This window comes from Chryseobacterium lathyri (assembly GCF_003290185.1).
Taxonomy (GTDB): Bacteria; Bacteroidota; Bacteroidia; order Flavobacteriales; family Weeksellaceae; genus Chryseobacterium; species Chryseobacterium lathyri.
The window spans coordinates 57,672-288,357 of sequence record NZ_QNFY01000005.1 but is presented as its reverse complement, the minus strand read 5'-3'; the positions used below and the strand labels follow the sequence as shown (position 1 = coordinate 288,357).

205 protein-coding genes, 10 tRNA genes and 1 pseudogene (2 of these 216 only partly in view) are annotated in these 230,686 nt (G+C 37.4%); 86 read left to right on the top strand and 130 right to left on the bottom strand.

The features are described from left to right. The 5 genes from DRF61_RS08960 to DRF61_RS08940 form a co-directional block, all read right to left on the bottom strand. A protein-coding gene (locus DRF61_RS08960) for an alpha/beta hydrolase (RefSeq protein ID WP_111956124.1) crosses the window boundary here: on the bottom strand, positions 1-67 show its beginning. 575 nt of this gene lie to the left of the window's left edge; the window shows 67 of its 642 coding nt (coding positions 1-67); its start codon is at positions 65-67; its stop codon lies off the left edge, out of view. A gap of 301 nt (positions 68-368) precedes the next feature. Then, complete coding sequence (locus DRF61_RS08955; RefSeq protein WP_111956122.1) at positions 369-998, bottom strand: YceI family protein; 630 nt, start codon at positions 996-998, stop codon at positions 369-371. Positions 999-1,076: 78 nt separating this feature from the next. Further along, positions 1,077-1,643, bottom strand: coding sequence for a YceI family protein (locus DRF61_RS08950; protein WP_111956120.1), 567 nt, complete (start codon positions 1,641-1,643; stop codon positions 1,077-1,079). Between the two features lie 145 nt (positions 1,644-1,788). Then, complete coding sequence (locus tag DRF61_RS08945) at positions 1,789-2,838, bottom strand: glucokinase (protein ID WP_111956255.1); 1,050 nt, start codon at positions 2,836-2,838, stop codon at positions 1,789-1,791. 115 nt (positions 2,839-2,953) lie between these two features. After that, on the bottom strand, positions 2,954-3,517 hold the full coding sequence (locus tag DRF61_RS08940; RefSeq protein ID WP_111956253.1) for a hypothetical protein: 564 nt from the start codon (positions 3,515-3,517) through the stop codon (positions 2,954-2,956). Positions 3,518-3,753: 236 nt separating this feature from the next. Here DRF61_RS08940 and DRF61_RS08935 point away from each other — a divergent pair, with 236 nt between their 5' ends. Together DRF61_RS08935 and DRF61_RS08930 are read left to right on the top strand one after the other, a co-directional pair. Further along, positions 3,754-5,133 carry a DUF1800 domain-containing protein gene (locus DRF61_RS08935; RefSeq protein WP_111956118.1) on the top strand — a complete coding sequence of 460 codons (1,380 nt, stop codon included), beginning with the start codon at positions 3,754-3,756 and terminating at the stop codon, positions 5,131-5,133. A gap of 185 nt (positions 5,134-5,318) precedes the next feature. Further along, positions 5,319-6,503: a DUF1501 domain-containing protein gene (locus DRF61_RS08930; protein ID WP_111956116.1), complete on the top strand. Its 1,185-nt coding sequence runs from the start codon at positions 5,319-5,321 to the stop codon at positions 6,501-6,503. A 175-nt stretch (positions 6,504-6,678) separates the two neighbouring features. Here the strand turns inward: DRF61_RS08930 and DRF61_RS08925 are convergent, their stop codons facing one another. From DRF61_RS08925 to DRF61_RS23100, 3 genes are all read right to left on the bottom strand, one after another. Next, on the bottom strand, positions 6,679-8,433 hold the full coding sequence (locus DRF61_RS08925) for a hypothetical protein (RefSeq protein WP_111956114.1): 1,755 nt from the start codon (positions 8,431-8,433) through the stop codon (positions 6,679-6,681). 196 nt (positions 8,434-8,629) lie between these two features. Next, positions 8,630-8,741, bottom strand: a tRNA-OTHER gene (locus DRF61_RS22620). Between the two features lie 121 nt (positions 8,742-8,862). After that, a complete protein-coding gene (locus DRF61_RS23100) occupies positions 8,863-9,663 on the bottom strand; it encodes an RtcB family protein (RefSeq protein WP_373865954.1) in 801 nt (266 codons plus the stop codon). Positions 9,664-10,378: 715 nt separating this feature from the next. Here DRF61_RS23100 and DRF61_RS08915 point away from each other — a divergent pair. The 5 genes from DRF61_RS08915 to DRF61_RS08900 all read left to right on the top strand — a co-directional run bounded on the left by DRF61_RS08915 (position 10,379) and on the right by DRF61_RS08900 (position 14,376). After that, positions 10,379-10,711, top strand: a complete 333-nt coding sequence (locus DRF61_RS08915) for a HopJ type III effector protein (protein WP_111956112.1) — start codon at positions 10,379-10,381, stop codon at positions 10,709-10,711. Positions 10,712-10,896: 185 nt separating this feature from the next. Beyond that, complete coding sequence (locus tag DRF61_RS08910) at positions 10,897-11,916, top strand: helix-turn-helix transcriptional regulator (RefSeq protein WP_111956110.1); 1,020 nt, start codon at positions 10,897-10,899, stop codon at positions 11,914-11,916. A 284-nt stretch (positions 11,917-12,200) separates the two neighbouring features. After that, complete coding sequence (locus DRF61_RS22785) at positions 12,201-12,338, top strand: hypothetical protein (protein ID WP_165570718.1); 138 nt, start codon at positions 12,201-12,203, stop codon at positions 12,336-12,338. Positions 12,339-12,499: 161 nt separating this feature from the next. Then, positions 12,500-13,249, top strand: coding sequence for a nucleotidyltransferase domain-containing protein (locus DRF61_RS08905; protein WP_111956108.1), 750 nt, complete (start codon positions 12,500-12,502; stop codon positions 13,247-13,249). Between the two features lie 68 nt (positions 13,250-13,317). After that, positions 13,318-14,376, top strand: a complete 1,059-nt coding sequence (locus tag DRF61_RS08900) for a nucleotidyltransferase domain-containing protein (RefSeq protein WP_111956249.1) — start codon at positions 13,318-13,320, stop codon at positions 14,374-14,376. 68 nt (positions 14,377-14,444) lie between these two features. On the opposite strand, the gene DRF61_RS08895 is transcribed toward DRF61_RS08900, so the two are convergent. After that, positions 14,445-14,789, bottom strand: a complete 345-nt coding sequence (locus DRF61_RS08895) for a TfoX/Sxy family protein (RefSeq protein ID WP_111956247.1) — start codon at positions 14,787-14,789, stop codon at positions 14,445-14,447. Positions 14,790-14,950: 161 nt separating this feature from the next. On the opposite strand from DRF61_RS08895, the gene DRF61_RS08890 reads away from it, so the two are divergent. The 4 genes from DRF61_RS08890 to DRF61_RS08875 all read left to right on the top strand — a co-directional run bounded on the left by DRF61_RS08890 (position 14,951) and on the right by DRF61_RS08875 (position 19,919). Beyond that, complete coding sequence (locus DRF61_RS08890; protein ID WP_111956106.1) at positions 14,951-15,466, top strand: DUF2975 domain-containing protein; 516 nt, start codon at positions 14,951-14,953, stop codon at positions 15,464-15,466. Between the two features lies 1 nt (position 15,467). Next, complete coding sequence (locus tag DRF61_RS08885; protein ID WP_040995723.1) at positions 15,468-15,671, top strand: helix-turn-helix domain-containing protein; 204 nt, start codon at positions 15,468-15,470, stop codon at positions 15,669-15,671. A 205-nt stretch (positions 15,672-15,876) separates the two neighbouring features. Next, positions 15,877-16,749: an ABC transporter ATP-binding protein gene (locus tag DRF61_RS08880; protein WP_111956104.1), complete on the top strand. Its 873-nt coding sequence runs from the start codon at positions 15,877-15,879 to the stop codon at positions 16,747-16,749. Between the two features lie 2 nt (positions 16,750-16,751). After that, entirely contained in the window at positions 16,752-19,919 is a 3,168-nt protein-coding gene (locus DRF61_RS08875; RefSeq protein ID WP_111956102.1) for a M1 family aminopeptidase, read from the top strand. Positions 19,920-20,220: 301 nt separating this feature from the next. Here the strand turns inward: DRF61_RS08875 and DRF61_RS08870 are convergent, their stop codons facing one another. Beyond that, entirely contained in the window at positions 20,221-22,500 is a 2,280-nt protein-coding gene (locus DRF61_RS08870; RefSeq protein WP_111956100.1) for a polyribonucleotide nucleotidyltransferase, read from the bottom strand. A gap of 446 nt (positions 22,501-22,946) precedes the next feature. Between DRF61_RS08870 and DRF61_RS08865 the strand changes: the two genes are divergently transcribed. After that, positions 22,947-24,368, top strand: coding sequence for a sugar MFS transporter (locus DRF61_RS08865; RefSeq protein WP_111956098.1), 1,422 nt, complete (start codon positions 22,947-22,949; stop codon positions 24,366-24,368). A gap of 139 nt (positions 24,369-24,507) precedes the next feature. Beyond that, positions 24,508-24,867 (top strand): DUF4260 domain-containing protein, encoded by a 360-nt coding sequence (locus DRF61_RS08860; RefSeq protein WP_111956096.1) that lies wholly within the window; start codon positions 24,508-24,510, stop codon positions 24,865-24,867. A 56-nt stretch (positions 24,868-24,923) separates the two neighbouring features. Here the strand turns inward: DRF61_RS08860 and rpsO are convergent, their stop codons facing one another. Continuing rightward, positions 24,924-25,193 (bottom strand): 30S ribosomal protein S15, encoded by a 270-nt coding sequence (gene rpsO / locus DRF61_RS08855; RefSeq protein WP_034704056.1) that lies wholly within the window; start codon positions 25,191-25,193, stop codon positions 24,924-24,926. 174 nt (positions 25,194-25,367) lie between these two features. On the opposite strand from rpsO, the gene DRF61_RS08850 reads away from it, so the two are divergent. The 7 genes from DRF61_RS08850 (at position 25,368) to DRF61_RS08840 (ending at position 29,637) form a co-directional block, all read left to right on the top strand. Then, on the top strand, positions 25,368-25,919 hold the full coding sequence (locus DRF61_RS08850) for a pyruvate decarboxylase (protein ID WP_111956245.1): 552 nt from the start codon (positions 25,368-25,370) through the stop codon (positions 25,917-25,919). Positions 25,920-26,673: 754 nt separating this feature from the next. Next, a complete protein-coding gene (locus DRF61_RS22615; RefSeq protein WP_156122694.1) occupies positions 26,674-26,826 on the top strand; it encodes a bacteriocin-like protein in 153 nt (50 codons plus the stop codon). Positions 26,827-26,864: 38 nt separating this feature from the next. Then, a complete protein-coding gene (locus DRF61_RS22610) occupies positions 26,865-27,008 on the top strand; it encodes a bacteriocin-like protein (RefSeq protein WP_157963374.1) in 144 nt (47 codons plus the stop codon). Positions 27,009-27,044: 36 nt separating this feature from the next. Next, positions 27,045-27,188: a bacteriocin-like protein gene (locus DRF61_RS22605; RefSeq protein ID WP_157963373.1), complete on the top strand. Its 144-nt coding sequence runs from the start codon at positions 27,045-27,047 to the stop codon at positions 27,186-27,188. Between the two features lie 29 nt (positions 27,189-27,217). Beyond that, positions 27,218-27,382, top strand: coding sequence for a hypothetical protein (locus DRF61_RS22600; protein WP_157963372.1), 165 nt, complete (start codon positions 27,218-27,220; stop codon positions 27,380-27,382). A gap of 172 nt (positions 27,383-27,554) precedes the next feature. Beyond that, positions 27,555-28,877 carry a magnesium transporter gene (gene mgtE / locus DRF61_RS08845; protein ID WP_111956094.1) on the top strand — a complete coding sequence of 441 codons (1,323 nt, stop codon included), beginning with the start codon at positions 27,555-27,557 and terminating at the stop codon, positions 28,875-28,877. Positions 28,878-28,899: 22 nt separating this feature from the next. Further along, positions 28,900-29,637, top strand: a complete 738-nt coding sequence (locus tag DRF61_RS08840) for an ABC transporter substrate-binding protein (RefSeq protein ID WP_111956092.1) — start codon at positions 28,900-28,902, stop codon at positions 29,635-29,637. 338 nt (positions 29,638-29,975) lie between these two features. On the opposite strand, the gene DRF61_RS08835 is transcribed toward DRF61_RS08840, so the two are convergent. Together DRF61_RS08835 and DRF61_RS08830 are read right to left on the bottom strand one after the other, a co-directional pair. Beyond that, positions 29,976-30,425, bottom strand: a complete 450-nt coding sequence (locus DRF61_RS08835) for a GAF domain-containing protein (RefSeq protein WP_111956090.1) — start codon at positions 30,423-30,425, stop codon at positions 29,976-29,978. Between the two features lie 11 nt (positions 30,426-30,436). Next, the gene (locus DRF61_RS08830; protein ID WP_111956088.1) at positions 30,437-31,864 is read right to left on the bottom strand and encodes a TonB-dependent receptor; all 1,428 of its coding nucleotides are present in this window, start codon (positions 31,862-31,864) and stop codon (positions 30,437-30,439) included. 54 nt (positions 31,865-31,918) lie between these two features. On the opposite strand from DRF61_RS08830, the gene DRF61_RS08825 reads away from it, so the two are divergent. After that, complete coding sequence (locus tag DRF61_RS08825; protein ID WP_111956086.1) at positions 31,919-32,686, top strand: MBL fold metallo-hydrolase; 768 nt, start codon at positions 31,919-31,921, stop codon at positions 32,684-32,686. Between the two features lie 68 nt (positions 32,687-32,754). Further along, a tRNA-Leu gene (locus DRF61_RS08820) sits at positions 32,755-32,834 on the top strand. Positions 32,835-32,905: 71 nt separating this feature from the next. Here DRF61_RS08820 and DRF61_RS08815 read toward each other — a convergent pair. Continuing rightward, the gene (locus tag DRF61_RS08815; RefSeq protein ID WP_111956084.1) at positions 32,906-34,162 is read right to left on the bottom strand and encodes a hypothetical protein; all 1,257 of its coding nucleotides are present in this window, start codon (positions 34,160-34,162) and stop codon (positions 32,906-32,908) included. A 465-nt stretch (positions 34,163-34,627) separates the two neighbouring features. Next, positions 34,628-35,623, bottom strand: coding sequence for a terpene synthase family protein (locus DRF61_RS08805; RefSeq protein ID WP_111956082.1), 996 nt, complete (start codon positions 35,621-35,623; stop codon positions 34,628-34,630). Between the two features lie 521 nt (positions 35,624-36,144). On the opposite strand from DRF61_RS08805, the gene DRF61_RS08800 reads away from it, so the two are divergent. Then, positions 36,145-36,510, top strand: coding sequence for a sigma-70 family RNA polymerase sigma factor (locus tag DRF61_RS08800; RefSeq protein ID WP_111956080.1), 366 nt, complete (start codon positions 36,145-36,147; stop codon positions 36,508-36,510). A 160-nt stretch (positions 36,511-36,670) separates the two neighbouring features. Here the strand turns inward: DRF61_RS08800 and DRF61_RS08795 are convergent, their stop codons facing one another. After that, positions 36,671-37,618, bottom strand: coding sequence for a beta-1,6-N-acetylglucosaminyltransferase (locus DRF61_RS08795; protein ID WP_111956078.1), 948 nt, complete (start codon positions 37,616-37,618; stop codon positions 36,671-36,673). 519 nt (positions 37,619-38,137) lie between these two features. Here DRF61_RS08795 and DRF61_RS08790 point away from each other — a divergent pair. From DRF61_RS08790 to lgt, 3 genes are all read left to right on the top strand, one after another. Next, complete coding sequence (locus DRF61_RS08790; protein WP_111956243.1) at positions 38,138-39,262, top strand: DEAD/DEAH box helicase; 1,125 nt, start codon at positions 38,138-38,140, stop codon at positions 39,260-39,262. Positions 39,263-39,353: 91 nt separating this feature from the next. Next, the gene (locus DRF61_RS08785) at positions 39,354-39,548 is read left to right on the top strand and encodes a cold-shock protein (RefSeq protein ID WP_034704100.1); all 195 of its coding nucleotides are present in this window, start codon (positions 39,354-39,356) and stop codon (positions 39,546-39,548) included. Positions 39,549-39,763: 215 nt separating this feature from the next. Next, positions 39,764-40,600 (top strand): prolipoprotein diacylglyceryl transferase, encoded by an 837-nt coding sequence (lgt, locus tag DRF61_RS08780; protein ID WP_111956076.1) that lies wholly within the window; start codon positions 39,764-39,766, stop codon positions 40,598-40,600. A 262-nt stretch (positions 40,601-40,862) separates the two neighbouring features. Here the strand turns inward: lgt and DRF61_RS08775 are convergent, their stop codons facing one another. From DRF61_RS08775 to DRF61_RS08765, 3 genes are all read right to left on the bottom strand, one after another. After that, positions 40,863-41,564: a LytR/AlgR family response regulator transcription factor gene (locus DRF61_RS08775; RefSeq protein WP_174772294.1), complete on the bottom strand. Its 702-nt coding sequence runs from the start codon at positions 41,562-41,564 to the stop codon at positions 40,863-40,865. Next, positions 41,545-42,615, bottom strand: a complete 1,071-nt coding sequence (locus tag DRF61_RS08770) for a sensor histidine kinase (RefSeq protein WP_111956074.1) — start codon at positions 42,613-42,615, stop codon at positions 41,545-41,547. Before DRF61_RS08770 ends, DRF61_RS08775 begins: the two co-directional genes overlap by 20 nt. Before the next feature lie 81 nt (positions 42,616-42,696). Beyond that, positions 42,697-43,080, bottom strand: a complete 384-nt coding sequence (locus DRF61_RS08765; protein WP_111956072.1) for a DoxX family protein — start codon at positions 43,078-43,080, stop codon at positions 42,697-42,699. Positions 43,081-43,762: 682 nt separating this feature from the next. Between DRF61_RS08765 and DRF61_RS08760 the strand changes: the two genes are divergently transcribed. After that, positions 43,763-44,191, top strand: a complete 429-nt coding sequence (locus tag DRF61_RS08760; protein WP_111956070.1) for a cold-shock protein — start codon at positions 43,763-43,765, stop codon at positions 44,189-44,191. A 76-nt stretch (positions 44,192-44,267) separates the two neighbouring features. Here DRF61_RS08760 and DRF61_RS08755 read toward each other — a convergent pair whose 3' ends face one another. The 4 genes from DRF61_RS08755 to queG all read right to left on the bottom strand — a co-directional run bounded on the left by DRF61_RS08755 (position 44,268) and on the right by queG (position 47,386). Continuing rightward, on the bottom strand, positions 44,268-44,729 hold the full coding sequence (locus tag DRF61_RS08755; protein WP_111956068.1) for an SRPBCC family protein: 462 nt from the start codon (positions 44,727-44,729) through the stop codon (positions 44,268-44,270). Positions 44,730-44,743: 14 nt separating this feature from the next. Further along, the gene (locus DRF61_RS08750) at positions 44,744-45,391 is read right to left on the bottom strand and encodes a murein L,D-transpeptidase catalytic domain-containing protein (protein ID WP_111956066.1); all 648 of its coding nucleotides are present in this window, start codon (positions 45,389-45,391) and stop codon (positions 44,744-44,746) included. Between the two features lie 7 nt (positions 45,392-45,398). Next, positions 45,399-46,076, bottom strand: a complete 678-nt coding sequence (locus tag DRF61_RS08745) for a TIGR02117 family protein (RefSeq protein WP_373865955.1) — start codon at positions 46,074-46,076, stop codon at positions 45,399-45,401. A 356-nt stretch (positions 46,077-46,432) separates the two neighbouring features. Next, positions 46,433-47,386: a tRNA epoxyqueuosine(34) reductase QueG gene (queG, locus tag DRF61_RS08740; protein ID WP_111956062.1), complete on the bottom strand. Its 954-nt coding sequence runs from the start codon at positions 47,384-47,386 to the stop codon at positions 46,433-46,435. A 163-nt stretch (positions 47,387-47,549) separates the two neighbouring features. On the opposite strand from queG, the gene DRF61_RS08735 reads away from it, so the two are divergent. Both DRF61_RS08735 and DRF61_RS08730 read left to right on the top strand, forming a co-directional pair. After that, positions 47,550-47,849: a rhodanese-like domain-containing protein gene (locus DRF61_RS08735; RefSeq protein WP_111956060.1), complete on the top strand. Its 300-nt coding sequence runs from the start codon at positions 47,550-47,552 to the stop codon at positions 47,847-47,849. A 26-nt stretch (positions 47,850-47,875) separates the two neighbouring features. Beyond that, positions 47,876-48,493, top strand: a complete 618-nt coding sequence (locus DRF61_RS08730; RefSeq protein ID WP_111956058.1) for an HD domain-containing protein — start codon at positions 47,876-47,878, stop codon at positions 48,491-48,493. Between the two features lie 186 nt (positions 48,494-48,679). Here the strand turns inward: DRF61_RS08730 and DRF61_RS08725 are convergent, their stop codons facing one another. The 9 genes from DRF61_RS08725 to DRF61_RS08685 form a co-directional block, all read right to left on the bottom strand. Then, on the bottom strand, positions 48,680-49,447 hold the full coding sequence (locus tag DRF61_RS08725) for an alpha/beta fold hydrolase (RefSeq protein ID WP_111956056.1): 768 nt from the start codon (positions 49,445-49,447) through the stop codon (positions 48,680-48,682). 10 nt (positions 49,448-49,457) lie between these two features. After that, on the bottom strand, positions 49,458-50,447 hold the full coding sequence (locus tag DRF61_RS08720; RefSeq protein WP_228452496.1) for an NAD(P)H-dependent flavin oxidoreductase: 990 nt from the start codon (positions 50,445-50,447) through the stop codon (positions 49,458-49,460). Positions 50,448-50,538: 91 nt separating this feature from the next. Then, positions 50,539-51,903, bottom strand: a complete 1,365-nt coding sequence (locus DRF61_RS08715) for a peptidylprolyl isomerase (protein ID WP_111956054.1) — start codon at positions 51,901-51,903, stop codon at positions 50,539-50,541. A gap of 87 nt (positions 51,904-51,990) precedes the next feature. Further along, positions 51,991-52,914 (bottom strand): PfkB family carbohydrate kinase, encoded by a 924-nt coding sequence (locus DRF61_RS08710; RefSeq protein WP_111956237.1) that lies wholly within the window; start codon positions 52,912-52,914, stop codon positions 51,991-51,993. Between the two features lie 27 nt (positions 52,915-52,941). Beyond that, entirely contained in the window at positions 52,942-53,499 is a 558-nt protein-coding gene (gene gldD / locus DRF61_RS08705; RefSeq protein ID WP_111956052.1) for a gliding motility lipoprotein GldD, read from the bottom strand. Between the two features lie 44 nt (positions 53,500-53,543). Beyond that, positions 53,544-54,578 carry an A/G-specific adenine glycosylase gene (gene mutY / locus DRF61_RS08700; RefSeq protein WP_111956050.1) on the bottom strand — a complete coding sequence of 345 codons (1,035 nt, stop codon included), beginning with the start codon at positions 54,576-54,578 and terminating at the stop codon, positions 53,544-53,546. A 195-nt stretch (positions 54,579-54,773) separates the two neighbouring features. Next, on the bottom strand, positions 54,774-55,283 hold the full coding sequence (locus tag DRF61_RS08695) for a hypothetical protein (RefSeq protein ID WP_111956048.1): 510 nt from the start codon (positions 55,281-55,283) through the stop codon (positions 54,774-54,776). Positions 55,284-55,311: 28 nt separating this feature from the next. Then, positions 55,312-56,673, bottom strand: a complete 1,362-nt coding sequence (locus DRF61_RS08690) for a DUF5458 family protein (protein WP_111956046.1) — start codon at positions 56,671-56,673, stop codon at positions 55,312-55,314. Between the two features lie 21 nt (positions 56,674-56,694). Beyond that, positions 56,695-57,141: a type VI secretion system contractile sheath small subunit gene (locus tag DRF61_RS08685; protein ID WP_223558606.1), complete on the bottom strand. Its 447-nt coding sequence runs from the start codon at positions 57,139-57,141 to the stop codon at positions 56,695-56,697. Between the two features lie 353 nt (positions 57,142-57,494). Between DRF61_RS08685 and DRF61_RS08680 the strand changes: the two genes are divergently transcribed. After that, on the top strand, positions 57,495-58,541 hold the full coding sequence (locus tag DRF61_RS08680; protein ID WP_111956042.1) for a hypothetical protein: 1,047 nt from the start codon (positions 57,495-57,497) through the stop codon (positions 58,539-58,541). 64 nt (positions 58,542-58,605) lie between these two features. Here DRF61_RS08680 and DRF61_RS08675 read toward each other — a convergent pair whose 3' ends face one another. The 7 genes from DRF61_RS08675 to DRF61_RS08645 all read right to left on the bottom strand — a co-directional run bounded on the left by DRF61_RS08675 (position 58,606) and on the right by DRF61_RS08645 (position 69,573). Next, entirely contained in the window at positions 58,606-60,696 is a 2,091-nt protein-coding gene (locus DRF61_RS08675; RefSeq protein WP_111956040.1) for a M13 family metallopeptidase, read from the bottom strand. Positions 60,697-60,861: 165 nt separating this feature from the next. Continuing rightward, positions 60,862-62,427, bottom strand: coding sequence for a glycosyl hydrolase family 28-related protein (locus DRF61_RS08670; RefSeq protein WP_146896872.1), 1,566 nt, complete (start codon positions 62,425-62,427; stop codon positions 60,862-60,864). 148 nt (positions 62,428-62,575) lie between these two features. After that, complete coding sequence (locus DRF61_RS08665) at positions 62,576-64,633, bottom strand: M13 family metallopeptidase (protein ID WP_111956036.1); 2,058 nt, start codon at positions 64,631-64,633, stop codon at positions 62,576-62,578. Positions 64,634-64,737: 104 nt separating this feature from the next. Continuing rightward, positions 64,738-65,988, bottom strand: coding sequence for a CinA family nicotinamide mononucleotide deamidase-related protein (locus DRF61_RS08660; RefSeq protein WP_111956034.1), 1,251 nt, complete (start codon positions 65,986-65,988; stop codon positions 64,738-64,740). A gap of 333 nt (positions 65,989-66,321) precedes the next feature. Continuing rightward, complete coding sequence (locus DRF61_RS08655) at positions 66,322-66,864, bottom strand: lipocalin family protein (RefSeq protein WP_111956032.1); 543 nt, start codon at positions 66,862-66,864, stop codon at positions 66,322-66,324. 71 nt (positions 66,865-66,935) lie between these two features. Further along, the gene (locus tag DRF61_RS08650) at positions 66,936-67,670 is read right to left on the bottom strand and encodes a LytR/AlgR family response regulator transcription factor (RefSeq protein WP_111956030.1); all 735 of its coding nucleotides are present in this window, start codon (positions 67,668-67,670) and stop codon (positions 66,936-66,938) included. A 121-nt stretch (positions 67,671-67,791) separates the two neighbouring features. Continuing rightward, a complete protein-coding gene (locus tag DRF61_RS08645; protein WP_228452500.1) occupies positions 67,792-69,573 on the bottom strand; it encodes a histidine kinase in 1,782 nt (593 codons plus the stop codon). 193 nt (positions 69,574-69,766) lie between these two features. Here DRF61_RS08645 and DRF61_RS08640 point away from each other — a divergent pair, with 193 nt between their 5' ends. From DRF61_RS08640 to DRF61_RS08630, 3 genes are all read left to right on the top strand, one after another. Then, complete coding sequence (locus DRF61_RS08640; protein WP_111956028.1) at positions 69,767-71,521, top strand: amidohydrolase family protein; 1,755 nt, start codon at positions 69,767-69,769, stop codon at positions 71,519-71,521. 178 nt (positions 71,522-71,699) lie between these two features. Beyond that, positions 71,700-72,374, top strand: coding sequence for an SIMPL domain-containing protein (locus DRF61_RS08635; RefSeq protein ID WP_111956026.1), 675 nt, complete (start codon positions 71,700-71,702; stop codon positions 72,372-72,374). 256 nt (positions 72,375-72,630) lie between these two features. Continuing rightward, positions 72,631-73,827 carry a vWA domain-containing protein gene (locus tag DRF61_RS08630; protein ID WP_111956024.1) on the top strand — a complete coding sequence of 399 codons (1,197 nt, stop codon included), beginning with the start codon at positions 72,631-72,633 and terminating at the stop codon, positions 73,825-73,827. A gap of 91 nt (positions 73,828-73,918) precedes the next feature. Here DRF61_RS08630 and DRF61_RS08625 read toward each other — a convergent pair whose 3' ends face one another. Then, complete coding sequence (locus DRF61_RS08625; RefSeq protein WP_111956022.1) at positions 73,919-75,124, bottom strand: NAD(P)/FAD-dependent oxidoreductase; 1,206 nt, start codon at positions 75,122-75,124, stop codon at positions 73,919-73,921. Positions 75,125-75,239: 115 nt separating this feature from the next. Here DRF61_RS08625 and DRF61_RS08620 point away from each other — a divergent pair, with 115 nt between their 5' ends. Further along, a complete protein-coding gene (locus DRF61_RS08620; RefSeq protein ID WP_111956020.1) occupies positions 75,240-75,620 on the top strand; it encodes a SpoIIAA family protein in 381 nt (126 codons plus the stop codon). Between the two features lie 167 nt (positions 75,621-75,787). On the opposite strand, the gene DRF61_RS08615 is transcribed toward DRF61_RS08620, so the two are convergent. Further along, positions 75,788-76,987, bottom strand: coding sequence for an MFS transporter (locus DRF61_RS08615; protein ID WP_111956018.1), 1,200 nt, complete (start codon positions 76,985-76,987; stop codon positions 75,788-75,790). A 193-nt stretch (positions 76,988-77,180) separates the two neighbouring features. Between DRF61_RS08615 and DRF61_RS08610 the strand changes: the two genes are divergently transcribed. Next, positions 77,181-78,041 carry an AraC family transcriptional regulator gene (locus DRF61_RS08610; RefSeq protein ID WP_111956016.1) on the top strand — a complete coding sequence of 287 codons (861 nt, stop codon included), beginning with the start codon at positions 77,181-77,183 and terminating at the stop codon, positions 78,039-78,041. Between the two features lie 213 nt (positions 78,042-78,254). On the opposite strand, the gene lipA is transcribed toward DRF61_RS08610, so the two are convergent. Beyond that, positions 78,255-79,121, bottom strand: a complete 867-nt coding sequence (gene lipA, locus DRF61_RS08605) for a lipoyl synthase (protein WP_111956014.1) — start codon at positions 79,119-79,121, stop codon at positions 78,255-78,257. A gap of 109 nt (positions 79,122-79,230) precedes the next feature. On the opposite strand from lipA, the gene DRF61_RS08600 reads away from it, so the two are divergent. After that, positions 79,231-79,863: a hypothetical protein gene (locus DRF61_RS08600; protein WP_111956012.1), complete on the top strand. Its 633-nt coding sequence runs from the start codon at positions 79,231-79,233 to the stop codon at positions 79,861-79,863. A gap of 96 nt (positions 79,864-79,959) precedes the next feature. Here the strand turns inward: DRF61_RS08600 and DRF61_RS08595 are convergent, their stop codons facing one another. Next, positions 79,960-80,520, bottom strand: a complete 561-nt coding sequence (locus DRF61_RS08595; RefSeq protein WP_111956010.1) for an RNA polymerase sigma factor — start codon at positions 80,518-80,520, stop codon at positions 79,960-79,962. A gap of 145 nt (positions 80,521-80,665) precedes the next feature. On the opposite strand from DRF61_RS08595, the gene tyrS reads away from it, so the two are divergent. Beyond that, positions 80,666-81,961: a tyrosine--tRNA ligase gene (gene tyrS / locus DRF61_RS08590; RefSeq protein ID WP_111956008.1), complete on the top strand. Its 1,296-nt coding sequence runs from the start codon at positions 80,666-80,668 to the stop codon at positions 81,959-81,961. Positions 81,962-82,108: 147 nt separating this feature from the next. Here the strand turns inward: tyrS and DRF61_RS08585 are convergent, their stop codons facing one another. After that, positions 82,109-82,609: a hypothetical protein gene (locus DRF61_RS08585; protein WP_111956006.1), complete on the bottom strand. Its 501-nt coding sequence runs from the start codon at positions 82,607-82,609 to the stop codon at positions 82,109-82,111. Positions 82,610-82,904: 295 nt separating this feature from the next. Here DRF61_RS08585 and DRF61_RS08580 point away from each other — a divergent pair, with 295 nt between their 5' ends. Continuing rightward, positions 82,905-84,908, top strand: coding sequence for a tetratricopeptide repeat-containing sensor histidine kinase (locus tag DRF61_RS08580; protein WP_111956004.1), 2,004 nt, complete (start codon positions 82,905-82,907; stop codon positions 84,906-84,908). Then, on the top strand, positions 84,895-85,533 hold the full coding sequence (locus tag DRF61_RS08575) for a response regulator (RefSeq protein WP_111956002.1): 639 nt from the start codon (positions 84,895-84,897) through the stop codon (positions 85,531-85,533). The genes DRF61_RS08580 and DRF61_RS08575 overlap by 14 nt, the downstream gene beginning before the upstream one ends. Before the next feature lie 103 nt (positions 85,534-85,636). Here the strand turns inward: DRF61_RS08575 and DRF61_RS08570 are convergent, their stop codons facing one another. Next, the gene (locus DRF61_RS08570; protein WP_111956000.1) at positions 85,637-86,059 is read right to left on the bottom strand and encodes a hypothetical protein; all 423 of its coding nucleotides are present in this window, start codon (positions 86,057-86,059) and stop codon (positions 85,637-85,639) included. 225 nt (positions 86,060-86,284) lie between these two features. Between DRF61_RS08570 and DRF61_RS08565 the strand changes: the two genes are divergently transcribed. From DRF61_RS08565 to DRF61_RS08555, 3 genes are all read left to right on the top strand, one after another. Beyond that, the gene (locus DRF61_RS08565; protein ID WP_111955998.1) at positions 86,285-86,923 is read left to right on the top strand and encodes an alpha/beta hydrolase; all 639 of its coding nucleotides are present in this window, start codon (positions 86,285-86,287) and stop codon (positions 86,921-86,923) included. Positions 86,924-87,044: 121 nt separating this feature from the next. Then, positions 87,045-88,367, top strand: a complete 1,323-nt coding sequence (locus DRF61_RS08560; protein ID WP_111955996.1) for a PDZ domain-containing protein — start codon at positions 87,045-87,047, stop codon at positions 88,365-88,367. Between the two features lie 3 nt (positions 88,368-88,370). Next, entirely contained in the window at positions 88,371-88,898 is a 528-nt protein-coding gene (locus tag DRF61_RS08555) for a hypothetical protein (protein ID WP_111955994.1), read from the top strand. Here the strand turns inward: DRF61_RS08555 and DRF61_RS08550 are convergent. Both DRF61_RS08550 and DRF61_RS08545 read right to left on the bottom strand, forming a co-directional pair. Then, positions 88,891-89,928 (bottom strand): L,D-transpeptidase, encoded by a 1,038-nt coding sequence (locus DRF61_RS08550; RefSeq protein ID WP_111955992.1) that lies wholly within the window; start codon positions 89,926-89,928, stop codon positions 88,891-88,893. The genes DRF61_RS08555 and DRF61_RS08550 overlap by 8 nt on opposite strands. Before the next feature lie 339 nt (positions 89,929-90,267). After that, entirely contained in the window at positions 90,268-90,786 is a 519-nt protein-coding gene (locus tag DRF61_RS08545; protein ID WP_111955990.1) for a GNAT family N-acetyltransferase, read from the bottom strand. 157 nt (positions 90,787-90,943) lie between these two features. Between DRF61_RS08545 and DRF61_RS08540 the strand changes: the two genes are divergently transcribed. Beyond that, positions 90,944-91,624, top strand: coding sequence for an aspartate/glutamate racemase family protein (locus DRF61_RS08540; RefSeq protein WP_111955988.1), 681 nt, complete (start codon positions 90,944-90,946; stop codon positions 91,622-91,624). Between the two features lie 78 nt (positions 91,625-91,702). Here DRF61_RS08540 and DRF61_RS08535 read toward each other — a convergent pair. From DRF61_RS08535 to DRF61_RS08435, 21 genes are all read right to left on the bottom strand, one after another. Further along, positions 91,703-91,776 (bottom strand) — tRNA-Asp (locus tag DRF61_RS08535). A gap of 33 nt (positions 91,777-91,809) precedes the next feature. Continuing rightward, a tRNA-Asp gene (locus DRF61_RS08530) sits at positions 91,810-91,883 on the bottom strand. A gap of 32 nt (positions 91,884-91,915) precedes the next feature. Then, positions 91,916-91,989: transfer RNA gene (locus tag DRF61_RS08525), tRNA-Asp, on the bottom strand. A 133-nt stretch (positions 91,990-92,122) separates the two neighbouring features. Further along, positions 92,123-92,440: a thioredoxin gene (trxA, locus tag DRF61_RS08520; protein ID WP_047099031.1), complete on the bottom strand. Its 318-nt coding sequence runs from the start codon at positions 92,438-92,440 to the stop codon at positions 92,123-92,125. An 85-nt stretch (positions 92,441-92,525) separates the two neighbouring features. After that, a complete protein-coding gene (locus tag DRF61_RS08515; RefSeq protein WP_111955986.1) occupies positions 92,526-93,701 on the bottom strand; it encodes a cysteine desulfurase family protein in 1,176 nt (391 codons plus the stop codon). Positions 93,702-93,703: 2 nt separating this feature from the next. Continuing rightward, on the bottom strand, positions 93,704-94,168 hold the full coding sequence (locus DRF61_RS08510) for a hypothetical protein (protein WP_111956233.1): 465 nt from the start codon (positions 94,166-94,168) through the stop codon (positions 93,704-93,706). Positions 94,169-94,192: 24 nt separating this feature from the next. Continuing rightward, positions 94,193-94,780: an HAD family hydrolase gene (locus tag DRF61_RS08505; RefSeq protein ID WP_111955984.1), complete on the bottom strand. Its 588-nt coding sequence runs from the start codon at positions 94,778-94,780 to the stop codon at positions 94,193-94,195. 5 nt (positions 94,781-94,785) lie between these two features. Beyond that, entirely contained in the window at positions 94,786-95,511 is a 726-nt protein-coding gene (locus tag DRF61_RS08500; protein WP_111955982.1) for an SDR family NAD(P)-dependent oxidoreductase, read from the bottom strand. Further along, the gene (locus DRF61_RS08495; protein WP_111955980.1) at positions 95,511-96,830 is read right to left on the bottom strand and encodes an FAD-binding oxidoreductase; all 1,320 of its coding nucleotides are present in this window, start codon (positions 96,828-96,830) and stop codon (positions 95,511-95,513) included. The genes DRF61_RS08500 and DRF61_RS08495 overlap by 1 nt, the downstream gene beginning before the upstream one ends. Continuing rightward, a complete protein-coding gene (locus DRF61_RS08490) occupies positions 96,827-97,714 on the bottom strand; it encodes a decaprenyl-phosphate phosphoribosyltransferase (RefSeq protein ID WP_111955978.1) in 888 nt (295 codons plus the stop codon). Before DRF61_RS08490 ends, DRF61_RS08495 begins: the two co-directional genes overlap by 4 nt. 108 nt (positions 97,715-97,822) lie before the next feature. Then, positions 97,823-98,512 carry a YiaD family glycine zipper/OmpA-like lipoprotein gene (locus tag DRF61_RS08485; protein ID WP_111955976.1) on the bottom strand — a complete coding sequence of 230 codons (690 nt, stop codon included), beginning with the start codon at positions 98,510-98,512 and terminating at the stop codon, positions 97,823-97,825. A gap of 24 nt (positions 98,513-98,536) precedes the next feature. Continuing rightward, the gene (locus DRF61_RS08480; protein ID WP_111955974.1) at positions 98,537-99,028 is read right to left on the bottom strand and encodes a lipocalin family protein; all 492 of its coding nucleotides are present in this window, start codon (positions 99,026-99,028) and stop codon (positions 98,537-98,539) included. 125 nt (positions 99,029-99,153) lie between these two features. Next, positions 99,154-100,836, bottom strand: coding sequence for a S8 family serine peptidase (locus tag DRF61_RS08475; RefSeq protein ID WP_111956231.1), 1,683 nt, complete (start codon positions 100,834-100,836; stop codon positions 99,154-99,156). Positions 100,837-100,927: 91 nt separating this feature from the next. Continuing rightward, positions 100,928-101,542: a WbqC family protein gene (locus DRF61_RS08470; protein ID WP_111955972.1), complete on the bottom strand. Its 615-nt coding sequence runs from the start codon at positions 101,540-101,542 to the stop codon at positions 100,928-100,930. Positions 101,543-101,547: 5 nt separating this feature from the next. After that, complete coding sequence (lepB, locus tag DRF61_RS08465; protein ID WP_157963371.1) at positions 101,548-102,222, bottom strand: signal peptidase I; 675 nt, start codon at positions 102,220-102,222, stop codon at positions 101,548-101,550. After that, positions 102,222-103,889 (bottom strand): signal peptidase I, encoded by a 1,668-nt coding sequence (lepB, locus tag DRF61_RS08460; protein WP_111955968.1) that lies wholly within the window; start codon positions 103,887-103,889, stop codon positions 102,222-102,224. The genes lepB (DRF61_RS08465) and lepB (DRF61_RS08460) overlap by 1 nt, the downstream gene beginning before the upstream one ends. 131 nt (positions 103,890-104,020) lie before the next feature. Next, positions 104,021-104,722 carry a 4-hydroxy-tetrahydrodipicolinate reductase gene (gene dapB / locus DRF61_RS08455; protein WP_111955966.1) on the bottom strand — a complete coding sequence of 234 codons (702 nt, stop codon included), beginning with the start codon at positions 104,720-104,722 and terminating at the stop codon, positions 104,021-104,023. Between the two features lie 71 nt (positions 104,723-104,793). Further along, positions 104,794-105,450, bottom strand: a complete 657-nt coding sequence (locus DRF61_RS08450) for a DUF5683 domain-containing protein (protein WP_111955964.1) — start codon at positions 105,448-105,450, stop codon at positions 104,794-104,796. After that, on the bottom strand, positions 105,451-106,341 hold the full coding sequence (locus DRF61_RS08445; protein WP_111955962.1) for a ParB/RepB/Spo0J family partition protein: 891 nt from the start codon (positions 106,339-106,341) through the stop codon (positions 105,451-105,453). It lies immediately after the preceding gene. Between the two features lie 71 nt (positions 106,342-106,412). Further along, positions 106,413-107,186 (bottom strand): ParA family protein, encoded by a 774-nt coding sequence (locus tag DRF61_RS08440; RefSeq protein WP_111955960.1) that lies wholly within the window; start codon positions 107,184-107,186, stop codon positions 106,413-106,415. A gap of 167 nt (positions 107,187-107,353) precedes the next feature. Next, positions 107,354-108,193, bottom strand: a complete 840-nt coding sequence (locus DRF61_RS08435; RefSeq protein WP_111955958.1) for an energy transducer TonB — start codon at positions 108,191-108,193, stop codon at positions 107,354-107,356. Between the two features lie 384 nt (positions 108,194-108,577). Between DRF61_RS08435 and DRF61_RS08430 the strand changes: the two genes are divergently transcribed. The 5 genes from DRF61_RS08430 (at position 108,578) to DRF61_RS08410 (ending at position 115,825) form a co-directional block, all read left to right on the top strand. Further along, positions 108,578-110,179: a hypothetical protein gene (locus DRF61_RS08430; RefSeq protein WP_111955956.1), complete on the top strand. Its 1,602-nt coding sequence runs from the start codon at positions 108,578-108,580 to the stop codon at positions 110,177-110,179. Between the two features lie 229 nt (positions 110,180-110,408). After that, on the top strand, positions 110,409-112,295 hold the full coding sequence (locus tag DRF61_RS08425; protein ID WP_146896875.1) for a hypothetical protein: 1,887 nt from the start codon (positions 110,409-110,411) through the stop codon (positions 112,293-112,295). A 143-nt stretch (positions 112,296-112,438) separates the two neighbouring features. Further along, entirely contained in the window at positions 112,439-113,266 is an 828-nt protein-coding gene (locus DRF61_RS08420; protein ID WP_111955952.1) for an N-acetylmuramidase domain-containing protein, read from the top strand. A 276-nt stretch (positions 113,267-113,542) separates the two neighbouring features. After that, entirely contained in the window at positions 113,543-114,337 is a 795-nt protein-coding gene (locus DRF61_RS08415; RefSeq protein ID WP_111955950.1) for an FkbM family methyltransferase, read from the top strand. A gap of 9 nt (positions 114,338-114,346) precedes the next feature. Next, positions 114,347-115,825 (top strand): lipopolysaccharide biosynthesis protein, encoded by a 1,479-nt coding sequence (locus tag DRF61_RS08410; protein ID WP_111955948.1) that lies wholly within the window; start codon positions 114,347-114,349, stop codon positions 115,823-115,825. On the opposite strand, the gene DRF61_RS08405 is transcribed toward DRF61_RS08410, so the two are convergent. The 4 genes from DRF61_RS08405 to DRF61_RS08390 all read right to left on the bottom strand — a co-directional run bounded on the left by DRF61_RS08405 (position 115,818) and on the right by DRF61_RS08390 (position 120,362). Continuing rightward, positions 115,818-116,864, bottom strand: a complete 1,047-nt coding sequence (locus tag DRF61_RS08405) for a glycosyltransferase family protein (RefSeq protein WP_111955946.1) — start codon at positions 116,862-116,864, stop codon at positions 115,818-115,820. The genes DRF61_RS08410 and DRF61_RS08405 overlap by 8 nt on opposite strands. Positions 116,865-116,938: 74 nt before the next feature. Continuing rightward, complete coding sequence (locus DRF61_RS08400; protein ID WP_111955944.1) at positions 116,939-117,793, bottom strand: glycosyltransferase family 2 protein; 855 nt, start codon at positions 117,791-117,793, stop codon at positions 116,939-116,941. A gap of 72 nt (positions 117,794-117,865) precedes the next feature. After that, a complete protein-coding gene (aspA, locus tag DRF61_RS08395; protein ID WP_111955942.1) occupies positions 117,866-119,266 on the bottom strand; it encodes an aspartate ammonia-lyase in 1,401 nt (466 codons plus the stop codon). 70 nt (positions 119,267-119,336) lie between these two features. Next, entirely contained in the window at positions 119,337-120,362 is a 1,026-nt protein-coding gene (locus DRF61_RS08390; protein WP_111955940.1) for an N-acetylmuramoyl-L-alanine amidase, read from the bottom strand. A 135-nt stretch (positions 120,363-120,497) separates the two neighbouring features. On the opposite strand from DRF61_RS08390, the gene DRF61_RS08385 reads away from it, so the two are divergent. The 3 genes from DRF61_RS08385 to DRF61_RS08375 all read left to right on the top strand — a co-directional run bounded on the left by DRF61_RS08385 (position 120,498) and on the right by DRF61_RS08375 (position 120,791). Beyond that, positions 120,498-120,582: transfer RNA gene (locus DRF61_RS08385), tRNA-Ser, on the top strand. Positions 120,583-120,609: 27 nt separating this feature from the next. Then, positions 120,610-120,684, top strand: a tRNA-Pro gene (locus DRF61_RS08380). Positions 120,685-120,717: 33 nt separating this feature from the next. Next, positions 120,718-120,791: transfer RNA gene (locus tag DRF61_RS08375), tRNA-Arg, on the top strand. A 273-nt stretch (positions 120,792-121,064) separates the two neighbouring features. Here the strand turns inward: DRF61_RS08375 and DRF61_RS08370 are convergent. After that, positions 121,065-121,748, bottom strand: a pseudogene (locus DRF61_RS08370) (MBL fold metallo-hydrolase). A 54-nt stretch (positions 121,749-121,802) separates the two neighbouring features. Beyond that, complete coding sequence (locus tag DRF61_RS08365; protein ID WP_111955938.1) at positions 121,803-122,390, bottom strand: Crp/Fnr family transcriptional regulator; 588 nt, start codon at positions 122,388-122,390, stop codon at positions 121,803-121,805. Positions 122,391-122,756: 366 nt separating this feature from the next. On the opposite strand from DRF61_RS08365, the gene DRF61_RS08360 reads away from it, so the two are divergent. The 3 genes from DRF61_RS08360 to DRF61_RS08350 are packed head-to-tail and all read left to right on the top strand — an operon-like array spanning position 122,757 to position 125,700. Beyond that, positions 122,757-124,034 carry an erythromycin esterase family protein gene (locus tag DRF61_RS08360; protein ID WP_111955936.1) on the top strand — a complete coding sequence of 426 codons (1,278 nt, stop codon included), beginning with the start codon at positions 122,757-122,759 and terminating at the stop codon, positions 124,032-124,034. Further along, positions 124,034-124,933, top strand: coding sequence for an ABC transporter ATP-binding protein (locus DRF61_RS08355; protein WP_111955934.1), 900 nt, complete (start codon positions 124,034-124,036; stop codon positions 124,931-124,933). Before DRF61_RS08360 ends, DRF61_RS08355 begins: the two co-directional genes overlap by 1 nt. Further along, a complete protein-coding gene (locus DRF61_RS08350) occupies positions 124,930-125,700 on the top strand; it encodes an ABC transporter permease (protein ID WP_111955932.1) in 771 nt (256 codons plus the stop codon). The genes DRF61_RS08355 and DRF61_RS08350 overlap by 4 nt, the downstream gene beginning before the upstream one ends. A gap of 44 nt (positions 125,701-125,744) precedes the next feature. Here DRF61_RS08350 and DRF61_RS08345 read toward each other — a convergent pair whose 3' ends face one another. Continuing rightward, the gene (locus tag DRF61_RS08345; RefSeq protein WP_111955930.1) at positions 125,745-126,233 is read right to left on the bottom strand and encodes a hypothetical protein; all 489 of its coding nucleotides are present in this window, start codon (positions 126,231-126,233) and stop codon (positions 125,745-125,747) included. A gap of 77 nt (positions 126,234-126,310) precedes the next feature. Between DRF61_RS08345 and DRF61_RS08340 the strand changes: the two genes are divergently transcribed. The 3 genes from DRF61_RS08340 to DRF61_RS08330 all read left to right on the top strand — a co-directional run bounded on the left by DRF61_RS08340 (position 126,311) and on the right by DRF61_RS08330 (position 128,820). After that, the gene (locus DRF61_RS08340) at positions 126,311-128,323 is read left to right on the top strand and encodes a M43 family zinc metalloprotease (protein ID WP_111955928.1); all 2,013 of its coding nucleotides are present in this window, start codon (positions 126,311-126,313) and stop codon (positions 128,321-128,323) included. Positions 128,324-128,637: 314 nt separating this feature from the next. Beyond that, positions 128,638-128,712 (top strand) — tRNA-Pro (locus DRF61_RS08335). A 34-nt stretch (positions 128,713-128,746) separates the two neighbouring features. Beyond that, positions 128,747-128,820: transfer RNA gene (locus DRF61_RS08330), tRNA-Arg, on the top strand. Positions 128,821-129,128: 308 nt separating this feature from the next. On the opposite strand, the gene DRF61_RS08325 is transcribed toward DRF61_RS08330, so the two are convergent. The 5 genes from DRF61_RS08325 to DRF61_RS08300 all read right to left on the bottom strand — a co-directional run bounded on the left by DRF61_RS08325 (position 129,129) and on the right by DRF61_RS08300 (position 135,394). Beyond that, positions 129,129-129,854, bottom strand: a complete 726-nt coding sequence (locus DRF61_RS08325; protein WP_111955926.1) for a hypothetical protein — start codon at positions 129,852-129,854, stop codon at positions 129,129-129,131. 15 nt (positions 129,855-129,869) lie between these two features. Continuing rightward, the gene (locus DRF61_RS08320) at positions 129,870-130,604 is read right to left on the bottom strand and encodes a hypothetical protein (protein WP_146896878.1); all 735 of its coding nucleotides are present in this window, start codon (positions 130,602-130,604) and stop codon (positions 129,870-129,872) included. 22 nt (positions 130,605-130,626) lie between these two features. After that, a complete protein-coding gene (locus DRF61_RS08310; protein WP_111955919.1) occupies positions 130,627-131,373 on the bottom strand; it encodes a hypothetical protein in 747 nt (248 codons plus the stop codon). 414 nt (positions 131,374-131,787) lie between these two features. Then, positions 131,788-132,402: a response regulator transcription factor gene (locus DRF61_RS08305; protein ID WP_111955917.1), complete on the bottom strand. Its 615-nt coding sequence runs from the start codon at positions 132,400-132,402 to the stop codon at positions 131,788-131,790. Beyond that, positions 132,377-135,394 (bottom strand): sensor histidine kinase, encoded by a 3,018-nt coding sequence (locus DRF61_RS08300; protein WP_111955915.1) that lies wholly within the window; start codon positions 135,392-135,394, stop codon positions 132,377-132,379. Before DRF61_RS08300 ends, DRF61_RS08305 begins: the two co-directional genes overlap by 26 nt. Positions 135,395-135,662: 268 nt before the next feature. On the opposite strand from DRF61_RS08300, the gene DRF61_RS08295 reads away from it, so the two are divergent. Next, complete coding sequence (locus DRF61_RS08295) at positions 135,663-136,100, top strand: transposase (protein ID WP_111956229.1); 438 nt, start codon at positions 135,663-135,665, stop codon at positions 136,098-136,100. 6 nt (positions 136,101-136,106) lie between these two features. Then, positions 136,107-136,421 (top strand): helix-turn-helix domain-containing protein, encoded by a 315-nt coding sequence (locus DRF61_RS08290; RefSeq protein ID WP_111955913.1) that lies wholly within the window; start codon positions 136,107-136,109, stop codon positions 136,419-136,421. 112 nt (positions 136,422-136,533) lie between these two features. Here DRF61_RS08290 and DRF61_RS08285 read toward each other — a convergent pair whose 3' ends face one another. Both DRF61_RS08285 and DRF61_RS08280 read right to left on the bottom strand, forming a co-directional pair. Beyond that, positions 136,534-137,601: a hypothetical protein gene (locus DRF61_RS08285; RefSeq protein ID WP_111955911.1), complete on the bottom strand. Its 1,068-nt coding sequence runs from the start codon at positions 137,599-137,601 to the stop codon at positions 136,534-136,536. Positions 137,602-138,253: 652 nt separating this feature from the next. Then, a complete protein-coding gene (locus tag DRF61_RS08280; protein WP_111955909.1) occupies positions 138,254-139,096 on the bottom strand; it encodes a helix-turn-helix domain-containing protein in 843 nt (280 codons plus the stop codon). A 155-nt stretch (positions 139,097-139,251) separates the two neighbouring features. Between DRF61_RS08280 and moaA the strand changes: the two genes are divergently transcribed. From moaA to DRF61_RS08255, 5 genes are read left to right on the top strand one after another with little or no spacing between them, the layout of a single operon-like run. Beyond that, positions 139,252-140,238: a GTP 3',8-cyclase MoaA gene (gene moaA, locus DRF61_RS08275; RefSeq protein ID WP_111955907.1), complete on the top strand. Its 987-nt coding sequence runs from the start codon at positions 139,252-139,254 to the stop codon at positions 140,236-140,238. Positions 140,239-140,240: 2 nt separating this feature from the next. Further along, on the top strand, positions 140,241-141,440 hold the full coding sequence (locus DRF61_RS08270; protein ID WP_111955905.1) for a molybdopterin molybdotransferase MoeA: 1,200 nt from the start codon (positions 140,241-140,243) through the stop codon (positions 141,438-141,440). Positions 141,441-141,447: 7 nt separating this feature from the next. After that, complete coding sequence (moaC, locus tag DRF61_RS08265) at positions 141,448-141,924, top strand: cyclic pyranopterin monophosphate synthase MoaC (protein ID WP_111955903.1); 477 nt, start codon at positions 141,448-141,450, stop codon at positions 141,922-141,924. Next, positions 141,905-142,507, top strand: a complete 603-nt coding sequence (locus DRF61_RS08260) for an NTP transferase domain-containing protein (protein WP_111955901.1) — start codon at positions 141,905-141,907, stop codon at positions 142,505-142,507. Before moaC ends, DRF61_RS08260 begins: the two co-directional genes overlap by 20 nt. Positions 142,508-142,530: 23 nt before the next feature. Next, positions 142,531-143,565 carry a HesA/MoeB/ThiF family protein gene (locus tag DRF61_RS08255; protein WP_111955899.1) on the top strand — a complete coding sequence of 345 codons (1,035 nt, stop codon included), beginning with the start codon at positions 142,531-142,533 and terminating at the stop codon, positions 143,563-143,565. Positions 143,566-143,622: 57 nt separating this feature from the next. On the opposite strand, the gene DRF61_RS08250 is transcribed toward DRF61_RS08255, so the two are convergent. The 7 genes from DRF61_RS08250 to DRF61_RS08220 are packed head-to-tail and all read right to left on the bottom strand — an operon-like array spanning position 143,623 to position 149,703. After that, entirely contained in the window at positions 143,623-144,540 is a 918-nt protein-coding gene (locus DRF61_RS08250; protein WP_111955897.1) for a bestrophin family protein, read from the bottom strand. A 32-nt stretch (positions 144,541-144,572) separates the two neighbouring features. Then, positions 144,573-146,975 carry an FdhF/YdeP family oxidoreductase gene (locus tag DRF61_RS08245; protein ID WP_111955895.1) on the bottom strand — a complete coding sequence of 801 codons (2,403 nt, stop codon included), beginning with the start codon at positions 146,973-146,975 and terminating at the stop codon, positions 144,573-144,575. A 28-nt stretch (positions 146,976-147,003) separates the two neighbouring features. Next, a complete protein-coding gene (locus DRF61_RS08240; RefSeq protein ID WP_111955893.1) occupies positions 147,004-147,354 on the bottom strand; it encodes a DUF7009 family protein in 351 nt (116 codons plus the stop codon). Next, entirely contained in the window at positions 147,351-148,226 is an 876-nt protein-coding gene (gene fdhD / locus DRF61_RS08235) for a formate dehydrogenase accessory sulfurtransferase FdhD (protein ID WP_111955891.1), read from the bottom strand. Before fdhD ends, DRF61_RS08240 begins: the two co-directional genes overlap by 4 nt. Before the next feature lie 46 nt (positions 148,227-148,272). Beyond that, on the bottom strand, positions 148,273-148,689 hold the full coding sequence (locus tag DRF61_RS08230) for a molybdenum cofactor biosynthesis protein MoaE (protein ID WP_111955889.1): 417 nt from the start codon (positions 148,687-148,689) through the stop codon (positions 148,273-148,275). A gap of 5 nt (positions 148,690-148,694) precedes the next feature. Next, positions 148,695-148,937 carry a MoaD/ThiS family protein gene (locus DRF61_RS08225; RefSeq protein WP_111955887.1) on the bottom strand — a complete coding sequence of 81 codons (243 nt, stop codon included), beginning with the start codon at positions 148,935-148,937 and terminating at the stop codon, positions 148,695-148,697. A 16-nt stretch (positions 148,938-148,953) separates the two neighbouring features. After that, the gene (locus tag DRF61_RS08220) at positions 148,954-149,703 is read right to left on the bottom strand and encodes a sulfite exporter TauE/SafE family protein (protein ID WP_111955885.1); all 750 of its coding nucleotides are present in this window, start codon (positions 149,701-149,703) and stop codon (positions 148,954-148,956) included. A gap of 185 nt (positions 149,704-149,888) precedes the next feature. Here DRF61_RS08220 and DRF61_RS08215 point away from each other — a divergent pair, with 185 nt between their 5' ends. After that, the gene (locus DRF61_RS08215; protein WP_111955883.1) at positions 149,889-150,839 is read left to right on the top strand and encodes a Dyp-type peroxidase; all 951 of its coding nucleotides are present in this window, start codon (positions 149,889-149,891) and stop codon (positions 150,837-150,839) included. A 175-nt stretch (positions 150,840-151,014) separates the two neighbouring features. Here DRF61_RS08215 and DRF61_RS08210 read toward each other — a convergent pair whose 3' ends face one another. From DRF61_RS08210 to DRF61_RS08170, 9 genes are all read right to left on the bottom strand, one after another. Beyond that, positions 151,015-152,103 carry a fatty acid desaturase family protein gene (locus DRF61_RS08210; RefSeq protein WP_111955881.1) on the bottom strand — a complete coding sequence of 363 codons (1,089 nt, stop codon included), beginning with the start codon at positions 152,101-152,103 and terminating at the stop codon, positions 151,015-151,017. A 380-nt stretch (positions 152,104-152,483) separates the two neighbouring features. Further along, the gene (locus DRF61_RS08205; protein WP_228452502.1) at positions 152,484-153,344 is read right to left on the bottom strand and encodes an SH3 domain-containing protein; all 861 of its coding nucleotides are present in this window, start codon (positions 153,342-153,344) and stop codon (positions 152,484-152,486) included. Further along, entirely contained in the window at positions 153,344-154,171 is an 828-nt protein-coding gene (gene prmA / locus DRF61_RS08200) for a 50S ribosomal protein L11 methyltransferase (RefSeq protein ID WP_111955877.1), read from the bottom strand. Before prmA ends, DRF61_RS08205 begins: the two co-directional genes overlap by 1 nt. 256 nt (positions 154,172-154,427) lie before the next feature. Beyond that, the gene (locus DRF61_RS08195; protein ID WP_111955875.1) at positions 154,428-155,141 is read right to left on the bottom strand and encodes a 3-ketoacyl-ACP reductase; all 714 of its coding nucleotides are present in this window, start codon (positions 155,139-155,141) and stop codon (positions 154,428-154,430) included. Positions 155,142-155,524: 383 nt separating this feature from the next. Beyond that, positions 155,525-157,090: a calcineurin-like phosphoesterase C-terminal domain-containing protein gene (locus DRF61_RS08190; RefSeq protein WP_111955873.1), complete on the bottom strand. Its 1,566-nt coding sequence runs from the start codon at positions 157,088-157,090 to the stop codon at positions 155,525-155,527. A gap of 119 nt (positions 157,091-157,209) precedes the next feature. Continuing rightward, positions 157,210-158,655, bottom strand: a complete 1,446-nt coding sequence (locus tag DRF61_RS08185; RefSeq protein WP_111955871.1) for a SusD/RagB family nutrient-binding outer membrane lipoprotein — start codon at positions 158,653-158,655, stop codon at positions 157,210-157,212. A gap of 11 nt (positions 158,656-158,666) precedes the next feature. Continuing rightward, positions 158,667-161,639, bottom strand: a complete 2,973-nt coding sequence (locus DRF61_RS08180) for a SusC/RagA family TonB-linked outer membrane protein (protein WP_111955869.1) — start codon at positions 161,637-161,639, stop codon at positions 158,667-158,669. 331 nt (positions 161,640-161,970) lie between these two features. Then, entirely contained in the window at positions 161,971-162,717 is a 747-nt protein-coding gene (locus DRF61_RS08175) for a glycerophosphodiester phosphodiesterase family protein (protein WP_111955867.1), read from the bottom strand. Between the two features lie 60 nt (positions 162,718-162,777). After that, on the bottom strand, positions 162,778-165,864 hold the full coding sequence (locus tag DRF61_RS08170; protein ID WP_111955865.1) for a TonB-dependent receptor: 3,087 nt from the start codon (positions 165,862-165,864) through the stop codon (positions 162,778-162,780). 238 nt (positions 165,865-166,102) lie between these two features. On the opposite strand from DRF61_RS08170, the gene ligA reads away from it, so the two are divergent. Next, a complete protein-coding gene (gene ligA / locus DRF61_RS08165) occupies positions 166,103-168,109 on the top strand; it encodes an NAD-dependent DNA ligase LigA (protein WP_111955863.1) in 2,007 nt (668 codons plus the stop codon). A 451-nt stretch (positions 168,110-168,560) separates the two neighbouring features. Then, positions 168,561-171,026 carry a DUF7619 domain-containing protein gene (locus DRF61_RS08160; protein ID WP_111955861.1) on the top strand — a complete coding sequence of 822 codons (2,466 nt, stop codon included), beginning with the start codon at positions 168,561-168,563 and terminating at the stop codon, positions 171,024-171,026. Positions 171,027-171,126: 100 nt separating this feature from the next. Here DRF61_RS08160 and DRF61_RS08155 read toward each other — a convergent pair whose 3' ends face one another. The 9 genes from DRF61_RS08155 to DRF61_RS08110 all read right to left on the bottom strand — a co-directional run bounded on the left by DRF61_RS08155 (position 171,127) and on the right by DRF61_RS08110 (position 183,374). Beyond that, positions 171,127-171,591, bottom strand: a complete 465-nt coding sequence (locus DRF61_RS08155; RefSeq protein WP_111955859.1) for a hypothetical protein — start codon at positions 171,589-171,591, stop codon at positions 171,127-171,129. Between the two features lie 59 nt (positions 171,592-171,650). After that, positions 171,651-173,366, bottom strand: a complete 1,716-nt coding sequence (locus DRF61_RS08150; RefSeq protein ID WP_111955857.1) for a sensor histidine kinase — start codon at positions 173,364-173,366, stop codon at positions 171,651-171,653. Positions 173,367-173,371: 5 nt separating this feature from the next. Continuing rightward, positions 173,372-174,481, bottom strand: a complete 1,110-nt coding sequence (locus DRF61_RS08145; RefSeq protein WP_111955855.1) for a sensor protein KdpD — start codon at positions 174,479-174,481, stop codon at positions 173,372-173,374. A gap of 638 nt (positions 174,482-175,119) precedes the next feature. Beyond that, positions 175,120-176,208 (bottom strand): porin, encoded by a 1,089-nt coding sequence (locus tag DRF61_RS08140; RefSeq protein WP_174772297.1) that lies wholly within the window; start codon positions 176,206-176,208, stop codon positions 175,120-175,122. Positions 176,209-176,221: 13 nt separating this feature from the next. Next, on the bottom strand, positions 176,222-176,779 hold the full coding sequence (gene kdpC / locus DRF61_RS08135) for a K(+)-transporting ATPase subunit C (RefSeq protein ID WP_111955853.1): 558 nt from the start codon (positions 176,777-176,779) through the stop codon (positions 176,222-176,224). 11 nt (positions 176,780-176,790) lie between these two features. Next, the gene (gene kdpB, locus DRF61_RS08130) at positions 176,791-178,830 is read right to left on the bottom strand and encodes a potassium-transporting ATPase subunit KdpB (RefSeq protein WP_111955851.1); all 2,040 of its coding nucleotides are present in this window, start codon (positions 178,828-178,830) and stop codon (positions 176,791-176,793) included. Positions 178,831-179,003: 173 nt separating this feature from the next. After that, positions 179,004-180,698 (bottom strand): potassium-transporting ATPase subunit KdpA, encoded by a 1,695-nt coding sequence (gene kdpA, locus DRF61_RS08125; protein ID WP_111955849.1) that lies wholly within the window; start codon positions 180,696-180,698, stop codon positions 179,004-179,006. Between the two features lie 775 nt (positions 180,699-181,473). Beyond that, complete coding sequence (locus DRF61_RS08115; protein ID WP_111955847.1) at positions 181,474-182,799, bottom strand: sigma-54-dependent transcriptional regulator; 1,326 nt, start codon at positions 182,797-182,799, stop codon at positions 181,474-181,476. Between the two features lie 92 nt (positions 182,800-182,891). Further along, positions 182,892-183,374 (bottom strand): GNAT family N-acetyltransferase, encoded by a 483-nt coding sequence (locus DRF61_RS08110; RefSeq protein WP_111955845.1) that lies wholly within the window; start codon positions 183,372-183,374, stop codon positions 182,892-182,894. A gap of 183 nt (positions 183,375-183,557) precedes the next feature. On the opposite strand from DRF61_RS08110, the gene DRF61_RS08105 reads away from it, so the two are divergent. Next, positions 183,558-186,425: a M16 family metallopeptidase gene (locus DRF61_RS08105; protein ID WP_111955843.1), complete on the top strand. Its 2,868-nt coding sequence runs from the start codon at positions 183,558-183,560 to the stop codon at positions 186,423-186,425. Positions 186,426-186,542: 117 nt separating this feature from the next. Here the strand turns inward: DRF61_RS08105 and DRF61_RS08100 are convergent, their stop codons facing one another. The 3 genes from DRF61_RS08100 to DRF61_RS08090 form a co-directional block, all read right to left on the bottom strand. After that, positions 186,543-187,625, bottom strand: coding sequence for a GNAT family N-acetyltransferase (locus DRF61_RS08100; protein ID WP_111955841.1), 1,083 nt, complete (start codon positions 187,623-187,625; stop codon positions 186,543-186,545). Further along, positions 187,622-188,620, bottom strand: a complete 999-nt coding sequence (locus DRF61_RS08095; RefSeq protein WP_111955839.1) for a polysaccharide deacetylase family protein — start codon at positions 188,618-188,620, stop codon at positions 187,622-187,624. Before DRF61_RS08095 ends, DRF61_RS08100 begins: the two co-directional genes overlap by 4 nt. Before the next feature lie 69 nt (positions 188,621-188,689). Beyond that, entirely contained in the window at positions 188,690-190,828 is a 2,139-nt protein-coding gene (locus DRF61_RS08090) for a S46 family peptidase (RefSeq protein ID WP_111955837.1), read from the bottom strand. 407 nt (positions 190,829-191,235) lie between these two features. On the opposite strand from DRF61_RS08090, the gene DRF61_RS08085 reads away from it, so the two are divergent. Then, entirely contained in the window at positions 191,236-191,724 is a 489-nt protein-coding gene (locus DRF61_RS08085) for a copper resistance protein NlpE (RefSeq protein ID WP_228452508.1), read from the top strand. A 30-nt stretch (positions 191,725-191,754) separates the two neighbouring features. Here DRF61_RS08085 and DRF61_RS08080 read toward each other — a convergent pair whose 3' ends face one another. Beyond that, on the bottom strand, positions 191,755-192,402 hold the full coding sequence (locus DRF61_RS08080; RefSeq protein WP_111955833.1) for an MgtC/SapB family protein: 648 nt from the start codon (positions 192,400-192,402) through the stop codon (positions 191,755-191,757). A gap of 130 nt (positions 192,403-192,532) precedes the next feature. Between DRF61_RS08080 and DRF61_RS08075 the strand changes: the two genes are divergently transcribed. From DRF61_RS08075 to DRF61_RS08045, 7 genes are all read left to right on the top strand, one after another. Further along, positions 192,533-193,090, top strand: coding sequence for a YdeI/OmpD-associated family protein (locus DRF61_RS08075; protein WP_111955831.1), 558 nt, complete (start codon positions 192,533-192,535; stop codon positions 193,088-193,090). 27 nt (positions 193,091-193,117) lie between these two features. Further along, a complete protein-coding gene (locus DRF61_RS08070; protein ID WP_111955829.1) occupies positions 193,118-193,516 on the top strand; it encodes an immunity 22 family protein in 399 nt (132 codons plus the stop codon). Between the two features lie 210 nt (positions 193,517-193,726). After that, complete coding sequence (locus tag DRF61_RS08065) at positions 193,727-194,179, top strand: hypothetical protein (RefSeq protein ID WP_111955827.1); 453 nt, start codon at positions 193,727-193,729, stop codon at positions 194,177-194,179. A gap of 101 nt (positions 194,180-194,280) precedes the next feature. After that, positions 194,281-195,027 carry a DUF6000 family protein gene (locus tag DRF61_RS08060; RefSeq protein ID WP_111955825.1) on the top strand — a complete coding sequence of 249 codons (747 nt, stop codon included), beginning with the start codon at positions 194,281-194,283 and terminating at the stop codon, positions 195,025-195,027. 57 nt (positions 195,028-195,084) lie between these two features. Continuing rightward, positions 195,085-195,819, top strand: coding sequence for a hypothetical protein (locus DRF61_RS08055; protein WP_111955823.1), 735 nt, complete (start codon positions 195,085-195,087; stop codon positions 195,817-195,819). A 99-nt stretch (positions 195,820-195,918) separates the two neighbouring features. After that, on the top strand, positions 195,919-196,497 hold the full coding sequence (locus DRF61_RS08050; protein WP_111955821.1) for a hypothetical protein: 579 nt from the start codon (positions 195,919-195,921) through the stop codon (positions 196,495-196,497). A gap of 323 nt (positions 196,498-196,820) precedes the next feature. Beyond that, on the top strand, positions 196,821-197,414 hold the full coding sequence (locus DRF61_RS08045) for a zinc-ribbon domain-containing protein (RefSeq protein ID WP_111955819.1): 594 nt from the start codon (positions 196,821-196,823) through the stop codon (positions 197,412-197,414). A 61-nt stretch (positions 197,415-197,475) separates the two neighbouring features. Here the strand turns inward: DRF61_RS08045 and polA are convergent, their stop codons facing one another. The 13 genes from polA to tssO form a co-directional block, all read right to left on the bottom strand. Next, positions 197,476-200,310: a DNA polymerase I gene (gene polA / locus DRF61_RS08040; RefSeq protein WP_111955816.1), complete on the bottom strand. Its 2,835-nt coding sequence runs from the start codon at positions 200,308-200,310 to the stop codon at positions 197,476-197,478. A 183-nt stretch (positions 200,311-200,493) separates the two neighbouring features. Further along, the gene (gene tssD, locus DRF61_RS08035; RefSeq protein ID WP_174772298.1) at positions 200,494-200,904 is read right to left on the bottom strand and encodes a type VI secretion system tube protein TssD; all 411 of its coding nucleotides are present in this window, start codon (positions 200,902-200,904) and stop codon (positions 200,494-200,496) included. 313 nt (positions 200,905-201,217) lie between these two features. Beyond that, positions 201,218-202,132, bottom strand: coding sequence for an ankyrin repeat domain-containing protein (locus tag DRF61_RS08030; RefSeq protein WP_228452510.1), 915 nt, complete (start codon positions 202,130-202,132; stop codon positions 201,218-201,220). 1 nt (position 202,133) lies between these two features. Next, positions 202,134-203,396 carry a Tle-like phospholipase domain-containing protein gene (locus DRF61_RS08025; RefSeq protein ID WP_111955810.1) on the bottom strand — a complete coding sequence of 421 codons (1,263 nt, stop codon included), beginning with the start codon at positions 203,394-203,396 and terminating at the stop codon, positions 202,134-202,136. 19 nt (positions 203,397-203,415) lie between these two features. Beyond that, entirely contained in the window at positions 203,416-204,270 is an 855-nt protein-coding gene (locus DRF61_RS08020; RefSeq protein WP_111955808.1) for a hypothetical protein, read from the bottom strand. A gap of 33 nt (positions 204,271-204,303) precedes the next feature. Beyond that, on the bottom strand, positions 204,304-206,499 hold the full coding sequence (locus DRF61_RS08015; protein WP_111955806.1) for a type VI secretion system Vgr family protein: 2,196 nt from the start codon (positions 206,497-206,499) through the stop codon (positions 204,304-204,306). A gap of 207 nt (positions 206,500-206,706) precedes the next feature. Further along, positions 206,707-207,117, bottom strand: a complete 411-nt coding sequence (gene tssD / locus DRF61_RS08010) for a type VI secretion system tube protein TssD (protein ID WP_174772299.1) — start codon at positions 207,115-207,117, stop codon at positions 206,707-206,709. 357 nt (positions 207,118-207,474) lie between these two features. Then, a complete protein-coding gene (locus DRF61_RS08005) occupies positions 207,475-208,347 on the bottom strand; it encodes a lytic transglycosylase domain-containing protein (protein ID WP_111955802.1) in 873 nt (290 codons plus the stop codon). Between the two features lie 75 nt (positions 208,348-208,422). After that, positions 208,423-210,918 (bottom strand): ATP-dependent Clp protease ATP-binding subunit, encoded by a 2,496-nt coding sequence (locus tag DRF61_RS08000; RefSeq protein ID WP_111955800.1) that lies wholly within the window; start codon positions 210,916-210,918, stop codon positions 208,423-208,425. An 819-nt stretch (positions 210,919-211,737) separates the two neighbouring features. Then, positions 211,738-214,137 carry a type VI secretion system protein TssR domain-containing protein gene (gene tssR / locus DRF61_RS07995; RefSeq protein ID WP_111955798.1) on the bottom strand — a complete coding sequence of 800 codons (2,400 nt, stop codon included), beginning with the start codon at positions 214,135-214,137 and terminating at the stop codon, positions 211,738-211,740. Between the two features lie 44 nt (positions 214,138-214,181). Further along, complete coding sequence (locus tag DRF61_RS07990) at positions 214,182-215,090, bottom strand: PKD domain-containing protein (RefSeq protein WP_111955796.1); 909 nt, start codon at positions 215,088-215,090, stop codon at positions 214,182-214,184. 45 nt (positions 215,091-215,135) lie between these two features. After that, the gene (locus DRF61_RS07985; RefSeq protein ID WP_111955794.1) at positions 215,136-215,663 is read right to left on the bottom strand and encodes a type VI secretion system transmembrane protein TssO; all 528 of its coding nucleotides are present in this window, start codon (positions 215,661-215,663) and stop codon (positions 215,136-215,138) included. 16 nt (positions 215,664-215,679) lie between these two features. Beyond that, positions 215,680-216,213: a type VI secretion system TssO gene (tssO, locus tag DRF61_RS07980; RefSeq protein WP_111955792.1), complete on the bottom strand. Its 534-nt coding sequence runs from the start codon at positions 216,211-216,213 to the stop codon at positions 215,680-215,682. Between the two features lie 180 nt (positions 216,214-216,393). Between tssO and DRF61_RS07975 the strand changes: the two genes are divergently transcribed. The 6 genes from DRF61_RS07975 to DRF61_RS07950 all read left to right on the top strand — a co-directional run bounded on the left by DRF61_RS07975 (position 216,394) and on the right by DRF61_RS07950 (position 222,581). Next, positions 216,394-217,065, top strand: a complete 672-nt coding sequence (locus tag DRF61_RS07975) for a response regulator transcription factor (protein WP_111955790.1) — start codon at positions 216,394-216,396, stop codon at positions 217,063-217,065. 138 nt (positions 217,066-217,203) lie between these two features. Then, positions 217,204-217,494 carry an HU family DNA-binding protein gene (locus DRF61_RS07970; protein ID WP_002984212.1) on the top strand — a complete coding sequence of 97 codons (291 nt, stop codon included), beginning with the start codon at positions 217,204-217,206 and terminating at the stop codon, positions 217,492-217,494. 365 nt (positions 217,495-217,859) lie between these two features. Then, positions 217,860-219,419 (top strand): Rne/Rng family ribonuclease, encoded by a 1,560-nt coding sequence (locus DRF61_RS07965; protein WP_111955788.1) that lies wholly within the window; start codon positions 217,860-217,862, stop codon positions 219,417-219,419. Positions 219,420-219,753: 334 nt separating this feature from the next. Next, entirely contained in the window at positions 219,754-221,157 is a 1,404-nt protein-coding gene (locus tag DRF61_RS07960) for a T9SS type A sorting domain-containing protein (protein ID WP_111955786.1), read from the top strand. A 78-nt stretch (positions 221,158-221,235) separates the two neighbouring features. Next, a complete protein-coding gene (locus tag DRF61_RS07955) occupies positions 221,236-221,706 on the top strand; it encodes an OsmC family protein (protein WP_111955784.1) in 471 nt (156 codons plus the stop codon). Between the two features lie 224 nt (positions 221,707-221,930). Continuing rightward, positions 221,931-222,581: a response regulator transcription factor gene (locus tag DRF61_RS07950; RefSeq protein WP_228452512.1), complete on the top strand. Its 651-nt coding sequence runs from the start codon at positions 221,931-221,933 to the stop codon at positions 222,579-222,581. A gap of 261 nt (positions 222,582-222,842) precedes the next feature. Here DRF61_RS07950 and DRF61_RS07945 read toward each other — a convergent pair whose 3' ends face one another. The 6 genes from DRF61_RS07945 to DRF61_RS07920 all read right to left on the bottom strand — a co-directional run bounded on the left by DRF61_RS07945 (position 222,843) and on the right by DRF61_RS07920 (position 228,297). Beyond that, positions 222,843-224,354, bottom strand: a complete 1,512-nt coding sequence (locus tag DRF61_RS07945; RefSeq protein ID WP_111955782.1) for a carboxypeptidase-like regulatory domain-containing protein — start codon at positions 224,352-224,354, stop codon at positions 222,843-222,845. 10 nt (positions 224,355-224,364) lie between these two features. Then, positions 224,365-225,729: a CsgG/HfaB family protein gene (locus DRF61_RS07940; protein ID WP_111955780.1), complete on the bottom strand. Its 1,365-nt coding sequence runs from the start codon at positions 225,727-225,729 to the stop codon at positions 224,365-224,367. A gap of 26 nt (positions 225,730-225,755) precedes the next feature. Next, positions 225,756-226,166 (bottom strand): curli production assembly/transport component CsgF, encoded by a 411-nt coding sequence (locus DRF61_RS07935; RefSeq protein ID WP_111955778.1) that lies wholly within the window; start codon positions 226,164-226,166, stop codon positions 225,756-225,758. Between the two features lie 11 nt (positions 226,167-226,177). Then, the gene (csgH, locus tag DRF61_RS07930; RefSeq protein ID WP_111955776.1) at positions 226,178-226,909 is read right to left on the bottom strand and encodes a curli-like amyloid fiber formation chaperone CsgH; all 732 of its coding nucleotides are present in this window, start codon (positions 226,907-226,909) and stop codon (positions 226,178-226,180) included. 10 nt (positions 226,910-226,919) lie between these two features. After that, complete coding sequence (locus tag DRF61_RS07925; protein ID WP_111955774.1) at positions 226,920-227,321, bottom strand: hypothetical protein; 402 nt, start codon at positions 227,319-227,321, stop codon at positions 226,920-226,922. Positions 227,322-227,478: 157 nt separating this feature from the next. Then, positions 227,479-228,297: a hypothetical protein gene (locus tag DRF61_RS07920; protein WP_111955772.1), complete on the bottom strand. Its 819-nt coding sequence runs from the start codon at positions 228,295-228,297 to the stop codon at positions 227,479-227,481. 351 nt (positions 228,298-228,648) lie between these two features. On the opposite strand from DRF61_RS07920, the gene DRF61_RS07915 reads away from it, so the two are divergent. The 4 genes in view from DRF61_RS07915 to DRF61_RS07900 are tightly spaced (at most 27 nt apart) and all read left to right on the top strand, a layout consistent with a single transcriptional unit that may run on beyond the window. Then, on the top strand, positions 228,649-229,278 hold the full coding sequence (locus tag DRF61_RS07915) for an NUDIX hydrolase (protein ID WP_111955770.1): 630 nt from the start codon (positions 228,649-228,651) through the stop codon (positions 229,276-229,278). Between the two features lie 27 nt (positions 229,279-229,305). Next, a complete protein-coding gene (locus DRF61_RS07910; protein ID WP_111955768.1) occupies positions 229,306-230,112 on the top strand; it encodes a lysophospholipid acyltransferase family protein in 807 nt (268 codons plus the stop codon). 15 nt (positions 230,113-230,127) lie between these two features. After that, positions 230,128-230,571 carry a hypothetical protein gene (locus DRF61_RS07905; RefSeq protein WP_111955766.1) on the top strand — a complete coding sequence of 148 codons (444 nt, stop codon included), beginning with the start codon at positions 230,128-230,130 and terminating at the stop codon, positions 230,569-230,571. A gap of 2 nt (positions 230,572-230,573) precedes the next feature. Beyond that, a protein-coding gene (locus DRF61_RS07900) for a UDP-N-acetylmuramate--L-alanine ligase (protein ID WP_111955764.1) crosses the window boundary here: on the top strand, positions 230,574-230,686 show its start. The gene runs 1,225 nt beyond the window's last position; 113 of the gene's 1,338 nt are visible here — the first part of the coding sequence; it begins with the start codon at positions 230,574-230,576; the stop codon falls past the right edge of the window.

The following is a 230,686-nucleotide window of genomic DNA, read 5'->3' as shown; positions in this document are numbered from 1 at the left end:
CGGGAAATTCCAGTCTTTCCAATACTTTAAAATCGGCCCCGAGACCGCTTACTACATAAATTTTCATAGTACTAATTTATGAAAAATGGAGGAAAAGACAGTGATTAAATTTTGGTTGTGCATTATTGGAACCATTAAGCTTATTGAAGGTTTTTAGAATGTTAGATTTGGTACATACGAAGTTTTTAACGTGAAGCCTTTATTCATCCTTTTATTTAAGAGAGGCAAAGGATCGTGCCTACGCCACTGAATAAACGGTCGAATTGCAAACCGAATTAAAGAATAATTAATCTCGACACCCTGTTTATACCACCAAAAAAGGGCAGTTTATAAAAACCGCCCTTTTTAATATTTGAAGTATATTGTACTTATTTCTTTTTCTTTACAGGAACCCTGTTTTCGTTATCAAGCTTTTCTGTAGAAACCCTGAACTGGATATCCATTTCGTTCTTGATGAAGTAATCTTTCAATGAAGACTGGTAGAATACTTTAAAATCTCTTCTGTTCAGAGAGAACTTGGCAGACTCTACCACTACTGTAAACTGGGTTACATATACATTGGCAGGAAAAGTAATTGTTTTTCTTACTCCTTTGATGGTAACATCACCATACACCGTTGAATTGTACTCACTGTTTGCTAAAGGAATGATTTTAGTCAAGTGAAACTTTGCGATCGGGAATTTTTTAACTTCAAAGAAATTGGTGCTTTTCAGATCATTGGTAAGCTTAATCTGATCTTCATCGGAAACATCTCCCGCCATTATGCTTCTCATATCTATAATGAACTCTCCATCTACAAGGACTGTTTTATCAAAATTGAATTTCCCGCTTTTCAGCTTTACCGTCCCTGAATGCGAAGAAGCTTCAGTTTTTACAACTTTATATCCCCACCACCTGATCTCTGATGAAGTCACTTTTGAAACCTTATCAAATTTCTTCTGTGCAGAAACAAATGATATGCTCACACACATCATAGCAAACAATAGTAATCTTTTCATTCTTTTTTATTTACAATTCAACAAAAATAAAAAAAAGTGTAGAACTTCTACACTTTTAATAATCTTTTTTTGATTAAATTATTTAGCAGTTACCTTTACAAGCATTTCGATGTCATCTTTCACAAAAACATCCTGCATTGTAGATTTGTAAGCCACATCAAATTTCTGTCTGTCGAAAGAGAATTTTTCAGAAACCAGACTTACCACTCCTTTGCTATAAGCAATTTTTGCAGGGAAAGTAATAGGATTTGTCTTTCCTTTAACGGTAAGGTTTCCAGTTACTAAAGAATTATAGATTTTATCGCTGTTTTTCTTTACAGAAGTGATTTTGAAAGAAGCAGTTGGAAATTTTTCAACCTCAAAAAAGTCACCGTTCTTAAGATGTCCGTTTAATTTCTGCTGGTATTCTCCGGTAAGGTCGGTTGAGTTGATGGAAGTCATATCCAGTACAAAGCTTCCTCCTACAAGGTTATTCCCCTTCATGATCATGTCTCCGGATTTTACTTTCACTGTACCGTCATGAGAACTTGCCTCAGATTTTGCTACTTTGTATCCCCACCAGTGAACATCAGATGCCACTACTTTTTTTGACTGTCCGAATGCAAGGCCACCAGCTAAAACCGCTAATAAGAATATTTTTTTCATTTTGAATAAGTTATTTACTTGTTTAATGGTGCAAATGTAGCCAACTTATCTGATAGATTTCATTGATGTATATCAATAAAATCAATTATTTTTATGAATAATATCAGTCCATAAAAAAACTCCGAAAGTTTCGGAGTTTTGTATGTTAATTTTGATAGTAGGCAGTGTACAGAGCGGCTCCTTTTAATGCCGTATGATTCTGTTTAATCAGATAAATGGGTGTGCTTTTCAGTAATGCTTCCATCTTATCGCTGATCTTGAACTTATCATAGAATTTACCTTTGTCGATATATTCTCTGATCACCTGCGGGATATCTCCTGCGATCAGAAGTCCTCCGGTAGCCTTAAGTTTCAGTACAAGGTTATTGGCTTCTCTTGCAAGGAATTCCACGAAGGTGTCTAAGGCAATTTTACAAATCAGCACATCATCTTCCACCGCAGCTTTGTAAATTTCCTCTACAAAGTTTCCTCCGTTAAGACGTTCTGCAAGCCATTCCGGTTCGGGATGCCTTTTTACGTCTCTCAAGAATCTGTAGATATTGAAAAGACCGGTTTTAGAGAGTACATTCTCCCAGCTTACAATACCATAGATATTATTTAAGAACTGATAAAATTCTACCTCAACATTTGTTCTTGGTGAGAATTCTGAGTGTCCTCCTTCTGTTGCAAAAGGTCTCAGGTTTTTTCCGTCAAAGAAATATCCGGCTTCACCCAGTCCGTTTCCGGGAGCAAGGATCGCTACATTTCCTTTTTCAAGATGTCCGCCGGTATAAATAGGATCCAGATCGCTGTCCTCAAGAAGTCCCATTCCATAGGCTGACGCTTCAAGGTCATTCAGCATATCCCCTTTCTCGAATCCGAAGTCTCTGGTATATTCTTCAATATCCAGGTCCCAGCCCAATCGTGCAGGGCTACTTTTGCCATTAATTACAGGTCCCGGTACAGCCACTGCCAGACGCTTCACATTGTCCAGTTGGTTATCTTGTATGAATTTTCTTAGTATGTCAGAAAATGAAGTGTAATCTTTAGTGTTATACTCATTCTGAATTTTAATCTCAAGGCCTCCGTTACTGGAAACAAAATAGCCTAAGATTGTTATATCTTCACGGAGACTTGCTCCAATGATAGTGACATTATCATTATTACTGTTCTCTACTCCTGGTAAATAAAGCGGAAATTTTGGATTCAAAATCATAACCTCAAATTTTATCAAATATAATAATAGTTTTCGTAAATCTTGCAGGGAAGCAAAAAACCTTTTCATTTTCATAAAAAGGTTTTGGCTAATAATTGTTTATATAAAAATCTAACTACTTTCCTAATGGAATATTGTATCCGAATCCTACTCCGATATTCCCCACATTATAATCCTGTCCTGCAATATCTCCTTTATCTCCTACAAAAACCTTCTGATACTGTACGAAGAAATTCCAGTCTCTGTTGTGGTATCCGATCTCCGGCTTGATGTAAAAACCTCCGTCCGGTCTGTCAGCAGAACTGTTGGAAGCTACTTTATCATCTCCTACAAGAAAACCATATCCTAAGTCTGTTCCAAAATAGAAACCAGTCTGTTTAGGATAAATTCTTATTAAAGCTCCTACAGGAATTACTCCTACATCGTTGTTATCATAACCGTTGTTGCTTTTTCCGAAATAGTGAGTATACCCTGTTGCAATACCTAATCCAAATCCTGGAGTGATCAAATTCTGGTAAGATACATCTACACCTGCTGCTGCAGAAAGATTATCCGCAGGCACTGCTAAACCAACATTCGCACCTACTTTGATCATATTATTCATCTTTGAGTTCTGTGGGCTTGCGATACCTGCTGTCAAGATTGCAGCCAGTACTATTGCTTGTTTTAACATTTTCATAACTCTAATTTTAATTTTACTATTCCAATAAGCTGTAAAAATCATGCCAAGGGAGGCCTTTTTTTCGACTTTAACATTCAATTGCATTACAATATAATGATTATCAATATGTTAATTTATAATAAATTCAAATGATTGTTTAAATTAAATCTTAAAAAAAGATAATATTAAGAAATCTTAACCGTTATTATTTTAACCTTTTCCGTTCTATTTAATCAAAAAATTAAATCTCCACCATGCCTGATTCATTATTACATAATAAACATCTTCTCTGGCGTGCCGGTTTCGGAGTCGGAATCAACCAGATCGGTGATCTTAAAAACAAGAGTATAAAGGTGCTGACTGATGATTTATTTAAAGAAGAAAACTTTACAGAAGTTAATTATAATACTCCCGACACTTTTATTCAAGAGGATATGATGGTCGGTAAAACCCCTGCAGAACAAAGAAAAGAAATGCAGCGCATCAGCAGGCAGCAAAATAATGAACTGAACCTTAATTTTCTGGACAGAATGGTGAACAGCAAGGAGCAGATGAGAGAAAAAATGTCATTTTTCTGGCATGGACATTTTGCAACAAGAATCAATAATTCAAAATTCAATAAACAGCTCCTTAATACGATCAGGAAGAATGCGTTGGGCAATTTTAAAGATCTTCTCTTTGAAGTAAGCCAGTCGCCGGCAATGCTGAATTTCCTCAACAACCAGCAAAACAAGAAAGGCCACCCAAATGAAAACTTTGCCCGCGAAGTGATGGAATTATTTACCATGGGAAGGGGAAATTACACTGAAAAAGATATCAGGGAAGGCGCAAGAGCATTTACAGGATGGGGTTATGACAAAGAAGGCTATTTTAAAGAAAGAAAAAACCTGCATGATGAAGGTTCTAAAATATTTTTAGGGAAAACCGGAAATTTTACCGGAACTGACATTTTAAATATTATCCTTGAACAGAAAGCCACAGCCAGGTTTATTACCACAAAAATATATAAGTTCTTCGTTAATGAAAATGTAGACAGTCCTATTGTGGATCAGTTAAGTGCAGACTTTTACAATTCCGGATATGATATCAAAAAGCTTATGACTGAAATTTTCTCAAGTTCATGGTTCTACACGCAAAAGAATATCGGAAACAGAATAAAATCTCCTGTAGAACTGATGGCCGGCATGATGCGGATGCTTCCCATGAACATTCAGAATCCGGAAAATCTCATCGTTTATCAGAAGCTTCTGGGACAAATGCTACTCTACCCTCCCAACGTAGCCGGATGGCCCAACGGAAGGTCATGGATAGACAGCTCTACCCTGATGCTGAGATTGCAGATTCCACAGATATGGTCCGGATTACGCCCTTTAGAATACAGCCCCCGACAGGATGACGATATTGACATGGGCATGAAATCCCGTGAAACCGCTTTGAACAAATCATTTAAGAATCCCAACATCACGATAGACTGGAACAGGCTGGAAAAAGTATTTGCTGATAAAAAATGTGAAGATTATCTGATTCAGAATGCCCAAACACTGGATATGGATTCTGTGAAAAACTTTTCTGATAAAAGTATAAAAATGAATATCATCAATCTGATGTCTACCCCGGAATACCAATTATGTTAAGTGTAGATAGTAGGTTGCAGATAAAAGGTTGCAGTAATAGTAACCGCCGTTTGGCTCTGCAGCCTTTGATTTATTATTTGTCACTTTAAAATATTAATAAAAGCTTCCAATATTAGTAAAATCAAGATTCAGTCCTGCTACCCGTCATCTATTATCTGCTACCTTTTACCTAAAAAAGCAAAATTATGTTAATCAAGAGAAGAGAATTCCTCAAAATAAGTTCATTAGCTACCGCATCGTTCATGATGCCCAATTTTCTGAAAGCAATGGCGTTGGATGAAGCCTTAGTGTCTAATCAGAAGATTCTTGTCGTGCTGCAGTTTACGGGCGGAAATGATGGACTGAATACAATCATTCCTACAAAAAACGATGTTTATTTTAAAGAAAGAAGCAGTATTGCCATCAAAGATTCTTTACCGCTTAATGATGAAACGGGAATCAATCCGGCACTGTCCTTTTTTAAAGAACTTTTCGATAACGGTGAGCTGTCGGTGATGAATAATGTAGGATACCCGGACCCTGACAAATCGCATTTCAGAAGTATGGATATCTGGCACTCTGCCAGCCGCAGCGACGAATTCCTGGAAACAGGCTGGCTGGGTCGTTTTCTGGATGAAGAATGCTACCGCTGCGAACATCCCACACAAGCTCTTGAAGTTGATGATATGCTGAGTCTTGCATTGAAAGGGGAAGACAATAAAGCATTTGCTTTCAAAGACCCGAAAAGACTTTACCAAACAAGCCAGGAGAAGTATTTTAAATCTCTCTACGATCATCATCATGAAGATGAAACAGTTTCTTATTTATATCAGACTTTGGGTTCTACCATTAATAATGCTGATTATATTTTTGAAAAAAGTAAGTCTAAAAAAACAGAGCAGACTTATCCAAACTCCCAGCTGGGAAAGGATTTTAAAACCGTCGCCTCCTTGATTAAATCTGATATCAATACTCAGGTTTATTATCTTTCGGTAGGAAGCTTTGATACGCACGTCAATCAGAATGACAGGCAGAAAAAGCTCTTCAGCGACATTAATGAAGCAGTAAAATCTTTTGTAACCGACCTGAAAAGCAATGGAATTTTTGAAAATGTGCTGTTAATGACTTTTTCAGAATTCGGACGCCGTGTGGCTCAGAATGCAAGCAATGGAACCGATCACGGAACAGCCAACCAAATGTTTTTTATAAGCGGAGGTCTTAAAAAGAAAGGACTTCTGAATGCGCTTCCCAACCTGCAAAAACTGAATGAAGGGGATCTGATCTATACGGAAGATTTCAGAAAAGTTTATGCTACAATCCTCAAAAACTGGCTTAAAGCAGATTCTTCCAAAGTATTGGGCTGGAAAAATGGTGTGTATGATTTTATATAATTGAATCTAAATAAAACGGCCACCCTGATTGTATTAATCAAAATGGCAGTTAATTAAATTTTACAGGTTTTTATGTCTGTAAAATTTGAACATCGAAATGTTTTTATTGTTTATCTCATTTAAAATCTCTCGCAGATTTTGCAGATGCCACAGATGTTTACGCTTTATTTTATATCTACTTAAAAATCTTTATGAAGCTGTCTTTTTCAAGCGTTTCCAGTGAGAAATCGAAGTCGGCTTCCGCTTTTTCTGTTGTAATCTCTGCTCCAAGCTCTTTTACAAGCTCATTGAAAGACATGGCTTCGTACCATTGCTGATACAATGCAGTTGTTGCCATCATGGAAACCTGATTATTTCCTGAAACATGAGAATGTCCGGCTCCGAAATTCAACAGTACGAAACATTGCTTTTCGTTTTTTGCCACCAGCATTCCCAGAATCATTTGCTTCTGAACAGAGTTACATCTGGCTTCAGCAAAGAGATTGTTAGGATTCATCATATAATCGTAGGAAATGTTATCTCCTTTTCCGATAACGATTTTATATCCGCAATCTGCATTTCCGCTGAAAACATTATTCATAACAAGTGTTGGAGTACACAGTCCTTTATTGGCATAAAGATATTCAACGGCACCGTTAGGAGCTGAAGTCATATCTCCTGAATACATCAATTGTCCGTCACCATGATTATAAGCGGCATTCCAACCTATTTTTCCGGAGATATTTAATCCTGAAAGATCAAGGTCACGGGCACCCCATCGATCTTCCCAATAAATACCTACAGCCAGTCTGTCGCCATAAAAACGGGTTCCGGTAGGAATATTTCCAACAAACATTTTTTCAGAAGTGGGTAATGCAAATTCTACATTCTCCGGGAAATAGAATTTCTTTCCGGATAAGTTATCATATTTCAGTTTCAGATAATCCAGAATAAAATCATAGTTGAATTGATTCACATAAGTTTCCTTACCTTTTTTCACCCAGGATTTTCCGTTTCGGACTCTGTACACAAAAGTATCCTGGCCATACATTCTAGAATAGCATGCTGACAATGCTTTGAATAGTGCAAACGGTGTTGCATTTTCCAGCCAGTGCCAATCACTGTTTTCGAGCAATGTATTCGTAGCATCATTCAAAGGATTTGAAATCAATGGTTTATGATGTACTTTAGACAGCTTCGAAATTTTATTGATGGCTTTCGGAGCTCTGTTTTTATAGGCAAGAAATAACGGCTTGAACCTGTTAAAAATTTCCGCCAGTTTTTCCAGCCCGAAGCTTTCAAACAAATAGGTTGGGTTAAACTTACTTTGCTTGATTGAATCAATCAGATCATCACTTTTAATTAAAAGCGTAGTATTGGTCGTTTTATAAATAACATAACGGAAAAACTCAACAGGATTTTCAGGATAGATATCGTACAGATCAGCTATTTTTATAACAGCTTCCTTATTTCTGATGTTTTCTTTTCCCGTAAAATCATATTCCAGCTCTGTATGTAAAATATAAAGCAATTCATCAATAGTTTCTTCTTTTAAAGCAATCCCTGATCTCAAAAGAGAAAGGCACTTTTCCTGCATCTCTTCTGCAGTATAGGCTTTGATTACTTTAAAAACCAGCTTCATATCCGGAACATTCAGTATTTCAGCAGGAATATAGATTTCATTCTGGAAATCGCTTCCATATGTTGAAATATAATGTTGAATCTGTTCAAAAAACAAATCAATTCTGGAGGTATTTTTTATTTTCTCCCAGGATTTATGAAAGGTTTTATTCAAATCATTTCCATTTAATTTTTCCTTTGCATAATAAGAGATGATCTCATTTTTTGCCCATAAAGCATCAGGTTCAATGATAAAACCGTCATTAGAAACAAATGGCTCTGCATTCGATTCCTTAGCTAATACTGCATTGAATAATTTTAGTGTTTTCATTGTTTTTAATTTTAAAAATAAGTGAGGAGTAGGTTCATTAAAAGTGAAGTGTATAGGAACTCCTTTTACCTATAGTTTATAAAAAGCGGGAAGTAATTTACCGAAAATATAGGAACTCCCTTTGCCTTATAATTTGTAAAAAGGCGGAAAGTAATTCTAACTTATAGGAACTTTCTTTGCCTTATTTTTTATTTTGAGGAGCAGACAGGACTCGAACCTGTGACCCACAAACCTGGTGATTTATAGGAACTTTATGTGCCTGCAGCGAAAAGTAATTTTTGTTGCTCTACCATCTGAGCTACTGCCCCTGCCTTATGAAAAAAGTTTTCATTAACCTTACAGGCTTTTATACCCGCAAGGTTTGGTTATTAGTTCTTATAAACCTTATAGGTTTTGAAAACCTATAAGGTTTGAATATTATATTAATAATTATGCTTTTCTGAATTTCTTTTTTTTCTTCCACGGCGCATTTTTTCCTACATCACCTGCCATGATACATCCATAAGGCATCACCTCATCCAGAACTTCGCAAAGTCCATATTCTTCAATCTGCGCTCTTACGTTTTTGGCACTTTTATAAGCGCTTGGCAGTTCGGAAATATCAATTTCATTGGAGAAAAAACGGATATCTAATCCTTGAGTTTCCTCATCGAAGATTTCTTCAACCGTTTTATGGGCCAATGATCTTTTATGCTGTGTTCTGCTGAAATTTCTTCCGGCTCCGTGAGGGGCAAAACCCAGATTTCTCTCGTTAGTTTTTCCCTGAACAATTAAAACTGGTTCTGACATATTCAAAGGAATCAGTCTTGGTCCGGTGATATCCGGCATAAATTTATCATCCAGCGGAGTGGCTCCTTTAGCATGATAAAACAGATCACCATCTCTGAAGACGAAATTATGCTCGTTCCAGTATCTATCTTGTTTTTCAGTACCTAGTTTGTTTAAAACCGCATCATGAATATTCGTATGATTTTCCTTCGTCCATGTTCTGATCAGCTGAAGAGCATCCCAATAGGCCTGTCCTTCTTCCGTATCGAAAGGGATCCATGCATTTTCTCTTAATGTTTCAGGGGAAATATCCTGTCTGAAACGGTTGGCCACCTTCATTCCTTTATCGTAAAGTGCCGCACCCGGAGCTCTTGATCCGTGATGGGTAACCAGCATGGTATTTCCTGTATTTTTGGACTTCCCGACAAACAGGAAATGGTTTCCGTCTCCCTGGGTTCCCATATGAGAACGGGCAATGCTGATTAATTTTTCATCATTTAAGAAATAGTTTTCCCTGAACGCATCCATCAGTTCCTGGGACATCGACATCTGCTCACCTCTTGGTCTTCCTCCGTATCCGAAATGCGTTACTGAATGGGCAGCATCCAACAACTCTTTAGGATTGGCATCTCCAAAATCTGTCAGCATCACGGAACAACAGATATCTGCGCTATGAAATCCAGGGTGGATGGCATTTTTGGCGACCACCACTCCACCTACCGGGATCAACCCTTCAGGTCCTGTAGGACATGCATCAGGCATCAATGCTCCGGCAGTAAGCGTAGGTGTTTTCATCAGAACTTTCATTGTGTTGATCACTTTCTCTACATTGTCATTTTCACTTTCATGTTCAGCTCTGATGTTAATGATAAAATCTTTCGCCGTTTCATGAAGCGGAATAATATCCGTCTGTTTGAACTGATCCAGATATTCTCTGATCTGAACTTCATCCAGATTGTTTTCGTTGATATGTGTAATGGCATCTTTAAACCATTTGGCTGGTCTGTATCCTAATTCAATTAAATTATTTCCGTTAAATTCCATTTGTCTTTTCATTTTGATAGTGCAAAGTAAAACCACAAGTGCGCAATAATTCTGCGCAGATAAAAATATTTTAATTATTTTTGTAAAAAGGGTCAAAAGACCTGTTTATTTTCATTTGATTAAAATTTAGAATATGTTATTAGAACAATTAAAAAACAATCCTGAAACCATTCAGTTCAAAGAAGTTATTGCTTATATTGATGAGCATCACGATTTTATACCTACTTCTTTTAAAAACGGCAATACCGTCAATGAAGCTGGTCAGAATAATGGTTCGTGCAAAGTTTTCAGTTTTGCAAAACTTCAGGGATTGTCAAAGGAGCAGACACTTCCTCTTTTTGGAGAATTTTACAGGGAAGATGTATTAAAAAACCCGGAAGGAACAGATCACCAGAACATCAGAAACTTTATGAAATACGGATGGGAAGGGATTTCCTTTGAAGGGGAAGCGTTGAAACAGAAGTAATTATACGGGTCAATTGTGAATTTTGCTTCGCAAGTGAATCATTTTATAAGTCAATGGTCAATTTTACCTTGCAAGTGAATGATTAGTTTGAAAAAAAGAATTGACACATTAAAAATTGAATTGCGAAGCAAAAATTGACCTTTCACCATTCACCTTTTCACTCTCTCTATAAAAAATCACAAAAAATGTCATCCAATAAAAATGCCCTGATCCGCTACAAAACATTAGACAAATGTCTTAAGAACAAATACCGGAAATATACACTTGAAGACCTTATCGATGCCTGCTCTGATGCCCTGTTCGAGTTTGAAGGAAAGGAATCTTATGTAAGCAGACGTACCGTCCAGCTGGATCTGCAGAATATGCGAAGTGAAAAATTCGGGTATGAAGCACCTATTGAAGTATACGATAGAAAATACTACCGCTACAGCGATCCTGAGTACAGCATCCATAATATTTCTGTGAATGAAAGCGACCTGAAAGCGATGAATAATGCGGTTCAGATCCTGAAACAGTTTAAGGATTTTTCTATGTTCAAAGAGATGAACGGAGTCATTCAGAAGCTGGAGGATTCCATCCATTCTACCGGACAAAAATCCATCATTCATCTGGATAAAAATGAACAGCTGAAAGGGCTAGAATATATTGATGTCCTTTATGAAAGCATATCCAACAAAAAGGTACTGAATATTCTGTACCGCAGCTTTACAGCCAGGGAATCCAGCAATTATGTGGTTCATCCGCAACTTCTGAAGGAGTTTAATAACAGGTGGTTCCTGATCTGTCAATATAAAGGTAAAATGTACAATTTAGCCCTGGATAGAATGGAAAAGATTGATGTGGAGGAAGGCATACAGTATATCGACAAAGATCTGGACGGCGATGAATATTTTAAAGATATTGTAGGGGTTACAGTTTCCGATACGATGGCTCCCAGAAATGTTGTTTTCTTTGTAGATTCTTCCAATGCGCCTTATGTAAAAACAAAACCGCTTCATAGAAGTCAGGAAATTATAAGCGAAACGGAGGATGGCACATTATTTAAGATCTGTGTACAAATTAATTTTGAACTTGAAAGGCTTCTGTTGGGTTTTGGAGAATGTCTGGTGGTCCATCAACCTAAAAAACTGAGACTGAAGCTGCAAGATAAATTTAAAGCAGGATTAAAAAACTATGAAGATTTAATAATTCCGGATGAAAACTGATCTTTTTCAACCATAAAAGCTGCAAAATTTTTTGAACACTTTAGTTATTTTTAAGCTTAATAATGTTGAAAAAAAGATCACTTAAGTTTTGTGAAACTCTTTGATTTTCATGATGATTAAATTCGTCGGATCAGAATTCCCCCCTCTGGAGGGGTGGCGAAAATTCATAGAATTTTTGACGGGGTGGTAAATAATCACTCCATACCCTCTACAATATTGATCAATCCCGACATTTTTAAAATGGCTCAGAAATTGTATTAATTTACACATTAAAAAATCTTACTATGAAATCAAGAATATTTAAAGCATTGATTGCCATTATAGCACCTATTGCGATAGAGTATATCGTAAAAAAAATATCTGAGAAATTAGATAAAAAAGAAGAAGATAAAGGAAAAGGACCTAAGCAGATTACTGCTTAAACGTAGAAGTAGTTAGAATTTAATTTTATTGAAAAGAGACTGTCATTAATCATGTACAGTCTCTTTTTTTGTTCAACAGCTTCAAAATAAAACTTCCAGCGGAAAATCTACGCAAAAACACTGCGCACTACTGCTTTTACTTTGTTTTAAAATTGAATACAATGACACCAAAAATACTAGAGAAAATAAAAGAAATAGAGAAAACACGCGGTGTAGAAGTCCTTTTGGCCGTAGAATCCGGAAGCCGGGCATGGGGTTTTGCTTCTCCGGACAGCGATTATGATATACGATTTATCTACCGCCATGAAAATGATTGGTATCTTTCTCCGTGGGATAAAGACGAGACTATAGAATTTATGACGGAGGACGATCTGGACGGTTCCGGATGGGATTTACGAAAGACTTTCCATTTGTTACTGAAGTCGAATGCAGCTTTACTGAGCTGGTTTTATTCTCCCATCGTTTACAAAAAGGACGACAAGTTTGTGGAGCTGTTCAGGCCTTTGGCTGATGTCTGCTTTTCACCGATAGCGGTTTCCTATCACTATTTGAGCATGAGCAAAAAGTATCTGGAAGCCTGCAGAAACGAAGAAATAAAACTGAAAAGCTATTTTTACTGCTTAAGAACTGCACTGACCGGTAAATGGATCATAGAAAAAGGAACGGTTCCTCCAGTTTTATTCAGCGAATTGTTAGTTTTGGTTGATGATTATACCCGAAAAAAGATAGAAGACCTTATCGCATTAAAAGCTACTAAAGGAGAATCCTATTACCACCCGAATGATTGGGAGCTTTTTGGGTTTTTAGAGAAAACAATACTCGATAATGAAGAAAGAGCAAAGAGTTTGACCGGAGGAAAATCTGATAAAAATGAAATGGAAAGGGTTTTTAGGGAGATATTAAAGGCCTAGAAACTACTACAATGTTTAACTTTAAAGAAAGGGAAGAAACTCATGTATCCAAAGAAAAAAAACAAATTATGACTATTGAATTTCTAAAAACTAATAACTTCATCCTCCTCGAAGCCATCTCCGGAAGCCGCTCTTTCGGGTTGGCCACTGAAAACTCTGACACAGATATCCGTGGGATATATTATCTACCAAAAGAAGACTTCTTCGGTCTGAATTATATCCCGCAGATCTCCAATGAAACCAATGATGTTACCTATTATGAGATCGGGAGATTTGTAGAGCTTCTTCAAAAGAATAATCCCAATATTCTGGAAGTTTTGGCAAGCCCGGAAGACTGTATTCTGCAAAAACATCCGCTGATGGGTCTTCTCCGTCCGGAAGATTTTCTTTCCAAATTGTGTAAGGATACTTTTGCCGGTTATGCCGTTTCTCAGATTAAAAAAGCAAAGGGACTGAATAAAAAAATCCTCAATCCTGTAGAAAAGGAAAGAAAGTCTATTCTTGATTTCTGCTATATCCTTCAGAACGATACTTCTGTTCCATTGAAAAAATGGCTTTCAGATAACGGAAAAATTCAGGAAAAATGTGGATTGGTAAGCATTGATCATACAAAAGGTATGTTTACCCTGTTTTATGATGAATCGGGAAGTTCAGGTTACAGAGGAATTATTCAGAATGAAGAAGCCAATCAGGTATCCGTATCTTCAATCCCGAAAGGAGAACAGTCTGTTGCCTATTTATTTTGCAATCTGGATGCCTACTCCACTTACTGCAAAGATTATAAGGAATACTGGAAATGGGTTTCCGAACGCAATGAAGACCGTTATAACGTTAATCAGGAACACGGCCAGAATTATGACAGTAAGAATATGATGCACACCATCCGTTTATTACAGTCCTGCGAGCATATATTCAAAACAAATTCGTTAAATATCCGTGTAGACAACAGAGAGGAATTACTTGATATCAAAGCCGGAAACTGGTCCTATGAAGCAGTTATGCAAAAAGCAGAAGATCTGATAAAGTCTATAGAACATGAGTATGCAGCTTCTACCCTTCCCGATTATCCGGATGTAAAAAAGACGGAGAAAATCTTAATAGAAATACGCGAAAACTTATACGTTTAAATCTTAATATTCTTAACAACTAAACTTTACCTTAATGGTTAAATTTTAAAATGTCAGGAATATTAAGGTTATTTTTTCTTTGAAGCTTTGGCTATCGAATTATACTCCAGGCATATTTTAATCCAGTATTCAAAATCATCAGGTTTTTGAAAACCTGCAGGTTCCACGTAACAATATCCTTTAAGCTGCTTTCCTTTCATCATCATCGGAAGAAAACCGTTTTTCTCCGAAACTTCTTCTTCCAGATCAGGATCATAACGGCACATCAGATTATCATGGCTTACATTAATACACATTTTACCATTCACCAAAAATGATAATCCGCTGAACATTTTCTTTTCACTGACCTCAATTCCGGCCACTTCAGAAAGCCTTTCCCGGATTCTGTCCGCAAGATCTGTACTGTAAGCCATAAAATAATTTTTAGAATTAAATTTAGCAAAAAACGCCTTAAGAAGGCTTATTTTCATTGTTAATAAACTTAATCAGATCTATATAAATAAAATTTTATTTAAAATAATTATTGTTTTACGATAATTAATTATACATTTGCAATAGTTAAATAATTATTGATATGAACCAGACCAAAATTATTTCGAAGGTACTTTACTATATCTGCATCCTATTGTCTGCAGGGTATCTGATCACTTTAGCCTACTCGGTTTTTTGCCTGACTACAGGTTTTTCTGTTACACCTTACAAGAATGATCAATACCTTCATATCAATTATCCTTTTACAGAAAATCCGTTTATGAATATTGAAAATAATAATTCGTATATCATTTTCTCTTTTTTGTTGGTTTTAGTTTCTTACGGAATTTTTTTCTGGCTTTCAGCTTTAGTTTTCAGAGTATTTTTTCAGTCAAAACTGTTTACAAAGGAAAATATACTTCACCTTAAGAGATTTTACATGTATAATATTTTTATTCCACTGCCTGTGGTCATTACGGCAAGCTTTTTTGTGGAGGTCGAAAGTATTGTCTGGGGATTGGTTTTTATCCATTTCATGTTGGGAATTTTCTGTCTGTTTCTTGCAAATATCTTTAAGCAAGGACTACATTTGCAAAACGAACAAGATCTATTTATATAAAATGCCAATTATAGTCAACTTAGATGTCATGCTGGCCAAACGAAAAATGCAGAGTAAGGAATTGGCAGAAAAACTGGGAATCACCCCCGTTAATCTTTCCATTCTTAAAACCGGCAAGGCAAAAGGGGTCCGTTTTGATACCCTGGAGGCCATCTGCAAAATTCTGGAATGCCAACCCGGCGATATTCTTGAGTACCGGGAATAGGGTTCGAGTTGCGAGGTTTGAGAGTAAAAAAGTCTTAAATAATCTCTTAATCTTAAACAAAAATCTTGATTCTTGGCTCTTGATTCTTGACTCTTGACTCTTGATTCTTGACTCTCTCGATAACGTCCCCCCCCATCTTCCTTTTTCATCTTTTTAAGCAACCGTACAGGTCTGCTCTACCCTTCTATTATCCAAACCTTAACCTATGAATACCTTAACAATCAACAATCTCAGCCTTATCTACAAAAATGGATATCAGGCAGTTAAAGACCTATCGCTTGAAATATCAAACGGAATGTTCGGTCTGCTTGGACCCAATGGCGCCGGAAAATCATCTTTGATGAAAGCTATTGTAGGATTGCAAAAACCTACTTCCGGAAATATTATTTTTAATGGGACGGATGTTTTAAAAGATCCTGATCATATTAAGCGAAATCTGGGTTTCCTTCCACAGGATTTTGGGGTTTATCCAAAAGTGTCAGCTTATGATCTCCTGGAACATATTGCCATATTAAAGGGAATCACGAACAGTGCGGAACGTAAAAAACAGATCCTGAGCCTGCTTGAAAAAGTTAACCTTTCAGAATTCAGGAAGAAGGAAGTCCATACTTTTTCCGGAGGCATGAAGCAGCGTTTCGGGGTGGCCCAGGCTCTATTGGGAAATCCGAAGATTATTATCGTGGATGAACCTACCGCCGGTCTAGATCCTGAGGAACGCAACCGTTTCAATGCTCTACTGAATGAAATCAGCCAGGATGTTATTGTAATTCTTTCCACCCATTTGGTGGAGGACGTCAGAAACCTCTGCTCGGAGATGGCAGTCATGAACAAAGGTCAGATTCTCCGGAAAGGAAAACCGGCAGTATTGATTTCCGAACTGGAAAACAGGATCTGGTCGAAACCGATCAGCAAAGATGAGCTGGAAAGTTACTATTCCAGCCATGAGATCATCAGCAGGCAGCTGATTGAAAGAGAACTCCACATCACCATATTTTCAGAAGAAAAACCTGAAGATTTTGATCCCGTAAATCCACTACTGGAACACGTTTACTTCCATACCCTTACCCAAAAACCTTAACTATGAATGCTTTATTTTTATTCGAAGCCGGACGCATTTCCAAGCACTGGCAAGCCTATCTTATAGCCCTGATCCTGGTAAGTACAGGTATATTCTGCGGTAACAAATTCAACCTTACCGTTGGAGACGGGATCTATCTGAATTCACCCTATACCATCGGTTTTATGACAGGAATGCTGAGCCTGTCCATCCTGTTTATGGCTGCAATTTATGCTGTTCAGTTTCTTTTTAAGGATTATGATTCAAAATTTGATCTTGTATTATTTTCATTTCCTTTTTCCAGATGGACTTATCTGAGTGGAAAATTCCTTGTCTATTTTCTGCAGACTTTCCTTAGTTTTTCTTTTTTAATGACAGGCTTTCTCATAGGCCAGGTTATGCGGACCGGAAGTGAGATGCAGACTTACTTTAATATAGGATATTATCTTTATCCCATGCTGATTTTCGGGTTTATCAACTGTTTTTTTGTATGCAGCTTTCTGTTTTTTGTTTCATTCACGGCTAAGAAAAAACTGCTGGTCGTTGTAGGCGGGCTGCTTTTATATGTACTGTATATGGTCGTTTTGGTCTTTTCCAATTCTCCGTTTATGGCAGGAAGCCTACCCCAGTCAATAGAAACACAGCATCTTTCATCCATTTTGGATCCGTTCGGATTATCGTCTTATTTCTTTGAAGCAGGAACATTCTCTGTTCATCAGAAAAACACGTTAATTGTTCCTCTTTCGGGATATTTATTACTTAACAGGGTAATTTACCTGCTCATTTCTGCCGTATTTCTTTTGCTTACCTATCGTTTATTTTCTTTCTCAGATCATTCAAAACAAAAAGTAAAAAAAGCATTACCGGAATCCGAAATCACAAACAGGCCAACATTTTCTTATATGACATTGCAAACAGATTTCGGTCGGAAAAACGCCCTCAGATCGATGCTGTCCTTTGCAAAGATTGATCTGCTCTACCTTTTCAGGGGCATTATCATTCCTTCTGCTTCCATACTTCTGCTTTTCTTTATCGGGATGGAAATGTATGCTGAGATTGAAAAAGGCATCCGCCTTCCACAGAAATATACCGGATCAGGTCTTATGGCAACAACCATTTCAGAAAATTTTCCTCTGTTCGGCTTTCTCCTTACAGCTTATTTTATCAATGATTTATACTGGAGAAGTCATTCATCCGGTTTTTCACCCATCGAAAACACAACATTTTTTTCGGAAAACAAACTTACAGGCCATTTTATTTCCATGAGTATTCTTCTTTTTTTCTTTACCGGAATCTTAATAACCGAAGGCATCTTATTCCAGGCATCATATCATTATCTTCATATCGATTGGAATGCCTATCTGTGTGTTTTTCTTTTTAATACTTTTCCGTTAATGCTTTTTTCAGGATTGATCCTTTTGGTTAATGCTTGTATCAGAAATAAGTTTATTGCTTTGGGCGTTTCCGTTTTAGCAGTATTCCTTCTGACCGGCCCGGTTTCCGGTAAAATACTTCCTTATCCTCTTTTCAGAATATTTTCAGATTTTAAAGGGACTTACAGTGATTTTAACGGATATGGACCTTACGTTCTTGCTTTTGCAGAAAGACTTTTATTCGGTGCCGGAGTTATTGCATTTCTTTGGATGATCAATAGAATTTTCAGAACTAAAAAGTTCAGCGCTATTGTTCTTATTGCCAGTATTCTATTGCTCTCGTCAGGGATTTTTTCCGGTATATTTTTCACGAAAGGTTATATCCCTGAAAATGAAGAAAAAGCATTAACAGAAGCTATCCGATACGAAAAAGCGTTTAAGAAATATGAAAACCTGCCACAGCCTGAAATTTCAGATGTTATCACCGAAATCAGGTTGTATCCTTCAGAAAATGCATACGAGATCATTGGAAAATATACTTTGGTCAACTTTACCGATCAGCCGATCAATAAAATTCTCATTCATTTCAATCCTGATCTCAAATTAGAATCCGCTGTTTTTCAATCCGGCTCCGAATCTCTGAGAATTAATAAAAATATATCGGAAGTTGAATTAAACCAACCATTGAAACCCAACGGAACCGCTCATCTTGAATTCAAACTATCTTATAAATGGTATGCCGTAAACAGGCATCAGTCTTTCAATGCAATCATAGGCAACGGTTCTTTTATGAGGATCAGCAGATACTATCCGATGATCGGATACCAGAAATCAGAAGAAATTCAGGATGAAAAGCTAAGAAAAGAAAATCATCTCGGAAAACTGGAAGCATTGAAAAAAACAGAAGCCCCTGAAGTCTTTAAAAAGGATTTTATTAATTTAAACATGATCATTTCTACAGAAGGAAGCCAGACCGCAATAGGCACAGGGGATCTGGTTAGAAAATGGGCAAAATCAGGACGCAGCTATTTTCAGTACAAGGCAGGAAATATTCCGTTCCGGTTTGCCGTCTCTTCAGCAGATTATACCATGAAAAGTGTTTTATACAAAGGAATTACAGTGAATATATTTTATCAGAAAAACCATTTTGAAAATACAGATCATCTCCTTGAAAATGCAAAAATTACATTGGATTACTGTACAAAGAACTTTGGAAAATATCCGTTCAAAACAGTCAGTTTTGCTGAAATTTCATCTTTTACCAGAGGATTTGCAGCTACCGCTTATCCGTCTGCTGTTTTTATGCCTGAGGATATGATTTTCCATGTCAATATTCATGCAGATAAGAAGCAGGATGTGATCAACGAACTTGCCGGGCACGAGCTTTCCCATCTGTGGTGGGGAAATAACCAGATTGATCCTGATGACAGGGAAGGCGCAGTAATGCTTACCGAAACACTCGCTATGTACACCGAAATGATGCTCTACAAAAAAATGCACGGCAGAGAAAAAATGTTGGAAAGAATAAAAATGCACCAGCAGATCTACGACAGTGAAAAAGGTTTTTCTGAAAATATTCCGATTTATAAAGTAACGGGAGACGCCACTCATATATCTTATTCAAAAGGGGCTGTGGCCATGGTAAAATTAAGTGAATTGATCGGGGAAGAAAAAGTAAATAAAGCGTTAAAGAATTTTCTACAGAACAATCAGTACCCTAAAAAGCCTTCTTCTCTGGATCTACTCAATGAATTTTATAAGGTCTGCCCTGATGAAGCCACAAGAAAGCAGGTTGACCTATTATTTAAAACCATATAAATCATTCACCAACAAAACTTTACACAAACATCTGCTTAATCTGCGAGAGATTAAAATATTTTTTCGCAGATCGAGATTTCTTTTTTCTACTATTCAAACTGTATGACTTCAAGTTTCTTCAACCTAAATTTTTTTAATCAGGGAATATCAGCTGAAGAAAAATAGAACAATTCAGCTCCGCTCCGCCCAGCGAAATCCTCATTAATTAATCGTAGGAATATGAGTTGTAATGATATACATGTAATGCAAAAAAAAAAATCCCTCAATTTTTTGAGGGATTCATTATATATAAGATTTAGTCTTAAGCTTCAGAAGAAGGATTTTGATCTCCGGCAGGTTTTTCCCCTTCCGGTCTTGTATTCTCTTCTCTTCTTGCCGGTCTGTCAGGTCTACCCTGTCCTTCCGGTCTTCTGTCACCTTGTGGTCTGTCCTGTCCTTCTGGTCTTGGTTTAGATTCAGGTCTTGCAGGTCTTGGTAAAAGAACTTTTCTTGAAAGTTTCATTTTCTTACGGTCATCGTAACCCATGAACTTCACTTCTACTTCGTCACCTTCGTTATAAGGTACCTTATCCAGACGAGCCCATTCAATTTCAGAAATATGAAGAAGTCCTTCAGTTCCTTTTGCAATGGCTACGAAAGCTCCGAAATCCATTACTTTTACCACTTTTCCTTGGTACACTTCACCTACTACAGGTACAAATGTAATCTCGTTGATTCTTGCGATTGCCGCATTGATTTTCTCTCTGCTTACACCAGAAATCTCAATTCTTCCGATTTCTCCTACTTCTTCAATAGCAATAACAGTATCTGTATCTTTTTGAAGTTGTTGAATGATTTTTCCACCAGGCCCAATCACAGCACCAATGAAATCCTTAGAGATCTCAAGCATTACCATTTTCGGAGCGTGTGGTTTCACATCTTCTCTTGGAGCAGAAATAGTTTCATTTAATTTATCTAAGATATGAAGTCTTCCGTTTCTTGCCTGTAGAAGAGCTTTTTCCATGATATCCATAGAAAGCCCCTGGATCTTGATATCCATCTGACAAGCCGTGATACCGTCTGCAGTACCTGTAACTTTAAAGTCCATATCTCCCAGGTGATCTTCATCTCCTAAGATATCAGAAAGAACAGTGAACTTTCCGGTTTTAACGTCTGTTACCAATCCCATTGCAATCCCGGAAACAGGTTTTGCAATCTGAATACCAGCATCCATCAATGCTAAAGTTCCTGCACAAACAGTTGCCATAGAAGATGAACCGTTTGATTCTAAAATATCAGAAACGATACGGATTGTGTAAGGGTTTTCTTCAGGAATCATGTTTGCCAAAGCTCTCTGAGCCAGGTTTCCATGTCCTACTTCTCTTCTTGAAGTTCCTCTTAAAGGTCTTGCTTCACCCGTTGAGAACGGCGGGAAGTTATAATGTAAGAAAAATCTTTCGTCATAGTTTACCATCACGCTGTCTACCATGTTCGCATCTTTCACTGAACCTAACGTTACCGCTGTTAAAGACTGAGTTTCACCTCTTGTAAAGATTGCAGAACCGTGAGCTCCAGGTAAATAATCAATTTCGCTCCAGATTGGACGAATCGTTTCAGGATCACGACCATCAAGACGGATTTTATCATTCAAAATCATCTGACGCATCGCTTCTTTTTCCACATCGTGGTAATATACTTTAGCGAAAGGTGTTACTCTTTCTAATTCTTCAGCATTATCAACATATTGAGCTAAAAATTCATCCAGAACAGCTTTGAATTTTTCACCTCTTTCTTCTTTTCCTGAAGGAGTTTTCGCTACCTCGTATACTTTATCATATGTTTCTTTCCACACTTTCTCACGGATAGCTTCATCGTGATTTTCGTGGCTGTATTCTCTTTTTGGGAATGATTTACCTACCTTTTCAGCTAATCTTTCCTGAGCTTCAACTTGTTTTTTGATTTCTACGTGAGCAAATTGGATAGCTTCAAGCATTTCCTGCTCAGAGATTTCTTTCATTTCCCCTTCTACCATTACGATAGAATCTTTAGTTGCTCCCACCATGATGTCAAGGTCAGCAATTTTAAGATCTTCAAATTTAGGGTTGATAGAAAGCTCACCGTTGATTCTTACGACTCTTACTTCAGACATTGGCCCGTTGAAAGGGATATCTGTAATAGCAATCGCTGCAGATGCTGCAAGACCTGCTAAATCGTCAGGAATCGACTGTCCGTCATAAGAAATTAATGAAATCATTACCTGAACTTCAGCATGGAAATCTTCTGGGAATAATGGTCTAAGAACTCTGTCTACCAAACGCATTGTTAAGATCTCCTGATCTGACGGTCTGGCCTCTCTTCTAAAAAAGTTTCCAGGAATTTTTCCTCCTGCGTAGAATTTTTCTCTGTAATCTACAGTTAAGGGTAGAAAATCTACTCCGTCTTTTGCTTCTTTACTGGCTACAACAGTTGCTAAAAGCATTGTTCCACCCATTTTTACGACTACAGAACCATCAGCCTGTTTTGCTAATTTTCCTGTTTCAATTGTGATTTCTCTGCCGTCTGCAAGAATAATCGTTTCTGTAATTGCTTGAGGTATACTCATAAATTGTTTTGTGTTGCACTCCGTATTGAGTGCTTTAATTATTGATATTTCGTCTAAATTTTCGTGTGCAAATATACCATATAATAATGAGATATTAAATTTTCAGTCTCAGAAATACTACTCAGAATCGTAAGATTTCCCTTCCTTTTTTATCAAAGATGTAAAAATTACTGACGGTATATTTGAACCTATTCATGATTCGGAATGATAAAAAATGTTTTTTTAAAGAAAATTGATTATTAAATCCTGTTGTTTTCGTATTATTGTCTCAAAAAGTGTAAATAATATTTTTCTATCGGAAAAGTTGATTTATTTACATAAAAAATATTGAAAAAGTTGCAGAAAAACACTTTGCTAGCTTATATTTGTCCTGCTTCTCAAATATAGATGTACGAGGAAAATCAACTGAGAGAATTTAATCATTCTTTTCAAATAAATAAATGTTTATGATCAATAAAGAAGTAAAAACACAGAGCAAGAATTACACCATTCCTTTAATTACAATTACTTTGCTCTTTTTTATGTGGGGATTCATTACCTGTATGAATGATATCCTGATCCCCTATCTGAAACAGCTTTTCAAGCTCACCTTTTTCGAATCGATGCTGGTACAGTTCTGTTTTTTCGGAGCGTATTTTATCGGTTCTCTGATCTATTTTCTAATCTCCATTTCAAAGGGAGACCCTATTAATAAAGCAGGCTACAAGAAAGGAATCATGTTCGGTATTTTTCTGGCCGCCTTTGGATGTGTCTTATTTTATCCGGCTGCGACTTTTTCTTATTATCCTTTATTTCTTGGAGCTTTATTTATTCTGGGACTAGGCTTTACCGTGCTTCAGATCACGGCTAATGCTTATGTTTCATTACTCGGCAGTGAAGAATCTGCTTCCAGCCGACTGAATATGACCCAGGCTTTCAATGCTTTCGGAACCACGATTGCACCGGTTCTTGGGGGCCATCTGATCTTTGAATTTTTCTCGGCTCCGGACGGCTCGTTCAGTGCTGTGGCAACAAGAATTCCTTACCTGATCTTTGCAGGAATCCTGTTATTGGTCGCATTACTGATTTCCCGAGTGAAACTGCCTTCTTTCCAGACCCAGGAAGAAGAGATCGTAAAAGGCTGGGGTGCTCTTCAGTTCAGCCATCTGAAATTCGGCGTTTTTGCCATGTTCTGCTATGTAGGGGGAGAAGTAGCAGTGGGAAGCTTTATCATCAGCTTTCTGGAACAGCCTCAGATCATGGGCTTTAATGAGATCATCAGCAAAAATTATCTTTCTCTTTATTGGGGCGGAGCAATGATCGGGCGTTTTTTAGGGGCAATTTCTTTAAATCAATCATTAAGCCAGGGGAAAAAAGCAGTCTATATGCTGGGTGCAGCTGCTGCTGTTTTTCTGGTTATTTTCAGTATTGTGGACCTAAGCTTTGCACAAATCAGCTTTTTCCTTGTATTTATTGTACTTAACTTTATTGCTTTCTTTATTGGTAAAGCAGCTCCGGCAAGGACATTATCTATTTTTGCCGGCATTAATGTCATTCTTCTTATCTCAGCAATGGTTAATCACGGTGAATTGGCAATGTACAGCATTTTGGGAATCGGAATCTTTAACTCAATTATGTTTTCCAATATTTATACTCTGGCCATTTCAGGTTTGGGTAAATATACCAGTCAGGGATCATCTTTGGTGGTAATGGCTATATTGGGTGGTGCTATCGTTCCTATTTTCCAGGGCTACCTTGCCGATCAGTTGGGAGTGCAGCATTCATTTATCATTCCGGTATTCTGTTATCTGGTGATTCTTGTATTTGGGGCTTATTGCAGCAAATATTTAGGGCATGTGGAAAGCACTGACGCAAAATCGGGACATTAAAGAATTATTTTTGTACAGAATTTTAATTCATAATTGAAAGTGAGATGTTTAAAAACGTCTCACTTTTGTTTTTAAATACAATTTAAGCTGTAACTTTTACATTGAATCAGACACCTATCAAATAATCAATATTTTTGTCATGAAGATTCAATTACAGCTGGAATATTTTGCTTTTTTAATACTGGGAATATTTGCTTTTAGCCAGACTGGCCTTTCCTGGTGGTGGTTTGCCGGACTATTCCTGGCTCCGGACATTTCCATGCTGGGATATACTGTAAACAATAAAATTGGCACTTTTTGCTATAATCTTTTCCATCATTTGGGTGTTGCTCTTATGGTATACCTTGTGGGAACAGCATTAACACTTCCCTATTTACAGATGATTGGGGCTATTTTATTTGCGCATTCAGCCTTCGACAGAATATTAGGCTATGGACTGAAGTATCCTGACAGTTTTCAAAATACACATTTGGGAAAAATCGGAAAAGACAAAAAATAAGAGCACAAAAAAAGCAACTCCTTTCGAAGTTGCTTTTATTTGAAAATCTCTGTAGATTATTTTCTTAAACCTAGTTCAGCAATGATAGCTCTGTATCTTGTAATATCTTTTTTCTTAAGATAATCCAATAAGCTTTTTCTTTTACCTACCAATTTCACTAGAGATCTCTCTGTATTGAAATCGTGACGGTTAGCTTTTAGGTGCTGAGATAAGTGGTTGATTCTGAAAGTGAAAAGAGCTACTTGTCCTTCAGCACTTCCTGTGTCCTGTGCAGATTTTCCATGTTTTGCGAAAATTTCTGCTTTTTTTTCTGTTGTTAAGTACATTCCAATATTGTTTAATGATTATTATGTAACGGGTGCAAAATTACGACTATTTTTTGATTCTGCAAACATTATCGATTTCATTTATTGAATTTGATAGAAAAAAATGTTAAAAATTTCTTAATAAATTGTATGTCATCCGGTGAAAAGGCAGTAATTTTGCATACGAATTACACAATGAGAAAATTTATATTCTTTACAGCTCTTGGAACTTTTTTATTGGTCGGTGTTATTTCGGTAAAAGCGCAGAAAAATGCTGACAACAAGACAAAAAAAATCCTATACTTCAATCCCGAGGTAGAACCTGATATTGAGGAAATCAAAGAGCCTACAAACCTCGCGTTCTTCAGTGCTGTTTCCGATAATTTCAGCGGGAGAAAGAATAAAGTACTCAGAGCCGAGGTGCAGATCCCTTTTGACAGCGTTGAAAAACAAACCATCACCGATTACTGTGTCAATAACGACGCTGATTTTGCTATTGTTCCTAAAGTAAGGTATTTCAAAGTAGGCATCGGTAAATATGTGTTTTCCAACCAGGTTGTAGTAAGCATGAAGCTTTTTGATGCAGGAGGAAATCTGGTTACAGAAACCGATTATGACACTTACCGGAAAAATATGCGCCTTCTAGGTTCCACAGAAAATTCTATTAAAATAGGAACTGATGGTGCGATCAAGGGGATTTTGAAAAAACTCAGAAAACTTAAATCCGGGGCTGGAGCAGAGCTTTAAAGTGAATGGTGAATTTTGCTTCACAAGTCAATTGTTAATGGATAAGCTAAGCAGTTGAATTTCACCATTGACGATTCACTATTCACAAACTATATCTCTAATGGTCAATTGTGAATTTTGCTGCGCAAGTCAATTGTTAATGGATAAGCTAAGCAGTTGAATTTCACCATTGACGATTCACTATTCACAAACTATAGCTCTAATGGTCAATTGTGAATTTTGCTGCGCAAGTCAATTGTTAATGGGTAAGCTAAGCAGTTGAATTTCACCATTGACAATTCACTATTCACAAATTATATCTCTGATGGTCAATTGTGAATTTTGCTGCGCAAGTCAATAGTCAATTGATGTGTTAAGCAGTTAAGATTCACCATTGACAATTCACTATTCACAAACTATATCTCTAATGGTCAATTGTGAATTTTGCTGCGCAAGTCAATTGATGTGTTAAGCAGTTAAATTTCACCATTGACAATTCACTATTCACAAATCAATCACTATTTTTAATGGTCATTGGTCAATTTGCTCCGCTATCAATTTTTAGCACATAATTAATTTAAGAACTAACGATTCATTTGCGTAGCAAAACTCACCATTCACAATTCACTTCCCCAACGTTTTTTCCATTTACATTTTTTAATAAAAACTGATAAACTTCCAGAACAAACTGATTACTAGATAAATATTTTCACCAATAAATGAATAATTAAATATTTTTTACTATTTTAGTTTTACAAATTAAAACTTATATAATATGAAAAATTTAAAGAAGCTCAACAGAGAGCAACAAAAACAAATTAATGGAGGAGCTATTAACAGATGTAACAATACCAACAGACCCTGCTCTATAGGATGGTGCTGCAACGGAGTATGCTCACCTTATGCATGTATTGATCCTGAGCTATAAGTATTAGATCTTTTATCTTAATGATTAAATCTATTGGTATGAAAAATCTAAAGAAATTAAACAGAGAGCAGCAAAGCCAGATCAATGGCGGGACTATCGCAAGATGCAGTTTAACCAGACCATGCACTGTTGGATGGTGTTGTGATGGAGTATGTAGCCCACAGGCATGTATTGAATTCTAAAAGCCTTATCTTTTATTGAACTAAAAAATATTTATCATGAAAAATTTAAAGAAACTCAACAGAGAACAGCAAAGAAAAATCAACGGAGGAGCTATTGAAAGATGCAGCGCAACCAGACCATGTTTTATTGGTTTCTGCTGCCGGGGAGTGTGCATGGAATACGACTGTATTGAAGAATAAATCAGTTTTTTACTTAATACAAGATATCCATGAAGAATATAAAAAAGCTCACCAGAAAAGAACAGCTGACGATCAACGGCAGCGGACTGGGCAAAAAATGCCAGGACCACACTCAGTGTGGATTTGGGGAATGCTGTGACGGAGGCATGTGTATGCCTTCTCCATACCCTTTATGCGGACCTATTCTTGAATAATATAGGTATTTATGAATTAAATTTAATTTTTGAACATCCGCTCCGGCGGGTGTTTTTTGTTTCTAAAAAACGTTCTAATTGATTTTAAGCTTTAATTAATCCTTAATTTTGCCGCTTTCCTTCATAGTCTTAAATTTTTGAATTATTTTTGCATATCCAAAAAATTCACGTTTTGAATTCCAGAGACGAACTTATCTTTAATCCTGCCGATATCGCCGAAACTCTCAGCAACCTTCCCGCTGATGAGAGGCTTTTGGCATTTTTAAAAGTTCCGAAAGAATATAAAGCGGAAGTTTTTTCCCATCTTGATCCTGATTTCCAGGAAGAAACGATCAGAAGTATCGGAAGCGAAGAAGTTTCAGAAATCCTGAACGGAATGACTCCGGATGACAGAACCTCTCTTTTTGAGGACTTTCCGGATGAGCTGATCAAGTATTCCATCAATCACCTTAATCCTCAGGAAAGAAGGATTGCCCTGAAGCTTCTTGGCTATGACTCAGACTCTATTGCCCGTCTGATGACGCCTTATTACATCCAGATCCGTAAAGAATGGACGGTAAAAAGATGTCTTCAGCAGATTAAAAAGGTCGGTAAAAGAGTGGAAACCATGAACCATCTGTATGTAGTGGATGAAAGAAACCGACTGATTGATGATATTGCTTTAGGAAGCCTTCTTTTGGCTGAGGAAGATACTTTGATCTCGGACTTGACCGACAATCATTTCGTTGCGATAACCACCGTTACTTCGAAAGAAGATGCGGTAACGTATTTTGAAAAATATGACCGGACTGCTCTTCCCATCATTACAGAAGCCGGCGTTCTCGTAGGTATTGTAACGATTGATGATATCCTCGACCAGATCGAACAGCAGAATACAGAAGATATCCAGAAATTTGGGGGTCTTGAAGCTTTGGATGATCCTTATACGCAAACTTCTCTGGTGGAGATGATCAAAAAAAGAGGAACGTGGCTGATCATTCTTTTCTTCTCAGAAATGCTGACTGCTTCTGCGATGGGTTATTTTGAGGATGAAATTCAGAAAGCTGTTGTATTGGCTTTATTTGTTCCGCTAATTATTTCCAGTGGAGGAAATTCCGGCTCTCAGGCAGCAACTCTTATTATCCGGGCTATGGCTCTTCAGGAAATTGGTCTGAAAGACTGGTGGTATGTCATGAAAAAAGAAATCTTTACCGGGCTCGCTCTGGGTGGTATTCTTGGTGTGATCGGCTTTTTAAGGATTATGGTGTGGCATGAAGCAGGATTCTTCAATTATGGAATGTATTGGCCATACGTAGGTTTAAGTGTTGGTGTTTCTCTCGTGATGATTGTTCTTTGGGGAACACTCTCAGGATCTATGGTTCCTTTTATCCTGAAAAAGCTCAACCTAGACCCCGCTACTTCTTCCGCTCCATTTGTCGCCACTCTGGTAGATGTTACCGGGCTTATTATTTATTTTTCTGTAGCCGGGCTTTTCCTGACAGGAAAACTTTTGTAATTTAGGCAGAGAAAGTCTGAATATGAAAGTTGTTTCTTTAGTTCCCTCTATTACAGAGGCGTTATTTGATCTTGGTCTTAGTGAAAATGAAGTGATCGGGAGAACAAAATTCTGTATCCACCCTGAAAACAAAGTAAAAAATGTTCCGGTTATTGGCGGAACAAAAAATATCAATATTGATAAGATCAGGGCATTGCAGCCGGATCTCATTCTGGCCAATAAAGAAGAAAATATCAAAGAGCAGGTAGAAGCACTGATGGATGATTTTAAAGTCATCGTGACTAATGTGGAAACCATTGAAGATAATTATTACCTTCTTAAAACACTCGGGAATCTTTTTAATAAAGAAGAAAGGGCACAACAGTTCAATCTTAAGATTTATGAGGTCCTGGAACAAGCAAAACTTAATTCAGCAATAAAAGCAGCTTATCTTATCTGGAAAAATCCTTATATGACCATTGGTTCGGATACTTTTATACACAGAATTCTGTCAGAGATTGGTTTTGAAAATATTTTTAAAAACAGAACCCGTTATCCCGAGATTCAAATGGAAGATCTTGCTGAAGCGGAAGTCATTATGCTTTCTTCGGAACCATTCCCTTTCAAAGAAAAACATATTGAGGAGATGAAGGCTTTTTATCCTGACAAAAAGATCATGATCGTGGATGGAGAGGCATTTTCATGGTACGGAACGCATATTGCAAAATGCGGGGATTATTTTAAAGAATTACTAGCTGAAATCCATGCAATGCAGCGTTAATTTTAACCACAAAAGGGGTAAAAGTTTTAAACACTTAAGTTTTTTATAAGTTGTAATAAAAGCTGCATAGAAGAGCACTTAAGTTCTCTGAAAATCTTGATTTTCATATGGGGCGAAAATTCGTCTGAAGGTTCAGAATTCCCCTACTCTGGAGGGGTGGCGAAAATTCAAATAATTTTTGACGGGTGGTCAAAAGAATATCCATATTTCTCAGCAATCTCTTGAACCAATCAATTTGATGGGTTCGGGAACCTCAGCCGCCAATTGTATTTAAATGCAACAAAAAAGCCCCAATTTACATCGGAGCTTGTATTTTATCTGTAGAATTGAAATTTCAATTACAAAATCTTTGACACCTCATTACAAAGCCATTCCAAAAGTTCACGGTCCTGAGCAGTAAATGGGTCTACAGTATGGGAATCGATATCAATCTGACCCACATTCTGACCATCTTTGAAAATCGGTACCACAATCTCAGCTTTCGTATCAATAGAGCAGCTCAGATAATTGCTTTCCTGATGAACATCCGGAACTACGAATGTCTCATTGGAAACAGCAACCTGTCCGCAGATCCCTTTTCCATAAGGAATGATAGTATGATCGGTAGGTGCTCCTACGTAAGGACCGAGTTTCAGCTCATCTTTATCCCCGTTTTTAAAGTAGAATCCTGTCCAGTTGAAGTAGGAGATTTCCTGGTCCAGCAGGTGACACACCTTCTCAAGCTTTTCTTCTGTATTATGTTTTGGACTTTCAAGAATGGAAGAAAGTCTTTTCTTTATTTCTGACATTTTATTTTGTTTTAGGAGAATTGTTTGAAGGAAAGCTCTTCTTTATAGCCGAACATTCCACGTTCTTTTATCATTTCTGCCACACCTTCAGGAACCTGGTTTTCCCAGCCTTTAACACAGCATGCAATTTTTCTTAATATTTCTCTGGAATAAATCTCCAGGAACTCCGGATTATGATTGGTAATATCTACAATACGGTTGTTGTGCTTGAAATATTTGTAAAGTTCTTTTAAGTTTTCTTCTACTTTAAGGTTTGAAGAATCCAGTAATTCATGGGTTTCAGGATCTTTGTAAGGGTAAAGGTACACCCTCATCCCGTTTCTGAAGAATTTTCCGAATGCTTCAAGAATTCCACCTGAAAGATCTTTGTAATATTTCTCGTCAAATACCATCAGAAGGTTATTCACACCCATTGCAACACCAATATCTCCGCTCGTATAGGAAGCAAAATAATCGATCAGCCTGTAGTATTCCGAGAAGTTGGAAATAATAACGGTATATCCCAGTTTACCAAGAATATCCACCCTGTCCATAAAATCTCTCTCGTCAATATCTCCATCCGCCCTAAGGTTTGAAATGGTGATCTCAATAAGGACTTCTGTTTCTTCATGGGTACAGGTTGCATCTTTCTGGAACATCTCAAGGCCGTTTTTAAGCATATCAATATTCACTTTCGTTACGGGCCTGAAACTTCCTCTTACCGCGAATATATTTTTCTTGTATAAAACATCGGCAGGCAGCATATTGCTCCCCTGGGAATTGAAAATCACCGCATCTGTCATTCCGTGCTTCACAAGCTGCAGCGACATTAGCCTGTTATCAACATAGTCAAAGGCAGGACCACTGAAATCGATCATATCAATTTCAAGACCGTCTTTTGCAATGTCATCGTATAAAGATTCAATTAAATTTCTTGGATTGTCGTAGTAATGAAAAGCTCCGAAAATAAGGTTTACTCCCAGATTTCCTAATGTTTCCTGCTGTAAGGTAGCATCATTTTCCTTAAATTTTACGTGGATTACGATCTCATTATAATCTTCGTTTTCCTTTGTCTGGAATCGGATTCCAACCCAGCCGTGGCCTTTAAGTGTTTTATCGAAATTAATGGTAGTTACCGTGTTTGCATAAGAGAAAAATTTTCTGTTGGGGTTATTTTCCCTTGAAATCCTTTCTTCAATTAACGCAACTTCATAACGGAGCATTTTACGAAGTCTGTTCTGAGTAACATACCTGTTTTTTGCTTCTTTTCCGTAAATGGCATCACTAAAATCTTTGTCATAAGCAGACATCGCCTTAGCAATTGTACCTGAAGCCCCTCCTGCTCTAAAAAAGTGACGAACAGTCTCCTGCCCTGCTCCAATCTCTGCGAAAGTACCATAAATAGTAGGATCTAGATTAATTGTTAATGCTTTTTGTTTAGGAGTTAGTTTCTGATACATTAGGACGTGAAATTTTTCGTAAATTTACCAAAATTAAACCAACCTCAAAAGAAAATGAAGTTGAAATTTTTAGGAACCGGTACTTCCCAGGGTGTGCCCGTTATAGGCTGTACATGCGAGGTATGTACTTCCAAAAATCCCAAAGACAGGCGTTTCCGCTCTTCAGTAATGATTACTACTGAGGAAAGTAAAAAAATACTCATCGACTGCGGTCCGGATTTCAGGGAACAGATGCTTCTCAACCACGAAAACACTGTAGATATTGCTCTTCTTACCCATGAACATAATGACCATGTGATCGGGCTTGATGATATGCGTCCGCTGATCTTTAAAAGTGGAAAAAACATGCCTATTTACTGCTTCCACAGAGTTGGACATGAGATTAAAAACCGCTTTCCTTATGCCTTCGCTGATATAAGATATCCGGGAGCGCCGGCTTTTGATCTCCATGAAATTGAAAATAAACCTTTCCACGTTTTAGATACCGAAATCACGCCTGTTGAAGTAATTCATTATGAAATTACAGTCTTCGGATATAAATTTAAAAACCTTGCCTACATTACGGATGCCAATTTTATTTCGGATATAGAAAAGGAGAAACTGCAGAATCTGGATGTGCTGGTTTTAAACTGCATCAGAAAATTCGATCCGCATCCAGCTCATTTTATCCTTCCTGACGTCATTGCCCTGTTTAAGGAGCTTAAGCCTAAAAAATTATTTTTAACTCACATCAGCCATCATCTTGGGCTGCATGATATTGAAGATAAGGATCTTCCGGAGGGAATGCATCTGGCCTATGATGGTTTGGAAATAGAATTTTAAAATTTTTCTCTTAAAAAGCTTTTGAACATTAAAAAAAGTTTCTATATTTGCACACCAATTTAACACTTGCCCAGGTGGCGGAATTGGTAGACGCGCTGGTCTCAAACACCAGTTCTTAGGAGTACCGGTTCGATCCCGGTCCTGGGTACTAAAAACCTCTGGAATCATTTGATTCTCAGAGGTTTTTTATTAAATTAAAAAAATTAGCTCTTCCTGCAATCACCATTTTATTTTCGGCAGTACTTTTTTTATTTCTTTTGCGATATTATTTCCTGCTTTTCCCAGCTCGTTTCCGACATTGGTAAAGACCTTTACCGCTTCATGGTTTTTACCCGGACCATACTGAATGTCGTGGACAGTATTGTTCCATGTTTTCACGATGTCATTATTAGGACCAAATTGATTCTGTAGCTCTAAACCAATTTTATTCAAACCTTTTACAATGTCATTATTTTTACCAAAGCAACCGGAATCTCCGCCTACTCCATTGGTAAGGCATTTATCCAGCTCTCTTGACATCAGCTGCCCACCGGCACAACCGGCAAAAACATAAGGCTGCCCGCCTGATGTTACAGCACACTGCACTACGATCTGAGATTCTGTATTCATATTAAGCCTGTTTGCTCCATAACACATGGCTGTATTCATAAAGTTCACCTGTCCAAAACTGCCCTGCTGCTGCACGCAGGAAAGAAGCTTTTGAAGCTCAGGATCCGAGGATTCACCTGCCAGGCATAACGGATATTTACTATAGTCGTTTCCATACTGCTTATAACATTTCAGCAGAGATCCAGATATTCTTCTTTCATTTGTGCCTCCCATAGTGCCAACAAGACATAAAGCCTGCTCTTCCGGTGTTGAAGCATTTTTGACACAGTTATAAATTTCATTCTCTTTTTTCCCGGCCATATTTTCAATCATGCAGTCGCCAAATTTCTGTTGGTCCAGAGCACCATTAAAACCAACTGACCGGTCGTAACAGTTTTTAGCAGTCTGCTCGTTTGTGATCATCAGATCACCATACGGATTGTTGATGTCTATAATCTGCTCCGGTAAAGGCTGGAAACCGTTCGCTGTCTGAATACCAACATTAGGGTTGTATGCCGGCGGAACATAATTAATCATCGGATTTGGTGGTGGCTGAATGTCTGAATAACCAATAATCCTGGCCCCCTGGATATAATCAATCTCAATAACATTCCTGTTGTAATCCAGGAAAAAAGCTTTTTGGTACGGATTGGCAGCCGGCAGCCTTAAATACATCATTCCGGACGGATCACGATACGCCATACCTCTATTCATGGGATTGCCATCTTGCACCGTCATTCCGTCACTATACAAAACAAAGCTCTGCTGGTGCGCCTGGTCATAAATACGGCCAACAGGTACCGGAGGCTGTGAATACAGGCTGGTAAACAGAGTGAGCAGGAAAAAGCTCACGAGAATCTTCAGACTTTTTAAATGTAGTGTTTTCATGGTAATTTTGTTTTTATTAGCAGTATGAGTACAAATCAAATTCTACAGTAGAGTCTTCGGCAGAAATGCCGTTGATATACTGTTTATACTATTAATTTCATAGTAAAGCTGGTGATAAAAACAAAGCAGGTCAATTACACTTTTGGGTAATATTTTTCTATAATTAAGATTAATAATTAAAAAAAATCCTATCCTCAGAAATTTTCTAAGGATAGGACTCACACCTAAATAATAAAAATTATCTCAGACAATAAACAGACCCCCAATTGCCTGAGCTTCAATTCCTACTAAAATCTCATCATAAGCCGCAGAGCCTGAAGCTGCTCCAAAAGCAGTACTGGTATTGGACCCTGCTTGATTCACTTTAGAGGATGAAGATCAAAAAGATATTCCCAAGAATTGGAAATCTCCATCCAGTAGTCTTGCTCTTTTTTGGTCAGAATGAATATGCAGACTCTATTCATTCTACTCTGGCACATTGGAAGATGCAATTCCATATTCCGGCTTTGGAAATGCTCCAGGCACTGTATAGCGCGAAGAAGTTCCTTTATAATACCATGCACCTAACCCTGTAATCATTAGAATCATATAATAAATATACTTCTCCACATCTTTTTGATATATGCCAAAGTCTGGGAGATTAGCTTCCATATCCTGTAACTCTTTAACATATTCATCATGTATCCGTATTGTTTCTACACATGCCTCTTCCAGGGAAATTTTGTACTGATGTTGTATTACCAAGACAATGTTTAATATTTCAGTTTCTACTGCAAGTTCTTTTTGTAAAGAAGCAAGATCATTTTGAATAGCAATAATCCTGCACATCAACATTTTTATACGTTGAATAGCCGGATGCTCTGCAATATATCCTGGCATTATAAAATCAATAGTTAATTCTACCGGTTCACCAAATGTATACATAGATATGGAGTATTCACGGATAAGCAGAAGATTATTAAGAGTAGGCATTTTACCCGACAGCTTATATGGTGTTTCTTCCATAAGACCATATGTGGTATAGCGGTAGAAAGCCTGTGTCCAACGATCAAACCATTCATTATTAGCATAGGGGCGAAATTCATCCCTGCAATAGGCTACCTGCCTTATTAATCCTATATCATCGGACTTGAGCGAAGCTCCCAACATCACTTCCATAATGCGATCTCTAATGACTGCCAGTTCATCAACTGGACATAATTCATAATAATCATCATACAAAGTCAGCCAGATCATAAATCGACATATGGGACGTATCTTTTCTATTGTGTCTGCACCGGGAAACATATAAGATGTTGCCTGTGCTAGACCATGCTTTTTGTATTTCTCTCTTGTTGCTTCAGACATGAATGTAAAGTCTGTGTCGTACCAATCAATTTCATCCTGTGTAAAGGACTCTACAAAGGGGCCTACTAAATAGGGCCACGGGTACTTGGGAATTGGAACATTAATTGTTTTCATAGTATTTTAAATTGTAGTGTTAAAAAAGTGAATATAGAAGGGAAATTTCATAAGACCCCTATCGGCAAACTTCCATTCTAGCTGTAAATTTGAATATTTTAGATCAAGTATTTTAATAAGATTTGTATTGACTTAACTTTTCTTTCAATTCTCTGGTTTCCGGAAATTCCATAGCATTGTAACGAGAAACCATTGAGCAGAAATATGTGCTGTTTTGGTTTTTTTATACTTTTTGCGGAGTTCGGGGTTTTACTCATAAAGCCATAGATATTCTCTATCCATTTTTTTCGGTAATCTCCTGGAGCTGTTTGGCATGAGGGCTTTCAAAGTTGGAAAAGGATACTTAAATTGGTCATTGAGCAACTCAAATGGGTTAAAATTTTCATTGTCCATGATTTCATGGTCTTAGTGTTTTTGATATACTAAAATTAAAAATTTATTTAATATAACATAATTTTATTTCATGTAATTGGGGTTTTAACGAATAAAAATTAAAAAGAATTAATAACATAAAAATATAAATCATCCAGGATGTTTTTGTGAAAATCTGGAATGCTGTCCATCAGTACGATTCTTCAAAAGGAAGATTTTATACATGGATGATTAATATTGCAAGAAACACGGCTATAGATTATTTAAAATCGAAAGGTTTTCAGAATGAACTTAAAAACCAGCCGCTTCCTGATTTCGTATATAGCTCTGCAGAACTTTCAACGACTAATAATTCATCTGATTTTATTGGATTTAATAATGTACTGAAAGGTCTGGAGATTGCTAAACAGAAACTTATCGACTTAGCATATTACCAGGGCTATACGCAGAACGAAATATCGGACAAGCTGAAAATACCTCTTGGAACGGTGAAAATCAAAATGCGAATGCATTGAAGAAAAAGACAGCAAAACAGCTCTTGCCCATATTCCGAAAGCACAGGTCTTCGCTATAACACTTGAAAAGCAAGGTGGCAGTACAGTTCCTACCATGGAGAATATGTATGTAATGAGCGAAATCTAAGACCTCTATTAATATTTTGAGGAAATACAGAAGTTAATTATCCTGTCTTTTATCAATTTTCAGCTCTCTTTCTACTTCATCTATGTTCGGTAAAGGAAGATCGTAGCTTTCTTCAATATATTTCACAACTTCTTCTTCTGTTTTCTCATTTATTTTCCTGATGAAAAGGTGGTTCGTAGCTTTCAGAAAAAGAATAAGCTCATCTGGTGTCTGTTTTTTACCGAATATTGGTTTTTCTATGACGGCTCTTTTATCATCATTTACAATAAGATCGTTAAAAGAAGTATTCATAAGAACAGTCTGGAAAAATGATTCTGCGGGCAGAAATGTATGAAGGTAATAATCTTCAAAATTCATTACTCTTTTATTATTGGCAAGAAAAGCACAGGTATCTCTGGTAAAAATAACCCACTTCCCTCCTATATAAGGCGTAACTCCTTTCATAAATTCTCTTTTGTACATAAGAGACGAAATCTTATAAGAAAGCTCCGTAAAATGGTTCTGTATTCTCTTAAGAGTATCCGGACGGTAAAACTTCTGATCATAATAGAAAAGATAATTCCTTCCATTATTCGCTGTAAGGAACTTCCTGATGATATTCTGAGATTTCAAAGGGTAATCTTCACCGCTCAGATTAACAAAATAATCCCATTCCTGGTTGACGTTAAGCAGAAATTCCATGGCATCAAGTTCAGCCTGGATCATACTGAAGCCTCCGGAAACAATATTGATGCTTTCCAGAATATAAACATTGGGAAACTTGATGAGATACATCTGGATCTCATCGGTAAACTCCTCCTTAGCTTTACGGTCTATGTGGATGAGGTAAAATTGATCTCTTGTATAGATCTTCTGAAACATTGCTTTGAATACTTCCGGCTTATGATGAAGCATAATGAAGTATGCAATTCTCACATGCTGGTCTGTGTGAGATTGTAAAGTTTGGGGTTGGGGGCTGGTTGTAGGAACAGAGGTCTGCATAAGTACGGATTTAAAATCATCCGCTTGGGTGCAAACAATTCAGTTAACGTGCGAAAGCTACGAATAATTTTTTGATAATCAATCATTTAAATCAATTAATATTCAATTTCTTTATTGTAGCTTTGCAAAGTATTTATAAAAACAGGTCTCTGCCTTTTGCTATTCTGTAATAGTTTAAAATCTTCATTTTTCTCTTTCAGTTTTGCTTTTTCAGCTGCCCAATTAAAACTTATTTTTAAATAATTTTTAATACTGCTTCCTTGGTTTTCAGGTTAGAAGTAGTTATAAAGCTCAGAACGGTACGGATTTAAAATCCTGCCCCTGAGAATAAGAACGATATGATATTGCAAAGCTCAGCAAATATATTCCCAACTGAATTTATTGTCAAAGTTAATGCAAAGTAAATAATAATTAAAGATAGTGCTTTATCAGAGCTGATATTCATTATTTTGATACAAGACAACAATTCAGATCTTAACCGATTTGGCCACTCAGAACCGGATGTTCCGGTAGAATATGATGAGTTTTAAAAATTTAAATTTAATAAATCCTATAGTCCGTGCCGTTACAGAAGCCGGATATTCCAAACCTACAGAGATACAGTATACTGCTGTTCCCCATATTTTAGCAGGAAGGGATATTATAGGCTATGCCCATTCCGGCACTGGAAAAACGGCGGCATTTGCCATGCCCATTCTCCAGTTATTAAAAAGAAACACACCAGATCATAAAGAAATACGAACTTTAATCTTAACACCAACCCGGGAATTAGTCCTGCAGCTGGAAGAAAGTTTTAAAGTCTACAGTAAATATTTACCATTATCACAGCTTTCCATTTTTGGAGGTGTATTATCCGGAAGCCAGCTTGCTGCTCTCAGAAAAAGAGTGGATATTCTTATTGCCACTCCCGAAAGGCTACTGGATTTGGTAAGCCAACGATATATTGATCTCTCTAAAATTGAAATACTGGTCCTTGATGAAGCTGACAGAATGCTTGATATGGGATTTGCAGAGGATGTAAAAAAAATCCTGAAGCTGGTTTCACAAAAACGACAGACCTTGTTCTTTTCTGCAACTTTACCGCCGGACGTCCAAAAATTTGCAGATGCCATGCTGAAGAACCCTGTAGAAATTACAGTAAATCCGGTTCCATCATCAATGCATACCATTAACCAGTCTGTTTATTTCGTTGAAAAGACCCAGAAAGCTGATCTGCTTATCAATATACTGCAGGATGTATCTATTTTACGTTCACTGGTTTTTACACGTACCAAGCAGGGAGCCGACAGACTGGTGAAACAATTGGAGCGTACAGGAATTTTTGCAGCAGCGATCCATGGAAACAAATCTCAGATGGCAAGACAACAGGCCGTGGAAGATTTCAGAAACAGTAAGATCCGTGTTCTGGTTGCCACTGATATTGCCGCCAGAGGAATTGACATTGAGGAACTTCCTTATGTAGTTAACTATGAACTTCCGGATGTACCAGAGACTTATGTTAACCGTATTGGAAAAACAGGAAGAGCAGGAACCCAGGGAACAGCCGTTTCTTTCTGTGATGAAGGACAACGTTCCGACTTAACGAATATTCAGAAGCTGATAGGATTTATCATGCCTGTTGAAAAATTCCAATATATACATTAAATCACAATAAAATAGATGGATGGTTTCTCTAAGAAATTTAAGAAAAAAATCCTCAAAATAATTAATACAACAATTTTTAATACCCATTACAATGCAAGAAGGCACAGTAAAATTTTTCAATGAAGCAAAAGGCTTCGGATTTATTTCTCCATCAGATGGAGGTAAGGACATTTTTGTACACTCTTCAGGTTTAGATTCAAGATCTATCCGTGAAAACGATAAAGTAGTTTTCGAAGTACAAAAAAGCGACAAAGGTTTAAATGCAGTTAACGTAAAGTTAGCATAATTTGAATATAACGTTTAAACGAACATTGACTGATAAGTAGCAATACTTTTATTTGATGTCCGTTAAAACCTCTTACTTAATGTGAGAGGTTTTTTTGTATCCTTAAAAACATGATATATTCCCCCAAAATATCCTAAAGTCTCACTTATGTTCCTTAAAAACGGCTATATCCTGCTATATTTGTCCCCTAAAAAATAATTTCACAACCATCATCAATGAATTTGCTATACGTTAACTGGGATGTAAGTCCTGAAATCTTCAATATTTCCGGATTTCCCCTTAAATATTATGGGGTGCTATTTCTGGCTGGACTTGTTCTGTGCTACACAATCCTAAAAACCATTTATAAAAAAGAAAATCTAAGTCAGCAGGCACATGAAGCACTTTTCTCTTATGCATTTATAGGAATTTTAGTAGGTGCCAGATTAGGGCACTGTCTGTTTTATGATTTTGATTATTACTCCCAGCATCCTATTGAGATATTCCTGCCGATCCAAAAAGGAGCTGACGGAGCCTACCATTTTTCAGGATATGCAGGATTGGCAAGCCACGGCGGCGGAATTGGACTTATAATTATGCTTCTCATCTATGCAAGAAAATTTTCCATTAAGTTTATGACTGTTCTGGATGTAATCGCTATTGCTACTCCTCTGGCCGGAGCATTTATCCGGTTGGGCAATCTGATGAACTCTGAAATTATAGGCACGCCTTCCAATGCACCATGGGCTTTTATATTCAAACAGATAGATAACATTCCGAGACATCCTGCCCAGCTGTATGAGGCGGTCTGCTATCTGATGATCTTCCTTCTTGTGTATTTCATTTATACCAAAAATATCTTTAAGGTCGGGAAGGGCTTTTATTTCGGCATCACTACTCTACTCATCTTTATCGTGAGGTTCTTTGTAGAATTTATAAAAGTAGACCAGGTTGATTTTGAAAAAGGAATGAGCCTGAATATGGGACAAATTTTAAGCATCCCGTTTCTGTTCCTGGGGCTTTTCTTTATTATTAAAAGTATCCGGGACAAAAAAGAAATGAAAGTTTCATAGTCCTTAAAATATAACCAAAACCTCCGGTACCAATTGTAATACCGGAGGTTTTTTTTCGGATCATTCCAAATAAAAAATTGGCTTAATATGATTAAGCCAATCCGTATTCCTCAGAATACTAACATCCACATATATTCTAATTATTGCAATCGGTTTTCCTCTTAAAATCTTTATTTACTGCTATTTAACAGTTCAAAGTTGCTCAAAATAAAAGTAAAAGAAAAGAAACAGCTATCAAATAAAGCTTTAAGTCTATGAAGGCTTACAACTCAATGGAAGGCTTGTATGTCCTGCCAATCGGAAGTTTTTTGCCCATCACCTGTATCATGCTGGCAGAACGTACCTCAATTTTAGACTTGGAAATAATGTAAGATTTGTGAATCCTCACGAATATTTTAGGATCCAGATTTTCTTCTATCCTGCTGATCGGCATTTTCACTGTGATCGTTCCTGCTTTGGTGTGAATGTGAATATATTCTCGTAAGCTTTCAATAAAAAAGATGTCATGAAGAACAATTTTAATTTGTTTTTTTCCACTACTGATAAAAATATGTTCCCGGTCCGCTGCCTCCAATAAAGCTTCCTCAGCATTCATCAGGTATTTAAACTTTTCAATTGCTTTGGTAAACCTCTCGTAAGGAACAGGCTTCATCAGATAATCTACAATATCAAGCTCATAGCCTTCTACCGCATATTGGTGATAAGCGGTAGTCACGATAACAAGAGGCGGATTTTTTAGTTTTTTCAGGAAATCAAAGCCTTTTACCACCGGAAGATGAAGGTCCAGAAACATCAGATCAATATCATGCCTGTTTAAAAGGGTTCCGGCATAAACAGCATCGGAACATTTTGCCACCAGCTGAAATTCTTCATCCCTTGAAACAAAATTTTCCAGGATTTCTGCGGCTATCGGCTCATCTTCCACGATGAGGCAACTGTATTTTTTAGAAGCGGAATGTATCATTAAGGTCAATAATTAAGGTTACAATAAAGCGTTCACTGGTACTTTCAACGGTGAGAATGTGCTTTGGATAAAGCAGTTCAAGCTGTCTTCGGATATTTTTCAGTCCTATTTTTGTAGAATTTCCGTGAGGTTTTTCTTCTTTTGAATTTTCAATATGATAATGAAGAACACCATTGTTCAGCTGGATATCAATATGAATAAAGCTCTTTCCAAGGGTTTCTGAAACACCATGTTTAAAAGCATTTTCAACGAACTGGATCAAAATAAGCGGCGAAATCTCCTGGGAAGGATTATCTACATTCTCATTAAAACGGATGACAAGGCCATGGTGCCGGATCTTCTGGATCTGGAGGAAATCTTTGATATTCTCTACATCTTTTTCTATAGAAATATACCGTTCAGCTGCTTCATAAATATTATACCGCATCACTTTGGAAAGCTGTAAGATCACATCAGGTGTTTCATCAGCTTTTTTAAGGGCCATTCCGTAAATATTATTCAGTGTATTGAACAAAAAATGGGGATTGATTTGGGCCTTCAGCATGGTAAGTTCCTGATCCAGCTTTTCTGATTTCAGCTTTGAGATCTGTTCTTTCAGCAGATTCTTTTGCCTTGTAATTTCAACGCCGAATATAAGGCCTGCCATAAAGATCAGATCCATAAAGGAGTTAAAAGCCACGAGTCCGTTGATAAATCCTGAAGGCTGTTTGCCATCCAATGTTTCAACAATTCCATAAATATGGGGATAAATGATATAATGAGTAAAAAACCTGTGGGCAAGAACCGCCGCAATAAGAATAATAACAGAGAGAATGCAGGCAAGAAATCTTTTGAGACCAGTTCTTTCGTACACATACAGAAGAGCATAACCCAACGGAATTTTAATCAGAAGATATCCAAGTTCCAGAATAATAGTATTCTGAAGCCTTATCTGCCATTTTGCATCAGGAAACTGGTATCTTGACCAGTAAAAGTCCAGATAAACTTCCAGAATATAGTACAGTATCCAAAAGAGTAAATGGATATATAATTTTGATTTTCTGCCTGGCATTGAGTGTGATAGGATTTACTATGCAAAATACCATCTTTCAGCGGAAAATAAAAATTTAAACATTTAACCCACAGCAATGGTCTATGAACTGCAGTTTTCTTCCTTTCTGGTAAAAATAAGCTGTAAAAAACAGCAAATTAAAAGAATATTGAACTCAATTCCATTGGTTCCGCCGCCTACAACATACCATCCATTTTGCCAATGCACAAAATAAATTCCAAAAATCAGGATAATCATATTGCAAATAGAAACTGCCTTTACATAGCGTTCCGACCAGATCAGAAATACTGAGAAAAGATGGATCAGCTTCACAGCCCAGGCCAGGTAAAGTCCAAAAGGACTGAAGCCTATGGTATCGAGGTAAAGACGTCCAAAATTATTAACATCGCCACTGAAAATAGATACTACACTGTGCATCAGTAAAATAACCGACAAAGCTGCGCGGAGATAGAAGTTTTTTTTCATGAATCTAAATTAAAAAAGCACAAAAAACAATGATGAACATCAGGTACCAACAGCTTAAAAGTGCATATAAAAGTTAGATTAGACAGTGAATTCCGAATTTACCATATCTAATGCATTATACATGAATTATTAAAATATTACTCATGTAAAGGATATATCACATTACATACCAACCGGATACGCTCTTCAACTGCTCTAAAATTGAGCTTCCACACAAAAAAAATCCAAAATATGTGATTTTTAGGCACAACATTTGCTGCTGTATGAACATATTATACACCACTTCATTTTTATAATATATTATTTTCCACAATCCTCAGCATGCTGAGGATTTTTATTGCTACTCAATAGTGAAATCAGTTCTCGTTTTTAAATGAGAAAATACATTTTTGATAATCAGTGATTTAAAATAGGTTTATTCAGTTAATTATCGTATATTTGTATATTAATTAATAGGCCGCTGCCTTTGCCCTCTGTTACAGTATAGAAATTCTTTCTTTTCAGTTCCCGCTTTTCAGATGCCTCATTTTTTAAAAATCACTTCTTTTACTGATGAACGCCCAAACAAACTGCTTTCGACGCTTCATTTCATAAAGAAGAACAGACGGACGACTGCAGCTTTATAAGACTTGGCAGATCAGGTAAACAAATACAATATAAAATTTAAATACTAGAATAATTTATGGCAGACTCTTTTTCTAAAAAAGAAAATTTCAAGAAAAAAATTCAAAAGCAAAAAGAAAAAGCGCTGAGACGCGAAGATCGTAAAACGAATAACAACAAGGGTGCAGAAGATGTTTTCATGTATGTAGATGAATTCGGAAGACTTACCTCTACACCTCCTGAAGACAGAGAAAGACAGGAAGTAAACATTGATGAGATCCAGCTTGGTGCCGCTCCTATTATGGCAGAAGAAATCAGAAAAACTGGGATCATCACTTTCCACAGTGAGAAAGGCTATGGCTTCATTACTGAAGACAACAGCAAAGAAAATGTTTTCTTTCACAACAACAGCTGTGCACATCCTGTAAAAAAGGGGAACAAAGTATCTTTCGAGAAAGAAAAATCTCCAAAAGGATTCTCTGCTGTTAATATCGAATTGGTTAAATAAATAACATTCTGCTTTATCATGCAGATGTTGTCAGATAATAATAAAAGCCGCTCCACAGAGCGGCTTTTATCATATTTTACACTTTATTGAACATTTTTTCCAGGACTTCGTTGCGGTAGTCGAAAATATGTTCCAGTTTCTTTTTAACGAAAAGTGGATGGGCTATTTCACCCAAAAATCCCATTGGAAGTTCATAATCAATGGTATCTTTCATGAGTACGCCCTTTTCGTTGGAAATGAATTCATGATGATGATGCCATAGCTTATAGGGTCCTTTTTTCTGAAAGTCTATAAAGCTTTTCTGAAAATCAACTTTAATAATTTCTGTCTGCCATTTCATTTTTATTCCGAATAAAGGCGAAACGTAATAATCGATGAGCATTCCTTCATAAATTTCATCATTTTCCATTGTAGTCAGGACGATAAAATTCATGTCTTTCGGTGTGATCTCGGAAAGATTATTAGCTGAGGAAAAAAATCCCCAGGCGGTTTCTATATTACAGCTGAGCTGCTGTTCCCGGACAAGGCGGTGCTTCATAATTTTCCTGTATATTATTGATAGATCCACATCAGAACCGGTTCCCCGGTCTTTTGAATCATAGGATCTATTTCTTTCATTGCGTTGTTAGAAACAGTAGGACACCCCCAGCCTTCGGGAGAACCTTTTGGAAAAACTTCGTCGTCGCTCATCTGATCCCATGAATGGAAAACGATATATCTTTTTAAAGCATTAGTGTTTGTTTTTTCCAGACCATGCATCAGATACTTGATATTGATTCCCCAATCACTATATCCTCTTCCCTGTACCTTATATTTTCCCAAAGATGAAAGATGGCTTCCGTCTTCGTTGCTGAACTGTGGACTGTCTTTTGAACCATCTGAACTCCAGGGATTTGAGCCACAGCCATGACCCACAAGATATTTCCTGACCACTGATTTCGTTTTAAAATCCCAGACAAAAAATCTTTTAATTCCCGAATGAAGGCTCATATCGATCAGGATACAAAAATCTGTATTTAGCTTTTTTGAAACACAGAATTTCAAAGCTTCTTCAGCCTTTGCTGTAATTTTAGACAGATCCGCTTCCGGCCTGTTGTCTTCTTTAATGAAAGAATTTGCTATAACGGAATAGTCTCTTTTAGATTCATTATTACATGAAAATATAAGATGTAAAACAAAAATTACAGCAAAAATCTTCATTGAAAAATTATTTATAGTGTCTAAAAATTCCAAAATCGGAAGGTGTCCATAGGGCAGCCTTCTGCCCTGCGGCTTTCAGTGCATCATTTGCCCAGGTATTACAGGTATTCAGGAAGCTGTACTTTCCTTTGGCATCATAAAAAGCATCGTTTACATCATAAACAGCATTGGTGGGAATCAGGATAAAGTTTCCGTTCTGATCCCTGTCAAATTTTTCTTCTATAAATTTCACCAGACTCGTATATTGATTTCTGCTGATCATGATCTTTTTGCAGTCTTCGCCTTCTTTCATGCTGTTGTAATAGGAACAGTGCATGGCTGAATCGCTGAGCCAGAAGGCAGCTTTAAAAGCAGTGGAAAACTTCAGATCTGCCCACGTCGGAGTATCCAGATAAAACCCTTTGTCTCCCCATCCTATTCCTATATAATTGTAATCTGTACGTTTTGATTTTGTATTGGAAAACGGAACTTTTGCGCTCCAATCCTGAAGGTCATTTTTTACAGGCATTACAATATCTGTATGCACACCGTTGGTATAAATATAAATTGGAATATCTTTCGGTTGTCCGTCATTATCTGCAGAAACTTCTATAAGCGGAAGTAAAAGGCCCAGAATAACATACAAAGCAACAATTCCTAAAATAATTCCTATGGTTTTCAGGACATACAGCAATACAATTTTCACACTCATGTTTTAATAAAATTTAATCTTCAATTTTCTGTAAAAGTATTTGTTTTAATCGAAAAAATGATTAAATTTAGTTACGAAATATTCACAAATATGCGTAAAAATACAAAATCACAAAAAAGATTTAAAGTACGGGTAAAAACAGCTCCAAAAAGAGTACAAAAAAAGCGTTGATTTTCTGTGGGACATTGGTCTCCTGAAAGTCAATTTTCTTTTTAGGAAAAGTTTTTCAGAGATTCTTACTGAATTAAATCTTAACCTCCTTAAGACCGGCAGCTTAAGGGATGGTCATTTATCCTCCTCAAATTTGGGACCCAAAATTCCAGACCAGGATTTGTCACCAAAAATTTATCCTAAAGTTTATCTGAAGAACGTTCCAAAAATTCAATATTCCGCTTCAGGCCGGCAAATTTGGTTCTCTTTACAGGGGATTTCCTGAAGATCTCAGAGAATATTTCCTGGGTAATTTCTCTCCACTCTTCTTTTTTGAAATTTTTCAGGGATTCATTCGGAGCAAAACGACTCTGAAGGTTAGGTGAAGAAAATCTATTCCAGGGACATACATCCTGGCAGATATCACATCCGAACATCCAGTCTTCCATTTTATCTTTAAAATGATCGGGGATTTCGTTTTTGAGCTCTATAGTTGCGTAAGAGATGCAGCGGCTTCCGTCAATAATTTTTTCTGAAACAATAGCATCCGTAGGACATGCATCAATACACTTCCTGCAGGTACCGCAATGATCTGTAGTGGCATGATCGGGGATTAATTCAAGATCACAGATGATTTCCGCCAAAAAATAGAAGGAGCCATTTTGCTTTGTGATGAGATTGGCATTTTTCCCTACCCAGCCTATTCCTGATTTTCTGGCCCAGCTTCTTTCCAAAACGGGTGCAGAATCCACAAAAACCCGGAACCCGAACTCTCCTATCTCCTGCTGCAGTTCTGAAACCATCTCGCGGAGAATTTCTTTTACCACTTCATGATAATCTTCTGCGTAAGCATATTTTGAGATCTTATAATTTTCCAGGGCCGAAATTTCTTCTTTTGGAAAGTAATTATAAGAAAGTGAAATAACAGATTTTGAGCCTTCTACAAGCAGCCTGGGATCCAATCTTTTGTCAAAATGGTTTTCCATGTACTTCATTTCGCCATGAAAATTGTTTTTAAGCCATTTTTCAAGATTAGGAGCATCTTCTTCTAAAAATCCTGCTTTCGAAATGCCACAGCTTTGAAACCCAAAATGTTGTGCTTTGGATTTTATAAGCTGGGAATATTTTTCGGCATCGCCATTCAGGATTTCCATTCTGCAAAATTAAGCTTAATTTATGAATCTTACGGTCTTTGGTAAGAAGTGAATGAGCCTTAAGTTTTAAGCATTTTTGGGAAAATTTAAGTTTAGATAAAGAGTTTTTTCAGGAAAAAATTGCGTATTTTCGTTCTTATTTTTAATCTTAAATTACACAGTTATGTCTTTAATAGAAGTTATACAGTCTGGAAATTATGAATTAATTGATGTTCGTGAGCCTATGGAGCTTGAAATGGACGGAAATATAGACGGAGCCCAAAATATCCCTCTTGGTGAAGTAGAAGACAGAAAGGAAGAGATCTTATCTATCGAAAAACCTGTGATCTTATTTTGCAGAAGCGGAAACAGAAGCGGAAAAGCATTGGAATATCTTAATGGGCAGGGCCTGAAGGATGGTTATAACGGCGGAGGCTGGGCTGATCTGAAAGCAGTGTTGGAAGCAAATCAGGGAACTTTTTAAAGTTCCTTTTTTTATACTCATTCATCATGCATCTGAAAGGAAACTTCACAGATCTTTGTCTTCATTTTACAGAAGACAGGAGTCTTATTGAAAATCTGTGGCAAGAAATTGAAACCCAATATTCCGGAAAAGGCAGGTATTATCATGATCTTTTTCACCTTGAGAATATGTTCATAGAACTGGAAAGTGTAAAAAAACTTATTGATGATTTTTCTACTGTTTCATTTTCTGTTTTTTACCATGATGTTATTTATGATGCTTCTTCAAAGTCCAATGAAGAAAAAAGTGCATGGTATGCTGCAGAACGGCTTCATAAAATGGGATTGCCTCAAACTATAATTTTAAAAACAGAAAATCAGATCTTAGCTACAAAATCCCATCAAAAGTCTGATGATGCGGATACAAACTATCTTCTGGATGCAGACCTTTCTATCTTGGGAAAAGATTCTGCAATATATTTTGATTATACCCGGAAGATCCGGAAGGAGTATGCTCTTTATCCTGACCTTCTGTACAAACCGGGAAGAAAGAAGGTATTGAAACATTTCCTGGAACTGGAAAGTATTTTTAAAACAGAGCATTTCAGGGACAAATATGAGCAGCAGGCAAGAGAAAATATAGCTGCAGAAATTCAGCTTCTATAACTGTAATAATAAAGGAGATGTGGCTTTGCTGCATCTCCTTTATTAAACCACTCATTCAAACACAACTCATCAATTTGTACAGAAAATATAAATAGACAATTTAAATTAGATATTGTTTAATTACATGACTGAAAATAAAAAGCACCTTGTAACACAAGATGCTCTTATTACTGATTATGCTTACAGCTATATTTTTTCTATAAATTCTGATACCTTAGCCAAAACAAGCTCTGGATTTTCTTTATGCGGCGTATGCCCTATTCCCGGAATAATATATTTTTCTGCAGGACCGCTTACCTGAGAAACTGTTTTTTCAACCTGATCCAGGGTGCCATATTCATCAGCATCCCCCTGAATAAAAAGTAAAGGGCATTGAATATCTTTTAAAAGGTATTCAATATTCCAGTTTCTATAATCTTCACGAGTCCATGTTTCCGTCCAGGCCCTGAAAAGCATTTCCACTTTTTCTCCATGGTATTTGGCAAGACGTTCGGCAAGATTGGTCGTTTTATAAGCATCCCAGGCTTCGTAAACTCCTTTTAAAGTAACTTCTTCTACAAAAATATGTCCTGCTTCACAGATTATGCCTTTTATTCTTTCGGGATATTTTGCAGCTGTAATGAGGGCAATGGTTCCTCCGTCGCTATGCCCGAATAGGATGGCATTGTTGATATTAAGCTCTGTCAGCAGCTCATTCAGTAAATCTGCTTCCAGTTCCATATAATTAACCGGCCTTTCGTGGGTCGGCATAGGTCCGGATTTCCCATAGCCTGGTCTGTCATACATAAGAATATTACAGTCCGCAATTTCAAACAGTTTTGTCGGAAGATCTCTCCAAAGTTGTGCGCAACCCAAGGAATCGTGAAGAAAAATAATAACAGGTTTTTCTTCGACTATGTTATTGTATGTGATATAAAGTTTCTGACTTCTTACTTCTATTATCCTCTCTTCCATTCATTCGGTTCTATAAGCCTGGAACTTTTGCTGCTTCAAATTCCTTTAGTAAATTACTGAAAACGGTTTCTACCGGTAATATATCGTTGATCAAAGCAGAAACCTGTCCAATCTCCAGCTCACCGTCTTCCATATCTCCTTCGAACATTCCACGCTTTGCTCTTGCACGTCCCAATGAAGCTATTAAAGCTTCTTTATTTCTTCCTGACTGGTAGATGTCTTCCAGCTCACCAAAGAACTTATTTTTCACCATCCTTACAGGCGCCAGTTCTTTTAAAGTAAGGTGGGTGTCACCTTCATTCAGTTCTGTAATTTTCTTTTTCCAGTTTTCGTGAGCACTTGCTTCAACGGTAGCAGCGAACCGGGAACCTATTTGTACACCGTCTGCACCGAGGATCATGGCAGCTTTCATCTGAGAGCCCAATGCAATTCCTCCGGCAGCAATCAATGGTTTGGAAATATGTTTCTTTACATTCGGGATCAGACAGAAAGTCGTGGTCTCGTCTCTTCCGTTGTGTCCCCCTGCTTCAAAACCTTCGGCCACTACAGCATCTACTCCTGCTTCTTCGCATTTTACAGCAAATTTAGTAGATGAAACAACGTGGGCAACTTTTATTCCTTCTTTTTGAAGCGTTTCCGTATAGGTTTTGGGATTTCCGGCTGAAGTAAAAACAATCTTCACACCCTCTTCCAGAATGATCTGGATGATCTCTTCAAGGTTAGGATACAGCATAGGCACATTAACACCAAAAGGTTTATCTGTAGCCAATTTACATTTCTGAATATTTTCTCTCAGGATATCAGGATACATGCTTCCCGCTCCTATGATCCCCAAGCCTCCACAATTGGAAACCGCCGAAGCCAGCCTCCATCCTGAATGCCAGATCATCCCTGCCTGAATAATAGGATATTGTATGTTAAAAAGCTTTGTAATTCTATTTTGATCTGCCTTCATTTCCTGAAGTTTTTTTGCTGAATTGAAATCTATAAAATTGCTCATGCGTAAAAATAATAAAAAACGTGGGTTCTAAAGGAAATATCCTGACTTTTTGGTATAAAAAAACCTTCAGAATTTCTGAAGGTTTTATATTTTATTTTTTGATCGATTCTTTTTTCCAGTTGGCTTTGAATTTACAGTTATCATAACGCCCGTCAATTGATATAAAGGTTGTCGGTAATTTAGAGTTGACAAACTTCTCAATCATTTCATTACGCTTTTTGTTGAGCGCCATCTGCTTGATTCTGTTATAATCTGTTTCCAGCGTGATCTGGTGGGCAGGAATAACATCTTCTAATTTGATGATCTTCACTACTTTTCTTTTATTGTCTTCATCCTCGAAAGCAGAAGTAATATCTCCTTTGTTCAGACCAGCCAATTCATAAGTGATAGATCCGGGAATACTTTCTCTTTCAATTTTATCAGAACCGTCTGCACCTGAAATAATTCCGGCATTGAATTTCGTTCTTTTATCATCTGAAAATTTAAAAGCAGCATCTTTAAATGTTATTTTCCCGTCAAGAACAAGTTTTTTGATACTGTCCAGTTTTGCTTTTGCTGTCTTTATTTCATCGTCTGTAGGAGTCGCTTTCAATAAGATATGTCTTGCGTCGTATACTTTTCCTGATTTTTTGATAAGCTGTATGATATGGTATCCAAACTCGGATTCAATGGGATCTGAGATCTCATTTTCCTGAAGGTTCAGTGCAGCCGCTTCAAACGGCTTTACCATTTGTCCTTTGTTTATATTTTTATAAAGTCCTCCATTCGCAGCAGATCCTTCATCTTCAGAATAAATTCTTGCCTGGCTTTCAAAAGTCTCTCCGGCGGCAATATCCTGCTTAATTTTATTTAATCTTTTGATAAGATCTTCTTTATGCGCATCGGTCAGTTTAGGGTATATCATGATCTGTGCTAAAGAGATTTCATCCTTTACTTCCGGAAGCTGCATTTTGTACAGGTTATAGAAGTCTGTAACCTCATTTGGAGTTACGTCTGCCTTTTCAGTGATACGCTGATATTTTGCCTGCCCGTAATATTGGTCTACATCTATCTTTTCAATAGCGTTTTTCATTTCATACCCATTTCTGAATTTATATGCAGCAAGCATCGTTTTTTCGTCAGGGAACTGAGAAAGCAATTGACGGTATTTTGCATTGGCCTGCTCTTTAATGGCAGCAGAACGGTTTTCAATTAATGTATCTTTTTTGGCTTCGTATACAAGAAGCTTGTTGCTGATCAGGTTTTCAAGGAAGTCACATTTGTCAGTCTCAGAGGCTCCCTGTTGTTTGGCATAGTTCATCTGCTCATTCACATCCGATTCCAAAACAATTTCATCACCGATAACAGCAGCAATACCATCCACTAGTTCTCCCGGTTTTAGCTGAGCATTCATGTTTGAAGAGAATATCATCATGAAAATCCCAAGAAGAAAAGTGATTTTTAGTTTATTTGTCATTTTACTATTTTAAACAAGTTGCAAATTTAGAATACTTAACGAATTAGTCTAAATTTTTTATTATAAATATTTCTTAAAAAGACTTATTTATTGCAGTTCAACATCGAATGTCGTTAATTCTTTGAATTGTCTTAATCTGCTGAACATATCCGCTTCATTTACTTCCTGAATTCTTTCTGTTCCGAATTTCTCAACCGTGAAGGAAGCCATAGCCGAACCTACGATTAAAGCAGACTTCATGGTCTCGAAATCAAACTTACCTTTTTTGGCAAGATAAGCTGCAAAACCTCCTGCAAAAGTATCTCCGGCCCCGGTTGGATCAAAAACCTCTTCTAATGGAAGTGCAGGGATAGCGAATACTTTATTGTTGTGGAAAAGTAAAGCTCCGTGCTCTCCTTTTTTAATGATTACATAGTCAGGACCCATGGTATGGATTTTTTTAGCTGCTTTTACTAAAGAATATTCTCCTGAAAGCTGTCTTGCCTCTTCATCATTGATGGTAATAACATCTGTTTTAGCAATCATATCCATCAGGATATCCCATGCTGAATCCATCCAAAAGTTCATAGTATCAAGGATAACAAGTTTTGGACGTTTGTTCATTTTTTCCAGTACGGACAGCTGAACACCAGGGTGCAGGTTACCAAGCAGAAGAATTTCTGCATCTTGCATAGAATCTGGAATTTTAGGATCAAAATTTTCCAAAACATTCACTTCTGTAGCCAAAGTATCTCTGGTATTCAGATCATTATGATATTTCCCGGACCAGAAGAATGTTTTTCCTTCTTTTACGATCTCAATTCCTTCAATATTTACATCTCTGTCTGTGAACATATCAAGGTGCTCCTGTGGGAAATCTCCTCCAACAACGGAAACAATACCAGATTTAACGCCTAAAACGGATGAAGTGATGCTGATATAAGTAGCTGCCCCTCCTAAAATTTTATCAGTTTTACCAAATGGCGTTTCGATTGCATCAAATGCAACGCTTCCTACAACTAAAAGTTTCATATATTTTTCAATGTATTTTAAAGTCAATTATTTTTTCCATTCAAAAGTGTCCAACAGATGCTTCATATCATCTTTGATATAGTTCACTGCCGGGGCCAAAGAATCAGGTTTTGGCCTTGTATTAAAGTATAAATAAGCAGTCACAAAATGTTTTGTGCTGTCTGTAATGTAAAATTGAAGATTAGAAGCGCTCTGCCCCTTAAGCTCATAGAAGTTTCCGTACACTTTTTTGTCCGGGTATTCAAATGATTTGGTATCGATGGAACTTGCTTTAATGGTATGCTCATAAACCATTTTCTCAGCTTCTTTGATATGATCTGCAAAATCATTCTGTATCGGATAATAGGTCACAAAGACCTTGGCTTTCATTTTTGGATAATTTATATAATACCAGCACGGCTTTTTAGCATCGGAAATCGATGCAAAGTCTGAATATTCAAAAGTATAGGCACAGTTATTCTCAAATTTCTGATATTTGGGTGCCGGATACTCCAGGCGGAGTTCCCCGTAAGGTTTTGGAACATGATCTTTTCCGCAAGAAATTAAAAGCAGTGATACAAAAATAAAAATGACGTTTTTAATCATTTTGCAAAAGTACAAATTAGATTTTAGATTTTGGGAGACAAATTTCAGTCTTTCAGTGAGTTTTGGATGTAGTTTTCCAAAGGTTTGGGAAAAGATTTGTCGTGAGAAGCTTCAAAGTCTGTAATGAGGTACTGATTTTCGGCTATAAAACTATCCCAAACCGCTTCTGAATCAACCCCAACATTAGAAATTTCAATGGTGAGATTCTTATGGGTAAGCTTATGGTTGATGGTTTTTACATTCCTGATAAACGGTTCCAAATCGGCAGAAATTACCGGTGGAAACTCAAATAATTTCTTCCAGATGAAATCGTCTTTTCTCTGCCGGATCAGAAACTGTCCGTTTCTGTGCACAAAATAATATTTCAGGGCAAGATCTTCTGTTTTTATCTTTTTTGTCTTGACAGGGTACTCTGATGTTTTCTGCATAGAAAATGCAAGACAGTCATCATTTACCGGACATTCGCCACAGAGAGGATTCTTAGGCTTACAGATTTCTGAACCGAGATCCATCATAGCCTGATTAAAATCGCCTACATTCTCTGGCATGACCAATGTTGCCAATTGAGAAAAATAGGAAAAGGCCTTTGAATTGGAAATATCAAAGTCATCGGCAAAAATACGGCTCAAAACCCTGTAAAAATTACCATCAACAGCCGGCATTCTACCTCCAAAACAGATGCTTGAAACTGCCGCAGCGGTATATCTCCCGACTCCTTTTAATTTCAAAATCTCTTCATAATCAGCAGGAAAAACACCCTGATAATCATTCATGATCTGCTGTGAAGCTTTATGGATATTAATGGCTCTTGAATAATATCCAAGTCCTTTCCAATAGAGCAGCACTTCATTTTCGTCAGCTTCAGCCAGTGTCTTTACATCTGGAAATCTTTTAATGAAATTATTGTAATGATTGAGCCCCTGACTGATCCTCGTCTGCTGAAAAACAATTTCGCAGATCCAGATTTTATAAGGATCTTTTGTCTGTCTGAAAGGCAGATCTCTTGCATTTTTCCCGTACCAGCTCAGTAATTTATTTCCAACATGGAGAAATTCTGAACTTTTATTATTTTTTTCCAAAAACCTTTGTCTGTTTAAATGATTTGAGGGAATTCTTAACTGCAACTATTTTTATGATGCTTCGATTTCGCTCAGCGTGACACCTCTAATGCCATATAGTTGCAGATTGTCATGCTGAGCAGAGTCGAAGCATATTTTGCAACCTCTTTTTAAAAAGCTTAAAATGCTGTCAGTTCCCGTTCTGCAAAGATAAAATTATTTATCCTTTTTAATGGAATATACGGGAGCAGCTTTCAGCCATTGATATTTGAGATTTCTTTCTGCAGCAATAAACCGGTAGCCCTCAAGTTTTTTCAGATAAAGGTAGATTGAATCTGGCTTAAGCTTCAGTCTTTGATCAGAAAGAAACATGAACGGATAATCCATCACTGAATCTCTTATTGTTTTCAGTACTTTTCCGGATCTTACTTTGTAAAGAAAGAATGTTTTCCCTCTTCCTTTTGAACTGTCAGTCAGTTTCACATTGGAACTTGCAATAACCAGCTCGCTACCGTCAAAGCATTCTTCTTCGTTCATGATATAGGCTTTTCCCTGCTGCCGTTCGTCTTTAAAAAGATCTACTGCATAATGGTCCGGTGCCTGGTATTTTTTCTCACATCCCGACAATATAATCAGCAGGAGTACAGGCAGAAAGAGGCTTAAACTATTTTTGATCACATTAATTTTCATATGAATTGGCAGTAAAAAACCGATGTAAAAATGCATCGGTTTTGTTATTAAAATTGGGTTGTTGTTATTCCTGAGTATATTGTGCATCCCACTCGTTACCATCATCTCCTTTATGTCCGTCCAATTTAATAACGAAACTTTTTGTAGGGAAATAAGGGGTCATACGGATATCAAGCCATACTCTGTCTTTATTGACTCTGTCCTGCTCGAAACGAACAATTTTGAACTTTTCAATCAATTTGTCCGGACCTTTGATATTGTCAAGGAAGGTTACAATCTGCCTTCTCAAATCGTCTTCGTTCTTGGCATTCCAGTTTTCGAAGGCTCTTCTGTTCAGGAAGTCAAGTAAAACTTTAGTTACGTAGTCGAATACACGTACTACTGAATAGGTCTGAAGACCGATGTTATCTCCTGTAAACAGTGTTTTAGCAGAGAATGCCATGATCTTACCATATTCGTTCACCATTGGAACAAGACCCATTTTTTCTAACTGAGAAATTTCGCTTTTCTTCAATTCGAATTTTACGGCATCTACTTCGTTGATATTACCATGCTTTTTACCTGCTGCCACCTGAGACATCAAAGTTTTGTGGATTTTTCCAGCTAATGAAGTGGAAGGCGGAAGCTCTACATTTTCTTCTTCTCCTACTTCTTCAGCTCTTCCTCTGCCCACAAGCCAGTTGCACGTCATAATAACGTTACTTCTGTGAAGCTCGCCTCCCGTAAGGTTTGCAGAGTGGAATAAGTCGACTACGTCATCTGGCTTATCCAGATTGGCGAAATCGGTGACCATCATTACTTTGTTCTCATTACAGATCTTTGCCCATTTTTCAATGACTTTGTTTGAGCCTAAATATCCAGGTATTGCCAGGATAGAATAGTTGTCTCTAAGATCTAAACGGTCATAATAATTTTTGAATTCTTCGGAAATAGCATCAATGAATAAAGGATTATCCAGATCTGAAACCTGTTCAAGGCTTGCATTAACGATGCTTACATTATCCACTTTATCCAGTTCTGTATTTTTATAGAACTGAGCTACAGTTCTGTAGTTGGTTTCCAACAGACGTACTGCATCAAGTGTATTTTTCAGGTTGGTCTTTAGATTCTGATCTGCTGCCTGCGCTTTGGTTTTGCAGGTATCTGCCATTTTATCTGCAGACTCATTTCCTTCTAAAAGACTCACCCAAAGGTTTATTTTTTGAAGAAGCTCTTTTCTTTCGTCTGATTTATTGGTGTCCGTCAGGAAAATTTCTTTCCTGGCTTTTCTTGTAGGGTTCATATTGGCGATACCGTCTACAACGGATTCAACAAAGCCAAAACCTCCTATTTTATTAAGCTCCGCAAGCGGGTTACCTTTCGGCTGCCCTGAGTGCTGCTGCTGACTCTGCTGTTGGCTTTCTTGTGCCTGTAATTTGCTATCCATGATTTGATTTAGTGTAAATAATTATTTTTCAAGTTCTTGTGCCACATCTTTCAATACTTCGATGAATGCAGCTCTGGTCTGTTCATTCTCAAGCATATTACGCAGAATCTTATTGGTCTTCAGCTGGCGTACGATTTTATTGTACTGCTCCTGTTCCATGCTAAGCTGCTGTAAATAGTCTGATTTCTGAGTAAGATTTCTAGGGGTAAAGTCTGCAAGATTCTGAAAACGGAATTCCTCCTCTACTACTCCACCATCTTCCGTCTCGTGCTGTACAGCTACGGATGGTTGAAAATGTCTGAAGACGTCGTCTACAGTTTTTAATCCTGTTACGATTTCAGGGGTATAAGATTCTTCTGTAGTAAGCTGGCTCACTATCAGCGATTTGTTTTCCTGTATTTCCTGAATAGCTTCATTAGCGTCTACTTTTACCTCGTTGCCGCCAACACCATAATTAAACATTGCCATATTATTGTTATTTTGAGATTTCTGATTTTGGTTTGGATCTGTCTTTGAGTAATTTACTGATGAATCAAATAAATTACCAATCCAATGTTTAAATTTAAAAAAAAACTGTAACATACAAAATTTTGTAAAGATTTTTCTTGAAATATTTAATTTAAGCTAATTTATATTTAACGTAAAATCATGACTTTACGATATCACTAAACTATGAAAAATAAATAAAATAAGCTGTGGGAAAATAAAAATAAATCTTTGTATGCTTTGCATTTATAAAAAAGCATCAACCACGTATTAAACTAGGAATTCTTCCGGTATGAGGAAAAAAATTCTTTATATTTAAACAAAGTAACAGAGTCATGAAAGATGTAAAGATCGCGTTTAGAAAACCAATATATCCTGTTTCAGAAGCATTAAATCAGTATTTGGAAAGACATAACAGAACGACTAAGATCCAGTTCTTATATGAAGATCTGCTGAGATTCAGCGACAGTGTAAATATTCTGGATAAGGAGGGCAAAGATACTTTGTGGCTTGGTGTATTGTATTCTGAGTATGAATTTAAAGAAATAGAGGCTAATTTAAATAAGATTTACACCCTTCTTCATTCCGATGGAGACGAGGCAACTTTGCCTTATCTGAAAGTGGATACGATCGACTTTTGCACTTTCGGAAACTCTAAGCCTTTTCGGATTCGGGTGAGAAATATTCTCAATGACAATCATACTAATTTTTATATTAAACAGGCCGATGCTTCCCGTATCTATGGGCTGGAAATTGAAGATCTGCTTTCTCCCAATCGAATTAATTTCCTTATCCATAAAAATACCCTGATCGAAGAGCATATCTTAGGAATTCCCGGAGATATTTTTATCCAGAAACATTTACAGAACTGTACAGAACTGGAAAAAGCCCAGATTTCCAAGGAGTTTGTAAAATTCAATGAACGTTGCCTCATAGGACTGCTGGGTGACATGCGCTCTTATAATTATGTTATTATTCCCATTCACGATTTCGACCAGGTTATTTATAAAATTCGCCCCATCGATTTTGACCAGCAAAGCTATGAAGGGAATTTGAAAGTTTATCTTCCCCAATATTTTAAAGAAAACAACGCGATGGTTAGCATGGTACTGGAAAAACTGAAGCCTAATTCTATAGAGCAGTATCGTAAAGAAGTACGTTCACAAATTGTAAAAAGAGTGACCAGCAGCAAAAGCAGATTCAATGAACTTATTGCCATTATGAAAAAAGAAGATATTGCGCCGGAAGCCAATGTTACAGAGCTGAAAACAGCTTTGCAAAAACTTACCTACGACGTCAACTTCAAGTATTGTAAAACCATGGGGGACATTATTGAAACCGGAATAAATTTTGTCCTCCGGAATTATAAGAAAGCATATTAAAAAAAGAATCCATCTCACATTTAATGGGGATGGATTCTTTCTTTTCTAACAATTTTTGGTTATTCTACCAAATTTTTATTCTGTCCTGAGGCGCTTTATACATTTTGTCCCCAGGTTTAATATCAAATGCTTTGTTGAATGCGTCCTGATTGACCAGCGGCCCGAATGCCCTGAACACTCCCGGAGAGTGCGGATCGGTCTTCACCTGGTTAATCATATACTGGTCGGTAGATTTTGTTCTCCATACGGTTGCCCAGCTCATGAAGAATCTCTGATCCTGTGTAAATCCACTGATTTTCCCAGGATTTCCTTTGTCTTTCAGATACATCTGAAGGGCATCGTAGGCTACTGCTACTCCACCAAGGTCACCAATGTTTTCACCACTTGTAAATTTACCGTTTACAAAGCTTCCTTTTACCGGTTCATAAGCGCTGTACTGAGCCGCCAGCTGTGCTACTTTCGCATCAAAATTCTTACGGTCTTCATCCGTCCACCAGTTGTTGAGGTTTCCGTCCCCGTCAAAACGCGAACCGCTGTCATCGAATCCGTGAGAGATCTCGTGTCCAATAACAGCACCGATTCCTCCGAAGTTTACGGCAGCATCAGCTTTAGGATTATAGAAAGGAGGCTGAAGAATGGCCGCCGGGAAAACAATCTCATTGTTTGATCCGCTGTAGTAAGCATTTACAGTTTGCGGAGACATTCCCCATTCTGTTTTATCAACCGGTTTTCCTACTTTATCAAGGCTTCTCTGATATTGCCACGCAGCTACGTTCTGAAGATTGGAGTATAGTGTTGCACCCTGTTTTGGAGATTCCACCTTTAACTGGGTATAATCTTTCCATTTGTCGGGATAAGCAATTTTCACAGTGAATTTAGACAGTTTTTCCTGAGCTTTCACTTTAGTAGCCGGAGACATCCAGTCCATATCGTTGATATGTGTTTTGAATGATTTTAAAATATAGTCAATATACATCTCCATCTGAGCTTTTGCTTCAGGAGTAAAATATTTTTCAACGTATAATTTTCCGAAAGCCTCACCAAGGACTCCATTCACAAGACTAAGCCCTCTTTTGTCCATCGGGCGCTGCTCTTTCTGGCCCTGAAGATACTTTGAATAGAAATCGAATCTGATCTGCTCAAGCTTATCATCAAGATTGCTGGCATTCCCGTTAATTAAATGGTATTTCAGATAATCTTTTAACAGAGGAAGATTTTTTTCAGTGATGAACTGATCCATATTCTGATAATATTTCAGTTCTCCGATGATTACTTTATCGGTATTTACACCTGCATCCTTCAGATATTTAGCCAGGTTGACATTTTTAACCAGCCCTGGAAGTTCAGCTACATTTTTAGGGTTATATCTCAGGTTGGCATCTCTGTTCTGCTCCAGAGTCAACAGGTAGTTAGCAAGCTGCTTTTCAAATGCCACTACATTCTGCGCAGCCTGTGCTGAATTTTTATTTCCTAAAACATCGAATAATTTCCCGACATATATCTGGTATTCTGCTAAGGTTTTAGTATTGGCATCATTTACTTTCTGATAGTAATCTCTTCCTAATCCAAGATCCGGACCGCCAAGATATACTGCATTCATTTTAGAGTTCTTCATGTCTGCGCTTACCCTCCAGCCGTAAAAGGAATTGTCTCCTAACTTTGTGGCTTCAAGAAGGTATTTCTGCAGGTCATTAAGGTTTTTGATCGCCTCAATTTTTGATAAATCTCCTTTGATTGGAGCCAATCCATCTGCATTCCTTTTGTTTACATCCATGAAAGATGCGTATAGATTCTGAATTTTCTGGCCTTCTGAACCTTCAGAATATGTTTCGGATAAAATTTTATTCAGAATATCCAGAGAAGCATCATCTACATTTTCTCTCAATGCATTGAAAGAACCCCAGCTCGCTTTATCGGAAGGAATCTGGGTAGTCTTCACCCAATTTCCGTTCACATAGCTAAAAAAGTCATCCTGCGGGCGAACGCTTTTATCCATATAAGATAAATTGATTCCTTCTTCTTTTAATTCTTCTTTCACAGGCTCTGCAACAGCAACCGTAGTTTCAGTTTTTGTAGCAGCAGTTTTAGCCGTTCCGCATGAGTTTAAAAATACAATGCCGGAAAGAGCAAGTATTCCAATATTTAGCTTTTTCATTAAAGATAATTTTTGATTTAACACAAACTTACCAAATATACAAAATTATGTTAATCCTTATTTAGTTTATTTCAACACTTTACCATATATTCTAATCTAGAATTATCAAATAATTAACCCTGAATAAAATAATTATTCAGGGTTAATAACTTAATATAATATGCTTTAAATTAAACGTACTTCACCTTTTACACTAATTACATCTCCGCTTTCATAGCTGCCTCCTTGTATATCAATAAAGCCATCAGAATTAACAATAGATTCCAGTCCTCCGGTAACAGATATTCCACTGCTTCCAAATTCATAAAATACATTTCCTATAAAAAATCCTTTATAATACTTTACCACTGAACCTACGTATACTTCTAAATTGACATATACAATCTGGGTCCATGTATGCTTAATTTTAGTTTTAACGTGTACTAAATTAGATAATGAAGAGTCTACTTCAAAGCCAGAGGTTCCATCATAACCATGGGTATATTGGCCTGAGTAGTTTCCAGGAATCAATCCTTTTGCATTTTGAATATTGGCTAAGTAGGTTGGGAATTTTGCTTTCCCATTAATATTAAAATTAGCTCCGAAATCATCGGTAAGAAGATTATTAATAGAATCCCCTTTAATAGGGTTGAAACTCATTTCCATACCATATCCATAATCATTTTCTGTGCTTACATATAATTGCCCATAATTTGTAAATCCGACCATATTATTAGTGGAAAGAAGATGGATATTATTTAATGGCAATCCTATATACTTTATGAGTCTGCGTGAAGGATCATTTCCAAAATTAAGATAGTTATTATCTAATGTAAAGCTATCAATGTAGCTATTGAATTCAAAAGCTAATTCAAAATTTTCTATGTAGGAATTAACGACTGAGCAATTATTGATTTCAGAGTTAAACTGCATTCCCGTTGTAACTCCTTCTACAGAAATTGCATCAAAATGACAGGCTCTTAATGGCCCGTCAAACTTATACCCTGTTAATGCATTTGATGCCACCAAAGCCCTAAAAACATTTAAATTCATCTCTCCGGAAAAAATAAATCTTTCTCCCAATCTAGCATCATTCTCATGACTAGTCCTCAAATCATTAAATACAGTATAATAATTATTCACCGACTCTAATAAAGTCGAAAACTTGAAAGAAGATATATTAGATATTTCACAGCCCTGATGCCAGTCTTTTATAACCAAAGCTGGAGAAGTAACATTATACAAAGATGTCAACAAAGAAAAATTTCCAAATTTAATCCCAAAACAATTATTAGTATCATTAGGTCTTCCTATTGCACTGACCAATTCTCCCTGATCATAATATCCTGATTCAAAGACAGTAAAATCAGATTGTATCAAAAACGCAGATTCGTTAAAATCATATGTTTTAGACAAAAAAAACAAATCAGGATTCTGAGGAATATAAATTGTTTTAGTAACAAGATAAGTACCTTTACCCGCAGTAACTGATAATTTAAATTGATCTGCCGAAATAAAAGCCTGCTGAATTGCATCTGAACAATCAGTAACACCATCCGGCAGCGCTCCAAACCATCTGATATCGACTCTGCTGTCTTCCAAAACTCTTCTGTAATAAACGCTTCCAACCTTTTTGTAAAGAATATCGTCACAATATGCATCTATAATAATGTCGCCATTATACGTTTTATCCGTTTCTATAAAAGTTGTCCATTCTCCTATGTAAGGATCATTAATTTCAATTGTATTCATTTTGTTAAATTTTAATGTTGATAAAATTCTTGCAAGAACTTCTGAAATCAAAGGTATAGGAGTGTAGCGACAGAACACGTCGTGTAATAAACTATGACATAGCCTCTTTTAAAAACAAAAACCGCTCATTGCTGAGCGGTTTGTTATTTTACCAGATTTTGATTCTGTCTTCCGGAGTTTTGTATAATTTGTCTCCTTTTTTCACATCAAATGCTTTATAGAAAGCATCAACATTGATGAGTGGACCGAAACTTCTGAAGTATCCCGGAGAGTGCGGGTCAGTTTTTACCTGGTTCACCATATATTTTTCACTGGATAAAGTTCTCCAAACGGTTGCCCAGCTTAGGAAGAATCTCTGATCCTGAGAGAATCCGCTGATCTTCCCTGGATTTCCTTTATCTTTCAGGTACATTTGAAGCGCATCGTAAGCAATATTTACTCCTCCTAAGTCAGCGATATTTTCACCGTTTGTGAAGGTACCGTTTACGAAAGTTCCTTTTACAGGCTCGTATTTGTCATACTGAGCAGCAAGAGCTTTAGTTGCTTTCTCGAAGTTGGCCTTATCTTCCGGCGTCCACCAGTCTACCAGGTTTCCGTCTGCATCAAACTGGGCTCCTGAATCATCAAATCCATGGCTCATTTCGTGTCCGATAACAGCACCGATTCCTCCGAAGTTTACGGCAGCATCAGCTTTAGGATTGAAGAAAGGCGGCTGAAGAATTGCAGCAGGGAAAACGATTTCGTTATTTACCGGGTTATAGTAAGCATTTACCGTTTGCGGCGTCATCCCCCATTCTGTTTTGTCCACAGCTTTACCGATTTTTGCAAGATCTTTATTGTACTGCCATTCGGAAATATTTTGAAGATTGCTGTATAGATTTCCACCTTTAGCTTCAGAAACGATATCTAATTTTGAATAGTCTTTCCATTTGTCCGGGTAAGCAACTTTTACTGTAAACTTGTTCAGTTTGTTCATTGCTTTTTCTTTCGTTGTAGAAGACATCCACGCTAAATTGTTGATATGAACCGCAAAGCTTTTCTTTAAATAGTCAATCAGTTCCACCATCTGTGCTTTCGCTTCAGCAGGGAAGTATTTTTCAACGTATAATTTTCCGAAAGCTTCACCAAGTGTACCATTGATCAATTCAAAACCTCTCTTGTTCAATGCTCTCTGCTCCTGCTGACCTCTCAGGTATTTACCATAGAAGTCAAATCTCATATTCCCCAATTTCTCACTCAGGTAAGATGAACTTCCGTGAATCATATGGAATTTTAAATAATCCTTGATCACAGGAAGGTTCTGAGCAGACACCAATTTATCGAATTCTTTGTAATATCCAATTTCTCCGATGATCACTTTATCTGTAGTTACTCCTACTTTTTTAAGGTAAGCAGGGATATCAACACCTTTTACCAATGTTGAAAGCTCAGCCATTGTTTTAGGGTTGTACTGCAGTGTATTGTCACGGCTCTGTTCGTTGGTAAGATATGTTTTTGCAATGCTTTTTTCGTAATCAACGATTCCTTTTGCCGCTGCATCAGCATTTTTGTAGCCTAATTCTTTAAGCATGGAAGCTACATATTTCTGATATTCAGCAAGAGCTTCAGTATTTTTTTCGTTTACTTTCTGATAATAATCTCTTCCTAATCCCAGAGAAGCATTTCCTAAGTACACGGCATTCATTTTAGAATCTTTAAGATCTGCATCAACACCCCATCCGTACAAAGTATTTTCTCCGTCTTTTGTTACAGATATCAAATAGTTCTGAAGATCAGCCAGATTTTTAATCGCATCAATTTTATTCAGGTTAGCCTGAATAGGTTTGATTCCGTCTGCATTTCTCTTCTGCATATTCATATAAGTAGCATACAGATCCTGGATCTTCTTACCCTCGCTTCCATCTTCAAATTTATCTTTCAGAAGAGAGTTCAGAATAGTCATTGAGTTATTATCTGTATCTTCTGCCAGTTTGTTGAAACTTCCCCAGGTCGGCTTATCGGATGGAATTTTAGCGGTTTTCATCCAAGTTCCGCTTACGTAGTTATAAAAATCATCCTGCGGACGTACAGAAGTGTCCATAAGGCTAATATCCAAGCCTTTATCTGTGCTGTTAACTGCTGTTTTCACGGCTTTTGCCTGTCCGTTCACTGTATTAAGTGAGCAAACTCCTGCCAGTAAAAACAAAGAAAGCGTTAGTTTTTTCATTATGATAGCAAATTTATAGTATATGTCTGTTTTTTTTATAATCTGTTACAATTCTTTTCAATAAAAAATTAACAATTATAATTTTTGATTATTTTAGTAAAAAACTACTCCGAAATCAATAAGCCTACCAGATCCTGAATGATCTTCTGGGAAACGAAATTCATAAAATCAAGTCTGTCCAGATGAGGCATGTACAGTTTTGAAGTAACTTCTTTGTCTTTGATCCGTATGGTATAAAAAATGGTTCCCACTTCTTTACCGTCCTCACCTTTACCAGGGCCCGCAACACCTGTTGTGGACATGGAAATATCGGAGTCAAATAATTTCTGGCATCCTTTTGCCATTTCGCTGGCCACCTGCTCGCTTACCACTGTAAATTCATCTACAGTCTGCTGGGAGACTTTTAAAATTTCTATTTTCTTTTCTGTGGCGTAAGGTACAATTCCCCCTACAAAATATTTTGAGCTTCCTGAATTGGATGTGATCATTCTTGCCAGCTCACCTCCGGTACAGCTTTCTGCAGTGGAAATAGTCAGTTTTCTATCGTTAAGCATTTCTGCCAGAATTTTTTCTATTTTGTCTTCCGACACGGCGATAACGTGATCACCTACCAAAGGAAGAAGCTTCTGGATTTCATCTTCTGCCTGCTGTTTCAGAGCAGCTTCGTTATCTCCTGAAGCAGTCAGCCTCAATTTCACACGTGTTCCTACCGGAAGATAAGACAATGCAAGATTTTCAGGAAGGGCAAGCTCCCATTCTTCAATAATATCTGCGAGAATACTTTCGGGAATGCCTACTACAGAAACTATCCTGGTATGGATATAGTAAAGATTGAATTTTTCTTTTAAATAAGGAATGATCTGTTCCCTGATTAACGGTTTCACTTCATAAGGAACCCCGGGAAGACTGAAACATAATTTTCCATCCTGATTCATCATCATACATGGTGCGGTTCCGAAATGATTTTGAAAAACAACCGATTTTGTAGGAACAAAAGCCTGTTCTCTGTTTCTTTCAAGGATATCCAGGCGGCCGCGTCTTTCCATATAGTTTTTAAGATGGTTGAAGGTTGCCTCATCCAGTGCAATTTCATCATTAAAATATTCAGCCAGTGCTTTTTTGGTTTTATCATCTCTTGTCGGGCCCAAGCCGCCTGTTGTAATGACAAGGTCTCCAATTTCAAAAGCAGTTTTTAAAGTATTTTTAATAATGGCAATCTCGTCTGAAATTGTAAAAATCTGTGTAACCTGTATGCCTATGTTTTTAAGTTCTGCGGCAATAAAATTAGAATTGGTATCAATGGTGTTCCCGGAAAGGATTTCATCACCTATAGTAATCAGAACAGCTTTTTCCATATATAAATTCTTGAAAGAAAATGTCCTGCAAATGACGTAAAAATCTGCGGCTATGACAACATAAAATGATTTTTTTTATCTTTGGCTGATACTGTTTAAAACTATAACTATTTTGCTATGGTAAAGGTATGGGGTCTGAGTGCTATAGGATTTTTAAAGTAAATTTGAGTTATGAATTTTCATGTTTGGATTCGAGCTTTTTGGTTAAAGAGTCTGGGCATGTTAAATAATCCTCTAAACCCTAACTTCAGTCTGGGATCTTGGCTCTAAAAAGTTCACACTTGCAAAGCAAAATTCACAATTGGTATTTTCTCTAAAATAGTGATTTCTAAATTACTGATTATGCCTTACCCAAATAAGCTCATCGGTATTATATCCTAATCTTTTCGCTTTTTCGAGGAAACGCTGTCTTATGCTTTCAGGAATAGAGGTTGTCCTGGATAGAATCCAAAGGTATTTTACGCTGCTTCCTGCTATCAAGGCGTATTGATAATCTTCATCGATATCAATTACATTATAACCGGCCCAGATTGGTTTGAAGAATGAAACCTTAAGGCGGGCTTCGGTTTTATCTTTTACAAACCTGGCTTCTCCGATGGATTCTTTCCATTCTTTTTTAACATAATCATAGCCTTTATTGCGGACACTGATGGAACCGTTTGAATTTTCGGAATATTCGGCGGTGACGTTATCCATATGTTTCTCAAACCTGTAATCGAAACGGGCAATTTCGTACCATCTTCCAAGATATTTTTTAGCATCAAAATTATTGACGGCAACAGCTCCTTTTGTAATTCCGGGAGAACAGGAATTGTAAACAACCAGCCCCAGAAGACCTAATGTAACCGGAACCGCAATTTTCTGAAGAGTTTTCATAATTGGATATTTTGCGTGATTGCGGTGAAAACTTCAAAAATAATGCCTTTAAGCTGTTAAGGAAAGAAATTCTAGGAAAAGACTTTCAGGAAATTATCTTTAAAACTGCCTGAAACCTCAATTTCCGTATCATCTGAAAGCATTACAGTTCCACTTTTATGGTAAGATTTTACAAATCCTGCATTGATGATATGGGAGCGGTGAACCCTTACAAAAGGATTTTCCAGCAGGTCATCGAAATGTTTCAGGAAACGGCAGACCATCTTTTTTGAGCCGTCGGTAAGGTAAACCTGTGTGAAATTTCCGTCTGCCTGCAGCCTTAGGATATCTTCAGTTTTTACAACATCAAATCCCTGAAGTGTAGGAAGAATGAGCTGTTGTTTTTCAGGTTTCAATTTTAAATTTTCGAGAAGTATTTTATTACGGTTGAGCTCTTCTTTACTTTCAAGGCTTTCTGCTACTTTATTTACTGCAAGAATGAGTTCCTGAATATCTATCGGTTTTAGAATATAATAACTAGCCGATTTATTAAGTGCCTGTAGTGAATATTGAGAAAATGCTGTAATGAAGATAGTTTCGTAGGAAAATTCTTTGGTAGCTTCCAACACATCAAAGGCATTTCCGAAAGGCATTTCTACGTCCAGGAAGACCAATTGCGGCTGTTTTTCAGCAATCAGGGGAACGGCTTCTTTGATATTTTCTGCCTCTCCTACAATTTCTACCTGCGGGCAGTATTTCGTGATATAATTTCTGAGAACTTCTCTTGCAATGATCTCATCGTCTACGATTATGGATTGTATTTTCATTTTTTCAGGTTAGAGATTACAGATATTAGATAACAGGTCTTAAGTGGTGGATGGATTTACTGATATTTTCCGTTTTTGAATTCAGGATCTGACAGGAAGTTTTTTTAAGGCTTTCATTGCTTTAAATAAGATTAATTTTTAAGGTAACCAAAACGCCACTGCTATTTTCTTTGTCTTTTACAGAGCAGGTAATATCTTTTTTATACAAATCATTCAGGAGCTGAATTCTTTCGAGTGTATTTTTCATTCCGCGGCCTTCTCTTGCTTTCTGGTGTTCGGTTTTTTGCTTTTTACTTTCTTCAATCCCTATTCCGTTGTCTTCAATGGTGATTTTTAAATGCTGGTCTTCTTTTTCAAAACTTAATTTCAAAAATCCTTTTTCACTTCTGTAGCGCAGTCCGTGCCAGACCGCATTTTCAAGGAACGGTTGGACAAGCATTCCGGGAATTTTCAGGCTTTGCATATTCAGGCTTTCGTCTACCCTAATTTCATAATCAAATTTATCGACAAAACGTGTCTTTTCGAGAGCAAGATAATTCTGAAGCAAATCCAGCTCCTGCTGAAGAGGAATGAAATCTTCGGTGGAATTTTCCATGACGCCACGCATTAATTTAGAGAATTTCGTAAGATACTGGTTAGCTTCCAGTTCGTTATTTGTCGCGATAAAATGATTGACGCTGTTTAAGCTGTTAAAGATAAAATGCGGATTCATTTCACGCCGTAATGACTGCAGGGCGATTTTTTTATTTTTAATCTGAACTTTCTTCAGCGTTCTGAAGATAAAGATAATCAGTCCGGTTAACAGGATCAGAACTCCGATCAGGCTATAATTAAAGACATTTTTCTTACGGATCAGCTGATCTTTCAGCTCTTTTTCCTTTTCAAGCTGTGAAATTCTCTGCTCAGTATCTTCCAGAATTTTATTATCTATCAGGCTTCTGTCTTTGGACACAATATCCGGAAGTCTCCCAAGGAAATCGCGATACAGCGACACTGAGGCATCCGTATTTCCTGTTATACTGTATAGGCTATCCAGTCGTTTTACGCTTTTCTGAGCTTCAAGTGTATGCCCTTTCTCCAGAGCGATTCCGTAAGCATTTTTTAATAATACCACAGCCTCTTCCGGATCATTCTTCTTTATATAAATATCAGCCAGCTCCTGGATCTGGTTGACCTTTTCCTGTGAATTTTCTTTGACAAAATCTTCTTTCAGGACTTTCTTTTTGGCCTCAATGGCTTTTTCAAAATTCCTGTTTTCAACATAGAAATTGGTCAGTTTCTGATTAATTTCCAATGCCTGCTGAGGAGCTTCTTTTTTAGAAAGAACATAAGCATTGTTGAGGTTTTCTTCTGCTTTAGGAATATCTTTCTGCTGTATATTAACATCTGCCATCTGGCTGTAACTTGCTGCCAGATCGCCTTTATCTTTTGTTTTAAGACCTATATTGATATTATCCTGAATGGCCTCTACCTTCTGTTCAGCGTTGGGGGAAGAAAGCCTTGCCGCATCATTGGTATTGACCGCTCTGCTTTTTTCATTGTAACTCATCTCGGCCGCCATGCTGTAATTGCTGATGGCCGGAGTTATTTTGTTTTGCTTTTCCTGTGACTGGGCAATTTTCCGGGTGACAGATTCCAGATTTTTCTTATCGTTAAGGTTTTTGTAAATGGTTCTGGCTTTGACTAAAAACTCTTCGCTCTTGGCATAATTCCCTTGATTGTAGTAATTATTAGCAATTCCTACATAGGTATCGGCAACACCTTTGTTATCGTTATTGTCTACTGCTTTTTTGAGTCTGGCCGCAGATTTGTAGGCCTGAGTAACCTGCATGGAATCCTGTGCTGTACAAAAATTTCCTACAGCAAGCATGAAGATAAACAGTATTTTAAAAACTAATTTCACAGATTTCAGATCTTGCATGCAAAGTAAGTAAAACTTTAGGTATCCTTTCCTATTCTTTACCAAGTCAAAACTTCATTTCACCCAGTTTGCCCAATTAAAAATCAATCTTTCCTCTTTACATGCTCCTTAAAATTCTGTAACAGAGGGCAGTTCACCTTTTCTTATATTTGTATTGTTACTTTATCCCAAACTCATGAGCAAAAAATTCCAGATCGCATTGGCAGCCTTTTTCTGTATGAGCATTTTGCATGCGCAGATTTATATTGAAAATGTAACTGTTGTAGATGTTATTCACAAAAAACTGACTCCTGCCCAGACTGTTGTCTTTTCAGGAAAGCCAATTACAGCAATAAAACCCAGCAGACAGATCAAAATTCCGAAGAATTCCCATGTTATTGATGGTAAAGGTAAATACCTAATGCCTGGAATGACGGATGCACACGTCCATTTTTTCCAGAGCGGTGGTCTGTATACAAGGCCGGATGCCCTTGATCTCAGAAAACATGTTCCTTATGAAAAAGAGATCAGCTGGAGCCATCATAATATGGAAGGTCTTCTGCAGCGTTATCTTAAAATGGGAATGACGTCAGTGATTGATCCCGGGGCAACGTATAATTTGCTAAAACTCAGGGATTCTTTGAAAGAGAATGTACGCCTGCCTTCAGTGTATATGTCGGGACCACTCATTACTACTTATGAACCTGAAGCTTTTAAAAATCTTAATAAAGATGAGCCTTTCAGACTGCTTTCGTCTGTTGATGAGGCTAAAAAACTGGTTCAGGAACAGATTCCTTATCAACCTGATTTTATTAAGATATGGTATATTGTAACGGGAGATGTGCAGAAAAAGAAAGAACAGGCAAAGGAATTGGAACCTGCTATAAAAGCAGTTATTGATGAAGCTCATAAAAATAATTTAAAGGTTGCCATTCATGCAACAGAACGCTTCACCGCAGAAACAGCTGTACAAAACGGTGCCGATTTCCTGGTACACAATATAGAGGATGAATTGATTTCTGATGATTTTATAAAGCTTTTAAAATCAAAAAAGGTTATTGTATGCCCTACCCTTACGGTAATGGATAATTATTATGATACTTACGGACAAAAGAAGACCTACAATACTTATGAGCTGGAAAATTCCCATCCTGAAAGCATTGGCTCTATGTACGACCTGAAGCACCTTACACAAACTTCAGACTCTGTTATGCTTAATAAGCGTAAAACAAGGTTTAGCGAGCCGAAGACCAAAGCTTATATTTCAAAAACGGACTCCATCAGAACTGTCAATCTCAAAAAAATGGCTGAAGGAGGTGTAACAATCGCTGCTGGTACGGACGCCGGAAACATCGGAACGCAACATGCATCATCATTTATCACAGAACTTAAGGCCATGAAGGAAAGCGGGATGGATGAATGGCAGATTCTTCAGTCGGCAACCATTAATCCTGCGAAAATCCTTAATAAAGAAAAGGAGTCCGGCAGCATTGAAGTGGGAAAAGCAGCGGATCTTGTTTTACTGAATTCAAATCCTGTTGAAAATCTGGACCACCTTACTGATATTGATATGGTTATAAAAAGCGGACTTCCTATAGACCGGGAAAGAATTGTAAAAGTGACGCCGGAATCTCTGGCTCAGCAGCAGGTGAATGCTTATAACGCAAGAAATATTGAAGCATTTCTGGAGCCTTATGCAGAGGACGTAGAACTGTATTTGTTTCCCGGAAAGCTGATCAGCAAAGGAAAGGAAGCCATGAGAAAATCCTATTCCAATCTGTTTGATAAATCTCCGGATCTGCATTGCGAAATCAAGCAGAGGATTGTGAATCTTAATTCCGTTATCGATAAAGAGAGCGTTTCGGGCCTGAGACCTGGTGTAAAGACTGAAGCAACAGCTATTTATGAAATTAAAAACGATAAAATCTCGAAGGTTTACTTTATCTATTAATCATTTTTGAACCATTCCGGATAGTTTAAATCACATTTAAAAAATTTGAAAAGACGATTCTCACAGGGATCGTCTTTTTTTGTGACCATCCACCAAGTGAAAACCTTATTTCACCAAGTCTCTCCATTTTCGGTTTCAGATCGCAGTAATTTTACTTCAGAATTTAAAACAAGAAATTATGAAATTGAGACATTTTTTATTGATCGGAATCTTTACCCTGGGAACTTTTGCAAATGCACAGGAGATAAAGAAAAATGCAATTGAAGTTACAGGTATTGCAGAAATGGAAGTGGAACCGGATGAGATCATCTTCAGCATCGGCATCAAAGCGGATAACAAGAATGAGTTGGCAGACAATGAAAAGAAGCTGTTTGAAACATTAAAGAAATACGGCGTGAAGAATGAAGACATCAAATTTAAATCCATGTACCAGAATGTGTATGCTAAAAATGGAAAATTCACGAAGAGCTACCAGTTCAAAGCCAATACAAAATCGGATATCAACAAGATATTTGAAGACCTCAACCAGAAATGGGTAAGCAATCTGAATGTGGCCGAAGTGAAGAACACTAAAATTTCTGATTTTAAGAAAACCGTTAAGATCAATGCCCTAAAAGCAGCAAAAGAAAAGGCAGATTATCTGTTGGAGAGTATGGGCAAAAAGACAGGAGCTCCTCTTGAGATTATCGAAATTGAAGATTACACCAGCGATACGGTTCTTCCTGTAGCCTATAAAAGCAGCATCAGAAATGTACAGCTGGAAGCGGCAGATACTGCGGTAGATTTTTCTTTTGACAATATCGAAAATATCAAGCTGAAATACAGCATCAAAACGAGATACGAAATCCTTTAGAATTAACAGATTTAAAAGACAGTCCGGAAGGGCTGTTTTTTTGTCTTAAACAGTTTTTAAAGTTCACCAAGTGAAAGTCTCATTTCACCAAGTCTCCCAATTTTCAGCCTTAAATACAGATAATTTTACTTCAGGAATTAAAACAATAAACCTGCAACGACATTTATTACTGAAGCATACAGAAACATCGACAGTTAAAGTTCGGTCCGAAAAAATGGGTTCAATATTATAACAGATAACCAATAAAAATAGAATTATGACAACTTTAAAAATCTTAGCATTAACAGCTGGTAGCGCATTTTTAAGCTCAGGCAGTTTTTCAGACATCCGCTGCTCAAACAGTAATAAATCAGGCAGGGAAGCATTTATACAAAATGCTTCAGTAGTACAGCCTGCAGTAACATCAAAGGATAATAAAATCCAGGTTGCCCTTCTGCTGGATACTTCCAACAGTATGGACGGGCTGATCGATCAGGCCAAATCAAGGCTTTGGAATATTGTGAATACTTTAACCACCCTAAAGTATAACGGACAGACTCCACAGGTTGAAATTGCCCTTTATGAATATGGGAATGACGGGATCCGCGATGAAAATTATATCCGCCAGGTTACTCCTCTTACGCAGGATCTGGATCTGGTTTCCGAGAAATTATTTGCCTTAAGAACTAATGGGGGAAGTGAATATTGCGGTGCTGTGATCCGCGATGCCTCGATGAATCTGAACTGGGATGGCAACGAAAAAAGCATGAAACTGATTTATATCGCCGGCAATGAGCCGTTTGATCAGGGAAAAGTAAATTACAAGGAAGTCATTTCCAAAGCTAAAAACAAAAACATTTATACCAATACTATCTTCTGCGGGAATAGAGAAGAAGGGACACAAACCTTCTGGCAGAACGGAGCAGTAGTGGGCGGCGGCAAGTATTTTAATATTGACAGTGACAGAAAGGTGATTTATATTGAAACGCCTTATGATGTAAAAATCTCAGAATGCAATACAAAGCTGAATGATACCTATATTTATTATGGAAGTCATGGCTCTGAATATAAGCTTAAGCAGGTTACCCAGGACAGGAATGCAGAAGTTCAGTCGGCTTCCAATTACGTAGAAAGAACCGTAGCCAAGTCTAAAAAAAATGCTTATAAAAATGACCACTGGGACCTGGTGGACAAAGCTGAAAGTGATGCAGGATTTATTGCTACTGTGAAGGATGATGCGCTGCCAGCTGAATTAAAAGGCAAAAGCAAGGAAGAAATTAAAAAAGCTGTTGCTGTAAAATCTGCAGAGCGTGAGAAAATCCAGAAGGAGATTGAAGAGCTGTCAAGAAAACGCCAGGAATATATTGATACCGAAATGAAAAAACGGGGCAATGCAGATTCTGATGATCTTGGGAAAGCAATTGAAAGATCTATTCTGGAGCAGGCAAAAACGAATGGATATACTTCGAAATAATAGGAATGGTGGCTTCGCAGCCACCATTTTTTATTGCATTTTTCTTAATACCCGCTTACACTGGCGACAAAGGTTCCAGAAGCTACCAGTTTTATCTCCCGAATTGAAAATATTCAGACAACACGTGTTTTTTATTTTTCATAAACTGTGAAGCCATTTCCATCCCTGTCACAGAAAAAGTGATTCCATTTCCCCCGAAACCCAGGACAAAATAAGAGTTCTTAAATTTTTTATGCTCCCCAATATAAGGCAGCCCGTCTTTGGTTTCCCCAAAAGTTCCGGCCCATACAAAATCTGTATAAAAATGATAATCGGGTTTTATTTTTTTCAGGTTTTTCAGAATCTCTTTTTCTTTTTTATCGAGAAGAGCATCACGTTTCGCAGCATCGTTGAAATCTTCATCTCCTCCACCGATCAGAAGTCTTCCATCATCTGTTGTACGCATGTAAATATAAGGATCATCAGTATTCCAGACCAGCGTACTGTCCATATTTTTGAATTTGTCGTCATCGATTTCTGAAACGATGGCGAACGTACTTTTTAAATCAACAAAGTTTTCTTTGATCAGGTTTTTACTTTCATACCCGATACAGTAGATCACTTTTTTAGCTTTGATCTGAAAACCGCTGTCTACCGTGACCAGATTAAAACCTTTATGGTATTCCATCTTTATCATTTCAGTCTTATCAAATATTTCTAACCCTTTTCTTACATTATGTTTAAATAGTTCATGAGCAAACTTAAAAGCATCAATACTGGCTCCCTGTCTGGACACAATTCCCCCATATGTATTTTCAAGTCCAAACTTTTCTACAATTTGATCTGCTTCCAGCCATTTTACATCAAAACCGGCATTTTTTCTTGCAGCATATTCATCCTTAAGCCAGCTGACATCTTTCTTTTTTGATGCGAAATACAGAGATTTCTTTCGTTTAAATCCCGCATCAGACCTGATCTGTTTTGAAAGTTTTTCGAGACTATCTATTGCATCAGAACAGGCTTTGTAGCTCTCTACAGCTCCTTTCTTACCAATAAGCTCCTCAAGCTCAAAAAGAGGAACATCTATTTCATACTGCAGCATGGAAGTAGTTGCTGAAGTACTGCCGTTACAGAGTTCACGTTTATCAATCAGGATCGTTTTAAAGCCGTCACTAATCATTTGATGGGCAATAAGGCTTCCGGTAATGCCGCCTCCTATAATTAATACATCACAATCTTTATTTGATTTCAGAGACGGATAAGAAGTTATTAGTCCGTTTTTTAAAAGCCAGAAAGGTTCGTTTGATTTTAGATCCATAATTGAATATTACATTTAAAACAATAACATTTATAAGTATTTTAACGATTTTTTATCAATTTATGGTGCAATTATTGTACCCAGTTTTAAAAGCCAACCATTTAAAATAATTAGTATGATAACGATTATTCCAGAAGCTCCGGAAAATGTTGCAGCGTTCAGTGCAACCGGAGATGTGACGAAAAAAGATTTTGAAAACCTTGTCATTCCTCATGTAAAAGAAAAAGTAGATCAGTTTGGTGAGCTGAATTACTTATTGTATTTGGATACTGATCTGGATAATTTCACCATGGGCGCATGGCTTGAAGACGCATTTTTAGGATTAAAAAATCTTACAAAATGGAACCGTACGGCTATTGTTACAGATAAAGAAGGGGTACAGAACTTCACGGATATTTTCAGTGTTCTGATGCCGGGAGAATTCAAATCCTTTCCTAAAGAAAACTTATATAATGCACTTTACTGGTGTAAAAACGGTAATGAAGTAGAAGTTTAGCATTATACTATAAAGAGAAAAGAGGCTTTGTTCTGTCGTTGAACAAAGCCTCTTTTGTATGTATACAGCTGGTTATAAACCTTTAAGCTGTCTTATAAAATAATTAACTCATCTACATTTTTTGACAAAATTTAGAAATTGATTTGAACTTAGTCTTAGCTTTACAATTACTTATCACAAGGCACACATTCTACCGCTGTTTCATCATCAGGAGCTTGTTTGCCGTACAAATATCTGTATCTTAAACTTATTGCCAGACCGATGAATGTCATCCCCACTCCTACTAACGAAGGATATTTGAAGGAAAACCCATATTCCAAAGGAATTCCTCCCAGAAATGCTCCCATCGCATTTGCAATATTAAATGCAGCCTGCATAAATGCTGCAGCCATCATTTCACTCTTTGGAGCTGCTTTCATCATCATGATATTAATAGGTGCTGCAACGGACATCGACAGTGCTCCGCAAACAAATGTTAGTATGAGTGCCATATTCTGGTTATCTGCAAAGAAAAACACTCCTGCCAGAGAAATCATCATCAGAAATATCAATAATGCACATGTTTTTTCGGGCCCCAGCCTGTCAGAAATAAATCCTCCTGCAAGGTTTCCAACAACCATTCCGGCACCGGCAAGGATCATCACATACGCCATCTGGTTGCTTTGGATTCCCGCTACGATCGTCATTAAAGGAGTAATATAGCTGAGCCATGTGAAAAGACCTCCAAACCCAATCGCTGTAATTCCTAAAACCAGCCATGATTGCTTATTTTTAAGAAATTTCAATTCCTCCAGGAAGTGGGTATCTTGATTGGCCTCTGTAGCAGGAAGCCATAATTTAAGAAACAATATGGCAAAAAGGCCAATGAATGCTACAATTGCGAAATACAGTCTCCAATGATAAGCATGCCCGATATAGGTTACCAGCGGAACCATGATGAGGTTGGCTATCGTAAGTCCTGTAAACATTAAAGAAATGTAAAATGCCTCTTTCCCTTTTCCTGCCATCCGCGATGCAACTACCGTTCCTACACCGAAAAATGCCCCATGAGGAAGCCCGGACATAAACCTGATGATCAGCATCGTAGTGTAATCAGGAGCTACCGCAGAAAGTCCGTTGAAAAGTGTGAAAAGGATCATCAAAACCATCAGTACTTTTTTAGGCGGAAATTTCACTGAATACCCGATCAGGATCGGTGCTCCAATTACAACTCCCATGGCATAAGCCGAAATCAGATGCCCGGCCTCAGGAATGGTAATCTTTAAGGTGTTGGCAATATCAGGAAGCAGCCCCATTACGGTGAACTCTGTAGTTCCTATTCCAAGACCGCCTATAGCCAGCGGTATTATTCTTTTATCAATCTTCATTATGAGTAAACTTCTTTTTCGAATTAATTTTAAGTGATTTTTATAAAAAATAAAAACAGAATCCCATCTTTACTTTGAAAGTGCAAAATTCGAGAGAAATATCGGTTTTTACTTCTCCTGAAATGATAAAAATTTGCTCCATATTAACCTTTTTATGTAAATTTAAAATCAGAATCAATCAAATCAGAACAGAATGAGAATCCAGAAAGAAGTCATAGAGTTTGAAAACGGAAAGTCTTTCAAGCTTTTTTCACCGTCTTTAAAGAACTGTTTTTTCTGGCATCATCACCCGGAAATAGAGCTTGTTTATGTAGAAGCCATCAACGGAATCCGGCATGTAGGCCGGGATATTTCTGTTTTTACAGAAAGCGATCTGCTTCTGATAGGATCCAATGTTCCTCATCTTAATTTTGATTATGGTATCCAGACGGAATGCAGACAATTAGTGCTTCAGATGCGGGAGAATTTCCTTCAGGATATTATTGTTCCCGTTCCTGAGTTTGAAAACATTAAAAAGCTCCTGGAAAAGTCTTATTTAGGGCTTTCATTTTCAGGAGAAACAAAAAAGCAGGTTGTCGAAAAACTTCATGAAATCAAGGATAAAAACTCTTTTGATTCTCTTATAGGATTAATTGAAATTCTGCAGATTCTCGCCGCCTCAGATGAAGTAAGAGAACTGAATAAGGAAGACACCAGGATAAAATGGTTCCTGAATGACAAGATCAGAATGGGAACCATCTACGATTACATCCATGGAAATTATGATAAGAAGCCTAATGTCAACGAAATTGCAAAGATTGTAAGCCTTAGTACGCCTGCTTTCTGCCGTTATTTTAAAAAGCAGACCAATATGACGTTCACGGATTTTGTTAACAATTACAGGATCAATCAGGCTAAGATATTTCTGCTTAAAGATTATTCTGTGACGGAGGTTTGCTTTCAGGTAGGTTTCGAGAGCCTATCCTATTTTAATAAACTTTTCAAGCAGCATACGGGTGAAACGCCTTCAGAGTTCAGGAAAAAGCATTTGAAGAATATTGAGGTTCGGAATTGATTATTTTTTTAACCACCCCGTCAAAAATTCTTTGAATTTTTGCCACCCCTCCAAGGGAGGGGAATATGATCCGACAGATTTTGTCAGGAGGAAAGTGATCAATTTTTTAATTTAAGAGATATCTCTCATCACCGAGTTCATTACTCAAAATATTAAGTGTTTAAAATAAAAAAACCGCTTCGAGTGAAGCGATTATATTATTAAGTTATATTATTAGTGAATATGTTTTTCAGCATGGTAGGAACTTCTTACCAACGGTGAGCTTTCTACGTGTCTGAAACCTAAGCTTCTTGCAAAATCTCCCAATTCATCAAACTCTTCCGGCGTAATGAATCTTTTTACCGGCAGATGTTTTTTAGTAGGCTGAAGATACTGTCCAAGCGTGATTACATCTACATTGGCATTTCTGATATCCTCAATGGTCTGGAAAACCTCATCTTTAGTTTCACCCAAACCAAGCATTACCCCGGTTTTGGTTCTTCTCTGGCCAGCTTCTTTTAGGTATCTCAGAACTTCTAAGCTTCTTTCATATTTAGCCTGGATCCTTACTTCTCTTGTCAGACGTTTTACGGTTTCCATATTGTGAGAGATCACTTCAGGAGCCACTTCTACCAATCTGTCAATATGTTTGGTAAGCCCCTGGAAATCCGGAATAAGAGTTTCCATCGTCGTTCCCGGAGAAATTCTTCTTACCGCATTTACAGTCTCAGCCCAAAGGATGGAGCCCATATCTTTTAAATCATCACGGTCCACAGAGGTAAGAACAGCATGCTTGATCTTCATTAATTTAATAGAACGGGCCACTTTTTCAGGCTCATCCCAATTAACATCAAGTGGTTTTCCTGTTTTTACACCACAGAATCCGCAGCTTCTTGTACAGATATTTCCTAAGATCATGAACGTTGCCGTTCCTTCTCCCCAGCATTCACCCATATTCGGACAGCTTCCGCTCTGGCATATGGTATTTAATTTATATTTGTCGACCAAAGTCCTAAGCTCTCTGTAATTCTTTCCGGTAGGAAGTTTTACGCGGATCCACTTTGGTTTTTGAACGGTAGTATCTTGAACTAAATTCTCCATTTATTTCTCAAATTGAGCTTCAAAGTTAGTGATTTTTTTATCGAAACAATCAAAGACAAACATTGATGAAACATATAATTTAGTAATTTTAAACCACCAAAATTAAATTATGAAGAAGATCTTTTTTACCCTATCCCTTATTATCAGTACATTTTGCTTTGCCCAGAAAGAACTTCAGCCGGCAGGTTCAGAAATCATTGACACTGTGGAAGGCGATCTGGATGGTGATAAAATTCCTGAAAGAGTGGTTATTTATACTACAGCAGATGAAGGTGAACTGGGTAAAATCCGTGAGATCCAGATTCAGAAAAGAAGTGGCGGAACATGGATGATCCTGAGTAAATCAAGGAATGCCATTCTTGAAAGTGCCGGCGGAGGGATGATGGGCGATCCCTACCAGGAAACAACTATTGAAAAAGGAGTCCTGAATATCACCCAGGCAGGCGGCAGCAGCTGGAAATGGAGCTACACGGATAAATACAGGTTTCAAAACGGCCATTTTGAACTGATCGGCCATTCTTCAACGTATGGCAGACCCGGAGATTATTGGGCAGACATAGACTTTAATCTTTCCACAGGGCAGCTCAATTATAAAAAAGAAGTTGAAAATACTTCTGAATATGGTAAATCCAAGCAGGAAACCTATATTAAAAAAGGATTGAAAATAGATCTGCAAAACAGGAATCAGAAGGAGCCGAGGAAAATTGTTCTTCCTAAGACAAAAGAGGAAGTTTATTTGTGAAAATTTTGAATCATTAAGATTCCATTAAGCCTTTAAGATTATTAAGGTAAGCTTTGCTTTTAAGACTGAATGAAACTGATTATCTTACTTAATCATTTAATTATCATCAAATTCATTATTTTTTAGCAGCTCGGCAAGGACTTTCTTAGCACGCATCACCCTTACTTTAGTATTGGCGACGGAAATTCCAAGCTCTTCTGCAATTTCCTTGATGCTTTTTTCTTCAAAAAAACGTAGTTTAATAATATCCTGGTAATTGGCATCCAGCGATTCAATGGTTTTGATGATCTTTTTCTGCTCTTCATTGGAGATCATCAGCTCTTCCGGAGATTTTGCGAACTGGTTTTTAACCTCATCCAGGTTTTCGGTAGGATCCTGGTTTTCGCGGCTTCTTTTCCGCCAGAAATCAATGACTGTATTCTGGGCAATGGTTAATACCCAGGTCTTAAATTGAAAATGCGGATCGTACATATCCAATTTCGACAGCACTTTGGAAAAAACATTCACCGTAATCTCATCTGCATCATTTTCATCTTTTACTTTTTTCATGACAAAAGAGAAAACATCCACCCAAAAAATATTGATGAGCTTGGTCTGGGCCTTCTGGTCCTTTTCTTTTGCCTTTTGAATAAGCAGAAATAGCTGTTCTTCGTTCATTATTAACAAATATAATTTTTTTAAGTGAAAGCACAAAGGTGCAGACAGGCCTTTTTATCCTTTGATTTTTTTACCTTCTGACATCTCTTCTCTATACTCCTGAATTTACTATCTTTGCATCGTAAAATTTTAAAGAAAATTATAGATGAATTCCTTTATAGAAGAACTAAAATGGCGTGGTCTTTTTGCCGATATGATGCCAGGAACCGATGAACAACTGAATAAAGAGGTAACTACTGCATATATTGGTTTTGACCCGACTGCTGATTCTTTGCATATCGGAAGTCTTATCCAGATCAAAATTTTAGCACATTTCCAGCAACACGGACACAAACCGATTGCTTTGGTAGGTGGTGCTACAGGAATGATCGGAGATCCCTCAGGAAAATCTGCCGAAAGAAATCTGCTGGATGAAGCCACTCTTCTTCATTATGTAGACTGTTTAAAGAACCAACTTTCAAGGTTTTTGGATTTTGATGGTAATGGTCCTAACAAGGCTGAATTAGTCAACAATTATGACTGGATGAAGAATATTTCTTTCCTTGATTTTGCTAAAAACGTAGGGAAGAACATCACCGTTAATTATATGATGGCTAAAGATTCTGTGAAAAAGAGATTTTCCGGGGAAAGCGGTGCAGACGGGATGAGTTTTACGGAATTCACTTACCAGCTAATCCAGGGATATGATTTCCTTCATCTGTACCAAAATAATAATGTAAAGCTTCAGATGGGAGGTTCTGATCAGTGGGGAAATATCACTACAGGTACTGAACTGATTCGCAGAAAGGCCCAGGGAGAAGCATTTGCATTAACAGTTCCTTTGATTACTAAAGCCGACGGTTCTAAATTCGGGAAGTCTGAAAGCGGAGAAAATTACTGGCTGGACAAAAAGAAGACATCCCCGTATAAATTCTACCAGTTCTGGCTGAATGCCACCGATGAAGATGCTGAAAGATTCATTAAATTCTACACATTCATTGGAAAAGAAGAAATTGAAGCCTTAATTGAAGAGCACAAAGCAGCTCCACATGAAAGAAAACTTCAAAAGAGACTGGCTGAGGAAGTAACGGTATGGGTACACGGCAGAGACGAATATGAAAAGGCAGTAAAAGCTTCGGAAATTCTGTTCGGACGCTCTACAGCTGAAGATCTGGTAAGCCTGGATGAAGAAACTTTCCTTGAGGTTTTTGACGGTGTACCGCAAAAAGAAGTTGCCAAAGCTGATGTCCTGGGAATTAGTATTGTTGATCTTCTTTCTGAAAAATCAGGATTTTTAAAGTCTAAAAGTGAAGCTCAAAGGGAGATCAAAGGAAATGCAATTTCCGTCAACAAAGAAAAGGTAAACGATACTTATACCGCCAATGAAAGTGATCTTATCGACGGTAAATTTTTACTGCTTCAAAAGGGTAAGAAAAGCTACTTTATTGTGAAGGTACTGTAAAAATTTTCAATAATATTATTCAAAAAAGAGAGACTCTGTAACCTGAGTCTCTCTTTTTTAATACAAAATTTAACCTGAAAAGTTACTCCATCTTTGAAGAGAGTTAGAGATAAAATTATTAAAGCTTTCCTGTATATAAATAATCATTTAATTGAATGAATAATGCTTCGTAAAATCGGCCCCGTTGGTTGTTAAATTAATATTTTCATCAACTACTGCGGTTCCGTTTTTTTCTATTTTATAAGTTCCCGTAATGGAAGAGTTAAAGTTCACCACCTGAATGGAAGCTGACAAGCCTGCAATAGGGGAATTGGTCTCAATAATATAGGTTTTGGTAGAACCGGTAAAACTATTGTCGTTTAATCCTACAGCTGTTTGTCCGTTTTGAATGGTCCCATTAATTTTCCATATGGAAGTGCTGTTTTGATGATCACTTCCTGAAGCAACTACCGAAACATAATCATCGGTAGAATTTACCCCGTTCAAAGTAACTGTTATTTTATAATTGGCGCCTCCACCTACAACTTCTCCCCCTGCATCAACATCGTCATCATCTTTGCTGCATGAAGATACAAAGCCTAAGAGAAGCGCTGTCATCAAAAAAGCAACTGCATTTCTGAATGTTCTGTGTAAATTGATTTTTTTCATAATTCTCATATTTTAATTTTTAAACTAATTCTTATCTGCATTTATTTCTATGTTTTTTCATCAAACCTTTCAATGTCTTTATTATTCATGCTTTAAAGTTGATTCAGATATGTATCACAAAACTATTCTGTATGTCCGGAAGGAACAATACATAAAAAACAGTATTTACATCTACCTATTTTTAGGTATTTCATGCTTATCTCCAAGTAGCTATCTTAAGAAAATGAAGTACACTACAGGTGCATATTGTTTTTTTTAATAAATTCATAATATAAATCATGATTACACAGAAAGCATGGGAAAAGAATTACTTGCATTATTAATCTCGTTTTTCGGCATACTCAATATTGAGGCACAATCTCTTTATTTCTATTCTTTAGAGAAAAAGAATAGTAATTTTGACAGTCTGGTTCTGGCTGCCAACAATGAAGCTGTGGATACGGTAAAAGCCATTAAGTCTTACCAGATTGCTGCAACCTATTTTACCAAGCAGGATATTGAAAATTATCAGAAGTACCTGAAACAAGGTCTGGAAAGCTCTTCCAACAGTCCGGTGTACAGAGATATAGGACTTTATTATCAGTCCATTATAAACTATACAAAGACAGATGCCGTTAATCTTCTGGAAAAAGATTTCACAAACATTGAATCGCTTTTGAAAAAATACAACAGTAATGAAGCCAAAAAAATAAGGATCATCATGTTCCAGAATAAAGCGTTATTCAAGATCATTCAGAATAAGGAAGTAGAGTCTATGAACATCATCACGAATAAAGCAATACCCCTGGCTAAATCCCTGAAAGATTATGAGCTTACAGGAGCTTTATATAAAAGTATCGGAGTCTTGTTCTATAACTCCAAGGACTATCCCAAAGCAATAGAATACATGAACTTGGCTGAAAATTCTATCAACAAACTGAAAAGACAAACAGCACAGTCCAAAGCTATTAAGGGAGAAGCTGTTTTGTTTAAGGCAGATGCTCTGATGAGAGAAAACAAAATGCCGCAGGCAAATACAGAATTAGAGAAAACCTATTCCATCATCAAAGATTATCCTGAATCCAATTTTTATTCACTCTATTACTGCACTTTAGGATATTATCATATGAAGCAAAAAAATTACCCGGAAGCCGTAAAGCTTTTTGCCAAAGGGCTGAGCAATGCAGAAAAATATAAAAATACAGTTATTGCAGAAAGAATAAAGCTGTTTGAAGGGCAGCTCAACAGTGAGCTGAAAGACTATGGAAAATCCAATAAGATTTTTAAAGAAGTTTATGCCAGCACTCCCTATCAAAAAAACAGGCAGGAAGTTTTAAAAGAACTTTCTAAAAATTACACCGCACTTAAGGATACAACTAAAGCCAACCTGTATGCTGAACGATATATAGATTCTTTTGACAGCCTGAATACGGTTTCTATCCATAAAAACATTGCCATTCTTGAAGCAAAATACAGAAAATCCGAAAGAGATAAAGAATTAGTACAAAAGCAGCTGGAAATCAGCAAGAAAAACAAATACATGTGGATTCTGGGACTTGCCTCCCTGTTATCAGCCGGCTTTATCATTTTAGGTCTTTTAAATTTTAAAAAGAACAAAAAAATTTCGGAACAGCGCGAAATAAATCTTCAACAGGAAATAAAAGAAATTCAGCAAAGAGAAGAACTGGCCCTTACAAAAGCTATTCTGGAAGGAGAAGAAAGAGAAAGAGCCCGTATTGCCAAAGATCTTCATGACGGCTTGGGCGGAATGCTTGCCGGAGTTAAAATAAATTTTTCTACCTGGTCTTCAACCCACCTTGAAGCAGGCCGGCATAAAGATTTCTACAAAATCCTAAACCAACTAGATAATTCAGTTACCGAACTGCGACATGTGGCTAGAAACCTGATGCCGGAATCCCTTTTGAGCTTCGGACTGGAAACCGCTCTTAAAGATCTGTGCGAGTTCTATATCCGAAAAGATCTTAAGGTAGACTTTCAGCCTATTAACATTAGCAAAAGTACTCCTTTATCCATACAGCTTAATATTTACAGAATTGCACAGGAATTATTGGCCAACTCCGTTAAACATTCGGAAGCAACCAATATACTGCTTCAATGCTCACAATCTGATGAAAACTTCATGATCACTGTAGAAGATAACGGAAAAGGATTTAAAGAAGAGGATTACAGGAAGTCTCAAAGTATGGGCCTTCATAATCTTAAAAACAGAGTAGATTATCTTAAAGGCAAAATGGAGATCAATTCGGATAACGAAGGAACAACTATTAATATTGAATTAAATACCCATGCAGTCTCATAAAATAAATATCGTTATCGTAGATGACCACCCTATCGTTATAGAAGGATTAAAAATGATGCTGAAAAGCCAATCATTTCTTACTGTTTCGGAAACTTTTACATCCGGTTCGGACCTCATCAGTTTTCTCCGGTCCAATGAAATAGATATAGTTCTTCTGGATATCACACTGCCGGATGCCAACGGAATAGAACTTTGCCTGGAAATCAAAAAAATATCGCCAAAAACTTCCGTGATCATGTTCAGCAACCGTTCGGAACGAAGCATTATCATGCAGGCTATCCAGAATGGGGCCAGCGGATATATCCTTAAAAACACATCAATAGATGAACTGGTAATGTGCATCAAAGGGGCTCTTTCGGGAAATATTGTTTTTTGTGAGGAAACAAAGCAGATCATCAGCAGACCTTCACAGAACGATCTTCCTGTGCCAAGGATTACAAAACGGGAAAAACAGATCCTCCGGATGGTAGCGGAAGGAAAAACAAGTGCCATGATTGCCGAAGAACTTTTCCTCAGCCCACTTACTGTAGATACACATCGTAAAAATTTATTACAAAAATTTCAAGCAAAAAATTCTACGGAGCTTATTAACCGTGCCATACAGCTCCAATTAATCGAGGAATAAATGCTGATAAAATTTTAATGAAAACTTTTGAACAGAAAAATCAATTTATAAAACAAAAAAACCGCTTTTATAAAAGCGGTTTTTTATATATAAGTAAGTTATTCTATAATTCTAAGAAGCTGTAATCAATGGAAGCTACCATAGGACCTGCCCCTTTTTTCTTATCAGTTCTTACGATCTCGCCGTCTATCCAAAGATTAATGACCAATTCTGAATCGGCATCCGGAAGATCGGCTTTCGCATCAAGGTTTAACTGCGCCTGGCTGGAATTCACAAAAAATTCGCCACTTGTCCAAACAGTTCCTACAGGATCGAAAATGTCAGTTTTAGATGTTCCTACCTGTGTTACGATAGCTCTGATAACTCCTCCGGTAGTTGTTTTCACTTCAAACTGAACAACATGATCTGCGAATTCTTCTTCGTCGTTATCCTTTTTACAAGAATTCACCACAGTAATTACCGAAAATAATAAAACGAATAAAAAAGAAAGTCTAAGTAAACTTTTTGATTTGTAAAATTGCTTCATTTCTCCAAATAGATTTTTAATGTTTCAAATATAAGTTTTTTATTAATATAAAAATAACTTTTATGAAAAATTTCCAATAAAGTTTTCTAAATAATATCAAATCAATAAAAAAGCACAATTACAGCAGCAGCCTATATTTGAGCGTGTGCTTCCCTAAATTATTAAGTATAAAAACCAGGTTTGTATTTTAGATTTACAATATGATTTATTAATTATATTTGCTGTATGAATTTAGATTATATAGTAAGAGAACCGGAACATATCACCTCAAATACTACCGTCCTTTTCATGCTTCATGGCTATGGCAGCAATGAGCAGGATCTTTTCAGTTTCAGGGAAACTCTTCCCGCCGACTGGCTTATTGTAAGCTTCAGGGCACCCAGAGATACCCAGTTTGAAGGATATTCCTGGTTTGATATTGATTTTAACAATCCTGAAAACTTCATTGACATTTCCCAGGCCAAGGAATCTTTAAATGCAGTACTAGAAAATATTCTGAAAATTGTGAATCATTACGGACTTATTGAAGGTAAGGTACATTTGTGCGGATTCAGCCAGGGCGGAATACTTTGTTACGCTTTAGCTTTAAAGCACCCTGATCTTTTCAATTATGTGGCATGTTTAAGCAGCTATCCTGAGGAAAAGCTTCTGGATGGCATCGTAAAAGATAAAAAGAAGCTGGAAAGACTCCGTTTCTTCGTATCTCACGGAACAGATGATGCTGTTATCCCAATGGAATGGGGAAGAAAAGCAGCAGACCTTCTGTATGACCTGAGCTGTTACTTTACGTTCAGAGAGTATATGAGCGGACATGGTGTGAATCAGAAGAACTATATGGACCTGATGGATTTTTTCTCAAAATAAAACCCAACCCATTTCATTTTTCTTCAACTAATATTACTTCTTCGTTGAAGTTTATATAAACATTCCTGTTTTTGGAATGTTTTTTTATAGATAGTAAGGATAATTTCAGTAAATTCAGTAAATGAAACTTCTGCTTTCTTTACTGACATTATTCTTAAGCATTTTTATAAGTGCACAGAATACTTTTGAACTGGTTAAAGTTAAAAAAGCGGTTATTCCTTTTAAGCTTATCAATAACCTTATCTTCATTCCCATCAATGTTAATGGTGCAGAGCTTACCTTTATGCTTGATACCGGAGTTGCGGAAACTATTCTTTTCAGCCTGGACAATAAAGAGATCAGGCTGCAGAATATTGAAAAGATCAAATTTTCAGGGCTTGGAGGAAATGTAAGTATAGACGGTCTTAAATCCGATCGTAATATTGCAAAAATAGGTGATAACATCATCAATTCTTCTATGCTTCTGTATATTGTCATCGATGAAGAATTCAATATTTCACCTCATATAGGAATTCCTGTGAACGGAGTAATCGGGTATCATTTTTTTAAGAATAATCCTATTTTGATAGATTATACAACCAAAAAAATAACGGTCTATCAGGATACAGATGCATTCAAAAAGAAAGTCCGAAAGTTTGATGAGTTTCCTATGAGTGTGGAAAAGGACAAACCTTACATTAATGCTGATATAGAAATGACCAGGGAAAAGAAAAGCTCAAAACTGCTGATAGATCTCGGTAACAGTGATGCTATTTGGCTATTCCCTACCCTTATTAAAGATTTTGTGTACAACAGACCCAACATTGATGATTATCTGGGCCGTGGCTTCAATGGAGATATTTACGGTAAAAGAAGCCGTATCCATAATTTCTATCTCGGAGATTTTAAATTTGAAAAACCGCTCACAGCAATGCCTGACGAGTATTCTATTCAGCATGTTAATCTGGTAAAGGATAGAAAGGGATCCGTCGGGGCTGAAATAATGCGTAGATTTTCTGTCGTTTTCGATTATAAAGGTGAGAAATTGTATCTTAGAAAAAACAGGAATTTTGATGAGCCGTTTCATTTCAATATGAGCGGACTGGATTTTAAGCAGGATGGATTGGAATGGCAGGAAGACCGGGTGAAAATAGAACCAAAAAAAATATCGGAAGCAAGCAGTGAGATTTCCGTGGTCAATAATTTTCAGTATAAGTTTACATTGAAACCTATTTTTTCCGTTGCTGGAGTAAGAAAAGATTCACCGGCATTTATAGCAGGGCTCAAAAAAGATGACCGCATAATCACGATCAACGGAAGCCGGACTTCCGATATGACCATGGAAAAGATTATGGAGCTGATGAAATCTGATGAAGGAAAAAATATCACAATGGTGATTCAGAGAAAAAATAAGGAAATGACATTTAGTTTTGTGTTAGAAGACCCTATACCCTATCAAGATTAAAATATGAAAACCGAAGAAAGCACAATAGATAAAATAAGAACCCGCCCAAGATTCAAGATGTTTACGCATCTTACCAAAGAAGAATATGCGGAAAATCTGAAAAAGTATCTTGCCGACCATAAGGATGAATTTTCCGGAAATATCAATAAGGAAATGGCCACGATCTGCGTTGAAACTGAATATGACAATTACTGGAAACCCAGGCTGTCTTTACGGATAGAAATTGAAGATGACGAAACTGTCATACGGGGAGTATTCGGCCCCAGCTCTGCTGTGTGGACTTTCTTTATGTTCCTCTATTTTTTCTTTTCTATCCTATGGATGACTTTCTTTACAATGTATTACGTGGAGAATCAGATAAAAAGCGCTGAGTTCCCGTGGGCCCTGAGCGCTTCATTTGTTATGTTGTTCTGCATCTTTCTTACCTATGCAGCTGCCAGATTTGGGCAATACAAAGGCAAAGAAGAAATGCTTAAGCTTAGAAGGTTTGCGGAAGAATCTACTTCACAGTTTGAAAAGAAAATCAGTTAGCAGGAACTTCTGCAGGTTTTTCTTCCTGGATTGGAGCTGCCATAGCTTTAGCTGTTTTAATGGAATCTGATACTTTTTCTCTGTTGTCCTGTTCCTTGATCATTTTATCAATATGAGGCTCCAATAGCTTAGTCATTTCTTCCACTGAAATATTATTGGCATTGGGATCATCCAGAAGCTTTCTCCACGGCTTTCTGCCACCCCATTTGTAATCTCCGAATACCATTACAGGTGTTCCTTTTGCTTTGGTTGTGGCACCTCCGGGATTCAGAATCCAGGTATCTGCATAAGAGTACAGCCACTGGGCATCTTTCATCAATAAACGTAAGCATGAATGTGATGCCGGATAACCGGGAAGATCATACTGGTGCCATCCAATACCTCCGACATTGTGAATATTAAAATTATAAGGAAGCTTCCACTCACTGCTTACCGTTGAAATCGAAAGTTTCTTTTTCCAGTTGGCAAAAGTAAGTCCACGTGTTGTCTGCGCAGCTTTTTTTCCCATACTTGTTGGACCCCATTTGACAAGGCTACCATTGGAATAAACACCGTAAGCCTGTATTGGATAGGAAAAGATGACGAATTTTTTCACCCCGCTCAGTATATCAAGCTGCATTGGAAAAGGTGAATATTCCATAAGTGTCGTATCTATTTTTGCAGGAACAACCAACGTATCGGCATTCCATTTATTTTTAGAATCAAGTCTGTTTAATGCAAGAATCGCATAACGCTCCTTCTCACTGTATTTTTTACTGAATTCTGCATAGATGGAATCTCTTAGCTTTTTATCTTTGGGAAGTACTAGGGCATTATAAAAACCGTTTTCCTGCATTGCCGGTGGTACAGATTCTTTTTTTACAACAGAATCTTTCTTAATGGAATCTTTTTCTACAGCAGAAGTTTCTGACGAAGAAACCGTATCTTTAAAAGTATCGCTTATTTTTTCAATTTCTTTCTTACAAGAAATCAGCATTGCAGCACAAAAAAGAGCATATAAAAATGATTTTTTCACAGATATGTTTTTCATAAATAAAACAGGTCATTTAGTTGGGTTACCCATTGCAAATATCAGACCTTAATTTGAATCCCAAAAGACATTATAAAAAATACCGTAAAAAAACGGTATTAAAGTATATTATTTACAATAGCTTATTGGTTTTAGCATAGACAAGAGCTTCAGCGATTATATTTTTAACGGTTACACTCAGAAAATAATCTGTATCCGGTTGATTTTCATCTTTGATTTAAGAATAAAGCGTTGTTTCTATATATTTTTTGGAGGATCTCATATTCGTTATTATGAAATTTACGGACATGATCAGGGATAATATCTTTAAATGCATTTTCTTTGCGACATGGAATATGTTTAATTTGTGCCTGATAAATCAATTTCAAACAAACTGAGTTCAGCGTTATGATAATGTCCGGGAAGGCCATCAGTATCTTTAAGTTGTACCAATCCTAGAAAAGCAAAGCCGCATTTTTTATAATGATTGATCAGAGGAGTATTCTCTCCAACCGTATCCATCCTTATGAACTGTTTATTATGCTCTTTCGAATATTTTTTTGCCCAGCTCACAATTTCAGAAACCATATTCCGGCCTCTAAATTCCGGATTGGTAGCGATACGATGAATATACATTGCCGGGTCAGCATTTTTTTCTGCCCAAATCTGCGGGTCACTGAAAGCAACTGCCCAAATACAGGCTATTTCATTATTTATTACAATCTTCCATTGTCTTTTTTCATCAATTTCAGTTTCTATCAGACTTCTTTCAAATTCCGGCCACAGAACAATATTTTTTGTTCTTTGGAAATCAGTTGCCAAACGATATAGCCTGAAAATCTCTTCAATATCCTGTCGATTGCTATTCTCTATAATCATATTTTGAGCTTGATGGGTTATCTAACAAAAATAGGGATAAAAAATAAATTTTTCAATGTCTGTACCCATTCTTAAAGTCATTAATATCCAACCGATATGCGGGATACATTGAAAACTTTTATCTAGATTTGTTTTCAATTACAAACAACAGAATCTTATGAAAAAAATAGGCTTGGTAGGCGGAATTAGCTGGGTCTCTACGTTGGACTATTATAAATTCATCAATGAAGGAGTCAATGCCAGACTGGGAGGGCTGAATGCTGCCGAATGTATGATATATTCCTTAAATTTCGGAGACATTCAGGCAAAAGGATGGACCAATTCCTTTGAATTATTACGGAGAGCCTGTGAACACCTTAAAAACACCGGAGCAGACAGCATTGTTCTATGTGCAAATACAGCCCACTTATTTGCAGACGAGCTTCAGGATACCGTACAACTGCCCATTCTCCATATTGGGACAGAAACGGCAAAAGCAATACGTAAAGCCGGATTTACAAAGGTCGGACTGCTGGGAACAAAATTTACCATGGAAATGGATTTTTACAAAAATAAACTTCAGGAATACGGACTTGAAGTACTAATCCCGGAAAACCAGGAAACAAGAGATTATATTCAGCATACTGTCAAGGAAGAGCTGGGAGTAGGATTTATTAATCCTGAAACCAAGACCAATTATATTTCCATTGTAGAAGACCTTATCAGCTGTGGTGCAGAATGTATTATTCTCGGCTGCACAGAAATCCCGCTGCTGATCAGCCAGGATGATTTTGCAATTCCTGTTTTTGATACTACAAAAATACACTGTGAAGCTATTGTAGAGTATATTGTTTCGTAAAATAGCTTTTCTTATACCAATAAAATTCATACAAGAAAAAATCCCTTCAAATAATTGAAGGGATTTTAAAAGATCTTGCGATCCGGACGGGACTCGAACCCGCGACCTCCGCCGTGACAGGGCGGCATTCTAACCAGCTGAACTACCGGATCAATTTTTTTTAAAAGAAATTGACAAAACTTCTGCGATCCGGACGGGACTCGAACCCGCGACCTCCGCCGTGACAGGGCGGCATTCTAACCAGCTGAACTACCGGATCTAATTTTTTTAAAGTAAATTATAAAACTTTTGCGATCCGGACGGGACTCGAACCCGCGACCTCCGCCGTGACAGGGCGGCATTCTAACCAGCTGAACTACCGGATCATTTTCTGTTGTTGTAAAGAACGTTGTTTCTTTTTTGTGATTGCAAAATTACACCTTTTTTCATTCCCTGCAAATTATTTGTTAAAAAAAAGCCTCCCGAAAACGGAAGGCATTCATTATCAAAGTTATTTTTTTACAAGTGTGCGCTTAATTTTTCAGCGATTACTTCTTTTGGAGTCACACCTACTAATTTATCAACCACTTCACCGTTCTTAAAAATCAGAACTGTAGGGATATTTCTGATGCCATACTGCATTGAAATTTCCTGGTTGTTGTCTACATCAACTTTTCCTACCACTGCTTTTCCTTCAAAATCTGATGCTACTTCTTCGATGATTGGTCCCAAAGTTCTGCATGGTCCACACCATACAGCCCAGAAGTCTACCAATACCGGCTTATCTGATTTTAAAACTGTGTCCTGAAATGAGCTGTCCGTAATTTCTAAAGCCATTTTGTTTCTTTTATTTAAATTAATATTATATTTCTATTTCTATCCTTAATTGGATATTCAAAATTACGCTTTTTAAGCAATAAGACTATCTATGCTCAACATTTGTTTTTTCTATAGCAAAGTCTTTTGAAATATCTTTCAAAGCTTCTACCAGCGCGTCTATCTCTGCTTTTGTCGTCATATGGCTGAATGAAATACGTAATGGCGTACAATGATCCATCTCATCTTCAGTAAGGACCATCATCATGACCATGGAAGGCTTTGATGCTCCCGAAGAGCAGGCACTGCCCTGAGAAATAGCAATTCCTTTCATATCGAGCTGAAGTCCAATTAAAGGGTTCTTATATGGAAGTAAAGCACTTAAAACCGTGTAAAGACTATTTTCCTTCTCTGCGCTTCTTCCATTGAATTTAATCCCCGGAATTACAGCAGAAAGCCTTTCTATTGCATAATCTTTAATCTCCTGCATATGATTGGTATATTCTTCCATATGCTTCAAAGAAAGCTCCAAGGCTTTGCCAAGGCCTACAATACCGCTTACATTCTCTGTTCCGGCTCTTAAGCTTCTTTCCTGAGGTCCTCCTGTAATAATTCCCCGCATTCCGGTCGCTTTCCTGATAAAAGCAAAACCTACTCCTTTCGGTCCATGGAATTTGTGGGCACTGCATGAAGCAAAATCCACCATGATATCTGAAAAGTCCAGATTCATATGCGCCATTGTCTGTACCGTATCTGAGTGGAAAAGCGCATTATTGGCTTTGCAGAGCTCAGCAATCTTTTTGATATCTGCAATATTTCCTATTTCGTTGTTGGCGTGCATTAAGCTTACCAGGGTCTTTTTATCCGAAGCTTTTAACAGCTCTTCCAGTTTATTAAGATCGATATCCCCTTTTTCGTTAGGACGGATATAGTTTACCTCTACTCCCTTTCTGCTTTTCATATCCAGAATAGTCTCAGAAACACATTTGTGTTCCAGCGGAGTACTGATGATCCTTTCCACTCCAAGGTGTTCAACGCTGGATTTGATGATCATATTGTTTGATTCTGTTCCGCAAGAAGTAAAGATGATCTCTGCAGGAGTTACATGAAGATAATCCGCAACCTGCCTTCTCACATTTTCAATAAGGATCTTTGCTTCCTGGCCAAAACTATGGGTAGAAGAAGGATTTCCGAAATTCATTTTCATGGTGCTAACCATGGCATCTATGACTTCTTCTGAAAGAGGAGTTGTTGCCGCGTTATCTAAATATATTTTGTTCATTTTTATTTTGAATATTTTAATTCTACTGAGGTAAACTGGTAATCTGAAGGAACAGCAAAAATAAACCAAGGGTTTGAAAGCATCTGAATTTCCATTCCGCCTGACGGTGTTTCGGGAACCTCCACATAAAGGATATTGTTTTTCACAGTGGTACTTTTAATCGTACCAATCGTATGGCTTCCCGATCTGAAGCTACCCATATTATACAGAACCACTTTTTTGTTTTTTGGAAATTTCGGATAATTTATGGATGGTTCTTTGCCCAACTCAACAAGGCCGAAACTTCCTTTGATAACATTACGGAATTCCTGTTCATCCTTAATGATCTTAAATCCGGCTTTGTCCGCGCCGCCTTGTGCCTCGGAAACAAGCAGTTCAGTACTTTTCTGCATTCCTGATGGTTTTTGAGACGGCGTAGCTGCACAGCTCATAATGATTGCAGTACATAAAATAAGCAGTCCTTTCATTTTTACATTTTTTATCATCCAAAATTAGTGAAAAAATTGGTAATGACCTTCATTTGCCCATTTCAGCATCTGCCGATCCCCGGAAGTATCTCCGAAAGCAATAATTTTATCGTATTTAGAGTCGCTTATCTCAGCTTTTATTCTTAGAAGTTTTTCTTTTCCATTGCAGTTTTTGCCAATGAAATTTCCCGTAAAAATACCATTTTTAAACTCTGCACGGGTGGATACAAGCTCCATTTTCAGTTCTTCAGCAAAAGGTTTTACCCATATATCCAGAGAAGCAGTTACCAATAAACTCTGTGTATTATCCCTATCGATATTTTTTATAAAGTCAAGAGCATTTTCTCTCACAATCTTTGGATAATGCTGTTCAAAAAACTGTTTGGACTTCATCTCAATCTTTTCCTGTGTCTGTCCTTTCAGAATAGATCCTATAAAGCTTTTCTTTACTTTTTCGGTCTCGGCAAGCTTCAGTTTCAAGAGGATGAAAAGAGGAATATGTCTTAAAAATTGCATCCTGAATTTTGTAGAATCATAGAATTTAAGATACATGAACATGGTATCCTTATACGTCAGGGTTCCGTCAAAATCAAAACAATACAATTTTTTCATTTTTACTAAAGCTTTAATTTTTTAAATATAAATTCAGGTATATTCCTGATAATCATCATTATAATACTCCATATCGGCAAAACATATGCCACATTCTTCTGCTTTTTAAATGCATTGTAAATGCAGTCTGCAGCCTGTTTTGGTGTTGCGGTCAGTTTCGGATTCAAAGGCAGTCCTTCGGTCATTTTTGTAGCCATAAATCCGGGTTTTATGGTAAGAACATGTACTTTTTTCTCAAAAAGATAGTTACGGAGCCCACTAAGATACGCTGTAAAAGCCGCTTTTGCACTCCCATAGATGAAATTACTCTGCCTCCCGCGGTCTCCTGCCACTGATGACAGCCCGATGATGGTTCCTGATCTTCTGCTTTCAAATTTCTGTGCAAAGTAGTTCATAACGGGAACCAGCTTTGAATAATTAATGTTAATGATCCTTTCCGTATTCCTGTTATCATAAAGACCTTCTTCGGTCCCATCTCCTAAATATCCTGCAGCACAAAATAATACATTTGAACTGACATGATCAAATGTATTATAATCAATCTCTTTCATCAGATCAATTTCAATTACTTCGGACTGCTGCAGAAACTTTACATCAATATGCCTCGCGAATCTTTCAGTAGTTTCTTTGTTTGAAGTGAAAAGATATATTTTTTCAAATTTTTCCCCTTCCTGCAGGGCCTTTTCAACAAAAGCCTGTGCCACCTCAGATGTACTTCCCAGAACTATCATTATGAATTGTTGTTTATGATTCGTTTGTGCTGTAATGACACAAATTTTGAACTTTGAATGTTTTTAAGATAATTCGTGAGTGAAGATCTGCTCATGCTGTCTTTCGTAAGATAAATCCTTCCTCCGAACTGCTGCACAATATTATCTAATTTCTCAACAAGTTTTTCCAGCTTTGAATTGACCTTAAAGTCCAGGGCCAGCGTATAGCCTTCAAACGGAAATGAATTATAAGCCTCCGGATTGTTTTTCCCGAAAAGTTTCAAGACAGCCAGAAACGAACCATTCCCACTTGCTGCAATAGTTTCGAGGATCTTTTTCATTCCTTCTTTACCTGTTTCTTTCGGAATCACCATCTGGTACTGGATGAAGCCGGCTTTTCCGTAGATCTTATTCCAATCGTTGATAGCATCCAGAGGATAAAAAAATGTTTCATAATCAACGAATGATTTAACTTCTTTTTTTGCCTGTTTTTTGTAATACAGGAGATTGAAGATCTTCACGGTTAATGCATTCAGCACAAAGCCCGGAAAATAAAAAGGAACTGTGGGCTGTAATTTTTTCTTAAGTCTTAGTGGCTGTTTTGCCATATTTTGTGGAAGCTCGTGCTGAAAAGCGTGTTCGCCTCTCATTAAAATACTTCTTCCTAAATTTTTGCCTTTCTGAAGACAGTCGATCCATGCTACTGTATACGTCCAGTTTTCGCTTTCTTCAAAGAGTCTGAAGATTTCGTCCAGATTCTCTGCTTTTATGCTTTCCTGACGGATATAGGCAGATTCTATATTTTTAAGTTTGAATTTTACAGTAAGAATGATTCCGGTAAGTCCCATCCCTCCAATAGTAGCCCAAAATTTATCTGAATTTTCCTCTCTGGAACAGGTAATGATATTTCCGTTTTCCGTCATCAGCTTAAATTCGGTGACATATTCTGAAAAACAGCCTTCCGCATGATGGTTTTTACCATGAACATCGGAAGCAATAGCTCCTCCCACTGAAATAAATTTCGTGCCAGGAGTTACATAAAGAAAATACCCCTGCGGCACCGAAATTTCAAGCACATCTGAAAGCAATACTCCGGATTCACATTCTATAATACCGTTAAGACGGTCGAAACTGATAAATTTATTTAATTTTTTGGTAGAAAATATGGTTTCTCCCAAAGATGCATCACCATAGCATCTTCCGTTTCCTCTTGCAATAATTTCGTTATGATTGAGTACAAATTCTTTTATCTTTTTGAAGCTGTCCTCAGATCTCATTTCTTTTTCTACTACCGGGAAGTTGCCCCAGTTTGTAACTTTCTGTATGAAATTCGGCTTCATTTTTTAAAATAAATCTGGATTAAGAATGCCGCTACCCAAAGTATTAAAGTGATCTGGATATATCGGTCTCTGTACACAATTTTTGTAGGAGATTCTGTTCTGTTATATACTAATGTCTGCTGAAGATATCTTAAAAAAGCAAAGACTACAAATATGACGGTATAAAAAACTCTCTCATGAAACCGTGCCTGAACTTCAGGCGAAAGGGTAAACATGAGATAGCAGACAATGGCTAATGTAACTGAAATGGACAGCGCAATATCTGCAAACTGTACATTATACCCGTCCAGTGCTTTCCTTGTTTTTCCGGAAACCTGAGCATTAATAAGTTCTCCTCTTCTTTTTCCAATCGCTAAAACCAATGCCAAGACAAAAGTTAGTAAGATCGCCCACTGGGAAATACCTATTTCTGTAATATAACCGCCAGCTAAAACCCTCAGCACAAAGCCTAAAGCGATAATAAAAATATCAATGATCGGAACATGCTTAAGTTTAAAGGTATAGGCAAGATTGACTGCAATATAAAGTCCAATGATTATAGCGAATTTCCATAGGGGTTCGTGGAAATAAAACCTTGCAAGAAACACAAGAGCAACATCAACGATCATAAGTGCTGTAAGGATTCCCAAAGCTTTGGCTTTAGAAACAGCTCCGCTTGCCAGAGGCCGCCTTCTTTTCTCAGGATGCTTTCTGTCTGCCTCAATATCATTATAGTCATTCAGAATATAGACTACACTTGCTGCAAGGGAAAAAATAATAAATGCAAAAATACTTTTATTAAGTAGGTCTAGATTGGTAATATTTCCGGAAAAAAACAGAGGGACGAAAACAAACAGGTTTTTCACCCATTGTTCTACACGGAGAAGTTTAAAGTATTTCTTCATTTATGCTATTTCGGTTACAAAAATAGTGATTTCAAAATTTACACCATAAAAATACAAAAAAAACCGCCGAGGCGGTCTTTTACGAAAATATTTATATAATTAAATTAATTACTGCCCTTGCTTGGCGTCATTAATCATTTTCTCGTTAGCTGTAATGGCAAACTCCACTCTTCTGTTTTTAGCTCTTCCTTCGTCTGTATCGTTGGTAGCCACCGGCATAGACTCTCCTTCACCTTTTGTAAACATTCTGCTGGAAGCAATTCCTTTTCCTGACAAATAAGCTTTTACAGCGTCTGCTCTTCTTTGAGAAAGAGAAAGGTTGTAAGCATCTGCACCTTTGCTGTCTGTGTGACCGTAGATATTGATATTAGTATCTGGATTATCTACAAGAACTGTAGCTAACTTATCAAGGTTGGCCTGAGCAATAGAAGTTAAATTTGAAGAGTCAAAAGCAAAGTTAACAATGCTTTCATTCATGGTAATTTTAATACCGTCACCTACTCTTTCTACTTCAGCTCCAGGTAAAGTTTCCTTAATCTGCTTAGCCTGCTTATCCATTTTATTACCGATTACGTTACCAGCAACACCACCGATAATACCTCCTAATACTGCTCCTAATGCCGAGTTTTTACCACTTCCCACATTATTTCCCAGAATACCTCCGATCACAGCTCCTGAAGCAGCACCTACTGCTGTACCTCTCTGCTGATGATTAGAATTCTGAACAGCTTCACAGCTTGTTAGCAATAATGCTGATGATAAGAAAAGAGCTCCTATATATGTTTTATTAAATTTCATTTTTTTAATCTTTTATATTGATAATTATTTCATTCCTGTTCTCTGGAAGTTGTAAACAACCTGTACTGTGCTTCCATCAAACGGAACGCTTTGTACAAGTGAAAACTGATCTGTAGACTGGTTAGTAATCGTTAAAGAGTATCCTACAGTATTTTCTTTAGCTTTAGTTCCCTCAGCGATTTTTTTAAACAAGAAAGTATTGCCGTCTTTTACTTCAAATTTAATTGGACGTGTAAGGCTTGGACAAGCTCCACCTCCGTTTAAAGTATAGGCACCGGTGTAGTTATTGGGAATTAATCTCCAATGACTTCCTACAAAACACTGGGCATCTGCACCTTCGTCAAAAGGCTTGATTTTAAACCCTTTTTCATAGTCCACGCTAACAATCTGCCAGTCGCCTTTTAATTTTAAGTATTCGACTCTCTGGTTTTGTGATGTTTCTGCTTTTTTCACTGAGGAACAAGACACTGCAAAAAGTGATGTTCCAATCATCCCTGCAAGTAGTAACTTTTTCATTTTGTTGTTTATTATTTTGTTATTTATAAAGTTACAAAAAACCGTGCCAAATTGAAAGATAAAAATAAAAAAAGTCCGAAATTTTCGGACTTTAAATGTTTTCTCCTTATATACAGGAAGATATACTATTTTTTAACAGCCTTTTTTACGGATTTCGTAGGCTTATTGCTGCTTGAAGATTTTCCGTTGTAGAAATTGGTATAGGCATATTCTGCGGCCTTTTGAAGATCTATAACACCTCCGGCCTGAGAATATTCAGGAAATTTGTTATCCGCATTAGGATTACTGCTTTTTACCAATGCTTCAATTATCTGGTATGGCTTCAGATTAGGCATATAAGCAAGTAGTACTGCTGCAGCTCCGGCTACTACCGGGGATGCCATAGAAGTTCCCTGAAGATATTTGTATTCGTTTTTAGGAACTGTAGAATAAATTTCTTCCCCCGGTGCGAAAACATTTACCATTTTCTTATTGTAGTTAGAGAAATCTGCTCTAAGTTCGTTATTTCTGTTGGTACTTGCTCCCACAACCAGCACGTTATTCACAAACGGTTTTTCATCTGCAACATTTTTAAAATTGGTAGGGAAAGCAAGGTGTTCGGCTACATCTTCGTTTTCATTACCCGCTGCTTTTACTAAAAGAACACCCTTGTCTTCAGCATATTTGAAGGCATCCCACACTACATTTTTACCTGGAGACACCGGTTTTCCGAAACTCATGTTTAACACTTTTGCTCCGTTATCTACTGCATATCTGATAGCGTTTGCAACGTCTTTATCTCTTTCGTCTCCGTTTGGAACGGTTCTTACAGACATGATCTTAGCTACTTTGGAGGCTACACCATACTGTATTTCTTTTCCTTGAGGAAGGCCGGCAATAATTCCCGCCACATGTGTTCCGTGTTCCGCATCTGGTCCCTCATAGTCATTATTCCCATAGTTTTTCTCAGAATAATCGTCGTAATTATCTCCAACGATTTCTTTTCTTGGGTCATAGCTCAGATCATATTGTTTCGATTGTGGAGTAAAATGATCGATAGCTTCCTTCATCTGCTCTTTCATTAGTTTTTCGAACTCTGCAGAAGATTTTCCTTTGAATTCAGGGCTTTGAGAAACCTGACCTAAAACATTAAGAGCAATAGCATCTTTCTGATCGGTAGGAGGTTTAATTCCCTGTAAAGTTTCTGCAGTAACAGGCTTACCTCCCAACAATTTTACCATGTTTGGAATAATACTGTTGATCATAGTGTAGGTCTGCAGGTTTTGTTTTGCTTCTATGCTTTTTTTGCTGAACAGCTCTTTAGACTTCATATACATAGCAAACTCTTCGGGCATTTTTGCCTGGTTCGCTTTGTTTTTTGCAGAATCATCACTTTCGAAAACAGGTTTATATTTAGCAACAACTCTTGTTACTTCCATATTGTCTATATCGATGTCACCATTTTTACCGCCGATAAAATTCCAGCCGTGTATGTCATCAATATATCCGTTTCCGTCATCATCTTTTCCGTTTCCGGGAACTTCATTAGGATTAGACCATACATTTTTTACAAGGCCCGGATGGTCAACCTGAACACCACTGTCTAAAACTCCTACAACAACAGTTTTAGGCTTAAGACCTTTGGATTCTAAATATTTATATGCGTTTGCCGTATTTACTCCATATACTTTTGTTGCAGAAAAATCTTTATGATACCAAGTCATCAGATCTTTATCCTCTTTCGGGTCAATGCTCTTAGCCTGTGCTTCCTGAGCATATGAGAAACTAAAGCCTGCCAGAAAAACAGCAGCTAATAATACCTTTTTCATATGTTGATAATTATTTTTTCTTAAGTCATATGCAATCGCCATTTTCATTGTTTTATTTTCATAGAATTTTGTTAGCGGCGATTTCATGTTATTATAATTGTTTAATATTTTTTATATAAGTCAGAGATTCAGGGCCTTTGTTACAAATAAGATCCAGAACTGATAAATCTTCCAAAAATCCCAGCTTATCAGAGAAGGTCTGGTAATATTCGTCCATTTGAAATTCTGAAGGATGTTTAGCCGAAAATTTCTCTCTAAAATTAATGCTTTCAGGATTTTTGATATATTCTTCATTCAAAGACTGTGCCTTTTCTGTTTTAAGAATCTGCTGTATGACTTCTAATCCTTTAAGGTTGAAATCGATGAGGAATTTCTCTTTCAGTTCATATATTTTCCTGAATTTATCTTCATAATATTCAAAATAAGGAGAGCTTTGGTAGGCTGTCTTAATGGATTTCCAATGCAGATTTCTCCAGTCTTCCCTGTAAGAGATTTCAATATCTTTAAATTCTCTTTTTCCGTTATGATTGATAGGAATTATTAGAGAGAGCTTTCCGTTTGCCCCATAGATATTGGTTCTGTTTCTATAGGTCTGTTTAGGGAAATTTTCAAACTGTTCAAATATAATCTTGTTCTCAGGATTTAAAAACACTGAAAACCATGAAATCGGTGGCATATAAAATACCGGCAATAATACATTCTGCATAATTTTTAATTTTTTGGATAAATAACTCTTCCTTTTATTTCTTCTTCATTAATCAATCCTGTATATCGAGAATCTAAGCTGGCATTCCGATTATCGCCAAGAAAAAAAACCTTTCCCTTTGGAATAACAATGGGACCAAAATTATCAGCACTCCAGTCTTTACCATATACTTTGAAAATATCACGGTCCGAGCCAGTATTGATAAATCTTTCATAAAAAAAATTATTATCAAGCTCGTTATCGCTTAAATTGGTAATGAAATGATTTTGATCAAATGGGAAAAAGTCATTTTCTGAAAATCCCTTCATCATTAATTCATTCACAAAAGCCCGATCTATTTTATAGGAATGCTTCAGGTTTAAATGAGTATCTACTGAAATATCATTAACATACAATTCTCCATTCTTAATCTGAATCTTATCTTTGTATACTCCTACCAGTCGTTGTATATACATTCCTTTGCCATAGGTATTGTTCTGATAATAGACCAGTAGTTTATTTTTATCATAAGGGAGGATATTAGTGATCACAACAAATGATCTTTTTTTAACCGTTGGTTCACTTCCAGCTTCGGGTACAAAAGCATATTGCAAAACTCCTGTGAGTTTTGCAATAATGAAAAGAGTTACAATGACACTTCCTGTAAGAAGTATTGTATTAAATATTTTATTTTTAAACACTATTCTTCTGTGTTTTTCTTTCTGAACAATTTCACAAAATATTCCCATCCGAAGAAAAGGATAAGAATCATTGCAGCGATCCACCAGTAAGATGTTTTGTTGGCTTCACCTGTATTGGTTGCTTTGAACATTCTCTCCCAACGAACTTTATATGGCGCTTTGTATTCTACATTTTTATCTTCAAATAATCCCTGTACACTCATCCAAGTAAACATCGGTTTACCTACTATGTTTTCTTCCGGAACGAAACCAAAGAATCTTGCATCGAGTGAAGCATCCCTGTTATCTCCTACCATCATATAGTAATCTTGTTTAAGAACATATTGATTAGTTTCGTTTCCATTAATAAAAATTTTTCCATTTCTTTTCTCTAAAGAATTATGTTCATAATTTTTAATAATCCATTGGAATTCCGGAAGCGTTTTATCATTTATGGTAATTACATCCCCTTTCTTAGGTATTCTGATTGGGCCATACTGATCTTGATTCCATCCGCTATTTATAGGAAAAATAGAATTAGTAGTATCAATCTTTGTTTTATTATCATCCTTGTATGAAATCCCACTAATATCTTTTGCTAATATATCTTCTTTTATCTCTGTAACTTCAGGAAGAGATTTAATAATATTATATCTTTCTTTATCTAATCCCTGAAATGAATAAATATATCCATTATTTATCTTTAAATACTGTAAATGATTATCCCTATCAATTTCATCAAGCCAAAAATATCCATATTTTGCATTAAGACTATTCATATCCAATAGATCACTAGTTTTCACAGTGTACCTATGTTGCACTTTTTGATCTCCAAGAACAGTTTCAGGTTTACCATTTACAAACAGTTTACCATTTCTCACTTCAAAAATATCACCAGCTACAGCCACACATCTTTTTACATATGGATCCGCCCTGTCTAAAGAGACATGCACAGAATCACGAGGATAATTGAAAACAACGATATCATTTTTCTGCGGTTTATTAAATTGAAAAATTCTCCCATAAGGCAATTTTATTGCTTCTACGTAGGATTTGGGATCATCTTTTGGATTTCCTTTCTGTCCTGTATCCATAATGGTTCCCTGAAGGAATGGTATGGCTACAGGGCGCATCGGCATTCTGTATCCATAGCTCCATTTGTTCACGAAAAGGAAATCACCTACCAGAAGTGTTCTTTCCATAGATCCTGTAGGAATTCCGAACGGCTGGGTTACAAAAACGTGAATAATGGTTGCAAAAACAACTGCAAAAGTAATAGATCCTAGGAAAGTATCTTTCTTCTTTGCATTTTTCTCTTCGTCTGTCATGAACAGATCGTTGGCATTTTCATCTTCTATTTCTATATCTTTAGAATAGTTTACCGTTGCCATATAGATAAATGGCAGGATCACTGTAAGCAATTGATGCTGAAAAAGGGTTTTCCCAAATTTTTTCATTAAATAAATATGGAAAACAGACATCATAATAGGTCCCACTATCGGAAGATAGGACAGGATAGCCCACCATTTCGGGTGTTTTGTTTCTTTTAATATAATGAAGTAATTATAGAAAGGTATAAATGCCAATAATGGGCTATACCCCATTTTTTTGAACAGTTTCCAAGTGGAAATCCCCATCAGTACAGACAAAATGAGAACGTATACTGTATAAGTTAAAAAATAATTCATAGTTTTTTTGTGCCTATTCTAAGTATATAAATGATAAATGATGAGTAATAAATGATTACAGCGTTCTGCTATTTTTAATTTACTATTCATCATTTTTTTATTGGTATGCAATTTAAAGAATTTGTTACAAATTAAAGTCCTAAAACGTCTTTCATGGTGAAGTTTCCTTTTTTGTCTTTAATCCATTCTGCAGCGACTACAGCTCCGAGTGCGAACCCGTTTCTGTTGAAGGCTGTATGTTTTATTTCAATTTCATCAACTTCACTTTTATAATAAACGCTGTGGGTACCGGGAACCTCATCTTCACGGATGGCAAAGATTCCCAGTTCTTGTCCTTGGGTTTCTTCCAATTTCCAGGCATTAAATTTAGGATTATTTTTGATAATTCCTTCAGCAATGGAAATTGCGGTTCCGCTGGGAGCATCTTTTTTGTGGACATGGTGAATTTCTTCCAGCTGGCAGGAGTATTCATCCACATTTTTCATGATATCGGCTACTTTTTCGTTGAGGGCAAAAAATAAATTCACACCCAAGCTAAAATTAGAACCGTATAAGAATGCACTATCGTTGTCTACAGCAATTTTTTCAATTTCTTCTTTTTTCTCCAGCCAGCCTGTAGTACCGCAGATCACGGGTACTTTATTTTCAAGACAGGCTTTGATGTTCTCATAAGCTGCTTCCGGCAATGAAAATTCGATGGCAACGTCAGGATTATTAAGAATTTCAGCTGTTGGAGTTTCTTTAAGGCGGGCCACTATTTCATGACCTCTCTTCTGTGCAATCTCATCAATGATCTTCCCCATTTTACCGTATCCAACTAATGCTATTCTCATGTGATATCTTATTTTATTATGGTCTCAAGGAACTTTATACAGTCCTGATGAGCTTTATTTAAAATTTAAATTTAAAATCTATAGCTTAAACTTAAGCCTGTTTTTGGGTTTGAAAATCCGTACTGATCCTGAATTACCGTAGGATTGAAGCTCAGATCCGGATCATGGCGGCTCTCGTAAAGATGCGCATCCACCACGGCATCTACAATGTTCAGGATGTAGATAAGACCTGTAATGGCTATAGCGTAATCTCTTTGTCTTTTGTATCTGTCCTGAGCGTTTCCGAAAGCTTTTTTATCCAGCCAAGGATGACTGTCTACAAATTCATTAGGTGTTCCGTTAAGTTTTGCCACATAATATTCTCTGTACTTTTTGTACTGGTTATTACTCCAGATTGTATATCCGATTCCGGCTCCTACGGCTCCCCAGACAATAGGGATTTTGATGTATTTTTTATTATAATACTGTCCTAATCCCGGAAGAACGGCAGAATACAGCCCGGCTCTTGTAGGATTCAGCTTAATGGTTTTCTTTGTAGGCCCATTTGCATTTTCAAGATCTTCAATGATCTTAGCTTCTGATTTTACTGTTTTTGCGGGTTTCACAGTTTTAGTAACAACTACACTGTCTTTCGGAAGAGGCCCTACACGGACTGTGTCGCTGGGAGCTACCTGCGAATAAGCGAAAGCAAAAATGCCCAAAAAGAATGTGAAAAATAATTTCTTCATTTATTTAATATGGGATAAAATATATTCCAGTTCTTCTTCATTTTTGAAGTCCAGAAGAATTTTACCTTTTTTTCCGTTGCCGGAGGTTTTGATTTCTACTTTTACGTCTAAAATATCGGCGATGGTCTTCTGTGCTCTTTTATAATTGTTGGAGAGTTCAGTATTGACTTTTTTTGCTGCCGGTGATTTAGGGTTCTTCAATGCGGTAGCAGCCTGCTCAGCCTGACGTACATTGAGTTTTTCTTTAATGATCAGATCAAATAAAATTTGCTGATGTTCTTCACTTTCAAGACTGATGATGGCTCTTCCGTGCCCTGCAGAGATTTCTCCACTTCTGATTGCATTCTGAATATCAGGATTCAATCTTAGAAGTCTGATGGAATTGGTAATGGTACTTCTGTCCTTCCCTACTCTCTGGCTAAGATTTTCCTGGGTAAGGCCAATCTCATCCAAAAGTCTCTGATAGGTTAAAGCAATCTCAATGGCATCAAGATCTTCTCTCTGGATATTTTCAACAAGAGCCATTTCCAAAAGCTCCTGATCGTTTACCAAACGGATATAAGCAGGAATTGTCGGAAGCCCGGCAATTTTACTGGCGCGGTAACGTCTTTCCCCTGATATGATTTCGAATTTTTCACCGTCTTTTCTTAAGGTAACCGGCTGGATTACCCCTAAGTTTTTAATCGACAGGGCAAGTTCGTTTAATGCTTTTTCGTCAAAATAAGTTCTCGGTTGGGTCGGATTCGGATAAATATCCTCAAGGGCGACCTCTACGATATTCCCTACAAACTTATCTGCTCCTTCATCGGTCGCGGAGTTGATACTTGCTTTGGATTCAGCGCTCAAAATGGCGCCCAAACCACGTCCCATAGCTCTTTTTTTGTCCTTCATATATATAATCTATAAATGATGATTGATAAGTGATGGTCCTCATTCACTTATAGGGTCCATTTATTATTAAATTAATTTTTCACTAAATTTTCATTCTTCAGCAGAACTTCTTCTGCCAGCTGAATGTATTGTATAGCCCCTTTACTTTCTGCATCGTAATTCAGAATACTTTCTCCAAAGCTCGGCGCTTCACTCAATCTTACGTTTCTGCTGATGATGGTTTCAAAAACCATGTCAGGAAAATGTGAATTCACTTCTTCAACAACTTGGTTAGATAATCTTAATCTGCTGTCGTACATGGTGAGAAGAAGTCCTTCAATACCAAGATCTTTATTGTGGATCTTCTGTACATTTTTAATGGTATTCAAAAGCTTACCCAATCCTTCCAATGCAAAATATTCGCACTGGATCGGAATGATTACAGAATCTGCCGCAGTAAGGGCATTAACTGTAATAAGCCCTAAACTCGGTGCACAGTCTATAATGATATAATCATAATCATCTCTCACTTCTGCCAATGCTTTTTTAAGCATATACTCCCGGTTTTCTTTATCCACGAGCTCAATTTCAGCTGCTACCAGGTCAATATGTGATGGGATGATATCCAGATTGGGAGAGGCAGTTCTTTTGATACAGGTTCTTGTATCTGCACTGTGCTCCAATAGATTATATGTAGAGTACTGAACATCTTCCACACCAAGCCCAGAGGTTGCATTAGCCTGTGGATCAGCATCAATGATCAATATTCTTTTTTCCAATACCCCTAATGCTGCCGCCAGATTTACAGCTGTTGTAGTTTTTCCTACTCCTCCTTTTTGATTAGCGATACCTATGATTTTTGCCATTATTAGAACTTTAGGATTCAAAAATACACTTTTTTCTTTGCTCTGTATGAATGGAGAAATTCAAAATTGAGTTAAAGTATTGTTAATAAACGCTTTAACAATTAAAAAAATTATCCACAAAAAAAATTCTTTGTGGATAACTATTTTAAGATTTGTTTTTATGTCAATTATTCGAAGTTCATGGTAATTGGAAATTTGAAATAACTTCTTACAGCTTCACCTTGCTTGTTTAAGCCCGGTTTCCATTTTCCTTTAATATATTTAATGGTTCTGATTGCTTCATTATTAAATTCTGCATTTGTTCCATTTGCTTTTATTCCAGAAATTGTTCCATCAATTTCAACTACGAAAGTAATTGTGGTTTTCATCACTCCATCTGCGCCGTCAAAAACCGAACCGTCAAAATTATTCATTACTTTATTCCTGAAAGAGTTAATTCCTCCTTCATAAGCAGCTTCTACAGCCAAATCTCCTCCACTGACAATTTTACTTTTATCAACAGTCGGTGTTGTTGGAGCAGTAGTAACCGGTCCACTTACTATCACCGGAGCCGGTGGAAGATATCTGTCAGGTTTTACCGGATCCCCTTTGAAGTCATCTGCTAAACCCGGAGCTGCATCCTGAGGCTTGGTTTGTTTAATCGGTTCTATTGCATCCTTGATAGGTGTTGGAACAGAACTATCAAACTGCTTCGTATGTGGAGGTGTAACAGGCTGAACCGGTTTTACAATTTCTACAGGAGGTTTCTCTATCGGATCTACTTTTTTTAATTTGATAACTACCGGAGGTCCATCCTTAGGTACATGTACAGATGGCTCGCTTCTAAATGCCGAAATCACAAGCGGTGTTATGGAAATAGCAGCCAATAAACTCACGCCCACAAAAAGCGCTTTGGTTAATAATCTATCTGATTCATTTCTTAATACATAGGCACCATATTCTTTGTTGCGGTGCTCGAAAAGAACCTCGTTAAAACGAAATTCCTGGTTTTGGTTTTGGTGTTTCATCACTATTAAATATTTAAACTGTTAAAAAATCAGTGATTATTAGTTTTAGTGTTCTTATCGATAAGTATTGTTTCGATATCAAAACATTTGCCAATTTTTTATCAAAACATCAATATTTTAAAAAACATTATAACAATATGCAAAATTTAACATTCCAATCAATCAAAAATACTCAAAATTCAACCTCAATTCATTTTATTATTCGTAAAAAACCAGTCATTATTTACAAAATACATATCATAAAATTAAAAACAGTGAAAACCACATTAAAAAACAGGAAAAACACTGATGAATCAATTGCAATACTGAAATACATTTGTACCATAGAAAATCGGGGATGCTGAAAACCAAAAAGAGTAAGCAATTTTTAAAAAACTTATAATTATGCCAACTTTAACTCAAGACGCAAAAACAAATTCATTAATGAGCATGCTTTTAAAGCAGGTCTACGACACAGTAACCAACGGAGGAAATCCAGAACATTTGGGAACAGATGATTTTATTGCCTTTGATCCGGTAGGGATTACACTTTCGGAAGATACTTTTGATTATGCACTAAACGGTCTTTTCGGAGATGCTCCCTCACCCAAACCAATGCTGGACGGAACAGGAAAACCTATCCTGGATGCCAACGGGAATCCAAAAATAGATATGGAAGCTTACCAGACCGCCTTATCTAACAGCAAATTCAAAAAGTATCTGCAGATGGAACAATTTGCCGCAATGGTAGATTCAGTACCTTCTCATTTACCACCGCTTACTGAAGATGGAAAAGGAAGAGCCATTACCATTATGACTGATTCTGAAAAAAGAGTTTCCAAAGTATATGAGGATCTTTTGCAGTGGTCTGTAGTAGTGGACACAGATTTTGATCAGAAAGTAGAGAAAAAACTAGGTTCTCTGAGAGACAAATTATTCAAAATAAAAAAGGTGAAGAATCCTGATTTTGATAAGAACGCACCGATAGATGACCTGAACAAGCCTGAACTGATCCATACATTTGTAGCGCCTACTTATGCAAAATATGTAGAGTATCAGATAAAATATTATGATATTGTGGATGCCAATAACGAAATCAGAATTGCTGCTGACAATGGGGATACCGACGCAATGGCCAAAATATCCATTGACGGAAAAAACATGAAAAAGCGTGAAGATGCCGCCTTGAAGGCCTGGCAATCTTTAGGTTACAAAGAGGCTGTAGAAAGAATTCAAAATTACCTGAGTGAGATTGAGGAAAAGCATATGCTTGTGATCAAGAAGAGAATACAGGCAGAATTCAGGAACAGCCAGAGAACAAGAATTTTAGATTATACAAATTACTCTCCATGTATTCCGGTAGCAGCCAATGCCTTGAGAGAATCAAAAGGATGGCCTGAAATCTCTATTTCACAAGGGAAAAGCAATTACGATTATTCTAAATCGATTCATAACTGGGGAGCTGCAGGAGGTTTCAGCATGGGATTATTTTCCATTGGAGCAAAAGGAGGAGGAAAAAATGAAAAAACGCAGATCAACTCTGATTATTCCAGTATGAATATCTCTTTTAAAATCGGAAAGGTAAAAGTAGAAAGAGGCTGGTTCAATCAGCAGTTCATAGAATCCAAATACTGGAAACTTCACGAGCAGTCTCCACAGACATTAAATGGGGATATGATCAGCGATGGAAATGGAAAAGGGCTAATGCCATCCATCATCACGGAATTGATTATCGCCAAAGATGTTTCCCTGGATTTCAAAGACAGCAGCTCTGCTTATACTGATGCCAAAAATTCCATATCTGCAGGAGGTGCTGTAGGAATAGGACCTTTCGTAATTGGCGGAAACTATAGCTACGACAATCAGAATGTAAAATCCAGCTATGACTGGGATGGTAAAAAACTGACCTCAAAAGGAATTTACATTATCGGTTACAAATGCCACATCGTACCGAAGTCTCCAAATCCGAATCCTGAGATCAAAAAATGGGCGGACGGAAAATCATAAGCAGAAAGGAAGTCTGAAGCCGGAAGAAGGAAGTTATTGAGTACCAAGATGCAGTCACAGTATAGTTTTAATTAATTTTTTTGAGAATTATTAAAAGATGTATGTACCCTACTAACTTCCAGCCTCCCTTCTTCCCTCTTCCCATCTTACACCATAATATATCCTTCTCAATAGAATGGCCGGCAGAAATTTTTCTGCCGGTTATTCACCTAAACTAAAAACGATAACCATGAAATATTTTGTAGCTGTTTACCAGAAACTTAAGAACATTTACATGTCACAAAGCTCGATGGAAAATGATCTGCCTATGATCTGCCCTTCTCTGCGCATTTATGACAATGAGGAACTGGAACTTCTGAAACCACAAAGCCTGCTGAATGATGAACAGAAAAAAGCGCTTTCGATCATTAAAAAACAAAATGTAGCGTATGAACTGAACTCTGTGCCGATCTCACCCAATTTTTGGGATCTTAACCCCAATAATTCTTTGTTTGATATTTACAGGGACATCCTGGATAAAAACAACCTGAAAAACCTGGAAGAAAATCTCGATAAGGTCCTTGAAAACAAAAGCACCCTTCTTTTTGATGCAAAAAACAGCGACACCAAAGAGTTTAAAGCTTATAAAAAATACAGAGTACTTTATGAAGACGCCGTCAATAAAGTAACCGATCATCTGTTGCTGTTTGACGGGCTGGAAACTGATGAGGAAAAAAGAAACTGGAATGACCGGCTTGTCAACTTAAACAACCTGAAAGAACTGGCTTTTTCTGAATGGAAAGTAAAAGGCAACAAAGATCATATTGAAAAGGAACTGGCAAGGATCAACAGATCTTCTGATGCTGATCTTTATCTTGCTATGGCGCAAAATGCAAAACATACTTTTGAGGCCGCAGAAAAAACTGATGTGATCAGCAATTCCTCAATTCACGACATTAATTTTATCCCGTATGATTTTATGGAAAATGAATCGGGCTGGAACAGCATGCGTATTGAAAAATCCGAACTTGAAGGACTTCACTCCGAGGCAAAAAACAGCAATGAAAACATTCCTTCTGAGATTTTATCTATAGATTATGACGAAAGCATGATCCAGGCCGTGGAAATGGATTATTCTTTTGTGCATTTAAAAAGAAACTGGTTCAATAAAAATTTTATGCTTTCCAATTATTTTGAATGGAAGGAGCCTAAAAAAATATCAGACGGGCAGACGATTTCCAATGATTTCAAGCTTCCGGCATTTCCAAAAACCATGATCTTGATTAAAAACCTGAAAGTGATCCTTGATCCGTCTATTATCAGCACCAGTGTAAGCAATGCGGAACAGCTGGTTTATTTCGGGCCTATGGTAATGAAACAGCAGGTTTTCATCAATAAAACCAATAACCAGAAGTTCCTGAAAGCAATCACCAACGTGAAAACCATCAAATCTGATCAGCTTAATTATCTGGCTAAGAAAACAGCTATTGTTGAAGCGCAAAAAGTAAACGTCATTAATAATTTTTCTGCCAGAACAGCCCTAGATCCGGAACCGGTAGAAAACATAAAAATGATGGCCAATCCAGCATTTGCAGGAAAAACCAATATGGGAAATATCCTGAATAACATTAAGAATTTAAGCCCTCTCAACCCGGCTCCGCACGGAGCCAGCCCGGTACAGCCCACACCTCAGCCTACCAACCCAATTAAAACTCCATGGGGATCATGGGGTCCGAAGTTCCCGACTATTCCTACTCCAACCCCGGCCCCAACACCAATTCCTATCCCTGTTCCGCCACCACCTATAGATGCTCTTGTACAGTTCCGGATCTCTGATAAGGTCAATAATGAACCTATCTATAAATGTGCTATTTCTATTAAAGGCACTAATAACAATAGGATTTTTGAGATCGAAAGCAATGAAGCAGGCATGATCAATCAACTGATTTCTCTTGGGGAATACAGCATTGAGCTAAGAATTGATGATTATGCAGTTTTGAATCAGAATTTCAGTGTTACCAGCTCGATGCCTCTTAGCCTTGAATATAAGCTTCAACGGGAGGAAGTAAAATTTAAATCCTTTTTCCTGATTGGAATGATCTGTGAGAGGATGCCGCAGATACCGGTTAATCAGTAATTGAGAAAAGAGGAAAGAGCCAAGAATCAAGAATCAAGATATCAGACTTTATACTTTATACTTTATACTTTATACATGAGATGCCGGATTGAATACCTAGCCATCGTACTTTATCTAAAAATATTCATCATTAAAAAACTATCATGAAACTTTTAAAATATTACATAAAAGCACCGGAAGTGCTTACATTATGCGAGATCCTTTATCAACTTGGATACAGCATTAAGATCTCAGATTCATTTACTCTGGAAGTGGATGCAGCCGTGAAAGATTTCCAAAGTAAAAATTCTTTGGTTGTAGACGGAATCGTAGGCGTAAAAACCTGGGCCGTTCTTCTTGAAAAAGACGAAAAACCCCTGAGCCAGACCGATAAATTTTTGAAAGAAGAAGATCTTATCCATTTTGCAAATGAATACAATCTGGAGCTAGCTGCCGTGAAGGCCGTGAACGAAATTGAAAGCAGCGGAAAAGGATTTTTGATCAACAATAAGCCAAAAATTCTGTTTGAAGGCCATGTTTTCTGGAGTGAGCTTAAGAAAAGAGGCATTGATCCTACTTCTTACTACAATTCAGACAGCCAGAATGTTCTTTACCCGAAATGGACAAGAGCCTATTACCAGGGCGGTGTGAAAGAATATGACAGATTAAATGAGGCCATCAGCCTGGGTGGCAATCCTAACTTTAAAGAGGCTGCACTGTCTTCTGCTTCGTGGGGAAGTTTTCAGATCATGGGTTATCATGCCAAAAACCTGGGTTACAGCAATGTAGATAATTTTGTTTCGAAAATGGAACTCAATGAAGGTGAACATTTGAGAGCATTCGGAAAATTTTTAGAGAAGAATAACTGCCTTGTTCATCTCAGAAATAAAAACTGGGCAGGTTTTGCGAAGCTTTACAACGGAGCAGGCTACAGAGAAAACAAGTACGATGAGAAGCTTGCGAAAGCTTATGCAAAATATGCACAAAATTAAATAAGCAGTTTTTTTTAAGTTCCTGCAGATATATAGATTCAAAGTTGCTTATAGCTTTTTTGAACTTCTATGATCTGTGGGAATTTTGTTTTTAATAGAAACACTGCTGAATGGTTTTACAGAAACGTTTTTAGAATAATGCCAACCTGTTTAAATTCAATTTTTTATAAGCCATATTCAAAAGCTACAATTTGATAATCAAGAGGTTATATTTGTTATTTTTTAACATTAGTTTAACATTTTTGTTTATCTTTGCTTTTCGTCAAATAACTAAGAATGTCTTTATACCAAAAAATTGCAGAAAAACTACAATATATAAGTCCGAGTTTTTATAAAAAAAGATATTTTAAGAATTTAAACAATCTTACTAAGAATAATTTTTCGGCACGTAACGTAGAACCGGAACTGGTATGGATCAAGGAATACCTTCCCAAAAATGCTGTAATACTGGACATCGGGGCTAATGTCGGAACTTTTCTTTATCAGTTGGAACACAAGCTGAACCATGAACATATTTATGGTTTTGAACCCAACAAGAAGCTTTACCGCCGCCTGAAAAGACTTTTCCCAAGAATGAGAATATTCCCTTTAGCTCTTTCTGACGAAAATACAATTGCCGAATTTAAGGTTCCTATTATTAATGGCAAGCTGATTGCTTCCCGGGGAACTTTAAACACCTCTTACAAAGAGAAAGGTGAGGAAAAAAGCTATACGGAAAAAGTAAAAGTGATCAAGTTGGACGAATGGGCTGCAATAGAACATTTTGACAGACTGGATTTCATTAAGATAGATGTGGAAGGAAATGAAATGAAAACCCTGTCCGGTGCTAAAAAAACCATCATGCGGTTCCTTCCGACACTGATGGTCGAAATGGAGCAGAGACATCACAAAAACCCGATCTGGAATGATATTTCCGAAGTAAAAAGCTGGGGATACGAAGCACAATATCTTAACCGTGAAAGTTTTAAGCTGGAACTCCTGACGGAAGAGATCTTAATACACAACACCAACGATGAAAAAAACAAGACCAGCTATATAAACAACATTATTTTTACGCCAAAAAACCATTAAAAAAACATTATGAGTGTAGTAGCGAGACAGGGCTTCAAATATTCCATCATAGGTTATATTGGTTTTCTGCTGGGTACCATATCCGCCATTTTTATCTTTCCGTACAATTTTGAATTTTATGGAAAACTCCGTTATATCCTGCCTACTGCCGAGATGCTGGTTCCTGCTGTAGTATTGGGAATCTCTTACTCCAACGTGAAATTTTTCCACAGGGTAGAAAAAGACGGCAAGAAACAGAATATGCTGTCACTGTCGCTGCTTACGGTGTTTGTTAATTTTATCATTTTTACGGGTGTATTTTTTGTACTGTCCTATCTTTTCCCAAAATTCAGACATTCGGAAGCATGGAAATTAAAGGAAATGATTCTTCCTCTGATTCTCATCCTTTCTTTCTGTGCAATTTTTAATAAATATACCTCCAATTATAAGAGAATTGTAGTATCCAATATTTTTGACAATCTTTTCCCCAAGATTGCCAACCTGGGAGCTTTCTGCCTGTTCGCTTATTTTTTACTCTCGCAGAAAGTAGCGTTTGCTTTCTTTTTCGGAATGTTTGCCCTGATGCTTTTCGGATACGTTTATTATACGAACAAGCTTGAAAAGATAAGACTGGACTTTAATACGGATTATTTTAAGAAGGATAACTTCTGGAAAGAATTTTTCAATTACAGCTTTTTTGGATTTCTGGGAACTTTCGGAAATTATCTGGCGATCAACAGTTTCATGATCGGCGAGTTTCTGGGAATGGAGGAAGTGGGGATCTATTCTGTTCTTTATGCTCTGATTTCTCTGATTTCAATTCCACAGCTGGGACTGTTCAACATCTCTGCCCCAATCATCAATAAAACACTGGTTGAGGGTGACATGGAGGAACTGGACAGGTTTCACAAAAAGACATCATTATCCTTATATTTTTTAGGCGCAGTTTTATTTTCATGCATCATGGTTGGTTTTCCTTATCTGACGGAATTTATGCCTAAAAATGGAACGATGCTTAGAGAATATGAGCCCGTAGTATGGATTTGGGGTTCTGCAGTTTTAATTGATCTGGCGACAGGCTTTAACGGGAATATCATCTCGCTTTCCAAATATTACAGATTCAATATCCTGATTATGCTTCTTCTGGCTGGACTCACGGTTGGACTGAATTATTATTTCATTAAAAATACGGATCTGAAGCTGATTGGGATTGCTTTATCTACCGCTATTTCACTCACAACTTACAATGTCATCAAGATCGCTTTCAACTATTTTGTTTTTAAAGTGTCTCCGTTGACGATTGAAATGATATTTGTTTCTATCATATGTACTTTAGCGATCACTGTGGCGATTGTTTTACCAACTTTCCATAATAATTTCATCAACCTGATGTACAAACCAGCTGTTGTTCTGGTATTGATCTACATCGGAAATTATTTCACCAAAGTATTCCCACTCGAGGATTATCTGAATGCAAATTTTATCAAAAGTATTTTTAAATTTAAATAGAAATTAAACCGGAGAGAACATCTTCCAATTTTTTTAAAACTAACTTTTTGCTGTAGTTTTTCTGGAAATCAAAGCGCGTATTTTTAAGCATTTTAAACTGCTCCAGAATATTATCCGCCTCAGGAACAATAAATTCTAATTTCGAAGGATAATCTTTAGGAAAAACAGCCGTTTTGCCATATTTGATAGCATCACCCAAGTTCCCGGTCATTTTGGTCAGCCCATAAATTTCTTCCCTGCTGAAAAATTCTGTTTTCTGCTGAATCGGACACCACAAAACATCTGCATTCTGCATCCATTTTTCAAAATCATCATGGGAAACCCGGTCTGAAAAATATTGTATAGAAATATTTTCCGGAAGTTTTTGAGACATTTTTTCCAACTGATCCAGCTCACTGTCTTTGGCTTTTCCAAGAAATATGAATTCATATTTCTCTTCAGCTTTTAAATTTTGAATGGTTTTAAAAACATGATGGTAATCTCTTCTTTTTTGTGAAACACCCCCCGGAATCACAACTGTAAGATCATTGTTTCCCTGTTTTTCAAAATTCTTGTTATAAAAAAGAGGGAAAAATTTATAAATATCAGATGAAAGCTCTTCATCTAGTACCAATAAATTCTTAGCATTCCTGTATGCTTTTGAGGTATAAAAAAGACCTTCTTTCCACCAAAGCTTCAGCCGGTAAATAATATCCCCCTTAAAAATACTTTTCATCAAAGCACCTTTTGAAGCTACAGAAAAATTCATATTATGAACAATAACCGATACATTATATTTCTGAGCCAATGCATGAAAGGTGTTGAAATATCGATGAACCGTTCCAATGATGACCAGATCATATTTCTTTAATTTCAACTGCTCCATGATCATGGAACTGTCAGATAAAAATATTGTTTCGCCGTCCTCCACAATCAAATCTTTAATCTTTTTCGAAAAATAGTAATCTACACTGAAATCCGAAGAATCCTTCATGATATCCATGAAAGCCTGCGCAATTTCTGCGTGGGTATCTATTTCTATGTAAGCGATTTTTTTCAATTGGAATTAGAGGTTAGCAGAGGTAAAATGTTTGACTTAATGTCAATTTATCTTTTGCAGTTTTATAATTGTGATTATATTTTCAGCCATTTTTTCTTCAGCATTGCCCACCGTTTATCGTTGATGGCTTTTTGCTCTTCTTTGGAAATCTTGAGTTCCAGCTTGGCTGTTTTGCAGGCTTCATAAGCTTTAATGATCTTAAAGAAAAAGGAAACAGATCTGCTTTTCGCAGCTTCCTTTGAAGAAGCGATGTAGGCAAGAAACCTGTTCAGACCCAAAAAGTAAAAATATCTGCCATAATAGTCTGCCGGTCTGATTGTATAATCTGCACCTTTTACCTTGATCAGTTTTACCTGCAGCTCAGGAATAACAACTTCTTTCCAACCTAGGTTTTCCAAAAGAATAGAATCAATATTGTCCCAGCCCAGCGTTTCTCTCAATCCTCCGATTTGAACGAAAGATTCTTTGCGATACGCTTTCATAGGGCCTCTTACATGATGCTTATTCGAATTTCCTTCATATACCCAGCCTCCATCTTTTTCCACATATAACAAACCACCAACAAGTCCATATTCAGGATTGTTTTTGAATGCATCCTCTACTGTTTCCAGATAATTTCCGGGAAGAATAATGTCGGCATCAAATTTACAGATGATATCAAATTCGTCCGTATTTTGGGTTTTCAGTCCGTTTTTGAACGCACTCACCACTTTAGAACCTGGCTGATGGGCAGATTTCTGAAGATTCACCGTTTCAAAACGGGAATCATTTTCTGTATATTTTCTGATTATTTCGGCTGTTCCGTCTGTAGAACCGTCATTAACCACCACAGTTTGGAAATCCTTAAAGCTCTGCTGCTGTAAAGAATCCAGTGTGAATGAAAGATTTCCTTCTTCGTTATGTGCAGGAATTATGATTAAAAACCTCAAGCTTTTGAATTTATAAATGATAAGCGATAAATGATCCTAATGAATGAATTATCATTTATCGCTTAAATTATTTTATTTGTTGTGCGGTTTCAGCATGTTTTTAGGATCAAGGATCTCATCGAGCTTCTCCTGGGAAAGAATTCCTTTCTCTAAAACCAGATTGTAAACACTATTCCCTGTTTCAAGAGCTTCTTTAGCAATCTCCGTAGATTTCTTGTATCCAATATATGGGTTAAGTGCTGTTACAATACCAATGCTGTGCTTTACCATATTCAGGCAAATTTCCTTGTTAGCAGTAATTCCTACAACACATTTTTCACGAAGCGTATCTAAAGCATTGCAAAGGAAATTAATGTTTTCCATGATCGCATGGGAAAGTACAGGCTCCATTACGTTAAGCTGCAACTGCCCTGCTTCTGCAGCAAAAGTTACGGTAAGATCATTCCCAAATACCTTAAAGCAAACCTGGTTTACCACTTCCGGGATAACAGGATTCACTTTTCCAGGCATAATGGATGATCCAGGCTGCATAGGAGGAAGATTGATCTCAAATAATCCGGCTCTTGGGCCTGAAGAAAGCAGTCTCAGATCATTACAGATCTTTGAAAGCTTCACGGCAAGACGTTTTGTAGCAGAAGAATAAATTACATAAGAACCTGTATCCGGTGTTGCCTCAACCAGATCCGGTGCGGAAATAACCGGAAAACCAGTAATCTGAGCGAGGTTTTTCGCACAAAGTGTTGCATAGCCTACCGGAGCATTCAGCCCTGTACCAATGGCGGTCGCTCCCATATTTACTTCTACAAAAAGGCTGGCATTGTTGTTTAATTTAGAAATATCTTCTTCCAGAGTAGCTGCATATGCTTCAAACTCCTGTCCTAAAGTCATTGGAACAGCATCCTGAAGCTGGGTACGGCCCATTTTGATTACGTCATGAAACTCTTTTCCTTTGGCCCGAAAAGCTTCGACAATTTTTTCAAGTCTTTCAACAAGTCCAATATTCATATGCAGTAGTCCCATCTTGATAGCTGTAGGATAGGCATCATTGGTGGACTGAGAAAGATTGATATGGTCATTTGGTGAACAGAATTCATATTCACCTTTATTTTTTCCTAATTTTTCTAAAACAATGTTGGCGATCACTTCATTCGCGTTCATGTTGATTGAAGTCCCGGCTCCTCCCTGGATCATATCCACAGGGAACTGCTCATGGTATTTTCCGGCTATAATTTCATCGCATGCTTCCGCTATTTTGAAATACAGACTTTCATCAAGCAGACCCAATTCATAATTGGTTTTTGCCGCTGCTTTTTTCACAAAAGCCAGACCTTTGATAAAATCCGGATATGAAGACAGAAGCTGTCCCGAGATTTTGAAGTTATCGATCGCTCTCTGCGTCTGCACCCCGTAATACGCATCTGCAGGCACATTGAGTTCGCCTAACAGATCGCTTTCTTTTCTGAAATTTTCCATTACAGATATTTTAGCTGTTTTTTATTTTTAAATATAGCAAAAACGCATCTTAACCGATGCGTTTTAATTGTTATTTCGCTGGATATTTTTGATTTAAAGCCTGAAGGATTGCCCATGTTTCAGCATCCATAATTCCGTCATAATTCTGCGGACGGAAATGGTACTGTAAAGCTTCGATGGTTCTTTTTGTCGCATCATCCCACTTTCCGCTCAGATCCACATAATATCCGAATTTCTGCAATGCCGTCTGGATAGCAAAGATAAAGGAAGGATCATTATACTTTAGGGGTACTTCTTCCTGTGCCAGAGCTAAGAAATTCTGTTTTACGGCTTCATCGTACCACATTCCAAGCTGGTATTCATCATAAAGCTTTTTCCATGGAAACATAGGTCCGGGATCCTGCTTTCTTGTTGGGGCAATATCTGAATGAGCTAGGACATTGGTTGCCGGGATTTGGTATCTGTTGACAATATCTTTAGCCAAAGCAGCCACTTTTTTCACCTGTTCATCACTGAATGGAGCAAATATTTTTTTTCCTTCGGCATCTGATGTGTATCCGGTATTGACAATCTCAATTCCTATAGAAGTATCATTAAGGTTTTTATCATTTCTCCAGTTACTTACTCCGGCATGATAAGAACGTTTGTTCTCGTCCACCAGCTGATAGATCTCATTGTCTCCGGTATTATTCACCAGGTAATGGGCGCTTACACCCTGTTGGGTAAGAACCGTAATGGATTTATCATCAGGAAGCGCTGTATAATGTAATATAAGGTAACGCTGTCTAAAGTTCTGTCCTATGGCAGGGAAATAAGTCTTTACAACTTTATATCCTACCGGCTTTGCTGAAACGATAGAACCGTAACTTGCCGTATTGTCATTTTTTGTAGGATCAGCAAGATTGGTTGTAAAAAATTCTACTCCGCGGTCATTGGTAATTTTAGGTTTTGCAGTCTCGGCTACCGGAGTCTTAACAGCAGGTTTCGCCTGTGATACCGGGGCTTTTGGCTTGTAGGTATTTTTTTTAACATTTTGCTGGGAAGTACATGAAAAAACAAAAGTACTTAATCCGATGATATATAATGTCTTACGCATCAGTTTAATTTTTTAATCATTTATCTCCTCAAAAATACACAAATTTTTCTTGAATTTTATTTGGTAAATAAAGAAATCTATTCTATATTTGCACTCGCAATAACGGAACAACGATCATTAAAAAATAAGAAAAAAGGAGGGTTGCCAGAGTGGTTAATGGAGCAGTTTGCTAAACTGTCGACGTGCAAGCGTCGCAAGGGTTCGAATCCCTTACCCTCCGCATTTTTTTCTTACTAACTATATTTTTCGGGGCGTAGCGTAGTCCGGTCATCGCGCCTGGTTTGGGACCAGGAGGTCGCAGGTTCGAATCCTGCCGCCCCGACTGTTTTTAGTAATTTTCTCAAAATTATTTAATGGGTGCGTAGCTCAGCTGGATAGAGCATCTGCCTTCTAAGCAGACGGTCTCAGGTTCGAATCCTGACGCGCTCACTTAAGGAGACACTATTTGATAGTTGTCTCCTTTTTTTATACCCATAAAAATCTGTTCCCCAAACTTTTATTATCGGGACATTTATATTGCTGATGTAGTTGAAGGCAGATAAATGGTATTTAAAAAGCGAGAAGAAAAACATGGCTTTACCAAGCCTTAATCTCTTGTCATAAAACTGTCATCCTAATTAGTTAACTCATTTGCATAATGTAATAAAAGAAGATGTCTAAAGTGCTTCTTCTTTTAAACCGTAATTATAGCACGGTCTATCTTTAAATAGCCGCACTGCATTTAGCCACAAATTGCTCAAACTTCCGATCTGTATTTCGCATGACCGGTCCGTGACCGAAGCAGATAATGGCAGGGTTCAGTTTTGCTAACTTCTGGAGCGATTTGATGTTGAGCTGCTGATCGGAAGTGAATATATTCGGCGGAAGCCGCAGACCGGTCGCTGTCGTGAGCAGGTTCATATTTGTCGCTACATCTCCGATTATCAGTATACCATCCCGCTCACGGAATAAAGAAATATGACCTGCCGAATGTCCGGGTGTCTCTATTACCCGAAAATTCCCAATCATGTTGTTTTCAACAATTGTCCGTTCGACTTTATGCCCCTGACCTGCCCAGTACTTTTGTTGAAGCTTTGCTACCCAATGTTGCGGAGTTGGATAGTCGCTGGTTACCATACCTGTTTCGGTCCTAAAAACTTCGTTAGGATGACAGAGTAAGGGTATTGCGAACTCAGCGCATATCTAATCGCTACAGCCCTGGTGGTCTGCATGCGCGTGCGTCAATATATGTTGATCAACGGGAATTTTCTGGAGAGCCTTCTTTACAGTGGTATACGAACTCCGTATTCCGGAATCTACCAATACACCTTCAATAATATAGCAGTTGATACTGTTTCGCGGCATCAGTGAAATCTGGAACACTTCGGGAGCAATTTGACGTAGCATAGGTTTTTTGTGCAAACCTACATCTCTGATCAGGCCTAAATAAGGACATTTGTCCTATAATACGTTGGGCCTATGTATTTGGCCTTTCGCGCGTGTAAGCGATCGCTGCGTGATGCTCAGGTATGATGCCAGATCCTGCGTCGCTATGCGCTGAACGAGTATCGGTTCGCTAGACAGGACATGACGGTATTTATCCACAGCCGACTTATTATTGTAATTCAGCAGATAACGTTCCTTTTGGTTATACTCCTTCTCCATCACCGATTTTATAACCTCGTTCCAAGCGGTTACCTGGTCAAGCAGATGCCGATAATCGGGGTAGGTTATCCGATAGATCACGCTATCTTCTATAGTCCTGATGCTTCTTCTGGATTTTTCCTGTCTCACAAACTCTGAAAACGAGGTAATGAATTCATTTTCAAACTTGAAGCAGGTTATATTTTCATTTCCCTCTTTGTCAATAGCGTATGCTTTTACAGCGCCACTAGCAATAAACCCAATATGACGGCAGGACTCATCCTCACGAATAAAAAAATCACCTTTTTTTAAGCGGACCGGTTTGAAGAACTGCGCAGAAAAGTTGATTTCCTCAGCCGATAGTCCTCCTGTTGAGGATAGATAATTTTCAAATACGTCACTCATTTCGCAGTCTTTTCGTCCTTTTTATTTTTTTTAACTGTGTATGGATACATACCAAATCCAACATCCAAATCTAACAATTATTATATATTCAAAACTAACAATTATTTCTCTGTTAGGCCCTTTTTTTGCATCAGATAAATGATGACATGCTCCTTAACTGATGGGACATTTTTCCCTTAATTCTTCTTTATCTTTTCGCAAATAACACCTCTGTTAAAAAAACCTGATGACAATTCGTTATTCCTTTTTCCACGCATCATTTTTATCATTTATCCAAATAATTCACCCTGAAGAGTAACATTATTCACTAAATCAACACCTATTAAGGGAAACTGACAGTAATCTATAACTATGTAAAGTCAATTTATGAAGAAAATACTATATGCTTTCATACTTTCTGTTATTGCAATTTTTGTTCTGAATAAGTTGGTTTATCAGGAAGTTCCCCAAAAACAACAACAGAAGCTTCTTTCTGAAGTTCAGCATTATCAGCACCCCATTAAGAGTATTTCTATGGAATACCGTGACAACAGCGATCTGAAGGTACTTGATTCTGTGCTAAAGGACAATAAAATTTTGATGTTGGGAGAAAATACGCATTTTGACGGTGCCACTTCGGAGGCAAAAAGCAGGCTGATCAAATATCTTCATGAAAACCTGGACTATGATGTAGTTTTGTATGAAGCAGGACAATATGATACCTGGATGATGAACAGGGAAATGAACAGCCACAGCATGAAGATTCCTGCAGATTCCATAGCTGGTCTCGGCCTTTTCTGGTTCTGGTGGGCAAGCACAGAAACAAGACCGCTTATCCAATATTACCAGAAGACTAAAGCCTCAGCTACTCCTATTGAGCTTGGTGGTTTTGATATTCAGTTTTCAGGAAACGTGCTTTCCGACAGACGAGGTAAGTTCCTAAAAGAATTTCTAAGCAAAAACAAGATCAATATTAACAGATTTCCTGTTTTTAATAAGAATATCAATAATCTTGATAACCTTACCTTCGATCACTATGCCAATAAGATCTTTAAAGGAAATGAAAAAAATGAATTCCTCCGTGAAATCAATAAACTCGAACAGACAGTTTTAAAGCTGGAGAAAACACCGGAAAATATAATGTATGCTCAATATCTGCATGATATGAAAAATAATTTTCATAAGTCATGGAAATACAAACCCGGATCAATGCCGAGCATGCAGTTCAGAGATTCCCTTATGGCCAGAAATCTTATCCATCAGGTTGATTCTGTGTACAAAGACAAAAAGGTCATCGTATGGTGTGCCAATATCCATACTTTCGCGGAAAGGTATGATAAGGATTATCTTCCATTGGGAGCCTATATCAAGAATAAATACGGCAAAGCTTCTTATATGATAGATTTTTCCTCATACGCCAAAAAGAGCGATAAGGGTATTCTTATTAATAAACCGGGGAAGTTTGCTATTGAAAATGCATTTCATAAGACAAAAACGCCCTACTTTTTTATGAACCTGAGGGATATTCCGGAAAACTCACTTTTGAGAAAGGAATTCGTATCAACTGTCAATCAGGGAATTGACCAAAAGAGGATCTGGAGCCGCTCTTTTGACGGAATATTTTATATAGACACCAATACTTTATTAACACCAATCAATAAATAATGGAAAGCATAAGAACGCAGGACCTGAGTTATACCATAGGCTCTAAAACTATTTTAAACAATATCAACCTGAATGTTCCGGAAGGCAGCATTTATGGTTATCTGGGAAGGAACGGAGCCGGAAAATCGACCACAATAAAACTTCTTTTAGGACTTTTGGAGGAATCCAATGATAAAATATTTATTCAGAATAAAAGTTTAAAGCAAAACCGTACAGAGATCCTTGCCTCAACCGGAAACCTTATAGAAGCACCCTGTTTTTATACAAAGCTGACTGTTTTTGAAAATTTAAAATACCTGGATATTATTTACGGAAAAGGAACTAAAAGAATTGATGAAGTCCTGGAGCTGGTAGATCTGCATAAAGAGAAAAAAAAGAAAGCCAGCGCCTTATCAATGGGAATGAAACAGCGTCTTGGAATTGCCATGGCTATTTTTCATGATCCGAAGTTACTGATTCTGGATGAACCTCTGAACGGGCTTGACCCACAGGGTATTTTTGAAATGCGAAAACTTTTTCAGAATCTGAATGACCAAGGTAAAACGATCTTCCTTTCGAGTCACATTCTGAGTGAACTGGAAAAAACCGCCACCCACATCGGAATCATTGAGGGCGGAAAAATGGTTTTTCAGGGTACAAAAAACGAACTCCTGAGCCAGGTTGAAAGGGAGATCATTTTAAAAGTTAACAATGGAGAAAAAGCGATATCTGTGCTGAAAGGAACTTTTTCTGTATCTCAAAATGAACCGGATAAAATTTCAGTAAAAATCAATGACGACCTGGAATTCAATCTTCTTCTGAAAACTATGATCGGGAACGGTATTGAAATTTATGATATAGAATCTCAAAGCGCCAATCTTGAACAGATTTTTATTAACCTAATTTCTAAAAAACCATGACCAATACTTCCTATAAAGCTTTTTCGTCTGAACAGTATAAACTCTCTAAAAATAAAGAAATCTTTGGGGTATTCCTGATTCCTGCTTTTGTCATTTTAGCTATTACTTTTTATATTGCATATGATGTTATCAGCTCAGGAGTAGCAGAAAGCAATGCCAATCCGTGGAAATATGCACTGGGAAGGTATGTATTTATGTTTTTCTATTTGCTGTATCCTGTTCTGGTCTGTCTTTTTGTTCATGCCTGCTGTGACGTGGAATACCGGAATAACAATTATAAAATTCTGTTTACCATTCCCGTTTCGAAGTCGAAAATCTTTTTTTCTAAGGCTTTGTTTATTCTGGTCACGGTTCTGTTATCCATATTGCTGTCGTACATTGTATTTTTAGGAAGCGGTTATCTCCTTTCAGTCATTTTTCCTGACCTGGGTTATCAGAATTATGATTACAGGGAAGTTATATTTTATGTTTTCTTAAAGTTCTATATCACACTTTCTGCTATTGCGATGGTACAGCTGGCATTGAGTCTGGTATTCAGAAACTTTATTTATCCCATTGGGTTTGGCATGTTCATGCTTCTGTTCACAGCAATGGTCAAAGACAAGGAATTTTCAGATTTTTTGGTTTATACCGGAGGTTATAAATCCTTAGAAAATTTTCTGAATGAAAATATTCTTTTTGAAAGACTCGATTACTGCAATATAGCTGCGGTGTTTATTTTTATTGTGGTGAGCTTTTATCTGTTTGTGAGAAGGAAAAGAAGTTAAGATACGTTTATAAAACTTGAATCTTAAAAATTTTAGAAATCTTGCTAATGCAAATTTCTTGTAGAAGGCTTTTGCTTGGTTTTTATATCCTTGAAAAGTTCTTTATAAAGATTTTCTAATTCTTTCGGGGGTATTCCTGCATCAAAGCTTGACGATTCGTATGTTTTGCCATCAACTGTAATTAATACACTGGAAATTAAGGCCCTATCTGTAAACCTCCCTTCAGAAGGAGATTTTAGTGATGCAATTTTATCAAGATCTATTACTTCAATCTGTTTTACAATGTTTGCCCAATCCAGAGGTGATAATGCAGACACTGAAACACTTCCGTTCAGAGATATCGTTTTAGAATTTGGGATAAATGTTATCAGTCTGTCTGTACCTCTTGTCTGTTCTTTGATCTCTATTTTTTCAATCTTGGATTTTTGTACAGCATTTGAGGTAAATGCATCCGGATTTCCTTTTTGTTGGGAAGTACAGTTTATATTACATAGCATAAGGGAAATTAACGCAATTGTCAGTCTAGGATTCATTTTATGTATTTTAAAGTTTCAAACCAGTTTATTAATAAAAACAAATACATTTGTAAAATTAATTAAATTATATACACATGAAAGGTAAAACTACTTTTAAATTACCATTTTTACTTTTTTTAACACTCTTTTGTTTAGTTTTCGGACAGAAAAATGATCCTACAGATAAGATTGTTTTTGGGAAAACTTATACACTTGAAGAGCTCAGAAAAACAAATGGGTTTGTGAGATGCGCTTCTACGGAATATGAAGCTATGCTGCAGCAAAAGAACCCTAAAAGGATGACCGAACAACAGTTTGAAGACTGGATTGGGCCATTGATTGCCAATGCACAAAATAACAAATCTCAAAACGGAGGAATCATTACAATTCCTGTTGTAGTACACGTTATTCACAGCGGGCAGGCTTTAGGTACCGCACCTAATATTACCGACACACAAGTTCAGTCTCAGATTACTGTAATGAATAATGACTACAGAAAGATGGCTGGAACTCCAGGAGCAAACACCAACCCCGTAGGAGCAGACACGATGATACAATTTGCACTGGCAAAAGTAGATCCTAAAGGAAACCCTACAAACGGTATAGACCGTGTAAACCTATGTCAACCTTCATGGTCTACTTCTGTTATTGACAGCTATGTAAAACCTGTCACCATCTGGGACCCTACAAAATACATGAATATGTGGAGTGTAAACTTCTCTGATCCAGATCTACTTGGTTACGCACAATTCCCTTCTAATTCTTCTTTACAAGGACTGGCCGTGAATGGCGGTTATGCAGATACTGACGGAGTGGTAGCTAATTATGCAACTTTTGGAAGCAGTACTTATAACGATGGAACATTTTTATTAAGCGCTCCATATGACCGTGGAAGAACAATGACTCATGAAGTAGGGCATTTCTTAGGATTGAGACATATTTGGGGAGACTCAAACTGTGGAACCGATTATGTTGCAGACACTCCGGTACACAGAACATCTAATGGAGGATGCCCCGTACATCCAAAATCAAACAGCTGTGGTACTACTGATGAAATGTTTGAAAACTACATGGATTACACCTTTGATACATGTATGAATATTTTTACAATCAATCAAAAGGACAGAATGGTTGCAGTAATGAACAATTCTCCAAGAAGAATGGAATTAAAAGCTTCAACTGCAGACATTGCTATCCCTTTATTTGCCAATGATGGTGAACTAAAAGGAGAAAGAAACTGTAATGAAACATCATGCGCTGATGCTCCGACTGCTGTCACTGCCCAATTCTCACTATACAATAGAGGAACAAGCCCGCTTACGGCTGCTGTTATCACTTACTCTGTGAATGGTGGACCTCAGCAGACAATAAACTGGAACGGAAACTTAGCTCAAGACAAGTATGCCATAATCAGCATTCCTTCAGGTTCAGGAGCTGGTAGTATTTCAGCTAATATTACATCAGTAAACGGAACTACTGACCAAAGAGCCACTAATAATTCTGCTTCTGTAGTTCTTGGAAATACAGTACCGGTATCAAGTACAAATTTTACATTCGAATTACAGCTTGATTATTATGGATCAGAAACAACATGGGATCTAAAAAACAGTGCAGGAACTATATTATATAGTGGAGGAAATTATCCTGATACTGATCCTAACTTCCCTGCCCTTCTTACTGAAAACTGGACCTTACCTCTTAATGATTGTTATACTTTCACCATCAATGATAGCTATGGTGACGGTATCTATATAGATGAAGGCTTCTATAGAATTAAAAACTCAGCCGGAGCTATCATAGTTGCAGGACAAGAGTTTACAGACATACAACAAAAACAATTCAAAGTAGTAGGAGCATTAGCTACAAGCGAAGTAACAAAAGACAAAAATACAGCCGGAATTTACCCGAATCCTGTAAATGATGTTCTTAACGTTACAAACATAGCTAACAATACTAAATATGAAATTTACAATGCTGTTGGGCAGATTGTAAAAAGCGGTGCCATTGAAGATCAGAAAATACGAGTAGTAGAATTGACAAAAGGAACCTATTTCATTACATTCAAAAATGACAAGAAAACAGAAAGTGTAAAATTTATAAAAAAATAAATTAAATCTAAAACTGCAGTTTTCTTACTTGTAATAAACCTTCGGACTTTTTTCCGGAGGTTTTTTTCATTTCAAAAATTTATAAAAATTCACTGTAAAATTTAAAATTCAAAAAAGAATCTGCATCTAAAGCATTGATATATAAATCCTAAATATTTTATTACATAAGAATATTGCTTTTTTTGACTTGTATAGATTTTAATGTTGTTAATTACTATTCAATATTTTTTTCACATTTCTCTTTTTTATTTGAAAAAAGTTACTATCTTTGCACTCGCTAAAACGAAGTAATATTCGCTTAGATGACCATCAATCGGGGCGTAGCGTAGTCCGGTCATCGCGCCTGGTTTGGGACCAGGAGGTCGCAGGTTCGAATCCTGCCGCCCCGACTGTTTTTTAGTAATTTTCTCAAAATTATTTAATGGGTGCGTAGCTCAGCTGGATAGAGCATCTGCCTTCTAAGCAGACGGTCAAAGGTTCGAATCCTTTCGCGCTCACTTAAGGAGACACTATTTAATAGTTGTCTCCTTTTTTATGCCATAAAAATTTGTGACCCGAACTTTTACATTCTTTATGGATCAAAAAATCAAGGCACAGAATACAAAAAAATGGAGACGTTAATAAATAAACGTCTCCTTAAACTATTTGGAAAGAGTCATAGCGAACCTCGATGCCCTTTCAACATTACTATTATTGCATTTACTACCACTAGTAATAATTTTAACCCGGCAATCGCAATAACCTTATTCAATATTAACTCCACAGGCTTTTGTAGGCTATAGGAACTACCTGTTTTCTATATACATTATAAATCTCCCAGATAGGTCCAGATCACTTCCTGTTCTTTAATTCTGTGGGTAGCGTTGCATACATTGAATCCCCCTAATCCCCAGAAAAAGGCCGAACTGGTGTCACCTTGTGCTAAATAGACTACTCCGGAAGTCGTTACTTTTCTATCCTGATACCCTGCGGTTCCCCGAAAATTATAACTGAATGTCCCGGAAGGTGTACTCAAGAGTGGGAGGAATTCCAATTGAAAATACTGAACAATACGTGCTGTAAATTTATAAAACCCCTTTTTATCAGCAGTAATTGTTCCGGACACCCCCATATTATTATCTCTCACATCGAGAGTAAAATTTCCACTGCCTGATCCTGTACAGGTTGTAACGGTCGTTTTTCGGCCCCTTGAATATAATACAGGCAAATTGATCGTATTAGTCGCTAATTTATAATCCATTAATGCCTGCCATAATACACCATCATATAAATAAATTAAATCCTTATACACCCTACCCGTTCCGGTGCCTGAGTCTGAAAGGTTGTATACCACCAACCCTTTGACCGGATTGGTTACTGTGGTAATATCTGTCGTAGATGTCAAAGAAACCCTTGGGAGTATCAATGCCTTATCTAATGAGGATAATTCCAATATCGAAGATGGATCTGGAGTGGCCGTTCCTATTCCCACTTGACTTTTAATGGTAATTGTTACCAAACCTATTAGTAAACAAAATATCTTTTTTTTCATTGTAATCTATATTATCTATTCTCCTATATATTGCCAAACGACCTGCTGTTCTCCTATCCGATCAGCAGCTACACATGTTCCACCTAAATGCCATTGAAACGGTTCGGAAGTGTCCCCTTGTTCTAAATACACTGATCCTGTAAATACCGTGGTTTGCCAGGCTCTTACCGCCGTTGTACCATCTCTGAATGCATAGTTAAGCATCCCCGGAAGCAGAAAAGGGCTGTAGGCTGATTGCAGCATAAACTGCCTGATACTGACACTCCAGATGTAGTAGCCCGTTTTATTGGCCACTATTGAGCCATTAGCGTTAATGGTTGTTTTTATATTCTTTAGAGCTGTCAACTGGAAATTTCCCATAACAGCACCTGTACAGGTTGTAGTATTAATAGTTTTATTTCCGACAGCTACCAGCTCGGGAAATAAACTACCCGAGGCTATTTCTCCATCTTCCACCATTTCATCCCAGCCTGTTCCATTGAATTTATATAACCGCCCTTCATATACTGCGTTTTCACCAGTACCGGAGTTTTGCAATGCTAAGGTCAACATGCCCATTGAAGGATTGGGAATCGTGGTTATATCAGTCTTTGAAGTTAAAGGGACCCGAGTGATTAAAAAGCCCTTTTTCGCGGAGGACATTTCCAAAATTGATGATTGTGCAGGAGCGGCAGTACCTATACCAATCTGGCTCATTAACTGTCCGGTTAAAAGGAAGGAAAAAAGTACTGAAAAATATATTTTTCTCATTTTTATAGTATCAAATTTAAGTTTATAAAGGATTTCCCAAATACTCCCAAGTCACTTCCTGGCCTTGAATTCTACCATCGGCAGTACAGGTATTATTTCCTAGGTGCCATTCGAAGCCTGAAGTGATAGTTCCCTGTGTTAAATAAATAACTCCCAATATGGAGGCAGGCTGGGCCGAAAGTCCCGCCCCTCTATACAAATAAGAATAGGTAGCCAGACCTGGGGCTTTGATATATGGACTTTGACTAAAAGGCTGGCTGGGAACTGGCGGCATTAATTGAACTATTCTCACCGAAAACATATAATATCCATTCTGAGGAGCAGTGAGGCCTCCTGCGGCAGTTAAGTTGCTGCTTCTTTGATTGAGGCTAAACGGTCTGGTGACAACTCCAGTACAGGGCTCTGTGGTTGTTTTTCTTCCTACAGCAACAATCTTAGGTAATTCATTGGAGATAAATTTCTCTCGTGTCGTAAGAGGCTTCCATTGGGTACCGTCAAACTTATACAGCGTATCTTTCTGTATTGCCGTAATGCCTGTTCCAGAATTTTGAGTGGCATACACAAGCAGTCCTTTTGCAGGATTAGGAACCGTTATAATATCTGCTGTAGAGGTTAGTGCTACCCTCGGCAAAAGCAATCCTTTGTTGGAAGCATTTAAATCCAGCAAGGAAGAAGGATCAGGAGTAGCCGTGCCAACTCCTACCTGACCCTGCGCGGCAATTCCTGTTATGAGAGCAAAGACATAACAATAGTGCTTAATTTTTTTCATCGTTCATGGGATTGGTTAATACTTTTATCATTACTTCGTTTTAGTGTCTAAATATTTATTTTCTTAATTATATTTGCTCTTAGATTATAGGAATCATCATAGTAAATCCCCTCTCCATCATTAGAAAGTACTTCATTTTAAAGCTGTAAAGATTTGTTTTTTTAAAGAGGCTTCGTACTGTAAAGATTCCGGTTACAATTTTTATATCGTAAAGGTATTTGATTTATACGGCGTGTTGAAATATAACACATACAGCTTGTTCTGCTTATTTATAGAACTAAATCTACAAACAGGCAGAGCTTTGCGCACCCGATCGCAAGCTGGAAAAACAAAAATCTATAATATAAATTATAGATTCTATTTTGACAGATAATAAGGGTTTTAAATTGTTGTGAACTAACAAATAGGCTGCATCTAATGTAAATTTTTATATAATTCTATGAGTTCTGCTATATTGTTAATTTTTAATTTTTGAAAAATTCTCTTTTTAAAGGTGCTTATTGTATTTATTCGTAGACCCAAATGGTTCGAAATTTCTAAATTTCCATTTCCCTTAGCCAATAGTTCAAATACCTGATATTCACGGGGAGAAAGTTTTTTTATACTATTCCCCCCATCAAAATTCTTTATGATAAAAGGAATAAGCTCAGACGGGTAGAAATATCCGGTTTCTAAAATAGTTTTTATAGCGTTTTTTATATCCTCTTCTGTTCCCAACTTATTTAAATAGCCATCCGCTCCTTTGCGAATATACTGTATGGCAATATTTTGATCATAAGCGGAAAATATTAAAATCTTAAGGTCTTTCTGAGTATTTTTTAGCTCAGAAATCATTTCGGTATATTTTGTTCCCGGCATATCAATATCTAAAAGGAGAAGATCATAATGATTAGTTTTGAGAAATTCTTTTACACGTCCATAGTTTTCTGCTGAATCTATTGTAAGCCCGGGATATGCCGATCTTAAAATCAGGGCTGTTCCGGCCCTTACTACAGAATGATCATCAGCTATTAAAATTCTTTTTTCCATTCATTTTATTTTTGTAAATATTGACTTCAACAGCAGTTCCACCAGGATAATTTTTGTAAAATGATATATCCGCATACATTTTTTTTACAAGATAAATAACCATATGTAGACCAAGACCGTAATTTCTAAATTTTATAATATCCTCATTCATTGACATTTGGTACAATCCATTGTAATAAGTTAATTGCTCCTGCGACATCCCTTTGCCAGTATCTGCTATTTTCAGAGTGATCTTCTCCTGATTATCTTCAACAATAATATAAATGATGCCCCCAGATGTATTTTTCACAGCATTATCAACCAGATTATGGACAATACACGATAGGATACTTTTATTAAACTGACAATAAATGTTGCCCTTTCCAATAATTTCAATTCTGCTATTTTGTGATTTACTAACTTCATTAAATAGTTTTTGTTTGGCCATTAATATCTCACTAATAGGATATTCATGCTTTTCGTATACATCGTAAGTTCCAAATAAATCACTGTATTCCTTAAGATGCATGGTAAAATTATACAGCTCTTCCGAAGATTGATGAATGCTGTCGAAATATTCTTTCTGAAGATCAACTTCACGGACATCGATTAATTTTTGAGACATCATAGCAATAAACTTAACAGGAGTACTAATGTCATGGCTGATAGCTTCTATCAGCTTTTTCTGATACTCCGATTCTTTCTGCATATCATTTTTTACGGCTTCAAGATGTTGCGTACTTTCTTTAAGTGCTATTTTAATATTAGATACTTTTTTTTTGAGCAATCGATTTCTTATCTGTAAAAATTTAGTTCTTGTGTAGATGATTACTATAAATATGAATAAAAATAAAATAGTAACTGCTAATTTAAAAGCTGTAGTTTGGTAAAAAAGTGGTTTGATTTTAATTTTTACGGTTCTGTATGCATAACTGCCCTCCGGAGAAACCTGAACCCTTAATTGCAGAGTATAATTACCCGGGATTAGATTGCTTATAGTATATTTTCTTTCGTTTTTAATTTCAATTTGCTGCCAGTCAGGATCCTGCCCTTCTATCTTTGCCTCAACTCTTAAGTTATAAGAATTTGAATAGTAAGGAATATCAATAAAAATATCTGCATTCTTATAATTATTCTCTAAAATAAGATCCTTTGAAAAATAAGTAATATCTGAATCATTAATTCTCACTCTTTCAACATATATTCTTTTTTTATCGGGATAATACGCTTTGATATCTTTCGGATCAAAAAATACAAACCCTTCCATTGAGGGAAATACAAATTCACCATTTTTCAAGGAATAGGCATCAGGCATAGAACCACCGTTAAATTCAGTGGTTAATAAGCCATCATTTTTCGTAAAACGGTAATAAAACACAGGAGTCTTATTGTTTTCAGAATATTTTAAAAGCTGTTTTTTAGCAACCCTGAACAACCCGTTATTGGAAGATATCCAGTAATATCCATGCGTATCCCCCAAAATATAGTGTGCGGAATTTAAATATGAATTCTGGTCTAAAGGCATTTTGAAAAGCTTCTTATCTCTAAACAAGAAGAAACCATCTTTGTTGGTGGTTATCCATATCTGTCCGTCCGAGGTTCTGATAATATTTTTTACATTTATCTCTTTAGCTACTTGGGCAGCAATTTTCTGTTTTAGCCGTCCTAAGTACAAACCGTCGCTACATCCAATCAAAAATTCGTCGTTGTTATATTGCAGAAATGAATTCACAAATCCAGTAAACTCCAACGTAGTATTTATAGTCTTTAATTGTTCGTCTTCAAATAGATGTAGATAGGAATGGGTAAGATCTGTTGTAGAAACGGCAAACTGGTCTGCACTTTTAAAAAAACCTTTTAAGCCCGGAAAATGAATGCTATGAGTGGTAGTATATTGGGTGGATTTATATCTTCTAACCACATCATCGTCATTCTTGTACAAAATATTCCCTGAATCATCGTAAAACATAAAATGCTTGTCATTAACACCGAAATGATGATTCTTTACGAGCCCATGCTTATTAACTTCATATCCATAGGGGTCTATAATTGTATTTTCATTAAATGGTATGGAAGAACTGCTTACTTCATCCACAAAATGAATTTTTTTCTGAGCTGTGAAAAATTGGGTCAGCTGTACAATGTTTAATCCTTTGGTTACGCTTCCCAGATATAATCTTTTAAAATCTTTATCATAAAATATAGAATTAAAGAATTGATTTCCAAAATTCTTATAGGTTATCAAAAATTTTAATTGCAACTCATCATTCTTATAGCCCTGCAAAAGATAAATGTTATCATTATTGATGATGAAAGTCTGACCGGTAATCTGCTGCCAGTATATTTTCGTTTCAGGATCATTAAAAAGAGTTGCCTTCGTAAGAGTTGTTAGCTTTCCCTTATCAACTCGGTAAGTTTTTCTGTTTTTTGGATCGGCGAGAAAAAGAGTGTCTTCTCCATTAAGAAATATATTAGATAAATTGGTGGTGACAATTGGAACTTTGGTCTGCCTATTTTTTTCATCGGTATATATAATCCTGTTATTATAAAAACTATATTTTCCGGAGCTGGTCTTTATATAATATTTGGTATTAGAGCCGTATTTGGATTCCGGAGAATTTTTCGATATCCTTTTTAAAAAATTAAACTTCTCCTTAGTAAATGTTCTTGTGAAAGTGCTTTTTGTAATAGAATGGACTTTTCTTTTTCTTATAAGAATTTTATTCTCGTCATTATTGTTATAAATTACAATACTGTCATTCAACACATTTCCATAGAAATTTTCAAAATGTAAGTTGGTAACTGCTAATTTATTATGTATTGTAAATACCGAGCCATCATATTGCACTATTCCATTGTCTGTAGACAGCCATATAAAACCATACTTATCTTTTACAATAGCTTTGACACTATTCTGTGGAAGACCATTCTCTGTATTATACCATGAAGAAACATATTGACCATATGATTGCTGAAAGTGAAATAAAAAAATAATCAATATAGATATTCTCATAGTACAATTGGTAATTCTGCAAAATTAGTCTATTATACAGTACAATTTTGTAGAATATGTTCTACATACAATAAGACAAAGTCGCAGGATAAATTTTCAGGAAAGTGCTACACAACAAATATCTTTGTAAAAGACAAAAACTGGTTCATGGCAGGCAGCTGGACGGTAATACAAGTAATCATTAATTTACTCTTTGCAACGACCTCCATCTGTTTAAAGATAATTATCTAGTGTATCTAAAATGTCAGTTCTTAAATTCCAGAAATTTATGGAGACAATAACAAATAACTTCAAGCAACTTAACATTGGGGCATTAGTCCAACAAAAAGTGAGAGAAACAAACATAGAAATCTCTCGAATATGCAGTTTTCTAAAATGTACAGAAGAAGAGGTAGAAAATATGTACCTCAGTAAATCCTTAGATTCAGAAATTCTCCTGAGGTGGTCAAAGCTCTTAAAATATGATTTCTTTAGAGTTTATTCCCAACATTTAATTTTATATTCTCCTTCCAAAGCTTTATATAAAGTAACAGAAAATAAAAAAACGGCAATGCCTCAGTTCAGAAAAAATATTTACACAAAAGAAATCATTGACTTCGTCCTGGAACTGACTGAAAAGGGAGAAAAAACAAAACAGCAGATAATGGATGATTATGATATCCCGAAAGCCACCTTCTATACCTGGATTAAAAAATATAAAAGATAAAACCTTATGCCTAACTATAAGAAACTATATACGGATATTATTAGCCATAAAAATCCTGAAAAATGGGAAGAATGCTCATTTATTTTAGCTAAGGAAGAACTTACAACTCTGGATATTATTAATCTTAATGAAATCATTTTCAATGATACAGATAAAGAGGTAACAAGATTTAACCAACAACATAAATCATACGATAAAAATGCTATCATCGATATGCTCATGCATCAACAAGTTAATAAACTGAATAATACTCAGCTGGCTACTCACTTTAAATTAAGCAGAAATTCTGTTGCTAAGTGGAAAAAAGAGTATACACTTTAAGCTGGGCGAAAAATACAATACTAAATGCCTACAAATGCCTACAATTAAGAATAAAAAATAAGTCTGCTATATGTTATGGCAGACTTATTTTAAAGCGTTATTAAGTTTAAATTTAATACCTCGTAAGAATTATCCTATACCCTCTTGCGACGTTTCCATTATTAGTAATATTTATTGTTCCTGCCGCCGGCATGGTTAGCGTATAGTTTAAAGCACTCGGATTTCCACCATCCGCACAACCAACCACATCTGTCCAGGCAGTTGAAATGCTGTATCTACTGATCTCATTAAAGATAGGTGACTTTGCTGTATTTCCACTCCCTTGACTCCCCCCTAATCCATTGATCGAATATAAGCTGCTTGCAGTGCTATTTATTACGTAATATTCTGCAATTGCCACATTACCACAGCCATCTCCAACTATGACCACAGCTTTATAAAAACCACCATCAGATAAACCCGTAATCAATTGTCCGGTAGCTCCGCTTGCGAGATTGTTGAGAGCAGATGAGAGAACGGCCCCAAAAGTTGTAGAAGGAGAAGCTTTAACCAATACTCCATTAGAATCCGCATAAACAGGAGTTACAGCATTAGTTCCTGCTACAATATCCATCGTTCTAATTCTCGTATGACCTGCTACATCCAATAATTCTGTCGGTGCAGAGGTTCCAATTCCTACATTTCCAGCAGAGGTGATCCTAAGACGTTCCAGATAACCTCCACCAAGAGAATTTCCCATATAAAAGTCTTCATCTGTACTGGTACGTATACTTCCAATTCCCCAATTTGCACCTCCGGATGTAGGTCCACTGTTTGTAAAACCTAGAAGTGAAAAATTTCCGGCAGCCAATGGAGACGTATTTCTCAATGCTAAAATAGACAGATTATTACCACCAGCTGGAGCATCAATTAAGGTATACCTGTTTAAATTAGCTGCGGTGGTAACTATATGCATCTTAGTCGTAGGAACAGTAATACCTACACCTAAGGATCCGGTGTTGGTTACAACCATATCATTAGCCTGTTGGGTAACTGAAGGGGCTCCCACAGCAGGGTTATCCTTAGCTCCATCAATATGGAAGGTACCCTGAGGGTTTGAAGTACTTACGCCAACCTGAGCATTGCCAAATGATAAGAAACCTGACAGTACAAGTATCAGTGGCGAAACATTTTTTTTCATAATCTTTTGCTTTTTTTATTATTTTATTGTGTTTAATCATTAATCATCGCCTATACATTAAAGCTATCTTTTGATTTTCACCCTTCAAATGGCTGCTTAGTCTGTGACTAGTTCTCTTCTTCTGTTGAGAAGAAGAGCCCAAAGTCAAGGAAACTAATCAAAATTTTGTGCTTTTAGAAGCGATATAAAAATTCTATTATCGTAGGGAATCCGAGAATAAAACTCTAAGACAAAGATATTTTATTCATGTAACTAACTGATAGATAAGGCGTACGATTTACTCTTGCCCGTTGTAGAAGTAATTCTATACTTCTGCTGTTATATATTATTCTACTTTAAAAAGTCATTGACCACCTTAAAGAATACTTGAATATTCCCAAAAAAATAAAACATTATAAATCAACAAAATACCCGTGGAATCCAATTAAGATCAGCAGCCAAAGAGTTCGGGGATAATCCTGTCAAGTCACTTACAGAGACACTATTTGATAGTTGTCCCCTTTTTTATGCCCATAAGAATGTGTGACCCAACCTTTTACAATTGGGATATGTAGAATTGAATTTTAAAGTTAGAATTGACAAAATTTCAATCTGCACATCAACTTTTCTGCCGTATCTACCTTTAATATCTTTATTTCTATGTTGATCAAATTTAACTTTTTCCCATAGTCATTCTGTAACTCTTGGGAGTCCAGCCTGTTTGTTTTCTGAAAAAATAGGAAAAATGAGAGAAATTATTAAATCCAAGCTCAAAAGCTATTTCTTTAATTGACTTATTTGAACTGTGTAATAATTTTTTTGCTTCCAATAATATCCTTTGTCTTATAAATTCTAATGGAGATATTTTATATTGCTTTCTGCACAGAACTCCTAGATAATTGGGAGTAATGCATAGCTCTTCAGCATAAAAGGCGACACCTTTTTGCGTTTTGTAATAGGTTTCGACAAGTTCATGGAACCGGAAAGCAGGATTATTGTAATCACTCAATGCAGATTTTCCATGCATCTGCTCTATCCAAAGGTTAATCATTAACGCCAAAAGTCTTACCCTTGCATTAATAAGTTCCGGAAATACAACTTCCGAATGTATTTCTTTACGAATCGCATCAAATTCCATACTGAATTTTTCATAAGCTTCTTCGTTAGACTGGATCATTTCGTATGTACTGTGAGGTGAAAAAGTATGTTTTAATGTTGGAGAAAATGTTTCAAGAATAGAATCATTAATGATCAGCCTTCTGCCACTCGCATGCAAAGGCAGGTTCCATATATATTTCCTTTTAGGGAGATGAACAAATAGTTGCCGGGAATTTAAGGTATACGTATCAATATCCGTAATACAGTTACCATCAATACATTCATCTAAAATAATGATTGTGAAAGAATTGTCAGGAAAACGGTTAAGCTCGGAAGAACTTATTTCGCCCTGATAAATAACATCAATGTCTTTTTTATCCTCTTTTTTCAATACAGCTGAATTATTCTTTTGTTGCATCCCTTATTTAATGTCCGATAAAGTTACTTAAATTCGATAATACTCATTAATATCCGGAATTGTGAAATAAATATTGTCTATTATCTGCAAGTATAGAATTACCGTTTTCGAAGAAAAACATTCAGTATATTTGTAATAAGACTTATTATATTTAAATGTTGACAGATCAATTTGGAAGGAGCATAAACTATCTTCGGCTTGCTATTGTAGACCGGTGTAATCTCCGCTGCACCTACTGTATGCCGGAAAACGGTCTTACCTGGATTAAGCAAAAGGAATTAATGACTGACGAAGAAATGCTCAGAATCTGTTCGGTATTTACAGAATTGGGAGTAGATAAAATCAGGATAACAGGAGGAGAGCCTTTTGTCAGAAAAAACAGTATTGAACTCATCCAAAATATATCGCAATTAGATGGACTTACCGATCTCAGTATAACAACCAACGGTCTTCTTACTGAACAGTATATTCCGCAACTTAAAAAATTCGGGATCAAATCTGTCAACTTAAGCCTTGATACACTCGATAAGGAACGCTTTTTCCGGATCACCAGAAGAAATAGTTTTGATCAGGTGATGAAAACTTTAGACAGCTTATTACAACATCATATAAAAGTAAAAATCAACACGGTAGTCATGGAAGGGGAAAATACTGAGGATATCATTCCATTGGTCATGCTCGCAAAAGAGCTTCCGGTAGATGTCCGCTTTATTGAAGAAATGCCTTTTAACGGAAGTGATACTGATATTTCCCTGAAATGGAATTTTACACAAATTTACAGCTATATTAAAGATCATTTCCCAGAAATCCAAAAGACAGATGATCCTAAAAGCTCAACGTCTTACAGCTATAAGATCCCAGGCTTTGCAGGAAATATTGGGATCATTGCAGCTTATACCCGTTCATTTTGCGGAGACTGCAACAGAATAAGGATCACCCCTTCCGGTATTCTCAGAACCTGTTTATATGAAGGAACCGGTGTCAACCTAAAAGATGAAATCCGTATGGGAAAAACAGATGAAGAGTTGAAAAACATCATTATCAGCAGCATACACAAAAAACCGAAAGACGGCTGGGAAGCTCAGAAACTGAGTTTAACCGCCTCACAAATCCATCAGTCAATGGCAACAATAGGAGGATAATTATGGAAATGATCAGCGTACAGCAGGCAGAAGAGATTATACTTTCCCAAATCAAAGACTTCGGAACCGAGGAGATTTTCTATGAAAATGCCTTAGGAAGAATTTTAGCAGAAAATATTTTGGCTGATCGCGATTTGCCGCCATTTGACAGGTCAACAGTAGATGGAATTGCCATCAGTTTTAATTCGTTTGAAAAAGGAATTCGCACCTTTACCATCAAAGCTGTACAGGCAGCGGGAGAAGTTCCGGTTTCTATTGATGACGAAAACGAATGCATAGAAATTATGACCGGAGCAGCTTTGGATTCTTCAATGGACACTGTCATACGCTATGAAGATATTTTGATAAATAACAATATTGCAAGCATTACTATCGATGTTAAAAAAGGACAGAATATCCATCTGAAAGGAAGAGATAAAAAGGCAGGAGAAATATTGGTAAAAGCCAATCAGCTCATTACTCCATCTATTCTCGGGATTGCTGCGTCAGTGGGAAAAACATTTCTAACAGTGAAAAGACTTCCCAAAGTAGCCATTATTTCCACAGGAGACGAAATGGTGCCACCTGAAACGATCCCTACTCCATTTCAGTTAAGACGCTCCAACGGAATTACTATAAAATCCGTTTTGGAAAAATACAGAATAAGTGCTGACTGGCTGCATTGGAATGATGATTTTGAATTTATAAAAAAGGAACTTTCCCAATGTATCGAAAATTATGATATTTTGCTGATGAGCGGCGGGGTTTCTATGGGGAAATTCGATTATCTGCCCAAAGCCTGCGAAGAACTGGGAGTAGAGAAAATTTTTCATAAAATAAAACAAAGACCGGGAAAACCGTTCTGGTTTGGAAAAAGCCAAAACGAAAAATTGATTTTTGCATTTCCGGGAAACCCGGTTTCCGTATTTATGTGTCTGCACCGGTATTTTATTCCCTGGTTGGAAAAATCTTTGGAGATCCTGGAAACAGCACAATATGCCGTTTTGCAAAATGATATAGATTTTCCATCTCCACTTCAGTATTTTGCGCAGGTAAAACTCAGTGTGAACCCATCGGGACAATTAATCGCCGAATCAGTAAATACCAATGGTTCCGGAGACTTTTCCCATCTCGCAGAGACTCATGCGTTCATAGAACTTCCCCTGGAAAAAACTGAGTTTAAGAAAGGCGAAGTATATAGAATCTGGAAATATAATTTTTAATGTATTTATGACAAATTTTTCACATCTTAATAAAAAGGAACAGCCGGGTATGGTGAATGTAGGCGGTAAAAAAATTACCCACCGGAAAGCAACTGCCAAAGCCATTGTGGTACTTCCTGAAAACATTCTGGAAGCGCTTCAAAAGGATGATTTTAAAACTAAAAAAGGTTCTGTTTTCCAGACTGCAATCATTGCAGGAATAATGGCAGCAAAAAAAACCGGTGATCTGATTCCTCTCTGCCATCCGATCGGCATGGATAACTGTGAAATAGATATTGAAATCAGCTCTCAAAATGAAATTGAAATCTATTGTACTGCAGAGATTGAAGCAAAAACAGGTATCGAAATGGAAGCACTGACAGGAGCTTCTGTTGCTGCACTTACCATTTACGATATGTGCAAAGCAATGAGCCATGACATTGTGATAAAAGAAATACAACTCATCGAAAAAACAGGAGGAAAAAATGATTTCAAAAGAGACTGATTTCCCCAAATTAAACGGACTGATACTGGCAGGAGGAAAAAGCCAGCGAATGGGAAATCCTAAAGATAAAATCAATTGGCATGGCAAAGAGCAGCGGTATTTTGCGGCTGATCTTTTAGCTCCATTTTGTGAGGAGGTTTTTATTTCCTGCAGACAAGACCAACTGGAAAATTTTGATACGGATTACAAGCCCCTTACCGATACTTTTCTGAATATGGGACCTTTCGGCGGCATACTTTCGGCGTTGCGCTCTCAAAGAGATAAAGCATGGTTAGTCGTTGCCTGCGACTTACCTTTATTGGATAAAAAATCTTTAGAATTTTTAATTGAAAGCAGAAATACCGAAAAAGCAGCAACCACTTATGAAAGCCCGTTTGATGGGCTTCCAGAACCGTTGATTACCATTTGGGAACCTAAAAGTTATCCTCTGCTCCTCAATTTTTTAGGATCAGGAAATACCTGTCCAAGAAAAGTTCTGATCAACAGTGATACATTAATCCTGAAACCTGGTAACCCAGAAGCTTTGATGAATGTGAACACACCTGAAGATATGGCAAAGGCAAAGGAAATTTTAAGAAAATAGATTTAACCGAAGATAAAAAACATATGAGTGACCCGCTTGAACGTTATCATTGCCAGATGGCTTTACCCGGATTTGGTGTTTCTTCCCAGGAATTACTTAAAAATGCTAAAATTCTGATAGTAGGTATGGGCGGATTGGGCTGTCCTTCGGCACAATATCTTGCTTCTTCAGGTCTAGGGACAATTGGTCTTGCGGATGATGATACAGTCTCCGAAAGCAATCTGCACCGCCAGATTTTATATGCTCCGGAAGATATTGGAAAATCAAAAGTTGACATTGCCGCTACAAAATTACAGCGACAAAATCCATCGGTAAAAATCATTCCTTTCAATTTTCGGGTAACTTCTGAAAATGTAATGGATTTGATTTCTGAATTTGATTTAATCATTGAAGGAACTGATAATTTTGAAACAAAATGTTTGCTGAATGACGCTTGTGTATTGACAGGAAAACCTTTAGTATATGGCGCTATTTACCAATACGAAGGCCAGGTAAGTATCTGGAATGTTATACAGAAAGACGGTACTTACTCTCCCAATTACCGTGATGTTTTTCCGAACGCGGAAGAATCACAGGTTCCGAACTGCAGAGAAGGCGGCGTGCTTCCTACGCTGGCAGGAATTATAGGATGTATGCAGGCTAATGAAGCCATAAAATATTTTACAAATCCCGAGGATTCATTGGCAGGAAAACTCTGGATGATGAATGTTCTGAACGGCAAAACACAGATTATTAAATTAAGAAAAACTTCTGTGCAGATTACAGCTTTACCTCAGGCTGTTGAGACCGTTACGTTTGAGCAGCTGATGCAGAAGAAAGATCATTTTGAAATCATAGATGTCCGTACATCGCAAGAGCATGAACAGTTTAATATAGGAGGAATCAATCTTCCTGCAGAAGAATTACAGGATCATTCAGATTATATTTCGGGTTGTTCAAAACCTATTCTGGTTTATTGTCAATCCGGGAAGCGAAGTACAGAAGCGGTAAGAAAAATAAAAAAGAGCTTTCCTGAAAAGGAAGTATTTTCTTTAAAAGACGGCATTCAAAAAATATAATAAATACTTCTTAATTTAAAATCATTCAGAAGTAATAATCATCTTCTTTTTTAAGCATCAATCAATAATATTCTGAGTCATTTTCTGAGAAACAGCAATATGTTCTCCCACCATCTCATGAATGGTCTCATCAATCATAATACACATACTGTTCAAGGCTAAATCATTCGCATCTGTTCCAAAAGGCTCCTCAATTTCATCTGCAATCGCTTCAAATGCAACAAATGTATAAGCTACAAATACGACAATAAGAGGCGTAAACCATCCCAGCGAATCTACAAGACCGAAAGGCAGCAAAAAACAATAAATATACACCGTTCGATGCAACAGAACACGGTAACTGTAAGGAATCGGGGTAGAAACCAATCTTTCACAACCTCCTAAAATATCAGAAAGCTTATCAAAATTCTCATCAAAACGCGCCTGTTGGATAGAATCTAAGTAACCTTGATCTTTCGCTTTCTGAACCCATTCTGCAAGCAACCGCATAATAACTGCCGGCTTATATTTTGATCCTGCAACAATTTTCAGTTGGTCTTCATTAAGCCTTGATTTTAAATCTTCATAAGCATCTGTTCCTCTAAGTTGATGTTTCAGCGCAAAAACAAAGGAGCTAAGTAAGTTAACAAAGCTATGGACAGAAATTGTATTGTTCTTTATATTGCTTAAAGTCATTGCTTGCCGGGTCAATGCACGTGTAGTATTTAACAAGGCACCCCATAATTTTCTTCCTTCCCAAAATCTGTCATAACTGGCATTATTTCTAAACCCGAGGAATAAGGCCAGTACAAAGCCAAACAGCGTCAGTGGCGCAGGATTTAACGGAACTTTAAATGAAAGTATTATTCCATGAAAATAGGTCACCAATAAAGAAAGGATTAAAAGCAATCCCAAACGGGGAAGCAAGGCAGGCAAAACAGAACCGTGCCACACAAAAAGCATTCTGAACCAGTGTTCTTTTTTTCTTATGATCATTACTAAATGATAATTTACTTAAGTAATATGTTTTATGGTTGTTCGAGGCTTGTTCCGGCTGCAGCAATTACATGATCATCAATCCTTTTAAAGATTTCGGGACTATGCTTTCGGATTTTGATACGGACATATTTTGAAGCAGGCATATTAGCTCCATTAACCACATTATTGATGGATACCAATACATTGGTTTCCGGAAAATAGGTCATTGTACTTTTCTGAGGAATTGGATATTTTACAACAATAAAAAGAGGAGCAATTCTTTCAATTCCGTCATCATAATTGAAAAGGTCTACGTGGTCACCTTCTTTGAGACCGGCTTTCTCTATATCTTTTTCATTCATCATGACAACTCTTCTTTCATTGAAAATCCCACGGTAACGGTCATTCAGACCATACACAACTGTATTGAACTGATCGTGTGTTCTGGTGGTTCCCATCAGGTATTCATCATCTGCAAGAGAATTATCTGGTACGGCGGTTATATTGAATGCAGCTTTTCCCGGGGAAAATTCACTGTTGAAAATACCATCCCTTGGTCCATTCGGAAGATAAAAACCGCCTTTCTGAACAACCCTTTCGTTATAGTTTTCAAATCCGGGAATACATTGTTCGATATCATTACGAACGGCATCATAACTGTTGATAAATTTGTCCCAATCTACAACAGAACGTTCACCTAAAACTGCTTTTGCCATTCTGCAGGCGACGTGTGTTTCATTGATCAGATTTTCAGAAATCGGCTCCAGAACACCTCTTGACCATTCCACAACACCCATTGAATTTTCTGTACTTACGTGCTGAAGTTCTCCATTGACCATATCTTTCTCACTCCTGGAAATTACCGGCAAAATAAGAGCTTCTTTCCCATGGATAAGATGATTTCTGTTTAATTTTATAGAAACGATTACAGACATTTCCAGCTTCCGCATTGCTTCTGCCGTAAAGGTTGTATCCGGTGCTGCAGAAAGGAAATTACCTCCCATGCAGAACATAAATTTTACCTTTTCTTCGTGCATCGCTTTCAGGGCATTCACAACATCATAACCGCCTTCTCTCGGAACTTTAAAGCCATAATATTCCTGTAATCTGTCCAGTTGTTCAGTCGTAGGATGGTGGTTAATAAGCAGCGTTCTGTTTCCCTGTACATTACTGTGACCTCGAACAGGACAGGCTCCTCCTCCCTGGATTCCTATGCTTCCTTTCATCAGCAGGAGGTTCACGATATTATAAATCATTTCCACTCCGTTGTGCTGCTGCGTGATTCCCATTCCCCAACAAATGATAATGCGTTTTTTTGAGGCAATCATTTGTGAGGCTTCCCTTAGATTTTCAATCGGAATTCCACATTCCTCGGATAAAAAATTGAGGTCATACAATTTTAATTCTTCAACCAATTCATTGAAGCCCGCAGTTTTATTAATGATAAAATCGTGGTCAAGAACTTTTCCCGGATTTTTAGCCTCTTCTTCCAATACCAGAATTTGAAGTGCCTTTAAAAGTGCCATATCTCCGTTAATTTTTACAGGAAGATATAAATCCGACAATTCATAAGGCTTATTGAGCAAAGCACGAACTTCCTGTGGATTCCTGAAACCTTTCAGTCCGGCTTCAGGAAGCGGATTGATTGCCATAATTTTTACTCCGTTTTTCTTTCCTTTAGTTAATGCGGAAAGCATTCTCGGCGAATTGGTTCCCGGATTCTGACCAATGATAATGATGAGGTCTGTATCATAAAAGTCTTCCAGCTTTACGGTTCCTTTTCCGATACCTATGCTTCTTGAAAGCGCATAACCGGAAGTCTCGTGGCACATATTGGAGCAGTCCGGGAAATTGTTGGTTCCGAATTCACGGGCGAACAACTGATATACCCAGGTTGCTTCGTTGCTGGTTCTTCCTGAAGTATAAAATATGGCTTCGTTAGGCGAATTCAAAGCGTTTAATTTTTCGGAAATTTTTGTAAAGGCATTATCCCAACTTATCGGCTGATAATGGGTTCCTCCTTTCGGTAAATACATTGGCTCCACGATTCTTCCTAACTGGCTGATTTCAAAATCCGTCAGTTTTGCTAAATCATAAACCGAATTTTCTCTGAAAAACTCTGCACCGATCTTTTTTGAGGTAGCTTCTTCCGCCAGAGCTTTTGCACCGTTTTCACAATATTCTCCTAATCTTGAACGCTCATCATCCGGGTCAGGCCACGCACAGCTTGGGCAATCGAAACCATCAAACTGATTCATACTGAAAAGAGCTCTTCCTCCACGAAGAACCGAGGCATTGAGAACCAACTGGTCCAATGAATGGATAACAGCAGGAACACCAGCTGCCCAAGCTTTTGGCGGTTTCAATTTCAAATCCAGCAACTTATATGGAGGTTCTGCAGAAGGTAATCTACTACCCTCTTTTATTTTATCGAATGAATCTTTGTTTTCCATGATTTCTAAATTTTAAAAAATGAAAAAATTAGCATTTTATATTCGGGTTGGGATAATTGTCGCTTTGGTCTTCCAACGTATTATCAATGCATACAAAATCCTTTTCTATTAAAATCTTCACCAATCCGGCTTGTCCGTCAAAGCCAACTCTGTCTGTGGAAATCCACTCATTTATCATATCCTTAGGCATTTTCAGTACAATTCTGTTTTCGATGAAAGCGGCTGAAAGTTCTTCGTCCTCCGTTCTTTCAATAGCATAAATAAACGGACGGTCTACAAATTCCGTAAAGCTTGAGATGACTCCGTTTTGTCCTAATTCTGCAACTTCAGACTGGGTCAAACGGAATCGTATTGAGTTGTCTTTAATTCTTATTTTCATAACAAATTTTCAATTTTAAAATGGCTGCCTGAATGGTAAATATTAAACCTATTATCCCGGAGAAAGCCTAATAAAGTGATATCAAATTCTTTTGCCAGATCTACTGCAAGGCTAGATGGCGCTCCTATTGCTGCAACAATCGTAATTCCTGCCATTGCTGCTTTCTGGATGAGCTCGAAACTGGCTCTTCCGCTTAGAACCAAAATTTTATCGTCGAGAGGAAGTAAATCTGCTGATAATGCATATCCTATGAGTTTGTCCAGTGCATTATGCCTTCCTACATCTTCACGCAGTGCCAAAAGATTGCCTTTCAGGTCAAAAATGCCGGAAGCGTGTATACCGCCTGTAGCACTGAAATTATTCTGAAACGACTGCAGCTTTTCGGATAGTTGATACAGAGTTTCCAGGGAAACTTCTGTGTTTTGTTTTGTATGATTATGGAAAGTGCTTACTGTTCTTATGGATTCTATGGAACCTTTTCCACATACACCACAGCTGGAAGTGGTATAAAAATTTCTGTCGGCTTTCATAAGCTCGGGAATACAACCTTCTGTAAGCTCAACAATGACAATATTTTCACTGTTTCTGGAACATTCTGCTTCCGGAAAATAGGTGCTTTTAACCTGTTGACGGCTGGAAATAATTCCTTCTGTAAACAAAAAACCTACAGCAAGCTCTGTATCATTTCCGGGAGTCCGCATCGTTACAGATATATTTCTGGACTCTTTTTTATCTGCTAAATGATAAACAACCCTGATTTCCAAAGGTTCTTCTACAGAAACATCATCCGTATAAGGAAAACTGCTGTTGTCCTTAACTTTGACGATTTCTATCTGTTTTACTGACTTATTTGATAGCAGATGGGCTTTCATAATTTAATAACTGGTTTAATAAAGGTACAAAATTTTGTTCCTCAAATTACGGATGTGCGGAAACCCATTCTTCTCCATCTTCAAAAATTTCTTTTTTCCAGATGGGAACGGTTTTTTTAATATTTTCGATCATATAGCTGCACGCATCAAAAACAGCATTTCTATGCCCGTCACTCACCACGATGATCACTGCAGCATCGCCTGGAAATAAAATTCCGGTACGGTGATGAACTACAATATTTTTTACCGAAAATAAAGAAATGGCTTTACCCACTATTTTCTGTATTTCCTTAATTGCCATAGATTCATAGCATTCATATTCCAAGCGGGTAACAGATTTACCTTTGGTGTGATTTCGTACTGTTCCTACGAATGATGCCATTCCTCCGCATGCAGGATCGGATGCAAGGCTAAAGCAATCCGTAAGATCCAGTATATTTTCTGTTATTTTAATATCAACCATATCTGTTATCCACCACTCACCGGTGGAATTATTGCTATTTCGTTAGAAACCGTTAATTCCTGATGGTCTTCTGCATATTCATCATCAACGGCAATAAAATAAGATTTCAGTTTTTTCAGTTCAGGAAAATCTTTTTCCAGAAGCTCTTTTAGCGCATTAACATTTGCACCTTCATTTATTTCTATTTCTTTTTCTGATGCTCCGAAAATATCTTTCGTTATTCCGAATGCTAATATTTTAAGTATCATTTTTAAATTTAGCTTATTACCAATATTTTATTAAAACATTTATCCCGGCTACCAAAACCAGGACAGCTGTCATTCTTTTGATGACCAAGGGATTCCATTTCAGGGACATCCTGGAACCTATCTGTCCGCCAATGAATACGGCAAAACACAAACTCAGAATTCTGAAATAATCCATGTCTGCAGATAATTTGGATAATTGTCCGAAAATCCCTGATACTGAATTTACCAATATGAAAACACTTGATGCTGCTGCAACTTTTCGTGGGGTATCCCATTTCATGAGGTTTAATAGAGGGGAAAGAAAAATTCCGCCGCCAATTCCCACCAATCCTGACAAAAACCCGATTCCCCCTCCTAAAAATCCGTTTTTGAACAGAGAGGTTTCTGTATATTCTGAGGGGTTTTCGCCATTTTTTGTTTCTGTCTTGATCCAAAGCAACAATGCAGCAATGATTAAAGTAATGCCTAAGATCAGGAAAAAAGTTTCCTGGCTTATTTTTAAAACAGCTCCCAGATACGCCATAGGAACACTTATAATCGTAAGCGGAAGTATTTTCTTCCAGTCAGTCTGTTTATTTTTGATATAAATAAATACGCCTCCTATTACCACAATAACATTACAGATAAGCGCTGTTAACCGTATTTCCTGATAAGGAAGACTATACATTGCCAGAACAGCAAGGTAACTGGATCCTCCACCAAATCCCACGGAAGAATAAATGAAAGCGATGATTAAAAAAAACAAAAAGATTTCCCAATGCCCCATATATTTTGAGAATTAATTTTCTTACAATAATACTCATTTTTAGGGCGTCATACGAAGGTATAATAAAAAGTTTCTACCGTAATTTGTGAGAAGAATATTCTGAATTGTTTATTTTATAAAACCAACCTCATTATCCCAACAGCATTTATTAAATTTGATAAATAAAAACCAATATACCCATCTCAATGAATAATACTTTTTCTACTGATTATAATGCTCAGAATGTTACAGATTATCCGAATAATAACACCTATTTTTTAATATGGAATTTTAAGGACAACGTTGATCCCGATAAGATCAAATCAGTTTTCCAAAGAGTTTGTGCTTTGGTAATTAATTTGAATAATTCGGCACTTGACCGTTTTCCGGATTCCAAAGCCAGCTGTGTAATGGGGATTGGATATGAAGCATGGCAACAACTTGAATTGCCTCAACCACTGCCTAAAGAATTTAAGAAATTCCAGGAAATAAAAGGCAGTAAACATACGGCAGTAAGTACAAAAGGAGATTTGCATTTTCACATCCGGGCCGATGAAAAAAGCTTTGCTTATGATATGGCTTCTATAATTTCCGGATATATGAAGGAAATAGCAGATTGTGTAGTTGAGGTGCAAGGATTCCGTTATTGGGATAGCAGATCTATTTTAGGCTTTGTTGACGGTACTGAAAACCCACACGGCAAAGACCGGGATCATTTTGCCATCATTGATGATTCTGATTTACAATATGAAGGAGGAAGCTATCTTTTTGTACAGAAATACATCCACAATCTTAATGCCTGGAAATCGCTTTCCGTGGAAGAACAGGAAAAAGTAATAGGCAGATCCAAAGACCTTGATATTGAAATGGATGATGATGTAAAACCTAAAAATTCACATATCGCATTGGCTAATATTGGTGATGACTTTAAAGTTGTGCGTGATAACATGCCTTTCGGAAACGTAGCAACTAATGAAATGGGAACTTATTTTATCTGCTATGCAAGTACATTCAGCACGGTTGAAAAAATGTTGACCAATATGTTCATCGGTAACCCGCCGGGAAATTATGACCGAATTCTTGATTTCAGTACTGCACAAACAGGAACATTATTTTTTGTTCCAAGTTTAGACATGCTTGATGAATTTTCAGGATAAATTTATAAAACCATAATATTAGAATATAATGAAGGTATGTATAAATATAAGTTTAACAATCAAAAATACATTTAATAAATTATAAAATATTATAAATCAACAAAATACCTGTAAAATCCGATTAAGATCAGTAGCCAAAGAGTTCGGGGACACAAAGGCTAGCTACCCTATTTGGTTAATTAACGGCTGCCTCTTTGCCAAATTTTTTCAGTGTTAGAAAATGCGAGTACAGTGCCGATAAAAAGCTCTTATTTTCAATGTAAGGCAAGTTGAACTCCATCGCTGTCTTCTTCACAATAACAGAGATCTTCCCATAATGTATGTGGCAGACTTTAGGAAACAGATGGTGCTCTATCTGCCTGTTTAGTCCGCCAAGGAAAAATGCCGCGAGCTTATTGTGCGTTGCAAAATTTGCAGTTGTACGCATCTGGTGCTCCGCCCAGGCTTCTTCTATCTGCCCGGTTTCGTTAGGCACAGGGAAATTGGTACCCTCAACAACGTGGGCCAGCTGAAATACCAGTCCCATCGTCAAGCCTTCGGCAATATGTAAGAACAGAAAACCGATCAGAAACTGCCACCAGCTCACATCCAGTACCAATAGCGGCAATATGATAAAAAGGAAGTAATAAAGCGCTTTATAGAAAAACAAATTGAAATATTCCAGCTTAGGGTGCTTATTCTGATGTGCCCCAATTTTTTTCTGGAAAAACTTTACAAAATCCTTACGGAACACCCATGACAGGGAAGCTAAGCTGTAAAGCGGAAAGGCATACCAATGCTGGTACCGTTGAATACGATTCACTTCGTCTTCCTCAGCAATCCGGATCAATCCCGGCGCGACTTTAATGTCCTCATCATGTCCGGGGATATTGGTATAGGTGTGGTGAACCACATTGTGAGTGATACTCCAAACGTATGGATTGGCGCCGATCAGATTAAAAATAAACCCGAACAGTTTATTCACTTTTTTATTACCGGAAAGTGCACCATGTATAGCATCGTGGCATACATTGAAGCCTACAAAGGCACTAAACATACCCAGAACCACTGCAAGTGGCAAGAGCATCCAGGTCGGAAGCAGGCCTGAAATAATTACAAGGTAAATTCCAATAAACCCTGTAAGGAAAAATACAGTTTTGCCCCACATATGGCCATTGGCATGTTGACTTAATTGATGCTGACTGAAAAATTGATCTACTCTGCTCCTAAGAGTTGCATAAAAATGAGAACCAGAAACTGATGAGAATTTTACTTTTTGTGACATAAGATATCTTGTTTGATCTACCTAACGCGAACAAACAGATGTGCTAAATCGGGTGTTGGAATGAGGAGCGTATTAAGCTTTCCGGCACGTTACCGGATTGTTTACATATATAACGTATTAATTGTTAATTTATTATATTTTAATTAAAGGTACATTTATTTGTCCATGCCTCATCCATCTGAATGATTTAGAAAGATTTCTAACTTAAATCATTAAAGCCAACACAATGCAATTTAAAATGATTCAGGCTCACTGAGAAAGACCCTGCAAAAAATGTTAAGTCTTTTGTATTTTAATAAAACAGATTCTATTATTCGCTAAAGGATATACAAAAGCCACCGTAATTTATACGGCAGCTGCTTTATTTTTAGTTTTGAATTTTATTTAAGTTTATAAGAATTTCCGTTCCAGAGATACGTTTTGGAAGAATGTTTTTTCTTTTCTCTGTCTTTGTCATCTCTTTCCATTTCCTCTGTTTTAAAGATAAATGCATTGGGAATTCCGCCTTTATCATTGGGAAATACAAATTCTTCGGAATGGTAGTATACATCGGCATCCCCTACATTCATCAGTTGTGGCAGTGGAACCAGTTTTTTGTCTTTAAAAAGAACATACTGAGTATAGCTTGCAATTCCGCAGGCTTCACCGGAAACCATAGCTTTAAGGGTGAGTTCCACATTCTGCAGCTTATGTCCGCTTTCAATGGTAAATGTAGCATAGCTTAGTTCCTCTCCTCTTCCGGTGTCGAAGTACACCTCATCAACTAAATTGGTTCCTTCGATGACTTTTATCCCGGCAATGTTTTGCTTTACAGTTTCATTATATTCTTTATTTTTCCGGTCTACCGTTTTTGAAAGTCCAAAAAGGAAATCGTAGCCGTTCTTATTGCGGTAACCAACGGAAAGATTACCTCCCCAGACATACCCTTCCGAAACCAAATCTCCTTTCTGATAAGAAACTTTGTACCAATTAGCCCCTCTTTCGCCTAACTTAAGTATTGCTTCTTCTTTTTTAAGGATCAGCACCTGCTGGTTGGTTTGCAGAGAATCAGTTACTTCAGCTTTTACATCCGGTTCTTTTCTTACTCTGGTCCAGTCTGTAAAAATTTTCTGGGGTTTGTTTTCTTCAAAGCTGAAAACTCCGTCAGGATAAACGCCATTTTCTTCCTGTGCAGAAAAAAACTGCAGGAACAGCAGGCATAAAACCGTCAATAAAGATTTCATATGACTATTGTGTTTCATTATTTTTCCAGCAAAAGGCTTACCCATTCTTCACGCTGAAGTTTCTTTTTAAGTTCCAGTCCGCTTTCTTTGCATACTTCCAGGATATCATCCACGTCAAAGAAGCACAGTCCGGAAAGCAGCAGTTTTCCCCCTTCATTCATAACAGAAACATAGGTAGGAATATCGGAGATCAGGATATTTCTATTGATATTAGCCAGAATGATATCAAAGTTTTCTTTTCCTAAATTTTCTGCGGTTCCCAGTTCAATATCAAGTTCAACCCCGTTTCTGGCAGCATTTTCTTTTGAGTTTTCCACAGACCATTCGTCTATATCAATCGCTTTTGTATGCCCTGCACCTATCTGCTTTGCATAAATTGCCAAAACCGAGGTTCCACATCCCATATCAAGCACTTTTTTACCATTGAAATCAATATCCATCATCTGCTGAATCATCAGATGCGTTGTAGGATGATGCCCTGTTCCGAAAGACATCTTAGGCTGAATAATGATTTCATGCATTCCCGGGACAGATTCATGGAATTCTGCTCTGATGAGCACTTTATCATCAATATTGATCGGCGAAAAATTCTTTTCCCATTCTTCATTCCAGTTGATATTGGGCATTTCTTCGAAAGAATAAGTGATCTGTACATTTTCATTTTCAAAAAGCGGAAGTGCTTTAAGATCTTCTTCTTTAAACTGTTCTTTCTGGATATATCCTAAAATTCCGTCGATTTCTTCCGTAAAGCTGTCAAAACCTATTTCGATAAGCTCCGCCATTAATATCTCGTTCCATGGCTGCAATGGAGAAATCCTGAAATTGAATTCTAAATAATTTTGCATGTGAGTGAATAATTTAGTGCAAAAATAAGGATGTTATTATTGTTAAAAAAATTGAAGTGCCATGAGTCTTGTATATTTTGAGAATAATGTCTTTCTTTTATGGCAAAGGCTAGTAAGAGTTTTTATATTTTGGCTAAAGCCGGATGAGATTATTAAAAAGAGAAAGCGGGCTAAAGCCCGCTCCTATTGAATATTTTACACATGAGTTAGTTCCTTGTACATCACACAAACCCCAATTCCGCAACTTATAATCAATCTATGGATTTGTAGAAAAAATAGAACCGTTAGCAATCAATGCTCTTCTGTTCATTTTCAAAATATCTCTTACCCATTCTGCAAAGTCTTCCGGCTGAAGTACTTTATCAGGATTTCCGTCTGTTAGTCCCCCCTGAATACTCATATCGGAAGCAATAGTGCTCGGCGTTAAAGTGATCACACGAATGTTCTGCTTTCTCCATTCTGCCATCATCGATTGTGACAAGGAAACTACCGCTGCTTTGGATGCTGCATAAGCTGACATATTCGGACCGCCTTTCAAACCTGCTGTAGAAGCCACATTGACAATATCTCCCTCACCATTTGCTTTTAAGAACGGATACACCGCCTTGGCAGCATAGTACACTCCAAACAGATTGGTTTTAATGACCTGTTCCCATGTTTCGGAAGGCATATCTTCAATGCTTCCAAAATCCCCGATTCCGGCATTATTAATCAGAATATCTACGCTTCCCAGCTGTTTTGCAAGGGATTCGATTCCGGTTTTCACTTCAGATTCGTTATCAATACTGAAAACAGCATAGGCTGAGTTTACACCAAGCGCTTTAATTTCTTCAGCCGTACTTTTAAGATTTTCTGCATTTCTACCAGTAACAGCAACATTCACTCCTTCCTTAGCCAAAGCTAAAGCAACCGCTTTTCCCAATCCTCTTCCACCACCAGTTACGATGGCATTTTTTCCGCTTATATTCATAATATTATTGTTTCGTCAGACAAATTTACGAAAGAACATTTTTAAAGGACCGATAGAATCCGGATTTAACCGAATTTTAATAGTAACCTCTGATTTTTATACAAAGGGACAAAGATTTTGAATACTTAAGTTATTTTAAAGTTTAATGTTTAAAGTTTAATGCTTTAAAGATAAAAAGTTCACTTAAGTTCTAAGAAACCGGAGATCTTTACCAACAAAAAATTCATCGGATCAAAATTTCCCTCTCATGGAGGGGTGGTGAAAATTCAAAGAATTTTTGATGGGGTGGTTCATGCCATAATCATTACAAATTACCTCCAAAAAAACAAAACCGGCTTAATCATAAACCGGTTTCTGTTGAAAGTATAGTAAAAAATGAAAAACTATGGAATAAGAACAGGGTTCTGTACCTCGAATTCTTCGGAAACGGTAAACTGATTTCCGTACATATCTGCAGCTTTCACTTCAAGTTTATGTTTTCCTAACGCAAGCTTCTTAGGAAAACCTGCAGTCCAGATATGTTTTGACATTTCAGGGTTGGATGGTCTTCTTCCGGGGAATAAATTCTGTGTAGAATCCCATTTAAATACGGAAAGGGCAAAATTCGGATCTACTGTTTCGTCATAATCCATTTCTTCCCAGGCTCCATTGTCTATCCTGTATTCTACTTTGTCCTTTTTGCTTCCCATGAAAAAGTTGGCAAGGATCTTTGCTGAAGTTTTTGACGGGTAAGGAATCACTTTCGGAACATACAATTTGATCTGATAGTCCTCCGGTTTTCCGGCTGTTTTATATTTAACTTTATACTGATTATCATTAAAGCTAATGAACGAATATCCTTTTGCAGTTCCGTCTCTCATGGTTGAAGTAGGCAGTCCTATCTCATCAGACGTTCCTGACCACCAGTCGCCGCAGGTAGTTCCCACATTGTATTCATGAAGGTCTTTTGAACCGTTCCAGCCGACTTGTTTTCCGTAGAAAATCTGTTGCTGAATGTGTGTGTGAGCCGATAAAATCAAAGCATTTTGAAAAGGAGTCAGGTAATCAAATAATTTCTGGCGGTCTGAGTTTCTGAAATTATCTTCGTTTTTATGCTCTAAAGGAATATGGAAAGAAACAACGATCAGTTTGTTTTTATCAACCAGTTTCAGATCGTTTTCAATAAATTTCAGCTGGTCCTCACGGAATCCGCCCCAATAGCCTTTTCCGTCCCTCGGATCGGGATATAGAATATCATCTAAAATAATAAAGTGTACATTTCCGTAATTGAAGGAATAATTAGCCGGACCAAAATTATTTTCAAAGGTTTCATCTGAAAATTGATCTTCTTTGGCGTCGTAGTTCATATCATGATTTCCCATCACATTGTACCATGGAAGACCAATCTCTTTCATTACATCCGCGTAAGGTTTCTGAAGGCTCAGATTATCGCCCACCAAATCTCCTAAACTGATTCCCAATACTGCATTTTTCTTAGTACCTTTCACTTCATTCACGATAGCTCTTTTAAAATAATCAAGCTCTTTTTCTGTGTAAGGCTGAGGATCTCCGAAAACAAGAATATCAAAATTTTTGCTTTCTTCTTTTTTATAAAGCGGGAAGTTCAGCTCTTTCGGAAGATCTCCAGTTGGCGCTGTTCCTTTATATTTAAAATCAGCCGGTGAACCTTCTGGCTTGTGATGGTAATAAAACTGTGGTAGATTATTGCTGTTCAGAGCCGTCTGATATCCTGAAGGTTTGATCACAAAGATGGTTTGGTTTTCCTGAACAGGTAAGCTGTACCTACCGCTTTTATCAGTAAGCACAACCTGAACTCCATTGGATACCGGAACGCCTTCAATTCCTTTTTCCCGGTTTTCTTTCTTCTGGTTCTTATTACTATCTTCAAACACATATCCTGAAACGGAATCCTGTGAAAATGCCATTGCCGAAACCAATACGCAAGGCATTAAAAATTTTATATTAATACTCATTTCTTTATTCTTTATTCTTTATTCTTTATTCTTTATTCTTTATTCTTTATTCTTTATTCTTTATTCTTTATTCTTTATTCTTTATTCTTTTTAACTTATTTATTCCACCACATTTTTACATTGATATCATCTCCACCCATCTGCTGAATCACAGCCTGGTAATTGGCGGTGTTCAAAACTTTAGGGTTTGGCGGATACATTAACCTACTAGGCATGGCACCACCGTTCAGAAGACCTCCATTATTGGGAAGTACAGGAAAGCCCGTTCTTCTTTTTTCAAACCACTGCTGCTGGTCTACAAAGAAAAGCGCTACATATTTCTGAAGCATGATTCTTTCCATTTCAGGCTTATAAGCCACATTGGGATTGCTGAAGTAGTTGACAGGCATTACTGCTCCCCATTGTTCTATCGCTGCTTTTACTCCATTCTCATAATAAGTTTGCGCACTCCCCTGAACAATTCCTTTAAAGGCAAGCTCGGACAATATGAACTGCAGCTCAGCATAAGGATACATAAGGATTTTCAGAGGGGCTTTGGCTAGGTTCTGATTAAGATTTGAAGGCTGATAATCGAATGTGGTTCCAAAGGCATACCCGGAAGGTGCTCCTTTGTACCCTATACTAACATTGTTCAGATCTTTGGCCTGGGAGAAGAACATCGCCAAACGCGGATCATTATTTGCTTTCAGCGTTGTAACAAAAAATTCGGAAGCAGCTCTTCCGGTAGTAAAATCCTGGGGTCTGGCAATAGGCGGCATCAGAGGGGAAACTCCCGTGATATCAAGTTTCGCTCCATCGGCATTGCTTTGAAAAATTGGGTATACAGAAGGGTTACCGATGATCTCCTGGATTCTTGCATGAACATTCACTTCACCATTCTTGCTTAGAATTCTTGTCAGCAATCTTAAAGAAAGTGAATTACAGAACTTTTTCCAGTTGGTGATTCCGTTTGCATCTGATTCAGCTTTGTAAAAAAGGTCATTTCCTGCAAGCACTTTATTGGTGATAAAAAGGGAATTGGCTGTTTTCAGATCATCCAGCAGTTTTACATAAATATCTTTCTGTCTGTCGAATTTGGGCTGTAAAATTCCTTCATCCAGCTTGGAAGCTTCAGAGAAAGGAACATCACCATACGTATCGGTAAGGTTGGAATAGATCCATGCATTCAGTACCAAAGCAATGGCTTCATAGTTTTTGTCCCCTTCTTCAACAGCAGCTCTTTTCAGGTCATCTACCTGCTTCAGCCACCGGTAGGAATTATTCCAGAACCCGGCTCCGGTATTTTCAGTGATGTAGTAACGGCTCAGCGAGTTTCCTTCATTTGGGAAGTCCAGAGATACCTGCATAAGGTCGAAAGTAAAGTCATTAGCCCTGTTATAGCCTATTGCAGCCATATTATACTGTATGGGAACCAGCAGTGAGCTGGCCACTGGTTTATTGATCCGGCTCTGGTCTTTATTGATCTCATCAAGGCTTCTGTCACATGACACAGCAGTTCCCAAAAGCATGAGAAATGAAGATATATAGATAAGTTTTTTCATTGTTCTGATTTTTAAAATTTAACGTTTAACTGTATCCCGACTGTTCTTGAAGAAGGCAGCTGCCCCATTTCTATCCCCGGAGTAATGGTAGAATCATCAAGGGTTGCAGCTTCGGGATCAAACAATGGGAATTTTGTCCACATCCACAGGTTTCTTCCAAATAAGGCAAGGGTAATATCCGTAACCTTCAAAGGATCAACAATTGATTTCGGGAAAGAATAAGAAATTCTGGCATCTCTAAGCTTGATGAACGAGGTATCGAATGAATTTGTTTCCACATTGGCTCTCCTGTAATAATCACCGTAATAGGTAGGAACGGGAACTCCTTTCGTGTTCGGTGAGAAGCTGCCATCCGGGTTCTGAACTACCCCCTGCCCTACGATCAGGCCATTCGGATTATCTCTTCCCCAAAGCGTATGCTCGAGTTTTCCCTGCTCGGACATTTTGTGATGGGACTGGGAATAGGCAATTCCTTTATACTGACCGTCAAATGAGAAGCTTAATGTAATATTTTTATATTTAAATTCATTTTGAAGACCTGCTCTCCATTTTGGATAGGCATTTCCTATCTTTTTCATTTCTGTAGGCTTTGCTGTCAATCCGTCGCTTCCGTAAATTACCTGCCCGTCCGGAGAATACATCAGGCCATAACCGTACATATCTCCCAACGAACCGCCTACTACAGCATTGTAATACACCACGCCGCCTACACTTCCAATGGTGTAAGGTTCGCCGTGAAATTCTTCAGGAAGGGAAAGGATTTTATTTCTGTTCATAGACCAGTTGGCGCTTACATTCCAAGAGAAGTTTTTATTCTTGACCGGATAAGCATTTAGGGTCATTTCAATTCCTCTGTTTCTGATCTCACCGGCATTAATAATCCTTTTGTTATAGCCTACCTCATACAGTACCGGGATTACAATAGTCTGATTATTGGAATTGTTCTGATAAGCTGTGATATTATAGCTTAATCTGTTTTTAAGGATTGTAAAATCCATCCCGCCTTCAATATTGGTGATCATTTCAGGTTTCAGATCAGGATTGGGATACAGCAAGGGAGATTCCACGGAACCTGTAAACGAGCTGTTTTCATAGTATTTATCCAACATGTAATTGTAGGTATCGTTTCCTACTTTTGACCATGAAAGTCTCAGTTTCCAGAAATTAAACTGGTCTGATTTCATTTTAAAAATATCAGACAGGATAAAGGATGATGACACCGACGGGTAGAAATAAGATCTGTTGTGTTTAGGAAGCGTACTGCTCCAGTCATTCCTGGCCGTAACATCCACAAAAACAAGATCTTTATAGCTGAAATTCGCCAGTGCATACATACTGTTCACCTGGTTGTCATTAGGCTTCGGAAGCTTATTATCCAGTGCGATGGCGTTGGTCAGCTGGTATACCCCTGCTTTATTAAGCCCTATCGCCCTGTAATCACTCATGCTCTGCTCATAATACCTTATGTTTCCTCCGGCAGAAGCAGTTACACCAAAGTCTCCGAATTTATTTTTATAGGTAAATAGAATGTCGTTATTCAGATCTAAATATCTGATATACTGCTCCCTGTAATAGCCTTTCAGGTAATTGGCAGAGCTCCACGGTCTTCTTTGTGTCCGGAACTCATTGCTCCATTCCAGTCCGGATTTGAAGGCCACATCAAAATTTTTCGCAAACTGATAGTTTACGTTAATATTTCCGGTAATGATCTTTTTATCTGTAGAATTGAGGTTTTCATAAGCAATAACATATGGGTTATCAATATATGAGCTGAAAGGATGAATCTGATCTACCTGCTCCTGACCGCTCTTCCAGATAGGTCTGTACCACGCCAGATCTACGTTTGGATTCTGAAAGATCATAAAGTATGAAATCGACTGGTTGTTATATCCTGTAGCCGGAAGATTATCACTTTTGGTCTGGCTGAAATTCAATTTGGTTCCTACCCTTAGTTTACTGCTCATTTTATGGTCAACAGATACTGCTGCGTTCAATCTGTTAAAGCCTGTATTCGGCATCATCCATTCATTTTTAAGGTAAGAAAGAGATGATCTGAAGGCAGTCGTTTCATTGGAATGTTCTAATGATAAACTGTTTGAATAGGTGGTTCCTGTCTGCCAGAAATCTTTGATGTTATTTTTATAGGGTCTCCAGAGCTGTCTTTCCTTACTCTGTCCCTCTACTGAAGGATCATACTGGAAATAATACTGCCCGTCAAATTTCGGTCCGAAAGCACTGCTGGTAGATCCGGTATTCACTCCGTCTGCGGAAGCTCCGTAAGAGTAGTAATAATTTCCGCCTTTGTCTTTCTGCATGGTTCCCTGTCCATATTCATACTGATAATCCGGCCATTTAAGGACGCTGTCAAAACTGGTATAGGAGTTCAGTGTGATCTGAATTTTTCCTTTTTTCGTTTTACCGGATTTGGTGGTGATCATAATAGCTCCCCTGGAACCTCTGGAACCGTACAATGCAGATGCACTTGGACCTTTCAGAACGGTAACAGATTCGATATCTTCCGGGTTGATGCTGTTGAAACTGTCCCCGTAATCAATAGGTAAGTCACCTCCCGAACCGGCGCCGTATGCCGAAGTTCCGGTTCCTGTTTTTCTGTCACTTAAAGGAACACCATCTACAACGATTAGTGCCCCGTTATTTCCCATGTTCATCGAAACGTCTCCACGGAGTGTGATACGGCTGGTTCCCAATGGCCCTGCCCCTGCGGTCTGAACTTTCAGTCCGGCTACTTTACCTTCCAGTGACTGGGCCCAGTTGTTATTCTGGGTTTTGAGGATTTCTTCTGATTTAATAGTTTGGGTAGAGTATCCTAAAGACTTATCCTGCCTTTTGATTCCCAAAGCGGTTACCACCACCTCATCAATGCCTTTAACAGTATCTTTTTTCGCTTTCTGCTGAGCCGCCAGATTGACGCTGACTAATCCTAACAGCGACAAAACCAGCAGTTTTTGTGTCTCTTTACGCATATCCTTTTTGTTTGCGCAAAATTAAAACGACATTATGGCTATGCTTTTAACGCCACTTTAACATTTATTAAAATATTATTAAACAAATCATGAACTTAAGTTTAACACATCAAACATGTATTTGATATTCAGTTATTTAAATAATTAATAATTTTTAATACTGTTTTACATCTTCATTAGTATACCTTTATTGTCTTTCTCTGAAAAAATAAACATACCATACTGCTTTCAATCAATAAATCATTCAAACACAGACATAAAACAGCCTGTTTCTAAAATGAAACAGGCTGTAAAATTTACTATCCGGCTTTATTCTTTAAGCCAAAATCTGTTATTTATTCTTTAACTGATCAGGAATATTAGTGGTTACAAAACCTATTCCCTGATTTTTTAGATCCTGATAAATTGCCGGATCATTTACTGTCCAGGAGTTTGTGATCAATCCCAATGCTTTCGCCTCAGAAATCCATGTTGGATTTTTCTGGAAAATGCTGTAATGATAATCCATTCCGTCAAGACCTTCTTTTTTGATCTGTTCCGGAGAAAGCTCTCCGTTCAGATACTGAACCTTGAATTTCGGTTCCAGCTTTTTGATCTGTTTGCAGATGTTCAGGCTGAAAGAAATATATTCACTCTGCCCTTCCAGTTTCATATCCCTGATCATTTTAAGGGTTTTTTGAGTGATCTCATTTTCTATTTCCGGAGTTTTTGCAGGCTTGATCTCAACGATCAGCTTTAAAGAAGGATCTTTTTTGCCCTGCTTCAGATAATCTTTTAGTGTTGGAAACTTTTCGCCATTCGACAGCTTCAATGCTTCCAGCTCTTTGAAATTGGTTTCAGAAATCTCCATTTCACCATGATGTTCGTCATGATTGATCACAAGAACTCCATCTTTGGTCATTCTTACATCGAATTCCGATCCGTATATCTTTAATTTCTGGGCATTTTCTAAAGATTTAATAGAATTTTCCGTTGTAGGCGGCTGAGCCTGGAAATAGCCTCTGTGTGCAATAATCTGGGTTTGTGCCTTCATTACGACTGTGCTTAAAACTGCTAACCCTAAGATAAATTTTTTCATAATACAATTGGATAATTAAATAAAAAACTTAAAATGTTTGATAAAGGTACTATTTAAATGTTAAAAGCTGTATTTGGCTCCGATCTGGATCTGGTAAGGATTCCCGGAAAGAGGCGCCAAACCGCTGGTATTTTTAACGTATTCAAACTGCCTTGTAGCCTGGTTGAATTTGGTTACCCTGTACAACGACATATTACCATAAGATTTATTCACACCCCATTCTTTATTAAGAAGGTTCGCCAGATTGAAGATATCTACAGAAAGCTCAAATGCACCGATCTTTTCAAATTTAAATTTCTTCGCAACACGAACATCCCATACCCCGTAGAAACCGTTTTTACCTCCGTTACGTTCTGCAATGGCATTGTTGTATTTTTCAACATAATCTTTCAGTGCCTGTCCTACTTCCGGATCATTAAGAAGCGGCTGGGTAATAATTTCCGGGAAAATATAGGCAAGATCATTGGAATCCACGAAATCTCCATTAATGTTTCCTCCTGCAGTCACCGAGAAACGCGTTCCTCCGATTCCTGAATACCTTACTCCCAAAGTAAAGCCTGCAATGGTAGGTGAGTTACCGTAAACCACGATCTTGTTTCTGAACTGGTTGTCAGAATAGCCCATTCTTAAATCTCTCGGATCTCCCTGAACCGGAGTAGATAATGTTGCAGAATTCGCCACATTTCCATTATATGAGGTATTATCTTTGATGTCGGACCATGTATAACTTGCAGTGATCTCCCCATCTTTCCAGTAACGGTAGCTGGTATCTACCACGAACGAGAACTGGTTTACTTTTCCATCGCTTACAAGCTCAAGCACTCTTCCGAATTTTTTATTGATTCTTCCTTCTTTCCAGTCGATACTCACACTTTTATTATCATTATTGATGATAGTAGATGCAGGCACATATACTCCTCTTCCCCCTTCATTAGCTAAAGTGAAGAATGGATTGGCCATCATGTTTCTGTCATAATAGAAGTAATTGTTTCTTCCCAGCGCCATATATCCGGCAATTCCTGCTCTGAATCTTTCATTAAAGAAGTGTGTATAGGAAATATTCGCTTTATAAACGATTGGAATTTTTGCGTCTTCTCCTGTATAATTGATTGTTGGGATCTGATACTGTGAAAGTGAAGGAACCGTTCCGTAATCATTTCTATATCCTGGAAAATCAGGAGTCAGGCCAACAGTTCCTGGATTCACATCTACTGTTGCCAAATGTTTTCCGTCAAAAACAAGGTTATTGATCACCATATAGTTGTTGATATCGGAAGAGAAGATTCCGGCACCAAATTTTAAGAAATCCTTATTCTCTTCGTTGATATTCCAGTCAAACTGAAATCTTGGCTGAATAACAAAAGACTTGATCTGATTATCCGTTCTGATTCCCATTTCGTCAAAAAGCTTTTGATTGAATTCAGCTTTCGGGTATCCTCCGTAATCGAATCTTAATCCGGCCATAAAATCAAGACCTGTTGCTATTTTGGTCTGGATCTGTCCGTATATTCCTGCATTCCAGATACTGGATTTTACAGAAGGATCGTCCATCAACGGTACTTCTCTGTAGAACCTGTAAGGAGTAAGATTGGCAAAATTCGTCATTCCCTGGAACTGGAATCTTCCGTTCACTTCACTTCCGTAGATGGATTTCGATCTGGTATACATCAGATCTGCCCCAAAAGTATATTTAATCTTATCTGTGTTGTAGTATAAGTTATCCACAATCTGGAATACATTATTCCGGAAACCTTCCTGGGCAAAACGATGTCCTCCAATCTGGATATTGGTAGATCCAACACTGGAGGCAACTCCTTCCACAACAGCTCTCGGAACCGGATGTCCCAACTCATTGTTTTGGTAACTGTCCTGGAAAGTATATAGATACTGTGCTTTTAATTCATTCGTGATATTTGGCTTTACGTTTGTTCTCAAAGTCAAAAGTAAGCTGTTATCCAGGTTTTTATCATTCCCGTAAGATTCAAAGAAGTTGATCGCGGTATTATCTCCCAATCCGTTTTTATTAAGATCGTAGGTGAAATTATTTCTTAACGTCAATAGGTTTTTTTCATTGATCTGCCAATCCAAACGAAGGAATCCTGCATCAGAATTTCTTACTTTATCAAAGCTTCCGAACTGTGGAGTATTTCCAACTCCGTATTTTTTCCTTGCAATATCAAGGAACTGGTTCAGCGTCTCAGTTGTTGTATTAAATCTCTTCTCGTCGTCTTTAGATTTGATGTCCGCAATGATTAACGGTCTTGAATCCAGCTGATGATCCCATGCCACGAAGAAATGCAGTTTATTTTTAATAATCGGTCCGCCCAATGAAAATCCGAACTGGGAAGTAGAGAAATCATTTTCTCTTTTGTTTCCCCTGATGTCATACGGACTGGATAACCAGTTTGTCCTTAAATATTCCCAGGCACTTCCAGAAAATTTATTCGTCCCGGATTTCGTAACGGCGCTTACAGTTCCACCACCACTTCTTCCCAATGTTACATCGTACTGGTTGGTGGTAATTTTAAACTCACGGACAGCTTCAATAGAAATAGAAAACGGGGCACCACTTCTGCTGGTTGTGGATCCTGCTGAGGTTGGGTTTTTAGCCGTCATTCCATCAATCGTAAAGTTGGTTGAAGATCCCAGCTGGCCGGAAAGATTCCCTCCTTTTCCGCTTAACGGGGACAGTTCGGTAAGATTAGTGAAATTCCTTCCGTTTACCGGCAGCATGCTGATATTCTTTGCTGAAATAGCTGTAGCCGCTCCAAGGTTTCCGATCTTATTTTTCAGGTTTCCGGTAACAATCACCTCTTCTATCTGCTTTTCGCTGCCGCCCAGGCTCATATTGACGGTCACCTGATCTCCAAAGTTGACGTTATATCCTTCTTTTTTCTCCTCGTTCACAATAACCGTATAAGGCCCACCCAAAGGAATTTCTTTAAAAATATATTCTCCTTTCGAATTGGTCTCCGTTTCCGTCCTGAACCCTGTAGACTCGTTCACGATCGTTACTTTCACTTTTTCCTGAGCAGTACTGCCCAGCCCGGTTACTTTTCCCACAATAGAAGCCTGCGTAGTCTGCGCATAAGCCAGTGTTCCAAATCCCAAAAACAATAATCCTAGTACAATCTTTACTTTTCTCATCTCTTCAAATTAGATGTGCAAAGGTATTTTGACTTTCCGGACCATCTGTTTAAGGGAGCTTTAACAAATTTTCAACTAAATCATAACATTATGTTAAATTAATTTAAACAAACGTTTTAAAATAATGATTATTAACACTTTAAATGATATTACAGCTTTTTAATATTTCTATAATATTTAATTATGGTATTTTTTAATGAAATTAGTTTAGCTATTTTTGCTCAAAAGATAGAATGCAATGCCTGAAAACATAGAGCAAAAAATAGAACAGCTCCGCAAGGAACTTCACCAACATAATGAAAATTACTACCTCCTGGATGCCACTACCATCTCTGATTTTGAGTTTGATATGCTGCTGGAAGAGCTTCGGGACCTGGAAGCAAAGCACCCGGAATTTTATGATGAAAATTCGCCTACCGTTCGTGTAGGAGGCGGTATTACTAAAGTTTTTCCAACCATTCAGCATAAATTCAGAATGTATTCTCTGGATAATTCTTATGATTTCGATGATCTTGAAGACTGGGAGAAAAGAATTATCAAAACGATCAATGATCCGGTGGAGTTTGTTGCGGAACTGAAGTATGACGGCGCTTCTATTTCTATCCTGTATGAAAACGGAAAACTGGTTCAGGCTGTAACGCGCGGTGATGGTTTCCAAGGAGACGAAATTACGGCAAACGTCCGAACTATTTCAGATATTCCTCTTACTTTAAAGGGTGATTTTCCTGCCCATTTTTTTATGAGAGGTGAAATTTATCTGACCCGTAAAAATTTTGACAAGATCAATAAACTGCGTGAAGAAGAAGGACTGGATCCTTTCATGAATCCGAGGAATACTGCCAGCGGAAGTTTAAAAATGCAGGACAGCGGCGAGGTAAGAAAACGCGGTCTGTCGTCGGTACTTTACCAGTTTATTTCTGAGGATGTTCCTGCACAAAGTCACTGGGAACTGCTTCAGAAGGCTCAAAGCTGGGGCTTTAAAACTTCACAGCAGGCAAAGCTCTGTAAAACAATGGATGAGGTGAAGGAGTTCATCAGTTTCTGGGATACGGAAAGGCATAATCTTCCTTTTGAGATTGACGGAATTGTTTTAAAAGTCAATTCTTTGCAACAGCAGAGACAGCTTGGTTACACGGCAAAATCACCAAGATGGGCTATGGCTTATAAGTTTAAAGCCGAAAAGGTAGAAACCCAACTTCAGAGCGTATCTTATCAAGTGGGAAGAACCGGTGCGATTACCCCTGTGGCTAATCTGAAACCTGTTTTACTGGCTGGAACGATCGTAAAAAGAGCTTCTCTCCACAATGAGGATATTATTAAAAAACTTGACCTGCACGAACATGATTTTGTTTATGTGGAAAAAGGCGGCGAAATTATTCCTAAGATTGTAGGCGTCAATACTGAAAAAAGAACCGAAGAAAGCAAAGAAATAGAATACATCAAGCACTGTCCTGAATGTGGTACCGAGCTTGTAAAAATAGAAGACCAGGCCATCCATTTCTGCCCGAATGATCTTCACTGTCCGCCTCAGGTAGTGGGAAGAATGATCCATTACGTTTCCAGAAAGGCTTTGAATATCGAAAACCTGGGAAGCGAAACTATCGAACAGCTTTACAGAGAACGCTTAATCGAAAATCCGGCTGACTTTTATGCTTTAACAAAAGAACAAATCCTTCCGTTGGAAAGAATGGCAGAAAAATCTGCACAGAATATTATTTCAGGGATTGAAAAGTCGAAAGAAATTGCATTTGAAAAGGTTTTGTACGGAATCGGGATCAAGCATGTAGGTGAAACGGTTGCCAAAAAACTGGTGAAAAATTTCGCTACTATTGATGAGCTGAAAGCCGCTACCGTAGAAGAGCTTTGCCAGGTGGAAGACATTGGTGCCAAGATTGCAGTAAGCATCGTGGAATTCTTCAGCAACCCGGAAAACATCCTGATGATCGAACGTCTGAAATCTTATGGAGTACAACTTGAAAAGGGAGAAAGTACGAATGAGGTTCTTTCTAATGTTCTGGAAGGGAAAACTTTCCTTTTTACCGGAAAATTATCTTTGTTCACTAGAGAACAGGCTGAAGAAATGGTGGAAAAACACGGCGGAAAGAATATTTCTGCAGTTTCTAAAAACCTCAATTTCCTTGTGGTAGGTGAAAAGGCCGGAAGCAAGCTGAAAAAAGCGCAGGACATTGGTACCATCACCATTCTGGATGAACAGGAATTTCTGGATCTGGTAGAGAAACAGTAATACCTTTAATAAATAATAAATAAGCCATTGAGATTGTATTTCAATGGCTTATTTTTTTGGAAAGTCCAAGCCTAATAGCATTGAATTGTGATTATAGACTAAACAGATGACACAGATTCATAAAACATGGAAAATATTTCTCGCAGATGGCTCGGATAACGCAGATTTTTATAGTGGTAGCAAATATATTCAATGGGAACGGGCTTTAGCTAAAATTTAAATTATTCGGAAAGCCATAACTGTTTATTAAATAACCATATTTTTCCTCATATTTCTACAATTCCATAATATTTATACAGAATAAAAAATTAACACAAAAACAATATTTAAATAAATTATTTAAACAAAAACAAACAAAACAAACATTATATGAAATAATAAAAATTAAAAAGTAATTATTTTTCGTAATATAATTTTTCATATATTTATCAAAACAAATAATCACTGAACCATGAAAAAACTCTACTTTTTTGTGCTTTTTCTGGCACACTTATCTGTCATCGCACAGATTGTCAACATTCCGGATCCTCAATTTAAAGCCAAGCTACTTTCCGGGACGGCTACCAACCACATCACACAGAACCTTGCAGGCAACTGGATACCTATGGATCTCAATAATGACGGCGAAATCCAGGTTTCTGAAGCCGCTAATATCAGAAATATAAACATCTACAGCTCCAATGGTAATTCATTCCCGATTTCCTCAATAGAAGGGATAAAGTCTTTCACCAACCTGGAATATCTGGATGTATCCGACTGTCCAACCGTTCTTTCCGTAGATGTCAGCGGTATGCAAACGTTGAAACTGGTAAGTTTTACGAATAACGTGAATATGACTTCTGCCAACTTTACGGGATGTCCCTTACTGGAAAATATTAATGTATCCAATTCCGCAATTGTCAACCTGGATATTTCCAATCTCCCGAAAATGAATATCCTGACGTGTAACGGAGGAAAGCTACAAACGATCAACTATGCCGGAAGTACGACTATGAAATATCTTCTGTGCAGTGACAATGAAATCTCCAGCATTGATGTAAGCTCACTGACTGATCTATACAGATTTCATATTTCCGGAAATTTGCTGACAAGTCTTGATCTGAGTAACTTAACAAAACTTGAAGACGTAGTATGCTCCGCTAACCAGCTTACCTCTCTCATTCTTCAGAATACACCCAAATTAAAATCACTTGAGGCCAGTTATAATAATCTGTCAACCCTTAATTTAAGTCAGAGTCCGATCTTAAATTATCTGAGGATCATCAACAACCAGTTCACCAGCATCGATCTTTCCGGAGTTCCTTTGTTGCAGACGCTTTTCCTCAATAACAACCAGCTTACTTCTCTTAACATTACCCATAACACCATTTTGAACTCATTTAATGCTCCCAATAACAATTTGCAGAGTATATTCATGAAAAACGGCAGGCTTAACTCTGGCCTCTATCAAAACAATCCTAATTTAAGCTATATCTGCTGTGACGAATCTGAAATTAATCAGACAATTGCCTACAATACTTCGTTCGGTTATAATAATGTAACGGTAAATTCTTACTGTTCATTCACTCCCGGCGGAACTTTCTATACCATCAAAGGAAATACAAAATATGATCTTAACGGAAACGGCTGCGATCCGGCGGATCAGAATAAGGCATTCCAGAAATTCAATATCGCAGGTAGCGGTACTACAGGAAGCGTTATCAGTAATAATTCTGGCGACTATTCCTTTCCGGTGCCGGCAGGCTCACACACAATAACTCCGGTTCTTGAAAACCCAGCTTATTTCAGTATTTCACCTTCTTCTTTCACGGCTAATTTCCCTATGATGACAAGCCCGCTGACGCAGAATTTCTGTATCACAGCCAACGGATCCCATCCGGACCTTGAAATTGTGATTATTCCATTGGATTCTGCAGTACCGGGATTCAATTCGGATTATAAAATTGTTTTCAAAAACAAGGGAACGACCATGCAATCCGGAACTGTTGGATTCAGCTATAATGACAGTATTATGGATTTCGTAAGCTCTACTGTAACTCCTGATGCTCAATCTACCGGAAACCTTACCTGGAATTTCACAGGTCTTTTTCCTTTTGAAACAAGAGAAGTTAAAGTTAAATTCGAACTGAATACACCAACCGATACTCCACCGGTAAACGATGGTGATATCCTGCATTATACAGCACAGATCAACGGAGCCCCTGACGATACGCCAACAGACAATACATTTACCCTGAACCAAACGGTTGTGAATTCTCTGGATCCGAATGATAAAACCTGTCTTGAAGGAACGATGATTGCACAGACCCAGGTGGGCGATTACGTTCATTACCTGATCCGGTTTGAAAATCAAGGAACTGCCAACGCAAGGAATATTGTGGTGAAAGATGTAATTGATGCTTCAAAATTTGATATCTCTACTCTCACCCCTTTACATGCAAGCCATAGTTTTGTAACGAGAATGACCGGAAATACGGCCGAATTTATTTTTGAAAATATACAGCTTCCGTTTGACGATGCCAATAATGATGGATACGTTTCTTTCAAGATCAAAACAAAATCTACTTTGACCATGGGAGATGCGTTCAGCAATACGGCAAATATTTATTTTGATTATAATGCTCCGGTCATTACCAACACTTACACGACTACGGTAAGAAATGTGCTGGCAGTTTCTGAAACTAAAACAGGCAAGGAAAATGTAAGCATTTATCCGAATCCGGTACAGGATATTCTTTACATTAAATCCAGTGAGGAGATCATCAAAGCTGAAATTTATGATGCTTCCGGAAGAATCCTGAATACTACAGGCGTAAAAACCAATTCTGTAAATGTAGCCGAACTGGCTAAAGGAAACTACATCATCAAGTTGTTTACAAAAGACAAAACGATGATCCTGAAGTTCATTAAAAAATAAACTAATAACCTTATCTATATTTGAAGGGCTGTAAATTTTTTTTACAGCCCTTATTTTTTATCGTACAAAATCCAGTGATACCAAAGTATATAAAATCATTTTATTTGAAAACTATAATCGTGTAATTATCCTTTGCAGTCTTAGGATGAACCATTCTGATCTGTGCTTTATCTTTAAGGTAATCTACATAATTTTCACCGGTAAGTATTTTCCCTTTTTCAGTTTGTTTGTAACCTGCTGCGAGAATTGCTTTTATGTAGGCATCATGCTCTTTTTTGTCTTTGAACTGAAACTCTATATTGTCCTGAGATTTATCATCAGTATAATCAAATTTTCCAATTTTATAGATATATCCCGGGCTGTCATACTCGAACAGAACAAATGCAGGACTTTCTGTTTTGTCATAGAAAGTATATTTATGCTGCTCTTTAATTTCTGTTTTAAACGAAGCCATATCAAGCCTGTTGAATCCGGCGAGCTCTTCCAGTTTGAAAGCCTGACCGGAGACCTGTGATTGAAACAGGATAAAAAACAGAAATAACAGCAGATTAGTAGATGTTTTCATTAAAGAATTTTATGGTTTGTTGTTTTGTAAATTTAAAGAATTTATTACACCTTTAAACATTATACCACCGGCAGCCTGAAATAAAAAGTGCTTCCCTGGTTCGGAGCGCTTTTTACGCCTATATCCCCATTTTGTTTTTCAATGAAGTTTTTAGAAATAGCCAGGCCCAACCCTGTCCCATTCTGATGTTCTCCCGGAACCTGAAAATAGCGGTCGAAGATCTGGCGGTGGTATTTCTCATCTATCCCACTTCCGGTATCGGTAATGCTGAACTGAATCATTGAATCCAGCCTTTCTACCCTGATCGCAATATTTTCATCCTGGAAGGAATGTTTTACTGCATTGGTCAGAAAATTATTAATCACCCAGACCGTCTTGTCAAAATCTGCGTTCACCCAGTCATTGTCGCTTACAAGATATTCGATATTGATTGGAATATTTTTTTGTTCCGCCAGCTTTTCAACATTCTTTACAGCAGCCTGTACCATCTCTTTCGGTGAGCATTTTTCAATGGTCAGTCTGATATTTCCGGTTTCTACCTGTGAAAGGTTCAGAAGTTCTCCGGTGATATTCAATAGCCTTTGGCCATCATCATTGATACCTTTGAGCAATTCTTGCTGCTGGTCATTCAGCGCTCCAAATTTTTGGTTTCCGAGTAACTGTACTCCCATTTTTATCGCAGAAATCGGAGTTTTAAGCTCGTGAGAGATTGTAGCTATAAAATTGGTTTTAGCAAAATCCAGTTCTTTGAAAGGGGTAATGTTGCGGAGAAGAATTACTTTCCCGATATATCTGGTTTCTTTTTCACCCGTTTTTACAATATTGATGGGAATGATATCCTGCTCAAAATAGTTTTCCTTATTATCACGAACAATCTTGATCGGTTCTTTCACCGGATGATCGATATTTTTAAGCAGTTCCCGCATCAGATCATTATTGACAGCCACTTCATGGGCGGTCTTGCCAATGATTTCTTCCTTACGTAGATTGGTGATCTTTAATGCCTCATCGTTAATCATGTAGATAAAGTGATTTTCATCCAGCCCGATCACTGCATCATGCATATTATTGACCAGTGTTTCAATACGTTTTTTATCCATCAGCTGTTTGGAAAGGCTGCTGCTTTCGTATTCCTGAAGCTTTTCCGCCATGGTATTAAAAGAATCCGCAAGGCTGTTAAATTCTTCACTTCCTTTGAAATGTACCCTTTCATTATAATTTTTAGCTGCAATCTGCCGAATACTGAACGTCAGCTGATTGATAGGCTCTGCAATGGTCTGAGGCAGGTTAAAAAGCAGGATAAAAGCAATCAGGAAACATACGGTTCCCAGACTGACGATCCAGAAAGTGGCGTTTTCAGCGGTGATGATGGCGATATCACTTTTTCTTTCAATCCCTTTCATATTCAGAGACATGATTTTCGCGAGGTCTTCACGGATTAGTTTTTCTTTTTCCGGAGAAGATTGTTTCAGATAACTGTTGAAATGAAGATTCAGGCTTTGGGTAGCTTCTTTTTCGCCAAACTCAGTAAGGTTTTTCTCCTGCAGCTTATTGTTTTTCTGAAAATCATTGACGGCAATAGCGCTGTCCGTGCTTATTTTATCCAGTGCCAGCAACATATTTTTGGAAAATTCCAGACTGTTGTAATTGGCCGTAAGGATCTTTTCCGTATCCGATTTCAGTTTATTGATATAGACGGATCCGATCACTGACATAAGTACAATCAGTAAAAATAAAAGACCTACGCCTAGGGTGAGTTTTGTTTTAAGTTTCATTACTTCTAAGATAAAATAATAATATCTATCTGCCTCTCATTCAGCCTGTTCATCAGCGTATAAATCCAGCTGTAGCCGGAAAGACGCTGCCAGAGCTCTGCGTGGGGTTTTCCTATGCAGACTGTCGTGATATTATGGGCAATCACGTAATCCAGAATTCCTTTGTGGACACTGTTTTCTTTTACCCGGACGACCTTCGCTCCCAATTCCTGTGCTAAATTAAAATTATTAATCAAATACCGCTGTTTATCGAGGGCAATTTTTTCGGGATTCTCCGATGGCTTCTGTACATACAGAACCGTCCACTGGCTGTTGTAATAACTTGCCAGACGGGCTGTTTTCCTGATGATATTTTTAGCGATCTTTTCATTACTGCTGATGCATGCGAGAAATTTTATCGGTTTAAAGTTTTCTGTTTTTATTTCCGTTTCCACTTTTCTTTCCACGTGGGCAGCCACCTCTTTCAAAGCAAGCTCCCGAAGCTGCAGGATATGTCCGCTCTGAAAAAAATTGGTAAGCGCAGTCTGGATCTTCTCTTTTTTATAAATTTTCCCTTCTTTCAGGCGGGTCAGCAGTTCATCGGCGGTAAGGTCTATATTTACCACCTCATCCGCAAGACCCAGAATTTTATCAGGAACACGTTCAGCCACTTCTATTCCCGTAATGTTCTTCACTTCTTCATTCAGACTTTCGATATGCTGAATATTCATGGCACTGATGACATTAATTCCGTTATCAAGGATCTCCAGCACATCCTGCCATCTTTTCTTATTTTTTGAACCTTCTACGTTGGTATGCGCCAATTCATCCACGAGAACCACCTCCGGATGTTCATTGATAATGGTCTGAAGATCCATTTCTTCAAGGTTTTTACCTTTATAGAAAACCGATCTTCTCGGTATTTCGGGAATTCCGTCAGTAAGAGCTACGGTTTCTTCACGGCCATGGGTTTCTACATAGCCTATTTTCACATCAATGCCGTTACGCAGCAGAGACTGTGCCTCCTGAAGCATACGGAAAGTTTTTCCCACCCCTGCACTCATCCCGATATAGATCTTGAATTTTCCTTTGCGGGATTTCTGAATGAGTTCTAAAAAATGTTTTGCTGATGACATTGATTTTTTTTGCTTTATTTTTTTTAATACAAAAGGCACAAAAGGTTTATTTTCCAACACTTTAGACGATATAAGTAAGTTACGATTATTTTAAACATTTTTTCTCGAACCACCCCGTCAAAAATTCTTTGAATTTTCTCCACCCCTCCCGTGGAAGGGAATTTCCCCGGTTCTATAAGTGGTATACATCAGTATAAAAATCAAATATTTTTATACTGATGTGAACTTCTTTTCACGATGTATTTAAACTTCAAATAACTTAAGTGTTTAAAAACTTTTGTGACTTTTGTGGTTGTTTTTTAACCACAGATTTTCACAGATGTTTATGCATATTTATTTACTATAAAATCTTTGATTTTTGAGCACTTATGTGATCTTCTTTTCACAATGCATTTAAACTTCAAATAACTTAAATGTAGATCTTTTGTGACTTTTGTTGGTTGTTTTTTAACCACGGATTTCACAGATTTTCACGGATGTTTATGCATATTTATTTACTATAAAATCTTTGATTTTGAAAACTTAGGTGATCTTCTTTTCACAATGCGTTTAAACTTCAAATAACTTAAGTGTAGATCTTTTGTGACCTTTGTGGCTGATTAATTATTTTTCACTCTTCATTATTCACTTTTCACTTTCTAAAACCATGCAGCCAGACTTGTTGTGATAAAGAAATTTCCCTGCTTCATCTCATCATTTTTCATAAAAATGGCGTCTTTAGATGTAAAACCTCTCGCTTCTGTACGGAAAACTACGTTCTTCAGAATAGCATAATCTACATTCAGGGAATATCCGAAGGTCTGGAAACCATTGTCCGTTTTGGTGCTGATGATCACCCCATTTTTATCATTGTAATATTCAACTCTTCCCGCCAGGGCCCATTTATTGTCTAGCTGGTATTTCATTAAGACATTTGGAGTGTACCAGATGTTATAACTGTTGCTTCCTTTCTCTTTCTGTTCTGCCCCGATATCAAACCCAAGCAACGCTGAGAATCGTTCTGTCAGCTGAAAATTCCCGTAAAGATCATGAAAATACCGCATTCTTTTTTCAGCTTTTGATTTATCGTTTCCAATGAATGAACTGCTGTTCAGGGTAATTTTTTCTGTCGGTTTATAGGTTACCTGGTGCCCGAAAGAAATCGTCTGGTTACCTTCCGGTTTTGCGATACGCTGCCAGCCATTAAGCACTAATCCGCTTAAAAACCATTTTCCATTGTCTGAAGTATAAGAAACCTTTGCTCCGGTTTCAAAATACGGTGAATTTTCAGCAGCAAAACTTCTTGTCAGATTAACATTATCTTTTCCTATGGCACTTTCCCAGCCGATGTGGGAAGGCATAATCCCTGCATCAATCCAAAGGTTTTTGGTCTTTGAAATTTTAATTCCCACGTTTGCTTCATTTACATAGCGCAATGCTTCCTGTTCTGCAGCCATATTGTCCTGCGCGTAGGTTCCGGCCATTAAAGCCACATTTGCGCGGAGATTTTCACTCTGATAATTTGCTTTTACCAATCCTAAATTCAGATTGAGCTCGTTATGTCTGTTGTAGGAGTATAAAAAATTCTGACGGAGATGATTGGCTGGTTCATTAAAATCATACGTGTAGAAAAGTTCTGCATAAGCAGAAAAAGTCACTTTATTTTCTGTTTTTAATGAATCTGATGATTGTGCTTTCGGGAAAAAGATCCCGAATAATACAGCACTGGTAATGATATATTTTTTCACGGTGATAGCTAGATTATTTTAACTGATCCAAAGCGATATTAAGCTTCAGTACATTTACTTTTGAAGGTCCTAAAAGTCCTAAAAACGGTTTCTCTGTCTGATTTTTAATCAAATTTCTTACTTTTTCTTCAGAAAGGTTTCGCACTTCTGCAATTTTCTTTACCTGATACAGAGCCCCTTCTTCAGAAATATCAGGATCCAGACCGCTTCCGCTTGCTGTAACCAGTTCTACAGGAACTTTTGTATTTCCCATTTCCGGATGCGTCATCTTTAAGGTATCTATTCTTTTCTGTACAGTTTGCAAATATTCTTCATTGCTCGGTCCTTTATTACTTCCTGCACTTCCTGCTGCGTTATAGTTAACAGCTGAAGGACGTCCATGGAAATATTTTTCAGATTTAAATTCCTGCCCGATATTGGTGTAGAATTTCTGTCCGTTCTGGGTAATGATCTCTGCATCCCCTTTTGTAGGCAATACTTTTGAACCTCCGTATACGATAAGCAAATAAATTCCTACGATAGCCAACATTACAATAGTCAGTCTGAATGCTGTAACAATATGATTTTTCATTTTTTTTAATTTTAATAGAATAAACTGATCACTAAATCGATGATTTTAATCCCGATAAACGGAACAATAACACCACCCAAGCCATAAATTAAAAGATTTCTTCTTAAGAGTGCACTGGCCCCAATCGGTTTGTAGGCAACTCCTTTTAACGCTAACGGAATAAGGAAAGGAATGATCACAGCATTGAAAATAACGGCTGATAATATGGCTGTTTCCGGGCTGTGAAGATTCATGATATTCAATTTCTGAAGGGAAGGAATGAAAGTAATAAACAGTGCAGGAATGATGGCAAAATATTTAGCAACGTCATTAGCAATGCTGAAAGTCGTCAATGTTCCACGGGTCATCAGCAGCTGTTTCCCAATCTCTACGATCTCAATCAGTTTCGTAGGGTCATTGTCAAGATCTACCATGTTTCCGGCTTCTTTTGCAGCCTGTGTTCCGCTGTTCATTGCTACCCCCACATCGGCCTGAGCCAGTGCCGGAGCATCATTCGTTCCGTCTCCCATCATGGCGACCAGCTTTCCTTCCTGCTGTTCTTTTTTGATGTAGTTCATTTTGTCTTCAGGCTTGGCTTCGGCAATAAAATCATCTACGCCTGCCTTTTCTGCAATGAATTTTGCCGTCAGAGGATTATCTCCGGTTACCATCACCGTTTTTACCCCCATTTTTCTCAGTCTCTGGAAACGTTCCTGAATTCCTGTTTTAATAATATCCTGAAGTTCGATGACGCCCCATACTTTCTCATTAACGCTGACAACAAGAGGAGTTCCTCCGTTTTCAGAAATTTTGGTGACGGCATCCTGGGTTTCTTTCGGGAAGATATTCCCGGCTTTTTCAGTCAGTTTTTTTATCGTGTCATAAGCCCCTTTTCTGATCCTTGTTTCTTCAAAATCAATTCCTGAGGTTCTGGTTTCCGCGGAGAAATCAATATAGACCGGGTTGGGAACAAGAAGGTCTTCTGATTTCAGCTGGCTTAATTCTATAATGGATTTTCCTTCCGGAGTTTCATCCGCTACTGAGCTTAACGCAGAAGCTTTAATAAAGTCCGGCAGCCTGATTCCGTCTGCAGGGTGAAATTCCGTCGCTTTACGGTTTCCGATGGTGATGGTTCCTGTTTTATCAAGAAGCAGTACGTCAATATCTCCGGCAGTTTCCACTGCTTTACCGCTTTTCGTAATCACATTCGCTCTCAGGGCTCTGTCCATTCCGGCGATCCCGATTGCAGAAAGCAGACCTCCAATGGTTGTGGGAATCAAGCAAACGAAAAGTGATATAAAGGCCGCAATGGTAATGGGAGTCTGCGCGTAGTCTGCAAAAGGTTTCAAAGTGAGTGTTACGATAATAAAGGTCAGGGTAAATCCTGCCAAAAGTATGGTTAATGCAATTTCATTAGGTGTTTTCTGTCTGGATGCTCCTTCTACAAGGGCAATCATTTTATCTAAAAAGGACTCTCCCGGTTTGGTGGTCACTTTTACTTTTATTCTGTCGGAAAGAACTTTCGTACCTCCGGTTACAGAACTTTTGTCACCTCCGGATTCACGGATAACGGGGGCACTTTCTCCGGTGATTGCAGATTCATCAATGGTAGCAAGTCCTTCGATAATTTCTCCGTCCATCGGGATCTGATCTCCGGTTTCGCAAAGGAAAATATCACCCAGTTTCATTTCGGCGGACATTCTCAGAATGGTTTCTACCTGAAATCCCGGTTTGTTCTCCAAAATTACTTTGGCGGGAGTTTCTTCACGTGTTTTTCTGAGGGTATCTGCCTGTGCTTTTCCTCTGGCTTCGGCTATTGCTTCTGCAAAATTGGCAAAAAGAACGGTGAAAAATAAGATAATGAATACGGTAAAATTATAAGCAAAGCTTCCCTGCGATTGGTCTCCTGTAAGACTGAAAAGACTTACGATGAACATCACAACAGTTCCTACCTCTACCAGGAACATCACGGGATTTTTAAACATGATTTTAGGATTCAGCTTGACGAAGGACTGTTTGATCGCTTCGTTCACCAAATCTTTTTGAAACAATGTCTGTGATTGATTTTTCATTTTATTATAAAATTCTAATGGAATTGAAAATTTAGAAATTAAGTGATTTAGAGATTAAGAAAACTCTGTTGTTAATAAGATGCCGGGCCTGAATAAATCAAAAACACAGGTTCTAAATCTTCAGATTTCTTAATCTCTTAATTTCTCAATCTCCTAATTTTTTAATTTAATTTTTATTTAGAGAAATACTGGATCTGTTCTGCGATAGGTCCCAATGTAAGGGCCGGGAAAAAAGACAGAGCCGCAATAAGAAGGATCACCGCCAGCGTCATAAAGCCGAAAGTAGCTGTATCCGTTTTCAGAGTTCCTGAACTTTCAGGGATGAATTTTTTCTGTGCCAATAATCCTGCAATCGCTATCGGTCCGATGATCGGAATAAATCTGGATAAGAGTAATACAATTCCTGTTGAGATATTCCACCATGGGGTATTGTCTCCAAGGCCTTCGAACCCGGAACCGTTGTTCGCAGAAGAAGAGGTGAACTCGTACAACATTTCGCTGAATCCGTGGAAACCAGGATTATTCAATGTTTTGGCTCCAAATTCCGGCAGATAGGCGGTTAACGCTGTTCCTACAAGTATTAAAAACGGGTGGAACAGAGCCACGATCATAGCAATCTTCATCTCCTTGGCTTCGATCTTCTTACCCATGAATTCCGGCGTTCTTCCTACCATCAGGCCACTGATGAATACTGCGAGAATAATGAAGATGAAATAATTAAGGATTCCAACACCGCAGCCTCCGTAGAAGCAGTTGATCATCATAGCCAGCAGCTCATTCATTCCTGAAAGCGGCATCGTACTGTCATGCATTGAATTCACAGAGCCTGTTGAAATCACAGTTGTTGCAATGCTCCAATATCCTGAAGATGCGCTTCCGAAACGGATTTCCTTACCTTCCATAGCTCCAAGGCTGTTGTCAGTCCCCATTTCTGTGATAAGAGGATTGCCACTTGTTTCATTCACAATATTCGGAACGGCAAGTGCCAGGAAGCCGACAGTCATTACGGTAAAGATCACCCATGATAGCTTTCTCTTTTTCAGATAAAATCCTAATGCAAAAACCAATGCAAACGGAATGATCATCTGAGTGACCATTTCGGTCATATTCGTTACATAGTTCGGATTTTCAAGTGGGTGTGCTGAGTTGGCTCCGAAGAAACCTCCCCCATTGGTTCCCAAATGCTTGATCGCCACAAAAGCGGCTACAGGCCCTCTGGAAACATCAACTTTCTGTCCTTCCAGCGTTGTGACATGGTCTTTTCCTTCAAAAGTCATCGGACTTCCGTTGGCAGAAAGGATCAGAGCAACAAGGATACTGATCGGAACAAGTATTCTGACCACAGATTTAGTAAAGAAATCGTAGAAATTCCCTAGTTCTGTAGTTGTTTTATCTTTAAAAGCTTTGAAAAGAACTGCCATAGCCGCCATTCCGGTAGCTGCGGTTACAAACTGCAGGAACATCAGGTAAAGCTGACTTAAATAGCTCACTCCCGTCTCTCCTGAATAATGCTGAAGGTTACAGTTCACCAAAAAGGAAATAGCTGTATTAAAAGCAAGATCTGGTGACATATTCGGGTTTCCGTCAGGATTCAGAGGAAACCACGCCTGGGTCAGCAGGATCAGGAATCCTATCATGAACCAGACCAGATTGATCGTCAGCATGGCATACATATTCTGCTTCCAGGTCATCTGGCGGACCGGGTTGATTCCGGATATTTTATAAATTAATTTTTCAACAGGTTCAAAAACAGGATCTAAAAAGGTCTTTTTGTACCCGTACACATTAGCAATGTATTTCCCAAGAAATATTCCAATGACTAATGTGATCACAAACATGGCAATAACGCCTAAAATTTCTGTATTCATGACCGGTTAAAATTTTTCAGGTTTCAGCAAAACGTAGCAGATGTACACAAAGGCCAGAATTGAAAGGAAAAATAAACTCCACATAGTTTTATATTTTATCAAAAAATTCAACGGATTTATAGAGAAGCCAGAACATCACTGCAAAAAGCAGGATCAAACTTATCAGCATCATATCGTTATTATTAAAGTTAATAGGGTCAGCAGTACGTACGATACCATCAGCAGACTGAAGCCTGCGTGCTCACGTTTTTTGAACGTTTTTCTTGAAATTGTCATTTTTAAAATATTTTATTCAGGTCCTATAGGCCAAATAAAGGCCCACTCTGATACAAAAACATTCAAACAACTAATAATCAATCAATTAAATCAAATAACTCAACCATACCAAAACACAAAAGCCTATCATTTTGATAGGCTCGTTTATTGAAATGATAGGAGTCAGGTGTTAGGTTGTAAGGATTGGGGAATAGGGAATAAGGTTGGTCGAAGTTGTAATGGTGGTTGTGAGTAGTGAATGGTGAATTTTGCTTCGTAAGTGAAAAGCGAATGGGAGATTCAAGAAACACGATTTTAGATGCCAGACGTCAGACATTACCGCTGGTGGCTTCGGGAACCTCAGACACCAGATATTTGTCGTTTATTCAACGACACTCACACTCCGAAACTCTAAAACACTCACACTCTCCGACGCACAAACCCCGAAACACGCATCCCGAAACTAATAACTCATAACTCTCCGACTCTCGGACTCGCAAACCCGATACTCGCAACTCATTTACCTCCATCCATACTCCTCCAGCTTGCGGTACAGTGTAGCAATGCCGATTTCCAGCAGTCTGGCAGCTTCGGCTTTATTACCTTTGGTGTACTGCAGGACTTTTTGGATGTGTATTTTTTCGAGGGATCTTATACTTAAAGAATCACTTTCAGGAACGATTTTATCTGAATAATGGGGCAAACTTTCAGCATCCAGAATATTATCCTCCATTAGAATAAGACTTCTCTCCACAGCATTTCTAAGCTCGCGGATATTTCCTTTCCAGTCGTTTTTTTCAAGGGTTTTATAGTAATCAGGATTTACCTGAAGGTTTGAAAGGTGAAGTTTGCGGGAGAAAATATCGATGAAGTTTTTGGCCAGCATTTTCAGATCTTCCTTTCTTTCACGTAATGGCGGAAGATGAATTTCGAAAACATTCAGTCGGAAGTAGAGATCTTCGCGGAAGTTGCCCTGTTTAATTTCGTCCTCCAGATCCCTGTTGGTCGCAGCAATCAGTCTGAAATCTGATCTGGACACTTTGGTCTCTCCCATTTTGATGAATTCTCCGGTTTCGAGAACACGCAGCAGTTTGGCCTGAAGTTCTATCGGCATCTCTCCTATTTCGTCTAAAAATAAGGTTCCGCCGTTGGCTTCTTCTATGAGACCTTTCTTATCTTTTACAGCACCCGTAAAAGCACCCTGTTTATGTCCAAAGAGTTCACTTTCCAGTATTTCTTTGCTGAATGCTGAACAGTTGATGGCCACAAAATTATTTTTCTTTCTTTCGCTTCCGTCATGGATGGCATTGGCAAAAACTTCTTTTCCCGTTCCGGTTTCTCCTGTCAGAAGAACAGCCGCATCCGTCAAAGCTACTTTTTCAGCCAGTTTTTTAGACTGAAGAATCAGAGGAGAAGTTCCAATGATCTGTCCGAAACCTTTTGATACAGCAGTTTTTTGACCAATTTTAGAACGATTGTCTTTAACTTTTTCCAAAGCTTTATATACCAGCGGAATGATCTTCTCATTGTCGTCACCTTTCACTAAGTAATCATAAGCTCCGTTTCTCATCGCCTGAACGGCATCGGTAATATTTCCGAAGGCGGTCATCAGAATAATTTCGAGATGTGGATATTTGGTTTTGATGGATCTTACCAGCTCTACCCCGAAAGCATCGGGAAGCCGGACATCGCATAGAACAACATCAAATTCATGCTGTTCGAGCATAGTCATGGCAGAACGTGCTGTTGAGGCTTCTTTTACGTTAAAATCTTCTTGGGAAAGAATCATTCCTAATAATTTCAGGAGCTTGATCTCGTCATCGATGATCAGAATGTTTCCGTGCATGGTGTAAGTTTTTGGAAAACTACTGCAAACTTATAGAATTTCTTTTGGAAAGAAGCAAAGAAAATAAAGATGTCTGATTAATATTATTTTATTTATCGAGAATATTTCATCAGTACACTCGGATTAATTTCCTTTTGTTGCGCATCAGAAATTTCTACAAAACCAATCTTTTTGTAAAGATTAAATGCTTTAGCATTATTATGTTTAACTTCAAGATAGATTTCAATGCTCTTAAAATGGCTACAAGCCTCCTCTATAACCTTCTGAATCAGATGTAAACCTATATTTCTACCCTGATATTCTTCTTTAACATACATCTGGTAAATATTTCCTCTGTCATTTTCATCTTTAACAAAAGTACAGATTCCAATTAATTGATCTTCATTGAAAGCTCCCAATACAAACCTTTCTGCCAATTGATTTTCAATATCATATTCTATTCTGAATTTTTCAGTTTTTAACGCTTCCTCATAGTCCGCGCAAAAAGATTCCGGGAATTCCTTTAAGCTTTCGAGCCTGATTGTTCTGTAAACGGCACTTTCTTCGGGTAAAAGTTTTCGGTACTGAATATTCATTATGATTTTAATTTGTGAAATGATAATTGCAGGATAGTTTTAACCTCTGATAATGTGAATAATGTTTTTATCTGATATAAATTAAAACTATAGATGCAATAATACGGAAATTCCGGTTTGTTCTTTTCTGAATCCTTACATTTGTAATGCATTCTGATTTTTAGGAATGAAATGAGTTAGCTTATGATTGACAAAAGATACAAAGAAACAGTTCATACAGATAAAAACAACTACGAATATATCACCATTCCCAATGACGAAAACAAGGTAAGAATTTACACTTTAAAAAATGGTTTAAAGGTTTTTCTTGCTCAAAATTTTGATGCTCCGAGAATTCAGACGTACATTCCCGTGAGAACAGGAAGTAATAATGATCCGTCTGACAATACGGGTTTGGCGCATTACCTTGAACATATGATGTTTAAAGGGACCTCAAAAATAGGTACCCAGAACTGGGAAAAAGAAAAGGAACTTCTTGACCGGATTTCTGCGCTATATGAAGAACATAAAGCAGAACAGGATCCTGATAAAAAGAAGGAAATCTATAAAAAAATAGATGAAGTTTCCCAGGAAGCCAGCCAATATGCCATTGCCAATGAGTATGATAAAGCCATCTCATCCCTGGGAGCCAGCGGAACCAATGCCCACACGTGGTTTGATGAGACGGTTTATAAAAATAATGTTCCGAATAATGAGCTTGAAAAATGGCTTAAAATAGAGAAGGAAAGGTTTTCAGAGATTGTACTTCGTCTTTTCCATACGGAGCTGGAATCAGTATATGAAGAATTTAACAGGGCTCAGGATAATGATTCAAGACTTGTGAGCTATGAGCTGATGGCTGCTCTTTTTCCAACCCATCCGAACGGACAGCAAACGACACTCGGAAAACCTGAACATCTGAAGAATCCTTCAATGAAGGCTATTCATAAGTATTTCGATGAATATTATGTCCCGAATAACTATGCTATGATTTTAGTCGGTGATCTGGATTTTGAAGAAACCATTCAGCTTGTCGATCGGTATTTTGGAACAATTCCTTACAGGGAGCTTCCTAAAAAAACTCCTGTTACCGAACAGCCATTAACAGAAATTGTAAAAAGGACGGTAAAAAGCCCTACCACTCCGAGGGTTCAATTAGCTTGGAGAACGGACAGTTTTGGTTCAAAGGAGGCTATGCTTGCAGATATCACTGCCAATATTCTCAGCAACAGAGGGGAAGCCGGACTTCTTGATCTGAACATCAACCAAACGCAAAAAATGCTTTGGGCACAGGCTTTTTCTGTGGGATTAAAACAATACGGATATTTTTCTATCGTGGCTGTTCCGAAGGAAACGCAGACCTTGGATGAGGCAAAAGATATGGTTCTGGAACAGATTGAGCTGATCAAAAAAGGAGATTTCCCGGATTGGATTCTTCCTGCGATCATCAATGATTTTAAAATTCAACGTCTGAAAGGCCTTGAAACAGCCGATGGACTGGCCACAAATCTTTATGACACCTATATCAAGGGAAGATCGTGGGAACAGGAACTGAATGAGATGGATGAGTATGAAAGTTTTACCAAAGAAGATGTGGTCAATTTTGCCAATGCATTTTTTAAAGAGAACTATGCGATTGTTTATAAAGAAAAAGGCATAAATGATCAGCTGGTAAGAGTTGAAAATCCCGGAATTACCCCGATTAAAATCAACCGTGATGCGCAGTCTGACTTTTTAAAGGAAATTACTGTTGAAAAAACAGAAGATATACAGCCGGAATTTATTGATTATGAGAAAGAAATCCTTACAGATAAGGTAAAGGATAAAAAGCTGAGCTTCGTTCGCAATAAATATAATGATATTGCCCAGGTGCACTTTATTTTTCCTTTTGGAAGTGATAACGACAGGGATCTTGGAATGTCTACCCAGCTTTTACAGTATCTTGGAACGGAAGATCTTTCACCTGAGGATTTAAAAAAGGAATTCTTTAAGATCGGAATCAGCAATGATTTTAAAACAACAAATGACCAGCTTCTGATCTCACTGAGCGGGCTGGAAGAAAATATTGAAAAAGGGATTTCTCTTCTTCAGCACTGGATGTATGGTGTAAAACCGGATCAGGAGATTTACAGGCAATTCGTAGAAACGGTTCTGGAAAACCGCCAGGCTACAAAAAAAGATAAAACCCGTATTATGACTGCCCTGACCAATTATACAAAACTGGGGAGCTTCTCACGTTACACGGATATTATTTCCAAAGAGGAGCTTGAAGGCAGCAATGCAGAGGTATTTACAGAAAGAATGAAAAATCTTTTCAAATATCCTTATGAGATATTTTTCTATGGAAAGAATGTGGAAAATTTCAAACAGTATATTGGAAGGTATGTGGAAAATGAAAGTTTCCGGATTCCTGAGCCTAAACAATATCCTGAACCTGAAACCAACGGAAATGTCTATTTTACAGATTATGATATGGTTCAGATGGAAATGAGTAAAGTGGGAAGAGGACATCAGGTAGATACTTCAAACTTCGGAAAGATTAACGTTTTCAATGAATATTTCGGAAGAGGGCTTTCATCTATCGTTTTCCAGGAGATCCGCGAAAGTAAGAGTTTAGCCTATTCTGCATATGTTTCTTACGCGGCCAATTCTGAGCTGGGGCATCCTGATTATATCACTACTTACATCGGAACGCAGCCGGATAAACTCCAGACTGCCGTAAGCACAATGAGCGAGCTGATGAATGAGCTTCCCGAAGTTCCTATCCAGTTTGAAAATGCCAAAAATGCCGCTCTGAAACAGATCGCTTCAACCAGAATCACCCGAAACAATATATTTTTCAATACGTTACGACTGAAAAAACTCGGGATTCACCATGATTTCAGAAAAGACATTTACAGACAGATCGAAAACCTGAAGTTTGAAGATCTGAAGGATTTTTACCAAACGAAGATCAGGCCAATACATTTTAATACAGCGATTATTGGGAAGAAAGAAAATCTGGATATGGATGCCGTAAACCAGATGGGAACCTTTAAAGAGCTAACACTGAAAGAGATTTTCGGACATTAAAAAAATTTAAACCGCTTCAATCATGAAGCGGTTTTTTATATTAATTGAATCCGAGTATAAGGACCTAAAAATAACTGCACTGAAAAAAACAGAATTTATATTGATTTTAAGCTACATCTAGGTCATCATACAATCTCCGTCTCCGTCCTGATATTCAGGATCGAATCCTTCCGGCAGATGCTGTATGAGCTGTTTGTGGAATAAGTATCTTCTTTCAAAATTACGTTCGTAGATCTTTGGAAATATTTTCGACTGCTCTATTCGTGAATTGAGTTCTTTCTGATAGCTGGTTAAGGTTTTTACTTTATTGCTGACAATATAATAGCTTAGGAAATCAATGAAGCCGTCCAGATCAGAGGCTTCTGAAAACAGATAGGGGATTTTAAGATTCCCGTCCCTGAGCTGAAGCAGTGAACAGGCTGCTAAATTACTGTTGTCATCATATATTTTCACCCAAACATATTTAAAAACCTCAGCATAACTTGAAAACAGGTATTGATCATCTTTCTTCTTACCTTCCAATACCCACGGATTTTTTATAAATACATTGATTTCATCGGCATTTCGTCTGCTACGGAATTCTGACATGAATTCTAAGCTTTCGGTATCAATATGATCAAGGATTTCAAATCTGAATCCAGGCTTTTTGATGGCAGAGTTTTTTAAGGTAATTAAAGAATTGGCAACAGCATCAGTTATTTGAAAAAGTGGTTTTGCAGCTTTAGTTTCAGGCTTTTTCTCAGGAATAATATACGCTGCATCTGAACGGAAATAATATCTTTTTCCTGCCTTTGGATAAACATATTCAAAAACGCCCAACATGTTATAAAGAGCTTCTGCTTCTTTGGTAAATTCTGTTGCGATGATATTGCCGTCATATTCTTCAAACATCTTATTCAGTAATGCTTTTGCAATCCTTTTCCCACGATATTCTTCACTTACAAACAGGGTACTTAACCACGCATAGTGGAATATTTCTCCGTCAATTAAATAATTATCAGGGAAACATCCTACATACCCGGCCAGTTTTCCGTCATAAAAAGCCAAAACCAAAAGTGTCTGATTATCTAAAGCTTTCAGGTTTTTGATCTGGGATTTTGCCCGATGTTCTGAAATAGGAAGAAAATCAAAGTTTCTGAAATCTCCTGATGACACGAAATCCTCAAGTTCTTTTTTGTTAAATGTCTTCAGCTCCGTCATCTTCTCACTATTTTATTTTTGTTGATTATTTTTTTCAATCTGAAATAAGCGGTTTCTTTTTTTAATATGTTTTCTCCGCTCTCTCCCATTTCCATCGGAATTCTGTGAAAAAGCCGTTCTATACTGTCCAATTTTGTGCCTGCACTTCCAAAACAACAGAATAGATCTTCATTTTTAAACAGCTCATCAAAGAAATCTTTTTTTACTCCAAAGTCCGTGAACGGAAATGCAAAGCTTTCGTATAGAAAACCATTTTCTTTCAAATAATGAAAAGTCCGGTCGGTACTTTCCATTTGTTTCTTCAATGACAGTTCGCCATACTTGGGATGATCCCAGCTGTGGGAGGAAATTCCATAGCCTTTTTGTGTCAGTACTTTTAACTGCTCTGTTGTAAGATAAGGAGTGTGCTCTTTAAGGTAAGCATTGCAGTCAATTTCCAGTTTTTCAGTAATCCTGTCCAGCAGTTCTCTTTTATGATAACTGATCTTTAAAACCTCTTGTTTTAAACCTTCTGTTGACGTATTTTTCAGGGAAAGCATTTGAAAGATCTCCGAATCTGCTGTTTTTGTTTTTTTCACAGCATCAATAATTAAACTGGCCTTACATCTGAACATCAGTTCCTGATTATCAATAAAAGCCGGATTTATAAAATTGCAGGCATATATTCCTTTTCTTTCCAGAACAGGAAGTACAATATCGTAAAACTCCCTGAAACCGTCATCAAAAGTCAGAAGAGCAATCTTTTTTTTAGGTTTAAAGTTACCATTGACAAAGTCCTTGAATTCTGACCAGCTGACGAACTGAAAATGCTTTGAAAGACAGTCTATATCTGCTTCGAACTGTTTTGTATTCTTATATTGAATAATGTGCCTGATATGTGGCAGATTTTCATCAGAAACACAGTGATAGACGGGCAAACAGTAATCCATCGGAAAAGAATTCCCGATATTTCCTTTTTCAAAGGCGGCGAGTATATTGATGATCTTATCTTTCATCTCTATTAAATAAAAAGAATCTATTCAAATTGGATTTAAATAGATTCTTAAAGGTATTACTTTTATGTATTATTTGATCACCTTCATTTCGTCGATAAGCCATTTGGAATCGGCAAATTTATCGATAATGAAAAGGATGTATTTGGTATCTACCATGATGTTTCGGCTGAAACGCGGATCGTAATTGATGTCGCTCATTGTTCCCTCCCACTGTCTGTCGAAGTTAAGGCCTACAAGGTTTCCGTTGGCATCAAGAGCAGGACTTCCTGAGTTTCCTCCCGTTGTATGGTTGGTCGCAGTGAATCCTACAGGAACATCTCCTGTTTTGTCTTTATAGATGCTGTAGTCTTTTTTGTTGTAAAGATCGATCAGTTTTTTAGGAACATCAAATTCATAATCTCCCGGAATATATTTTTCCATTACTCCTGCCAAATGCGTCTGATAACCATAAGAAACAGCATCTCTAGGGGTAGAACCCTTTACTTTTCCGTAGGTTACACGAAGGGTAGAATTCGCATCCGGAAAGAATTTTCTGTCTTTATCCGTTGCCATCTGCTGTGCCATGAATTTCTTCTGAAGGTCGTCAATTTTCCCCTGAAAAGAAGTAAACTGAGGATCAGCATTTTTCATATAGGTCTCTTTCATAGAGGCGTATAGCTGATAAATTGGATCTTTTTTCAAAGTTTTGATTAGCTTGTCCTGGTTGGAAAATACTTTCTCAATATCTCCGGTAAGAGTTGCTCCGTTTACCTGCTCTCTTCCTGTAATGATTGAGTTTTTAGACATCTCTTCCACTACCGGAATGTTCTGGTTCTCGTCTTTATATTTATTGAATCCGACAGGTAGGAACTGAGGAGCGGTTTTATTGGCATACAAAGCCAGTAATTTTGCCGTCACTTTAGCATCCAGCTCTGCGCTGTAGTCTTTGTAGAAAGAGGTTACTTTTGTTTTTAATTTGGCAAGCTCTTTTTCATCCATTTTTCCTGCTTCCACAGAGGCAATATAGTCGTAGTAATCGCCTGCAAGCTTCAGCGTTTCGGCATTTCTTACCACTTCTGTATAATAAGCATTGTTTAATGCATAAGGAGCCTGATCATTGTACAGTTTATTCAACTGGTCCAAAGTAGTTTTGATCTCATGATTTTTAGCGACCAAAGAACCTTCGTACATTACTTTTTTCTCAACTGCATTAGACTTTTTCAGGCCTTCTACCTCACCAATCCACTTTTTCCAGTAATTGGCTACTGAAGCATATTTTGAAGCATATTTGATGCGCGTTTCGCTGTCTGTACGCATTTTCTCGTCCAATGTTTTCAGCGCCACCTCACGTACGGCAATTCTTGCAGGATCTATATCTGTCATGATCTTCTCTACAGCTACTGCAGGAAGATATTCTGTTGTTTTCCCCGGAAACCCGAATACGAATGTAAAATCGTTTTCAGTTTTATCTTTTATAGAAACAGGAAGATAGTGTTTCGGAACGTAAGGAACGTTGTCTTTTGAATATTCTGCAGGTTTATTGTCTTTTCCTGCATAGATTCTGAACATGGAGAAATCTCCGGTATGCCTTGGCCAAACCCAGTTATCCGTATCACTCCCGAATTTCCCTATGCTTTGAGGCGGGGCTCCAACCAGACGGATATCCTTATATGTTTCCGTGGTAAAAGCATAATATTTGTTACCGTAGTACATTGATTTTACAATGATCGACTGGTAAGATTCTATTTTTTGAGAGTTTTTGTAAACCTCAATATTTTTATTAACTTTTTTAGTCAGTTCTGGCTCTACAAGGTTGTCTGTCCCTTCCAGGATCTGATCTGTTACTTCTTTGATGTCTACAATGAAGTCTACTTTTACCCCCGGATTCGGAAGTTCCCCGTCTGGATTTTTAGCCCAGAAACCATTGGAAAGAAGGTCATTCTGAACTGTAGAATGCGCCTGAATCTGCCCATATCCACAGTGATGGTTGGTCAGTAACAGACCTTTCGGTGAAATGATTTCAGCAGTACATCCGCCGTTAAACTGTACTACAGCATCCTTTATGCTCGGCTTTTGAGTATTGAAAATGTCTTTGGCAGAGATTTTCATTCCCAAATCCTTCATTTCCTTTTCATTCAGTTCTGTAGGAATCCACATTCCTCCATATTGTTGTGCAAATGCCATTGCAGCCGGCAAAAGAAATACGGATAAAAGTATCTTTTTTGTCATAATCAAAATTTTGTCCCAATTTACAAAGAATATTAAACATATGCCTTACATGGGCGAGGAAATATAGCGGCAGGAATGAAGAGCCGAGAATCAAGAGTCAAGAGCCAAGATTTCAGACACGAGACCTGAGACAGGGTCGAGCTGGAATATGTCAATGGTGAATTTTGCTTCGTAAGTGAGTGGTGAATTTTGGAGTGCCAGAATGAAGAGCCAGGAATCAAGATTTCTGATGTGAGATTTCAGATTTCAAAGTGTTTCCTCAATAATTTAACTGTCAACTAGCAACATAAATCAAGCTCTCAAACCCTAAAACTCTCAAACTCTACAACCCTCCAATTCCCCTCTATGGCTTGGTTTTTGTTTCAAATAAAGCACTTAAATTATTAATATATCTAAATTATTTCATCATGGTAAATAGCAAAATGTTCATTCTGGGGATTGCATCTGCTGCATTTTTAACATCGTGTAACCCTAAAGAAAAAACTCCTGAAACTGTTGATACGACAACAGATTCTGCAACGGTACAAACACCTTCTTCTGACAGTATTGCAAAAGTAACTCCTTCTGCTCCAGGTGATACTTCGGAAAACGCTCTTGACTGGCCGGGAACGTATGAGGCTGTAGTTCCTTGTGCAGATTGCCCGGGAATTAAAACATCTCTTACCATTAACAATGATAAAACGTTCAGCATCACTGAGGAATATATTGAGAGAAATTCCAAAAACCAGGATAAAGGAACTTTTGAATGGGATGCCGCAGGAAGTGTCATTACCTTAAAAGGAAAAAGTGCCGGCTATAAATACAAAGTAGGTGAAAATGTTCTTATACAGCTGGATATGGACGGAAAAGAAATAACCGGACCTAACAAGGATCTGTATGTTTTCAAGAAAAAATAAGGGCTTAAGCCTTTATTTTTTTGCTTGTATCTAAAACTGATAAGCTGTAATTTTAGGATCATTAATAAGGCTTTTTACGACTTCATCATGTTTTGTATGTTTTCCCGTGAGCCTCCATGTGATAGAAAGGTTTCCCTGTGTATACTGCATTTTCAGCATAAAATGTTTCAGATGATGTTCTTCAAATATTTTTTCACAGTGCTCAATATCTTCTGATCTGGTGACCGTTATTCTATATTCTCTTATTTTATGACTACTGTCTATATAATTCTGAAGGAAGATCAGTGCACTCAGGATCAAAAGCACCAAAACTGTTCCTAAAAGTGAAAGGTAAACATAGCCCGAGCCTACAGCCATTCCTATTGAAGCGGTAGCCCAGATAGTGGTTGCCGTAGTAATTCCATCGATCTTATTATCCCCTTTAAAAATGACGCCTGCTCCCAGAAAACCGATTCCGGTAATGATATTGGCTGCCAGACGATCTGGATTTTCAACGCCTATTTTTATGGAAAGAATGGTAAAAAGGCAGGAACCGAAACATACCAGAATAAAAGTCCGAAGACCTGCCGATTTGTTACGATATTCTCGTTCTGCGCCAATCAAAAGTCCCAGAAGAACAGAGATCAGTATCAGCAGCAGCTCATTTTGTATGACATAATGATCCTGAAGGAATTCCATTGTACTGAGTTTTACCTGAATAAAATTACAATAAAAAAGTGTATTTTAATGTCTTTTGATGAATCAGTATTGTACTGTTTAAAAGAAAAGTTTTGTAATATTACACTTTAATTCAATAAAAAGATTCACGATGACGCCTACTTTTTTTGCAACCAAGGAAGAATTTAGAAAGTGGCTGGAGGAGCATCATACAAAAGAAAAAGAGATTCTGGTGGGCTTCTATAAAAAAGACAGTGGAAAACCTTCTATGAACTGGTCTGAAGCTGTGGACCAGGCTTTGTGCTTCGGATGGATAGACAGTGTGAGAAGATCTTTGGACGCAGAAAGCTATTCTAACCGTTTTACACCAAGAAAACCGAATAGCATCTGGAGTATCATCAATATAAAAAAAGTGGAAGAGCTGACGAAAGCCGGGCTTATGACCTTAGAAGGGCAAAAAGCATTTGAAGCAAGAAAAGAAGATAAAACGGGAGTCTACTCGCATGAGAAAGAGGAAATCATTCTTGATCCGACATATGAAAAGCAATTTAAAACCCATAAAAATGCCTGGGCTTTTTTCAAAAAACAGGCCCCGTCTTATCAAAGAACGATCATTCACTGGCTGATGAGTGCAAAACAGGAAAAAACAAGGCTTTCCAGACTGGAAAAGGCTATTGGTGAAAGTGAACAATTAAAGAGATTAAAATAAACATACAGTATACTTAAAAAATAATTTATGGAGAAAGAAATTTCACACTTTTGGTTGGGATATTTTAAAAATGAGGACGCCTTTAATGATTTTGCGGAAGAAGATGAGAAATATTACACAGAAGAGGAAACGGAGGATCTTTACGTTTCAAAATTTGCAGAATCACAACATATCCAATGGTTTGATTATGATTTTCTGGAATATGGTTTTGAAGATGAAAGTTTAGGCATCTACGAAAAGTTTACCGATTATTCTTATGCTGATCAATGGCTTCCCGTTGTGGAACAGAAGATCAACGAGCTCGGCCTGGAAACTCCGGTAAATGCTATTATTTTCGCTAACAAACATGCTATTCCCAATCCGGTTTCGGTGAATGATGAGGAATATGCATTATATTATATCGGTGAAATTGAATACAATATCTAGCTTTCTGTGAGAAGGGTTTCAATAAAGGATCATGAGAATCTGCTGAAGATTTTTGTGATCCTTCTTAAATATGACATGATTAGTAAAGATATTATTGCAGTATCGTGAAGCGGTAAAAAGAACTACCCTTATTGAAAATTAAGACCATACAGCAAAATTACTTTATCGGCAATTTAAAATTTTAATTATCTTAGGCTTAATAAATTACTGATGAAACAGATTCTATTTATTTTGCTGATATTTTATACATCAACTGTATTTGGACAGAATAAATGTACGTTAAAACTTGAATCCGGCACCACTCATCTGCAGGAAAAAGGAATCGTAGAGCTGTCTGTAATGAATACAGGAAACAAAAAAATTAAGATCAACAAATTTTTTTCTCCTTACAGACTACAACTTGTAAAAATCAGGGAAAAGGAAAATAAAATAGACTATACAGCTGATGTGGACTGCTTCACGGACTGTATAAAAAAAACAGTAAAGCTAAAACCGGGAGAAAGTTACGGGTATACAATTCCGATCAAAGAAACAATCCAATATGCCAAGCTTATGAATGGCAGAACGTATAGTTTCCATCTGTTTTTCGACCTTATTGACCTTACTCCTGAAAACTGTAATATCTATGGTTTGACGGATAACGAAGTTGTTTATACAAAATAAGCCTCGAATAAAATTCAATTGATATCCTACGTTTCTCATTCATTAAGTTTAAATTGTTATTAAATATTGAATGGGAATGTACTCAGATATATTTAAAAAAGATGAACGAAAATTTACAGAACGAAATTAATTTACATTCAGCAGGCGCCACAATACGACATCAGTCTGCTTTTGACCATCTAAAAAGTCATCAAAATGATTTTCAGCTGGATCAAGAATTTATTGATAAATGGGTTTTACCATTTTACATGAAAATATGGAATACCTCAGGCTCATGGATTACCGATATAAAGGAACTCAAAGATGAAATTACTGAAGAAGTGACCGCTACACTTTTGGGAGATTTTAACTGGAGAACAAGAACTGTAGGAGCTTATCTTTCTGCTATAAAAAATTATGAAAACCAGATAGATATCATCGGAGTACATCTCCTTAAAAGCGAGTTATGCTATTCGGGCGATCTTTATGCCCTTATTTTTGCATTTTATAACAATGAGAAAACAATTGGCTATCTGAATCAGTATCTTGATTACTATTTACAACAACCTCAGCTTCACTTCGATCAGGAAAGAGTCATGGAAGTTGTTGTTTATCTCGATACTATTAACGGAACCAATAACTTTGCGAAACATATGATCAATTGGGAAAAAATGCTGGAAAATCAAAATGCAATTTCTAAAGTCAGGAATATACAAACGGCAAAATTTATTGAACAGCATGAGGGAGAAGCTAAAGCTAAAGAATTTCTAGCTTCTGTAAGTAATTTAAAATTTAATTATAATTTAGATACAGAATGGATTACAGCTCCTCTTCAGCTTTTGAAAGAGCTTAGAGAATATTGTAAATAATAAAAGCTTTGAAGAAAATACGAAGGCTTAACTAATACACTCACAAAACAAAAACCATTGAAAAAAATCATCCTTCTAATCGTTTTATTTCTTCTCCTGCTCTATTCCTGCAAAAAAGAGAAAAGGCCGGTTACCGATCAGAAAAAAAATGCTGTAGAAAAAGTGATTAAATCAGATACAGCAAGTCATCGGGTTTCTGAAGAACAAACTGCCTCTTTTAAAAGTAACAAACCGGCTGATCTTGTTCCTGCAGGATATGAAATCCAGTATGATGCGGAGGGAGACCTTAATCTGGACGGACTTTCTGATATGGCTCTTGTCATCAGGAAAAAAGAAGATACGCTGGCTGCCAGAAAAATGATGATCCTGATAAAAAATACTGATAAAACATATATAATTGATAAAATCTCAGATACAGTTCTTCCTGATGAATATAATGAAGCCGGCTACAAAATACATGATCCGGAGGATATTTCCATTGAAAAAGGAGAGCTGAATATTAACCTTTATGATATCGGGCCCTATGGAAATCAGTTCAGCAGATTTAAATACCTGAACGGAGATCTCATCCTCACCTACATTGAGACTTACAATATGGGAGCCGGCTCTCACTCTGCCCTTTATTATGAGCCTATGAAAGGAAAACTGATCCTTGAAACCGTAAATACCATGAAAGAGGAAATGCCATCAGAATCTAAAACTCTTCACCTTAAAAAAGAAAGGTACATATTTGAAAAATCTTCTCCCGAAGATATTGTGCAAAAAGTTTACGGATCTGTAAATAATGAATAACATCCTCCATTAGAAAAATAGCGAAAAAGGGTAATTGATAAGTGTCTGTAATAATTCGAAATTTGTAGATACAACAACAGAATTAAAAACAGCAATATCATGAAAACTCTACATTTCGGACTTTTAGGAAAGGAAAATACAAGTCCTTTTATCGTTACTGCTATCCTGTACAGTATTCTCTTATGTCTGCCTTTCATTTATTTTTTATATCTGAAAGGCCAGCCTCATTCCTCTAATTTTGAAAACATGGATGAAGAGGGAAAAACCATCGTTGTAAAAGACTGGACGGACAATGCGGAGTCCAGACAGTTTAAACTGCTTACAAGAGTCGCAATTTTTAGCGCTGCTTTCTCTTTTGGGGCTTTGGGTGCAGCAGTAAGTCTTATCACAAGAGCAAGAAGATCAGGTTCTTTTGATCATAAAATAACCATCAAGGAATTAATTTCTATACAAACCATAGGGGCGGTTTTTGCCTTTATTCTTTCCCTGATTTTTATGGGTGAAATGATCGGCGGCACATTGTTTCCCAATGCTGATAAATTTTATTATATCGTTTACATTCCCGCAGCTCTTGCAAAACTTCTTGTCTGGTCATTTCTGGCTGGTTTTGCTGAAAGATTCGTCCCTAATATTCTTGAAAACCTGACCAAAATGAAAGATGTAAATGAAGAATCCTAAAATAATCAATACTTTCTTAAATTAATACAAAAGTAGTATTTCACAGGAAGTGAAAACTTCTTATCTTTATCTGGTATTGAATTGAATGAAACGTCATTCTTTTGACATACAGACCTTAAAAAAAACCGAGACGAAGGTAAAATCAATGAGGTGAAAAATGATTACAAATTTTCTGTATAATGCAGAAAGTTGAGAAGACTAATTTTTTTAGTCTTCTTTTATTTTAATGGCATTACAGTTTGTACTGATTATTTGATACTACGGAAACCCGTAAATTATTTTACGTAATTCAAAATAGTTTTGTATATCAAAAAATAATAATTATGTCACTAACTAAATGTCCAAACTGCCAAACCAACATTAATAATACTGTAAGTTTTTGCCCCGAATGTGGTTATTCGATAAAAAACAGTTTGGGTGCACCCGTGAATAAAAGTTCACCAAATTCTCCTATGCCTAAGAAGCAAAATAATGGATGTGCAATTATTTTATTAGTATTTTTCGGACTTCTGCTTATTGGATTTTTATCTCGACAATGCTCAAAAACACAGGTAGAGGAAAAGCACACCTCAGGCCTTGATACTAAACTTTCAAAAGAGGACAGTATTAAAAACCATGCAAAAATTGATAGTATTAATAAGGAAATAAAAATTGAAGAAGAAAAATTTTTAAAATCAAAAGCTGGGAAAATCTACAAAAAACATCCTGAATGGTCGAAAGAAGATTGTATCAATATTTCTGAAAATAAGATATGGATTGGAATGCATTATGATATGTTAATCTATGAACGTGGACGACCTGATAATATAAATACATCAAACTATGGAGATGGCACTCAGTATCAGGCATGTTGGCATGATTATAATGCATCATGTTTTTACTTTGGAGAGAGCCAAATTATTACCTCTTATAATTAATTTTAAAAAAATAAGGTGAGTACTAGCTCACCTTATTTTTTTAATTATCTCTTTATTTTTATTAATGTGCTTCCAGCCAGTTATTCCCGACTCCCACTTCTACCAGCAAAGGTACCTGTGTTTCCAAAGCACTTTCCATCTCGGTTCTGATTAGTTTTGAAGCTGCTTCAATCTCGTCTACCGGAGCTTCAAATATAAGTTCGTCATGCACCTGAAGAAGCATTTTAGTCTGCAGCTGCTGTTCTTTAAGTTCCTTATCGATTTTGATCATGGCTAGCTTTACAACATCTGCTGCACTTCCCTGAACCGGTGCATTGACAGCATTTCTTTCCGCATGGCCTCTCACCACGAAATTATTGGAATTAATATCCTTTAAATGACGTTTTCTTCCTAATATTGTTTCTACATATCCTATCTGACGGGCTTTGCTGACTTGCTCTGCCATATATTCTTTTAGTTTCGGATAGGTTTCAAAGTAGGCTTCGATCATCTGTTTGGCTTCGGTTCTTGAAAGGCCAGTTTGCTCTGCCAATGCAAAAGCTCCCTGCCCGTAAATAATTCCGAAATTCACGGTCTTCGCCTGGCTTCTCTGGGTTTTGGAAACTTCTTCCAGAGGAATTTTGAACAGTTTTGCCGCTGTTGAAGCGTGAATATCTTCTCCGTCCTGGAAAGCTTTGATCATATTTTCTTCTCCTGATATCTCGGCAATCAAACGAAGTTCGATCTGAGAGTAATCGGCAGAAATTATTTTTTTCCCTTCTCCTGAAACAAAAGCTCCTCTGATCTGCTGTCCACGCAGTGTCCTGATCGGGATATTCTGAAGATTGGGATTTACACTTGCCAGACGTCCTGTAGCAGCCGTAGTCTGGGAAAAATTAGTATGTACCCTGCTGTCGTGTTTATCGATCTGTGAAGGCAAAGCATCTACATAGGTAGATTTTAATTTCTGATAGGTCCTGTATTCCAGGATATGCTTGATGATCTCATGTTTTGAGCTCAGCTTTTGAAGAACATCTTCTGAAGTTGCATACTGTCCTGTTTTTGTTTTCTTTGCTTTGGGGTCCAGCTGCATTTTTTCAAAGAGGATTTCTCCAAGCTGTTTGGGTGAATTCATGTTGAATTCTTCTCCGGAAAGTTCAAAAATCTTGGTTTCCAGCTGTCTCAGGTCATTTTCAAGATCGATACTTTCCTGGGCCAGCCATTTTTCGTCGAGTGAAATACCGGCAAGCTCCATTTTGGCAAGGACTTCCATCAGAGGCATTTCTATTTTAAAGAAAAGGTCTTCCAGGTTTTCTTTTTTCAGTTGCGGGGCAAAAAGCTCGTACAGCTGGAACGTTACGTCAGCATCTTCTGCTGCATAATCGGTTTGCGTTCTCAGGTCCGCATCTCTGAAAGTTCCTTGGTTCTTTCCTTTTTTCCCAATAATGGTTTCAATGGAAACCGGTTTATAGTTGAGATAGACTTCGGAAAGGTAATCCATTCCGTGTCTTCCGTCCGGATTCAGCAGGTAATGGGCAATCATGGTATCAAACATGGCCCCTTTTACTGTAATATCGTACTGCTTTAATATTTTATAATCGAATTTTAAATTGTGAGCAATTTTCAACAGGTCTTCTTTCTCAAAGAACGGTCTGAAAATTTCCAAGGTCTGAAGCACTTCTCCTTTATCTTCGGATAACGGGATGTAGTACGCCAGCCCTTTTTTATAGGAAAAACTCATTCCTACAAGCTCTGCCTCCAATTCGTTCAGTGAAGTGGTTTCTGTATCAAAACAGACTGCTTTCTGCTTTAACAGGTTACTGACCAATACCTTTTGTGCTTTTGGATTATTCACAAACTGGTATAGATGGTCGTTCTTGTCGATGGAAGTTTTGGTAGAAGTCGCCTGATCCAATTCTTCAAAATTGGCAAACAGGTCAAGCTGCATCACCTGTCCTTTTATTTCGGTACCGGCAGGAGTCTTTGTTACTTCAACCTCACTTACGATCACAGTTTCTGCAGGTGCAGAAGCAAATGCCCGGTAAAGATTTTCGTATAATCTCCTGAATTCTATTTCGTCAAAAACTTCTTTTACTTTTTCGAAATCCGGGGTATCAAGATCATATTGTTCCTGATGGAATTCTATAGGTGCATCGCAGATGATGGTTGCCAGCTTTTTGGATAAAATTCCGCGTTCTGCTGAAGCTTCCACTTTTTCTTTCAGCTTTCCTTTCAGCTTATCCGTATTGGCCAGCAGGGTTTCGATATTACCGAATTCTTTAAGGAATTTCATCGCAGTTTTTTCTCCTACTCCATCCAGTCCGGGGATATTATCCACGGCATCTCCCATCATTGCCAGGAAATCAATAACCTGCTTAGGGTCTTCAATCTCGTATTTTGCTTTTACTTCTTCTACTCCAAGGATTTCTATATCCCCTCCTTTTAAACCGGGTTTATAAATTTTAATTTTATCTGTAACCAGCTGGGCAAAATCTTTATCCGGTGTTACCATGAAAGTGGTATACCCTTCTTTTTCTGCCTTGCAGGCAATGGTGCCTATCACATCATCTGCTTCATAACCTTCTACCCCTAAGATGGGAATATGCATCGCCTCTAATATCCGGTGAATGTATGGAACAGCTATTTTGATCGCTTCAGGAGTCTCGCTTCTGTTGGCTTTGTAATCTGAATAATCATCCGTTCTTACACTTGCCTGCCCTACATCAAAAACAACGGCCAGATGGGTCGGCTTTTCTCTTCTGATCAGTTCGATCAGGGAATTGGTAAACCCGAAAATAGCAGAGGTGTCCACACCTTTGCTTGTGAGCCTGGGATTCCTGATCAATGCGTAATATCCTCTGAATATCATCGCATAAGCATCGATGAGAAAGAGTCTTTTATCTTGTGTTGCGTCCATAATGTCTATAATGAACAAATATAAGAAAATAGGAATATTTTTTTGAGTTATAAGCGATGAATTATGAGTTATAAGTTTTTATGATATATACTCAAAGTGTTCTATAGAGATCATAAAAAAACAGAACAGCATTTCTGCTATTCTGTCCTGATGTTATTTTTTTACTAAAAGACTTGGGTCTTATTAATGACCTGATGAAGGCCACATTCCGCGGTACTCGGAGTTACCAAGAGTGATAACTTCTGCGCTCACTACGAAGCTAATCAGCATGCTGTTGCTGTCAACCGCATCGAAATCTACTTCATGCTGGATCACATATCCGTTCTCCCACTTCAAAGTAGTCAGTGTACCTTCTTCATGAGATTTATTGAAAGTAACTTCTCCTGTTGTCGGCTTATATTTCCCGTTCAATAAACTTTCTAAGATATCAGATTTTTCAGTAGCTTCTACTGTCACTTTGATCAATGCATTTGACGGATCTGAAGCTACACGTCCTGAAACATCTGTAGATCTCGATACGCTGTAGTTAAGCTTTAATAATTTCTGACCTTCTCCTCCGTTGAATTTTAAGATTCCTCTTGAATTTGCTGCCATGATTGGTGAATTTTAATTTGTTATATATAATGTGAATAGTGATTGATTACAGAGCAAAGATAAAATCGATACAGGGAAAGAAAAAGTTTTTGAGTGCCAATCTGAAATATTGTAGTAATTCTACGATTTGATGTAGTAATTCTACGACTTTTGACTTAGCATAACGCTGAAAATGTCTGTTTAAAGTAGAAATGATGCTTTTAAGAAGGTTTAATTTCTTTATATTTCACACTATTATGGGAAATATAAATATAAAATCAGACCTTGTCCGATCTGATTTTATATTTATTAAAAGTATTGTTTCCAGTCGTCTTTATTTTCCCTTTACAATAGTCAAATCTTCCTGATAGCGGTTTTCACCGTAATTCTTTTTAAAATTGACTGATATTTTATCTTTAGGGCTCAGATTTTCATAAAGCTTGATCCTGAGTTTTGCTTCTTCTATTGTATCTTTTTGGTAAGGAAACTGAACATTGTATTTTTCAGTCAGCTGTTTTTTAAGCGCTAATAATTTTTGATAATATGGAGAATCCGGTAAACTACGTTCATTTTTCTGCTTTTCCTTATATTGAATATAATTGGCCATTGGAGAAAGATTTGTTCCGGCAATAACCGGCTGCCCTCCTTTTTCCAGAAAATAGCTGGCCAAATCCAAATCATCTCTTGTAGCATCTTCCATAATATTGCCTCCATTGTAAGATACATGGTTAATATCTGCCCCATGTTCAAGCAAATAGTTGATCATTTTTCTTTCAACATTTTCATCTCCCAGCACCATCGCGTCACTAAGCGGATTCACGCCAACTGCAGGATTAAGTGTTGCATGGTATTTTAATAATAAGTCCAGCATATTATAATCATTAAGGGCTACGGCATGCTTAACCGGCAAACCTTGAGGCATAATAATATTAGGATCAGCACCATTTTGTAACAAAGCTTCCATTGCTTTCATATTTTCAAGTAATGCAGCATAGTGCAATAAGGTGTACCCATTATCTTCTTCTTTATCACTCAACTGGTTAATTATTTCCGGATGAGCTTTAATGACATTTGTAAGTTCAACATTGTTTTCATCAAAAATACTTTGTGCGGCTTTAAGCTGTGGGCCCTCAAATAGTTTTCCAGGCGGAAGATTTCTTCTATTTACATTTTTACGGGATCTAAGAACAGAATCTGAACAATTGTTAAGTGTCATAATGGATAGAAGTATTAAAATAATTGCTTTCATATTATATATTATTTGCTACAACGTCTGTATTGATTGTGCTCATCATAGCCTGAAATGCATCATTATAAGCACTGTGACCACTTCCAATGGTCTTTATACCAAGCCCTTCATTGTCTTCAATATATCCGTAAATTTCATGTTGTTCATTTAAAGCACGGGGAACACCTCCGGTAAGGCCTCCAGCTCCTGCAAGTAAATTCAATCCGGGAATTCCTGAAAACGCTAATGTGGAGAGTAGGCCTTCTCTATTGTTTTGCAATCCATTAAGAATGTCATTACTTGTACTATAATTAATAATATTTGAGGTTGACTTTACAGCTCCTTTTTCATCAAGATAATTTAAGGTATTTTGATGGACACCTCTTGTATTAAAGGTATACCCCGGAAGTCCTGTATAGTAGGAAGCCATTGCACTGTTTCCTCCTCCTAAAGAATGTCCTGTAAATTTCACATTTCCATTGGTTGCATAATCCATTTTCTCAGCAAGGCTTCTGGTTTTTTCTATTTGAGGAGTAGCAAAGCCAAAGGCCTGTCCTCCATCTTCAATAAACCAGTCATGATAGAATTGCATCCCTTTCGGCTCTGAACCTCTAAACGCTACAAAAAAATCTCCTGTTTCTTTGTTATGGTATAAGGATGCATAAAAACCATTGTCATTATTTGTATTAAAATCTTCTTTCTTCAATACTCCCGGTCCAAACAATTCGTCTAATTTACCCTGATCATCTGTATTAATGCGGGTATATCCATCTATTGTTGTATTATTTCCGTCTTTATCCTTATATCCATCTTCATAAGAATTTTGTGCCATCTGGCTGGCTGTACTTGCTTCCTGAAGCTGAGCAATGGGTAGATGAAAAGTAACCTCTCCTCCTATGAAACAATGTAAACTGGAATTTTGCAGTAAAGGTTTTTTATTTTCAATTCTTACTTTTGGATGGGTATTTTTCCAATCGCTTCCTTTGCATAAAAATGAGCAGATATTCAGGCAGTCATCAATAAGGGCACTTCCTGCCCAGGCTGCTGCAGCCAAAACCAAAAGTCCGCCGGAAAAAGCTGCTGCTACAGCAACTCCAGCTAAAGCTCCGGCTATCATCATTTCAGGACAAATAAAATTGTCTTTAAAACGGTCATCCTCCGTAGCCATTAGTTTGGCCCCTTTTTTCAAGTTTACCGAAGACTGGGAACTGACTCCAATTCCTATCAACCTTCTGCCTTTACTACAGATAAGCGGAGTGCCTTGTGCGATATATAATTGACTCATAGTGATCGTGAATTAATTGTTACTTTTTATTTAACCTTATATGATATCTGCAGACATATATCATTTTTTCATTAAGCTCTTCCTTCATGTGAAATATGACTTCTGACAGTACCGAATCCTGATTATAGATGTATTCTCCTTCTATTGCATACTTGTATTCCAAAGCATTGACCAAGGTCTTCTGATACTTTTCTTTGTATACATTTTCAAACCGGGATTGGCTTTCCTTACTTTTTCCTTCCAGCTTTACCGTATATCCTCCTTCTTCGTTTCCGTAAATTCTGTAGGCAGAGCTGTAATTCAGTTCTTCTCCGGGAAAAAGCGTTGATAAAGTGGTTCTTACAGGAATCTCATCTGTAAAACTTCCTCCTGCGAATACCGGTAAAGGGTAAAACATAATCTGGTACAATAAATTCCGCCCAATATTACGGTCTATGTTATTAAACTCTTTATCATAAATCTGAATAAAAGTTTTATAACTCTCTTTTACCAGTTCAAAGAAATGTAAGTCTTTTTTTATCTCCTCCCATTTACTTAAAATTTCATTTTTGTTGGTGACTTCATTAATGCTTTTATCCGTATTCAAAGATAATTCTACTACCTCTGTTGCCTTATTTATTTTTTCAAGAATTTCATAAAAAGGCTGCATCTGGCCGTCTGACTGAATATACCGCTGGGTAGAAGACTCCACAGTGATGTGGTTGTATTCACCCGGTAATAGGGTCCAGTCCTGCTCTATTTCTGTCTGGTTGGCTTTTCCTGTACCTAATGTAAGATAGGATTTTATATTGATATGATATTCTGCTTTTTTATACCAGGCATATTTAAATCCTGATAAGTCATTATTTTCTTCATTATTCGGTTCCAATGTCATGCTTTGCTAAGTTTTAGAATAAATTACCCAACACTAGTTAATATCAACTTTACTTCCGGTAATAAAAAGATCTCCTGTTGCATTGATTGAAGTGATCGATTTACTGTGAATGCTCAGCTTATCCTGTGTTACTAGTAAAGCATTCTGTAACGAATTCAAATCCAGCATTCCTTCTTTGGCAGAAATAGTGATTCCTTCTTTGGTGATGGTTATGCTGTTTTCGCCTACTTTTAATTCAATTTTTGTTTTTCCTTCCACCGATATGTTTCCACTGGCATCCATTTTTAAAACCGAATTAGCCGCTCCGCCGTCTTTTCCGCCTACATTAATAGAACTCGTACTTCCGGCATTGACCGTATTATTGTTTCCTACGTTGACAGTTTTATTATTATTGGCGTTGGTCTGTGCATTTCCTGCCCCATCAAATTTCATATTGGCACCGCCCTGATCGGTCAGAAAAACAGAACCTTCACCATCATTCAATTCTAATTTATTTCCGCTTCTGCTGCTTAAACTTTTTATGTTATTACCGGTTCCGCCTCCGCCTCCGATTCCGCCATGGAACATTCCTCCCATAACAAACGGACGGTCCGGGTGCTGATGCACAAAATTGACAATGACCTGGTCCCCAACTTCCGGAACAGCCATAAATCCTCTGTTTTTACTTACTTTGTCACTGCTTCCTGCATCCGGAGTCATCACACGGACAAATTCTGTAGTATCCGGCCCACCCTGCCAGTCAAACTGAACTTTTACCCTTCCCTGGTTTAAAGGATCGATATTGGAAATAACCTTTGCAAATTGCGGTTCTGCTTTCGGGGTATCAAATTCCGGACGGGGAATAAACCCAGTATCTGCAGCAATAGCTTCAAAATTCCCGTCATAATAGCCTCTTGCATTGACTTCATGGGTAACTTCCACGATCATTAATTTGGTAAAATAAGAGGTATCGTTAGTATCTGTTTTACGCATTTCAATATCTGCCGTACACCCGGGATATAAAAACGGAACCGTTGTAGATCCTGAAGTAATGAAAACCTCTGATGCCTTGCTGCCTGCTGTTCCTTTCTGGGAGGCGTCAATATCCATAAATGATGTGGCTTTAATAGGCGCTACCCGTAAAGAAGGTGTTTTAAAGGTTCTTTCTGATATTTCGTAAGCACGTTTGGCAATATCCGAAGTATGATTGATCTTCGAGCTTCCTGTAACGAGTTTCTCATTTTTACTGCTGTTATAGCCATAAAAACTTGGGCTTACATGCTGAGCTTTCATCCTTATCGCAATATCACTTACACTGCTTCCGTAGGTAAGTTTAACAGGTTTTTCCTGTGGTGGAAGTTTTCCGAAATGCAGAACTTCACCATCATAATAAAACTGTTCGCCGTAGGCTTCAGCAATTCTTGCCAGATAGTTGTAATGAGTTTCTTCATACTGAGAGCTGTAAGGAACGTTTCCATGCTGGGCATCTACCCTGAAATCGAACTTGTTCTGTCCTAATCCCTCTCTGATGACATGATCAGCAATACTGTTCAAGCTCACTTCCTGCCCGCCCCCGAAGCTCTGAATGTGGGGTGCAGCATCCAACAGCACAGTCGGACTGAATCCTTTAAGGACAATATTTCCAAGGCTTCCTTTTTCCTGGCTGAATCCTACTTCTGTAATAACCCCCACAAAGTTACGCTCAGGTCCCTGTTCGATATCTTTATATTTAAATACTACTGTAATTCTTTTTCCTAAAAAGCCCTGTGCTTCCTGTAAATTATGGTTTTCTGCACCCCCTAAAGTATCATGGGCGAGAATAAGGCTGAATTCGTGGTGCTTTGAAGCACTCTGAACCAGTTTAAAATGTTTGAAGTGCCTGATTACCTGCCCCTCCACTACAATATCAAGCATGACAACTCGGTTAATTCCTGCAATAATGCTTTCCGGGATAGCCTGTGCGTTATGTATTTTGGAAGTGGGCTGTTTGGACCATACCTTGTTTTCGATGACGGATGGATTATTGGGAACCATAGTCTGGTTCATAAACATTTTAGTGCTCTGGGAAGGACCTGAATAAATGTTCTGTGCGTTTTTTGCAGATTTTTTGATGGCTTCATCTGCTTTCTGAAGCTTAGCATCTACTTTTTGTACAGCAATATCTTCAGCATTGTTAAGCTGTTCTGCTGCTGTATCTTCTATACTTCCTTTCGGGCCCTGCATTTTTATCGGTTGATCATCTTTAAACATAATAAGTGTTTTGTTTAAATTATAATAAATTCTGAATAGCTTCCAGCAATACGGAGGCCGCTTTCAATCCTTACGTAACGCTTATCATAAGGTTCCGAAGGACCATTTTGGACGTGATTTGTCCAAATATGGCAAAAACAGAATAGTATATTCTTGCGAATACACTATTCTGTACCAATTTATTTTTACTAAGATGATTGTTCAGGATTAATGACCTGATGCAGGCCACATTCCGCGGTACTCGGAGTTACCTAACGTGATAACTTCTGCACTCACGACGAAACTGATGAGCATACTGTTTTCGTCTACAGCGTCGAAGTCTACTTCATGCTGGATCACATATCCGTTTTCCCACTTCAATGTAGTCAATGTACCTTCTTCGTGAGATTTGTTGAAAGTAACTTCACCTGTAGTAGGCTTATACTTTCCGTTCAGTAAGCTTTCAAGGATGTCCGATTTTTCAGTAGCTTCTACTGTAACTTTGATCAGTGCATTGGAAGGGTCTGATGCTACACGTCCTGATACGTCCGTAGATCTTGATACGCTGTAGTTAAGCTTTAATAGCTTCTGACCTTCTCCTCCGTTGAATTTTAAGATTCCTCTTGAATTTGCTGCCATGATTTGTAAATTTTAATCGTTAATATTTTGTGATTTGGTGATTGATTGTATAACAAATATATAACGTCCTATTTTGATAAAAAAGCTTTTGGATATAAATCTGAAATTTTGTAGTAATTCTACGATTTGATGTAGTAATTCTACGATAATAGACTTAAAACAAAACATAAATAACTGATTTAAAACAATTTAAAATAAATAAAAAACAACATTTACAACATTAATTTTACACTTAAAAGAGAAATATTAAGAGTTTTTAAGAACATTAGCAGGTTTTTAAAAAGGATTAAATTAATCTATTAACAAAAAAAACCGTTACTAAAAGTTACGGTTTTAAGAATTATAATGAGCACAGATTTATTGCTGCTGTACACGATTCCCTTCTTTTATAGAACGGGAAAGAATTTTATTTTTTTTCAAAAGAAAATCCGGCATAAGGTCGGTAGGAAGATAAAGAGGGCTCTCCCCTTTTTTCTGCAGTTCCTCAACGATTCTGGGATTCCAGGCAAGAATTTCATTCATCTCTACATCCAGCTCATCAGCAATGACATCCAGATTGAATCCTGCATTAATTTCGGTTTCCTGAAGAGGTGCAGCACTGTTTCTGCCACTTCCTCCTTCGGTAAAGAAAATTTTGTTGAGTCTTGAAGAATTATAGTTATTCAAAACACTTTCCAGCTCACCGGTTGCGTAGCAAGCATTCAGGTATTTTTTAACGTGATTGATTGTTTCACCGGGAAGGTATTTAGAAAACACATGGTATTGTGTTGAACCTGCATTCTGCATCGCTTTGGCAATATTTCCTTCGCCACAGTTATAAGCTGCGACAACCGTAATCCAGTCGCCATACTTTCTGTAGAGATTGGCCAGGGAAATTACAGCTGTTTTTGTACTTTTATACACATCCGTCCGGTTTTGTTCTGTAAGTCCGTACTGGTTGGCATGGGAGGTCATAAATTGCCATATGCCCACTGCTCCGGCTCCTGAGGTTATATTTCTGTTGAAATGCGACTCAATCAGAGCCAGGTTTCTCAAATGTCTGGGCAGTCCTTTCTGTACCAATGAATATTCAATAAATTCAACGATTTCCTTATTTGCATTGATAATATTATTGTACTTTTTCACGCTGCTTTCGGAAGTATCGGAAGCCGCAAGAAACTGTCCGTTCACTGTTACAAAAGTCCCTGCAAGCAACAGTCCTGTAAAAATGGTTTTGAATACAGTTTTCATTTTAATTCCTTATGGTTATTGACAAAGAAACTGTCAGATAAATTATTTATCAAAACAGGCTTCCTTTATAATTTTTTAATCTACTTTCCAGCTTAGCTTTTCTTCTTCATTATTCCAGTCTACATGGATGGTCTGCCCGGATTTCACTTCTTCTCTTACGATCATTTTAGAAATCGGTCTTGCCAGCTGTGCACGGATTACTCCGGAGATCTGTCTTGCTCCGTATTTGCTGCTGAAGCCTCCCAATGCAAGGTTCTTCACAGCTTCGTCACTGATCTTTAAGGTCATTCCCAATCTTGTCAGTGAGGAATGAAGTGATTTCAGCTGGATATTGAAAATTCTTTCTGCAATAGATTCTGTGATCGGTGCAAAAGGAATAATCTCTGTGATCCTGGCTAAGAACTCCGGTCTGAACCTCCCTGAATTGGACATAATCTGCATCAGTGTGGAAGATTCCGGAACTTTTCCTTCTTCAAACTGTTTTACAATCTCTTCGCTTCCGATGTTTGAAGTGAAAAGGATCAGGGCATTGCTGAAGTCGCCTTCTTTTCCCAGTTTATCGTGAACTTTTCCTTCATCCATGATCTGTAGGAATACATCAAAAACGGAATGGTGGGCTTTTTCAATTTCATCAAATAAGACAACGGTATAAGGCTGCTGTCTTATTTTATTAACCAGCATTCCTCCTTCTTCATACCCTACATAACCCGGAGGCGCTCCATACAGTAATGCTGCGGAATGTTCTTCTTTAAATTCGGACATATCAAAACGTACCATGGCTTTCTCATCATTGAAGAGGAGCTCTGCCATAGATTTTGCTAACTCGGTTTTCCCTGTACCGGTAGGTCCCAGAAGGAAGAATGACCCGATAGGCTGTCCCGGCTTGTTCAGTCCGCTTCGGTTTTCAACAATGGCGTCTGACAGGATCTTTAAAGCATGATCCTGACCTACTACCCTGTTCAGCAGAAGAGATTCCATATTCAGGAGCTTTTCTTTTTCCTGAGCCTGAATCTTGCCTATTGGAATATTTGTTTTTGCCGCCATTACTGCTGCCAGTTCCAGACGGTCTACTTTTTCTCTTTTTACAGCTGCATGCTGTAAAAGCTCTGCATAGGTATCATCAATGATCTTGTGGATCTGATCAACAGGCATGGAATTGTCGATAACCGGCTGTTCGTTTAATGATCCCCAAAGAATAGGACTTATTTTATCTCTCAGGAGGTTATAATTCCAGATGAGCTCATTAGCCTGGTCTTTGCTGTCGGTAAATTCTTCCTTTAAAATAGACTCATAAGTTTCTTTCCAGTCTGCCAGTTCTTTTTCTGAAAGTTCATCCAGCATTTTAATGGCGGCCATGGTACGGTCCAGCAAATCAATGGCTGCATCGGGCAGTTTTTTGCCTTTTGCATATCTTTTTGCCAAACGTACACACTCGGGAATGGAGTTTTTTTCTACTTCTATGCCATGATGTTTTTTGTAGCCGTCGAGAAGGACATCTATCATTTTCACACAGGTCTGCTCATCCGGCTCATTGACTGTCAGAACTTCAAAACGACGGTTGAAAGCCTGTTCCGGTTCAATGATCTTTCTGTATTCTTCTTGTGTTGTGGCTCCTATTACGGTAATTTCACCTCTTGCCAGTTCAGGCTTAAGGAGGTTGGCCACATTTCCAATGCTTCCTTTCGGATCAAGAAGGGTATGAATTTCATCAATAAAAAGGACCGCTTTTTCGATTTTTTTACATTCAGTGATGACTTTTTTCAGTCGGTCTTCAATTTCACCTTTATAAGAAGTTCCAGCTAATAATGCTCCGGTGTCAAGTTCGAGAAGGGTTGCATTTTTTAACATTTCAGGAACATTTCCTTTGGTGATTTCTATGGCAAAACCTTCTACTAAAGCTGTTTTTCCTACACCCGGCTCGCCAATGATAATAACATTCGGCTTGCTTCTTCGGCAAAGGATCTCAACAAGCATTCTGAGCTCTTTATCTCTTCCTATGATGTTTTCAAGGTCGCCTTTTCTGGCCTGTGCCGTTCTGTCTACACAGTAGCTTTTGATTGACGGAAATGAGGAGTCTGTAAAATCTGACCCGTTTGAAAAAAGTGATGAAAAATCACCGTCTTCGGATACAGCGAAAGGGGTATCTTTTCTATATAAGTTGAAAATTTCATGTTCTCTCAGGGGAAGCGACTTCAGCTGCTGCAGTGAAAAAACGACCTGAGGTTTTACGATAGCGGTAAGAATACAGATGGGCGTGATCTCGTCCAGTCCCAATTTTAAGCGTATATCGTCTGCTTCTTCTGTAAGGGTATCTACAGCTTCATCCTGACGTACTTCATCCGGAAGATGGGCTGTTTTTGGATAATCTTCAATGCGGACGTCTGCCCATTCATAAAAGTAGCCGGGATCTTTATCAATACTTTTAAGGAATTCATTGAGGCCGATATCTTTATGCATCAAGGCCTGCAGAATGTGCGGACCGCCGTATGTAGCATTATAGTTTTCCTTTGCTATTGACTGAGCAATATGAAATAGCTGTTTTACTGTTTCGTTGGTTACTAGTACTCCCATTATAATTTTCTAATATTAATATGTTGTGTTTCTTTTAATTTTTTAGATTATTTGGTGCAATCTGTCAAAATATACCTTTTACAAATATATCTTTTTTATATAAAATGTATGTTGGATAAAGATAGTTAATTCTTTGATTAGAGATGTAATAAGTTTTCTGGTGATGAAATCAAATATTTCTGAAATTCCGCTAACATTTTATGTTCGTTGAAATTATTTTTTTTTGCGACATTCTGTTTTATTCATATTGCTGTATGCCTGTCAATATAAAAGTAACCAGCTAATACTTTAAGCAAAAAGACCGTCTTTAGAGGACGATCTTTTTTATGAATGTTGATGTGTAATAGTGTGTCTTCGTTATATGGCTGCAACCCGGTGATCATCTGTATTGTAATTTCAACAACTTCTGTTATTTTTTGTCATTGAACATTATGAGCTCTGAATTCCCTGCCATAACCGTAAATTTTTTCACTATTAATATTTTGTGATGTGGTGTTTGTTTAACAAATATATAGAGCTTATTTCTATTCTAAAAGTATTTTGATATAAATTTCACATTTTGTAGTAATTCTACGACTTTGGATTTAAGAATCACTGTTAGAAGTCACCAGGACACTGTTTGCAACTTTTGGACTGTAGAGAAAAAAGAGAGATTTTACACTTAAATGAGAAATAGCGAAGTTTTCGGGTTCTGTTTTTGAGTTCTAAAAGGGGAGTTTGTGAACCTGTTGTTTAAAAAAATTAAGGAAAATATAATTTTTTAGACACAAAAAAAGCAGAAGTTATACTCCTGCTTTTGATATGATATTATTAAAATGATTAATGTTTTGTGTATTCCGGCTCCTCAATGGTCTGAGTGGTCGGCATAAAGTACTCATTAAGCCAGTAGAAAGTTTGTCCGTTCTGCTGGATTTTCACTGCCGGATTGCTTCTGTGGGAAAGCATATGTTCTGCCAGATTCTTATAATTCTTGAAATATGCTCTTACTGTTTCCTTTAAAACAATTTTAGATTTTTTCCAGCCTTTCAGCTTGTATTTTGACATCAGCTCATCTTCAGAATTATCAAAACCGGTACTTAATCCGACTGCGTAAGCCATTGGTTTTTCATACAGTTCAGATTTATCCAGGAATGTTAAGGTAGGATTATATTTTTTCAGAAGTTTGATATATTCCTTAATGGCTCTTGACTGGCTAAAATCTGCTCTTTCAGGCTCAGTCTTATGATAGACTTCGGTATAGAAGTTCTTTAAGTTATCATATTCCGTTTCAGAGATAAGAATCCCTTTTTCTATGCCCGGTTTGTATTCTTTCAGATTTTTCGGGATATATCCTTTTACAAGGAACGGGTTTCCATAATTGATCAGCTGTGCTGCAATTCCTGCAGAAACCGGATTGGTAAGACCTGGGAAGAGATATTTATATTTCAGATCTACATCTGTTCTTCCTGCTCCTACCGAGGAGTGGAAATACTCATTCAGAGATTTATCAATCGTTTCGTTGTCTAGAGTTACCTGCGCAATAAGGCTGTCCACAGATTTTTTCAGGTATCCAGGTGTTGCAACATCGCCTTTTTTAGGGAAGATGACAAATCCCTGGGACATACTCTGCTTAGGATAATCCAGTGAGAAGAATCCGGCATCGCCTTCCACAAGGTTAAAGTTATTTTTGGTAAGAACATCACTCTGGTTGATGATTTTCTGTTTTTTCAGTTCAGCAATATTTTTAGCAGTATTGGTCACTACATTTTCAGACATCAATACAAAATCGTTGTAGGTATCGGATGATCTTGCACTGGTCTGAAACATAATCACCCTGGCCTGTGCCTGTGTAAGGGAGCTGATCACGTTGTACATGTTTCCACTTTGATCGGCAGAGGTTCCTACTGTTACGACAATATTGGTTTCATCCGGAACATTAGAGAGCAGGTTTCCAGCAGCAGAAAGCGCTTCGCCAACCGGCTGATATCCGCTGTTGCTTGCACAATTCATTTCATTGGTTTTTTCGTCAATGAACTTTGTAATTTTACTGTAATCTGTACTTAAATTAGAAGTCATGACATTTTCTCCACACGGATTGTTCTTATATAAAACAACGCCGTATTTTACGCCATTGAAATAAGACGGCTTTTCAAATCTAAGCTGCAGATCCTGAAGAAGAGATTTAACGATCGGGGCATACGGAGCATTCGGAGCACTTACATCCAGAGCAAAAACGATGTTGATATTTTTATCTCTTTCCGTGATTTCTCTGTAACGGTCAAAATAAATCTCTTCTCCCAAAACATTGAATACATAATTTTTACTGTAATCTAAAATATTGGTGAAGTATTTCGTTTTGGAGTCCGGTGTGGGAGCTTCATTTAATGCTAAATTTACCGGATAAATATTCTCAAGAGGCGTTCTCTTATTGGTATCCGTAAGAAGAATTGCGGTTCTGCTTTCTGCGTCTGCTGCACCAGGATATCCTTCATGTATTCCTAACGCAGACTCTGTAACTTGCGTATCATTTTTGAGCTTTACGGCAGAACGCTCACCCCATGCAGAGATTACGTTGGCATTTACCCATCCGTATAAACTAGTGCCGATACTGTCTATATCAACAGAAGGCTTTTTACCTACCAGAAAACGTTTATTATTTTCGGCCTGTTTGTAAACATATACCATCTGTCCGTTTGGAATTTTGACCTTGGCTTCTTCTATAAGGCTTGGAGAATTGAATACCATGATGGAATCATTCTTATAGTATCTTTCTGCACTTCTGATGACTTCGCTGTGATTCGGGACTACAGCGACTCTTACAGGGAAACCTGTTTTTTCGCTTTTCAAAGAATTGTTCCATAAAAGAAGATCGGATTCCGGGATCCAGCCATAGGTTTTAATGGATTTTGATGAAACCTTTTTCATCAGGGCATCGGGAACGTATTCCGCTACTTTTACCATTCCGTCTCTATGTTTCAGAACCATTAAAGGCTCAAGAAACTTAACTTCTTTGTAAGATTTTTCGTCACTTTTATCAAGATAGGCCGTATTTCTGGACCTGTCTGAAATAACGATCCATGGGACCGACTTTTTTGGATATCCGTTCACTACCGGCGAATTGTCTACCTGCCCGTATTGTGACGGCTCAGGAGTTCTTTTAGACGGCAGCTTGACCTGGCAGCTTGCCAACAATACTGATAATCCTATGTAATATGCTGCTAGAGGAAATTTATTTTTCATCCTATTTTATTTTAATGATTGGTGTATCCGGATGCCGGACTCTATTATTTGCTTTGGTTTATATCTACCTTCGTTACACAGTTCTGCTTATCATCTAAGTTCACTTTTACACTTTGGATGACAACGTTTTTGTCAAACTGAAGCCCTGCACAGTACATATAGAAGTTATTTGCTTTACTGTCGCTTACTTTCACTACCGTGTTTTCGTTGTTGCAGAGATAGGTTCTCAACAGGTAGTTATAATGCATATTAAAACTGTTCCCGTTGGCAATCTGCTGTAGGTGATATTTGAAGTCATCATCAACCTTTTTATAGGAATCTTCTACAGGTATTTCATCTTCCTGCAAAGAGTTGTAAGCCGGAAGAATTTTGATAAGGTGGTAAATAGGTTCCTGACTTTCCTCTGTGAATAATGCCACACGGTAATCTCCCGGTTTTTTATAAGAATAAATGGCCATCTTCTCTTTAGCATCTATATTGCCTGTTTCGCCAAACTTCCATGCAAACTGTGTAGCCTCCGAAACGGCACGGAACTGTACATTTTCGTTCTGCATTGCCTGTGCAGGAGCTTCAATAACGGTACTGATCTTCGCACTGTCTTGTGGCTTCTGGTATCTGGCCGAAACCATTACAGGGAAAGTCTTGCTATATTTGTTATCAATAATCAAGCTTACCGAATAATAGCCCGGTTTATTATAAAAGTGTATTCCGGTACTTTTGTCTGAAGTTGTTCCGTCCCCAAAATTCCATCTCTTGGTTTTTGCGAACTGGGTTTTATCCTCAAATAAAAGGGTATCTCCTACAGAGAGTGATGAAGGATAGACTACTCCTACAATATCATCGGAAGAATGGATTACCTTTTTCTGCAGCCATAACGCAATGAGTGCCGCAATAAGCAGCGTTGCGATAACACCAATAATAATGTTCTTTTTGTTTTTTTGAAAATAATTCATAGTTAAGTGATTGTGATGTGTTTATTCCTTTAATGTTTATTTCTTTTACTGGGTTCTTGCCCTTAGCGCATTTTCTCTTTCATAAAGGCGGTTTTGTTTATCTTTAAAACCGATTCTGCAGTCTTCCACTTCTTTTTCGAATTTTTTTACATCTTCTGTAGTGGTAGAAATAACTTTTTTGTCCTCAAAATACATTTTGTAGAATTTAGCAATCTGCGGATATGCATCTTTACGGATATCCATGATATTGCTATTACCTTGAAAATGACTCGCAAGGCCGTTAATTCCATTAAAAATATTGTTTTCGGCGAAAGGTTCCGGGGATTTGTCTGCAATTCTACTGATGAGAACATAGGTACTGTCCATTTCGGGTTGTAAGATTTTTTGCTGGCTTTCGAATGCTGCCTTCTGCTCCAGACTTTGTATTCCCCTTACATCTTCTTCCGAAAATGGGGAATCGTAACCTTTTAAAAAGATAATTCCGAAGAATATCATAGCTGCTAAAAGCATCAGTATTAAATAAAAAAACTGATAGTGCCTTTCTTTCTTAGATAATGTAATAGATCCCTGCATATGCTTTATTTTTTTATTATCTTCTTCTTCCTCCTGTAAAATTCCTTGTAGGATCTTTTTTAAGCTGGCCGTTGGCCCTTCCTACTTTTGCTATACATTCCTCAAGATCCCTGAGGACAATCTTTTTCTGCGATTCTACTCCTATAATATCATTCTTCAATTTCAGCATAGGCTCTATCTGTTTCATCAGAACGGCATAATGCTTGAAATTATCAGCACTGTCTTTGCCCATAATGTTTTTCGCCTCCATCACATCATCCATAATTCTGGTTCTGAGGAAAACATCATTTTCTACCTTATTGATGTTAAGCTGGTTCATCTGGTCATATATTTTATCTACATGATCCCTGAGAACGTCACCCCTCATCATAAGTTCCTTATAGGCATCAGCATCTCGCACGATTCCTTCCCGTTGTATACTGTAGCTTTTAAAAAAGAAGAATAAACACAGAAAAGATACCACCGACAAAACGGTGAAAGACAGAATAAACTTCCAAATGCCTGCTCTGACATCAGATTTGTTTAGTTTTTTTTCCCTGTTAGAAGACATATGTTTGTGATTTGTTTGGCCTGTGAAAATATAAAAAAAAAAATTTATGCACAATACGTATTTTCCCTAATGTAATTTCGTGAAAACCCTAATTAAGTTAAGATTAATTTTACCTTTCATAAGTTTTTCCTAAATTAGGCCTCTGAATTTTAAATATCAAATACCAAATCGATATTAAAAGTGAGTAAATTATTATCAAACACAGTCCGGTTTTCTATAGCTGACAGTGACTTCTACTTTAAGAAGATCATGATCAAAACACTTATGGAAAACCCTTTCTATATGCTTCTGAATGACTGTAATAACGGCCATGAACTTGTGAACAGGATTTACAGGAGACAGGAAGATGTGTTTATCATAGAACTGTTTATGCCGGTATTAAGCGGGATAGAGGCTATAAAATACATCAGGAAAAACAATACGGAAACTCCTATTGTAACGTATTCCAGCACCTACCAGGAAGATATGGCTGAAATCCTTTCCAAAATCCCGAATATCTATTATTGTCAGAAAAAGAGCACTATTATAAAAGATCTCATTAAAGGAAGTATTGCATCTGACGGCTTTGATTACGAAAAGTACTCTAAGGAATGGGAACAACAGCCGCTGGCAGTACAGAACTATATGGAAAGGCAGAAGAAGGGCCAGGAAGAACTGAGCCCCACCGAAATACAGCTTATGAAATTCTGCTACGAAGGTTACAGCAACAAGGAAATCGCTGAAAAACTGAACCTTAGCACGCGTACAATTGATACTTATATTAACAGGCTTACGGAAAAGCTGGGGCTGAAAACAAAGCTGCATCTTATCCGTTTCTGCGTGGAAAATGGTTACTATAATTCCAGCATGTAGAAAGATTTAACGTAATATTAATATAGAGTAAACATAAAAACTCCAACTCTTTAAGCAAAAATATTTTGCCACTAATTTGCTAGTATTCAATTTTTTTAACTAAATTTGCACACCTAAAATTTAAAATTAAAAAAGGAAATGACAAAGGCAGAATTGGTAAACACCATCTCAAATAAGTTGGGAACAGAAAAGAATGAAACACAGAAAGTTGTAGAAGCTTTTATGCAGGAGATCAGGACTTCTATGTATAATGGGGATAACGTTTATCTGAGAGGTTTTGGATCTTTTATCATTAAAACAAGAGCTGCTAAAACAGGAAGAAATATTTCTAAGAACACTGCAATTGAAATTCCTGCTCATAACATTCCTGCTTTCAAACCTTCAAAATCTTTTGTAGAGAAAGTAAAAACAAAAGTCGCAGTAAAATAAAAATTAACTGAATATTAACTAGTTACTAAAAAATTAAAATTATGCCAAGCGGAAAGAAAAGAAAAAGACACAAGGTTGCAACTCACAAAAGAAAGAAAAGAAGAAGAGCAAACAGACATAAGAAAAAATAATCTCTTTTTTTCGAGGTTTACAATATAATAATATAGTTGGTGGTTTTATTTATTTAGAGTTCACCGACTATATTTTTGTTTGCAACTATAAGATTCTCAAGGAAAAAAAGGCTTTTGCAGATATTTTTAAAAAGATAGAGCAATTTCATTCTAAATTCTTATATTTAAAATTATTTATTTGCTAAAAAATACCCCAGTTTCCTATAATCTTAATAAATTTTTATCTTATACAAAATGAAGAAAGAACTAATAGTTTCGCATGAAGATGATCTTACAAAGATTGCACTACTGGAAGACGGAAGACTATGTGAACTTCATGAGCAAGAGGACAAAAGCGAATTTATAGTTGGAGATCTGTTTGTAGGAAGAGTAAAAAAACTGGCACCTAACCTAAATGCCGCATTCGTAAATATCGGGTACGATAAGGATGCTTTTTTGCATTATCAGGATCTGGGACCACAGTACCTCACCTACAGAAAGTTTTTAAAAGATACTATTTCTAAAAAACAGAGCACTTCAAGCTTAAAGAATTTCGAGATACAACCCGAAATAGACAAAAACGGAACCGTAGACAAAGTCATTGCAAAAGATGATCTTGTTCTGCTTCAGATTACTAAAGAACCTATTTCCACTAAAGGTCCCAGGATCTCTACCCAGGTTTCTTTAACAGGACGTTTTCTGGTCCTGATCCCTTTCGACAATAAAGTTTCCATTTCTAAAAAAATCAGGACTACTGAGGAAAAAGAAAGACTGAGAACACTTATTGACAGCATCAAGCCTGAAGGTTTCGGTGTCATCATAAGAACAGTAGCGGAAGGAAAAAAAGTAGCAGACCTTCATAATGATATGAATCAGCTGATCCAAAAATGGGAAAGCACATTCAAAAATATTCAGAAAAGTAAGGTTCCGGCCAGAGTTTTAAGCGAAGAAGACAAAGCTTCAGCTATTTTAAGAGACAATTTCAACCAGGATTTCGTAAGCATCATTTGCGATGATGAACAGATGGCAGACGAAATGACCAACTACGTGGAGGTCATTGCTCCGGAAAAAAAGAATATTGTCCAGTTTTATAGTTCCCACATTCCTCTTCTCGAATATTACAACGTTGAAAAACAACTCAAACAGAGTTTCGGAAAACACGTTAATATTCCAAGTTCAAAAGGTGCTTACCTTGTTATAGAGCATACAGAAGCACTTCACGTGATTGATGTAAACTCCGGAAATAATATCACAACCGGAGCCTCTGTAAACAAAGAGCACGCTCTGAAGGTAAACAAAATGGCAGCCACCGAGATTGCCAGACAGCTTCGTCTCCGTGATATGGGAGGCATCATTGTAATCGACTTCATCGATATGCAGAATCCTGAACACAGAAGGGATCTGTACGAACATCTAAAAGAAGAAATGAAGCGCGACAAAGCACGTCATAAGATTCTTCCACCGAGCAAATTCGGGCTCATCCAGATTACCAGACAAAGAAACCGCCCGGAAAAACAGATCGAAACCAAAGAAGAAAACCCGAACAAAGACGGAGAAATTATAGCTCCGATTGTAATCGTGGAAAGAATGGAGGAAACCATAAGAAACATTATACAGAAGGATAAAGGAAAACTTTACCTGCATGTACACCCTTTCGTTGAAGCCTACCTTACCAAAGGAATCAAAAGCATCCAGATGAAATGGTTCATCAAGTATAAAAAATGGGTAACCATCATTCCACGGGATTCTTTCAAATATTTAGAATACAAGATTTACAATTCGAAAAAAGAAGAATTGGTTGGATATTCTAATTAACACAAAATTCTAAACCTCCAGCTTGTCTGGAGGTTTTTTTATTATTTCCGCTCATAAATATAAGAAACGGCCTCTGATTCTATTGGGGTAATTATATTTAAGACATGCTACACTTTTAGACAATCAATTAAACATATTTTAGACTCAACATTTTTTATCAAATTAAAAATCTGACTACATGTAAGTTAAATTCTTGTCATATTTATGTCATAGCTGCTATTTTGCATTAAATCAACTTTCTTGATAAAATTGCAAAACTAAAGGGCAAAACTTTCAGAACTGAAAAAAGTCATTTGGGTTACAGTAGATTAATATAAAATCTTAAATATAAATAATGAAAAAAATTTTATTACTGGGATTACTTATGGTAATTCAAAGTGTATCCGCACAGATTATTTCGTATGACAGCAGTTTTGCATTAAATGGTAAATATTTAATTCCCACCGCCAGTAGTTCTTCCAACACACAGATTATTCAGAACACTGACGGGAGTATTTATTTCACCTATCTCAAAGACAATATTTCAGGAAATCCCGAAACTGCATTATCAAAGCTTACGCCTAGCGGAATTGTTGACTTATCTTTTGGAAATAACGGGGAAACTATAATTCCATACAACTCATATGATACCCAATTGAAAAAACATACCGACGGTAAACTTTTCATAGTATGTCTTTATGATGATGGCACCGCTGTAGCAAAGATTCTCCCTAATGGGCAATTAGACCCGTCTTTCGGTACTAATGGGATAAGTACTATCCCTTATATTGGATCGGATTCAAATACTTTGGGATACGGCTTATATTTACAAAACAATAAACCAATTGTTTATGGGGCAGCTTTTAATAATTTTGGATCACTTTTAGGCTATTCTCTTGTATATAGATTAAATGAAAATGGCACTATTGATAATACCTTTGGTAACAACGGAGCTATCCAAACTGCAGGAGCTAATGTTTTCTTAGACAACCAATCGAATATTATAAGTCTTATCAGTGGCCAAAGTAACCCAACTGGAGCAATAGAAAAATATAATAGTAACGGGCAGCCTTTTACAAGTTTTGGCAACAATGGGGTTCTAGCTTTTCCTTCTTCACCAGGGCTCATTAATGCAGCTTTTATGGACAGCAGTAACAATATTATTTGTTCAAACATTGATAATGAAATTTTCAGGATAAATTCCAATGGAGTTTATGACAGTTCTTTTATATTTGATATCAATGCTTTCCCCTTCACCAGTACAGAGGGTGCTAACTTATCTTTACCAATAACCGAAAAAAATGGCAATTATTATATTTCAGGAATAACTGGTTCTATGATGGAAAAGTTTTTTATTTCCAAACTTACTTCAACCGGGAACATTGACCCTGTTTTCAATTATTATTCTGAAACAACTAATGGACTGTTTTTCATAGGTGATATGATCATAAATGATACTAATATTTTTGCAGTAAGAGGAAATAGTATAATGAAATTCTTGCTAAATAACTCGTTGGCGACTGCAAATACAGCAAAGGATACTTCAGCTTTTTCATTTGAAAATCCTGTTAAGAAAAACCTTGTTTATTCTTCAAAAGAAAAAGTGCTTAAAATAGAGATATATTCTGTTGATGGAAGACTTATAAAAACCATAAAAGAAAGCAATTCAACTGTTTCAGATTTGTCGAAAGGAGTATATGTTGCAAAAATCAGTTTTGAAAATGGAAAAATTATTTCCAGGAAACTTATTAAAGATTAGGATTCAAACTATCTTATAAAATATATTAAAAAGTATTTGCTTAATTTTAGCAGATACTTTTTTTATCTCCCTACTAAAATGAGCAAAGAACACCATTACAAAGCAACAATTGTCTGGACGGGCAACAAGGGAACAGGAACCAGCAGCTATAGAACCTACGAAAGAAGTCATACGATTCAGATTGCAGACAAGACACTCATTGAAGGTTCTTCTGATCCTGCATTCCGTGGAGACAAAACCAAACATAATCCCGAAGATCTTTTCCTTTCCTCTCTTTCTTCCTGCCATATGCTATGGTATCTTCATTTCTGTTCAGAAGAAGGTATTATCGTTACCAGTTATACGGATGAAGCCACAGGAATTATGACCGAAACGGCGGATGGAAGCGGCCACTTTACATCAGTTACCTTACATCCTACAGTTACTGTTACGGAAGAATCAATGATCGAAAAAGCAAAAGAACTCCATCACAAGGCAGGACAATTTTGCTTTATTGCTAAGTCAGTCAATTTTCCGGTACAACATATCCCTACCGTGTTAGTTAAATAATTTTTAGTCTGGTTTAAATTCAATTAAAACACCATTAATACTAAGTTTTAACTACAATAACTCTAAAATTAATGTTCAAAACTCCACAATAAGAGAATTATTTATCAAATAATCAATAAAAATAATATTTTATCATCATTTTATATGTAAAAAAATACAATTAATTGTTATTTTTATTTAAAATGTAAAGTTTTTTTTATATTTTTATATAAATAAAACTAACCATGATGAAACCGAGACTAATCATTTTTGATGAGCCGCTACTGTATACTGAAGGTTTATCAAAACTGCTCTCACAGAGCAAAATTTTTAACACGATTGACATTTGTAATTCTTATGAACGCTTATTTGAACAATTAAAAGAAGACCCTCCGGAAATTCTGGTCATAAGCTCCAATATGCTGATGCTTACAGATATTTTCAGACTTGTAGAAGACATTACCTCCACAAACAAAAAAATCAAAATTATTGTCATAGGCAATAGTTACGATATGACAGACATCCGGAAGCTTTTTAACAAAGGCATAAAAAGCTACCTTGACAAAAACAGCACATATAATGAATTTCTAAAATCTATTAATGTTCTGCTTTTGAACGAAATCTACATCTGTGACAATGCCAAAGAAAGAATGATCAACTTTATGAGCAGCGAGGAAGGAAAACCGAACCCGCAAATGAAAGAACCCCTTACGCGCAGAGAAATGGAAATCCTTAAACTGATATGCGACGGATTCAGCAGTAAAGATATTTCTGAAAAGCTTTTTATAAGTATCAATACTGTAGAAACCCACCGCAAAAGAATTCTCTTAAAATTAAATGCCAAAAATTCCGTAGGAATTGTAAAATACGCCTTAGAAAACCACATTATCGACTGATGAAAACCAATTTCACTTCACCCCGAAAAAATTCCAAACCTGAAGGTTTGGAATTTTTTCGGGGTGAAGTGAATAGTAAATTTTAAGATATAGCCATATATTATGATTTTCTCCGCAATGTACCACAAGATAAAGAGCTCTCAACCTCTCCAATACTTTAACACTATATCGTAACCTCACATTCTGAACCGTGAAAATGAATGGCCAACTACTAAATTAACAGCTGACCATTCACAATTCACACTTAATTGCTCTTCTTCCCTACTCATAATCCGGCATTTCGCCGTTGGTGAAAAGAGATGTTCTTGAAAGATCGGTCATGGAACTGTTGAGATCAATGACCATTACATTCTTCTGCGAGATATTGTCATTGGAGGTATTCATAAAGATCACTTGAGCATTATTCGGAGAAAATCTCGGATCAAGGTCATTGGTTCCAAGCGGTTTTTCGCTTTCCGCAGAAATATCATAAACGGTATCGTTTACCAGATTATAGATAAAGATATGGGAATCCAGCTGGCGGTAATTTCCGCTGCCATCCTGATATCCTGACATATCCCTGGTGTACACAAGCATTTGGCCGTCCACAGAAAAATTCAGTCCGCCTGCAGCTCCGGATAATCCTGACACAATAGTTTTCAAGATACTTCCGGTCATATCAATCACATATATTTTTGTATTGTAGCCGCTGTAGTCATTCGTTTTTAAGGCAATCCTGCTTCCGTCATAGCTCCAGTCGCATTCAGAGATCATGCTTCCGTCAGGAGTTGTGTAAACTAGCGTCAATCCGCTTCCATCCTTATTGATCCTGTATAATTTATTGAAGTTTGCATAAAGAATTTCCTGACCGTTTGTACTCCAGGCAAAATCCATTTCATAATTATTAAATCCTGCAGCAGGCACTGTAGTAACCTTAAAAGGATTCGATCCGTCAGGATTCGCTGTGTAGATATGGCTACTTCCGCCTTCCGTCCGCAAAAATGCGATCAATCCGGCATTGTTATTTTTCCTTGGTCTCCAGCTGTTGTAAGATGGATTGGTAAACTGGAATTTATTTCCCTGTGCATCACTTGACATAATTACAAAATTTCCGTTCTGCTTCTGTACATAATGATACCGGTTGGCCGGAACCGTATTGGTGGTAAATTTACTGATGGAGCTTAAAACTGGCGGGTGAATGCCGTCCGAAACAGACACCTGCCAGAAGTAACTAACACCAAACTTCAAATTGGACAACGAATAATGATTCGCAGCCAAATCATTAACCTGGATTACATTCGTATCAAGGTTATTTTTAATTGTTAAACTATATTTTAAAACATCGGCTGTGTCGGGATCAGTAGCGGTCCACGTTAGCTCAACATTTAAGGGTTGATTCACCGCATTGTCTACCGGACTTAGCATCTGCGGTGCAGAAGGAGGAGAGTTGAGCGATTCATCATCGTCCATTTCAAAAACCACGGTGACAACCTGGTTTTCGTTTTGTATATTAACACCCTGAAAATTGGTGATATAGCCGGATAGTTCTGCTTTCACAGAATAATTCCCAACAGGCATCGCGGCAATTTCAAATGTGCCGTCTGTCCCGCTGAAAACCGTCTGCGTGGTAGGTGCTGTAAAAATTTTCACATTAGGAATAGGCACATTGGTACCTCTTTTTACAACTTTTCCTTTCAATGATCCTGTCTGAGCCTGTTCTATAAGGTCTTCATTACATGAAAACAGACAAAAAGTAAGGATGAATATGCTGAGTATTTTAATTAAAGTTTTCATAGTTCATGTTTTATTTGTTTCCAAGGTAAAAATTGATTCCAAGAGCAAACCGAAGTGCCTGATCTTTTCTTTTCCCGTTTACCATCCCCTCCCAGTCATCTTTAAAACCAATATCATATTGAGATGAAGCCCGGATTGCCATGTTATTTCCTATCATATATTCCAGCCCGCCGCCAACCTGGCCTTTGTATTGAGGCTTGTATTTTGAAAGCATAGCTCCCATTCCACCGTAAACGTATGGGCTGAATCTGTATTTCGGAAACAGAAGAAATTCAAGATTAAGCTCAGGAACGATATAATTTCTTTTAATAATATTTTGATTTTCTAAAGTGAAATAGCTACCACTGGCTTCAATATTTAAATTAGGGTTTATAAAATATTTTACGCCTGCTTTTCCGCCGACATTCATTTTAGGATTTACATAATCATCTTTGATTTTCTGAGCTTCTATATTGGCAAAAAACGAAATTTTCTTTCTGTAATTCTCAGGAAATTTATTACCAACCGTTCTTCCTACATTTTCTTCCTGCTCTCTGTTGTAATCATTGATCAAATTCTGATAACCCGTTAAGTTTTCAGATGATTTACCCCATATTTTATCTCTGATGCCTTCAACAATCAAAGATCTCACTGCTTTTTCTATTGCTTCAGTTACTGCAAGCTGTACAGGTTCGTTCTGTGTAAGACCAACCTCTGCTTCCAGCAGCCTTTCTGTATCAATATATCTGAAAAAGCTTCCGTTCACGCTGGTGGAGAGAATGGTTTTAGAAATATAAACCGTTTTAAGAATTTCACCGTTAAGGGTTGAGACGGCACGCAGATAAATAGTGATTCTATCCTGGCGATACTGTGTAGAAGCTCCTATTCCGAAGTATCTTGCACCCAGCCCTCCGGTCATGACATTGCTGTCATAAGAAATCACGCCACCTTCGAGGAGAATTCCTGCATAGAGAAGAGGTGGAAGGGACTGGCTGTTTTTATCAGCATCTTTCATATATTCCTGTCTTGTGGACCGGATGATCTGTCTCTCGTTTAAAAGATTGGCAATGTTTTCTCTTTCAATGGGGATAAACCACCGGCTGTCTTCTAGTGCTTTGATCAGGATGGTGGTAGTTCCCTGTGGAACAGCCGTACTCCAGTTGTTCCCGTTTTCGGAGGGTTTATACTGGCCGGTCTGGTCCCTGAATTTGTACACGCCGATGACAATTTTTTCTTTGGGAAGAGGAAGGTTCCTCAATTCTGCAGTAGAGGCTGTAAGTTCTCCCATGGTAGATCTTTCAGGATCGGAAGGAAGTCCCAGGATAGAACTGCAGGCCTGCATTAAGCATAACAGGAGTGTCCAGAAAAAAATTCTGGTGTAAGTGTAAGTTCTCATGGTAAGTTTGGTTTTTTAGTTATTTTTTATTTTGGAATTACGATCTCGGACTGATCGCCTGAACTGGTATCCAAAATATTGATCAAAAGTCCCTGGGCTGTAGTAGTAATCTGCAGATAAAGCGATCCGAAAAGATAATTCCCTGGCTTTAAACTACCCTCCCCGAACTGATCTTCAAATAATTTTCTGGACAGCTCGCTCAGTATCTGCCTATTCAGACTCTGGCTGAAACTGTCGAGAGAATTAACATTATCGAGCAAACTGCTGTAATCATTTTTTTCATCAAACTGATTCTGAGCATTTGCTGAACTTAAAAGCCACTGATAATTGAAAGTATCGCCTCCGAATGCCGGATTGACAGGCTTATAAACGAGCTGCTGAGATTTTCCGGAGAAAATACCCGCAATAAAGATTAAAATAATGATAAAAGTTTTCATGGCGGACGTTTTTAGTAGATAAATTCATTTTTAATAAGATTTTTCTTTGCATTAAATTCTTTGATATATTTTAAGCTGGCTGCCAGCTGTTCATTCAGGTAATCTTCGTTTGGATTGGTCATAAAGCTGTAAATTACCTTATCATCGATCTGGATATTGATCTGCCCGCTGGTACCGCGAAGGGGAAGTTCGGAAATGGTAACTGCACCATTGCTTTTGTCAGGAAGCTGGCTGTACTGAATATAAAACAGATCATAAAAGTCTTTTCCTACCTTTGTTTTAGTCTCATCAATAGTAAGTCCTTTCAATTCAAAAACTGCATCTTCTTCTACTTTAGCCGTTTTTTTTCTGAAAAGGTCATTATTGAGTTCCAGGCTGTCTTTCGCAATCAGTTTCTGGGTTTCCTCATCTTTTACATAAAGAAAAACTTTCAGAGCATCTTTTTTTTCAAGATTAACATTGATCTCGGATAAAACTTTTACTTCATTGGGATTAATGGAGAATTTTCCGCTTTGCTGATTATTGGACAGGTTTCCGGCACTTCCTTTTTTAATGGAGATCAACAGGTAATTCAGTTCTTTGTACACTGCCGTATTATTGGTAACAACTGCTTTGAGCCTGATCTGATTTTCAAGGATACTGCTTTCGATCTTTGCATTCACTTTTCTATCTTCCTGCCCATTAATTATTACAGACAGGAAGATAAATAAAGTGCACAGTCTTAAGGAATACGAAAATTTCATCACTTGTGTTTTAATAATTTCTCATGAAAATGGTTTTGTTGTCACCTTTTACATTGATCTGCATTCCGTCTGAAACAGTGTTACTTCCTGTAATATCGATGATATTATTATTTCCCTGAGTGGTAACTGCTGTTTTGGTCTCTTTATCTGTAAAAGAATTGATAAAATAGAGTGTATTGAAATCCCCCATCTGCCATACGGCAACATATGTTCTGGCATTAAGAGAAAATTCCGCATTGTTGTAATCTCCTATCTGAATAATACTGGAACCGTAAAGTCCCTGCTGCTCTGTCTGCTGTCTTGCGATAAGATAAAGAACCGTATTGCTGTTGAGTTTATCCCAGTCTACTTGCTGTGCCTGTATGCACAGTACCGCAAAAAGTGTAAAGGCACCCCATCCCAGTTTAAGCATGATATTAATTTTAATAAAGGTATATGAATAGAGTATCCGGAAAAACACACCCAGCAGGTAGAAATATAAAATAACGGTTTGTGGGTATGTTTATCATGAAAAGCTTAAAAAAGGAGAGAACTGCGGCCCCTCCTTTTATTTTAGATTACAATACATATTAATTGGATTGGTTAATAACCATTGAATTTCCGTTGCCCAGCTGGGTTCCTACATGAATGTGAGAATCTCCGCTTTGGGCTACCCAGCTAAAGTTACTGTTACCCATCTGAACATCGATTGCGGTATTGGAATCCCCTAACTGAAGTTGATATAATTGGTTGCTGTTTCCAACCTGTACTCCCACAGACATATTATCATCCCCAATCTGAACTGCAGCAGCAATATTATTGTTACCTACCTGATCGTTTGTGGCACTGTTATCATTTCCGTCCTGATATTGTACTAAAAGGTTAGCATTACCTACCTGAAGACCACTTGCGTCATTTCTTCTTCCAAGCTGAATTTGGTAAGCATCATTGCCATTACCTAACTGAATAGCAGATGCATCATTTCTTCTTCCATCCTGATATTGTACGACAGCATTTCCTAAACCCAGCTGTGTAGAAGATGTTTCATTTCTTCTTCCGATCTGAGTCTGTTCTGTAGAGTTAAATGCACCAAGCTGCCAGGTAACTGCAGAGTTTCTGTTTCCCATTTGGCTTACTTCATTGGTATTGCCAAGACCTGTTTGGTCTACGTCGATTGAGTTTCTGTTCCCGATACTTTCAGCAGTATTGATGTTCAGAACACCCACCTGATCTATGTCTGTCGTATTCCGGTTTCCATCCTGTGCAAGAGAGTTGATATTGAAAAGCCCTGTCTGATCAACAGTAGCAGTATTCAAGTTTCCAATCTGGGCAGTTACATCAATGTTTGATTGTGCGAAGCTGAAACTCATGGCCATTAGTGTAAAAACACCGGTAATAAAGTTTTTCATTTTGATAAAAATTAATTGGTTAATAGTATGACAAAGGTATATGCTAAACCAAAATGAAAAACCACTGCTAAAGTGTAAATTTTCAAAATCACGGTTTACCGTTCCCGATGTAACTGTTTACCGTTTTCTCTGTGTAACGTGTTTCAGTTACGTAAAAATACGGTATATTATCACATTGATTTTCAAATAAATACATGAAATAACTCTAATTATACAGAATAACAAAAACACTTATTCTATCAATCCCTTAATTTTAAAATTCTTGAATTATTAAATCTTTTAATCCTTTTCAATGGTTAATTAATGTTAATGCCTATTCTTTTCTTCAGTATATATTGCTAAATTTGAGGTATGGAAAGTTTTGGAAAAGATTTATTGAGGAAAATTACAAATGTAGAGCTCCCGGGAATAAATGCCCATGGAGTATTTTCACCCCCTTCCCGTCCTGTATTTACGTATGATGAAGTGTTGGCAAAAAATCCAAAATTTGCAGCTGTTAATATTGTACTTTACTTAAAAGATAATGAATGGTATTTCCCGCTGATCCAAAGAACCATTAACGAGCACGACAGACACAGCGGACAGATCTCTTTACCCGGCGGCAAGCGTGAGGAAATGGATAGGGATTTTGCTGAAACCGCAGTACGTGAAACTTCGGAAGAGATTGGTATAGACAAGCATTATATAAGGGTAATCAGGGAGATGTCTCCTATCTATATACCACCGAGTAATTTTTATGTTTATCCCTACATTTCATATACTAAAAAGAACCCGCTTTTCGTTCTTCAGCAGAGTGAAGCGGTAGAAACTATAGAATTTCCTATCACTTCTTTTCTCAGCCTGCCGGATAATCCTGAAATTATGGCCCTGCCAAGTGCTGCCGGACATGAAGTGCCGGTTATTAATTTCAACGGATATATCATCTGGGGCGCTACAGCAATGATATTGAGCGAGTTTAGCCAGTTGTTGAAAAAAATGTAACTTTGCACTACCGTGTTTAATTAAGAGATGGCGAAGAAAAATATTTTCACCGATGCATTCGGAACACCTTATTTTTTAAAAAGGTTTATCATTTTTATTTTAGGAGTTGTATCCTACAGAAGGTTCAACGGCTTTAATAAATTGAAGATAACCGGTACGGAACACCTTGTGGATCTTCCCGATTCCAACGTGCTTTTTGTGTCTAACCATCAAACTTATTTTGCAGATGTAGCTGCCATGTATCATGCATTCTGCGCTGTGAACAACGGATATCTGGACACCATTAAAAACCCCATCTACCTGCTGAACCCAAAGATCGATTTTTACTATGTAGCAGCAGAAGAAACCATGAATAAAGGGATCCTTCCTAAAATTTTCAAAATTGCAGGGGCCGTAACGGTAAAAAGAACCTGGAGAGCGGAGGGTAAAACAGTCAACAGAATGGTAGATCTCACGGAAGTTGACAATATTATGAAAGCTCTGGACAACGGCTGGGTAGCTACTTTCCCTCAAGGTACTACATCTGCTTTTGCTCAGGGACGAAGAGGTACAGCCAAACTGGTCAAAAATCAGCGCCCGATTGTGATTCCTATCAAGATCAACGGGTTCAGAAGGGCATTTGACAAAAAGGGCCTCCGTGTTAAGGTTACAGGCGTAAAACCTACCATGGAGTTTAAAGCACCTCTGGATATAGATTATGACAACGAAAAGGCGCCTGAAATTTTATTGAAGATCATGACTGCTATTGAGCAGACAGAAGATTTCAATGTACTACACAATTATGATGAAGAACTTAAAGCTAAAAAATTAGAACAAAAGGATTCAAATAATTAAAGTAAGTAGAAAATTATGAACAAAATATTAGGGATCTTATTCACGGTCTTGGTATTAGTTTCGTGTAACAGTCAGAAAGTATATTCAGATTTTGATATAAGCTATTCCAGAAGCGGAGGCTATGCTCCCAGGTACGAGAATTTACTCATCAAAGGTAATAATGCACATTACTCTCTAGAGGAGTCGGGGAAAAAATACAAACAGGACTTTAAAATTTCTGATGAAGATTTAAAGAAACTGGACCATACTCTTTCCCAGAACAATTTCAGAAGGATACAGGAAGACCACAAAAAGCTGTATGATCATGTAACCACTTCCATCAATGTAAAGAAAGGACCAAATGAAGGCAGCAAGTCTGACGCCAGCATGATGATGCCGAACTTTACGACAAACTGGGACAATATTCTGAATGCTTTCCAGGAGGTCATTAATAATAATGTTAAAAAAAACAATAAATAAAGTTGAAAACCCACTTCATTGCTATCGGCGGAAGCGCCATGCATAATCTTGCTATTGCATTAAAAGACAAAGGATATCAGGTAACAGGTTCGGATGATGCTATTTTTGAGCCTTC

What these genes read in the sequence shown, in the direction of transcription:
- DRF61_RS08955 (WP_111956122.1), bottom strand. Translation starts at nt 998, where the DNA reads ATGAAAAGATTACTATTGTTTGCTATGATGTGTGTGAGCATATCATTT.
- DRF61_RS08950 (WP_111956120.1), bottom strand. Translation starts at nt 1,643, where the DNA reads ATGAAAAAAATATTCTTATTAGCGGTTTTAGCTGGTGGCCTTGCATTC.
- DRF61_RS08945 (WP_111956255.1), bottom strand. Translation starts at nt 2,838, where the DNA reads ATGATTTTGAATCCAAAATTTCCGCTTTATTTACCAGGAGTAGAGAAC.
- DRF61_RS08940 (WP_111956253.1), bottom strand. Translation starts at nt 3,517, where the DNA reads ATGAAAATGTTAAAACAAGCAATAGTACTGGCTGCAATCTTGACAGCA.
- DRF61_RS08935 (WP_111956118.1), top strand. Translation starts at nt 3,754, where the DNA reads ATGCCTGATTCATTATTACATAATAAACATCTTCTCTGGCGTGCCGGT.
- DRF61_RS08930 (WP_111956116.1), top strand. Translation starts at nt 5,319, where the DNA reads ATGTTAATCAAGAGAAGAGAATTCCTCAAAATAAGTTCATTAGCTACC.
- DRF61_RS08925 (WP_111956114.1), bottom strand. Translation starts at nt 8,433, where the DNA reads ATGAAAACACTAAAATTATTCAATGCAGTATTAGCTAAGGAATCGAAT.
- DRF61_RS23100 (WP_373865954.1), bottom strand. Translation starts at nt 9,663, where the DNA reads ATGGGAACCCAGGGAGACGGAAACCATTTCCTGTTTGTCGGGAAGTCC.
- DRF61_RS08915 (WP_111956112.1), top strand. Translation starts at nt 10,379, where the DNA reads ATGTTATTAGAACAATTAAAAAACAATCCTGAAACCATTCAGTTCAAA.
- DRF61_RS08910 (WP_111956110.1), top strand. Translation starts at nt 10,897, where the DNA reads ATGTCATCCAATAAAAATGCCCTGATCCGCTACAAAACATTAGACAAA.
- DRF61_RS22785 (WP_165570718.1), top strand. Translation starts at nt 12,201, where the DNA reads ATGAAATCAAGAATATTTAAAGCATTGATTGCCATTATAGCACCTATT.
- DRF61_RS08905 (WP_111956108.1), top strand. Translation starts at nt 12,500, where the DNA reads ATGACACCAAAAATACTAGAGAAAATAAAAGAAATAGAGAAAACACGC.
- DRF61_RS08900 (WP_111956249.1), top strand. Translation starts at nt 13,318, where the DNA reads ATGACTATTGAATTTCTAAAAACTAATAACTTCATCCTCCTCGAAGCC.
- DRF61_RS08895 (WP_111956247.1), bottom strand. Translation starts at nt 14,789, where the DNA reads ATGGCTTACAGTACAGATCTTGCGGACAGAATCCGGGAAAGGCTTTCT.
- DRF61_RS08890 (WP_111956106.1), top strand. Translation starts at nt 14,951, where the DNA reads ATGAACCAGACCAAAATTATTTCGAAGGTACTTTACTATATCTGCATC.
- DRF61_RS08885 (WP_040995723.1), top strand. Translation starts at nt 15,468, where the DNA reads ATGCCAATTATAGTCAACTTAGATGTCATGCTGGCCAAACGAAAAATG.
- DRF61_RS08880 (WP_111956104.1), top strand. Translation starts at nt 15,877, where the DNA reads ATGAATACCTTAACAATCAACAATCTCAGCCTTATCTACAAAAATGGA.
- DRF61_RS08875 (WP_111956102.1), top strand. Translation starts at nt 16,752, where the DNA reads ATGAATGCTTTATTTTTATTCGAAGCCGGACGCATTTCCAAGCACTGG.
- DRF61_RS08870 (WP_111956100.1), bottom strand. Translation starts at nt 22,500, where the DNA reads ATGAGTATACCTCAAGCAATTACAGAAACGATTATTCTTGCAGACGGC.
- DRF61_RS08865 (WP_111956098.1), top strand. Translation starts at nt 22,947, where the DNA reads ATGATCAATAAAGAAGTAAAAACACAGAGCAAGAATTACACCATTCCT.
- DRF61_RS08860 (WP_111956096.1), top strand. Translation starts at nt 24,508, where the DNA reads ATGAAGATTCAATTACAGCTGGAATATTTTGCTTTTTTAATACTGGGA.
- rpsO (WP_034704056.1), bottom strand. Translation starts at nt 25,193, where the DNA reads ATGTACTTAACAACAGAAAAAAAAGCAGAAATTTTCGCAAAACATGGA.
- DRF61_RS08850 (WP_111956245.1), top strand. Translation starts at nt 25,368, where the DNA reads ATGAGAAAATTTATATTCTTTACAGCTCTTGGAACTTTTTTATTGGTC.
- DRF61_RS22615 (WP_156122694.1), top strand. Translation starts at nt 26,674, where the DNA reads ATGAAAAATTTAAAGAAGCTCAACAGAGAGCAACAAAAACAAATTAAT.
- DRF61_RS22610 (WP_157963374.1), top strand. Translation starts at nt 26,865, where the DNA reads ATGAAAAATCTAAAGAAATTAAACAGAGAGCAGCAAAGCCAGATCAAT.
- DRF61_RS22605 (WP_157963373.1), top strand. Translation starts at nt 27,045, where the DNA reads ATGAAAAATTTAAAGAAACTCAACAGAGAACAGCAAAGAAAAATCAAC.
- DRF61_RS22600 (WP_157963372.1), top strand. Translation starts at nt 27,218, where the DNA reads ATGAAGAATATAAAAAAGCTCACCAGAAAAGAACAGCTGACGATCAAC.
- DRF61_RS08840 (WP_111956092.1), top strand. Translation starts at nt 28,900, where the DNA reads ATGAAAGTTGTTTCTTTAGTTCCCTCTATTACAGAGGCGTTATTTGAT.
- DRF61_RS08835 (WP_111956090.1), bottom strand. Translation starts at nt 30,425, where the DNA reads ATGTCAGAAATAAAGAAAAGACTTTCTTCCATTCTTGAAAGTCCAAAA.
- DRF61_RS08830 (WP_111956088.1), bottom strand. Translation starts at nt 31,864, where the DNA reads ATGTATCAGAAACTAACTCCTAAACAAAAAGCATTAACAATTAATCTA.
- DRF61_RS08825 (WP_111956086.1), top strand. Translation starts at nt 31,919, where the DNA reads ATGAAGTTGAAATTTTTAGGAACCGGTACTTCCCAGGGTGTGCCCGTT.
- DRF61_RS08815 (WP_111956084.1), bottom strand. Translation starts at nt 34,162, where the DNA reads ATGAAAACACTACATTTAAAAAGTCTGAAGATTCTCGTGAGCTTTTTC.
- DRF61_RS08805 (WP_111956082.1), bottom strand. Translation starts at nt 35,623, where the DNA reads ATGAAAACAATTAATGTTCCAATTCCCAAGTACCCGTGGCCCTATTTA.
- DRF61_RS08795 (WP_111956078.1), bottom strand. Translation starts at nt 37,618, where the DNA reads ATGCAGACCTCTGTTCCTACAACCAGCCCCCAACCCCAAACTTTACAA.
- DRF61_RS08790 (WP_111956243.1), top strand. Translation starts at nt 38,138, where the DNA reads ATGAGTTTTAAAAATTTAAATTTAATAAATCCTATAGTCCGTGCCGTT.
- DRF61_RS08785 (WP_034704100.1), top strand. Translation starts at nt 39,354, where the DNA reads ATGCAAGAAGGCACAGTAAAATTTTTCAATGAAGCAAAAGGCTTCGGA.
- lgt (WP_111956076.1), top strand. Translation starts at nt 39,764, where the DNA reads ATGAATTTGCTATACGTTAACTGGGATGTAAGTCCTGAAATCTTCAAT.
- DRF61_RS08775 (WP_174772294.1), bottom strand. Translation starts at nt 41,564, where the DNA reads ATGATACATTCCGCTTCTAAAAAATACAGTTGCCTCATCGTGGAAGAT.
- DRF61_RS08770 (WP_111956074.1), bottom strand. Translation starts at nt 42,615, where the DNA reads ATGCCAGGCAGAAAATCAAAATTATATATCCATTTACTCTTTTGGATA.
- DRF61_RS08765 (WP_111956072.1), bottom strand. Translation starts at nt 43,080, where the DNA reads ATGAAAAAAAACTTCTATCTCCGCGCAGCTTTGTCGGTTATTTTACTG.
- DRF61_RS08760 (WP_111956070.1), top strand. Translation starts at nt 43,763, where the DNA reads ATGGCAGACTCTTTTTCTAAAAAAGAAAATTTCAAGAAAAAAATTCAA.
- DRF61_RS08755 (WP_111956068.1), bottom strand. Translation starts at nt 44,729, where the DNA reads ATGAAGCACCGCCTTGTCCGGGAACAGCAGCTCAGCTGTAATATAGAA.
- DRF61_RS08750 (WP_111956066.1), bottom strand. Translation starts at nt 45,391, where the DNA reads ATGAAGATTTTTGCTGTAATTTTTGTTTTACATCTTATATTTTCATGT.
- queG (WP_111956062.1), bottom strand. Translation starts at nt 47,386, where the DNA reads ATGGAAATCCTGAATGGCGATGCCGAAAAATATTCCCAGCTTATAAAA.
- DRF61_RS08735 (WP_111956060.1), top strand. Translation starts at nt 47,550, where the DNA reads ATGTCTTTAATAGAAGTTATACAGTCTGGAAATTATGAATTAATTGAT.
- DRF61_RS08730 (WP_111956058.1), top strand. Translation starts at nt 47,876, where the DNA reads ATGCATCTGAAAGGAAACTTCACAGATCTTTGTCTTCATTTTACAGAA.
- DRF61_RS08725 (WP_111956056.1), bottom strand. Translation starts at nt 49,447, where the DNA reads ATGGAAGAGAGGATAATAGAAGTAAGAAGTCAGAAACTTTATATCACA.
- DRF61_RS08720 (WP_228452496.1), bottom strand. Translation starts at nt 50,447, where the DNA reads ATGAGCAATTTTATAGATTTCAATTCAGCAAAAAAACTTCAGGAAATG.
- DRF61_RS08715 (WP_111956054.1), bottom strand. Translation starts at nt 51,903, where the DNA reads ATGACAAATAAACTAAAAATCACTTTTCTTCTTGGGATTTTCATGATG.
- DRF61_RS08710 (WP_111956237.1), bottom strand. Translation starts at nt 52,914, where the DNA reads ATGAAACTTTTAGTTGTAGGAAGCGTTGCATTTGATGCAATCGAAACG.
- gldD (WP_111956052.1), bottom strand. Translation starts at nt 53,499, where the DNA reads ATGATTAAAAACGTCATTTTTATTTTTGTATCACTGCTTTTAATTTCT.
- DRF61_RS08695 (WP_111956048.1), bottom strand. Translation starts at nt 55,283, where the DNA reads ATGCATTTTTACATCGGTTTTTTACTGCCAATTCATATGAAAATTAAT.
- DRF61_RS08690 (WP_111956046.1), bottom strand. Translation starts at nt 56,673, where the DNA reads ATGGATAGCAAATTACAGGCACAAGAAAGCCAACAGCAGAGTCAGCAG.
- DRF61_RS08685 (WP_223558606.1), bottom strand. Translation starts at nt 57,141, where the DNA reads ATGGCAATGTTTAATTATGGTGTTGGCGGCAACGAGGTAAAAGTAGAC.
- DRF61_RS08680 (WP_111956042.1), top strand. Translation starts at nt 57,495, where the DNA reads ATGAAAGATGTAAAGATCGCGTTTAGAAAACCAATATATCCTGTTTCA.
- DRF61_RS08675 (WP_111956040.1), bottom strand. Translation starts at nt 60,696, where the DNA reads ATGAAAAAGCTAAATATTGGAATACTTGCTCTTTCCGGCATTGTATTT.
- DRF61_RS08670 (WP_146896872.1), bottom strand. Translation starts at nt 62,427, where the DNA reads ATGAATACAATTGAAATTAATGATCCTTACATAGGAGAATGGACAACT.
- DRF61_RS08665 (WP_111956036.1), bottom strand. Translation starts at nt 64,633, where the DNA reads ATGAAAAAACTAACGCTTTCTTTGTTTTTACTGGCAGGAGTTTGCTCA.
- DRF61_RS08660 (WP_111956034.1), bottom strand. Translation starts at nt 65,988, where the DNA reads ATGGAAAAAGCTGTTCTGATTACTATAGGTGATGAAATCCTTTCCGGG.
- DRF61_RS08655 (WP_111956032.1), bottom strand. Translation starts at nt 66,864, where the DNA reads ATGAAAACTCTTCAGAAAATTGCGGTTCCGGTTACATTAGGTCTTCTG.
- DRF61_RS08650 (WP_111956030.1), bottom strand. Translation starts at nt 67,670, where the DNA reads ATGAAAATACAATCCATAATCGTAGACGATGAGATCATTGCAAGAGAA.
- DRF61_RS08640 (WP_111956028.1), top strand. Translation starts at nt 69,767, where the DNA reads ATGAGCAAAAAATTCCAGATCGCATTGGCAGCCTTTTTCTGTATGAGC.
- DRF61_RS08635 (WP_111956026.1), top strand. Translation starts at nt 71,700, where the DNA reads ATGAAATTGAGACATTTTTTATTGATCGGAATCTTTACCCTGGGAACT.
- DRF61_RS08630 (WP_111956024.1), top strand. Translation starts at nt 72,631, where the DNA reads ATGACAACTTTAAAAATCTTAGCATTAACAGCTGGTAGCGCATTTTTA.
- DRF61_RS08625 (WP_111956022.1), bottom strand. Translation starts at nt 75,124, where the DNA reads ATGGATCTAAAATCAAACGAACCTTTCTGGCTTTTAAAAAACGGACTA.
- DRF61_RS08620 (WP_111956020.1), top strand. Translation starts at nt 75,240, where the DNA reads ATGATAACGATTATTCCAGAAGCTCCGGAAAATGTTGCAGCGTTCAGT.
- DRF61_RS08615 (WP_111956018.1), bottom strand. Translation starts at nt 76,987, where the DNA reads ATGAAGATTGATAAAAGAATAATACCGCTGGCTATAGGCGGTCTTGGA.
- DRF61_RS08610 (WP_111956016.1), top strand. Translation starts at nt 77,181, where the DNA reads ATGAGAATCCAGAAAGAAGTCATAGAGTTTGAAAACGGAAAGTCTTTC.
- lipA (WP_111956014.1), bottom strand. Translation starts at nt 79,121, where the DNA reads ATGGAGAATTTAGTTCAAGATACTACCGTTCAAAAACCAAAGTGGATC.
- DRF61_RS08600 (WP_111956012.1), top strand. Translation starts at nt 79,231, where the DNA reads ATGAAGAAGATCTTTTTTACCCTATCCCTTATTATCAGTACATTTTGC.
- DRF61_RS08595 (WP_111956010.1), bottom strand. Translation starts at nt 80,520, where the DNA reads ATGAACGAAGAACAGCTATTTCTGCTTATTCAAAAGGCAAAAGAAAAG.
- tyrS (WP_111956008.1), top strand. Translation starts at nt 80,666, where the DNA reads ATGAATTCCTTTATAGAAGAACTAAAATGGCGTGGTCTTTTTGCCGAT.
- DRF61_RS08585 (WP_111956006.1), bottom strand. Translation starts at nt 82,609, where the DNA reads ATGAAAAAAATCAATTTACACAGAACATTCAGAAATGCAGTTGCTTTT.
- DRF61_RS08580 (WP_111956004.1), top strand. Translation starts at nt 82,905, where the DNA reads ATGGGAAAAGAATTACTTGCATTATTAATCTCGTTTTTCGGCATACTC.
- DRF61_RS08575 (WP_111956002.1), top strand. Translation starts at nt 84,895, where the DNA reads ATGCAGTCTCATAAAATAAATATCGTTATCGTAGATGACCACCCTATC.
- DRF61_RS08570 (WP_111956000.1), bottom strand. Translation starts at nt 86,059, where the DNA reads ATGAAGCAATTTTACAAATCAAAAAGTTTACTTAGACTTTCTTTTTTA.
- DRF61_RS08565 (WP_111955998.1), top strand. Translation starts at nt 86,285, where the DNA reads ATGAATTTAGATTATATAGTAAGAGAACCGGAACATATCACCTCAAAT.
- DRF61_RS08560 (WP_111955996.1), top strand. Translation starts at nt 87,045, where the DNA reads ATGAAACTTCTGCTTTCTTTACTGACATTATTCTTAAGCATTTTTATA.
- DRF61_RS08555 (WP_111955994.1), top strand. Translation starts at nt 88,371, where the DNA reads ATGAAAACCGAAGAAAGCACAATAGATAAAATAAGAACCCGCCCAAGA.
- DRF61_RS08550 (WP_111955992.1), bottom strand. Translation starts at nt 89,928, where the DNA reads ATGAAAAACATATCTGTGAAAAAATCATTTTTATATGCTCTTTTTTGT.
- DRF61_RS08545 (WP_111955990.1), bottom strand. Translation starts at nt 90,786, where the DNA reads ATGATTATAGAGAATAGCAATCGACAGGATATTGAAGAGATTTTCAGG.
- DRF61_RS08540 (WP_111955988.1), top strand. Translation starts at nt 90,944, where the DNA reads ATGAAAAAAATAGGCTTGGTAGGCGGAATTAGCTGGGTCTCTACGTTG.
- trxA (WP_047099031.1), bottom strand. Translation starts at nt 92,440, where the DNA reads ATGGCTTTAGAAATTACGGACAGCTCATTTCAGGACACAGTTTTAAAA.
- DRF61_RS08515 (WP_111955986.1), bottom strand. Translation starts at nt 93,701, where the DNA reads ATGAACAAAATATATTTAGATAACGCGGCAACAACTCCTCTTTCAGAA.
- DRF61_RS08510 (WP_111956233.1), bottom strand. Translation starts at nt 94,168, where the DNA reads ATGAAAGGACTGCTTATTTTATGTACTGCAATCATTATGAGCTGTGCA.
- DRF61_RS08505 (WP_111955984.1), bottom strand. Translation starts at nt 94,780, where the DNA reads ATGAAAAAATTGTATTGTTTTGATTTTGACGGAACCCTGACGTATAAG.
- DRF61_RS08500 (WP_111955982.1), bottom strand. Translation starts at nt 95,511, where the DNA reads ATGATAGTTCTGGGAAGTACATCTGAGGTGGCACAGGCTTTTGTTGAA.
- DRF61_RS08495 (WP_111955980.1), bottom strand. Translation starts at nt 96,830, where the DNA reads ATGAAGCCGAATTTCATACAGAAAGTTACAAACTGGGGCAACTTCCCG.
- DRF61_RS08490 (WP_111955978.1), bottom strand. Translation starts at nt 97,714, where the DNA reads ATGAAGAAATACTTTAAACTTCTCCGTGTAGAACAATGGGTGAAAAAC.
- DRF61_RS08485 (WP_111955976.1), bottom strand. Translation starts at nt 98,512, where the DNA reads ATGAAATTTAATAAAACATATATAGGAGCTCTTTTCTTATCATCAGCA.
- DRF61_RS08480 (WP_111955974.1), bottom strand. Translation starts at nt 99,028, where the DNA reads ATGAAAAAGTTACTACTTGCAGGGATGATTGGAACATCACTTTTTGCA.
- DRF61_RS08475 (WP_111956231.1), bottom strand. Translation starts at nt 100,836, where the DNA reads ATGAAAAAGGTATTATTAGCTGCTGTTTTTCTGGCAGGCTTTAGTTTC.
- DRF61_RS08470 (WP_111955972.1), bottom strand. Translation starts at nt 101,542, where the DNA reads ATGCAGAATGTATTATTGCCGGTATTTTATATGCCACCGATTTCATGG.
- lepB (WP_111955968.1), bottom strand. Translation starts at nt 103,889, where the DNA reads ATGAATTATTTTTTAACTTATACAGTATACGTTCTCATTTTGTCTGTA.
- dapB (WP_111955966.1), bottom strand. Translation starts at nt 104,722, where the DNA reads ATGAGAATAGCATTAGTTGGATACGGTAAAATGGGGAAGATCATTGAT.
- DRF61_RS08450 (WP_111955964.1), bottom strand. Translation starts at nt 105,450, where the DNA reads ATGAAGAAATTATTTTTCACATTCTTTTTGGGCATTTTTGCTTTCGCT.
- DRF61_RS08445 (WP_111955962.1), bottom strand. Translation starts at nt 106,341, where the DNA reads ATGAAGGACAAAAAAAGAGCTATGGGACGTGGTTTGGGCGCCATTTTG.
- DRF61_RS08440 (WP_111955960.1), bottom strand. Translation starts at nt 107,186, where the DNA reads ATGGCAAAAATCATAGGTATCGCTAATCAAAAAGGAGGAGTAGGAAAA.
- DRF61_RS08435 (WP_111955958.1), bottom strand. Translation starts at nt 108,193, where the DNA reads ATGAAACACCAAAACCAAAACCAGGAATTTCGTTTTAACGAGGTTCTT.
- DRF61_RS08430 (WP_111955956.1), top strand. Translation starts at nt 108,578, where the DNA reads ATGCCAACTTTAACTCAAGACGCAAAAACAAATTCATTAATGAGCATG.
- DRF61_RS08425 (WP_146896875.1), top strand. Translation starts at nt 110,409, where the DNA reads ATGAAATATTTTGTAGCTGTTTACCAGAAACTTAAGAACATTTACATG.
- DRF61_RS08420 (WP_111955952.1), top strand. Translation starts at nt 112,439, where the DNA reads ATGAAACTTTTAAAATATTACATAAAAGCACCGGAAGTGCTTACATTA.
- DRF61_RS08415 (WP_111955950.1), top strand. Translation starts at nt 113,543, where the DNA reads ATGTCTTTATACCAAAAAATTGCAGAAAAACTACAATATATAAGTCCG.
- DRF61_RS08410 (WP_111955948.1), top strand. Translation starts at nt 114,347, where the DNA reads ATGAGTGTAGTAGCGAGACAGGGCTTCAAATATTCCATCATAGGTTAT.
- aspA (WP_111955942.1), bottom strand. Translation starts at nt 119,266, where the DNA reads ATGGAAAATTTCAGAAAAGAAAGCGATCTGTTAGGCGAACTCAATGTG.
- DRF61_RS08390 (WP_111955940.1), bottom strand. Translation starts at nt 120,362, where the DNA reads ATGCGTAAGACATTATATATCATCGGATTAAGTACTTTTGTTTTTTCA.
- DRF61_RS08365 (WP_111955938.1), bottom strand. Translation starts at nt 122,390, where the DNA reads ATGAGTGACGTATTTGAAAATTATCTATCCTCAACAGGAGGACTATCG.
- DRF61_RS08360 (WP_111955936.1), top strand. Translation starts at nt 122,757, where the DNA reads ATGAAGAAAATACTATATGCTTTCATACTTTCTGTTATTGCAATTTTT.
- DRF61_RS08355 (WP_111955934.1), top strand. Translation starts at nt 124,034, where the DNA reads ATGGAAAGCATAAGAACGCAGGACCTGAGTTATACCATAGGCTCTAAA.
- DRF61_RS08350 (WP_111955932.1), top strand. Translation starts at nt 124,930, where the DNA reads ATGACCAATACTTCCTATAAAGCTTTTTCGTCTGAACAGTATAAACTC.
- DRF61_RS08345 (WP_111955930.1), bottom strand. Translation starts at nt 126,233, where the DNA reads ATGAATCCTAGACTGACAATTGCGTTAATTTCCCTTATGCTATGTAAT.
- DRF61_RS08340 (WP_111955928.1), top strand. Translation starts at nt 126,311, where the DNA reads ATGAAAGGTAAAACTACTTTTAAATTACCATTTTTACTTTTTTTAACA.
- DRF61_RS08325 (WP_111955926.1), bottom strand. Translation starts at nt 129,854, where the DNA reads ATGAAAAAAAAGATATTTTGTTTACTAATAGGTTTGGTAACAATTACC.
- DRF61_RS08320 (WP_146896878.1), bottom strand. Translation starts at nt 130,604, where the DNA reads ATGAGAAAAATATATTTTTCAGTACTTTTTTCCTTCCTTTTAACCGGA.
- DRF61_RS08310 (WP_111955919.1), bottom strand. Translation starts at nt 131,373, where the DNA reads ATGAAAAAAATTAAGCACTATTGTTATGTCTTTGCTCTCATAACAGGA.
- DRF61_RS08305 (WP_111955917.1), bottom strand. Translation starts at nt 132,402, where the DNA reads ATGGAAAAAAGAATTTTAATAGCTGATGATCATTCTGTAGTAAGGGCC.
- DRF61_RS08300 (WP_111955915.1), bottom strand. Translation starts at nt 135,394, where the DNA reads ATGAGAATATCTATATTGATTATTTTTTTATTTCACTTTCAGCAATCA.
- DRF61_RS08295 (WP_111956229.1), top strand. Translation starts at nt 135,663, where the DNA reads ATGGAGACAATAACAAATAACTTCAAGCAACTTAACATTGGGGCATTA.
- DRF61_RS08290 (WP_111955913.1), top strand. Translation starts at nt 136,107, where the DNA reads ATGCCTAACTATAAGAAACTATATACGGATATTATTAGCCATAAAAAT.
- DRF61_RS08285 (WP_111955911.1), bottom strand. Translation starts at nt 137,601, where the DNA reads ATGAAAAAAAATGTTTCGCCACTGATACTTGTACTGTCAGGTTTCTTA.
- DRF61_RS08280 (WP_111955909.1), bottom strand. Translation starts at nt 139,096, where the DNA reads ATGCAACAAAAGAATAATTCAGCTGTATTGAAAAAAGAGGATAAAAAA.
- moaA (WP_111955907.1), top strand. Translation starts at nt 139,252, where the DNA reads ATGTTGACAGATCAATTTGGAAGGAGCATAAACTATCTTCGGCTTGCT.
- DRF61_RS08270 (WP_111955905.1), top strand. Translation starts at nt 140,241, where the DNA reads ATGGAAATGATCAGCGTACAGCAGGCAGAAGAGATTATACTTTCCCAA.
- moaC (WP_111955903.1), top strand. Translation starts at nt 141,448, where the DNA reads ATGACAAATTTTTCACATCTTAATAAAAAGGAACAGCCGGGTATGGTG.
- DRF61_RS08260 (WP_111955901.1), top strand. Translation starts at nt 141,905, where the DNA reads ATGATTTCAAAAGAGACTGATTTCCCCAAATTAAACGGACTGATACTG.
- DRF61_RS08255 (WP_111955899.1), top strand. Translation starts at nt 142,531, where the DNA reads ATGAGTGACCCGCTTGAACGTTATCATTGCCAGATGGCTTTACCCGGA.
- DRF61_RS08250 (WP_111955897.1), bottom strand. Translation starts at nt 144,540, where the DNA reads ATGATCATAAGAAAAAAAGAACACTGGTTCAGAATGCTTTTTGTGTGG.
- DRF61_RS08245 (WP_111955895.1), bottom strand. Translation starts at nt 146,975, where the DNA reads ATGGAAAACAAAGATTCATTCGATAAAATAAAAGAGGGTAGTAGATTA.
- DRF61_RS08240 (WP_111955893.1), bottom strand. Translation starts at nt 147,354, where the DNA reads ATGAAAATAAGAATTAAAGACAACTCAATACGATTCCGTTTGACCCAG.
- fdhD (WP_111955891.1), bottom strand. Translation starts at nt 148,226, where the DNA reads ATGAAAGCCCATCTGCTATCAAATAAGTCAGTAAAACAGATAGAAATC.
- DRF61_RS08230 (WP_111955889.1), bottom strand. Translation starts at nt 148,689, where the DNA reads ATGGTTGATATTAAAATAACAGAAAATATACTGGATCTTACGGATTGC.
- DRF61_RS08225 (WP_111955887.1), bottom strand. Translation starts at nt 148,937, where the DNA reads ATGATACTTAAAATATTAGCATTCGGAATAACGAAAGATATTTTCGGA.
- DRF61_RS08220 (WP_111955885.1), bottom strand. Translation starts at nt 149,703, where the DNA reads ATGGGGCATTGGGAAATCTTTTTGTTTTTTTTAATCATCGCTTTCATT.
- DRF61_RS08215 (WP_111955883.1), top strand. Translation starts at nt 149,889, where the DNA reads ATGAATAATACTTTTTCTACTGATTATAATGCTCAGAATGTTACAGAT.
- DRF61_RS08210 (WP_111955881.1), bottom strand. Translation starts at nt 152,103, where the DNA reads ATGTCACAAAAAGTAAAATTCTCATCAGTTTCTGGTTCTCATTTTTAT.
- DRF61_RS08205 (WP_228452502.1), bottom strand. Translation starts at nt 153,344, where the DNA reads ATGAAACACAATAGTCATATGAAATCTTTATTGACGGTTTTATGCCTG.
- prmA (WP_111955877.1), bottom strand. Translation starts at nt 154,171, where the DNA reads ATGCAAAATTATTTAGAATTCAATTTCAGGATTTCTCCATTGCAGCCA.
- DRF61_RS08195 (WP_111955875.1), bottom strand. Translation starts at nt 155,141, where the DNA reads ATGAATATAAGCGGAAAAAATGCCATCGTAACTGGTGGTGGAAGAGGA.
- DRF61_RS08190 (WP_111955873.1), bottom strand. Translation starts at nt 157,090, where the DNA reads ATGCCTTGCGTATTGGTTTCGGCAATGGCATTTTCACAGGATTCCGTT.
- DRF61_RS08185 (WP_111955871.1), bottom strand. Translation starts at nt 158,655, where the DNA reads ATGAAAAAACTTATCTATATATCTTCATTTCTCATGCTTTTGGGAACT.
- DRF61_RS08180 (WP_111955869.1), bottom strand. Translation starts at nt 161,639, where the DNA reads ATGCGTAAAGAGACACAAAAACTGCTGGTTTTGTCGCTGTTAGGATTA.
- DRF61_RS08175 (WP_111955867.1), bottom strand. Translation starts at nt 162,717, where the DNA reads ATGAAAAAATTTATCTTAGGGTTAGCAGTTTTAAGCACAGTCGTAATG.
- DRF61_RS08170 (WP_111955865.1), bottom strand. Translation starts at nt 165,864, where the DNA reads ATGAGAAAAGTAAAGATTGTACTAGGATTATTGTTTTTGGGATTTGGA.
- ligA (WP_111955863.1), top strand. Translation starts at nt 166,103, where the DNA reads ATGCCTGAAAACATAGAGCAAAAAATAGAACAGCTCCGCAAGGAACTT.
- DRF61_RS08160 (WP_111955861.1), top strand. Translation starts at nt 168,561, where the DNA reads ATGAAAAAACTCTACTTTTTTGTGCTTTTTCTGGCACACTTATCTGTC.
- DRF61_RS08155 (WP_111955859.1), bottom strand. Translation starts at nt 171,591, where the DNA reads ATGAAAACATCTACTAATCTGCTGTTATTTCTGTTTTTTATCCTGTTT.
- DRF61_RS08150 (WP_111955857.1), bottom strand. Translation starts at nt 173,366, where the DNA reads ATGAAACTTAAAACAAAACTCACCCTAGGCGTAGGTCTTTTATTTTTA.
- DRF61_RS08145 (WP_111955855.1), bottom strand. Translation starts at nt 174,481, where the DNA reads ATGTCATCAGCAAAACATTTTTTAGAACTCATTCAGAAATCCCGCAAA.
- kdpC (WP_111955853.1), bottom strand. Translation starts at nt 176,779, where the DNA reads ATGAAAAATCATATTGTTACAGCATTCAGACTGACTATTGTAATGTTG.
- kdpB (WP_111955851.1), bottom strand. Translation starts at nt 178,830, where the DNA reads ATGAAAAATCAATCACAGACATTGTTTCAAAAAGATTTGGTGAACGAA.
- kdpA (WP_111955849.1), bottom strand. Translation starts at nt 180,698, where the DNA reads ATGAATACAGAAATTTTAGGCGTTATTGCCATGTTTGTGATCACATTA.
- DRF61_RS08115 (WP_111955847.1), bottom strand. Translation starts at nt 182,799, where the DNA reads ATGCACGGAAACATTCTGATCATCGATGACGAGATCAAGCTCCTGAAA.
- DRF61_RS08110 (WP_111955845.1), bottom strand. Translation starts at nt 183,374, where the DNA reads ATGAATATTCAGTACCGAAAACTTTTACCCGAAGAAAGTGCCGTTTAC.
- DRF61_RS08105 (WP_111955843.1), top strand. Translation starts at nt 183,558, where the DNA reads ATGATTGACAAAAGATACAAAGAAACAGTTCATACAGATAAAAACAAC.
- DRF61_RS08100 (WP_111955841.1), bottom strand. Translation starts at nt 187,625, where the DNA reads ATGACGGAGCTGAAGACATTTAACAAAAAAGAACTTGAGGATTTCGTG.
- DRF61_RS08095 (WP_111955839.1), bottom strand. Translation starts at nt 188,620, where the DNA reads ATGAAAGATAAGATCATCAATATACTCGCCGCCTTTGAAAAAGGAAAT.
- DRF61_RS08090 (WP_111955837.1), bottom strand. Translation starts at nt 190,828, where the DNA reads ATGACAAAAAAGATACTTTTATCCGTATTTCTTTTGCCGGCTGCAATG.
- DRF61_RS08085 (WP_228452508.1), top strand. Translation starts at nt 191,236, where the DNA reads ATGGTAAATAGCAAAATGTTCATTCTGGGGATTGCATCTGCTGCATTT.
- DRF61_RS08080 (WP_111955833.1), bottom strand. Translation starts at nt 192,402, where the DNA reads ATGGAATTCCTTCAGGATCATTATGTCATACAAAATGAGCTGCTGCTG.
- DRF61_RS08075 (WP_111955831.1), top strand. Translation starts at nt 192,533, where the DNA reads ATGACGCCTACTTTTTTTGCAACCAAGGAAGAATTTAGAAAGTGGCTG.
- DRF61_RS08070 (WP_111955829.1), top strand. Translation starts at nt 193,118, where the DNA reads ATGGAGAAAGAAATTTCACACTTTTGGTTGGGATATTTTAAAAATGAG.
- DRF61_RS08065 (WP_111955827.1), top strand. Translation starts at nt 193,727, where the DNA reads ATGAAACAGATTCTATTTATTTTGCTGATATTTTATACATCAACTGTA.
- DRF61_RS08060 (WP_111955825.1), top strand. Translation starts at nt 194,281, where the DNA reads ATGAACGAAAATTTACAGAACGAAATTAATTTACATTCAGCAGGCGCC.
- DRF61_RS08050 (WP_111955821.1), top strand. Translation starts at nt 195,919, where the DNA reads ATGAAAACTCTACATTTCGGACTTTTAGGAAAGGAAAATACAAGTCCT.
- DRF61_RS08045 (WP_111955819.1), top strand. Translation starts at nt 196,821, where the DNA reads ATGTCACTAACTAAATGTCCAAACTGCCAAACCAACATTAATAATACT.
- polA (WP_111955816.1), bottom strand. Translation starts at nt 200,310, where the DNA reads ATGGACGCAACACAAGATAAAAGACTCTTTCTCATCGATGCTTATGCG.
- tssD (WP_174772298.1), bottom strand. Translation starts at nt 200,904, where the DNA reads ATGGCAGCAAATTCAAGAGGAATCTTAAAATTCAACGGAGGAGAAGGT.
- DRF61_RS08030 (WP_228452510.1), bottom strand. Translation starts at nt 202,132, where the DNA reads ATGAAAGCAATTATTTTAATACTTCTATCCATTATGACACTTAACAAT.
- DRF61_RS08025 (WP_111955810.1), bottom strand. Translation starts at nt 203,396, where the DNA reads ATGAGTCAATTATATATCGCACAAGGCACTCCGCTTATCTGTAGTAAA.
- DRF61_RS08020 (WP_111955808.1), bottom strand. Translation starts at nt 204,270, where the DNA reads ATGACATTGGAACCGAATAATGAAGAAAATAATGACTTATCAGGATTT.
- DRF61_RS08015 (WP_111955806.1), bottom strand. Translation starts at nt 206,499, where the DNA reads ATGTTTAAAGATGATCAACCGATAAAAATGCAGGGCCCGAAAGGAAGT.
- tssD (WP_174772299.1), bottom strand. Translation starts at nt 207,117, where the DNA reads ATGGCAGCAAATTCAAGAGGAATCTTAAAATTCAACGGAGGAGAAGGT.
- DRF61_RS08005 (WP_111955802.1), bottom strand. Translation starts at nt 208,347, where the DNA reads ATGAAAACTGTATTCAAAACCATTTTTACAGGACTGTTGCTTGCAGGG.
- DRF61_RS08000 (WP_111955800.1), bottom strand. Translation starts at nt 210,918, where the DNA reads ATGGGAGTACTAGTAACCAACGAAACAGTAAAACAGCTATTTCATATT.
- tssR (WP_111955798.1), bottom strand. Translation starts at nt 214,137, where the DNA reads ATGAAAAATAAATTTCCTCTAGCAGCATATTACATAGGATTATCAGTA.
- DRF61_RS07990 (WP_111955796.1), bottom strand. Translation starts at nt 215,090, where the DNA reads ATGAATTATTTTCAAAAAAACAAAAAGAACATTATTATTGGTGTTATC.
- DRF61_RS07985 (WP_111955794.1), bottom strand. Translation starts at nt 215,663, where the DNA reads ATGCAGGGATCTATTACATTATCTAAGAAAGAAAGGCACTATCAGTTT.
- tssO (WP_111955792.1), bottom strand. Translation starts at nt 216,213, where the DNA reads ATGTCTTCTAACAGGGAAAAAAAACTAAACAAATCTGATGTCAGAGCA.
- DRF61_RS07970 (WP_002984212.1), top strand. Translation starts at nt 217,204, where the DNA reads ATGACAAAGGCAGAATTGGTAAACACCATCTCAAATAAGTTGGGAACA.
- DRF61_RS07965 (WP_111955788.1), top strand. Translation starts at nt 217,860, where the DNA reads ATGAAGAAAGAACTAATAGTTTCGCATGAAGATGATCTTACAAAGATT.
- DRF61_RS07960 (WP_111955786.1), top strand. Translation starts at nt 219,754, where the DNA reads ATGAAAAAAATTTTATTACTGGGATTACTTATGGTAATTCAAAGTGTA.
- DRF61_RS07955 (WP_111955784.1), top strand. Translation starts at nt 221,236, where the DNA reads ATGAGCAAAGAACACCATTACAAAGCAACAATTGTCTGGACGGGCAAC.
- DRF61_RS07950 (WP_228452512.1), top strand. Translation starts at nt 221,931, where the DNA reads ATGATGAAACCGAGACTAATCATTTTTGATGAGCCGCTACTGTATACT.
- DRF61_RS07945 (WP_111955782.1), bottom strand. Translation starts at nt 224,354, where the DNA reads ATGAAAACTTTAATTAAAATACTCAGCATATTCATCCTTACTTTTTGT.
- DRF61_RS07940 (WP_111955780.1), bottom strand. Translation starts at nt 225,729, where the DNA reads ATGAGAACTTACACTTACACCAGAATTTTTTTCTGGACACTCCTGTTA.
- DRF61_RS07935 (WP_111955778.1), bottom strand. Translation starts at nt 226,166, where the DNA reads ATGAAAACTTTTATCATTATTTTAATCTTTATTGCGGGTATTTTCTCC.
- csgH (WP_111955776.1), bottom strand. Translation starts at nt 226,909, where the DNA reads ATGAAATTTTCGTATTCCTTAAGACTGTGCACTTTATTTATCTTCCTG.
- DRF61_RS07925 (WP_111955774.1), bottom strand. Translation starts at nt 227,321, where the DNA reads ATGCTTAAACTGGGATGGGGTGCCTTTACACTTTTTGCGGTACTGTGC.
- DRF61_RS07920 (WP_111955772.1), bottom strand. Translation starts at nt 228,297, where the DNA reads ATGAAAAACTTTATTACCGGTGTTTTTACACTAATGGCCATGAGTTTC.
- DRF61_RS07915 (WP_111955770.1), top strand. Translation starts at nt 228,649, where the DNA reads ATGGAAAGTTTTGGAAAAGATTTATTGAGGAAAATTACAAATGTAGAG.
- DRF61_RS07910 (WP_111955768.1), top strand. Translation starts at nt 229,306, where the DNA reads ATGGCGAAGAAAAATATTTTCACCGATGCATTCGGAACACCTTATTTT.
- DRF61_RS07905 (WP_111955766.1), top strand. Translation starts at nt 230,128, where the DNA reads ATGAACAAAATATTAGGGATCTTATTCACGGTCTTGGTATTAGTTTCG.